The sequence below is a fragment of the Micromonospora sp. NPDC047521 genome (assembly GCF_055587305.1).
Window position 1 is genome coordinate 295,161 of the sequence record NZ_JBVJGN010000002.1, and the last position, 224,089, is coordinate 519,249.

The 224,089-nt window shown below is 71.1% G+C and carries 216 protein-coding genes, 5 tRNA genes, 3 pseudogenes and 1 riboswitch (2 of these 225 only partly in view); of the genes and pseudogenes, 121 read left to right on the plus strand and 103 right to left on the minus strand.

The window, feature by feature from the left end; all coding sequences use genetic code 11:
* Positions 1 to 1,194, minus strand: the 5' portion of a protein-coding gene (locus tag ACZ6N8_RS05250) for a benzoate/H(+) symporter BenE family transporter (RefSeq protein WP_466007699.1). It extends 42 nt beyond the left edge of the window; 1,194 of the gene's 1,236 nt are visible here — the first part of the coding sequence; its start codon is at positions 1,192 to 1,194; its stop codon lies off the left edge, out of view.
* A 97-nt stretch (positions 1,195 to 1,291) separates the two neighbouring features.
* On the opposite strand from ACZ6N8_RS05250, the gene ACZ6N8_RS05255 reads away from it, so the two are divergent.
* From ACZ6N8_RS05255 to ACZ6N8_RS05290, 8 genes are all read left to right on the plus strand, one after another.
* Positions 1,292 to 1,819 carry a helix-turn-helix domain-containing protein gene (locus ACZ6N8_RS05255; protein ID WP_466007700.1) on the plus strand — a complete coding sequence of 176 codons (528 nt, stop codon included), beginning with the start codon at positions 1,292 to 1,294 and terminating at the stop codon, positions 1,817 to 1,819.
* A gap of 74 nt (positions 1,820 to 1,893) precedes the next feature.
* Entirely contained in the window at positions 1,894 to 2,613 is a 720-nt protein-coding gene (locus ACZ6N8_RS05260; protein WP_139587079.1) for a PP2C family protein-serine/threonine phosphatase, read from the plus strand.
* Positions 2,614 to 2,730: 117 nt separating this feature from the next.
* Positions 2,731 to 3,069 (plus strand): PadR family transcriptional regulator, encoded by a 339-nt coding sequence (locus ACZ6N8_RS05265; RefSeq protein ID WP_364369473.1) that lies wholly within the window; start codon positions 2,731 to 2,733, stop codon positions 3,067 to 3,069.
* Positions 3,066 to 3,911, plus strand: coding sequence for an ATP-binding cassette domain-containing protein (locus ACZ6N8_RS05270; protein WP_466007703.1), 846 nt, complete (start codon positions 3,066 to 3,068; stop codon positions 3,909 to 3,911). The genes ACZ6N8_RS05265 and ACZ6N8_RS05270 overlap by 4 nt, the downstream gene beginning before the upstream one ends.
* Positions 3,908 to 4,600, plus strand: a complete 693-nt coding sequence (locus ACZ6N8_RS05275) for a hypothetical protein (protein WP_466007704.1) — start codon at positions 3,908 to 3,910, stop codon at positions 4,598 to 4,600. Before ACZ6N8_RS05270 ends, ACZ6N8_RS05275 begins: the two co-directional genes overlap by 4 nt.
* Before the next feature lie 53 nt (positions 4,601 to 4,653).
* Positions 4,654 to 5,844, plus strand: a complete 1,191-nt coding sequence (locus tag ACZ6N8_RS05280; protein ID WP_466007706.1) for a GNAT family N-acetyltransferase — start codon at positions 4,654 to 4,656, stop codon at positions 5,842 to 5,844.
* 42 nt (positions 5,845 to 5,886) lie between these two features.
* Positions 5,887 to 6,654: a ZIP family metal transporter gene (locus ACZ6N8_RS05285; RefSeq protein ID WP_466007707.1), complete on the plus strand. Its 768-nt coding sequence runs from the start codon at positions 5,887 to 5,889 to the stop codon at positions 6,652 to 6,654.
* A 68-nt stretch (positions 6,655 to 6,722) separates the two neighbouring features.
* Entirely contained in the window at positions 6,723 to 7,907 is a 1,185-nt protein-coding gene (locus ACZ6N8_RS05290) for a hypothetical protein (RefSeq protein WP_466008306.1), read from the plus strand.
* Positions 7,908 to 7,953: 46 nt separating this feature from the next.
* Here ACZ6N8_RS05290 and ACZ6N8_RS05295 read toward each other — a convergent pair whose 3' ends face one another.
* Entirely contained in the window at positions 7,954 to 9,036 is a 1,083-nt protein-coding gene (locus ACZ6N8_RS05295) for an NAD-dependent epimerase/dehydratase family protein (RefSeq protein ID WP_466007709.1), read from the minus strand.
* Between the two features lie 81 nt (positions 9,037 to 9,117).
* Positions 9,118 to 9,420 (minus strand): hypothetical protein, encoded by a 303-nt coding sequence (locus ACZ6N8_RS05300; RefSeq protein ID WP_466007711.1) that lies wholly within the window; start codon positions 9,418 to 9,420, stop codon positions 9,118 to 9,120.
* A 210-nt stretch (positions 9,421 to 9,630) separates the two neighbouring features.
* On the opposite strand from ACZ6N8_RS05300, the gene ACZ6N8_RS05305 reads away from it, so the two are divergent.
* The 3 genes from ACZ6N8_RS05305 (at position 9,631) to ACZ6N8_RS05315 (ending at position 10,377) form a co-directional block, all read left to right on the plus strand.
* Positions 9,631 to 9,702: transfer RNA gene (locus ACZ6N8_RS05305), tRNA-Lys, on the plus strand.
* Positions 9,703 to 9,847: 145 nt separating this feature from the next.
* A complete protein-coding gene (locus ACZ6N8_RS05310) occupies positions 9,848 to 10,123 on the plus strand; it encodes a type II toxin-antitoxin system Phd/YefM family antitoxin (RefSeq protein WP_466007712.1) in 276 nt (91 codons plus the stop codon).
* A complete protein-coding gene (locus ACZ6N8_RS05315; RefSeq protein ID WP_466007714.1) occupies positions 10,120 to 10,377 on the plus strand; it encodes a Txe/YoeB family addiction module toxin in 258 nt (85 codons plus the stop codon). Before ACZ6N8_RS05310 ends, ACZ6N8_RS05315 begins: the two co-directional genes overlap by 4 nt.
* A gap of 162 nt (positions 10,378 to 10,539) precedes the next feature.
* Here the strand turns inward: ACZ6N8_RS05315 and ACZ6N8_RS05320 are convergent, their stop codons facing one another.
* Positions 10,540 to 11,115, minus strand: a complete 576-nt coding sequence (locus ACZ6N8_RS05320) for a DinB family protein (protein WP_466007716.1) — start codon at positions 11,113 to 11,115, stop codon at positions 10,540 to 10,542.
* 20 nt (positions 11,116 to 11,135) lie between these two features.
* Complete coding sequence (locus tag ACZ6N8_RS05325) at positions 11,136 to 11,390, minus strand: TetR/AcrR family transcriptional regulator C-terminal domain-containing protein (RefSeq protein WP_466007718.1); 255 nt, start codon at positions 11,388 to 11,390, stop codon at positions 11,136 to 11,138.
* Positions 11,391 to 11,629: 239 nt separating this feature from the next.
* Here ACZ6N8_RS05325 and ACZ6N8_RS05330 point away from each other — a divergent pair, with 239 nt between their 5' ends.
* Positions 11,630 to 12,367 (plus strand): hypothetical protein, encoded by a 738-nt coding sequence (locus ACZ6N8_RS05330; RefSeq protein WP_466007720.1) that lies wholly within the window; start codon positions 11,630 to 11,632, stop codon positions 12,365 to 12,367.
* A 142-nt stretch (positions 12,368 to 12,509) separates the two neighbouring features.
* On the opposite strand, the gene ACZ6N8_RS05335 is transcribed toward ACZ6N8_RS05330, so the two are convergent.
* From ACZ6N8_RS05335 to ACZ6N8_RS05365, 7 genes are all read right to left on the minus strand, one after another.
* The gene (locus ACZ6N8_RS05335) at positions 12,510 to 12,794 is read right to left on the minus strand and encodes a hypothetical protein (protein WP_466007722.1); all 285 of its coding nucleotides are present in this window, start codon (positions 12,792 to 12,794) and stop codon (positions 12,510 to 12,512) included.
* 17 nt (positions 12,795 to 12,811) lie between these two features.
* The gene (locus ACZ6N8_RS05340; protein WP_466007723.1) at positions 12,812 to 14,230 is read right to left on the minus strand and encodes a hypothetical protein; all 1,419 of its coding nucleotides are present in this window, start codon (positions 14,228 to 14,230) and stop codon (positions 12,812 to 12,814) included.
* 75 nt (positions 14,231 to 14,305) lie between these two features.
* Entirely contained in the window at positions 14,306 to 14,878 is a 573-nt protein-coding gene (locus tag ACZ6N8_RS05345; RefSeq protein WP_466007725.1) for a hypothetical protein, read from the minus strand.
* Positions 14,875 to 16,197, minus strand: coding sequence for a hypothetical protein (locus tag ACZ6N8_RS05350; protein ID WP_466007726.1), 1,323 nt, complete (start codon positions 16,195 to 16,197; stop codon positions 14,875 to 14,877). The genes ACZ6N8_RS05345 and ACZ6N8_RS05350 overlap by 4 nt, the downstream gene beginning before the upstream one ends.
* Positions 16,194 to 16,994: an ATP-binding cassette domain-containing protein gene (locus tag ACZ6N8_RS05355; protein WP_466007728.1), complete on the minus strand. Its 801-nt coding sequence runs from the start codon at positions 16,992 to 16,994 to the stop codon at positions 16,194 to 16,196. Before ACZ6N8_RS05355 ends, ACZ6N8_RS05350 begins: the two co-directional genes overlap by 4 nt.
* An 11-nt stretch (positions 16,995 to 17,005) precedes the next feature.
* On the minus strand, positions 17,006 to 17,812 hold the full coding sequence (locus ACZ6N8_RS05360) for a zf-HC2 domain-containing protein (protein ID WP_466007730.1): 807 nt from the start codon (positions 17,810 to 17,812) through the stop codon (positions 17,006 to 17,008).
* Positions 17,809 to 18,360, minus strand: a complete 552-nt coding sequence (locus tag ACZ6N8_RS05365) for an RNA polymerase sigma factor (RefSeq protein ID WP_466007731.1) — start codon at positions 18,358 to 18,360, stop codon at positions 17,809 to 17,811. The genes ACZ6N8_RS05360 and ACZ6N8_RS05365 overlap by 4 nt, the downstream gene beginning before the upstream one ends.
* A 333-nt stretch (positions 18,361 to 18,693) precedes the next feature.
* Here ACZ6N8_RS05365 and argS point away from each other — a divergent pair, with 333 nt between their 5' ends.
* The 4 genes from argS (at position 18,694) to ACZ6N8_RS05385 (ending at position 25,103) form a co-directional block, all read left to right on the plus strand.
* Positions 18,694 to 20,412, plus strand: coding sequence for an arginine--tRNA ligase (argS, locus tag ACZ6N8_RS05370; RefSeq protein WP_466007733.1), 1,719 nt, complete (start codon positions 18,694 to 18,696; stop codon positions 20,410 to 20,412).
* 108 nt (positions 20,413 to 20,520) lie between these two features.
* Positions 20,521 to 21,291 (plus strand): IclR family transcriptional regulator, encoded by a 771-nt coding sequence (locus tag ACZ6N8_RS05375; RefSeq protein WP_466007735.1) that lies wholly within the window; start codon positions 20,521 to 20,523, stop codon positions 21,289 to 21,291.
* 348 nt (positions 21,292 to 21,639) lie between these two features.
* Positions 21,640 to 23,070, plus strand: coding sequence for an extracellular solute-binding protein (locus tag ACZ6N8_RS05380; protein WP_466007737.1), 1,431 nt, complete (start codon positions 21,640 to 21,642; stop codon positions 23,068 to 23,070).
* The gene (locus ACZ6N8_RS05385) at positions 23,067 to 25,103 is read left to right on the plus strand and encodes an ABC transporter permease (protein ID WP_466007738.1); all 2,037 of its coding nucleotides are present in this window, start codon (positions 23,067 to 23,069) and stop codon (positions 25,101 to 25,103) included. Before ACZ6N8_RS05380 ends, ACZ6N8_RS05385 begins: the two co-directional genes overlap by 4 nt.
* On the opposite strand, the gene ACZ6N8_RS05390 is transcribed toward ACZ6N8_RS05385, so the two are convergent.
* Complete coding sequence (locus tag ACZ6N8_RS05390) at positions 25,104 to 26,063, minus strand: helix-turn-helix transcriptional regulator (protein WP_466007740.1); 960 nt, start codon at positions 26,061 to 26,063, stop codon at positions 25,104 to 25,106.
* 107 nt (positions 26,064 to 26,170) lie between these two features.
* Between ACZ6N8_RS05390 and ACZ6N8_RS05395 the strand changes: the two genes are divergently transcribed.
* On the plus strand, positions 26,171 to 26,632 hold the full coding sequence (locus tag ACZ6N8_RS05395; protein WP_466007742.1) for a VOC family protein: 462 nt from the start codon (positions 26,171 to 26,173) through the stop codon (positions 26,630 to 26,632).
* Positions 26,633 to 26,648: 16 nt separating this feature from the next.
* Here the strand turns inward: ACZ6N8_RS05395 and ACZ6N8_RS05400 are convergent, their stop codons facing one another.
* From ACZ6N8_RS05400 to ACZ6N8_RS05415, 4 genes are all read right to left on the minus strand, one after another.
* Positions 26,649 to 26,780 carry a hypothetical protein gene (locus ACZ6N8_RS05400; protein ID WP_466007743.1) on the minus strand — a complete coding sequence of 44 codons (132 nt, stop codon included), beginning with the start codon at positions 26,778 to 26,780 and terminating at the stop codon, positions 26,649 to 26,651.
* 93 nt (positions 26,781 to 26,873) lie between these two features.
* Entirely contained in the window at positions 26,874 to 27,428 is a 555-nt protein-coding gene (locus tag ACZ6N8_RS05405; protein ID WP_466007745.1) for a hypothetical protein, read from the minus strand.
* 110 nt (positions 27,429 to 27,538) lie between these two features.
* Entirely contained in the window at positions 27,539 to 28,699 is a 1,161-nt protein-coding gene (locus ACZ6N8_RS05410) for a low temperature requirement protein A (RefSeq protein ID WP_466007747.1), read from the minus strand.
* Positions 28,700 to 28,775: 76 nt separating this feature from the next.
* Entirely contained in the window at positions 28,776 to 29,564 is a 789-nt protein-coding gene (locus tag ACZ6N8_RS05415) for an SAM-dependent methyltransferase (protein ID WP_466007749.1), read from the minus strand.
* A 146-nt stretch (positions 29,565 to 29,710) separates the two neighbouring features.
* Here ACZ6N8_RS05415 and ACZ6N8_RS05420 point away from each other — a divergent pair, with 146 nt between their 5' ends.
* Positions 29,711 to 30,175 (plus strand): hypothetical protein, encoded by a 465-nt coding sequence (locus ACZ6N8_RS05420; RefSeq protein ID WP_466007751.1) that lies wholly within the window; start codon positions 29,711 to 29,713, stop codon positions 30,173 to 30,175.
* A 17-nt stretch (positions 30,176 to 30,192) separates the two neighbouring features.
* Here the strand turns inward: ACZ6N8_RS05420 and ACZ6N8_RS05425 are convergent, their stop codons facing one another.
* Positions 30,193 to 32,547, minus strand: a complete 2,355-nt coding sequence (locus ACZ6N8_RS05425; protein WP_466008308.1) for a glycoside hydrolase family 65 protein — start codon at positions 32,545 to 32,547, stop codon at positions 30,193 to 30,195.
* Between the two features lie 215 nt (positions 32,548 to 32,762).
* On the opposite strand from ACZ6N8_RS05425, the gene ACZ6N8_RS05430 reads away from it, so the two are divergent.
* On the plus strand, positions 32,763 to 33,392 hold the full coding sequence (locus tag ACZ6N8_RS05430) for a phosphatase PAP2 family protein (protein ID WP_466007752.1): 630 nt from the start codon (positions 32,763 to 32,765) through the stop codon (positions 33,390 to 33,392).
* Positions 33,393 to 33,408: 16 nt separating this feature from the next.
* Here ACZ6N8_RS05430 and ACZ6N8_RS05435 read toward each other — a convergent pair whose 3' ends face one another.
* The gene (locus ACZ6N8_RS05435; RefSeq protein WP_466007754.1) at positions 33,409 to 34,119 is read right to left on the minus strand and encodes a prepilin peptidase; all 711 of its coding nucleotides are present in this window, start codon (positions 34,117 to 34,119) and stop codon (positions 33,409 to 33,411) included.
* An 809-nt stretch (positions 34,120 to 34,928) separates the two neighbouring features.
* Between ACZ6N8_RS05435 and ACZ6N8_RS05440 the strand changes: the two genes are divergently transcribed.
* From ACZ6N8_RS05440 to ACZ6N8_RS05495, 12 genes and pseudogenes are all read left to right on the plus strand, one after another.
* The gene (locus ACZ6N8_RS05440) at positions 34,929 to 35,390 is read left to right on the plus strand and encodes a hypothetical protein (protein WP_466008310.1); all 462 of its coding nucleotides are present in this window, start codon (positions 34,929 to 34,931) and stop codon (positions 35,388 to 35,390) included.
* Entirely contained in the window at positions 35,384 to 36,325 is a 942-nt protein-coding gene (locus tag ACZ6N8_RS05445; protein WP_466007756.1) for a hypothetical protein, read from the plus strand. The genes ACZ6N8_RS05440 and ACZ6N8_RS05445 overlap by 7 nt, the downstream gene beginning before the upstream one ends.
* Positions 36,322 to 36,981 carry an SAF domain-containing protein gene (locus ACZ6N8_RS05450; RefSeq protein ID WP_466007758.1) on the plus strand — a complete coding sequence of 220 codons (660 nt, stop codon included), beginning with the start codon at positions 36,322 to 36,324 and terminating at the stop codon, positions 36,979 to 36,981. Before ACZ6N8_RS05445 ends, ACZ6N8_RS05450 begins: the two co-directional genes overlap by 4 nt.
* Before the next feature lie 2 nt (positions 36,982 to 36,983).
* A complete protein-coding gene (locus ACZ6N8_RS05455; RefSeq protein WP_466007760.1) occupies positions 36,984 to 37,784 on the plus strand; it encodes a P-loop NTPase family protein in 801 nt (266 codons plus the stop codon).
* Positions 37,774 to 39,321 (plus strand): CpaF family protein, encoded by a 1,548-nt coding sequence (locus ACZ6N8_RS05460; RefSeq protein WP_466007762.1) that lies wholly within the window; start codon positions 37,774 to 37,776, stop codon positions 39,319 to 39,321. Before ACZ6N8_RS05455 ends, ACZ6N8_RS05460 begins: the two co-directional genes overlap by 11 nt.
* Positions 39,282 to 40,228 (plus strand): annotated as a pseudogene (locus ACZ6N8_RS05465) (type II secretion system F family protein). The gene ACZ6N8_RS05460 and the pseudogene ACZ6N8_RS05465 overlap by 40 nt, the downstream one beginning before the upstream one ends.
* Positions 40,228 to 41,097 carry a type II secretion system F family protein gene (locus tag ACZ6N8_RS05470; protein ID WP_466008312.1) on the plus strand — a complete coding sequence of 290 codons (870 nt, stop codon included), beginning with the start codon at positions 40,228 to 40,230 and terminating at the stop codon, positions 41,095 to 41,097. Before ACZ6N8_RS05465 ends, ACZ6N8_RS05470 begins: the two are co-directional and overlap by 1 nt.
* A gap of 26 nt (positions 41,098 to 41,123) precedes the next feature.
* Positions 41,124 to 41,333, plus strand: a complete 210-nt coding sequence (locus ACZ6N8_RS05475; protein WP_364369572.1) for a hypothetical protein — start codon at positions 41,124 to 41,126, stop codon at positions 41,331 to 41,333.
* Positions 41,334 to 41,343: 10 nt separating this feature from the next.
* On the plus strand, positions 41,344 to 41,793 hold the full coding sequence (locus ACZ6N8_RS05480) for a TadE family protein (RefSeq protein ID WP_466007764.1): 450 nt from the start codon (positions 41,344 to 41,346) through the stop codon (positions 41,791 to 41,793).
* Positions 41,694 to 42,257: a TadE/TadG family type IV pilus assembly protein gene (locus ACZ6N8_RS05485; protein ID WP_466008314.1), complete on the plus strand. Its 564-nt coding sequence runs from the start codon at positions 41,694 to 41,696 to the stop codon at positions 42,255 to 42,257. Before ACZ6N8_RS05480 ends, ACZ6N8_RS05485 begins: the two co-directional genes overlap by 100 nt.
* Positions 42,254 to 42,682 carry a pilus assembly protein TadG-related protein gene (locus ACZ6N8_RS05490; protein ID WP_466007766.1) on the plus strand — a complete coding sequence of 143 codons (429 nt, stop codon included), beginning with the start codon at positions 42,254 to 42,256 and terminating at the stop codon, positions 42,680 to 42,682. The genes ACZ6N8_RS05485 and ACZ6N8_RS05490 overlap by 4 nt, the downstream gene beginning before the upstream one ends.
* 16 nt (positions 42,683 to 42,698) lie before the next feature.
* Positions 42,699 to 43,652 (plus strand): annotated as a pseudogene (locus ACZ6N8_RS05495) (LysM peptidoglycan-binding domain-containing protein); the annotation flags it as partial.
* A gap of 430 nt (positions 43,653 to 44,082) precedes the next feature.
* Here the strand turns inward: ACZ6N8_RS05495 and ACZ6N8_RS05500 are convergent.
* Entirely contained in the window at positions 44,083 to 44,934 is an 852-nt protein-coding gene (locus ACZ6N8_RS05500; RefSeq protein ID WP_466007768.1) for a Rieske (2Fe-2S) protein, read from the minus strand.
* 182 nt (positions 44,935 to 45,116) lie between these two features.
* Here ACZ6N8_RS05500 and ACZ6N8_RS05505 point away from each other — a divergent pair, with 182 nt between their 5' ends.
* A complete protein-coding gene (locus ACZ6N8_RS05505; protein WP_466007770.1) occupies positions 45,117 to 45,917 on the plus strand; it encodes a crotonase/enoyl-CoA hydratase family protein in 801 nt (266 codons plus the stop codon).
* A gap of 1 nt (position 45,918) precedes the next feature.
* Here the strand turns inward: ACZ6N8_RS05505 and ACZ6N8_RS05510 are convergent, their stop codons facing one another.
* From ACZ6N8_RS05510 to ACZ6N8_RS05545, 8 genes are all read right to left on the minus strand, one after another.
* Positions 45,919 to 49,584 carry a discoidin domain-containing protein gene (locus tag ACZ6N8_RS05510; protein WP_466007772.1) on the minus strand — a complete coding sequence of 1,222 codons (3,666 nt, stop codon included), beginning with the start codon at positions 49,582 to 49,584 and terminating at the stop codon, positions 45,919 to 45,921.
* 189 nt (positions 49,585 to 49,773) lie between these two features.
* Entirely contained in the window at positions 49,774 to 52,641 is a 2,868-nt protein-coding gene (locus ACZ6N8_RS05515) for a galactose-binding domain-containing protein (protein WP_466007774.1), read from the minus strand.
* Between the two features lie 137 nt (positions 52,642 to 52,778).
* Positions 52,779 to 54,431: a glycoside hydrolase family 13 protein gene (locus tag ACZ6N8_RS05520; RefSeq protein ID WP_466007776.1), complete on the minus strand. Its 1,653-nt coding sequence runs from the start codon at positions 54,429 to 54,431 to the stop codon at positions 52,779 to 52,781.
* Positions 54,432 to 54,529: 98 nt separating this feature from the next.
* A complete protein-coding gene (locus ACZ6N8_RS05525; RefSeq protein WP_466007778.1) occupies positions 54,530 to 55,417 on the minus strand; it encodes a carbohydrate ABC transporter permease in 888 nt (295 codons plus the stop codon).
* A 13-nt stretch (positions 55,418 to 55,430) separates the two neighbouring features.
* Positions 55,431 to 56,387 carry a carbohydrate ABC transporter permease gene (locus ACZ6N8_RS05530; RefSeq protein ID WP_466007780.1) on the minus strand — a complete coding sequence of 319 codons (957 nt, stop codon included), beginning with the start codon at positions 56,385 to 56,387 and terminating at the stop codon, positions 55,431 to 55,433.
* A 77-nt stretch (positions 56,388 to 56,464) separates the two neighbouring features.
* Entirely contained in the window at positions 56,465 to 57,844 is a 1,380-nt protein-coding gene (locus ACZ6N8_RS05535; protein WP_466007782.1) for an ABC transporter substrate-binding protein, read from the minus strand.
* A gap of 283 nt (positions 57,845 to 58,127) precedes the next feature.
* Entirely contained in the window at positions 58,128 to 59,132 is a 1,005-nt protein-coding gene (locus ACZ6N8_RS05540; protein WP_387116731.1) for a LacI family DNA-binding transcriptional regulator, read from the minus strand.
* A gap of 91 nt (positions 59,133 to 59,223) precedes the next feature.
* Positions 59,224 to 60,699: a dihydrolipoyl dehydrogenase family protein gene (locus ACZ6N8_RS05545; protein WP_466007783.1), complete on the minus strand. Its 1,476-nt coding sequence runs from the start codon at positions 60,697 to 60,699 to the stop codon at positions 59,224 to 59,226.
* A 91-nt stretch (positions 60,700 to 60,790) separates the two neighbouring features.
* Here ACZ6N8_RS05545 and ACZ6N8_RS05550 point away from each other — a divergent pair, with 91 nt between their 5' ends.
* Complete coding sequence (locus tag ACZ6N8_RS05550) at positions 60,791 to 61,861, plus strand: serine hydrolase domain-containing protein (protein ID WP_466007785.1); 1,071 nt, start codon at positions 60,791 to 60,793, stop codon at positions 61,859 to 61,861.
* Here ACZ6N8_RS05550 and ACZ6N8_RS05555 read toward each other — a convergent pair whose 3' ends face one another.
* Together ACZ6N8_RS05555 and ACZ6N8_RS05560 are read right to left on the minus strand one after the other, a co-directional pair.
* The gene (locus ACZ6N8_RS05555; protein ID WP_466007786.1) at positions 61,862 to 63,187 is read right to left on the minus strand and encodes a cryptochrome/photolyase family protein; all 1,326 of its coding nucleotides are present in this window, start codon (positions 63,185 to 63,187) and stop codon (positions 61,862 to 61,864) included. It abuts the gene before it with no gap.
* Positions 63,184 to 64,107: a phytoene/squalene synthase family protein gene (locus ACZ6N8_RS05560; RefSeq protein WP_466007787.1), complete on the minus strand. Its 924-nt coding sequence runs from the start codon at positions 64,105 to 64,107 to the stop codon at positions 63,184 to 63,186. Before ACZ6N8_RS05560 ends, ACZ6N8_RS05555 begins: the two co-directional genes overlap by 4 nt.
* Before the next feature lie 65 nt (positions 64,108 to 64,172).
* On the opposite strand from ACZ6N8_RS05560, the gene ACZ6N8_RS05565 reads away from it, so the two are divergent.
* The 11 genes from ACZ6N8_RS05565 to ACZ6N8_RS05615 all read left to right on the plus strand — a co-directional run bounded on the left by ACZ6N8_RS05565 (position 64,173) and on the right by ACZ6N8_RS05615 (position 72,435).
* Positions 64,173 to 65,315, plus strand: coding sequence for a polyprenyl synthetase family protein (locus ACZ6N8_RS05565; RefSeq protein ID WP_466007788.1), 1,143 nt, complete (start codon positions 64,173 to 64,175; stop codon positions 65,313 to 65,315).
* Between the two features lie 28 nt (positions 65,316 to 65,343).
* Positions 65,344 to 66,825 carry a phytoene desaturase family protein gene (gene crtI / locus ACZ6N8_RS05570; protein WP_466007789.1) on the plus strand — a complete coding sequence of 494 codons (1,482 nt, stop codon included), beginning with the start codon at positions 65,344 to 65,346 and terminating at the stop codon, positions 66,823 to 66,825.
* Complete coding sequence (gene idi, locus ACZ6N8_RS05575) at positions 66,822 to 67,439, plus strand: isopentenyl-diphosphate Delta-isomerase (protein ID WP_466007790.1); 618 nt, start codon at positions 66,822 to 66,824, stop codon at positions 67,437 to 67,439. Before crtI ends, idi begins: the two co-directional genes overlap by 4 nt.
* Positions 67,429 to 68,373: a MerR family transcriptional regulator gene (locus ACZ6N8_RS05580; RefSeq protein WP_466008316.1), complete on the plus strand. Its 945-nt coding sequence runs from the start codon at positions 67,429 to 67,431 to the stop codon at positions 68,371 to 68,373. The genes idi and ACZ6N8_RS05580 overlap by 11 nt, the downstream gene beginning before the upstream one ends.
* Positions 68,374 to 68,449: 76 nt before the next feature.
* Positions 68,450 to 69,244, plus strand: a complete 795-nt coding sequence (locus ACZ6N8_RS05585) for a polysaccharide deacetylase family protein (protein ID WP_466007792.1) — start codon at positions 68,450 to 68,452, stop codon at positions 69,242 to 69,244.
* A gap of 153 nt (positions 69,245 to 69,397) precedes the next feature.
* A tRNA-Glu gene (locus tag ACZ6N8_RS05590) sits at positions 69,398 to 69,470 on the plus strand.
* Between the two features lie 31 nt (positions 69,471 to 69,501).
* Positions 69,502 to 69,575 (plus strand) — tRNA-Asp (locus tag ACZ6N8_RS05595).
* A 99-nt stretch (positions 69,576 to 69,674) separates the two neighbouring features.
* A tRNA-Phe gene (locus tag ACZ6N8_RS05600) sits at positions 69,675 to 69,748 on the plus strand.
* 619 nt (positions 69,749 to 70,367) lie between these two features.
* Positions 70,368 to 71,072 carry a hypothetical protein gene (locus ACZ6N8_RS05605; protein ID WP_466007794.1) on the plus strand — a complete coding sequence of 235 codons (705 nt, stop codon included), beginning with the start codon at positions 70,368 to 70,370 and terminating at the stop codon, positions 71,070 to 71,072.
* Between the two features lie 92 nt (positions 71,073 to 71,164).
* Positions 71,165 to 71,902 (plus strand): helix-turn-helix transcriptional regulator, encoded by a 738-nt coding sequence (locus ACZ6N8_RS05610; RefSeq protein WP_466007795.1) that lies wholly within the window; start codon positions 71,165 to 71,167, stop codon positions 71,900 to 71,902.
* On the plus strand, positions 71,899 to 72,435 hold the full coding sequence (locus ACZ6N8_RS05615; protein ID WP_466007797.1) for a hypothetical protein: 537 nt from the start codon (positions 71,899 to 71,901) through the stop codon (positions 72,433 to 72,435). The genes ACZ6N8_RS05610 and ACZ6N8_RS05615 overlap by 4 nt, the downstream gene beginning before the upstream one ends.
* A 55-nt stretch (positions 72,436 to 72,490) precedes the next feature.
* Here the strand turns inward: ACZ6N8_RS05615 and ACZ6N8_RS05620 are convergent, their stop codons facing one another.
* The gene (locus tag ACZ6N8_RS05620; RefSeq protein WP_466007798.1) at positions 72,491 to 73,528 is read right to left on the minus strand and encodes a hypothetical protein; all 1,038 of its coding nucleotides are present in this window, start codon (positions 73,526 to 73,528) and stop codon (positions 72,491 to 72,493) included.
* Between the two features lie 164 nt (positions 73,529 to 73,692).
* On the opposite strand from ACZ6N8_RS05620, the gene ACZ6N8_RS05625 reads away from it, so the two are divergent.
* Positions 73,693 to 74,220, plus strand: a complete 528-nt coding sequence (locus ACZ6N8_RS05625; RefSeq protein ID WP_466007800.1) for an SRPBCC family protein — start codon at positions 73,693 to 73,695, stop codon at positions 74,218 to 74,220.
* 6 nt (positions 74,221 to 74,226) lie between these two features.
* Here ACZ6N8_RS05625 and ACZ6N8_RS05630 read toward each other — a convergent pair whose 3' ends face one another.
* Positions 74,227 to 74,949, minus strand: a complete 723-nt coding sequence (locus ACZ6N8_RS05630; protein ID WP_466007801.1) for a DUF2786 domain-containing protein — start codon at positions 74,947 to 74,949, stop codon at positions 74,227 to 74,229.
* Positions 74,950 to 75,075: 126 nt separating this feature from the next.
* Between ACZ6N8_RS05630 and ACZ6N8_RS05635 the strand changes: the two genes are divergently transcribed.
* The gene (locus ACZ6N8_RS05635; protein WP_466007803.1) at positions 75,076 to 75,516 is read left to right on the plus strand and encodes a hypothetical protein; all 441 of its coding nucleotides are present in this window, start codon (positions 75,076 to 75,078) and stop codon (positions 75,514 to 75,516) included.
* A 57-nt stretch (positions 75,517 to 75,573) separates the two neighbouring features.
* Here ACZ6N8_RS05635 and ACZ6N8_RS05640 read toward each other — a convergent pair whose 3' ends face one another.
* Complete coding sequence (locus ACZ6N8_RS05640) at positions 75,574 to 75,963, minus strand: hypothetical protein (RefSeq protein WP_466007805.1); 390 nt, start codon at positions 75,961 to 75,963, stop codon at positions 75,574 to 75,576.
* A 156-nt stretch (positions 75,964 to 76,119) separates the two neighbouring features.
* On the opposite strand from ACZ6N8_RS05640, the gene ACZ6N8_RS05645 reads away from it, so the two are divergent.
* A complete protein-coding gene (locus ACZ6N8_RS05645; protein WP_466007807.1) occupies positions 76,120 to 77,463 on the plus strand; it encodes an ABC transporter substrate-binding protein in 1,344 nt (447 codons plus the stop codon).
* 62 nt (positions 77,464 to 77,525) lie between these two features.
* Here ACZ6N8_RS05645 and ACZ6N8_RS05650 read toward each other — a convergent pair whose 3' ends face one another.
* Positions 77,526 to 78,269 (minus strand): enoyl-CoA hydratase/isomerase family protein, encoded by a 744-nt coding sequence (locus ACZ6N8_RS05650; protein WP_466007808.1) that lies wholly within the window; start codon positions 78,267 to 78,269, stop codon positions 77,526 to 77,528.
* A complete protein-coding gene (locus ACZ6N8_RS05655; protein ID WP_387116784.1) occupies positions 78,266 to 79,123 on the minus strand; it encodes a 3-hydroxyacyl-CoA dehydrogenase family protein in 858 nt (285 codons plus the stop codon). The genes ACZ6N8_RS05650 and ACZ6N8_RS05655 overlap by 4 nt, the downstream gene beginning before the upstream one ends.
* Before the next feature lie 177 nt (positions 79,124 to 79,300).
* Here ACZ6N8_RS05655 and ACZ6N8_RS05660 point away from each other — a divergent pair, with 177 nt between their 5' ends.
* A complete protein-coding gene (locus ACZ6N8_RS05660; protein WP_030491406.1) occupies positions 79,301 to 79,588 on the plus strand; it encodes a hypothetical protein in 288 nt (95 codons plus the stop codon).
* 50 nt (positions 79,589 to 79,638) lie between these two features.
* Here the strand turns inward: ACZ6N8_RS05660 and ACZ6N8_RS05665 are convergent, their stop codons facing one another.
* On the minus strand, positions 79,639 to 80,418 hold the full coding sequence (locus ACZ6N8_RS05665; RefSeq protein ID WP_387116787.1) for a class I SAM-dependent methyltransferase: 780 nt from the start codon (positions 80,416 to 80,418) through the stop codon (positions 79,639 to 79,641).
* A 54-nt stretch (positions 80,419 to 80,472) separates the two neighbouring features.
* Between ACZ6N8_RS05665 and ACZ6N8_RS05670 the strand changes: the two genes are divergently transcribed.
* Positions 80,473 to 80,862 carry a PPOX class F420-dependent oxidoreductase gene (locus ACZ6N8_RS05670; protein ID WP_466007811.1) on the plus strand — a complete coding sequence of 130 codons (390 nt, stop codon included), beginning with the start codon at positions 80,473 to 80,475 and terminating at the stop codon, positions 80,860 to 80,862.
* A 66-nt stretch (positions 80,863 to 80,928) separates the two neighbouring features.
* Here ACZ6N8_RS05670 and ACZ6N8_RS05675 read toward each other — a convergent pair whose 3' ends face one another.
* Together ACZ6N8_RS05675 and ACZ6N8_RS05680 are read right to left on the minus strand one after the other, a co-directional pair.
* The gene (locus tag ACZ6N8_RS05675; RefSeq protein ID WP_007073996.1) at positions 80,929 to 81,138 is read right to left on the minus strand and encodes a BldC family transcriptional regulator; all 210 of its coding nucleotides are present in this window, start codon (positions 81,136 to 81,138) and stop codon (positions 80,929 to 80,931) included.
* Positions 81,139 to 81,388: 250 nt separating this feature from the next.
* Complete coding sequence (locus ACZ6N8_RS05680) at positions 81,389 to 82,228, minus strand: DUF8083 family protein (RefSeq protein WP_364369667.1); 840 nt, start codon at positions 82,226 to 82,228, stop codon at positions 81,389 to 81,391.
* Between the two features lie 193 nt (positions 82,229 to 82,421).
* Between ACZ6N8_RS05680 and ACZ6N8_RS05685 the strand changes: the two genes are divergently transcribed.
* Together ACZ6N8_RS05685 and ACZ6N8_RS05690 are read left to right on the plus strand one after the other, a co-directional pair.
* Positions 82,422 to 83,504 carry a Glu/Leu/Phe/Val family dehydrogenase gene (locus ACZ6N8_RS05685; protein WP_364369669.1) on the plus strand — a complete coding sequence of 361 codons (1,083 nt, stop codon included), beginning with the start codon at positions 82,422 to 82,424 and terminating at the stop codon, positions 83,502 to 83,504.
* A 302-nt stretch (positions 83,505 to 83,806) separates the two neighbouring features.
* The gene (locus ACZ6N8_RS05690) at positions 83,807 to 84,022 is read left to right on the plus strand and encodes a DUF3073 domain-containing protein (protein WP_007454329.1); all 216 of its coding nucleotides are present in this window, start codon (positions 83,807 to 83,809) and stop codon (positions 84,020 to 84,022) included.
* A gap of 144 nt (positions 84,023 to 84,166) precedes the next feature.
* On the opposite strand, the gene amcA is transcribed toward ACZ6N8_RS05690, so the two are convergent.
* The 5 genes from amcA to ACZ6N8_RS05715 form a co-directional block, all read right to left on the minus strand.
* Complete coding sequence (amcA, locus tag ACZ6N8_RS05695) at positions 84,167 to 84,403, minus strand: multiple cyclophane-containing RiPP AmcA (protein WP_139586138.1); 237 nt, start codon at positions 84,401 to 84,403, stop codon at positions 84,167 to 84,169.
* Positions 84,372 to 85,475: a cyclophane-forming radical SAM peptide maturase AmcB gene (gene amcB / locus ACZ6N8_RS05700; protein ID WP_466008318.1), complete on the minus strand. Its 1,104-nt coding sequence runs from the start codon at positions 85,473 to 85,475 to the stop codon at positions 84,372 to 84,374. Before amcB ends, amcA begins: the two co-directional genes overlap by 32 nt.
* Positions 85,476 to 85,649: 174 nt before the next feature.
* Positions 85,650 to 86,804, minus strand: coding sequence for a phosphoribosylformylglycinamidine cyclo-ligase (gene purM, locus ACZ6N8_RS05705; RefSeq protein WP_139586136.1), 1,155 nt, complete (start codon positions 86,802 to 86,804; stop codon positions 85,650 to 85,652).
* Between the two features lie 61 nt (positions 86,805 to 86,865).
* The gene (gene purF, locus ACZ6N8_RS05710) at positions 86,866 to 88,404 is read right to left on the minus strand and encodes an amidophosphoribosyltransferase (protein ID WP_357982257.1); all 1,539 of its coding nucleotides are present in this window, start codon (positions 88,402 to 88,404) and stop codon (positions 86,866 to 86,868) included.
* 168 nt (positions 88,405 to 88,572) lie between these two features.
* Positions 88,573 to 88,926 (minus strand): sterol carrier family protein, encoded by a 354-nt coding sequence (locus ACZ6N8_RS05715; RefSeq protein WP_466007814.1) that lies wholly within the window; start codon positions 88,924 to 88,926, stop codon positions 88,573 to 88,575.
* A 162-nt stretch (positions 88,927 to 89,088) separates the two neighbouring features.
* Between ACZ6N8_RS05715 and ACZ6N8_RS05720 the strand changes: the two genes are divergently transcribed.
* Positions 89,089 to 91,074, plus strand: coding sequence for a carboxypeptidase-like regulatory domain-containing protein (locus ACZ6N8_RS05720; RefSeq protein ID WP_466007816.1), 1,986 nt, complete (start codon positions 89,089 to 89,091; stop codon positions 91,072 to 91,074).
* An 89-nt stretch (positions 91,075 to 91,163) separates the two neighbouring features.
* Here the strand turns inward: ACZ6N8_RS05720 and ACZ6N8_RS05725 are convergent, their stop codons facing one another.
* From ACZ6N8_RS05725 to purS, 4 genes are all read right to left on the minus strand, one after another.
* Positions 91,164 to 91,955, minus strand: coding sequence for a 2-phosphosulfolactate phosphatase (locus ACZ6N8_RS05725; protein ID WP_466007818.1), 792 nt, complete (start codon positions 91,953 to 91,955; stop codon positions 91,164 to 91,166).
* Positions 91,924 to 94,581 (minus strand): phosphoribosylformylglycinamidine synthase subunit PurL, encoded by a 2,658-nt coding sequence (gene purL, locus ACZ6N8_RS05730; RefSeq protein ID WP_466007820.1) that lies wholly within the window; start codon positions 94,579 to 94,581, stop codon positions 91,924 to 91,926. Before purL ends, ACZ6N8_RS05725 begins: the two co-directional genes overlap by 32 nt.
* Before the next feature lie 67 nt (positions 94,582 to 94,648).
* Positions 94,649 to 95,332 carry a phosphoribosylformylglycinamidine synthase subunit PurQ gene (purQ, locus tag ACZ6N8_RS05735; protein ID WP_387116809.1) on the minus strand — a complete coding sequence of 228 codons (684 nt, stop codon included), beginning with the start codon at positions 95,330 to 95,332 and terminating at the stop codon, positions 94,649 to 94,651.
* Positions 95,329 to 95,592 carry a phosphoribosylformylglycinamidine synthase subunit PurS gene (gene purS / locus ACZ6N8_RS05740; protein WP_030332194.1) on the minus strand — a complete coding sequence of 88 codons (264 nt, stop codon included), beginning with the start codon at positions 95,590 to 95,592 and terminating at the stop codon, positions 95,329 to 95,331. The genes purQ and purS overlap by 4 nt, the downstream gene beginning before the upstream one ends.
* A gap of 357 nt (positions 95,593 to 95,949) precedes the next feature.
* Here purS and ACZ6N8_RS05745 point away from each other — a divergent pair, with 357 nt between their 5' ends.
* A complete protein-coding gene (locus ACZ6N8_RS05745) occupies positions 95,950 to 96,633 on the plus strand; it encodes a S1 family peptidase (protein ID WP_387116812.1) in 684 nt (227 codons plus the stop codon).
* 24 nt (positions 96,634 to 96,657) lie between these two features.
* The gene (locus tag ACZ6N8_RS05750; RefSeq protein ID WP_364369697.1) at positions 96,658 to 97,221 is read left to right on the plus strand and encodes a YbjQ family protein; all 564 of its coding nucleotides are present in this window, start codon (positions 96,658 to 96,660) and stop codon (positions 97,219 to 97,221) included.
* 11 nt (positions 97,222 to 97,232) lie between these two features.
* Here ACZ6N8_RS05750 and purB read toward each other — a convergent pair whose 3' ends face one another.
* Positions 97,233 to 98,657: an adenylosuccinate lyase gene (gene purB, locus ACZ6N8_RS05755; protein WP_466007822.1), complete on the minus strand. Its 1,425-nt coding sequence runs from the start codon at positions 98,655 to 98,657 to the stop codon at positions 97,233 to 97,235.
* A gap of 173 nt (positions 98,658 to 98,830) precedes the next feature.
* Here purB and ACZ6N8_RS05760 point away from each other — a divergent pair, with 173 nt between their 5' ends.
* Positions 98,831 to 101,140, plus strand: a complete 2,310-nt coding sequence (locus ACZ6N8_RS05760) for a PKD domain-containing protein (RefSeq protein ID WP_466007823.1) — start codon at positions 98,831 to 98,833, stop codon at positions 101,138 to 101,140.
* Positions 101,141 to 101,205: 65 nt separating this feature from the next.
* Here ACZ6N8_RS05760 and ACZ6N8_RS05765 read toward each other — a convergent pair whose 3' ends face one another.
* Together ACZ6N8_RS05765 and ACZ6N8_RS05770 are read right to left on the minus strand one after the other, a co-directional pair.
* A complete protein-coding gene (locus tag ACZ6N8_RS05765; RefSeq protein WP_466007825.1) occupies positions 101,206 to 103,554 on the minus strand; it encodes a hypothetical protein in 2,349 nt (782 codons plus the stop codon).
* Positions 103,547 to 104,524, minus strand: coding sequence for a glycosyltransferase family 2 protein (locus ACZ6N8_RS05770; RefSeq protein ID WP_466007827.1), 978 nt, complete (start codon positions 104,522 to 104,524; stop codon positions 103,547 to 103,549). The genes ACZ6N8_RS05765 and ACZ6N8_RS05770 overlap by 8 nt, the downstream gene beginning before the upstream one ends.
* Positions 104,525 to 104,807: 283 nt before the next feature.
* Here ACZ6N8_RS05770 and ACZ6N8_RS05775 point away from each other — a divergent pair, with 283 nt between their 5' ends.
* Entirely contained in the window at positions 104,808 to 107,144 is a 2,337-nt protein-coding gene (locus tag ACZ6N8_RS05775; protein ID WP_466007829.1) for a PKD domain-containing protein, read from the plus strand.
* Positions 107,145 to 107,211: 67 nt separating this feature from the next.
* Here the strand turns inward: ACZ6N8_RS05775 and ACZ6N8_RS05780 are convergent, their stop codons facing one another.
* Positions 107,212 to 108,504, minus strand: a complete 1,293-nt coding sequence (locus ACZ6N8_RS05780) for an acetyl-CoA C-acetyltransferase (RefSeq protein ID WP_466007831.1) — start codon at positions 108,502 to 108,504, stop codon at positions 107,212 to 107,214.
* Between the two features lie 56 nt (positions 108,505 to 108,560).
* On the opposite strand from ACZ6N8_RS05780, the gene ACZ6N8_RS05785 reads away from it, so the two are divergent.
* The 7 genes from ACZ6N8_RS05785 to ACZ6N8_RS05815 all read left to right on the plus strand — a co-directional run bounded on the left by ACZ6N8_RS05785 (position 108,561) and on the right by ACZ6N8_RS05815 (position 115,590).
* Positions 108,561 to 109,928 carry a 3-oxoacyl-ACP reductase gene (locus ACZ6N8_RS05785; RefSeq protein ID WP_466007833.1) on the plus strand — a complete coding sequence of 456 codons (1,368 nt, stop codon included), beginning with the start codon at positions 108,561 to 108,563 and terminating at the stop codon, positions 109,926 to 109,928.
* Between the two features lie 131 nt (positions 109,929 to 110,059).
* Positions 110,060 to 110,875: a MaoC/PaaZ C-terminal domain-containing protein gene (locus tag ACZ6N8_RS05790; protein WP_466008320.1), complete on the plus strand. Its 816-nt coding sequence runs from the start codon at positions 110,060 to 110,062 to the stop codon at positions 110,873 to 110,875.
* Positions 110,876 to 110,956: 81 nt separating this feature from the next.
* Positions 110,957 to 111,709: an NUDIX hydrolase gene (locus tag ACZ6N8_RS05795; protein ID WP_466007834.1), complete on the plus strand. Its 753-nt coding sequence runs from the start codon at positions 110,957 to 110,959 to the stop codon at positions 111,707 to 111,709.
* Positions 111,706 to 112,677 carry a serine/threonine-protein kinase gene (locus ACZ6N8_RS05800; protein ID WP_466007836.1) on the plus strand — a complete coding sequence of 324 codons (972 nt, stop codon included), beginning with the start codon at positions 111,706 to 111,708 and terminating at the stop codon, positions 112,675 to 112,677. The genes ACZ6N8_RS05795 and ACZ6N8_RS05800 overlap by 4 nt, the downstream gene beginning before the upstream one ends.
* A gap of 9 nt (positions 112,678 to 112,686) precedes the next feature.
* Positions 112,687 to 113,646: a hypothetical protein gene (locus tag ACZ6N8_RS05805; RefSeq protein WP_466007838.1), complete on the plus strand. Its 960-nt coding sequence runs from the start codon at positions 112,687 to 112,689 to the stop codon at positions 113,644 to 113,646.
* A complete protein-coding gene (locus ACZ6N8_RS05810; RefSeq protein WP_466007839.1) occupies positions 113,643 to 114,905 on the plus strand; it encodes an adenylosuccinate synthetase in 1,263 nt (420 codons plus the stop codon). The genes ACZ6N8_RS05805 and ACZ6N8_RS05810 overlap by 4 nt, the downstream gene beginning before the upstream one ends.
* Before the next feature lie 64 nt (positions 114,906 to 114,969).
* Positions 114,970 to 115,590 carry a DedA family protein gene (locus tag ACZ6N8_RS05815; RefSeq protein WP_466007841.1) on the plus strand — a complete coding sequence of 207 codons (621 nt, stop codon included), beginning with the start codon at positions 114,970 to 114,972 and terminating at the stop codon, positions 115,588 to 115,590.
* A 12-nt stretch (positions 115,591 to 115,602) separates the two neighbouring features.
* Here ACZ6N8_RS05815 and ACZ6N8_RS05820 read toward each other — a convergent pair whose 3' ends face one another.
* Together ACZ6N8_RS05820 and ACZ6N8_RS05825 are read right to left on the minus strand one after the other, a co-directional pair.
* A complete protein-coding gene (locus ACZ6N8_RS05820; RefSeq protein ID WP_466007843.1) occupies positions 115,603 to 116,244 on the minus strand; it encodes a response regulator in 642 nt (213 codons plus the stop codon).
* Entirely contained in the window at positions 116,241 to 117,392 is a 1,152-nt protein-coding gene (locus ACZ6N8_RS05825; RefSeq protein ID WP_466007845.1) for a sensor histidine kinase, read from the minus strand. Before ACZ6N8_RS05825 ends, ACZ6N8_RS05820 begins: the two co-directional genes overlap by 4 nt.
* A gap of 167 nt (positions 117,393 to 117,559) precedes the next feature.
* On the opposite strand from ACZ6N8_RS05825, the gene ACZ6N8_RS05830 reads away from it, so the two are divergent.
* On the plus strand, positions 117,560 to 118,216 hold the full coding sequence (locus ACZ6N8_RS05830) for a DedA family protein (RefSeq protein WP_466008322.1): 657 nt from the start codon (positions 117,560 to 117,562) through the stop codon (positions 118,214 to 118,216).
* Here ACZ6N8_RS05830 and ACZ6N8_RS05835 read toward each other — a convergent pair.
* Complete coding sequence (locus ACZ6N8_RS05835) at positions 118,191 to 118,829, minus strand: TetR/AcrR family transcriptional regulator (protein WP_466007847.1); 639 nt, start codon at positions 118,827 to 118,829, stop codon at positions 118,191 to 118,193. The genes ACZ6N8_RS05830 and ACZ6N8_RS05835 overlap by 26 nt on opposite strands.
* Positions 118,830 to 118,897: 68 nt before the next feature.
* Between ACZ6N8_RS05835 and ACZ6N8_RS05840 the strand changes: the two genes are divergently transcribed.
* From ACZ6N8_RS05840 to ACZ6N8_RS05850, 3 genes are all read left to right on the plus strand, one after another.
* Positions 118,898 to 119,350, plus strand: a complete 453-nt coding sequence (locus ACZ6N8_RS05840) for an SCP2 sterol-binding domain-containing protein (RefSeq protein WP_364369734.1) — start codon at positions 118,898 to 118,900, stop codon at positions 119,348 to 119,350.
* Position 119,351: 1 nt separating this feature from the next.
* Positions 119,352 to 120,566 (plus strand): acyl-CoA dehydrogenase family protein, encoded by a 1,215-nt coding sequence (locus ACZ6N8_RS05845; protein ID WP_364369737.1) that lies wholly within the window; start codon positions 119,352 to 119,354, stop codon positions 120,564 to 120,566.
* A 193-nt stretch (positions 120,567 to 120,759) separates the two neighbouring features.
* On the plus strand, positions 120,760 to 122,322 hold the full coding sequence (locus ACZ6N8_RS05850) for an AMP-binding protein (protein WP_466007849.1): 1,563 nt from the start codon (positions 120,760 to 120,762) through the stop codon (positions 122,320 to 122,322).
* Positions 122,323 to 122,342: 20 nt separating this feature from the next.
* Here ACZ6N8_RS05850 and purD read toward each other — a convergent pair whose 3' ends face one another.
* From purD to ACZ6N8_RS05870, 4 genes and pseudogenes are all read right to left on the minus strand, one after another.
* Positions 122,343 to 123,593, minus strand: coding sequence for a phosphoribosylamine--glycine ligase (purD, locus tag ACZ6N8_RS05855; protein WP_466007851.1), 1,251 nt, complete (start codon positions 123,591 to 123,593; stop codon positions 122,343 to 122,345).
* 102 nt (positions 123,594 to 123,695) lie between these two features.
* Entirely contained in the window at positions 123,696 to 124,214 is a 519-nt protein-coding gene (locus tag ACZ6N8_RS05860; protein ID WP_466008352.1) for a hypothetical protein, read from the minus strand.
* A gap of 279 nt (positions 124,215 to 124,493) precedes the next feature.
* Positions 124,494 to 124,625: pseudogene (locus ACZ6N8_RS05865) on the minus strand (type IV toxin-antitoxin system AbiEi family antitoxin domain-containing protein); the annotation flags it as partial.
* A gap of 200 nt (positions 124,626 to 124,825) precedes the next feature.
* On the minus strand, positions 124,826 to 126,115 hold the full coding sequence (locus ACZ6N8_RS05870) for an adenylosuccinate synthase (RefSeq protein ID WP_466007853.1): 1,290 nt from the start codon (positions 126,113 to 126,115) through the stop codon (positions 124,826 to 124,828).
* 124 nt (positions 126,116 to 126,239) lie between these two features.
* On the opposite strand from ACZ6N8_RS05870, the gene ACZ6N8_RS05875 reads away from it, so the two are divergent.
* Entirely contained in the window at positions 126,240 to 127,250 is a 1,011-nt protein-coding gene (locus tag ACZ6N8_RS05875) for a diacylglycerol kinase family protein (protein ID WP_466007855.1), read from the plus strand.
* A gap of 335 nt (positions 127,251 to 127,585) precedes the next feature.
* Here ACZ6N8_RS05875 and ACZ6N8_RS05880 read toward each other — a convergent pair whose 3' ends face one another.
* A complete protein-coding gene (locus ACZ6N8_RS05880) occupies positions 127,586 to 127,936 on the minus strand; it encodes a hypothetical protein (protein ID WP_466008354.1) in 351 nt (116 codons plus the stop codon).
* On the opposite strand from ACZ6N8_RS05880, the gene ACZ6N8_RS05885 reads away from it, so the two are divergent.
* Positions 127,839 to 129,608, plus strand: coding sequence for a MinD/ParA family ATP-binding protein (locus ACZ6N8_RS05885; RefSeq protein WP_466008324.1), 1,770 nt, complete (start codon positions 127,839 to 127,841; stop codon positions 129,606 to 129,608). The two genes, ACZ6N8_RS05880 and ACZ6N8_RS05885, sit on opposite strands and share 98 nt — an antisense overlap.
* A gap of 43 nt (positions 129,609 to 129,651) precedes the next feature.
* Here the strand turns inward: ACZ6N8_RS05885 and ACZ6N8_RS05890 are convergent, their stop codons facing one another.
* Positions 129,652 to 130,080 carry a DUF3151 domain-containing protein gene (locus ACZ6N8_RS05890; protein ID WP_466007857.1) on the minus strand — a complete coding sequence of 143 codons (429 nt, stop codon included), beginning with the start codon at positions 130,078 to 130,080 and terminating at the stop codon, positions 129,652 to 129,654.
* 248 nt (positions 130,081 to 130,328) lie between these two features.
* Between ACZ6N8_RS05890 and ACZ6N8_RS05895 the strand changes: the two genes are divergently transcribed.
* Complete coding sequence (locus ACZ6N8_RS05895; RefSeq protein WP_466007859.1) at positions 130,329 to 131,522, plus strand: LOG family protein; 1,194 nt, start codon at positions 130,329 to 130,331, stop codon at positions 131,520 to 131,522.
* Between the two features lie 50 nt (positions 131,523 to 131,572).
* Here the strand turns inward: ACZ6N8_RS05895 and fbaA are convergent, their stop codons facing one another.
* Together fbaA and ACZ6N8_RS05905 are read right to left on the minus strand one after the other, a co-directional pair.
* Positions 131,573 to 132,598, minus strand: coding sequence for a class II fructose-bisphosphate aldolase (fbaA, locus tag ACZ6N8_RS05900; protein ID WP_466007861.1), 1,026 nt, complete (start codon positions 132,596 to 132,598; stop codon positions 131,573 to 131,575).
* A 135-nt stretch (positions 132,599 to 132,733) separates the two neighbouring features.
* Positions 132,734 to 133,117, minus strand: a complete 384-nt coding sequence (locus ACZ6N8_RS05905) for a phage holin family protein (RefSeq protein WP_466007862.1) — start codon at positions 133,115 to 133,117, stop codon at positions 132,734 to 132,736.
* A 125-nt stretch (positions 133,118 to 133,242) separates the two neighbouring features.
* Here ACZ6N8_RS05905 and ACZ6N8_RS05910 point away from each other — a divergent pair, with 125 nt between their 5' ends.
* Both ACZ6N8_RS05910 and ACZ6N8_RS05915 read left to right on the plus strand, forming a co-directional pair.
* Positions 133,243 to 133,455: a hypothetical protein gene (locus tag ACZ6N8_RS05910; RefSeq protein ID WP_466007864.1), complete on the plus strand. Its 213-nt coding sequence runs from the start codon at positions 133,243 to 133,245 to the stop codon at positions 133,453 to 133,455.
* A gap of 143 nt (positions 133,456 to 133,598) precedes the next feature.
* Positions 133,599 to 135,161, plus strand: a complete 1,563-nt coding sequence (locus ACZ6N8_RS05915) for an LPXTG cell wall anchor domain-containing protein (protein WP_466007866.1) — start codon at positions 133,599 to 133,601, stop codon at positions 135,159 to 135,161.
* A gap of 60 nt (positions 135,162 to 135,221) precedes the next feature.
* Here ACZ6N8_RS05915 and ACZ6N8_RS05920 read toward each other — a convergent pair whose 3' ends face one another.
* Positions 135,222 to 136,286: an LCP family protein gene (locus tag ACZ6N8_RS05920; RefSeq protein WP_466007868.1), complete on the minus strand. Its 1,065-nt coding sequence runs from the start codon at positions 136,284 to 136,286 to the stop codon at positions 135,222 to 135,224.
* Positions 136,283 to 136,768, minus strand: coding sequence for a SigE family RNA polymerase sigma factor (locus ACZ6N8_RS05925; RefSeq protein ID WP_364369788.1), 486 nt, complete (start codon positions 136,766 to 136,768; stop codon positions 136,283 to 136,285). Before ACZ6N8_RS05925 ends, ACZ6N8_RS05920 begins: the two co-directional genes overlap by 4 nt.
* A 183-nt stretch (positions 136,769 to 136,951) precedes the next feature.
* Between ACZ6N8_RS05925 and ACZ6N8_RS05930 the strand changes: the two genes are divergently transcribed.
* Positions 136,952 to 138,517: an LPXTG cell wall anchor domain-containing protein gene (locus tag ACZ6N8_RS05930; RefSeq protein WP_466007870.1), complete on the plus strand. Its 1,566-nt coding sequence runs from the start codon at positions 136,952 to 136,954 to the stop codon at positions 138,515 to 138,517.
* Positions 138,518 to 138,678: 161 nt separating this feature from the next.
* Positions 138,679 to 139,461 carry a DedA family protein gene (locus tag ACZ6N8_RS05935; RefSeq protein WP_466008326.1) on the plus strand — a complete coding sequence of 261 codons (783 nt, stop codon included), beginning with the start codon at positions 138,679 to 138,681 and terminating at the stop codon, positions 139,459 to 139,461.
* A gap of 170 nt (positions 139,462 to 139,631) precedes the next feature.
* Here ACZ6N8_RS05935 and ACZ6N8_RS05940 read toward each other — a convergent pair whose 3' ends face one another.
* The 10 genes from ACZ6N8_RS05940 to ACZ6N8_RS05985 all read right to left on the minus strand — a co-directional run bounded on the left by ACZ6N8_RS05940 (position 139,632) and on the right by ACZ6N8_RS05985 (position 148,592).
* Positions 139,632 to 140,009 (minus strand): ArsR/SmtB family transcription factor, encoded by a 378-nt coding sequence (locus ACZ6N8_RS05940; RefSeq protein ID WP_030332125.1) that lies wholly within the window; start codon positions 140,007 to 140,009, stop codon positions 139,632 to 139,634.
* 57 nt (positions 140,010 to 140,066) lie between these two features.
* Positions 140,067 to 140,606, minus strand: a complete 540-nt coding sequence (pyrE, locus tag ACZ6N8_RS05945) for an orotate phosphoribosyltransferase (RefSeq protein WP_466007872.1) — start codon at positions 140,604 to 140,606, stop codon at positions 140,067 to 140,069.
* Positions 140,607 to 140,773: 167 nt separating this feature from the next.
* Positions 140,774 to 141,583: an SDR family NAD(P)-dependent oxidoreductase gene (locus ACZ6N8_RS05950; RefSeq protein ID WP_466007874.1), complete on the minus strand. Its 810-nt coding sequence runs from the start codon at positions 141,581 to 141,583 to the stop codon at positions 140,774 to 140,776.
* Positions 141,584 to 141,592: 9 nt separating this feature from the next.
* On the minus strand, positions 141,593 to 142,243 hold the full coding sequence (locus ACZ6N8_RS05955) for a hypothetical protein (RefSeq protein WP_466007876.1): 651 nt from the start codon (positions 142,241 to 142,243) through the stop codon (positions 141,593 to 141,595).
* 72 nt (positions 142,244 to 142,315) lie between these two features.
* Positions 142,316 to 143,092 carry a hypothetical protein gene (locus ACZ6N8_RS05960; RefSeq protein WP_387116916.1) on the minus strand — a complete coding sequence of 259 codons (777 nt, stop codon included), beginning with the start codon at positions 143,090 to 143,092 and terminating at the stop codon, positions 142,316 to 142,318.
* A gap of 92 nt (positions 143,093 to 143,184) precedes the next feature.
* The gene (locus ACZ6N8_RS05965; RefSeq protein ID WP_466007878.1) at positions 143,185 to 143,766 is read right to left on the minus strand and encodes a DUF4178 domain-containing protein; all 582 of its coding nucleotides are present in this window, start codon (positions 143,764 to 143,766) and stop codon (positions 143,185 to 143,187) included.
* Between the two features lie 82 nt (positions 143,767 to 143,848).
* The gene (locus tag ACZ6N8_RS05970; protein ID WP_466007880.1) at positions 143,849 to 144,697 is read right to left on the minus strand and encodes a hypothetical protein; all 849 of its coding nucleotides are present in this window, start codon (positions 144,695 to 144,697) and stop codon (positions 143,849 to 143,851) included.
* Positions 144,698 to 144,766: 69 nt separating this feature from the next.
* On the minus strand, positions 144,767 to 145,174 hold the full coding sequence (locus ACZ6N8_RS05975; RefSeq protein WP_387116925.1) for a hypothetical protein: 408 nt from the start codon (positions 145,172 to 145,174) through the stop codon (positions 144,767 to 144,769).
* Between the two features lie 96 nt (positions 145,175 to 145,270).
* Positions 145,271 to 147,862 (minus strand): ATP-dependent chaperone ClpB, encoded by a 2,592-nt coding sequence (gene clpB / locus ACZ6N8_RS05980; protein ID WP_364369819.1) that lies wholly within the window; start codon positions 147,860 to 147,862, stop codon positions 145,271 to 145,273.
* Between the two features lie 85 nt (positions 147,863 to 147,947).
* The gene (locus tag ACZ6N8_RS05985; RefSeq protein ID WP_466007882.1) at positions 147,948 to 148,592 is read right to left on the minus strand and encodes a TetR/AcrR family transcriptional regulator; all 645 of its coding nucleotides are present in this window, start codon (positions 148,590 to 148,592) and stop codon (positions 147,948 to 147,950) included.
* A gap of 84 nt (positions 148,593 to 148,676) precedes the next feature.
* Here ACZ6N8_RS05985 and ACZ6N8_RS05990 point away from each other — a divergent pair, with 84 nt between their 5' ends.
* The 4 genes from ACZ6N8_RS05990 (at position 148,677) to ACZ6N8_RS06005 (ending at position 152,157) form a co-directional block, all read left to right on the plus strand.
* Positions 148,677 to 149,813, plus strand: a complete 1,137-nt coding sequence (locus ACZ6N8_RS05990) for an epoxide hydrolase family protein (protein ID WP_466007883.1) — start codon at positions 148,677 to 148,679, stop codon at positions 149,811 to 149,813.
* Positions 149,814 to 149,866: 53 nt separating this feature from the next.
* The gene (locus ACZ6N8_RS05995; RefSeq protein WP_364369831.1) at positions 149,867 to 150,367 is read left to right on the plus strand and encodes a cation:proton antiporter regulatory subunit; all 501 of its coding nucleotides are present in this window, start codon (positions 149,867 to 149,869) and stop codon (positions 150,365 to 150,367) included.
* Positions 150,368 to 150,372: 5 nt separating this feature from the next.
* Positions 150,373 to 151,584, plus strand: coding sequence for a cation:proton antiporter (locus ACZ6N8_RS06000; RefSeq protein WP_364369834.1), 1,212 nt, complete (start codon positions 150,373 to 150,375; stop codon positions 151,582 to 151,584).
* Positions 151,585 to 151,725: 141 nt separating this feature from the next.
* Complete coding sequence (locus tag ACZ6N8_RS06005; RefSeq protein ID WP_139583603.1) at positions 151,726 to 152,157, plus strand: hypothetical protein; 432 nt, start codon at positions 151,726 to 151,728, stop codon at positions 152,155 to 152,157.
* 77 nt (positions 152,158 to 152,234) lie between these two features.
* Here the strand turns inward: ACZ6N8_RS06005 and ACZ6N8_RS06010 are convergent, their stop codons facing one another.
* From ACZ6N8_RS06010 to dnaK, 5 genes are all read right to left on the minus strand, one after another.
* The gene (locus tag ACZ6N8_RS06010) at positions 152,235 to 152,429 is read right to left on the minus strand and encodes a hypothetical protein (protein ID WP_364369837.1); all 195 of its coding nucleotides are present in this window, start codon (positions 152,427 to 152,429) and stop codon (positions 152,235 to 152,237) included.
* Positions 152,430 to 152,557: 128 nt separating this feature from the next.
* On the minus strand, positions 152,558 to 152,998 hold the full coding sequence (locus tag ACZ6N8_RS06015) for a heat shock protein transcriptional repressor HspR (RefSeq protein ID WP_030332087.1): 441 nt from the start codon (positions 152,996 to 152,998) through the stop codon (positions 152,558 to 152,560).
* 30 nt (positions 152,999 to 153,028) lie between these two features.
* Positions 153,029 to 154,216: a molecular chaperone DnaJ gene (dnaJ, locus tag ACZ6N8_RS06020; protein ID WP_364369840.1), complete on the minus strand. Its 1,188-nt coding sequence runs from the start codon at positions 154,214 to 154,216 to the stop codon at positions 153,029 to 153,031.
* 82 nt (positions 154,217 to 154,298) lie between these two features.
* Entirely contained in the window at positions 154,299 to 155,057 is a 759-nt protein-coding gene (gene grpE / locus ACZ6N8_RS06025; protein WP_466007886.1) for a nucleotide exchange factor GrpE, read from the minus strand.
* A 47-nt stretch (positions 155,058 to 155,104) separates the two neighbouring features.
* Positions 155,105 to 156,982, minus strand: a complete 1,878-nt coding sequence (dnaK, locus tag ACZ6N8_RS06030) for a molecular chaperone DnaK (protein WP_364369846.1) — start codon at positions 156,980 to 156,982, stop codon at positions 155,105 to 155,107.
* A 219-nt stretch (positions 156,983 to 157,201) separates the two neighbouring features.
* On the opposite strand from dnaK, the gene ACZ6N8_RS06035 reads away from it, so the two are divergent.
* From ACZ6N8_RS06035 to ACZ6N8_RS06045, 3 genes are read left to right on the plus strand one after another with little or no spacing between them, the layout of a single operon-like run.
* Positions 157,202 to 159,019, plus strand: coding sequence for an ABC transporter (locus ACZ6N8_RS06035; protein WP_466007888.1), 1,818 nt, complete (start codon positions 157,202 to 157,204; stop codon positions 159,017 to 159,019).
* Positions 159,016 to 160,704 carry a GTPase gene (locus ACZ6N8_RS06040; RefSeq protein ID WP_466007889.1) on the plus strand — a complete coding sequence of 563 codons (1,689 nt, stop codon included), beginning with the start codon at positions 159,016 to 159,018 and terminating at the stop codon, positions 160,702 to 160,704. The genes ACZ6N8_RS06035 and ACZ6N8_RS06040 overlap by 4 nt, the downstream gene beginning before the upstream one ends.
* Before the next feature lie 56 nt (positions 160,705 to 160,760).
* Positions 160,761 to 161,984 carry a hypothetical protein gene (locus ACZ6N8_RS06045; RefSeq protein WP_466007891.1) on the plus strand — a complete coding sequence of 408 codons (1,224 nt, stop codon included), beginning with the start codon at positions 160,761 to 160,763 and terminating at the stop codon, positions 161,982 to 161,984.
* A 99-nt stretch (positions 161,985 to 162,083) separates the two neighbouring features.
* On the opposite strand, the gene ACZ6N8_RS06050 is transcribed toward ACZ6N8_RS06045, so the two are convergent.
* Positions 162,084 to 162,704: a phosphatase PAP2 family protein gene (locus ACZ6N8_RS06050; protein ID WP_466007893.1), complete on the minus strand. Its 621-nt coding sequence runs from the start codon at positions 162,702 to 162,704 to the stop codon at positions 162,084 to 162,086.
* 87 nt (positions 162,705 to 162,791) lie between these two features.
* Here ACZ6N8_RS06050 and ACZ6N8_RS06055 point away from each other — a divergent pair, with 87 nt between their 5' ends.
* From ACZ6N8_RS06055 to ACZ6N8_RS06110, 12 genes are all read left to right on the plus strand, one after another.
* Positions 162,792 to 163,454, plus strand: a complete 663-nt coding sequence (locus ACZ6N8_RS06055; protein WP_466007895.1) for a hypothetical protein — start codon at positions 162,792 to 162,794, stop codon at positions 163,452 to 163,454.
* Between the two features lie 642 nt (positions 163,455 to 164,096).
* Entirely contained in the window at positions 164,097 to 165,272 is a 1,176-nt protein-coding gene (pdhA, locus tag ACZ6N8_RS06060) for a pyruvate dehydrogenase (acetyl-transferring) E1 component subunit alpha (RefSeq protein ID WP_466007897.1), read from the plus strand.
* The gene (locus tag ACZ6N8_RS06065; protein ID WP_364369866.1) at positions 165,272 to 166,261 is read left to right on the plus strand and encodes an alpha-ketoacid dehydrogenase subunit beta; all 990 of its coding nucleotides are present in this window, start codon (positions 165,272 to 165,274) and stop codon (positions 166,259 to 166,261) included. Before pdhA ends, ACZ6N8_RS06065 begins: the two co-directional genes overlap by 1 nt.
* Before the next feature lie 5 nt (positions 166,262 to 166,266).
* The gene (locus ACZ6N8_RS06070; RefSeq protein ID WP_466008328.1) at positions 166,267 to 167,724 is read left to right on the plus strand and encodes a dihydrolipoamide acetyltransferase family protein; all 1,458 of its coding nucleotides are present in this window, start codon (positions 166,267 to 166,269) and stop codon (positions 167,722 to 167,724) included.
* Positions 167,725 to 167,943: 219 nt separating this feature from the next.
* On the plus strand, positions 167,944 to 168,081 hold the full coding sequence (locus tag ACZ6N8_RS06075; protein ID WP_167517372.1) for a hypothetical protein: 138 nt from the start codon (positions 167,944 to 167,946) through the stop codon (positions 168,079 to 168,081).
* Between the two features lie 334 nt (positions 168,082 to 168,415).
* Positions 168,416 to 171,043, plus strand: a complete 2,628-nt coding sequence (locus ACZ6N8_RS06080; protein ID WP_466007899.1) for an LppU/SCO3897 family protein — start codon at positions 168,416 to 168,418, stop codon at positions 171,041 to 171,043.
* Between the two features lie 124 nt (positions 171,044 to 171,167).
* Positions 171,168 to 171,296 (plus strand): hypothetical protein, encoded by a 129-nt coding sequence (locus tag ACZ6N8_RS06085; protein ID WP_466008356.1) that lies wholly within the window; start codon positions 171,168 to 171,170, stop codon positions 171,294 to 171,296.
* Positions 171,297 to 171,339: 43 nt separating this feature from the next.
* Positions 171,340 to 172,887 carry a recombinase family protein gene (locus ACZ6N8_RS06090; RefSeq protein WP_466007901.1) on the plus strand — a complete coding sequence of 516 codons (1,548 nt, stop codon included), beginning with the start codon at positions 171,340 to 171,342 and terminating at the stop codon, positions 172,885 to 172,887.
* 87 nt (positions 172,888 to 172,974) lie between these two features.
* Positions 172,975 to 173,289, plus strand: coding sequence for a hypothetical protein (locus ACZ6N8_RS06095; protein ID WP_466007902.1), 315 nt, complete (start codon positions 172,975 to 172,977; stop codon positions 173,287 to 173,289).
* Positions 173,286 to 174,080: a hypothetical protein gene (locus tag ACZ6N8_RS06100; RefSeq protein ID WP_466007904.1), complete on the plus strand. Its 795-nt coding sequence runs from the start codon at positions 173,286 to 173,288 to the stop codon at positions 174,078 to 174,080. Before ACZ6N8_RS06095 ends, ACZ6N8_RS06100 begins: the two co-directional genes overlap by 4 nt.
* Before the next feature lie 65 nt (positions 174,081 to 174,145).
* Positions 174,146 to 174,286 carry a hypothetical protein gene (locus ACZ6N8_RS06105; protein ID WP_466007906.1) on the plus strand — a complete coding sequence of 47 codons (141 nt, stop codon included), beginning with the start codon at positions 174,146 to 174,148 and terminating at the stop codon, positions 174,284 to 174,286.
* 580 nt (positions 174,287 to 174,866) lie between these two features.
* Positions 174,867 to 175,442: a hypothetical protein gene (locus ACZ6N8_RS06110; RefSeq protein ID WP_466007908.1), complete on the plus strand. Its 576-nt coding sequence runs from the start codon at positions 174,867 to 174,869 to the stop codon at positions 175,440 to 175,442.
* An 85-nt stretch (positions 175,443 to 175,527) separates the two neighbouring features.
* On the opposite strand, the gene ACZ6N8_RS06115 is transcribed toward ACZ6N8_RS06110, so the two are convergent.
* Positions 175,528 to 176,490 (minus strand): hypothetical protein, encoded by a 963-nt coding sequence (locus ACZ6N8_RS06115; RefSeq protein ID WP_466007910.1) that lies wholly within the window; start codon positions 176,488 to 176,490, stop codon positions 175,528 to 175,530.
* 909 nt (positions 176,491 to 177,399) lie between these two features.
* On the opposite strand from ACZ6N8_RS06115, the gene ACZ6N8_RS06120 reads away from it, so the two are divergent.
* Complete coding sequence (locus ACZ6N8_RS06120) at positions 177,400 to 179,238, plus strand: NHL domain-containing thioredoxin family protein (RefSeq protein ID WP_466007912.1); 1,839 nt, start codon at positions 177,400 to 177,402, stop codon at positions 179,236 to 179,238.
* Positions 179,239 to 179,241: 3 nt separating this feature from the next.
* Here the strand turns inward: ACZ6N8_RS06120 and ACZ6N8_RS06125 are convergent, their stop codons facing one another.
* From ACZ6N8_RS06125 to ACZ6N8_RS06135, 3 genes are read right to left on the minus strand one after another with little or no spacing between them, the layout of a single operon-like run.
* Positions 179,242 to 179,991: a LamB/YcsF family protein gene (locus ACZ6N8_RS06125; RefSeq protein ID WP_466007913.1), complete on the minus strand. Its 750-nt coding sequence runs from the start codon at positions 179,989 to 179,991 to the stop codon at positions 179,242 to 179,244.
* A complete protein-coding gene (locus ACZ6N8_RS06130) occupies positions 179,975 to 180,838 on the minus strand; it encodes a 5-oxoprolinase subunit C family protein (RefSeq protein WP_466007915.1) in 864 nt (287 codons plus the stop codon). Before ACZ6N8_RS06130 ends, ACZ6N8_RS06125 begins: the two co-directional genes overlap by 17 nt.
* Positions 180,835 to 181,482: a 5-oxoprolinase subunit B family protein gene (locus ACZ6N8_RS06135; protein ID WP_466007916.1), complete on the minus strand. Its 648-nt coding sequence runs from the start codon at positions 181,480 to 181,482 to the stop codon at positions 180,835 to 180,837. The genes ACZ6N8_RS06130 and ACZ6N8_RS06135 overlap by 4 nt, the downstream gene beginning before the upstream one ends.
* Positions 181,483 to 181,589: 107 nt before the next feature.
* On the opposite strand from ACZ6N8_RS06135, the gene trhA reads away from it, so the two are divergent.
* Complete coding sequence (trhA, locus tag ACZ6N8_RS06140; protein ID WP_466007918.1) at positions 181,590 to 182,267, plus strand: PAQR family membrane homeostasis protein TrhA; 678 nt, start codon at positions 181,590 to 181,592, stop codon at positions 182,265 to 182,267.
* 64 nt (positions 182,268 to 182,331) lie between these two features.
* Here trhA and ACZ6N8_RS06145 read toward each other — a convergent pair whose 3' ends face one another.
* Positions 182,332 to 182,616 carry a DUF6458 family protein gene (locus tag ACZ6N8_RS06145; RefSeq protein ID WP_364369889.1) on the minus strand — a complete coding sequence of 95 codons (285 nt, stop codon included), beginning with the start codon at positions 182,614 to 182,616 and terminating at the stop codon, positions 182,332 to 182,334.
* Between the two features lie 112 nt (positions 182,617 to 182,728).
* Between ACZ6N8_RS06145 and ACZ6N8_RS06150 the strand changes: the two genes are divergently transcribed.
* A complete protein-coding gene (locus ACZ6N8_RS06150; RefSeq protein ID WP_466007920.1) occupies positions 182,729 to 183,268 on the plus strand; it encodes a SixA phosphatase family protein in 540 nt (179 codons plus the stop codon).
* Between the two features lie 40 nt (positions 183,269 to 183,308).
* Here the strand turns inward: ACZ6N8_RS06150 and ACZ6N8_RS06155 are convergent, their stop codons facing one another.
* The 4 genes from ACZ6N8_RS06155 to ACZ6N8_RS06170 form a co-directional block, all read right to left on the minus strand.
* Entirely contained in the window at positions 183,309 to 183,578 is a 270-nt protein-coding gene (locus tag ACZ6N8_RS06155) for a DUF6458 family protein (protein WP_030332052.1), read from the minus strand.
* A gap of 285 nt (positions 183,579 to 183,863) precedes the next feature.
* Positions 183,864 to 185,720, minus strand: a complete 1,857-nt coding sequence (locus ACZ6N8_RS06160; RefSeq protein WP_364369896.1) for an acyl-CoA dehydrogenase — start codon at positions 185,718 to 185,720, stop codon at positions 183,864 to 183,866.
* 130 nt (positions 185,721 to 185,850) lie between these two features.
* Positions 185,851 to 186,978, minus strand: coding sequence for a PP2C family protein-serine/threonine phosphatase (locus tag ACZ6N8_RS06165; protein ID WP_466007922.1), 1,128 nt, complete (start codon positions 186,976 to 186,978; stop codon positions 185,851 to 185,853).
* A 101-nt stretch (positions 186,979 to 187,079) separates the two neighbouring features.
* Positions 187,080 to 187,712 carry a septal ring lytic transglycosylase RlpA family protein gene (locus tag ACZ6N8_RS06170; RefSeq protein WP_466007924.1) on the minus strand — a complete coding sequence of 211 codons (633 nt, stop codon included), beginning with the start codon at positions 187,710 to 187,712 and terminating at the stop codon, positions 187,080 to 187,082.
* Between the two features lie 188 nt (positions 187,713 to 187,900).
* On the opposite strand from ACZ6N8_RS06170, the gene ACZ6N8_RS06175 reads away from it, so the two are divergent.
* Genes ACZ6N8_RS06175 through ACZ6N8_RS06185 form a run of 3 tightly spaced genes read left to right on the plus strand, consistent with a single transcriptional unit; the run spans position 187,901 to position 190,006 of the window.
* Entirely contained in the window at positions 187,901 to 188,452 is a 552-nt protein-coding gene (locus ACZ6N8_RS06175) for a phosphoribosyltransferase family protein (protein ID WP_466007926.1), read from the plus strand.
* 33 nt (positions 188,453 to 188,485) lie between these two features.
* Positions 188,486 to 189,526: a questin oxidase family protein gene (locus ACZ6N8_RS06180; protein ID WP_466007928.1), complete on the plus strand. Its 1,041-nt coding sequence runs from the start codon at positions 188,486 to 188,488 to the stop codon at positions 189,524 to 189,526.
* A 48-nt stretch (positions 189,527 to 189,574) separates the two neighbouring features.
* A complete protein-coding gene (locus ACZ6N8_RS06185) occupies positions 189,575 to 190,006 on the plus strand; it encodes an ASCH domain-containing protein (protein ID WP_466007930.1) in 432 nt (143 codons plus the stop codon).
* A gap of 10 nt (positions 190,007 to 190,016) precedes the next feature.
* On the opposite strand, the gene ACZ6N8_RS06190 is transcribed toward ACZ6N8_RS06185, so the two are convergent.
* On the minus strand, positions 190,017 to 190,895 hold the full coding sequence (locus tag ACZ6N8_RS06190; protein ID WP_466007931.1) for an LLM class flavin-dependent oxidoreductase: 879 nt from the start codon (positions 190,893 to 190,895) through the stop codon (positions 190,017 to 190,019).
* Between the two features lie 95 nt (positions 190,896 to 190,990).
* On the opposite strand from ACZ6N8_RS06190, the gene ACZ6N8_RS06195 reads away from it, so the two are divergent.
* The 3 genes from ACZ6N8_RS06195 (at position 190,991) to ACZ6N8_RS06205 (ending at position 192,900) form a co-directional block, all read left to right on the plus strand.
* Positions 190,991 to 191,134, plus strand: coding sequence for a hypothetical protein (locus ACZ6N8_RS06195; RefSeq protein ID WP_466007933.1), 144 nt, complete (start codon positions 190,991 to 190,993; stop codon positions 191,132 to 191,134).
* Between the two features lie 165 nt (positions 191,135 to 191,299).
* The gene (locus ACZ6N8_RS06200; protein WP_466007935.1) at positions 191,300 to 192,004 is read left to right on the plus strand and encodes a dihydrofolate reductase family protein; all 705 of its coding nucleotides are present in this window, start codon (positions 191,300 to 191,302) and stop codon (positions 192,002 to 192,004) included.
* Between the two features lie 344 nt (positions 192,005 to 192,348).
* Complete coding sequence (locus tag ACZ6N8_RS06205) at positions 192,349 to 192,900, plus strand: DUF6886 family protein (protein ID WP_466007937.1); 552 nt, start codon at positions 192,349 to 192,351, stop codon at positions 192,898 to 192,900.
* Between the two features lie 38 nt (positions 192,901 to 192,938).
* Here ACZ6N8_RS06205 and ACZ6N8_RS06210 read toward each other — a convergent pair whose 3' ends face one another.
* Positions 192,939 to 193,610 (minus strand): HAD family hydrolase, encoded by a 672-nt coding sequence (locus ACZ6N8_RS06210; RefSeq protein WP_466007939.1) that lies wholly within the window; start codon positions 193,608 to 193,610, stop codon positions 192,939 to 192,941.
* A 142-nt stretch (positions 193,611 to 193,752) separates the two neighbouring features.
* Here ACZ6N8_RS06210 and ACZ6N8_RS06215 point away from each other — a divergent pair, with 142 nt between their 5' ends.
* The 3 genes from ACZ6N8_RS06215 to ACZ6N8_RS06225 all read left to right on the plus strand — a co-directional run bounded on the left by ACZ6N8_RS06215 (position 193,753) and on the right by ACZ6N8_RS06225 (position 196,588).
* On the plus strand, positions 193,753 to 194,244 hold the full coding sequence (locus ACZ6N8_RS06215) for a hypothetical protein (protein WP_466007940.1): 492 nt from the start codon (positions 193,753 to 193,755) through the stop codon (positions 194,242 to 194,244).
* Positions 194,245 to 194,350: 106 nt separating this feature from the next.
* Positions 194,351 to 194,476, plus strand: coding sequence for a hypothetical protein (locus ACZ6N8_RS06220; RefSeq protein ID WP_466007942.1), 126 nt, complete (start codon positions 194,351 to 194,353; stop codon positions 194,474 to 194,476).
* 333 nt (positions 194,477 to 194,809) lie between these two features.
* Positions 194,810 to 196,588 carry an AIPR family protein gene (locus ACZ6N8_RS06225; protein WP_466007944.1) on the plus strand — a complete coding sequence of 593 codons (1,779 nt, stop codon included), beginning with the start codon at positions 194,810 to 194,812 and terminating at the stop codon, positions 196,586 to 196,588.
* Between the two features lie 112 nt (positions 196,589 to 196,700).
* Here ACZ6N8_RS06225 and ACZ6N8_RS06230 read toward each other — a convergent pair whose 3' ends face one another.
* Together ACZ6N8_RS06230 and ACZ6N8_RS06235 are read right to left on the minus strand one after the other, a co-directional pair.
* Positions 196,701 to 197,405, minus strand: coding sequence for an HAD family hydrolase (locus ACZ6N8_RS06230; protein ID WP_466007946.1), 705 nt, complete (start codon positions 197,403 to 197,405; stop codon positions 196,701 to 196,703).
* Positions 197,402 to 198,268 (minus strand): winged helix-turn-helix domain-containing protein, encoded by an 867-nt coding sequence (locus ACZ6N8_RS06235; protein ID WP_466007948.1) that lies wholly within the window; start codon positions 198,266 to 198,268, stop codon positions 197,402 to 197,404. Before ACZ6N8_RS06235 ends, ACZ6N8_RS06230 begins: the two co-directional genes overlap by 4 nt.
* A gap of 131 nt (positions 198,269 to 198,399) precedes the next feature.
* Between ACZ6N8_RS06235 and ACZ6N8_RS06240 the strand changes: the two genes are divergently transcribed.
* The 10 genes from ACZ6N8_RS06240 (at position 198,400) to ACZ6N8_RS06285 (ending at position 206,720) form a co-directional block, all read left to right on the plus strand.
* On the plus strand, positions 198,400 to 198,645 hold the full coding sequence (locus ACZ6N8_RS06240) for a DUF6284 family protein (RefSeq protein WP_466007950.1): 246 nt from the start codon (positions 198,400 to 198,402) through the stop codon (positions 198,643 to 198,645).
* Positions 198,645 to 199,406 (plus strand): DUF2637 domain-containing protein, encoded by a 762-nt coding sequence (locus ACZ6N8_RS06245; RefSeq protein ID WP_466007952.1) that lies wholly within the window; start codon positions 198,645 to 198,647, stop codon positions 199,404 to 199,406. Before ACZ6N8_RS06240 ends, ACZ6N8_RS06245 begins: the two co-directional genes overlap by 1 nt.
* Positions 199,407 to 199,497: 91 nt before the next feature.
* Complete coding sequence (locus tag ACZ6N8_RS06250; protein ID WP_466007954.1) at positions 199,498 to 201,633, plus strand: P-loop NTPase family protein; 2,136 nt, start codon at positions 199,498 to 199,500, stop codon at positions 201,631 to 201,633.
* Positions 201,634 to 201,768: 135 nt separating this feature from the next.
* Positions 201,769 to 202,041: a hypothetical protein gene (locus ACZ6N8_RS06255; protein ID WP_466007956.1), complete on the plus strand. Its 273-nt coding sequence runs from the start codon at positions 201,769 to 201,771 to the stop codon at positions 202,039 to 202,041.
* A complete protein-coding gene (locus tag ACZ6N8_RS06260; RefSeq protein ID WP_466007958.1) occupies positions 202,041 to 202,388 on the plus strand; it encodes a hypothetical protein in 348 nt (115 codons plus the stop codon). Before ACZ6N8_RS06255 ends, ACZ6N8_RS06260 begins: the two co-directional genes overlap by 1 nt.
* Entirely contained in the window at positions 202,388 to 202,759 is a 372-nt protein-coding gene (locus tag ACZ6N8_RS06265; protein WP_466007960.1) for an RRQRL motif-containing zinc-binding protein, read from the plus strand. Before ACZ6N8_RS06260 ends, ACZ6N8_RS06265 begins: the two co-directional genes overlap by 1 nt.
* On the plus strand, positions 202,756 to 203,931 hold the full coding sequence (locus ACZ6N8_RS06270) for a bifunctional DNA primase/polymerase (RefSeq protein WP_466007962.1): 1,176 nt from the start codon (positions 202,756 to 202,758) through the stop codon (positions 203,929 to 203,931). The genes ACZ6N8_RS06265 and ACZ6N8_RS06270 overlap by 4 nt, the downstream gene beginning before the upstream one ends.
* Positions 203,928 to 205,028, plus strand: coding sequence for an AAA family ATPase (locus ACZ6N8_RS06275; protein ID WP_377620089.1), 1,101 nt, complete (start codon positions 203,928 to 203,930; stop codon positions 205,026 to 205,028). Before ACZ6N8_RS06270 ends, ACZ6N8_RS06275 begins: the two co-directional genes overlap by 4 nt.
* Positions 205,029 to 205,272: 244 nt before the next feature.
* Positions 205,273 to 205,530 (plus strand): excisionase family DNA-binding protein, encoded by a 258-nt coding sequence (locus ACZ6N8_RS06280; protein WP_131306908.1) that lies wholly within the window; start codon positions 205,273 to 205,275, stop codon positions 205,528 to 205,530.
* 2 nt (positions 205,531 to 205,532) lie between these two features.
* Positions 205,533 to 206,720 carry a tyrosine-type recombinase/integrase gene (locus ACZ6N8_RS06285; protein ID WP_466007964.1) on the plus strand — a complete coding sequence of 396 codons (1,188 nt, stop codon included), beginning with the start codon at positions 205,533 to 205,535 and terminating at the stop codon, positions 206,718 to 206,720.
* Positions 206,721 to 206,810: 90 nt separating this feature from the next.
* Here ACZ6N8_RS06285 and ACZ6N8_RS06290 read toward each other — a convergent pair.
* Positions 206,811 to 206,884, minus strand: a tRNA-Gly gene (locus tag ACZ6N8_RS06290).
* Between the two features lie 202 nt (positions 206,885 to 207,086).
* On the opposite strand from ACZ6N8_RS06290, the gene ACZ6N8_RS06295 reads away from it, so the two are divergent.
* Positions 207,087 to 208,070 (plus strand): zinc metalloprotease, encoded by a 984-nt coding sequence (locus ACZ6N8_RS06295; RefSeq protein ID WP_466007966.1) that lies wholly within the window; start codon positions 207,087 to 207,089, stop codon positions 208,068 to 208,070.
* Positions 208,071 to 208,138: 68 nt separating this feature from the next.
* On the opposite strand, the gene ACZ6N8_RS06300 is transcribed toward ACZ6N8_RS06295, so the two are convergent.
* Positions 208,139 to 208,696, minus strand: coding sequence for a pyridoxamine 5'-phosphate oxidase family protein (locus ACZ6N8_RS06300; RefSeq protein ID WP_364369955.1), 558 nt, complete (start codon positions 208,694 to 208,696; stop codon positions 208,139 to 208,141).
* A 169-nt stretch (positions 208,697 to 208,865) separates the two neighbouring features.
* The gene (locus ACZ6N8_RS06305; RefSeq protein WP_466007967.1) at positions 208,866 to 209,906 is read right to left on the minus strand and encodes a C40 family peptidase; all 1,041 of its coding nucleotides are present in this window, start codon (positions 209,904 to 209,906) and stop codon (positions 208,866 to 208,868) included.
* 13 nt (positions 209,907 to 209,919) lie between these two features.
* Positions 209,920 to 210,056, minus strand: a riboswitch (cyclic di-AMP (ydaO/yuaA leader).
* Between the two features lie 235 nt (positions 210,057 to 210,291).
* On the opposite strand from ACZ6N8_RS06305, the gene ACZ6N8_RS06310 reads away from it, so the two are divergent.
* Positions 210,292 to 212,271, plus strand: coding sequence for an N-acetylmuramoyl-L-alanine amidase (locus ACZ6N8_RS06310; protein ID WP_466007969.1), 1,980 nt, complete (start codon positions 210,292 to 210,294; stop codon positions 212,269 to 212,271).
* A 75-nt stretch (positions 212,272 to 212,346) separates the two neighbouring features.
* Here ACZ6N8_RS06310 and ACZ6N8_RS06315 read toward each other — a convergent pair whose 3' ends face one another.
* The 5 genes from ACZ6N8_RS06315 to ACZ6N8_RS06335 all read right to left on the minus strand — a co-directional run bounded on the left by ACZ6N8_RS06315 (position 212,347) and on the right by ACZ6N8_RS06335 (position 218,709).
* Complete coding sequence (locus tag ACZ6N8_RS06315; RefSeq protein WP_466007971.1) at positions 212,347 to 213,366, minus strand: C40 family peptidase; 1,020 nt, start codon at positions 213,364 to 213,366, stop codon at positions 212,347 to 212,349.
* A 167-nt stretch (positions 213,367 to 213,533) separates the two neighbouring features.
* The gene (locus ACZ6N8_RS06320) at positions 213,534 to 214,535 is read right to left on the minus strand and encodes a hemolysin family protein (RefSeq protein WP_466007973.1); all 1,002 of its coding nucleotides are present in this window, start codon (positions 214,533 to 214,535) and stop codon (positions 213,534 to 213,536) included.
* Positions 214,528 to 215,841: a hemolysin family protein gene (locus ACZ6N8_RS06325; protein WP_466007974.1), complete on the minus strand. Its 1,314-nt coding sequence runs from the start codon at positions 215,839 to 215,841 to the stop codon at positions 214,528 to 214,530. Before ACZ6N8_RS06325 ends, ACZ6N8_RS06320 begins: the two co-directional genes overlap by 8 nt.
* 117 nt (positions 215,842 to 215,958) lie before the next feature.
* The gene (locus tag ACZ6N8_RS06330; protein WP_466007976.1) at positions 215,959 to 218,157 is read right to left on the minus strand and encodes a (Fe-S)-binding protein; all 2,199 of its coding nucleotides are present in this window, start codon (positions 218,155 to 218,157) and stop codon (positions 215,959 to 215,961) included.
* 288 nt (positions 218,158 to 218,445) lie between these two features.
* A complete protein-coding gene (locus ACZ6N8_RS06335) occupies positions 218,446 to 218,709 on the minus strand; it encodes a cell division protein CrgA (RefSeq protein WP_357989847.1) in 264 nt (87 codons plus the stop codon).
* 222 nt (positions 218,710 to 218,931) lie between these two features.
* Between ACZ6N8_RS06335 and ACZ6N8_RS06340 the strand changes: the two genes are divergently transcribed.
* From ACZ6N8_RS06340 to ACZ6N8_RS06355, 4 genes are read left to right on the plus strand one after another with little or no spacing between them, the layout of a single operon-like run.
* Positions 218,932 to 219,735 carry a DUF881 domain-containing protein gene (locus ACZ6N8_RS06340; protein WP_364369979.1) on the plus strand — a complete coding sequence of 268 codons (804 nt, stop codon included), beginning with the start codon at positions 218,932 to 218,934 and terminating at the stop codon, positions 219,733 to 219,735.
* Positions 219,732 to 221,330: a class E sortase gene (locus ACZ6N8_RS06345; protein WP_466007978.1), complete on the plus strand. Its 1,599-nt coding sequence runs from the start codon at positions 219,732 to 219,734 to the stop codon at positions 221,328 to 221,330. The genes ACZ6N8_RS06340 and ACZ6N8_RS06345 overlap by 4 nt, the downstream gene beginning before the upstream one ends.
* Positions 221,331 to 221,333: 3 nt before the next feature.
* Positions 221,334 to 221,618, plus strand: a complete 285-nt coding sequence (locus ACZ6N8_RS06350; protein ID WP_139586791.1) for a hypothetical protein — start codon at positions 221,334 to 221,336, stop codon at positions 221,616 to 221,618.
* A 2-nt stretch (positions 221,619 to 221,620) separates the two neighbouring features.
* Positions 221,621 to 222,271 carry an aminodeoxychorismate/anthranilate synthase component II gene (locus ACZ6N8_RS06355; RefSeq protein WP_466007980.1) on the plus strand — a complete coding sequence of 217 codons (651 nt, stop codon included), beginning with the start codon at positions 221,621 to 221,623 and terminating at the stop codon, positions 222,269 to 222,271.
* A 3-nt stretch (positions 222,272 to 222,274) separates the two neighbouring features.
* Here the strand turns inward: ACZ6N8_RS06355 and ACZ6N8_RS06360 are convergent, their stop codons facing one another.
* Both ACZ6N8_RS06360 and pknB read right to left on the minus strand, forming a co-directional pair.
* A complete protein-coding gene (locus ACZ6N8_RS06360; protein WP_466007982.1) occupies positions 222,275 to 222,961 on the minus strand; it encodes a SanA/YdcF family protein in 687 nt (228 codons plus the stop codon).
* Positions 222,962 to 222,988: 27 nt separating this feature from the next.
* On the minus strand, positions 222,989 to 224,089 hold the 3' portion of the coding sequence (pknB, locus tag ACZ6N8_RS06365) for a Stk1 family PASTA domain-containing Ser/Thr kinase (protein ID WP_466007984.1). 717 nt of this gene lie beyond the right edge of the window; the window shows 1,101 of its 1,818 coding nt (coding positions 718-1,818); its start codon lies off the right edge, out of view — the gene reads right to left on this strand; the stop codon is at positions 222,989 to 222,991.

Below are 224,089 nucleotides of genomic sequence, written 5' to 3' on the forward strand. Positions count from 1 at the left end.
TCGCTGATCTGGTGTTGAGCCTTGCGGCGGCGCGGGCGCGGCGGACGGGCGGCGGAAGAGCAGCAGCATCAGGCAGCCGGCGACGAGTCCCCAGAACGCGCCGCCCACGCCGATCAGCGTCACCCCGGACGCGGTCACCACGAAGGTGACCACGGCCGCCTCGCGGGTCGCCGGGTCGGTCACCGCAGCCGCGAGTGCCGTGGCGAGCGCGCCCAGCAGGGCCAGGCCGGCGACCGCCTCGATGAGGATCGGCGGGGCGACGGCGACCAGCGCGGTGGCGACGCCGGCACCCAGCCCGAGCAGGGCCAGTCCGACGCCGGCGGTGACCGAGGCGACCCACCGGCGCTCCGGGTCCGGGTGGGCGTCCGGGCCCGCGGCCAGGGCTGCGGTGATCGCCGCGAGGTTCACCGCGTGCCCGCCGGCCGGTGCGGCGAGCAGACTGGCCAGACCGGTGGCCCGCAGCGCGGCCCCGAACGGCGGCCGGTAGCCGTAGCCGACCAGCACCGCCATGCCTGGCACGTTCTGCGCGGCCATGGTGACCAGGAACAGCGGCAGGGCGAGTCCGACAAGCGCGGACGCGTTCCAGGCCGGCGCGGTGAGGGTGACCGACGGGATCAGCGCGGCGCCTCCCAGGCCGGTCGACGGCGAGGTCAGCGCGATCGCCACCACCGCCACGAGCAGCGCGCCGGGTACCGCCCAGCGGCGGGCGAACCGGTGCAGCAGCAGCCAGCCGACCACCACCGGGCCGGCCACCGTGGGCACCTCGACGAGTGCGCGGACCGGGGCGGTGCACAGCGGCAGCAGCACCCCGGCGAGCATCGCGCCGGCCACCGGCTTGGGGATGGCGGCCACCGCCCTGCCGAGCGGCGGGAACAGTCCGGCGGCGACGACCAGCAGACCGGAGACGAGGAACGCGCCCACCGCGACGGGCCATCCGCCGGGCGGTGACCCGGTCGCCACCAGCAGCGCCGCGCCCGGAGTCGACCAGGCCACGCTCATCGGTATCCGGTGTCGCCAGCCCAGCCAGACGGCGGTGAGCCCGCTCGCGACGCAGAGGGCGAGCAGGCCGGAGGCCGCCTGGGCGTCCGACGCGCCGGCGGCCCGGAGCCCGGCCAGCACGACTGTGAACGAACTGGCGAAGCCGACGAGCGCGGTCACCACGCCGGCCAGCACCGGTTGCGCGCGTCCAGCCATCCCACCCTCCCGAGTGCCGTTCCGTTTACGGAACGACAGCGTGTAGCACGATAGCCGGGTGCCGCACCCACCACCAGCCCGTCGGCCGGGACTCGACGTGGACCCCGCAGTCGTCGGACGCCGGGTCCGCGCCCTGCGCGAGGAGCGGGGGATCTCGCTGTCCACACTGGCCCGGCTCGCAGGCGTCGGAAAGGCCACCCTCTCCGGCCTGGAGAACGGCACCCGCAACCCGACCCTGGACACGCTCTGGGCGGTCACCGCGCAGCTCGGCGTACCGTTCACCGCCCTGCTCGCCGAACCGGCGGCCGAACCCGTCGTGCACGGCACGGCCGTCACCGCCACCCTGCTTGAGGTGTTCACCGACACCGACGCGACCTACGAGCTGTACCGGATGCGCGTCGCGCCCGGCGTCACGCAACTCTCCCCCGCCCACCAACCGGGCGTCACCGAACACATCACCGTCTTCGCCGGTGTGCTGCGGGCCGGCCCGGCCGACGCGCCGCTCACCGCACCGGCCGGCGGTCACCTGCGCTGGGTCTCGGACGTGCCGCACACCTACGCGGCGGTGGGTGACGACGAGGTCGCAGCCAGTCTGCTGCTGCGTTATCCACGCCACCGATCCTGAATTCGCAATGATTTCTCGGCCTGAGGCAGGAGCCGTAGAGACGAACCCGGGGTGTTCTTGGCAAGCTTGTCCCCATGACGCTGATCCTCCGCTCGGTCATCCTCAACGACATCGGCCTGGTACGCACCAACAACGAGGACTCCGCCCTCGCCGGTGACCGCCTGATCGCCGTCGCCGACGGCATGGGCGGGCTGCCCGCGGGTGAGGTGGCGAGCGAGATCGTGATCCGGATCCTGGACGAGCTGGCCCCGCCCACCGACCCCGACGGGGCCGCGGACGCCCTGCGTGCCGTGGTCAGCACCGCCAATCAGCGCATCCACGCCGCCATCACCGTCGACCCGACCCGTGAGGGGATGGGCACGACGCTCACCGCGGCGCTGCTCGCCGGGGAGACGCTGGTGCTGGCCCAGGTCGGCGACTCCCGCTGCTACCTGCTGCGCGACGGGGAGCTGACCCAGCTCACCCGCGACGACACGTTCGTGCAGGCGCTCGTCGACCAGGGCACGCTCTCCCCCGACCAGGCCCGGCACCATCCGCAGCGGTCCCTGGTGACCCGGGCCGTGCAGGGCGCCGACACCCCGCCGGCCGTCGGTGTGCTCACCGTCGTGCCCGGCGACCGGCTGCTGCTGTGCAGCGACGGGCTCTCCGACTACGTCGAGGACGACGCCATCGCCACGGCGCTGGGCATGTACGCCGACCGCCAGCAGTGCGGCGAGCAGTTGGTGAAGCTGGCCCACCACGCAGGCGCTCCGGACAACGTCACGGTCGTCGTCTCCGACGTCACGCCTCGCTGACCTGACCTGAACCGACCCGGCCCGACCCGCCCGACGGTCCACCGGACCACCCGGCCGGGTCCGGTCGACCCTCACTAAGTAGTTGTGCCATCTAGGTTGCGCCGCTAGTGTCCGCCTGTGGATTCCGACAGGCGCGGGCAGTGGCTGCGGGGGGTGCTCGACATCTGCGTACTGGCCCTGCTGGCCGAGCGCGAGTCCTACGGCTACCAGCTCGCCCAGGCGCTCGACGCGGCGGGCGTCGGGCCGATCCAGGGCGGAACGCTCTATCCGGTGCTGCTGCGCCTACAGAAGACCGGCCTGGTCACCGCGCAGTGGCGCGAGGGCAGCGCCGGACCGGCCCGCAAGTACTACCGGCTCACCGACGACGGGCACGCGGCGCTGCGCTCGGGCGGCAGCGCCTGGCTCACCTTCGTCCGGCCGGTGAACGACATCGTCACGAAGGGGGTCGCCGGGTGAACGCCGACTACTGGCTCCGCGCGCTCACGGCCGAGCTGCACCAGCGCCGGGTCGCGCCGGACGCCGTCCGGCACGTGGTCGCCGAGGCCGCCACACACCTGCGCGAGGGGGGCGGCGACCCCTGGGTCGTCTTCGGTCCACCCCAGCAGTACGCGGGCGCGGTCGTGGAGAGCATCGGCACCGCGCCCCCGCCGCGACCCGGCCCGGTCCGGCTGCACGCGGCGGGCATCACCAAGCGGTACGGCCGCCAGACCGTGCTGCGCGACGCCTCGCTGACCGTCCGGGCCGGACAGATCGCCGTCGTCGTCGGCGCGAACGGGTGCGGCAAGAGCACCTTCTTGCGGATCTGCGCCGGTCTGATGTCGCCCGACGCCGGCGAGGTGACCGTCTCCGGCCGGCTCGGCTACTGCCCGCAGTCCGGCGGCACCGCCGACTTCCTGCTCGCCGACGAGCACTTCGTGCTCATCGGCGCGGGTCAGGGAGTGGCCCGGGGGCCCGCCCGTCGCGCCGGTCGGGTGGCCGCCCGACAGCTCGGCTGGGAGGCGGGCGGGGACACCCAGGCCCGACACCTCTCCGGCGGCACCCGGCAGAAGCTGAACCTGACCATGTCCACCCTCAGCGAACCCGACGTGCTGCTGCTCGACGAGCCGTACCAGGGCTTCGACCAGGGCACCTACGTCAACTTCTGGGACCAGCTCGGCCGGCTGCGCGACGCGGGCACGGCGATCGTCGTGGTGACCCACCTGCTCAACCAGCTCGACCGGGTGGACATCGTGCTCGACCTGACCCCGGCACAACCGCCCGGGCGGGTCGCGCCCGGCGTTCGAGGAGGCCGCGCGTGACCCGGCTCGTCACAGTCGCCGAGATGACCCTGCGGGAGCTGCTGCGGCGTCGGGGCGTACTCCTGCTGTTGTTGTTGATGCCGTTGACCTTCTACCTGATCCGGCGGGACGCCTACCTCGGGCAGTCGGTCCGGTCGCTGCTGCTCGGCGTGGGTTGGGCGGTGAGCACCGCCGCGCTCTTCGCCACCAGCGCGGCGCGGGAGCTGGAGCCGAGGCTGCGGTTGGCCGGCTACCGCCCGCACCACCTCTACCTGGGTCGGATGCTCGGCCTGTGGACGGTGGGGCTTGTCATCTCCGTACCGTTCCTCCTGCTGCCCGTGCTCGACGGCGCGGACCTGCGGTACGGCGGCCTGGTCGCCGCGATGCTCTGCTCCGTGGCCGTGGCGGCACCGTTCGGAATGTTGATCGGCACTCTGCTGCCCCGCGAGCTGGAAGGCACGCTGCTGCTGCTCACCGTGGTGACCGTGCAGATGCTCATCGACCCGGCCGGGTCGGGGGCGAAGCTGACGCCGTTCTGGTCGAGCCGGGAGATCGCCACCTGGACGGTGGACCACACCGACGCGGGTTACCTCGGCCGGGGCCTGCTGCACGGGCTCGTCGTGACCGCCCTGCTGGTCCTCGGCGTGGCCACTGTCGCCAGTGTGCGGCTGCGCCGCCGCCGGCACCTGCGCCACCTGCCCGTCGGCTGACGGATCCGGCCAATCCGGTTGCCGGCGCCTGCACGGCGGGTTGAGATGAGCGGATGACCATCCGACGGGTGACCGCCGACGACCGTCTCACCACCAGTTTCCCGCTGGCCGCGTACGCGTTCGAATCGTCACCGCTCGCCGCGACGCGGGTCGAGCAGTTCCGCGACTACCTGCCCTACCACCAGGGCAACACGACGCTTGCCGTGCAGGAGAACGGCGAGACGCTTGCCGCCGTCTCGGCCATTCCGATGCGGCAGAACCTGCGCGGGACGGTCCTGCCGATGGCGGGCGTCGCCGGGGTGGCCACCCATCCGCTGGCCCGCAGGCAGGGGCACGTACGGACGCTGCTACACCGGCTCCTCGACGAGATGCGCGACGAGGGGCACCCGCTCAGCGCGCTCTACCCGTTCCGGCCCAGCTTCTACGCCCGGTTCGGTTACGTGGGCCTGCCCAAGCCGCGCACCGTCACCTTCACGCCCGCAGATCTGGGGTCGCTGCTGCGTGCCGAGCTGCCCGGTGAGTTGGGCTGGGAGCGGATCGCCACCGGCTATCCGGTGTGGCGCGCGTTCACCGAGCGCTGCCTCGCGCAGCGGCACGGCTTCGCCGTCTTCCCTGACTACCGGGACGCCGGCCTGCGCGACCGGGACGAGTACTGGCTGCTCACCGCCCGGATGGACGGCGCGGTCACCGGTGCGGTCACGTACCGGATCGACGAGCACGGCGGCACCCTGCACGGCAACGAGCTGCTCGCCACCGATCCGCTCGCGCGGGCGCTGCTGTTGCAGTTCTTCGCCAGGCACGTCGACCAGGTCGATCGGGTCACCGTCCAGGTCCCGCCGGACGAGCTGCCGGAGCTGTGGCTCACCGACCTGGACGTGCACGTCGAGGCGCGGGTGGGCCGGCCGGGCTCGTCCGCGCCGATGGCCCGCCTGCTGTCGCTCGACGCGCTGCGCGGGCTGCCCGCCGGGCCGGGCCGGGTACGCGTCGAGCTGACCGGGGACCGGTGGCTGACCGGCACGCACCTGCTGGACGGCACGACAGGCACCCTGGAGGTGGTAGCCGGTGACAGCAGCCCGGCGCCGACAGCCACGCTCACCGCTGCCGGCCTCTCCGCCCTGGCGTACGGGGTGCTGGACCCGGTCGAGCTGCCGTTGCGGGGGCTCGGCGACGTCCCGGCCGACGCCGCCGCCGAGCTGCGCGGCATCTTTCCGCGCGCGGTGCCGTACCTGTTCGCGGACTTCTGAGCGCGGTTTGCCGCAGGTGCCCCACCGGGTACGGTCCCGGGAATGCCGGAGTGGTTGCAGGCGGGTGGATGGGGACTGCTGGCCGGGTCGGCGCTGCTGATCGGGGCAGCTGTCGGCTGGTTCGCGCGCGTGCCCCAGCGGCTCACCGCGTCGGTCATGGCGTTCGGCGCGGGCGTGCTGCTCTCCGCGGTGTCGTACGAGCTGATCGAGGTCGCGAGTGACCGGGGCGGACTGCTGCCCACGGTGATCGGCGCGGCGGGCGGCGCGGGCGCGTACACACTCGCCAACGTGGCCCTGGCCCGACATGGCGCTCGGCACCGCAAGCGGTCCGGCGGCCAGCAGCCCTCCGAGGGCGACAAGCCCGGCTCCGGCTCGGCGATCGCGGTGGGCGCGCTGCTGGACGGCATACCGGAATCGGTGGTGATCGGCGCCAGCCTGCTCAGCGGTGGCGTGGTCAGCCTGGTCACCGTGGTGGCGGTGTTCCTCAGCAACGTTCCGGAGGGGCTGTCCAGCGCGGCCGGCATGCGTCAGGCCGGCCGGTCCCGACGGTACGTGTTCCTGCTGTGGACCGGGATCGCGCTGGTCAGCGGGGTCGCCGCGCTGGTGGGCAACACACTGCTGGGTGGTGCCCCACCGGAGGTGTTGGCCGCCATCACGGCGTTGGCAGCCGGGGCGATCCTCGCGATGATCACCGACACGATGGTCCCGGAGGCGTTCGAGAACGCCCACCTGCTCGTCGGTCTCATCACTGTCGCCGGTTTCCTGACCGCCTTCGCCCTGTCCCACGCCGGAACGCCCGCCCAGCCTTAGCCAGGGGTTAAACCGGCATGGCGGATTCGTCGCCGCGCCGTGGCGGCTCCTAGCATCACCTGGTGCGCATGACGTCGCTTGCCGCTCTGCTCGTCCTCGGTGTCGCCACCGCGACCCTGCCCGCCTGCGCGTCCGACAAGCCGGCACCCGCCTTCGAGCCGGGCTCGTCCGCCTCGCCGGAGGCCGTGGCGACAGGTGACCAGGGCGTCGTGTCGGCGGGCCGCGACGGTCTCGGCGGCCCCGGGGCCAGCGCCAGCCCGAAGCCCGCGGCGAAGGCGCTCGCGGCAGGCAACCCGAACGGCAACGCGTCAGTGCCGGCCGAGGCCCGCGCGGTGGACACCTCGAAGCCGACCCGGACCATCGGCACCGGCACCCCGGCGAGCTGCACGTCGGCGGCCGTCGTGAAGGCCGTCGCCGCCGGCGGGGTCATCACGTTCAACTGTGGACCGGCCCCGGTGACGATCAAGATGGCCGCCACCGCGAAGGTCCGCAACGCCAACGGGCCGACTGTCGTCCTGGACGGCGGCGGCACTGTCACGCTCAGCGGCCAGGGGCAGCGCCGCATCCTCTACATGAACACCTGCGACGAGGCCCAGGGCTGGACCACCTCGCACTGTCAGAACCAGGACCACCCGCAGCTCACCGTGCAGAACCTGACCTTCGCCGACGGCAACTCCACGGGCGACAGGGCCGAGGGTGGCGGCGGTGGCGCGATCTTCGTACGCGGCGGACGGTTGAAGATCGTCAACTCGCGCTTCGTCGGCAACCGCTGCGACCGCACCGGCCCCGACCTGGGTGGCGCGGCCGTGCGGGTGCTGAGCCAGTACGAGAACAAGCCGGTGTACGTGGTGAGCAGCACCTTCGACGACGGTTCCTGCTCGAACGGAGGGGCGCTGAGCAGCATCGGCGTGTCGTGGGTGGTGCTGAACAGCCTGCTGAGGAACAACGAGGCGATCGGCAGCGGCGCCAACCCGGCCAAGTCGGGTACGCCCGGCGGCGGCAGCGGCGGCGCGATCTACTGCGACGGCAACGAGTTCACCGTACGGATCGCCGGCACCGTCATCGAGAACAACAAGGCCAACGAGGGCGGCGGGGCGATCTTCTTCGTCAGCAACAACCGCACCGGCACCATGAAGATCGAAAACTCGACGTTGCGCCGCAACCCGAGCGGCACGTTCGAGACCCGTGGCTACCCCGGCATCTTCTTCCTGGGAGCGCGGAACCCCACGGTGACCGGCCCCAAACTGAGCTGACCCCGTGGCCCCGCTCCCCAGGCGCCGTGATCACCGGGGCCGGCCGTCAGTAGGGGTTGCCCTGGCCCGGCGGGCGGCCCACGAGGAGGCCGCTGGGGCGGCCGGGCTGGTTCGCGACTGCGGACATCGGCGGGCTGCCGGTGTGGTCGCCACCTGCCATCCCGATGAACAGCTCCTTGAGGGCGGTGAGCGCGTCGACCTTCGGCGTCCAACCCAGCTCGGTCTCCGCCCGCTCGCTGGACATCAGCGGGGCGTTCAGGCCCAGCTCCACCCAGCCCGCGTCGACAGGTTGCAGCCGCGCCCGCCAGGTCAGCGCCGCCGCCACCCGCAGCACCGGCGCCGCGACCGGCACCGTCCAGCCGTGGAAGTGCCGGGCCACCAGCTCCGGAGTCAACACCGGGTCCGCGGCGACATTGAAAGCGCCGCGCGCATCACCCATAACCGCCCTGGCGTACGCGTCAGCCACATCATCGGCGTGCACCGCCTGCATCCGCAGCCGGCGGTTGGTCGGCACGAGCGGGATCCGGCCGAAGCGCAGCAGCCGCACCGGCGCGAACGGCCCCAGGAAGTAGCGGGTGATCTCCACCCCGGCGTCCCGCTGGAAGATCAGCCCCGGCCGCAGCCGCACCACGCGCAGCGCTGGATGCTCCCGCTCCAACCCGTCCAGCAGCGCCTCGACCTCCGCCTTGTGCTCGCTGTACGACGAGCCGGGCACCCCGGTCGCCGGCCACCGCTCACTGATCGGATGGTCCTTCGGACCTGGCGCGTACGTGCCGACCGACGACGCGTACACGAGCGCCGGCACCCCCGCCCGGGCCACCGCCTCGAACACCGCACGGCTGCCGTCGACGTTTGTCCGGCGCAGCACCCGCTGATCGTGGCTGGGCTGGATCTGCCAGGCCAGGTGCACCACCGCGTCCGCACCCGCGAAGATCTCGGCCAACTGGCCGGCGGCGGCAGGCGCCCCCACGTCACAGGAGTGCCACTCCACCTGGTCGTACGGCGTACCGGCGTCCGGGCCGGGCAACCGCCGGGCCACTCCGACCAGCTCCACACCCCGCTCCCGGCGCAGCCGCCGCAGCACCGCCGTACCGACGTTGCCGCTCGCCCCCACCACCACGATCCGCATGCCCGACCCCGTACCCGTCCAGCACCGCCTCAACCGCCCGGCCCTGGCGTCGCCTGATCAACCCGGTGTGCTGCTTCCCGATCAGGGGCGCGGCGACGTCCGTACCCAGCCGTGCTTCTCCTTGCCGCGCCGGCCTGCGGTGGCCGCCAGGCAGCGCGGGCAGATCCAGCCCACCGCGTCGGCCTCGGTGAGCACGTCCGTGCCGGAGTAGTCGAACCGCACGTGCGGGAAGCGACGCAGCCGGGTCCGGCTGAGCGCCAGGCCGCACACGGTCTGGTTCTGCCCGGGCAGCCAGGCGTGCACCTCCCCGCCCGGCTGTCGTACGCCGTCCGGCCCGATCTCCTCCCCGGACGCCGCCACGGCCGGGCTACCGCTCGATCCCATGCCTGACGTGGTTCCCCAGCCGTCCCCACCCATGCACGATGGTCGGGCGTTGTCGCTTGATCCACTCCACATCGCCGACATGGCGGTATCCACCGCCCCATCGCCGATCTGGAGATGATCAGGAGTGGTCCGGGCCGGCGCAGCCAGGCATCGACGGCCCGCCGGAAGCCGAGAGTCAGCGACGCTGACCGTCAGGTAACCTGAGCGCGCGGGCCGCTAGCTCAATGGCAGAGCTGTGGACTTTTAATCCATAGGTTCAGGGTTCGAGTCCCTGGCGGCCCACGTCTTCCCCACATCCGCCAGTCCTGCACCCGCTTCTCGCCTCGGGTGCGCGTGGCGCGGACAGCAGCACGAGCTGCCCATCCAGATACAAGCCGCCTTCGAGCCACCTGAGGTACAGTTTTCTGTACTTGTCTTGGAGGTGGTCATGCGGACCGTGAACTTCACCCAACTACGACAAAACCTGGCCGCTGAACTCGACAGCGTCATCAACGACGCGGAGGAAGTGGTGGTGACCCGATCCGGCCACGAGCCCGTGGTGATCGTGCCCCTTGCCGAGTACGAGTCGATGAAAGAGAGCGAATACCTCCTCCGCAACCCGAGCAACGCCGCCGCGCTGCGCCGGTCGATGGCGGAGTTGGAGCAGGGTGATGCGGCCGAGCGGGACCTGGTCGACCCGGCCAGCGTCCGGGACGTCGCGTGAGGCTGGTCTTCACCGCGACGGCGTGGAGCCAGTACCTCAGCCACACGGACCGAAAGCTGGTAAAGCGCATCAACGACCTCATCATGGACGTGATGCGCAACGGATACGAGGGCATCGGCAAGCCGGAGCCCCTCCGGGGAGAGCTTTCCGGCTTCTGGTCCCGCCGGATAGATCGCGAACACCGCCTGGTGTATCGGATCACCAAGGACGACGTCGAGATCATCGCCTGCCGGTACCACTACGGCGACCGGTAGCGGGCCGGACCGGGACAAGCAGCGCGGCGGTTCACCTGTCCAGCGCGGAGCCACGCCGCTTGAGGACGGCTGCGTGGCTCCGCCCGGCCAACCCGCAGGCAGGCTCCGACGGCAGCCAGGCTGGTCGGCTCTCCCGCGTCGACGTCCGCCCGATTCCGAAGCTCAGTCGCCGGTAGCCGGAAAGTCACATGCGGCCGGGTCCTGCCAGCGGTAGAGGTCGCGTAGCAGGGAAATCTCGGCGCCGTGATGGATCAGTTCCCTGTTGACGTGCAGGATCCTGTTCTCCATAGAAAATCGCTCGGGACCCGCACTGGGCGGATTGTCCAGGTCGGCGTCCGAGAGGGTGCGGACCCCCGCATGCCATGTCCCGTACATCTCGTCGAGCTGTTTCAGCGCCTCGTCGGCGGTCCTCGCGTAGGCGAATGTCTCGGAGTCGATGTCCCGGCCACCGAAGTACCACCGGACCCGGTAGCCCAGGCACGAGACGATGATGTGCGCCAGCCGCCAGGCAATCGTGGTCACCGGCGCCGGCACCGGGGAGGGGAACACATGGTCCATCGCCCATTCCCCCGAACCTTGCGACATCGGTGCGGTCGACGTGCCCCGTGGGCGGACACTCCAGCAGCCGCGCACCGGCTCCCAGAAGTACTCCTCGTCGGTAAGACCCTCCAGCCGTGGCCGCAGGTTCTTGCGCCAGTACCAGTCCAACTGCTCCGAGAGCTGTTCGCTTCGTGCCACCTCCGCACCCTACGTACGATCTACCGCCCGTATCGCGCGACCATGGTGCGGACGGCGTCGTCCACCACTGCGCTCGCGCGCTGCGGGGTCACCGTCCATCCCGGCACCAGCAGGCTCGGCCAGAACAGGTAGTTGGAGACCATCCCGAGGAACTGCGTGGTCGCCATCTGCGGGTCCGCGATGTCGGCCGCCCTCGCGTCGCGCTCGGCCACGAGGTAGGTCCGGACCATCTCGACACGGCTGGCGGACTGGGCTGACAGCAGACTGATGCGCATCCACTCCGACTGACGGAGCTGGTCGCGCAGAAGGCCGGGGCGACTTGGAGAACCAGCAATCAGCCCGAGCGGGACGGGGTGACGGCGACCCGGACCGGCACCCTACCGACGATCGGTTGAACGGGTGGTGCGACGCTGATCTGTCGATCCGGTCAGCTCGGCGAGTCTGCAGGCCTGCGACGGTTCATCACGCGCTTAGCTGGTAGCTTGACGCCTCCCGCGAGAGGTGGAGTCAGGCCGTGCTCAGGATGGTGCTGCGTTGGTCGGTCGCGGCGGTGGCCGTCTGCATGGTGGCGGCGTGCGCTCCGTCGACCGCTCCCGCGGCGGATCCCTCGGGGAGCGGAACAAAGCCAGCGACGACGCAACCCTCTCCCGTTCCGGCAACGGGCGGCGCAGGGTACTCGGCGGCGCTGTCCGCGCGCCTGGTGGATACGGAGTCGCTGCCGCCGGGCTTCTCTGTGGACATCGCGACAGTCATGGCCTCGGACGCGGGAGATCGCCCTTCGGCCGGCGACGCATCCTGTTCACGGGAGATGATCCCGCTGCTGTCCGCCCGCCGACTGACCGGGACTCCGTCGACGACCGCCGCAGCCACCCTCAGCTATGACGCCGGTCCCGATGACCTCTGGGTGGGCACCGAAGTCCTCCGGACCTACCCCGATGACGGTGCCCGACGAGCGATCACGGACCTGCGTACCTACGTCGACCGCTGCCCCACGGTTGCGCTGTCCGGTCAGGGCGACGATGCCACCCACCGATTCGCCTTGACGCCCGGACCCAAGCTGGGCGACGACAGCGTCCACCTCAACTGCACCGCGACGTCGGGCGCCGACGTGCTCAAATGCGACGTCCTACTCATCCATGTCGGAACAACTCTGGTGGTGATCCAGGAGGAGGGCAACAAACCCGGTAACGACGAACTGCTCACACGGCTCGCCGAAGCTGCGCTCCACAAATACCAAAAGACCGGATCCTAAGCGCTGGCGACAACCGCAACCGGAGCACGACCCTACCCGTGTTCACTAGCTTCCGTCCCGGCTCCTCGGCACGATGCAGGATCGGCCTCCGATCCTGCCCAGGTGCCGCCGGAATGCCGGGCAGGACGGCTTCGACCGTGAGTCAACGCCACCGAGGATTCTTGATCACAATGCGTTGATGGGAGTTCGCCCCCATCGATACAGCGCCGCAGTTGATGGCGGTGTTGCCATCCTGCGTCACAGTCTCAGGCCCCTTGGCGGGCGCCCGGCGGAGTGCGTTCACCGCCGTGAAGCCAGCGACGAGCAGGGCGAGCAGAAACGCTCCGACGCTCGCGAACTGGTCGGCGCGGCTCAGGCCCTCCATGGCGAAGAAGACACCTGCAGCGACCAGCGCCATCACGAAAACAACCGAGACGAGCAGTTTCACAGGGACACCTCTCCTACTCAGAATCCTGAATTCGGTCCGTCGATGTCGGCACCTCGGTGGATGTTATGACCCTTGGTCCGATCAAGGTTGTCGTTGATATCCGGTAGGAGGTCGTGACATTCTTTGCCCTTCTCGGCAGGCTGCGTCAGCGATGTATATAGCAGCGGAAACCGTGGTTTCGGAAGCGGCGGGCTGGAGGGTGAGGGCTCTCGCTGGCGCGGCGTGTCGGGCGGCTGCGGCGGCTCCGGCCACTCACGCATTGCGTTCTTGGCCCTCTGCACCTCCCGGTCGAGGCGAGACAGGTTGGTCAGCCTGGATCGGCCACGCTGCACTTCGCTGGTGGCGATCAGTGTGTTGCCATAGCCGATCATCACGGCGTTTGCCAGACGGACGCGCGTGCCACCGAGGGAGTGCAATACCGAGGTCTGGACCGAGGGAAGGCTCCTCGCATTACGCAGTAGGACTGGGTCCTCCACCTGGCCGAGCGCCGCCAGGAGCGGCTCTCCCATGGTGTCGCCGGCTCGACGCATCGCCAGGTCGTAAATGAGGTCCGGGTGCAGAAGCAGCAACTCGGCGAGGGGGACCACCGTCTCTCGGACGTGATAAGTAGACGTGGTGTGCGCGGTTGAGCCGGTACCCATCGCCACAGCGGCCGCCCGTTCCGTGTGTGTGGAGACATCGGCGGGCAGGCGATGGTGGTAGAGCCGCGTCTCCGCGTCGCGCGGAAGGTCAGTGATGCGTTCCAGCCGATTGAACAACCGGGAGATGCTGCTGGACGACGGGTCGAGCATCGCGTATACGAAGGCCGCCATCGCCTTGTCGTCGACGAAAAGACTGCTGCAGTCGAGCGACACCCGGCGGACGTGGTAGTGCTCCTCGGCCTCAAGGGTGCAGTCGTTGGCCGTGACGACGGTGGCGGAGTCGGCGGTCGTTACGTGCCCCTTGCTGAACGCGGTGAGAACACCGGAGACGTTGACGCGGCCGTGCGCGGGTGATGCCACGTCGAGCCACTTCGGGGGCTGCGGTCCGGCCGCGTCAGCGCGCGCGAGATCTGCACCCAACTCAGATGCGAGCGAGTCGATCAACGGCTCGAGCGGGCGCAGCCGATGGTCCGGGAGGTCGGCCTCGTCCAGCACGGTGAGGAAATCGCGCGCCTCAGCAATGACCGGGAGCACCCACGCGGGATCGTCCGTCTGCGACCTCACTCCCATGTACGACGTTATGAAGTCATCGAGTTCAGCGGCAGCCCAATGGACCTGATCCAGACCGTGTGTCTCGTCCCGAAGCTCATGACTCATGTCGATGACCGTCCCCCACCCCGAGCCGCCGTCGTCCTCCGACTCGTCGCTCGCGCCGTCGGACTTAGCAACGTCTTCGTGGAAGTCCTGCCAGACGCCCTGTTCCTCCGGAAAATCTGAGCTCAGCCCTCGCGCCATGGCCGCATAGTGTCACCTCGCGACCACAGATCGCCATGTCTGAATTTTCAGGCAGCAGCGAAGCCGGCTCCACCGTCACTCGCGTCGGGCGGATCCGAGGAGGGCGTACGCCACAAGGCCCGCCACCGCCAGGACGGCCGCGACCACGGCTGCGGGCCGGCTGGTGTGGGGTTGGCCCGCCCAGGTGGCGAGCGCCCCCCACGTGCCCGGCTGGGGGAACAGGGCGGCGACGACAGCCCAGCCCATGGGGACGAACCAGGCGCGGGCCGCGCCGGCGACCGTCGCGCAGAGGGCGGTGAGGCCCAGCAGGCCGGCGGAGTCGCGGATCACCAACGCGACAGGGCCGAACCGGGCGCCTGTGGGTTGGGTGGCGAGCAGCACGACGAGTACGAGCGCCAGCGCGGCCAGCAGATGGAGGGCTCGCCGCCACGGCCAGTGCAGTGCGGCAGTGCGTTCCAGGTCTTCGTCGGGGGCGGCAAGCGTGGTCGACAGGACCGCCACCATCAGCATGACAGTCAGTACGACGAGCAGGAGGATGGCGTCGCGCTCGGTGGAGAGGGTCAGCCACAGCGCCCAGATCAGGGCTGCGGCGCCGACGGATGCGGCAAGTGCCAGGGGTACGCGTCGCGCGCGCAGGTGCAGGGTCATTTCGACAGCAGTCCGGTGGGGTCCTGGCAGGCCAGGATCGCGTCGCGTACCGCAGTCACGCGGGTCAGCGCCTCCGGTGCGGGTAGCTTCTGCAGGCCCTGCCACAGGGCGACCGCCTCGGCGTTGAGCTGCGGTTCCTCCTCGATCATCTCGGGGATCACGCCGACGTCGGAGACCGGCTCGCGGCCGAGCAGGTGGTAGGCGGCTGCCCGTTCGACGGCGCCGTCGCGTTCGCATTCCGGGTCGCCGTAGCCGGCGCCCAGGCCGAAGACCATCTCGGGGACCACGGCGTCGGGGTGGGCCAGGCCGCCGTGGTCGTCGATCCGGACGGTGATCGTGACGACGTCGGGGTCGCGGGCGGGCACGTCCCCGGTGATGTAGGCCCGCGTGTCCTCGTGTACCTGGGTGGGGGCGTCCGGCATCTTCGCGAGGACGGACAGGCCCCGGCGGGCGAGCGGGGTCAGCGCGTCCAGCACGTTCGCGTGGACGCGTGTGACGCAGACCTTCGGCGCGTCGTCGGTGCAGACGAGTTCCCGGGCCACGGGGTCGATCGGTGCGATGAGGCTGGCCTCGTCGCGGGGGACGATCACCGCCGCGACGCCGAAGCCGAGCAGCACCGGCAGCGCGGCGGCCACCGACGTCCGTGGGCCTCGGGCAACGAGCAGGAGTACGCCGGTCAGCGCGAGCCCGCCCATGAAGATGGCGAGCACTGCGGTGACCCGCGGGTCGATTGTCTGGAACGGGTAGAACGGTGTGCTGCCGTACGCCGGGGACAGGATCGCGCTCATCCAGTCCGGTCGCATGATCGCGGTGAAGAAGACAAGCAGCACACCGGCCACGGCGAGCACGGGTGCGGTCACCAGAGCGGGCAGCAGTCGTCCGATGCCCAGGCCGAGCCACGCCGCCGCCACCAGGGAGAACGCGCCGACAAGCGTGATGGCGACGAAGCTCGGCGGAAAGTAGGCGGCGGTCGAGACGATCCGCAGGCCGGCCGCGCCCATCACGAGCAGGAAGGCGAGCCCGAGCGAGGCTCCCATCGCGACGAGGACCGGCGCCATCCGGCGGGCTCGGGACCGGGGTGTGGTGGCGAACAGCTCACCGACCTTGGCCCGGTGCTCGCGGCGGCCCTGCCATGCTCCGGCGGCCAGGGCGATCGGCCACAGCAGGATCATGTACTCCTTCACGGTCAGCGCGAGGGCCATCCAGCCCTCCGACCAGCGGCCCGGGGCGGTGTAGAGGGCGGCGACGCCGACAGTCAACGCGATCAGGGCGGCGCCGGCCGCTGCGGAGCGCCGCAGTTCGATCCCGAGGACGCTCATCGGGCGGCCTCCGCGAGGTGGCGGCGGAGCAGGGCCGAGTAGCCGCGTTCGGCGGGGCTGTCGCCCGGGTGGCGTTCGTCGCCCTGCTCGGCCAGCGCGGCGGGTGTGCCCTGCCACACCAGCCGACCCTCGTTGATCAGCACGACCTCGGTGCAGGCGGCGACCACGTCCTCGACGAGGTGGGTGGAGACCAGCACGCAGGCGTCCGTACCCAGGTCGCGCAGCAGCTCGCGCAGGTCGAGGCGCTGCTCGGGGTCGAGGCCGACGGTCGGCTCGTCCAGCAGCAGGACCTGCGGGTCGTTGACGATGGCCTGGGCGACGCCGGCCCGGCGCAGCATCCCGCCGGAGAGTGTCCGGAGCTTGGCGTCGGCCTTGGCGCTGAGCCCCACCCGGTCGATCGCGCGCTGGGTGGCCGCCGGGATGTCGCGCTTCGGCATCTCCTTCAACCAGGCCATGTACGACACGAACTCGCGCACCGTGAACCGCGGGTAGTAGCCGAAGTGCTGCGGCAGGTAGCCCAGCGCGCGCCGGGCCTGGCGCAGGTCGGCGCGGCCGTCGACCGAACTGCCGAGCAGGGTGAGCCGGCCTCCGGCCGGCTTGAGCACCGTGGCGATGGCACGCATCAACGTCGTCTTGCCCGCGCCGTTGCGCCCCAGCAGGCCGTGCACGCCCGTGCCCAGGCTCAGGTCGAGCCCGTCGACGGCCAGGTGGCGGCCGGCCCGTACCTTCAGCGCCTCCGCGTGGATGGCCCAGGGGTGGATGGTGGTGGCCGTCTCGGCTGTACTCACCGCTCGCATCGTGGTTCCCTTCAGAACGAGGTGAGGCGCCGGAAACTGTTGGCGCGCAGGAGGGTCAGGGCGGCCAGCACGACAGTGACGACTGCCCATCCGCCGATGGCTGACGGCTGGAGGAGCACCGGAAGGTCGGCGGTGGCCAGGCTGGGCGCGACCACTGTGGCGGCCCAGGCCGCCATCAGGCCGATCGCCGCGCGGTGGACGCCGACGAGGGAGCCGAGCAGCAGCGTCGCGGCGGTGAAGGCCAGACACGGCAGCAGCATCAGCGCGGGGTCCGCCCGGCTGTCGCCGAGGACGGCGAACGCGGCGAGCACCGGGATGACGAGGACGAGCACCACCGCGGTACGGCGCAGCAGCATCGTCAGGCCGGCCGAGGGGGTGCCGACGATCAGCTCCCAGGCCGGGTCGCCGCGTCTGCTCCAGGCCGCCGCGATCCCCGGCAGCGGTGCCAGGGGTGCGAGCAGCAGCACGATCGACGGCAACTCGGACAGGAAGTAGGTGAGCACTGCCGCGGTGCCGAGCACCCCTGCGGTCATGGCGACCCACGGCAGCAGCGCCGCCACGATCCAGCGCTGGCGCACCGGCGTACGGAAGAGGCTCCTGGATCGTGGGGCGGGCCCGGCGGCGATCCCACGGTCGACGGCCGCCGCGACCTCGGCGACCAGGGCGCGCGACTCGGCGGTGGTGCTGCCGGCCAGGCGGGCGCGGCAGTCCGCGCAGCTCTCCAGGTGCACCTCGATCGACCAGACGGTCGCCTCGTCGAGGCCGGGATCGCCGTCGGCGTAGCGGTCGATGTCGTTCAGGGTGGGGTGCGTGGTCATGACAGGGCCTCCCGCAGGACGATCCGGGCGCGGCGGATCCGGGACTTGACGGTGTTCTCGGGTACGCCCAGCAGCACGGACGTCTCGCGGACGGTGAAGCCGTCGAGGACTGTGGCGCGCAGCACCGCGCGGACCTCGGGAGGCAGCACGGCGAGGGCCTGTTCGAGTTCCTGCCCGACCCGGCCGGCCAGCACCTCGTCCTCGGCGGCGGGTACGACCGTCTCGACCTGGTGAACCTGCGGCACCCGGGCCTGCCGGGAGCGGCGCCGGAACGCGTCGACCAGGCGGTGCGCGGCGATGGTCCACAACCAGCCGACGGCGCTGCCGCTGACCTGGTCACCGGCGAAGCTGCCGGCCGCCCGCCAGACCGTCAGGTAGGTCTCCTGGAGGACGTCGGCGACCACGTCCGCGTCGGCGCACCGACGTCGCAGCCGCACCTCCAGCCAGGGTGCGGTACGCCGGTAGAGCTCGTCGAACGCCCGCCGGTCACCGCGGGCCACCCGGCGGACGAGTTCCTGCTCGTCGGCCGCGTCCAGACTTCGTCTCACATCGGGTAAGACGACGGCCTCCTCGTGATCGGGTCTCGCATCGGTGTGACCGCCGTCACCATCGCCGTCCGTGTCGGACGTCAACAGCGTTGCGCGGCCCCGGGTCGGCTGGTTAGGTTGACGCCATGTCCAGCTCGTACGCGTTCCCGACGGCGTCCCCCGACGTCCTGTTCGGCGCGCTGCGACGCCGGCGGTCCTGCGACCGCCCGCGCTGAGCATCCCTCACCTGCGACCGGCGGATCGAGCCGCCGGTCATCACCGATCGTCCTCGGTCCGCCCGCATCCCCTTCCGGTGATCCGCGAGCGGCGGATCCGAGCGAGATCGGCGTACCCATGGATCTGGAAAAGCTGCTTACCGACCGGCTGGCTCCGGCGTTCGCGACGGTGGCCGGCGTACCGGTGAACCCTGTCGTGCGGCGGTCCGGGCGCGCGGACTTCCAGTCCGACGCGGCGCTCGCGCTGGCCCGGCGGCTCGGCCGGCCGCCGCGTGACATCGCCGCCGAGGTGCTTGAGTACGCCGATCTTTCCGACCTGTGCAGCACGGCGGAGGTGTCCGGGCCGGGCTTTCTCAACCTGACAGTCGCCGACGCGGCCCTGGCCGGGCTGGTGTCCGCGCTCGCCGCCGACCCCCGGCTGGGTGTGTCCGTCGCCGCCGAGCCGGAGACCGTGGTCATCGACTACTCGGCGCCGAACGTGGCGAAGGAGATGCACGTCGGCCACCTGCGCTCGACGGTCATCGGCGACGCGGCGGCCCGGCTGCTGGAGTGGCTGGGGCACCGGGTGCTGCGGGCCAACCACCTGGGCGACTGGGGCACCCCGTTCGGGATGCTGATCGAGCACCTGGTCGACCTGGGTGAGGTGGAGGCCGCGCAGGAGCTGTCCGTCGGTGACCTGGATTCGTTCTACAAGGCGGCCCGGGTCAAGTTCGACGCCGACGAGGCGTTCCGCGAGCGGTCCCGGCGGCGGGTGGTGGCCCTGCAGGGCGGCGACGAGGTGACGCTGCGGCTGTGGCGGCTGCTGGTGGAGCAGTCCGAGCGGTACTTCATGACCGTGTACGACAGGCTCGACGTCACCCTCACCGAGCGGGACTTCTACGGCGAGAGCAGCTACAACGACCTGCTCGCCCCGGTGGTCGACGACCTGGGTCGGCTCGGTCTGCTGCGGGAGAGCGACGGCGCATCCTGTGTGTTCCCACCCGGCTCGGTGGGGCGGGACGGCGAGCCGCTGCCGTTGATCGTGCGCAAGTCCGACGGCGGGTACGGCTACCCGGCGACCGACCTGGCGGCGATCCGGCACCGCACCGGAACGCTCGGCGCGACGCGGCTGCTCTACGTGGTCGGGCTGCCGCAACGGCGGCACTTCGAGATGGTGTACGCCGTCGCCGCGCAGGCCGGCTGGCTGTCCCCGCCGGCCCGGGCCGAGCATGTCGGATTCGGCTCGATCCTCGGGGCGGACGGGCGGATGCTGCGCAGCCGGGCCGGCGGGTCGGTGAAGCTGGTCGGCCTGCTGGAGGAGGCCATCTCCCGGGCGACCGCGCTGGCCCGGGAGCGGAACCCGGAGCTGGGCGAGGCGGAGGCGGCCGAGGTGGGCCGGGCGGTAGGCATCGGCGCGGTCAAGTACGCCGACCTGTCAAGTGACCGGCACCGGGACTACGTGCTCGACTGGGAACGGATGCTGTCCCTGGACGGCAACACGGCGCCCTACCTCCAGTACGCGTACTCCCGGATCCGGTCCATCTTCCGGCGGGCCGGCGTGGCGGCCCGGCCGGACGCGGCCGTCTCGCTGGCCGAGCCGGCGGAGCGGGCGCTCGCCTTCGAGCTTGTCGGCTTCGGCCGGGTGGTCGGCGAGGTGGCGGAGAACCTGGAGTTCCACCACCTCGCCGGCTACCTGTACCGGCTGGCCGCGGCGTTCAGCGCGTTCTACGAGCGGTGTCCGGTGCTGCGGGCCGACGAGCCGGTCCGGGACAGCCGGCTGGTGCTCTGCGACCTGACCGCCCGGGTGCTCCGGCAAGGGCTGCACCTGCTCGGCATCCGGACCCCCGAACGCATGTGATCGGAAGTCCGCAGCCTGGCGCCGACGGCTGACGTAGTTATCCTCTTCAGGTGCTGGTCCGTGTGGAGATCATTGACACGGGTCCGGCACTGCGAAGGGACTTTCGACATGCCCCGTGTGGTACCGGCGGTCATCCGCGCGCTCGACGTCCTCGAACTGTTCCTGGACTGTCCCCAACTGTCGGCCCGGCAGGTGATGGAGCGGCTCGACCTGCCGCGCACCACAGTCCACGAGCTGCTGGTCACGCTCGAGGCGCGCTCGTACCTGATCTCCGTGCCGGGCCAGCCGGTGCAGTACCGGCTCGGCATGCCGCTGTTCCAGTTGGGCGCGGCGTTCGCGGGTCGGCTTGATCTGGTACGCGAGGCGCAGGGCGTCGCGCGGGACGTGGCTGCCAAGTGTGACGAGGCAGTTCATGTGGCGGTGCTCGACGGCGCCGATGTCATCTACCTCGTCAAGTTCGACAGCACCCACCCGGTCCGGATGGTGTCCGGGGTCGGGCTGCGGCTGCCGGCCCACTGCACGGCGGTCGGCAAGATCCTGCTGTCGGGTCTCAGTAAGGCGGACCTTGACGCCGTGCTGCTGAAGGATCCCCTGCCGGGCATGACGCCGGACAGCATCACCGACCCGGACCGTCTCCGCGAGCATCTCGAACGTGTCCGCGCGGAGGACGTCGCGATGGACATCGGCGAGTCCGACAGCGCCATGCGTTGCGTGGCGGCGGCCGTCCGGGACCATTCCGGCGCCATCATCGCCGGGATGAGCCTGTCCGCGCCGATCATCCGCTGGACGCCGCAGGCGCAGGTGGAGTGGACCGGGCTGGTTCGCGAGGGCGCTGCCGCGCTGTCCGCCCGGATGGGCTACCGGGCCCAGCCTCGATAGCTGGACTAGCGTTTTCGGCTCGAAATAACATCGAAACATTGACACCCCTCGCGCGGGTGCTCTAGCGTCGCGACCACTCAGTCCGGTATATCGAACCTAGTTCGAAATTTCGAACGGCGGTGGTCCCGTGACCCGACCCAACTGGAACGTCAGCGCCACTGTTTCGGCCCGGTCGTCGATCGCCCCCACCGCGTCGCGCTGTGGCAACCCACGGGCGAACTGATCTCAACGGGCGACCTCGTCTGGTCGCCGCCCAAGCGAGACAACTGGAACACGACAATCGCGGCGATCGCCAGGTACGCCTTCGGCGTGCAGCCGTGCGCGGGCAGATGAAGGAGGCGGGTGTCCATGAAGGACAAGTCGGGGTGGTCTCGGCGCGGCGTGCTGGGGATGGGCGTGGGAGTCCTCGGCGCGGCCGGTCTGGCCGCGTGTGGAGGCGAATCCGAATCGCCGACCAGGGTGCAGGCGGAAGTCCCGCAGGAGCTGATCGACGCTGCCGCGGCGATGAAGGGCTCCTCGATGGGGATGCTGTCGCAGAAGCTGTACTCGACGGCGGCGAACGACGCCCTCGACAGCTCGATCAAGAAGTTCGCCGACACCACCGGCACGAAGATCGAGAACAGCCTCGTCCAGGCCGACGCGGGTGACGTGGTGGCCAAGATCGACGCCGAGGTCAAGGGCGGGGTGGCCCGTGACCTGGCATTCATGACCGACTCCCGCTTCGTCGCGCAGTTCCAGGCACTCGGCGACCTGGAGGACGTGACGGACGTCGTCCAGGCGCTGACCGCCAAGTACGGCGAGCCCTGCGCCGAGGCCAAGAACTTCTGCGTCTTCGACGGCAAGTGGTTCGCGATCCCGTACCACTTCATCGGGATCGGGTCGTTCCTGCGCAAGGACTGGATGAAGGACAAGGGCATCACCCCCAAGGACATCTACAGCTGGGAGGAGCTGCGGGACGTCTGCCTGGAGATCTCCGATCCGGCCAAGCGCCGGTTCGGCTGGGGCATGACCGTGAACCGGTCCGGTGACGGCAACGGCATGATCGAGGCGCTGATCAACGCGTACGGCGGGTCGATCGCCTCCAACGACGGCCGGAAGGTCACCTTCGACTCGCCGGAGACGGTGCAGGCGGTGACCTTCCTGGGCGACATCTACACGAATTCCAAGTACAAGCGGATGCTGCCGCCGGGGATCGCGAGCTGGACCGACACCAGCAACAACGAGAACTGGCTCGCCGGGATCCTGGGCTACACCCGCAACCAGTTCAGCGTCTACGCGGACTCCCGGACCAAGAAGAACCCGGTGCACGAGAACACCCACGTCTTCTCCGACTGCATCGGACCGGCGACCAACAATCCCCTGCTGCTCGGCCAGTCGCAGGGCTTCGTCGTCTTCAAGGGCGCGAAGAACCCGGCGCTCGCCAAGCTCCTGGCGCAGTACCTGGTCAGCGCGCCCGCACTGCTCGGAGTGGCGAAGGAGGCACCCGGCCTGGTGATGCCCGCCTGGTCGAAGGTCTGGGACGCCGACCCGTTCTTCACGAGCGGCGACCCGGCGTTCCCCATGCTGCGTAAGATCACCGAACTTCAACTGCCGCTGAACACGAAGAACGGCCTGACCTTCCCGCAGAAGGCCAGCGCCGGGCAGCAGGCCGTCGGCTCCGCGTACGTGCTCACCGACATGATGCAGCAGGTCGTGCAGGGCACCGCGCCCGCGCAGGCAGTGAAGGCGGCCCACACCAAGATGGTGCAGATCTTCAACCAGCAGGGGCTGCCGCAGTGAGCTCGGTCCGTCCCGCGCGGGTCCCGACGGCGGCGAGGAAGACGCCGCCGTCGGGGCCCGGCTCCCTCACTGCCACCCAGCGGCGACTGGGTCGTGACTGGCGGCTGGCCGCGCTGTTCCTGGCGCCGATGGCCGTGCTTGTCGGCGGTCTCGTTCTCGTGCCGATCGCCCGGTCGATCATCACCAGCACCACCGAACGGCACGGGCAGGAGTCCGTGTTCGTCGGCGCGGACAACTACCTCGCCCTCGTCGGCGACGACCAGTTCCACACGGGCGTGGTGAACTCGTTCGTCTTCACCGCGTACGCCGAGATCTTCAAGGTGGTGCTCGGGCTGGCCGCGGCCCTGCTGCTGCACCACCGGCGCCGCGGGCGGGCGGTGCTGGCGGGTCTGCTGCTGGTGCCGTGGGTGGTGCCGACGGTGGTGACGGCGTTCAGCTGGCGCGCGCTTCTCGACCCGATCTTCGGCAGCGTCAACACCCTGCTCACCTCCACCGGGATCGGCCCGCTGCTTGTCGACCTGCACCTGGTGGACAGTTGGCCGGCGGGCTGGCTGTCCGACCCGGAGCTGGCCATGCCGTCGGTGATCCTCGTGAACGTCTGGAAGGGCGTGCCGTTCTTCACCGTGTGTTTCCTCGCCGGGTTGAAGGCCATCCCGACGGACCTCTACGAGGCGGCGACCATCGACGGCGCCTCGTCCTGGCAGCGGTTCGCGAACGTGACACTGCCCGGCCTCCGCCACGTGATCACCGTGACGGTGACCCTGTCGTCGATCTGGACGTTCAACAACTTCGACCTCGTCTGGTTGCTCACGCAGGGCGGCCCGGGCGACGTGACCGCGCCGTACGTGCTCGTCGCGTACTCGAAGGCGATTCTGCAGTTGCAGTACGGCGCCGGCGCGGCGGTCACTCTCGTCATGCTGCCGGTCATCGGCGGGCTGGTGTTCGTCCTGGTCCGGCTGCTGCGCCAGGATTCGGGGGCGAGACTGCCCCGGGCACGCCGAGCGGCGCGGTGGGTCGGAACGCGGTGGGCCCCGACGGCGCGCAGAGCGCTGCCGTGGGTCATCACCGCTGTGGTCACCGGTCTGCTGTTCTGGGCGTCGCCCCACATCTTCTGGAAGGCGGCCGTCGTCCTCGGGGTGATCCTGCTGGTCGCGGCGGCGGTCGGCCGGGTGGTCTCGGCCCTGAACTCCCGGGGCGGTCGCCGGTCGTCGTCAGTGGTGTCGGGCCTGGGGTCCTGGGTCGCGCTGGCCGGCTTGCTCTTCTTCGTGCTGGGCCCGCTGTACTGGATCGCCGTCACGGCCTTCAAGTCCGAGGGCCAGGTCGTCATGCGCACCGACGACCTGTGGCCGACCCCGTGGACCATGGAGCAGTTCAGCGCGCTGTTCGCCAACCAGCCCTTCGGCCGCTGGTACCTCAACACCATCCTGGTGTCCGCCGCGTCCACAGCCGTGGCGCTCGTCTGCGCCGCCCTCGCGGGCTACGCGCTGGCCCGGCTGCGGTTCCGCGGGGCACAGGGCTTCACCGTCACCGTGCTGCTCACCTACGTGATGCCTGGCGCACTGCTGTTCATCCCGCTGTACCAGATGCTCATCGGCGCACGACTCACCGACTCGCTGTGGTCTCTGGTGGTGACGTACCCGACCTTCACGCTCCCCTTCGCCACCTGGCTGCTTGTGGGCTACTTCTCGTCGATCCCCGTCGAGCTGGAGGAGGCCGCGCTCGTCGACGGCTGCACCCGTCTCCAGGCGTTCGGGCGGGTGGTGCTGCCACTGGCCAAGCCGGGGCTGCTGGCGGTCGCCCTCTTCACGTTGACCAACGCCTGGAACGAGTTCCTCTTCGCCTTCGTGTTCATCACGAAGGACGAGTACAAGACGCTCCCCGTCGGGATGCAGTCGATGATCGCCGGTGACGTCGTACCGCAGGGCCAGCTCGCCGCGGCGTCGCTGCTCGTCAGCATCCCCGTGGTCATCATGTACGCCCTCGGTCAGCGCTTCCTGACCGAAGGCCTCACCGCAGGCGCGGTGAAGGGATGATCAGCTTGCCACGGCCCTGCTGAATCGGCGGCCGAGGTGCGCGAAGGCGTCGGTCAGCTCGCTGGGACCGACGACGTCGATGTCGGCGTCGTACCGGGCGAGCGTGGCCGCGAGGCTGGGCCAGGACCAGGAGCCGAGGGTGAGCCGGCAACGGCCGGGGCCGGCCTCCTCGATGATGCCGTCGCGGGTGTAGAGGGCGACCGTGGCGGCGGGCAGATCGAGGATCACCGTGCCCCGGCAGGGCCACCCGCCCCCGGCACCCGCGCCCCGGAACGTGCCGACGAGGTAGCTGGCGACGTCCGTGCCGGGGAGTTCGCGGGGGACGAAGCGGGGTCCGTTGGGGGTACGCAGGGTCATCCGGTCGACGCGGAAGGTCCGCCAGTCGGCGCGGTCGAGATCCCAGGCGATGAGGTACCAACGTCCGTCCCAGGTGACGACGTGATGCGGTTCGGCGCGGCGCGCGGGCCCGTCGGCGGAGCCGTAGCCGAAGCGCAGGACCTCGTGGGCGTGGACCGCCGCGCCGAGTGCGAGCAGCAGTTCACTGTCGACCGGTGCGGCCGGTCGGGCGTTCGGCCGCTCGACGCTCGTGACGTGCAGGGCTTCGACGCGGTTACGGAGCCGGGTGGGCATGACCTGATGGACTGTGTTCAGCGCCCGGGCCGCGGCGTCGGCGAGGCCACCGGAGGTGGTGGCCGCCACCTGGAGGGCGACGGTCAGGGCGACGGCCTGCTCGTCGTCGAACAGCAGCGGTGGTAGTTCGGTGCCGGCGCCGAGCCGGTAGCCGCCGTCCGGGCCCTTGACCGCCACGATCGGATAGCCGAGCTCGCGCAACCTGTCGATGTCGCGGCGGACGGTCCGCAGGCTGATGTCGAGTCGGTCGGCCAGCAGCGTGCCGGGCCAGTCCCGCCGGGCCTGCAACAACGACAGCAGGGCCAGCAGTCGGGCGGACGTCTTCGGCATGGATCCGATTCTCCCCGGAGTAGGTGCCACACCCTGGCACCCACCCCTGCGAATCTTGGTCTCGCGCCGGACAGCACCGGCCGCCCCTCGAATGACGGAGACCTGACATGGCGATCACCACCACGACCCACCTGAACTTCCGCGGCGACGCACGGCGGGCGCTCGAGTTCTACCAGTCGGTGTTCGGCGGCGACCTGACGGTCGTCGCGTACGGAGACTTCGGAATGCCGAAGGAACTCCCCGACGCCGACAAGGTCGTCTTCGGCCAGGTCACCTCCGAGAACGGTTTCCGCATCATGGCGTACGACGCACCCGGCCAGTCACCGTCCCCGATGGCGCCGACCGCCACCACCCGCGTCGACGGCATGACGGTCACCGGCGAGCGGTTCTTCGTCGCGGTCGGCGGCGACACCGCCGAGGAGATCGAGGCGCTGTGGGACGGGCTCGCGGACGGCGCCGAGATCATCGAGGCGTACGCGCCGTCGCAGTTCTCCACCGGCTTCGGGATGCTCACCGACCGCTTCGGTGTCACCTGGATCCTCCAGGTCAACGCCACCCGGGCCGGCTGAACGTCGGCGGCACGCCTCACGGCACGAGGTGCTTCTCGAACCAGTGGTGGGCGTAACGCTCGGTGTTGTACGCCTCGATCTCCCGGTAACCGGTCGCCCGGTACAGGGCGATCGCCTCGGTGAGGGCGCGGTTGGCGTCCAGTCGCACGGCTGTGGCGCCGCCCCGGCGTTGAGGGTGGCGAGCAGCAGCACCCCGGCGAGCGCGGAGTCCATATACCTGACCTTTAGTCAGGGAAATGTGTCAGTGAACTCCGTGCTCGCCGGCGCGGGGCGTGGGCGCCGCAACGACAGCCGATGCGGCCGCGGCTCGGGCCTGCTCGAAATCCAGGAGGTCGTTCACGGCGTCGATGAAGGACCTGTCGAAGTCGCCGTAGTACAGCTCCTGGGCGACGCGCCAACGGTCACGGTTGGCCGGGACCGCGAGGACCTTGTTCAGGAACGTCGACGTGCGCTTCATCTCCGTCGCCATCCGCGCGAAGTCTCCGTCGTACAGGTCGTCGTAGAAGCCCTGGAAAGCGTCGAGGAGAACACTCAGATAGGCGATGCTCCGGGCCTCATCAAGGCTCACCGAACGATCCAGCCCGTGCACCTCGTACAGGAGTTCTGGATGTTCCAGGGTCGCTTCGTTGGCCACCGCGAACCCCTGGAACAGGTGGGCAACATTCTGCCGCTGTAGACCCTTTCCGGCGATCTCGGCGCTGCGCAGGGCGCCCTTGGCGTTCTGTAGTGCGAACCGGGCGGCAATGAGTGCCACCACGGCGGAGAGGGCCGACGCCACCACCGCGATAACGTCCATCGGGAAAGTCGCGCTCCTACCTTTTGTGGGGTGAACCACCCAAGGTAGCACTCCGGGCGAAACGCAGCCCGAACAGCGATTTCACCCCCTGACCGTCTGATCCGCCCCCTTCATCCCGGTCGTTGCTGGCGGTAGCGCATGACGCCGGCCTGATCCAGGACGACCACCATGAGCACCACACCTGTGGCGACGGCGGTGACCGCCACCAGTGGCGGCCGCAGGGCGACCGCCGCACCGGACAGCACGAACAGGGCGGCCACCCGGGGCCACGAGATCCGCCTGTGGATCGCCACCGAGAACAGGATCCGCCCGATGAGGAACAGCGCCGGCCCGCCCAGGATGGCCAGGACAGCCGCCGTGTCGCCGGTCTCGGTGGGGTGGGCGATGCTCAGTTCCGCCCCGACCGCGGTGACCACCAGGCCGGCGACCATCACCAGGTGCAGATATCCGGTGATGACGCCCAGCCGAGCCGGGTCGGCGTGCTCGATGGCCGGGGCCAGGCGCTGGCCGGCGGGCGTCACGTAGAGCAGTCCGATCAGCACGGCGGTGGCGAAGACCAGCAGGAAGGCTGCGGTCTCCGGCAGGTGCAGGCTCGTGCCGGCGTACGAGAGGCCAGCGACCAGGACGAGTTCACCGAGCGCGATGATCATGATCTGCTGGTGCCGCTCCGCGAAGTGCTCGCCGGCGAGGTGCAGTTCCTCAGACGCGGCGCGACCCAGGCGGGGCGTCGGCCAACCGAATCGTGGGCCGGTCACATCGATGGCGAGTGCGAGCACCCAGAGCGGCACCCGCCAGTCCGGCAGGAACGCGCCGGCCAGCCACGGCACCCCGGACAGGCTGTACCAGGTCATGATCCGCAACGCTCGGCGCTGCCGTGGATGCCCACGCAGCGCGACGGCGGTGACGATGCTGCGGCCGACGTGCAGCACGACGTACGCGCTGGCGAACAGCACTCCCCGCTCCTCGAGCGCCTGCGGGATCGCCACCCCGGCCAGCAGACTGGCCAGCGCGGCGGCGATCAGCAACCCGCGCACCGCCGGGCTCTCCGGGTCGTACCAGTCGGCGAACCAGGTGGTGGTCACCCAGATCCACCAGACCCCGGTCAGCAGCAGGGCGGTACGCAGAGTGCCGACAAGCGTGAGGTCGTGCAGCAGGTGCTGGGCCAACTGACTGAGGGCGAGCACGAACGCCAGGTCGAAGAAGAGCTCCAGGAACGAGGCGCTCAGCGGCGCACCGCTTCCCCGCAGCAGCCGCTCGGGCTTGCTCGCCATCGGCGCTCCTCCCGGTGGCACGCACGCCAGGCGTCCGTCGTACCACCCGAAGGAGGCCGCCCGAGGCGAAAGAGGATCAGCGGCGGACGCCGACCCCCGCGTAGCCGTGCGAGTCGATCAGTTCCGGTTCCCCGTCCGGCCGCCACCTGGTGGTCTCCACGAGGCCCGGTTCGACCAGGTCGTACCCGGTGAAGAAGCGCACCGTCTCGGCGTGCGTGCGCGGCACCAACGGCGCGCTGCTGTTGCGGTAGATGGCCTGCCCGCGCTCGGCCAACTCCGCCGGGATGCCGTCCAACGTCAGGTGCGACAGCACCAGGTGACTGCCCGGCGCCGTGCAGTCGCGCAGCCGGGCGACAGCCGCCCACGGGTCGTCGGCGTCCGGCACGAAGTGCAGCACCGCGAGGAGCAGCACCGCCACCGGCCGGTCCAGGTCGAGCGTGCCCCGCACGTCCGGGTGCGCGAGCAGGTCGTCGGGCCGCCGCAGGTCACCCTGGACGACTGCCGTTCCGGGCACGTCCGTCAACAACTCCCGGGCGTACGTGACGGCCACCTCGTCGTAGTCGACGTAGACGACCCGCGCGCCCGGCGCCACCGTACGCACCACCTCGTGCACGGTGCCCTGGGTGGGCAGGCCGGCGCCGATGTCCAGGAACTGGCGTACGCCCTGCGCGGCGGCGTACCGGACGGCCCGGCGCAGGAAGTGCCGGTTGGTCTGGGCGGCCACCCCGGTCTCCGGGAAGATCTCCAGCACCCGTTCGGCGGCGGCCCGGTCGGCGGCGAAGTTGTGGCTGCCGCCGAGGAAGTAGTCGTACATCCGGGCGACGTTGGGTCGGGCGGTGGCGTCGGCTGCCGGCTGGTCGGTCACGAGGGGGTCCCTTCGACGGCGCGGTCGGATCTCGATGTCTAGCACCCGGGGCGACGACCCGCCGCCCCCTCGTGTCGTTGATCCGGCTGCACCCATGGTCATCGCAGACCACGGTGGGGGCACCCACTCAACGAGGAGGGACGCCGATGACAGCTCAACGGGAGACAGTGCCTGTCGACAACGACCTGTTCCGTGCCGTGTACGACTCGCCCGGTTCGCTGCCCGGCCGGCACCGGTGGACCACCCCCGAGTCGGACGTCCGGCGGTTGGAGAAGCTGCTCGGCATGCCGCCGCGCAGCATCGGCGCCCCGCTCTGGGTCAGCGGCGACGAACCGGACTGCCCCAAGTGCGGCAGGCGGATCACCTGGTACGACATCGTCTCGTCGGCGCTCTCCGGCCTGCACGACAAAGCCATGATCGCGACGGTCATCCTGGGCGAACGCAAGTACGTCAACACCGAGGTCCCCGATGCCATCGCCGGGGTGCGCTGCTCCGACTGTCACATCGCCATCGACGGGCTGCGCAGCTTCAAGTGCCACAACTGGGCGTACGCCTTCGAGGCGCTGGAGGCCGTCCGCGAGCGGATGGCGGGTGGCCCGGCGCCCGCCTGAGCGGGCGCCGGGTGACCTCAGTCGGACGAACGGCGGGTGGGGCGCCGACCGGGCGGGGAGGGCGGCTCGGGGCCGGGGTCCGGCACCTGCGGCATCGGGCGGGTGACCGGCGCGGCGCCTGTCACCACCACCGACTCGCCGTGGTGCCACAGCTCGACCTCGACGTTTCCGGTGGCGTCGGGCAGCTCGTAGCGGGCCTCGGTCGGAGTCAACGTGACCCGCAGCCGGTCGCCGCGCCAGCGCAGGCTGAACGCCAGCCGGTCGAGCCGCCCGGGCAGCCGGGGGTCGAAGGAGAGCACCCCACGGTCGTCGCGCATCCCACCGAAGCCCTGCACCAGCGCCAGCCAGGCACCGGCCAGCGACGCCAGGTGCAGGCCGTCGGCGGTCTTGTCGCCCAGGTCCTCCAGATCCTGGAGAACCGACTCGGCGAACAGGTCGTACGCCAGATCCAGGTGCCCGACCTCGGCGGCGAGCACCGCCTGCGGCGCGGCCGACAGGGACGAGTCGCGGACGGTCCGGGCCTCGTAGTAGGCCAGGTTGCGGGCCTTCTCGTCGGCAGTGAACTCACCCGGGTTGAGCTGCATGGCGAGCACCAGGTCGGCCTGCTTGACCACCTGTTTGCGGTACAGCTCCAGGTACGGGTAGTGCAGCAGGAGCGGGTAGTCGTCCTCGTCGGTGGCCGCGAAGTCCCACTCCGGCTGCTCGGTGAACCCGGCGGCCTGCTGGTGCACCCGGCGCTCACTGTCGTACGGGATGAACATCGCCTCGGCGGCAGCCCGCCAGCCGGCCACCTCGTCGGGGCCCACGCCGAGCCGGCCGGCCAGCTCGGGTAGGCGTTCGGCGGCGTCCGCCGCGCCACGCAGATTCCGCCGCGCCATCAGGTTGGTGAACAGGTTGTCGTCCACCAGGGCGGCGTACTCGTCCGGGCCGGTCACCCCGTGCAGGTGAAAGGCACCCGAGTCGGACCAGTGGCCGAAGCCGTGCCACAGCCGGGCGGTCTCCACGAGCAGTTCCAGCCCCGCCTCGGCGAGGAACCGCTCGTCGTCGGTGGCCGCCAGGTAGCGCAGCACCGCGTCGGCGATGTCGGCGTTGACGTGCAGCGCCGCGGTACCCGCCGGCCAGTAGCCCGAGCACTCCCGGCCGCCGATGGTCCGCCACGGGAACGTCGCGCCGGTCAGCCGCAGCTCGGCGGCCCGCTCCCGGGCCTGCGGCAGGTGGGCGTGCCGCCAGCTCAGCGCCGAGCGGGCCACCGCCGGGGCCAGATAGGTGAGCACCGGCAGGACATACGTCTCGGTGTCCCAGAGCACGTGCCCGTCGTAGCCGTTGCCTGTCAACCCCTTGGCCGAGATGGTCCGGTCCCCGTCCGGGCGGCCCGCCTGGATCAGGTGGAACATCGCGAACCGGACCGCCTGCTGGAGTTCCGGATCGCCGTCGAGCTGCACGTCGGCGACCTGCCAGGCGGCGTCCAGGGCGGCACGCTGGTCGGCGAGCAGAGCGTCGAAGCCGTCCGCGCGGGCCGCGTCCGCCTCGGCGACGACCAGGTCGGCCAGCTCGTCGACGGGCGTCCCGTCGACAGGCGTGCACTCGTACGCGGCGAACTTCGTCAACCGCAGCCGCTCCCCCGGGTGCAGCCGGCCCGCCACCGTCACCCGTACCCGGTCCGGGGTGCCGTCGCCGCTGACGGTCACCGTGTCCGGCGCGTCCAGCAGGTGGCTGACCGCCACCGCGACCCGCTGGCCGCTGCGCTCGGTACGGTGCACGAGCACCCCGTCGAGCCCCTCCGCGCGGTACGCCTCACCGGTCAGCGGATCGGTGAGCGTCGAGGCGGCACGCGGGTCGTCGGAACTCTCCGGCACCCTCTCGTTGGCCAGCAGGTCCGAGCAGACCCGCAGCTCGACTGGTGCGTCCAGCGGCTCGACCTCGTACCGGACGGCGGCCACCGGACGGCGGGGCAGGGACACCAGCCGGGTGCTGCGCACGAGCACCCGCCGCCCGGCCGGCGAGACCCACTCGGTTTCCCGGCGCAGCACACCCGCCCGCAGGTCGAGCACCCGGTCGTGGCCGCGCACCGTCCCGGTCCGCAGGTCCAGCGGCTCGTCGTCGACCCAGAGCCGGATCAGCGCGGCGTTCGGCGCGCTGACGACCGTGTCGCTGGCCCGGGGAAACGCGTACCCCTCCTCCGGGTAGCTCAGCTCACGCCGCTCGTGGAAGCCGTTGACGTAGCTGCCCGGCATCCCACACGGCGCGCCCTCGTCGAGGACACCACGCCAGCCGACCCACCCGTTGCCCAGCGCGAAGATCGACTCGGTCTCGCCGAGCCGGTCGAGGTCCGCCACCGTACGCCGGATCCGCCAGGTCTCGTCTCCCACCATGTCGGCGGCGAGAGATGGTTGACCTGTCGTCGAACTGGTGTGCACGAAGCCTCCTGGTGATGCCGCCGTCCCCGACCAGCCAAGCAGGAACGCCTGAGTGGTTGCTGGACGAAGGTCGTGGGGCCGACCTGACCTTCGTCCGCAGCGGTGCCCTGTGCCGCGTTCCTACGATGTCCCCCGGGTGAACGGGGTATGAACATTGAGTGAGGTGATGCATGGTCGACAACGGCAGCACTGACGTTCCGGAGATCAGTGCCGAGTGGTACCGCGACGTCGTCGACGCCGCCGCCGGCAGCCCCGACCCGTTGCGGTGGTTCGTGGGGCACGCCACCGAAGGGGTGATCCTGCTCCTCGGCGCGCTGCTGGTCGTGGCCGCGCTGAGCCGCCTGTCCGGCGGCCCCCGCGATCGCGCACTCGCCCTGGTCTCGCCGCTGCCGACCCTCCTGGCGTACGCGGGCAGTGAATGGCTCAAGACCGTGGTGGACGAGGACCGGCCGTGCCGGAACCTCGGCCGGGCGATCATCGCTGGTGCCTGCCCACCCCCGGGAGACTGGTCGTTCCCCAGCAACCACGCCACCATCGCCGGCGCCCTGGCGATCACCACGCTGCTGCTCTCCCGCCGGCTCGGCCTGGTCGCGCTGCCGCTGGCCGCGCTGGCCGCGTTCTCCCGGGTCTTCGTGGGTGTGCACTACCCCCACGACGTCGCCGCGGGTGCGCTGCTCGGTGCCCTGGTCGCCGCGGTGCTGACCCCGCTGCTGGCCCGACCGAGCGCTGAAGCGCTCCGCCGCCGCGCCGACCGCGCCACCCGCCCGAGCCCCAAGCTGGCGAGCCGCTCCCGCCCCTGACCGCCGGAGGCCGGGGTCAGGTTGTCAGGAGCAGGGCTGCCGTCGTGCCCAGCAGCAGGAACGGGCCGAACGGGAGATGGGTGCTCCAGCGGGCCCGTCGGGCGGCCAGCAGTCCGACACTTACCAGCGCGGACAGGGCGAACGCGAGCAGGATCCCGAGCAGCAGCACCGGCCAGCCGTACCAGCCGAGCAGCGCCCCCACGCTGAGCGCCAGCTTGGCGTCGCCCAGCCCGAAGCCGCGGCGGCCGAGCAGCAGCGTGCTGGTGGCGAAGAGCAGCGCCAGCACCGTACCGGCGGCGACGGCACGCAGCCACGGACCGGGGGCGGCGTCGCCGAGTGCGGCCAGGCCGAGCAGCAGCCAGGTCCCGATGGCCGCCGGCACTGTGAGCCGGTCCGGCAGACGGTGGACGGTCAGGTCGACGATGACCGCCGGGATGGTCCAGCCGAGCCACCAGGCAAGCGCCGAGAGCGGTCCGATCGGCGGCCCGACCAGCACCAGCAGCACGACAGCGCCGAGCGCGGCCAGCTCGACGGTGCCCGGTGGCGGGCCGACCCTCGCCCGGCAGCGGCCGCACCGGCCGGCCGGGCCGAGCGCCGGCCACGGCCGGGTCAGGCCGATCGCCGCGCCGCAGGCGTCGCAGCCGGCCCGGTCGGCGGTGCCCGACGGTACGGCGTACCGCAGGGCCGCCAGCCGCAGCAACGGGCTCACCGTCACGATCGCGAGCACGGCCGCGAGCCGGTCGTGACCCGGGCCGCGCCGCGCCGGTCGCGAGCGACTCTCGCGCCGACCGGTCGGGGCCGGCTGCCCGGGAGCGGACGTCGGAGGGCCGGTCAGTGCCACGTCGGCCGCCCCGCTCGCTCGTGGCTCCCCGCCAACGTGAACACGGATCGTGACTGAACCATCGCTTCGGTGTAGCGGATGGCGCAGAAAGCGACCTGCGCGCCGGGCCGCCGGAGGCCGCCGCGGTCGGCGCCCGAGCCAGCGGTCCGGACGACCCGCCGGACTCGCCGTCCGGCCGAGAGGGCCCGCGCGATGCCGGGATGACGCCGCGATGTCCCACTCCCGCCACCAGCGGAAGGGCCGGCGGGACTCCACCCGACCCGGCGACGCCCGATCGGCGACGGCGTCCCATTCGGCCATTGATCGGGATGCAGCACGGACACCCGCCACCACCACCTGACATCACGGAGCGTGTTCGCTTGAATTGCCTCTGTTGCATCGGCGGTCGTCAGCTTATGCTCGCCCCTTGAGTGTGACGCAAGCCTCACTACAACAACTGGACGACACAGGACCTTGCATTTGTAGAAGATCCGTAACGGTGAATGCAGAAGCGCAATGAACGGCTCCGGATGTGCTGATCCGGGCGCGCTTCCGCATGCCCTGCGCCGGTGATCGGTCACCGCGTCGGGCGACCACGAGGAGGCTCGACGGTGCGCGGACGGCAGCTCAGACGAGCGGCAATCTGCCTGCTGGCGGTCGTGGCGGCGGTACCTGTCACCGCCTGCGCCAGCGGACGGGAAGTCGCCGAAAAGCCGATGGCGGCCCCCCAGGAAGGGCAACGAACCGATCCCGATGTCGAACGGCAGGCCGCCGAAAAGGCCGCGCTGGCCGCGTACTCCGGTTATCTCGCGGCTTCCCGTACGGCGAGCGTACGCAGTGATCCGCGCGCGCCGGAACTGTCCCGTTTCCTCGCTGATCCACTTCTCACCCGGGTCCGGTTGTCCATTCACGAGGCCAAGGAGCACGGCGCCATGCGTACCGGGACTGTGAAGTCCGACCCGACCGTGACGGCGGTCAGCCTGGACGCGACCCCGGCCACCGTGGACATCCAGGACTGCCTGGACACGAGCGCCTACCGGCTGGTCTACGCCAGGGACAGGCGGGTGGTCCCGGGCAGCGGCGGCGGCAAACACCTCTCCACGGCCACCGCCACCCGCTATCCGGACGGCCGCTGGCTCATCAACACCGGCTCGACCCACCGGGACCAGCCGTGCTGACCCGAGCAGGAGGGGGTACGCCCGGCCGGGCCCTCGCCGGGATCGGGCTCGCGCTGCTGCTGGTGATCGGCGGCACCCTGCCGGCCACCGCCGCCCGACGCGCCGACCCGGGGGCCAGCTGCCCGCCCGACCAGCCCGACTGCAGCGTCTGGGACGACGAACCCGGCACTCCCGGCGGCGGTGGGGACAACGGTGGCGGCGGCGGGAACGACGACGGCGGTGGAGGCGGCGGGGTCTGCCAGTGGGACGGAAAGATGATCCCCTGCTACCACCCCGTGCTGGGCTGGTTCAACAACGGCGACGGCTGCTACTACAAGCTCGAGGAGCCGCAGCCGGCAAACACTCCCGAGGGCAAGCAGTGGTACCTGCTCACCTGCAACGGCGGTGCCCAGGGCAGCCAGCGCGAGGAACTGCGGGACGGTCCACCGGCCGGGTACGGCGCGCCACCCGACCCGGAGGAGCTGGCCCGCCGCGCCCTGGCGTCGATCAAGCTGCTGCCGGCCCGACTGCGCGTCGCGCCCCGCAAGGACGTCGGCCCCGGCCTGGTCGGTCTGCCGGTGTGGATGTGGGCGACCCCGAGCCCCAGCTACTTCGGCCCGTTGCGCGCGTCCGCGTCCGACCGTGGCCTGACCGTCTCCATCGAGGCGAAGGTCGACCGGATCGTCTGGGACATGGGCAACAAGAAGGACACGGTCACCTGCACCGGTCCCGGCACCCCGTACGACGCCAAGGGCAGTTACGCCGGCAGGCCCTCCCCGGACTGCGGCTTCGACAAGGGCTACCAGAAGGCCGGCACGTACCGGGTCGGCGCCACGACGCACTGGACGGTGCGCTGGTGGACCGACGACGGAAGCGCGAACGACGAGATTCAGGTGACCCGGACCAGCGGCACCGTTCCGATCCAGATCAACGAACTCCAGGTGGTCACCAGATGAGCCTCGCGACGCGCAACGGGACCGGATCGGTCGACGCGCCGGTCACCCCACCCAAGGTGGTCCGGCAGCGCCGGGTACGCCCCGGGCTGCTGGGTCTGGCCGTACTCCTGATCGCCCTGGGCGGGTTGGGTGCGGCGTTCGCGGTCACCTCGGTCCGCGCCACTGGCAGCTACCTGGCGGTGGCGCGGCCGGTGGAGGTCGGTCGGGAGATCGGCACCGCCGACCTGGTCACCGTGCAGGTCGCCGGAGGGCAGGGGCTGCGGCCGGTACCCGCCAGCCGGCTCGACGAGGTGGTCGGCAGGCGCGCCGCCGTGGCGCTGGTGCCGGGCACCCTGCTCACGCTGGCGCAGATCACCGACGATCCGCTGCTCGGGCCCGGCCAGCAGCAGATCGCGCTGGGCCTGAAGACCGCACAGGTGCCGGCCCGCAGACTGCACCCCGGGGACAAGGTCCTGCTGGTCAGCACCCCGGACAGCAACGCCAACGGAGAGTCGGCCGCCGCCGGCACCCGCTTCTCGGCAACCGTGATCGACGTGGTCAACCAGGCCAACGACGACCAGGTCGTCTACCTGGCGCTCACCACCAGGGACGTGCCCGCTGTGGTGGCGCTCGCCGCACAGAAGCGGCTCGCCGTCGTCCTGACCGAGGCGGCCTGAGCATGGCGATCGTCGCGCTGGTGTCCGCGAAGGGTTCGCCGGGCGTCACCACCTCGGCGCTTGCCTGCGCGTTGACCTGGCACCGCCGGCTGGTGCTCGCCGAGTGCGACCCGTCCGGCGGCTCGATCCTCGCCGGCTACCTGGGTGGCCAGTTGGACGGGCCACGCGGCCTCGGCGAGCTGGCCGTGGGTGAGCTGCGCGACGGCAACCTGGAGACCGCGTTCTGGTCCCAGCTCGTCGACCTGGACGCGCCGCGCCGCGAACGGCTGCTGCTGCCCGGGCTCGTCGACCCGACGCAGGCCGGCAGTGTCACACCGCTCTGGCAGCGCTTCGCCGACTATTTCAACGCCCTGGACCGCGGCACCCCCGGCTACGACGTCCTCGTCGACTGCGGCCGGCTGCACGTCGCCGGCCCGCCGTGGCCGCTGCTGCGCGCCGCCTCGGTGGTGCTGCTGGTGACCCGCGCCCACCTGCCCGACCTCTCCGGAACGCGGGCCGTCGTCACGGCGATCGAACGGGACTTCGCCGAGCACCGGGTGCCGCCGGGCACCCTGCGGCTGCTGCTGGTCGGTGACGGGCACGGCCGGGCGGAGATCAGCCGTACGTTGAAACTGCCTGTCATCGCCCGGCTGCCGCACGACCCGCGTACCGCAGGGGTGCTCCGCCTCGGTGGGACAGTGCGGTCCGCACGGCCGCTGCTGCGCGCGGCGGCCGCGTTGGAGGTGCCGATCGGCGCCCTGCTCGAACGCCGGCAGGCACGACTTGCCTGGCCCGTGCAGCAGGGGGTGCCGGATGCGGTTTGAGCCGGTCTCCGCCGACCCCCGCCGGCAGCCGCCGGGCGCCACCTCCACCGCGCCGCCGCTGCCCGCACCGAACGGCCGCCACCAGCACCAGTCCGTGTCGACGCCACCACAGGCGCGCACGGCCGGCCCCCGGACGCCGGAGCAGCCGTTGCGCCCCCGGATGGACTTCCAGGTCGTCCGGGAGCTGCGCCGGGAACTCACCGAACGGCTCACCCTCTGGCAGCGCGGCCGGGAGTTCACAGTCGACGAGGAGGACACCGAGCGGGCTCGGCTGGCCGTCACTGTCGTCTCCGAGTACGCCGACGCGGTCCGCCGGGCCGGCACCCCGATGGCCGCCGACGAGGAACGACTGCTGCTCGACCAGGTGACCGCCGAGCTGGTCGGCCTCGGCCGGCTACAGACCCTGCTGGTCGACGACACGATCGAGGAGGTGCACATCCTCGGCTGCGACCAGGTGCGCATCACCAGGCACGGCGGCGGGGTGGACTGGGCCGAGCCGATCGCCGACAGCGACGCCGAACTGGTGGAGATCCTCCAGGCGGCGGCCCGCCGGGCCGGCGCCACCGAGCGGTCCCTGTCGACCGTGAAGCCCACCCTCGACCTGCAACTGCCCGACGGCAGCCGGCTGGCCGCCGTGTTCCTGGTGAGCCACCGCCCGTACGCGGTCATCCGCAAGCACAACACGCTTGACGTGAGCCTCGACGATCTGGCCGGCGCCCGGGGTGATCTGGACGAGATGATCGACCCGCTGCTGCGTGACTTCCTGCGCGCGGCGATGCGCGCCGGGCTGAACATCATGGTCGCCGGGCTGGCCGGTGCCGGTAAGACCACGATCATCCGGGCGTTGATGAACGAGATCCCGCCCGACGAGCCGTACGTGCTGCTGGAGGAGAGCCGGGAACTGCTGCCGGCCCGCCGCCGCGAGCGGCACCGGGCGGTGATGAGCTTCGAGGCGCGCGAGGGGCACGGCGAACGCGGCTTCGACGGCCGCCCGGCCGGTGAGGTGACGATCGCCGACCTGATTCCGCTGTCGCTGCGGATGGGCGTGCTGCGGATCATCGTGGGTGAGGTGCGGTCCCGGGAGATCGTGCCGATGCTCCAGGCGATGACCACGAGCCGGGGTTCGATGTGCACCATCCACGCCCGTACGGCCGCCGGTGTGGGTGAACGGATCGTGGAGCTGGCGTTGGCGCACGGCCGCGAGATGACAGTCGACCAGGCCCGCCGGATGGCCGGCAACGCCCTCGACCTGATCGTCTACGTCACCGTCGAGGACGAGACGGCGATCGGCGGACGCAAGCACCGGTTCGTGTCGCACGTGGAGGAGGTGATCGGGGCCGGCGAGGCTGGCCGGATCACCACCACCACCGTCTTCGGCCCCGGCCCGGACGGTCGCGCGGTCCCCCGGCACCTGCCCGAGCGCGTCCGCGACCAGTTGTTGCGGGTGGGCTACGACGTCCGGCTGCTGACCCGGTGGATCGAGGCCGGTACGGGTGCCTGGCGTCGCGCCCGGCAGACCCGACTGGCCCGGCGGTGACGTGATGGGAAACAGCCTGGAGTTGGTCGCGGTGGTATCCGGCGCCGCGTGTGTGGCCGGGCTGCTGCTTGCCGTTGTGGCGTTGGTAGGCACCCGCCGGCCAGCCGGCCGGTCCCCGGGCGCCGGGCCGGGCCTGAGCCGGCTGTGGCGCGGCCCCGGCAGCACTCCCGCCGAGCAGCGCAGCTATCAGGCCCTCCTGGTCGCCGCGGTGATCGCCGGAGCGTTTGCCTTCCTGCTGACCGGGCTGCCGGTGGTGGGCCTGCTGGTGGCCGTGGCGGTGCCCGGCACGCCGTGGCTGTTCGGCGTGGGCAAGGCCGAGCAGCGGGCGATCGCCCGGATCGAGGCGGTCGGCGAGTGGACCCGCCGGCTCAAGGACGTCTCCAGCACCGGGCAGGGCCTCCAACAGTCGATCATCGGGACGATCGGCAGCGTTCCACCGGGCATCGAGGACGAGGTCCGGCTGCTCGCCGCCCGGCTCCAGGCCGGCTGGACGGCGCGTTCCGCGCTGCTCGCGTTCGCCGACGAGATCGGCGATCCGGTCTGCGACCAGGTGGTCGCGGCGCTGATCCTGCACCTCAGCGACCGGGGTGAACGGCTGGGCGACGTACTCGGTTCGATCGCCGGCGCGGCGGCGGCGGAGGTCGCGACCCGTCGGGAGATCGAGGCCAAACGGACCCAGCCACGGTTCGCGGTCCGCTTCCTCACCGGCATGACGCTTGCCACCCTGGCGTACGGGCTGATCAACACCGAGTACATCAAGCCGTACGGAACCCCTGTCGGCCAGGTGGTGATGGCCGCCCTCGGTGCCGCGTTCATCGCCCTGCTGGCCTGGGTGCGGTCGATGAGTCAGCCGCAGCGACCGGCGCGCTTCCTGCCCGCACCCGACCCGGACGAGGTGATCGCGTGATCGTCAACTGGCAGTTGGCCATCGCGGTGTGCGGCGGGTCGGCGATCGGGCTCGGCCTGTTCCTGGTGGTCCGGGAGTTGGTGCCGGCGACACCGGCGCTCGGCCCGGCGCTGCGTCGGCTGCACCAGCCTCCGGGCGTCGGGCGGATCCCGACCCCCGCGTCCCGCCGGCTGGAGTGGATGACCGGGCTGTCCCGCTGGTTGCGGCCGCCGCACCGGCAGCTCGCGCTGATCGGGCAGACCCCCGAGCAGTACGCGCTGTCGGTGCTGTTGTCGGCGCTGATCGGGCTCGCCCTGCCGACTCTGCTCGGGGTGGCGCTGCTGGCGTTCGGTGTCTCGTTTCCGCTCGCCGTACCGGTGCTCGGCAGTCTCGGCCTGGCGCTGATGGCCGGCCTGCTGGCCCACCGGTCGGTGCTGGCCAAGGCGGATGCCGCCCGCGACGAGTTCCGCCAGGCCGTGTGCACGTACCTGGATCTGGTGGCGTTGCAGCTGTCCGCCGCGCACGGGCCGGTGCAGTCGCTGGAGCGGGCGGCGGCGGTCTGCGACGGCTGGGTGTTCGACCGGCTCCAGGAGTCGTTGCGGATCGCCCAGATGCAGATGCACGCGCCCTGGGACGAGCTGCGCGACCTCGCCGACAAGATCGGCATCCCGGAGTTGGGCGACGTCGGCGCGATCATGCGTTCCTCCGGCAGCGAGGGCGCGCAGGTGCACGAGACCCTGCGCAGCCGGGCCGACTCGCTGCGCGACCAGATCCGCACCGACAACCTGGCCCGCGCCGAGGGGGTGACCAGTCGACTGGACATCCCTGGGGCGCTGCTCGTCTTCGTGCTACTCGGCTTCGTCGTCTATCCGTTCATCGCCCGTATCTGACCCCCGTCCGCACAAAGGAGTACGCCATGTCCATCCTCAGCTATCTGCACGTCGTGGTGACGACGCGCCTGGCCGAGCTGAGCCGTGACGGCGAGCGCGGCGACAGCCCGGTGCCGACCGCCGTGATCATCTTCGGTCTGGTCTTCGTCGCCACTGTCGTCACCGGCCTGGCCCTCGCCAGGGCCAACAACTGGATGACGAACATCCCGACCTTCTCGAACCCGACGGCCCCCTAGCGGCCACCGGATGTGCCACGCCGCGTTCCCGAGGTGGCGCCGGGCGGTCGTCACCGCTCGGCGTCGCTTCGCGGCCGGTGACCGGGAGCTGGGGGCCAACCCGGTGGAGCTGGCCGTGATGATGCCGGTCATCCTGGTGCTGCTCTTCGGCTCGATCCAGGTCGCGGCCGTCTTCCTGGCCCGCTCCACCGCCCTGAACGCCGCGCAGAGCGGCGTCAACGCCCAGCGGGTGCAGCAGGCGGAGGACGGCGCCGGGGTGGCACGCGCGACCCAGTTCCTCGGGAACGCGGGCGGCTGGCTCGTCGGCTGGGACACCCCCGGACCGACCTGTGTGATCACCGACGCGGACACCGAGGTGACCTGCACGGTCACGGGTCGGTCCCTGTCGGTCATTCCGGGTGTGGACTTCGCGGTGCAACAGACCGCCCACGGAACCGCGGAGAGGGTGACCCAGCCGTGAACCGTACCGCCGAGCGGGGCTCGGTCTCCATCGAGGTGGCGGTGCTCGCGCCCGCGTTCATCGCGCTGATGGTGCTGGCCGGGGTGGCCGGTCGCAGCGCGGTGGCGGCGGAGTCGCTCGAGACCGCCGCACACGACGCGGCGCGCGCCGCCTCGATCTCCCGGGACGCCGACACCGCCCGGACGGCCGCCGTGGAGGCCGCCCAGAAGCAGTTGGACTGGCACGGGCTGGCCTGCTCCAACACCCTCAACCCCACGTTCTCCGGCTCGGTGGCCGGCACCGCGACCAGCTTCGAGGACGCGTTCAGCAGCCCGGTCGGTGTGAACGCCACGGTGACCGTGCGGATCAGTTGCCTGGTGTCCTTCCAGGACGTGTCGCTGGACGTCCTCCCCGGGATGCCGACCGAGAACCTGATCACGGCGAGTTTCACGTCGCCGTTGGACCGGTACCGGAGCCGGAGGTGACCAGGCCAACCAGCGGGGACGACGGCCGGGTGAGCATCTTCCTGGCGGTGGCGATGCTCGGCGTACTGGCAATCGTGGGCCTCTCCTTCGACGGCGCCGGGCAGCTGCGCACCCTGCAACGCGCCGACAACCTGGCCGCGGAGGCGGCAAGGGCCGGCGGTCAGGCCATCGACCGGGCCACCGCGATCGAGGGCGGCCCGAAACGGATCGACCAGCCGGAGGCGATCGCGGCGGTCGCCACCTACCTCACCTCCGCCGACACCACCGGCCACACCGTGAGCTTCCCGCAGGTCGGTGGAGAAACCCTGATCCGGGTGACAGTCACTGTCACCTATCAGCGCTCGATGCTCGGGCTGCTCGGCTTCCCCCAGACGGTCACCGTCACCGGCGAAGCGACCGCGCGGGCCGTCACCGCAGGACCGTAGGAAGGGAGAGGCAGCCATGCCCGCACCGGGTGGTTCCGTCGTACGGCGCACCGGACGCATCCTCACCGGCGTCGGCGCGCTTGTCGTACTCTGCGCGTTGCTGGCCGGCGCGCCGATCGCGCTCATCGCCTTCGCCGGCAATCCACTGCCCGACCATCTGCCCACCATCAGCGAGGTGGGCACCGCGCTGACCAGCCGGGACGACGGTCAGCTCTTCCTGCGGGCACTTGCCCTGGCCGGCTGGTTCGGGTGGGCCACGTTCGCCTTCTCGGTGCTCGTCGAGTTGGGCGCGCAGACCCTGCGCCGACCCGCCCCGAAACTGCCAGGGATGAGCCGCCAGCAGAAGGCAGCCGCCGCGCTTGTCGGCTCGGTCGCGCTGATCCTCGCCGCCAGCCCGGCCGCTGCCAGCGCCGCCGCGGTCCACGCCGGCCCGGCGTACGCCCAGCCCGGCGCGCCGGCCGTCACCACCCTGGCCGCGCCGACAGGCGCGACGGCGCAACCCGACACGACGGCACCCGTGTACCGGGTGGCGCGGGGCGACTACCTGGGCGAGGTGGCCGAGCGGTACCTCGACGAGTTCGGCGACTACCGGAGACTCGCCAAACTGAACAAGCTCGACGACCCGGACAAGATCCGTCCTGGCCAACTGCTCCGGTTGCCCGCGGAGGCCACCGACCAGGGCAGACGGCCGCACGCCACGGGTCGGGTGGTGAGCCGACCCACAGCGCCGAAGCCGCCGTCGCCCCGCCCGGCGCCCGAGCGGACCGCACCGCGGCCGGTGGATCCCGCGCCATCCGGCGGTACGGAGTCGGCCGGTCAACCGCCGACGATGACAGTCGGCGCGGCACGGGCCGGAGCCACCGACCGGGTGAACCGACCGCTGGCGGTCTCCGCCGTACTGGCCGTGGCGAGCATCGTCGGCGCCCAGATCGGCGCGGTGCTCGGGTTGCGCCGCCGTCCGGCAACCGCCGGTGTGGCACCGCGCCTGGCGGCCCCGTCGAGGACCGCCGGGGGCCGCGCGGCCCGCAGCAGTGGCCGGACCAGCGCCGGGACGGCTCGTGCAAGCGGCGCTGCCTGGGCCGCCGGCCGGGCTGCGGCCCAGGAGTCCGCAGGTTCGCCGGACGGCGGGACGGCGCCCACCGGCGTGCCGGCTCGGATACGCAACGGAGACCGCGTGGGCGACGACAGCTCCGGCATGTTGTTCACCGGTGGGCACGGCATCGAAGACGTGCCGGACGGTCCGGATGTCGGCCGCCACAGGCGAAGCTGACCCCACGACGATCGGCCGGTCGGCGAGTTGCCCGAGAGTGACATACCTCTGAGTCATGGATATGACCTGGAGGTATATCGATTGTCGGCGACACCACCGGTCGCCGGAGGGCTGTGGTGCGCTCGGATGGTCAGGGCAGGCGGGTCTGGAGCACGCCGTTCTCGATCCGGGTGGGCAGGATCTGCTGGTCGTTGCCGGACGGACCCTGTACGACCTCGCCGCCGTTGAGCCGGAACGCGCTGCCGTGCCACGGGCAGACGACGCAGGCGTGGCCGTCGATCTCCTGCACGTCGCCCTCGCCGAGCGGCCCACTCTGGTGTGGGCAACGCTCAAGCATCACCGTGACCTCGTCGCCGTGGCGGTAGAGGATCACCGAGACGTCGTCCACCTCACGGGTGATCAGAGTGCGTTGCGGCAGGTCGGCCATGTCCGCCAGCGAGTGCCAGCCGTCGCTGATCCGGTGCAGCTCGGACACGCTCTGGTTGACCTGCGCGCCCTGCTTGTACGCCAGGTGACCGCCGATGTACGCGCCGAGGCTCACCGCGGAGAGGCCGAGGAAGCCGAGGGTACGGCCGACGCCGTGCCGCCCGGACAGCCGCGCGGCCAGCGAGCCCGCGTAGAGACCGACGCCCACCGTGTTCGCGGCGGCGTGCACCAGGCCGACCCGCCGCTGGTCGCGGGACAGGGCTGCCCAGTCGTTGAGCCCGGCGACGGCGGCCGGCACCGCGCTCACGGTGCCGAGGCCGACAAGGACGGTGGCGGGTCGGCGCTGCCCGGGCATGAGGTCCAGCACCGCGGCACTGATCCAGGCCCCCACCGGCACCTGCACCATGGCCGGGTGCAGCGGATGCCCGAGGGTCACCCCGTGCAGCAGGTCGCGCAGCCGGCGGGGCCGCAGCGTCCCCAGGACGATCTTCTGCAACCGGTCACCCGCGCGGTCCAGCCGGGAGTCCTGCTCAACTTTCGTCAAAAGTGCTCGCACGAGTACCGACTTCCCGGCGATCGCCGTCGCAAACCGGTCGCCAACGACAAACCTGCCCCGCCCACGCCGCCGATCCTGCGATTTCTGCTCCGATAATTCGGGGCACAAGACGCGAAACGCCTTCCGGAAGTGCAAGATCGACAGAGATTGTGGGGGTGGGGTGGGGCGGGCAGGATGGAGCGGTGAGCGTACGGGTGGAGCGGGTCGGGGCGGTCAGCACCATCGTTCTCGATCGGGCTGCGGCCCGGAACGCCGTGGACGGGCCGACCGCCCGGGCGCTGGCGGACGCCTTCCGGGCCTTCGACGCCGACCCGGACGCGGCGGTGGCCGTGCTCTGGGGTGCGGGCGGCACGTTCTGCGCCGGTGCCGACCTCAAGGCGATCGGCACACCGAGCGGCAATCGCGTCGAGCCCGAGGGGGACGGACCGATGGGTCCGACCCGGATGACGCTGAGCAAACCGGTGATCGCAGCGATCTCCGGGTACGCGGTGGCCGGCGGGCTGGAGCTGGCGCTCTGGTGTGACCTGCGGGTCGCCGAGTCCGACGCGACGCTCGGGGTGTTCTGCCGCCGCTGGGGCGTACCCCTGATCGACGGTGGCACTGTCCGGCTGCCCCGGCTGATCGGCGAGAGCCGCGCCATGGACCTGATCCTCACCGGCCGTGCCGTGCCGGCGGACGAGGCGTACTCGATGGGGTTGGTCAACCGGTTGGTGCCGCCCGGCCAGGCGCGGGCCGCGGCCGAGGAGTTGGCGGCGGCGATCGCCAGGCATCCGCAGACCTGCCTGCGCAACGACCGGGCGGCTGTCCTGGCCGGCGCCGGCCGGCCCGAGCCGGAAGCCATGGCGACCGAGTTGGCGTACGGGATGGAGTCGCTGGCCACCGACGCGGCGCCTGGCGCGGCCCGGTTCGTCGCGGGCGAGGGCCGGCACGGCACGACGCCGCCGGGAGGATCGGGCCTCCCGACGGCGTCGGCTACCGGGTGAGTCAGTTGCGGTTGATGGTGAATGTCGACGTGGTGTTCTGGATGTCCACCGCGTTGTTGCTCAGCCGGAGGTTGTTGAAGGTGACCGACCCGACGGCCGGCCCCTGCCCGGTCTCCGGCATCGGGTTCGCCCAGATGGCGAAGCCGGACTTCGCGTCGTAGGCGTCACCGCTCTTGCGCGCCCCGCTGATGGAGATGTTCGTGAACACCGTGTCGGTGATCGGGAATTGCGGCTGCCCGTTGAGGTAGTTGGTCTGGAACATGATGCCGCTGTAGGTCGGGTCGACGATGTCGACGTCGCTGACCCGGATGCCCTGGAACACCTTCGAGGCGGAGAAGACCCAGATTGCCGGGAAGGTCTGCGCGCCCCAGAAGTGCCCACCGGCACGCACGATCGAGATGTTCTCGAACCGGGTGGGCGGGCTCGCGCCGAAGCCGTTCATCGGGTAGCCGAAGTCGAGCGAGCTGATGGTGATGCCGGAGTAGACGAGCGTGTCCGCGATGTAGATGTTGCGGAACGTGTTGCCGTAGCCGCCGTACACGGCAACACCGGCGGCCCGCCAGGTGAGCGTCGACGTCAGGTTCTCGTAGACGTTGTCCCGCATGTCGGCGCCGCCCGCGTCGATCGCCGAGAACAGCGCGAAGCTGTCGTCGCCGGTGGCCCGGGCGTCGTTGTTGCTGACCAGGTTGTTGGTACTCCCGTTTGTCATGTTGATGCCGTCGGCGAACATGTTGCGGATCCGGGAGTTCTTGATCGTCATGTAGTCGGTGTTCGCGCCCCAGTACAGGCACACCATGTGCTCGTTCCAGATGTTGTCGATCACGATGTTCGACACGTTGGCGAAGTCGAACACCTTGCCCGGACCGTCGATCCGCGAGGTGTAGTTACCGAAGTAGGCGAAGTTCTTGAAGGACGAGTTCGCCGCCGAGTTCTCGGCCCGGAAGCCGATGTCGGTGTTGTCCTGGCCCGCCGGGGCGTTGAACCGGGTGTACCAGGGGCCGGCGCCGGTCACCTGGACCGCCTTGCCGTACACCTGGAACTTCGACGAGGTGGAGTAGTTGCCGGCCGGCAGGTACACGCCGATGAGGTTGCCTGTGGTGTCCATCCGCACCCGGTCCAGGGCGTTCTGCACGTCCTGGTGGGTGAAGCCGCTCGGCGTGGTGTAGCGCGTCGGGTCCGGGTTGGCGATCGGCGCCACCTGCTCGGTGTTGATGAAGTCGATGGCGTACGTGGTGGTGTTGGCCGGGTCCTTCTGGAGGCGGATCTTGCTGCCGGCCGGGACTGTCGAGTTGAGCATGACGTTTGCTTCGTCGTAGATGTGCCGGGGCCCTCCCGCGCTCGGCGAGTTGCCCGGGCTGGTCTCGTTGCCGTACAGCCAGGCGTAGCGGGACGTCAGGTCGATGGCCTTGTGGAACGTGCCGTTGACGTAGACGTTGAGCGTCGAGTTGATCCCGCCGCCGCCCGGGGCGTCCGGGATGGAGAAGCGGGTGACAAGCGTGTTGGTGCTGGCCCTTGTGGTGAACTCGACGTAGCTGCCTGTCGAGTTGAGGGTCACCGCCCGCCGACCGGACGCCTCGCCGGCCAGGTCGCCGACCTCCCGGTTCGGCCCGACGACGCTGGCGCCGCCGCCGACCACGCCGTCCTCGGCCTCGTACATGTCGTACGGCATGTTGGCGCCGCGCCCGACGAAGAGCGGCCGGTCGCTCGTGTTGTTCGCCTGCTTGACGGGCAGCTCGTTGGCGTCGGTGGCGAGCACCACCCGGACCGTGTACTTGCCGTTCGCGGCGGTCCAGGTGCCCAGGTTGACCGGGCCGACAGTCGCACCGGCGTTGATCACGCCGGAGTACGAGCCGGTCAGCGTACGGACCACGGTGCCGGACTCGTTGAGCACGGTCAGGGTGATGCCGTGCGCGCCGGACGCGGACGCCTGGTTGCCGGCGTTGCGGATCGACACGGAGAAGGTGACCGTGTTGCCGGCCGACGGGTTGCCAGGTGACCAGCCGACCGCTGAGGCGACCAGGTCGGAGCTGGCGACCGCGCTGACCACCAGCGGGCTCGGGTTCGTGTAGCTGTTGTTCGTGTCGTCCTGCTCGACGACCGTGTTCGACTCGTCGACCTTCGCGCTGAGCGGGTAGCTGCCCGCGTCCCGGCTGCCGATGCTGGCGGTGACGGTGGTCGAGGCGCCGGCCGCGAGGGCACCGACGGACGCGGTGCCGACCCGGGTGGAGCCCAGGTAGAAGTTGACGTTCGTCGCGCCGGAGGCGGCCGAGCCGGCGTTGCGGACGGTCGCGGAGAGGGTGATGCTGCTGGTCTCCACGGGCGCGGACGGGCTGAACGACATGCCGGTCACGGTCAGGTCCGGGTTCGGCGCGGGGGTGCCGAAGACCTGGAACTCGGCCACCTGCCCGGCCGGAGCGCCGGTGTTCGAGGCGATCGAGAGCCGTACGTCGGCCGCCGCGCCGGAGACCGGGATGGTCACCGTGTTGCCGCTGCCCGGGTTGAATGTGTAGTTCGCCGCGCCTACCAGTGTGGTGAACGTCGACGAACCCTGGTCCCGGCCCTGGACTGTGATGTTCTGGGTACGCGTGCCCCAGGCCGAGTCCGGGTTGAGCTTCAGCACGATCTGGCTGAGGCTGGCGTTCGCGCCGAGCTGCACGGTGAGTGTGCTCGGGTTGCCGTTGCCCTCCCAGTAGGTGGCCACGTTGTTGTCGTTGGCGTTGGTCGCCACGAACGTGTGCACGTACCCGGAGGCGGTGATCGGCTTGCCGACCGCCAGGTTGGTGCCGGTCGGCGGGGTGCCGGTGCCGGTCCGGGTCACCGTGTTGCTGTTCGCCGACTGGTTGCCGGCCGCGTCCTTGGCCCGGACGTAGTACGAGACAGTGGCGCTGTCGGGCTGACTGTCGGTGTACGTAGGCGTCGAGCCGCTGACGCTTCCGCGCAGTGCGCCGTTGGCGTACACGTCGTAGCCGGTCACCCCGACGTTGTCGGTGGACGCCGACCAGGTGAGCCGGATTTGCCCGCTGGCGGGTTGGGTGTAGGCCAGGTTGCCGGGGACGCTCGGCGCCTGGGTGTCCGTGCTGCCGCTGGCGCCGTACACCTCGACCTCGGAGAACTGCGCGGCCGGCCAGCCGGTGTTGCCGGTGACCTGCACGCGTACGTAGCGGGTGCTGGCGGCGGTGAAGCTGACGGTGGCGGTGTTGCCGCTGGCCGGGTTGAAGGTGTAGCCGGCGGACGCCTTCAGGGTGGTGAAGGTCGAGCCGTTCGTGGAGCCGAGCACCGACAGCGTCTGCGTACGGGTCTGCCAGTCCGACGCGGGCGGCAGCTTGAGCACCACCCGGTCCACGTTTACCGTGGCGCCCAGGTCGGCCTGGATCCACTGCGGGAAGGCGTTGTTGGCGCTCTCCCAGTAGGTCGACGCGTTGCCGTCGTTGGCGTTGCCCGCCACGTAGTTCTGGTTGTAGCTGCTGGCGGTCATGGTGGCGGAGACCCCGGCGAGCAGGGCCATCCGGGTCGCGGACGCGTCGACCGCGGGTGCGGCGCCGGCCGTGGGGGTGACGACCGGGGCTGCGGCGAGGAGCAGGCCGGCGAGCGCACCGGCGAGCATCCGGCGGTTGGTTCGGGGCGCTCCGCTGGGCGGGGTCCCTCGTCTGGTGAAGGTTCTGGACATGGGGTCGCTACACCTCTTTCGGGGGTGGGGTGTGGTGCGTTGCCCGGTGACGGGTGCACGGGTACGCCCGTCGTGCCGCGACAGGTGGGGGACGGGTTGGGGGACGGAACTGTGGCCGGCCCGGGGCCGCGCTGCACCCGGGTGACCGGACCGGTCGGCCCCCGCCCCGGCTGGGCGGGGGCCACCGGGCTAGCTGGAATAGACCTCGAACTCGCTGAGCTGGCCGGCCGGCCAGCCGCTGTTGCCGGTGACTGTCAGCCGCAGGTAGCGCTGGCTGCTCGCCGTGAATGTCACAGTGACGGTGTTGCCGCTGGCCGGGTTGAAGGTGTAGCCGGCGGACGCCTTCACTGTGGTGAACGACGAGCCGTCTGCGGAGCCAAGCACCGACAGCGTCTGGGTGCGCGTCTGCCAGGCCGAGGACGGTGGCAGCTTCAGCACGATCCGGGACACCGTTCGGGCGGTGCCCAGGTCCACTGTCACCGACTGCGGGAACGCGTTGTTGGCGCTCTCCCAGTAGGTGTTCGGGTTGCCGTCCACCGCGTTGGTAGCGGCGTACACGTCGGAGTGGCTGGTCTCGGTGACAGGGCGTCCGGCCGCCAGGTTGCCGGTGGGCGGCGGGGTGGTCGGCGGCGGAGTAATCGGGGGTGGGGTGGTGGACGTGCCTCCGTACACCTCGACCTCGGAGAGCTGCGCGGCAGGCCAGCCGGTGTTGCCGGTGACGGTGACCCGGACGTAGCGGCGGTCACCGGCGGGCAGCCCGATCGATACCGTGTTGCCCGCGCCGGGGTCGAAGACCCGCCCGGCGGACGACGCCAGGGTGGCGTACGACGAGCCGTCCGTGGAGCCGAGCACCGACAGCGTCTCGGTGCGTTGTTCCCATCCGGCGGGCAGCTTGAGCACCACCCGGTCGACCGACCGGGTCGCGCCCAGGTCGACGGTGACCGACTGGGGGAAGGCGTTGTTGGCGCTCTCCCAGTAGCTGGCCGCGTTGCCGTCCACCACGTTGGCACCCGTGTAGCTCTGGTTGGTGCTGGTCGCGGTCACCGACCGACCCAGCGCCAGGTTCCCGCCGGTCGGCGGCGGAGTGGTGGGGGGTGGCGTGGTCGGGGGTGGCGTGGTGGGCGGGGGTGTGGTGGTCGGCGGCGGACTGGTCGGGCCGCCACCCCACTGCGGGGCCGGCCACGGGCCGCAGTACGGGGTCGGGGTGTACCAGCCGGAGTTGCCGGTGCCCTGGGTGATCTGGAAGCCACCGCCCACGCAGTTGTGGATCGGGTTGCTCTGCGCGATGTTGCTGGCCCGTACGTTCGTGAACGACACCTGGCTGGGTGCCTGCACCTGGAGCGCGTACGTGCCGGCGCCGTCGATCCGTACGTTGCTGAGGTTGATCCCGCTGGTCTGACCCTCGATCCAGTGCAGCGCGGCGTACGAGCTGTCCAGGATGTCGGTGTCGGTGATGTTGATCGTGGGGTTCTGGAACGCCTCGTTGAGGGCGGAGAACCAGATCGCGCCGACGCCGAAGTTCCAGTTGTAGTCCGAGTTGCCGTTGCGGATCAGGGTGTTCCTGGCGATCGTCCAGGTGCCCTGGACTCCGGTGGCGCCCTGCACGCCGGGATAGCGGTTGGCGACGTGGATGCCGCCGCCGTTGGTGAGCGAGTCGGCGGTCACGTTGTCGGTGATCTTGATGTCCCGACCGCCGTAGCTGACCAGGTGGTTCGCCAGCAGCGTCACGCCGATCGTGTTGTGGGTGAAGGAGTTGTTGACGTTCGGCACGTTCTGCGCCCACATCGCCAGCGCGTCGTCGCCCGTGTTGCGGACGAACGTGTTCGTCACCGTCGAGTTGGTCACGCCGGTGTGGAAGTTCACCCCGTCCGCGGTCTGGTCCAGGATCCGGCTGTTGCGGATGGTGAAGTTGTCCATCGGGCCGTCCATCCACGCCCCGACCTTGGTGTTCTCCAGCCAGAGGTTGTCCACCACCGAGTTGGACATCGCCCCACCGAGGGCGTTGACCTGGTCGTCGTCCATCCGTTCCCGGATGTCCCCGATGATGGCGAAGTCCCGCAGCGTGACGTTGCGGCTCGGCCCGCCGGCCTCGTGCTGCCGGATCTCGCCTGTGTACCCGCCGCCGGGGACGTACTTGCCGTAGACGCCTGCCGCGCGTTTGCGGTCGGTGGGGTGCCGCCCGCCGAGCACCGAATACCACGGCCCCGCGCCGCGCAGGGTCACCCCGTCGACCACCACGTGGTCCCAGAGGGTGAAGGTGCCGGCGGGGATCCAGACGGCCCTGCCCTGGGCCTTCCCGGCGTCGACAGCCGCCTGGAACTTCGCTGTCGAGTCGGTCGCGCCGCTCGGGTCGGCACCGAAGTCGGTGACCACGTCGAGCACGCCTGCGGGCTTGGCGATCGGTGTGACCAGCTCGAAGTCGGCCAGGTCGATGGTGAAGGTCGGCGACTGGGCGGTCGACGCGACCTGGAGACGGATCTTGGTGCCGGCCGGGTAGGTGCTGCCGAACAACGCCCGCGTCTCGTCGTAGAAGTGGTGCGGGTTGGTGTCACCCGGGTTGTTGTTGAACGGGTAACCGCCGTAGTACCAGCCGTACCTCGACGTCACCGGGACCGACTTGAGCACTGTCCCGTTGGCCCGCAGGTCGATGGCGGCGTCCCGGCCGCTGCCGGACGGGCTGTCCGGGATGCTGAGCCGGAAGGTGACCGCGTTCGCCGGGGCGGTGAGGGTGAACTCGACGTACTCGCCGACGGCGTCGAGGGTGACCGCCTCCCGACCGGACGCCTCCGACGGCAGCGTGCCGTAGCGGCGGTCCGGGCCGATCTTCGTGCCGTTGTGCGCTGCCTTCTCCGCCTCCTGCTCGACGAACGGGACTGTCGCGCCGCGGCCCGGAATGTCGAAGGGGGACAACCCGGCCGCCGAGGCCGGGGTGGCGGTGCCGGTGACCGCGAGGACGGTCACCGATGTCGCGGCGAGCAGGGTGGCGGCGATGGCGGCCAACCCTGCCCGGGTCGGGTGTCGAAGGTGGTGCGGGGTGCCGGTGGTGTGGTTGGCCATGAGCTGCGCTCTCCCTTTCGTCAGGCAGGCCAGATCCCCCCGTGTCGGTGCGGCGTGGCGCGTTCCCCCTGGGTCCTCCTCTCTTCGGGTGGTGGTGCCGGCGGTCGGGACGGGACCGCCGGCACCACGGCTGTGGGTCAGGTCCGGGTGGCGCCGTCCGCCGCTGGCAGATCGGCGGTACGCAGCCAGACGGCCGTGTCCGACGGCAGCAGCCCGTCGTCGAGCGGCCCGCTGGCCAGCAGCAACCGCGCGTCGGCGGGTATCGCCACCGGCGCGTCGGAGAGGTTGACCAGGCAGCGGAAGCCCTCGCCCCTACTGAACGCGAGCACCCCGTCCGGGGCGGGCAGCCAGGTCAGCGCGCCATCGCCGAGGGCCGGTTCGGCCCGGCGGATCGCGATGGCCGCCCGGTACAGCTCAAGCATCGAGGCGGCGTCGCCGGTCTGCGCCCGTGCCGTGCGGTCCTTCCAGTCGGCGGGTTGGGGCAGCCACGGCGCGGGCGAACCCTCGGGGCTGAACCCGAACGGCGGCTCGTCGCCGGTCCACGGCAGCGGTACGCGGCAGCCGTCGCGGCCGGGGTCGACGCGGCCGGAGCGTTCCCACATCGGGTCCTGGCGCATCGCGTACGGGATGTCCTCGACCTCGTATAGGCCCAGCTCCTCGCCCTGGTAGACGTAGGCGGCGCCGGGCAGCGACAGCGACAGCAACGCGGCGGCGCGGGCCCGGCGGGTGCCCAGTTCCAGGTCGGTGGGGATCCCCTCGCGCTTCGCGGCGAAGCTGAACGTCGTGTCGGCCCGGCCGTAGCGGGTGACGTGCCGGGTGACGTCGTGGTTGGAGAGCACCCAGGTGGCCGGCGCGCCGACAGGCGCGTGGGCGCTCAGCGTCCCGTCGATGCTCTCGCGCAGCGCCGAGGCGTCCCAGGCGCAGCCGAGGAAGTCGAAGTTGAACGCCGCGTGCAGCTCGTCCGGGCGCAGGTAGTTGGCGAACCGCTGCCGGTCCGGGAGCCACACCTCACCGATCAGGGCCCGGTCCGCGTACTCGTCGGCCACCCGCCGCCAGCCCCGGTAGATGTCGTGCACCCCGTCGAGGTCGTGGAACGGGTGCGGCCGGTCCGGCAGGACCTCGGGCAGCGTCCCGTCCTTGACGAGCAGACCTGCCGAGTCGATCCGGATGCCGTCGACGCCCCGGTCGAACCAGAACCGCAGGATGTCCTCGAATTCGGCGCGTACCCGTGGGTGGTCCCAGTTGAAGTCCGGCTGCTGGGGCGCGAACAGGTGCAGGTACCAGTCACCGGGCGTGCCGTCCGGGTTGGTGGTCCGGGTCCAGGTCTCGCCACCGAACTCGCCGATCCAGTCGGTGGGCCGCTGGTCGCCGTTCGGGCCTCGGCCGGGCCGGAACCAGAACAGGTCCCGCTCGGGCGCACCCGGGCCGCCGGCGAGCGCCGCCTGGAACCACGGGTGCGCGTCGGAGCAGTGGTTGGGGACGACGTCGACGATGGTCCGGATGCCGAGCGCGTGGGCTTCCGCGATCAGTGCCTCCGCCTCGCCCAGGGTGCCGAAGACCGGGTCGATGTCGCGGTAGTCGGACACGTCGTAGCCGGCGTCGGCCATCGGCGACGGATACCAGGGACTGAACCAGATGGCGTCGACGCCAAGCGCGGCCAGGTGATCCAGCCGGGACCGGATCCCGGCTATGTCCCCGATTCCGTCGCCGTTTCCGTCGGCGAAGCTACGCGGATACACCTGGTAGATAACCGCTCCACGCCACCACGGACCACTGTCTGCTGTGGACACGAGCACCTGCTTTCTGGATCAGTACGTCGGCGGTTTCGCCGGACCTGGATATGTGTCGGGCGAACTGTCGTTGTTCACCGCGGGAGGCGCGCTGCTGGCTACCCCTTGATGCTGCCCGCGGTCAGGCCGGACATGATGTTCCGTTGGAAGATCAGGAAGATGATGACCGTCGGGATGGCGGCGATGACCGACGCGGCGATCACCACGTTCATCGGCGTGCCACCGGCGAAGGTGTAGATGCCCACGCTCACCGTCCGGGTCTCCGGCGAGGGCATGACCAGCTTCGGCCAGAGGAAGTCCTTCCAGACCGCCGTGACGGCGAAGATGGAGACCACGCCGAGGATGGGACGCGACAGCGGCAGGATGATCGACCACAGCGTGCGCAGCGACGACGCCCCGTCGATGAGGGCGGCCGCCATCAACTCCTCCGGAATCGAGTCGAAGAACCGCTTCAACAGGAAGATGTTGAACCCGTTGGCCACAAGCGGCAGCCAGATGGCGAACGGCGAGTCGAGCAGGTTGATGTGCAGGATCGGCAGGTCGAGCACTGTCACGTACTGCGGGACGATGAGCACCATCGCCGGGATCATCAGCGTGGCCAGCATGAGGCCGAGGATCACGTTGCCGAAGATCGGCCGAAGCTTGGACAGGGAGTAGGCCGCCGCGCTGTCGAGCACGAGTTGGAACAGCACCGCGCCCATCGCGTAGTAGAAGGTGTTGAACAGCAGCTTGGCGAGCGCCAGATTGTTCCAGGCGTCGATGTAGTTCTGCGGCTGCGGATCCTTGGGGAACAACGACGGTGGCGTCTGCGCGATCTCCTGGCCGGACTTGAGCGCGCCGGTGACCATCCAGTAGAGCGGCCCGAGGAAGACAAGCGTGAAGCCCACGACGACGACGGTGAGCAGCGTCCAGTAGATGACCTTGCCGCGCCCCCGGCTGATCTGCGTGTGCGAGATGAGGGTCCGGGTTCCGGAATCCTGTGCCATTGCCCGCCCCGTCCTAGTCCTGTTTCGCAGTGAGCCGCACGTAGACGGCGGAGAAGCCGGCCAGCACCACCAGCATGATCACACCGAGCGCCGCGGCGCCGTTGAGATCGTTCTGGAAGAAACCGTGCTGGTAGATGAGGTACGCCACGGACGTCGCGGAGTCCTCAGCGCCCGCGCCGTTGGCGAGGATCAGCGGCTCGATGAAGAGCTGCATCGTGGCGACGATCTGCAACATCGCCAGCAGCGCGAGGATCAGCCGGGTCTGCGGGATCGTCACGTGGCGGATGCGCCGCCAGATCCCGGCGCCGTCGAGTTCGGCGGCCTCGTACAACTCGCCCGGGATGTTCTGCAGGGACGCCAGGTAGATCAGCACGGCGCCACCCATGTTCATCCAGGTGGACGCGATCACCATGGCCGGCATCGTCATCTCGGGCGACTGCATCCACTGCGACGTGGGCAGGTGCAGCGCCTTGAGGATCGCGTTGAAGAGCCCCGCCTCACTGGGGTCGTACGCGTAGAACTTGAACAGGAACAGCGCCGAGGCGGGCGGCAGCATCACCGGCAGGTAGACCAGGATCCGCAGGTACCCCTTGGCGTGGCGGAACTCGTTGAGCAGGATCGCCACGAAGAACGGCACCGCGTACCCGAGGACGAGCGCCAGCACCGTGAAGTAGAAGGTGTTCTTCCAGGCGGGCCAGAAGCTGGGGTCGGCGATGATGCGGGTGTAGTTGTCCCAGCCCACCCAGGTGGTTTCGCCGCGCCGGGTGCGCTGGAAGCTCATCACGATGCCGCGCACCATCGGGTACCAGGAGAAGACGACGAAGCAGAGCACCGCGCCGATCAGGAACGCGTGACCCGTGAGGTTGTCCCGTACCTTGCGGCCGAGGCTCGTGCGCTGCGGCCCCGACGGGTACGGCGACGGCGGACGGCCCGCTTTCCGAGGGATCTGCGGGACGGTGGTGATCGCCAAGGCAACTCTCCTGGGTGAGTCGGTGCGGCGTGGACGGTGTGGGGGCCGGATCGGCGTGCCGGCCCCCACACGATCGGTCAGCTCTCCGCGGCGAGGAGCTGGTTGACCTTCTCCTCGGCGGTCTTGAGCAGCGCGTCGATGTTGGCGTTCGGGTTCGTCAGCACCCCGGACATCGCGGCGTCGAGCACCGCGTAGATCGCCTGCGCGTTGCGCGGCTCACCCTTGATCGGCACCGGGGTCGCCTCGAAGAGGGCGAAGTTGGCGGTGTCGACGTTCGCGTTCGCCTTGCGCAGCTCCAGCTCCTGCTTCTGCGCCTCGCTGCCGTTGGCGAAGAGCAGCGGCTGGGGCAGACCCACCGGGTAGTTCTGCGGCTTGGCCCGGACGTAGTCGAACTGGCCCTTGCCCGGGGTCAGCTTCTGGTACGCGATCCACTTCATGCCGGCCTTGACCTGCTCCGGGGTGAGGTCCTTCTTGAAGAAGTAGCCCTCGCCGCCACCGAGCGTCCCCTTGGCCGGACCGTCCTGGCCGGGAAGCGGGCTCATCGCCCAGTCCTGGAACTTGCCCTGGAACTGGCTGACGATCGCCTGGGTGGCGTCCGGCGCGCCGATGAACATGCCGACCTTGCCCGCGCCGGCGTTCGTCAGCAGGTCACCCCACTGGAGGAGCTGACGGGAGCCCATGCTGTTGTCGCCGTACCGCATGTCCTTGAGGTTCTGCAGGACCTGCTTGCCCGTGGCGTTGTTGAAGTCGGCCTTCTTGCCGTCCTCGGTCAGCACCCGCCCGCCCTGCGAGTAGAGCAGCGAGGTGAAGTGCCAGCCGCCGGTGTTGCCGGCGCTGTACTCCGAGTACCCGGCGATGCCGTTGCCCAGCGCGGAGATCTTCTTGGCGGCGACCCGGACGTCGGCCCAGGTCTTCGGCGGGTTGTTGACGTCGAGCCCGGCCTGCTGGAACAGGACCTTGTTGTAGACCAGGCCCATCGAGTAGTTCTTCACCGGGACGGCGTAGAGCTTGCCGCCGTCGGTGAAGACCTCCTTGAGCGCCGGGTCGACGCTGTCCCAGGTGGGGATGTTGTCCTTGTTGGCGTACTGGGTGATGTCCATCGCCTGGCCGGAGTCGAGCACCTGCTGGACGTCGGTCATGTACCCGTAGAAGACGTCGGTCACGGTGCCACCGGCGAGGCGGGCGGTGAAGTCCGGCGGGTTGTTGCACTGCTCGCCGACGCTGACGCTCTTGATGACGATGTCCGGGTTCAGCCGCTGGAACTCGGCGACGTCGTCGTTCCAGTTCTTCAACAGCTCTTTCTGGGCGCCGACCGGCTGGCAGTCGACGGTGATGGTGACCTTGCCGCCGGCGGTCGAGCCCTTGTCGTCGCTCTTCGTGGAGCACGCCGTGAGGCTGAACCCCAGGCCGGCCACGAGCGCCAGCGCCGCAGCCTTTCGGTATTGCGGTACGGACATCTGTCCATCCCTTCGGGAACGGGTGTCTCCAAGGTTTCGCTGATCTGCGGTGATGCGACCTGACGCCCTGTAGCTGCGCCGGAGCCAGGTGTGAGTGGAGTCACTGTAACGAGGCCGACTCATTTCAGCAAGGTGTCGACCTGGTGTTGAAAGGACGCGACTTCGTTACGACAGATGTCGACAGACTCTGCGTTTGCATCGGGTTTGGTCCGTTTTGGACGACAAAAAGGCCGCCGACCGCGGGAAGCGGTCGACGGCCCGGAGCGCGTCGTGCGGGTGCGGCCTAGCGGCCGGGTGCGGGAGCGGTGGAGCCACGCACCACGAGCTCCGGCTCGAACAGCAGCTCGTCGTGCAGCACGCCGGCACCCTCGATCTGGGTGACAAGCAGATCCACAGCGGCCTGCCCCATCGTCTCGATCGGCTGCCGCACGGTGGTCAGCGGCGGGTCGGTGCAGGTCATGAACGCGGAGTCGTCGAAGCCCACCACCGACACGTCGGTGGGCACCGTACGACCCAGCCGGCGGGCCGCGCGGATCGTGCCCAACGCCAGGACGTCGCTGGCACAGATGATGCCGGTGACGCCCCGCTCGACAAGCTTCGTCGCGGCGACCCGCGCCCCCTCCATCGAGAAGCTGGAGCGCTCGACACACTCAGCGTCGGCCTCGTCCCAGCCGGCGGCCTGGACCATCGCGTCGAGTTTGCGCCGGGAAGGCACATGCCCCTCCGGGCCGAGCACCATCCCGATCCGCTCGTGCCCGAGCGAGCGCAGGTGCCCGTACGCCTGCTCGACGGCCACCGCGTCGTCGGTGGAGACGCGGGGGAAACCCAGCTCGTCCACACCCGCGTTCACCAACACCACCGGAAGACCCCTGTCGGTCAGCCGCCGGTAGTGGTCGTGCCGCGCGTCGGCGAGCGCGTACGAGCCACCCGCGAAGATCACGCCGGAGACCTGGTGGTCGAGGAGCATCTCCACGTAGTCCATCTCGGAGACACCGCCGATGGTCCGGGCGCAGAGAGCAGGGGTGTAGCCGCGCTGCGCGAGGGTCCCGGTGACGACCTCGGCCAACGCCGGGAAGATCGGGTTCTGCAACTCGGGCAGCACCAGCCCGACCAGCCGGGCGCGTTCGCCGCGCAGCTTGGTCGGCCGCTCGTAGCCGAGCACGTCGAGCGCGGTGAGCACCGCCGTCCGGGTCGTCTCGGAGACTCCGTCGCGGCCGTTGAGGACCCGGCTGACGGTGGCCTCGCTGACGCCCGCCTTCTTGGCAACTTCAGTCAGCCGCTTGGTCACGGGCGCAATGGTACGTCACCTGACTGAAAGAAATGAACAGCAATCCTGCCGGAATTTGCTGCCGATCTGCCGCGTCGAGCGCGGGTCACCGTCATCCCAGGTCGCGCAGAGCGTCCTCGATGGCCCTGTGGAACGTCGGATACGCGTAGATCATGTGCCTGAGCTGACTGATCGGCACCGCCGCGTGCACCGCCACCACAAACGCGGAGAGCACCTCACCACCGGCCGGGCCGACAGAGGTCGCGCCGATCAGCACGCCCTGGTCGGCGTCCGCGATCACCTTGATGAAACCCTCGTCGCCGACCTGGTGGATCCAGCCCCTGGTCGAGCTGCTCAGCTTCGTGTAGCCGACCTGCACATTGATGCCACGGTCACGGGCCTGCCGCTCGGTCAACCCCACCGCGCCGACCTCGGGATCGGTGAACGTCACCCGGGGCAGCGCACGGTAGTCGGCGCGCGGCACACTGCCCGCCGATCCGCTCGACCCGCTGGCCGCCAGTGAACTGGACGCGCCCATCGCGCCGCCGACCACGCTCGCGGTGCCGCTGGCGTCCGGCCCCGCCGTCGCGAGCCGGGCGTGCGCCAGGACATCGGCGATGACGATCGCCGCCTGGTACATGGCGATGTGGGTGAAGGCGCCCTCACCTGTCACGTCACCGACCGCCCAGATGCCGTCGGTGACGTGCAGCCGGTCGTCCACCGGCAGGAAGCGCTGGCTGGCGTCCACCCCGACCGTGTCCAACCCCAGCTCGTCCAGGTGCGCGCGGCGTCCGGTCACCACAAGCAGTTGATCGGCGGTGAACTCCGCCCCGCCGGCGCCCCGCAGGGTGAACCGGCTCCCGTCGTGCTCGACCCGCTCGGCCCGTACCCCGGTGTGGATCTCCACGCCGTCGGCGCGCAGCGCCGCGGCGGCGACCTCGGACGCCTCCGGCTCCTCCAGGGCCAGCACCCGCTCCAGCGCCTCCACCACCGTGACCCGCACGCCGAAGCGGGCGAAGACCTGGGCCAGCTCCAGCCCGATGGCGCCGCCGCCCAGCACCAGCAGCGACGCCGGCAGCTGCTCGACCTCGATCGCCTGGTGGTTGGTCCAGTACGGGGTGTCGGCCAACCCGTCGATCGGCGGCACCGAGGGACGGGTCCCGGTGCCCAGCACGATGCCGTGGCGGGCCTGGAACACCTGGTCACCGACGCGGACCCGGCCCGGGCCGTCGATCCGGCCACTGCCCCTGACGAACCGGCCGCCCCGGTCGGTGAACCGGCGCACCGCCACCGTGTCGTCCCAGGTGTCGGTGGCCTCCTCACGGATGCGCTTGGCCACCGGCGCCCAGTCCGCCTGGACCTGCGCCGTCCCGGCCAGCCCGTCGACCCGGCGTGCCTCGGCGAGCGCGTTGGCCGCCCTGATCATCATCTTGCTCGGGATGCAGCCCCAGTACGGGCACTCCCCGCCGACCAGGTCCCGTTCGACACCGACGACGCTCAGGCCCGCCTCGGCGAGACGCCCGGCGACCTCCTCGCCGCCGACACCGAGCCCGACCACGACCACATCCACCAGCTCCGGTTCCGCCACCCTGACAGCATCCCCCAGCGGCATCAGCCCAACCACCAGGGTGGGACGAAAAGTCGACTCCGCAACAGACGCGACGGCCTACGGTTACCGCATGCACGCACGCTTCACCCCGGTTCGGGACTGCTTCCACGACCTGCTCGCGACCGGGCGCGAGAGCGGCGCGAGCCTCGCCGTCTGGTACGACGGGCAGCAGGTGATCGACCTCGTCGGTGGCTACCGCGACGTGCCGGGCGGTGCGCCGTGGCGACCGGACACGCTTGTCAACGTCTACTCGGTGGGCAAGCCGGTGGCCGCGCTCTGCCTGCTGCTGCTCGTCGACCGGGGACAGGTCGACCTCGACGCGCCCGTCGCGCAGTACTGGCCGGAGTTCCGCACCCCGGCCACCGTCCGTCAGGTGCTGTCGCACACCGCCGGGCTACCGGCCTTCCCGGTGCCCCGGCCGGCCGCCGCGATCGCCGACTGGGCGCTGCTCGCCGGGGACCTGGCAGTGGCCGATCCCGAGTGGACGCCGGGCTCGACGGCAGGCGAGCACGCGTGGACGTACGGGCATCTGGTGGGCGAGCTGGTCCGGCGGGTCGACGGCCGGCCGCTGAGCCGGTTCCTGGCCGACGAGATCGCCGACCGGTGGCGGCTCGATGTCGGTCTCGGACTGGCCGAGGCGGAGCAGCGGCGCTGCGCTGACCTGCGCTACGGCGACCCGCGCTGGCCGGTCCGCAAACTCGGCGAACCGGGCTCCCTGCGGGCACGGGCGCTTGGCAACCCGGCCGGCGGGCTGGACCTGGCGGTGCTGAACAGCCCGCTCTGGCGGGGAGCCGAGATGCCGGCCGTCAACCTGCACGCCACCGCGTCCGGCCTGGCCCGGCTCTACGCCGGCCTGCTCGCCGGCGGTGTCCTGGACGGCGTCCGGCTGATCGGTGCCGAACTCGTCGCCGAGGCGACCCGGGTCCAGTACGACGGACCTGACCTGGTGCTGGACCGGCAGGTCCGCTGGACCCTCGGCATGCAGTGGGAACCGGACGGCAGCTGGGGCATGGGTGGCATCGGCGGCAGCAGCGCGTGGGCCGACCCGGAGCGGGGGTACGCCTTCGCGTACACCACTGCCGTCCTCGCCGAACACGACCGCGTGGACGAGCTGGTCGAGGTGCTGCACTCCTGCCTCTGATCAGCGCAACCAGACCGGGTCGGCGCCGGGCACCGCGAGCGGTGGCGGGTAGTCCAGGGTGCGGCGCAGCTCGTCGGGAAGCCGCCACGGCTGGTGCACGGCCCTGCCCGGCACCCCCGCCAACTCCGGCACCCAGCGGCGTACGTAGTCGCCGGCCGGGTCGTACCGCTCGGCCTGCCGGACCGGGTTGAACCCCCGGTACGGCTTGGTGTCGTTGCCGGTGCCGGCGACCCACTGCCAGTTGCCCGAGTTGTTCGCCACGTCGCCGTCCAGCAACCATCTGAAGAAGACCACCACCCCGGCCCGCCAGTCCTGCCCGAGGTGCTTGGTCAGGTAGCCGGCCGTGATCAGCCGGGCCCGGTTGTGCATCCAGCCCTGGGCCCGCATCTGCCGCATCCCGGCGTCCACGATCGGCATGCCTGTGCGTCCCTCGGTCCACGCCGACAACGCGTCGTCGTCGTAGCGCCACCGCTCGGTGGCGCCCGAGCGGTACGCCCTGGTCGAGATCTCCGGGAAGGAGGCGGTGACCTGGTAGTAGAAGTCCCGCCAGCAGATCTGCCTGACGAACGGGCCGGCCCGGTCACCGGCACGGTTCGCCACCGCCAGCGGTGACACGCAGCCGAAACGCAGGTACGGGCTGAGCCGGGAGGTGTCGTCACCTGCCATGTCGTCGTGCTGGTCGCCGTACCGGTCGAGGTCGGGAAGCCAGTCGGTGAGCCGCTTACGGGCGACCCGTTCGCCACCGACGGCCGCCTCGGGTGACCCGCCGGGCGGCAGCGCCGGCAGGCGTCCCACGCGTACCCCGTCGGGAATCGTGATCCGGCGCGGCGCGGCCAGCTCCCCGCGCCATCGCGACGCCGCCCAGGCCCGGTGGTACGGACTGAACACCCGGTAGTGGTCCCCGCCGCCGCCCGGTCGCAGGGCGCCCGGCTCGACCACGGTCAGGCCGGGAAACAGCCGCAGGTGCAGGCGGTGCCGCTCGCACTCGGCGTGCAGCAGCCGCTCCCGCCGCCGGGCGTGGTGGCTCACGTCGGCGGAGAGCGCGACTGCTGTGGCGCCGACCTCGCCGGTGAGCCGGACCGTCTCGGCCACCGGGTCGCCGTGCCGTACCACCAGATCCCCGCCACGCTCGCGCAGCTCGGTACGCAGCTCGGCGAGCGCCTGGTGCAGGAACCGCGTGCGGTTGGCCGACAGGCCGGCCAGCGCCGGGTCGAGCACGTACAGCGGGACCACCCGCTCGAAGGCCGCACAGGTGGTCGCCAGCGCCGGGTGGTCGTACACCCGCAGGTCGCGGGTGAAGAGCACGACCGCGGTGCCTGCGGTCACCGGGCCGCCGGTTGGATCGTCGGCCCGGGGATGGAGACAGGCGTACCTGTCGACGTGAGCAGGGCGCGTGCGGCCACCGCCATCCGACGCCGCTGCGGCACCAGGGCCCGCCGGGTGAAGACGTCGTAGTCCTGCGCCGCCACCTCGTCGAGGATGCCGCCGTACAGCGCGTACGCGGTGCGCATGCAGGCCTGCGAGGCGGGCGCGAGCATGGTGATGCCTGGTGCGGCGGCGGCGTAGTGCGCCTGCGCGCGGGTCACCTCGTACTCGATCAGCTCGCGGATGCGCGGCGTGCCCCGTCCCTGGTCGCGGGCCTCGAGCAGGTCGTCCCGGGTGACACCGAACTTCGCCATGTCCTCGTCGGGCAGGTAGGTGCGGCCCCGGTCGAGATCCTCGGCGACGTCCCGGATGAAGTTGGTGAGCTGGAAGGCGAAGCCGAGCTGGCGGGCCGGCTCGCGGGCCGCCGCCGGGTCGGAGCTGCCCAGGATGGGCAGCATCATGGTGCCGATGACCGCCGCCGAGCCCTCCATGTAGTCGAGCAGGTGGTCGTAGGTCGGGTACGCGGTCACGGTCAGGTCCATCGCCATGCTCTTCAGAAACGACGCAAAGTCGTCCCGGTCGAGATCGAAGATGGCGATCGTGTGCAGCACCGCCGGCAGCAGCGGGTCGTCGACCGGCGCACCGTGCAGGCCGGCCACGAAACGGCTGGCCCAGTCGTCGAGCAGGGCGGCCCGCTCGGCCGGTGGCAGGTCCTCGGTCTGGTCGACGATCTCGTCCGCGTAGCGCGTGAAGCCGTAGAGCGCGTGCACATGTCGTCGTTTCCACGCGGGGAGCAGCCGGGTGGCGAGATAGTAGGTGCGGCCGTGGCGTTTGTGCAGCTCACGGCACCGGTCGTAGGCAGCGGTGAGATCTGTGTCCACCGGCCCTCCTCAAATATCGACGCACCAATCGACGCAACTCATCACCCTAGGGTACGCTCGCACACATGGCCAACGACGCAGTTGCGGACAACGCGCTCCGCATGGCGCCAACACGGCCCGGCGACGGGGACGATCCGGTCCGTGCCGTACTGGCCGCGTACACCAATGACCTGATCACCGCGGTGGACGACACACTCGCGACCTTCCTCACCACCGAGGTCGACACCCTCGACGAGATCGACGCAGGGATGGGCGGTTTCGCTGCCGCCGCCCGCGACGCCGTCCTCTCCGGAGGCAAGCGGATCCGGCCCACCTTCGCCTACTGGGGCTGGCGCGGCGCGGTAGGCGGCGGCGAGCCGCTGGCGCCGGTGCTGCCCGCGCTCGCCGCTCTCGAACTGCTGCACACCTTCGCGCTTGTCCACGACGACGTGATGGACGCCTCCACCACCCGGCGCGGCCGGCCCACCGCACACGTGGCGCTCGCCGAGCAGCACATCGCCGCCGGCCACCGGGGCGACCCCGGCCGGTTCGGCGAGGCGGTCGCCGTGCTCATCGGCGACCTCTGCATGGTCTGGGCCGACCGGCTCCTGGCGCAGGCCACTGTCGCGCCGGGCAGGCTGTTCGAGGTCCGCCGCTGCTACGACCAGATGCGCGTCGACACCGTCGCCGGGCAGTATCTCGACGTGCTCGGCGAGAACGACCCGACCAACTGGTCGGTCGAGCGGGCCCTGCGGGTGGCGCGCTACAAGACCGCCAGCTACACCGTGCAACGACCGCTGCTCTTCGGTGCCTGCCTGGCCGGGGTGCCCGCCGACGCGGCGCTCGCCGACGCGTACACCCGCTACGGCCTGGCCGTCGGCGAGGCGTTCCAGCTCCGCGACGACCTGCTCGGTGTCTACGGCGACCCGGCCGCCACCGGCAAGCCGGCCGGTGACGACCTGCGCACCGGCAAGCCGACCGCACTGCTCATGCTGGCCCGGCAGTTGGCCACGCCGGCGCAGCTCACGGCCCTGGAGCAGGCCCAGGCGGGGCCTGTCGAGCGGCTCGCCGAGCTGGTCGCCGAGACCGGCGCCGCGGCGCGGGTCGAGCGGATGATCGCCGAGCGGGTCGGAGACGCGCTCGCCGCGCTCGACGCCGCTCCGGTGGACCGGACGGCGCGGACCGCGCTTACCGGCCTGGCCACCGCCGCCACCAATCGGCGGGCCTGATGAGCGATTTTCCCAAGGAGGGGGTCACGTGCGGACGGTGACAGGACGGACGGACCGCGTGGTGGTCGTCGGCGCGGGGCTGGGCGGGCTCGCCTGCGCGCTGCACCTGGCCGGCAGCGGACGCCAGGTGACTGTGCTGGAACGTGAGCCGGTGCCCGGCGGGCGGGCCGGACGGCTCGCGGTGGACGGCTACGAGTTCGACACCGGCCCCACCGTGCTCACCATGCCCGACCTCATCGCCGAGGCGCTCGGCGCGGTCGGCGAGGAGCTGCGGGACTGGCTCGACCTGACCCCCCTCGATCCGGCCTACCGGGCGTACTACCCCGACGGGTCGACCCTCGACGTGCTCACCGACACCACCCGGATGGCGGCCGAGATCTCCCGGGTCTGCGGCCCGCGTGAGGCCGACGGCTACCTGCGCTTCGTCGACTACGCCAGGGAGCTGTGGCGCCTGGAGCGGGCCGACTTCATCGAGCGCAACCTGGACGCGCCGACCGACCTGATCACCGGCAACCTCCTCAAGCTGCTCACCGGCGGCGCGTTCCGTCGTCTCCAGACAAAGATCAACCAGTTCTTCCGGGACCCGCGTACCCAGCGGATCTTCTCCTTCCAGGCCATGTACGCAGGTCTGGCCCCGCACGACGCGCTCGCCATCTACGCAGTCATCGCGTACCTCGACTCGGTCGCCGGCGTCTACTTCCCGCGCGGCGGCATCCACGCCGTCTCCCGGGCGATGGCCGGCGCCGCCGAGAAGCACGGCGTGCAGATCAGGTACGACACCACAGTGACCCGGGTGGAGACCGCCAACGGTCGTGCCACAGGCGTCCTCACCGCCGACGGCGAACTGGTGCCGGCGGACGTGGTGGTGCTCAACCCCGACCTGCCTGTCGCCTACCGGGACCTGCTCCCCGCCGCACCGGCACGTCGCCTCACCTACTCGCCGTCCTGCGTCGTCCTGCACATCGGTTCCCGGCAGGGATATGCGAAGATCGCCCACCACAACATCCATTTCGGACGCGCGTGGAAGGGCACCTTCGATGAGGTCATCCGCCGGGGCGAGCTGATGACCGACCCGTCGCTGCTGGTCACCAACCCCAGCCGCACCGACCCGTCGGTGGCGCCACCGGACCGGCACACCTACTACGTGCTCGCCCCGGTGCCCAACCTCGACCGGGCGCCCTTCGAGTGGCGCGGCGACCTGACCCAGCGCTACGGCGACCAGCTGATCGGCACCCTGGAGGAGCGCGGCTACGTCGGCTTCGGCGACGGCGTCGAGGTGTTGCGGGCGATCACTCCCGCCGAGTGGGCGGAGCAGGGGATGGCCGCGGGCACCCCGTTCGCCGCCGCGCACACCCTCTTCCAGACCGGCCCGTTCCGCCCGTCGAACCTGCACCGCGACCTGTCGAACGTGGTGTTCGTCGGCTCCGGCACCCAGCCCGGGGTCGGTGTGCCGATGGTGTTGATCTCCGGCAAGCTGGCGGCCGGCCGAATCACCGGGGAGGGCAGATGAGCCGCGAGGAGCACCTCGTCGAGCTGGTCGACGACGTCGGCACGGCCCACGGCGAGACGAGCGTCGCGAACGCCCACCAACCACCAGGTCAACTGCACCGCGCGTTCTCCGTGATGCTCGTCGACCCGGACGGCCAGGTGCTGCTCCAGCGCCGGGCCGCCGTCAAGACGCGGTTTCCGCTGCGCTGGGCGAACTCCTGCTGCGGCCATCCCCGCCCGGGCGAATCCCTCGCCGAGGCGGCCAACCGACGGCTGAGCGAGGAGCTGGGCGCGGGCCCGGTCGAGCTGACCGAGGTCGGCGTCTACGTCTACTACGCCGAGGACCCGGCCACCGGTCGGGTCGAATTCGAGTACGACCACGTACTGCGCGGCGAGTTCCGGCCGGCGGCACCGCTGCGACCCGACCCGGAAGAGGTGGCCGAGCTGCGCTGGGCCGATCCCGTCGCCCTGGAGGCCGAACTCGACAGGGACCCCCGGTCGTACGCGCCCTGGCTGGGCGGGGTGGTGAGCCGCCTGTTGCGCCCCCCGGGGCCGACGTCCGGCGCGTCCGGCCCGGCCGTGACCCCGGCCGGATCGTCGGCGGATGACGCGGCGGAGCGGTCGGGTGGCCGATGAGGCGCTGAGCGCGGGCGCCGTCGCACGCCGGTTGGGGGTCGCGGTCACCACGCTGCGCACCTGGCATCAGCGCTACGGGCTCGGGCCGAGCGAACACATCCCGGGCCACCACCGCCGGTACACACCGGCCGACCTGGCCCGCCTGGAGATCATGCGTCGGCTCACCGCCGAGGGGGTCAGCCCCGCCGAGGCCGCCCGCTGGGCCCGGCAGGCACCCGACCCGGTGACCCCCGACGTGATCGTGCACACCCGCATCCGCCCGCACACGCGGGACGGCGGCGGAAGCATCCCGGTGGGTCGCGCCGGCCCGGCCGCCCGCGGGCTGGCCCGCGCCGCCATGCGGCTGGACGCGGCGGCGATAAGTGAGACGATCGCGCACACCGTGGCCGCCAGCGGCGTCGTCGCCGCCTGGGAGGGCCTGCTGCGTCCCGTACTCGCCGGAATCGGCGAACGGCACGCCGCCACAGGGGCGCTGATCGAGGTGGAACACCTGGTCTCCCGCTGCGTGTCGGAGGCGCTCTCGGCGGCCAGCCGGGCCAAGGTGCCCACCGGGCCGGCCCGCATCCTGCTCTCCTGCGCGGACGAGGAGCAGCACACACTTCCCCTCGAGGCGCTGGCCGCCGCCCTGGCCGAGGCCGGGGTGAGCTACCGCATGCTCGGCGCCCGGGTGCCGGTCGCCGCCCTCGTGGAGGCGGTCACCCGGACCGGCCCCGCCGCCGTCGTGCTCTGGTCGCACATCCGGGCCACCGCCGACCCGGCCCAGCTCAGTGCGGTGCTCGCCGCACCCCGCCGGCCACTGCTCGTACTCGCCGCCGGCCCCGGCTGGAGGGCCGACACCCTGCCCGCCGGGGTGGTCCGGCCCGTCGACCTCGCCGAGGCGGTATCACTCTCCGTGGCTGTCCGCGACTCGCTGGACCAGTCCACCGAGGGATGACCGCCCTGTCCCACTCGCGGAGCGTCCACTAGCGTCGGGGAGTCCGCCTACCCCGAACCCCTCCGGGAGCGAGCAGATGCAAGCCCGCGCTGTCCTGGCGTCCGTCCTCGCCATGGCGCTGGTCTTGTCCGGCTGCGCCCAGCCGGACGGCACCATCGCACCCGTCGGCGCACCGCTGCCGGTGCAGTCGACCATGCCGCCCACCCCCACCCCCACACCGAAGCCGAGTCCGACCCGCGCCAAGCCGCCGAAGCCCCAACTGCGTCCGCTGCCGGCCAAGCTCCCCGCCGGGCTGCGACGCAACACTGGCGTACGCCCGGTCGCCCTGACCTTCGACGACGGCCCCAGCCCGGCCTGGACGCCGAAGGTCCTCGACCAGCTGCGCGCCGCCCGGGTCACGGCCACCTTCTGCGTGGTCGGCCGCGAGGCGCAACGCCACCCGGAGCTGGTCCGGCGGATCGTCCGGGAGGGTCACCAGCTCTGCAACCACAGTTGGCGGCACGACCTGGACCTCGCCCGGCGGCCGGTCGCCGAGATCCGCGCCGACCTGGTCCGCACCAACAGGGCCATCCAGGCGGCCGCTCCGGGTGCCCCGGTGGCCTTCTACCGGCAGCCGGGCGGCAGGTGGACGTCTGAGGTTCTGGGCGTGGCGAAGGAACTGGGGATGCTTCCGCTGCACTGGGCCGTCGACCCGCAGGACTGGGACAAGCCGACCGCCGCCACGATCGCCAAACGGGTCCACAACGCCGCACGTCCCGGTTCCATCGTGCTGCTGCACGACGGCGGCGGCGACCGGGCCGCGACGCTGGCCGCCTGCCCGCACCTGATCGCCGACCTGAAGCACCGCTTCGGCGTCGCCCGACTGCGCTGAACGCCTCTGACCTGCGCAAATGCGCCACCTCAGGGGTGCACCGATACCGATTTTGTCGACCGACCGGGCATCACGTATGCTTTCCAAGCCTCCGGCGGGGCCGGATGGGAGCAAGTCCGCTTGAAGTTGCGAGTGTGCAATGATGGCGGGGCCGCCCTCATCGTCTAGCGGCCCAGGACGCCGCCCTTTCAAGGCGGTAGCACGGGTTCGAATCCCGTTGGGGGCACGACCGGCGCAAGCCGGAGCAACACAAGCTAGGTCCTGTGGAGCAGTTGGAGTGCTCGCCGCCCTGTCAAGGCGGAGGTCGCGGGTTCAAGTCCCGTCAGGACCGCAGCGCCGACGCCGCGCCTCGCGCGGCGTTCTGCGTATCGGAGCGTGTGACCCTGCCAACGGTTCGTCCGGTCGGCGGGTAGCATGAGCCGAGCGACACGGCCAGGTAGCTCAGTTGGTACGAGCGTCCGACTGAAAATCGGAAGGTCGGCGGTTCGACCCCGCCCCTGGCCACATAGCCTTTCGCCGGGCTACAGAGGTCCCCACCAGCGGAAACGCAGGTGGGGATCTTGCTTTTCGCCCCTCATCGGGCAGCTAGCGGCGTTGCTCGCGGCTGACCTCTCCTGGCCCCCACGGCCGCACCTGGCACCTTCTGTGGTCCCGCTTCCGAGCCACGATCGGCAACGATGGGCGGATGGCACTGAAGTCGTGCACCACCGACCCACCCGGGGAGGCAGGGTGACTGAGCGCTCGCAGCAGGAGCGGGGCCGGTGCCCCGTCTGCAAACGCGTCGTAGCCCTCAGCGCCGACGGAAGAGCTGCGCGGCACAACGGCACCATTCGCGCCTACGCCCCTCCAGAGGAGTGCCCCGGGGGTGGACAGGGGGTGGAATCGACGCGGTCATGAGCGACAGCGCAGCCCTGCGCCATACCGACTGAAGCCGCACGGTGCCCGGTTCGTCCGGACGGGACGCGTCCTTCGCGAGCGGTCCGCAGCCGGGCGCGTCCTTCTCCGAGCAGAGGGCCGTGCCGCACCACTCCCGCGCCCTATGGCTTGACGGTCAGCTATGGCAAAATCACCTAGAGTGTCGGTGCCGTGACGATGGCGGACTCGTCGCCTGCAAGGGGGATGCATGTCGGGGAGCGGACCAAAGTGGCTGAGCCCATCCGACCCCTGGCACCACTCGAAGCCCTGGTTCGACCGGGCTCTCGCCTACGCGCGCGCCGCCGGCTGGTGGTACCGGAAGGCTGGAGGCTCCGGGCACATCCACGGCACCGCCTTCTGCCAGCCGCCCGACGACCGGGCCAACGCCTGCAAGTACATCGTGTTCTCCACCGGGGGCGGCGGCGAGTCGGCGGCACGCGAATTCGAACGTCTGGTCCGCAGGTGTCCCCACAACACCGGAGTGGTTGTCGGCGTGGTGGCCGAGGCCGCCGCCCAGCTCGACAAGGTCGAAGCCCTCTGCCGAGGGGCGGCGGCGCTCCTCGAACGATCGACGTACGAGCAGGACGCCGCGGCACTGTTCGACAGGGCGGAGCAGTTGTTGGCCGAGGCCGGCGACGCGGCGTCCGAAGTGGACGAACTACTGACGGCAGCCTTCGACATGGAGGAAGCCGCCCAGGCGGCGGGTGCGGCCGCCGAGGAGTCTCTGGGCGAGGCGGCCACACCATTGAGGGAGCCCGGCCAGCTATTGGAGCTGGCCGATGAGTCGGCCCTGCAGGTCAAGGATTCCCTCAGGCAGGAGACCGAGTCGGTCGAGGTGCGCGGTCTGAAGAGGCGGGTACGGGAGATCCGTACTACCATTCGGTCCCTTCGAGCACGTTTACCCGATAGGTGACGCACCGAAGCGATTGCTTGACGTAGGGTGTTGGCAGATGGCAACACCGGCCCTATGCTAGAGCTCAGAGGACGAGCAGGTGGGAGAGGCTCATGATCCGTATCCCCCTTCGTGTCAGCGGCGTGAATCTGGACGACGACGGCACCCTTGAGCTGCTGGGCGAGCATCTTTCCGATCTGGCCTGGTCGGAGCGCGACGGTGGCGTGGTGGCAACCTTGCACACATCGGCCACCAATCCGGTCGCCACCGCCCTGGCGGCGGCCCGCCGGATAACTCACGCGCTGCCCGGCGCGGAGGTATTGGATGCCGATCAGGAGTTGGTTTCCACATCTGACATCGCTCATCGACTCGGCGTATCGCGGGAGGCTGTGCGGCTGTGGGCCGAGGGGCTGCGCGGTCCGGGTGGTTTCCCGCGTCCGCTCGGGACGATCGGAAACGGCAAGTCGAAGGTGTGGCAGTGGTTCGCGGTCAACTCCTGGGTGCAGGAGCACTACCACATCGGCGAAGATGAGCAGCACCTCTCGGCTCAGCAGATCGCGGAGCTGAACGCCCATCTTTTGAAGGTGAAGCAGCCCATCGATGACGAGTGGGAGGCCGCCGCGTCGTACGAACGCAGCGTACGACCGCCGGCCGAACGGGGCGAACACTTTCACGTGCTCCTGGAGCAACTCGACGAGGAGATCCTCGCCTCACGCGCAAAGGGTCACATGCATTGGGCGATCAAGATGGGCGACGACTGGTCGTCCTGGGTAGCCAGGTATCCGCACCAGGACGCGGCTTCATACATCGAGGTTTCCCCCGGGCAGGAACAGGTTGAGGAATTAACGTGAGCAATGCGCCTGAGGTTGAGGCCGCTCTCGTCGAGTCCTCGCCAGCTGTCGACTCTGAGGATGCCCTCAGGGACCTTGTCGCCCGCACGGACCTGCTGGACGTACGAGTGACCAAATGGCATGCCGAACTGTTGACGGAGAGTCCCGTCGAGGTGGGCGAGCTCAATCTCAAGGTCATCAGCGCCTTCCGCTATCGAGGCGATGGGTTCGACACCCGATTCACCGTCGATGCGCCGCTGTCGTCGCCGACCGACGATGAGGAGGTCGCCTCGATACAGATGCAGATCGTCGCCACCTTCTCGCTGGCGGAGGGCGGCAGGCCAGACCGGCTGCTCATGCGGAAGTTCATGGACCAGGTCGCCTTCTTCGTTGTCATGCCGTTCATTCGTGAGGGGCTGCACTCGCTGTCGATGCGCATCGGCCTGGAGCCCATCACCCTGGGCTTGCTCCACCAGGGCAAGGACACGCCCAGTACGGCCTGGAGCAAGAAGCGCGGCGTCTCGACGGTGAGGGGTTCCGCCGAGGCCGAGTAGCTGTCCGGGAGCTCGCACAGGGCGTCCCCGGGTGCCACGTCAGCGCCGAATTCGATCACTGATCTCGGTGTCCCTGCTGGCGGCGCTGCGCCACGCCGCCCTGGATCGCCTCCCACACGCTGCGTCCGGCCTGCCACAGGGTCTCCCCCGCCTGCTCGGCGAGCTGCGCCGCCGTGTGCGCCCCACCGGCCAGGCCACCGCCCTGACCATCGTCACCGTTGCCGGACGACCCGGTCCCGGTAGCGGACGTTGCGCCGGGTCGGTCGCGGGACTCGCCGGACGGCGGCTGCCCGGGCCGCTGAGCGCTTGCACCCGCACCGGTCGGCTGTCGTCCCCCACCCTGCCCCTCTGGCTGTCGTCCCTCCGCGCCGGACCCCGATCCCTCCGCACCGCCGGGGCCACGACCCTGCGCCCCGCCCGGGGCCGGGCCGCGATCGTCCGGACCGGCGGATCCCGGTCGCGGCCCCTCCGGACCGCCGGGCCTGGAGGCAGCACCGGTCGCCGCAGCGCCGGGCCTGGCGGCGGCGCCGGCATCCGGTCGTACCTGTTCGGCCGGACCCGGGCCACCGACACGCGGGCCGGGACCACCGGTCGCCGGCGCCGGTCGTCCGGACATGGACGCGGCCTGGTCGGCGACAGCACCCACGCGCCGGCCGGGTTCGTCGAGTACGGAGGCGGAGCGCCGGGCCGACGCGGCCACCTCGGCGGCCCTGGTCAACTGGTGTTCGCTGCGGCTCACGTCGTCGATTGCCGTGCCGGCCGACCGGGCGAGCATCTCGATGATCTGCGGGTTGTTGTCGATCGTGTCGAGCGCCCGGCCCAGGACCGTCACCAGCTGCTCCAACCGCACCCGCAGTTGCGCCTCGGCGTGCACCCCGTTGATGTCCAGCTCGACACCGCGCAGGTGCATCCGTACGCCCGCGTCGATCTGGAGCAGATTGGCCAGCCGTGCCCGCAGGGAGAGGTCGGCGTCCAGCCCGTCGACCGCCAGCCGGATCGAGTCGACCGACACCCTCGGAATGTCCAGCAGGACGTCCGGGTCCTTGTCGCCGACGTCCCGGTCCGGCTTCTGCTGCTGCGTGCTCTCGCTCATGATCTCCCGCCCCGCCGCACACCTACCCGGTCGTCCGGGTCGTCCGGCGCGGTTACCCGCTTTCCGGCGGTACATCCCGTCGGTGACGGCCCAGCGACCGACTGTCGAGAACCGGCCGGCCCGAAAGCTGCACACGCGGGCATCAGCCGGTATGGTCCGGGCCTATGGGACAGGAGATGACTGATCCGGCCGACATCCGGCAGGACGCGGAGCGGTTCTCCTTACGGTGCAGCCTCCTCGTCCCCGGCTCCGCCGAGCACGCGTTCGCCGTGTTCACCGACGAGCTGACTGACTGGTGGGTCACCGAGTACACCTGGTCGGGCCCGGAGTCCCTGGCCGAGCTGGGCATGGAGCCGCGGGCCGGCGGGATGCTCTACGAGATCGGCCCGTACGGTTTCCGGTCCGACTGGGGCCGGGTGCTCACCTGGGATCCGCCCCGCCGGCTGGTCTTCGCGTGGCAGATCGGCCCGGACCGGGTTCCCGTACCGGATCCGGCCCGGGCGAGTGAGGTGGAGGTGCTGTTCCTCCCGGAGGGGGCCGAACAGACCCGCGTCGAGCTGGAGCACAGGCACTTCGACAGGCACGGCGAGGCCGCCGAGGGGTACCGCAAGGCGCTCACCGCCGGCTGGCACGAGTTGCTGAGCCGCTACCTCGCCTCGGTGTCGCGCCGGCACCCCGAGACGTCCGCCTGACAGCTGTCAGCGGCCGAGCCGCCGGGCGACGGCGGAGCTGCCGTTGAGGTTCCGACCGCCCAGGTCGGCGCGACTGCCGGCCTCGGCCCCGGAGCTGAAGCCGGTGCCGGCCAGCCGGCGCGGCGGTGCGGTACGCAGTCGCGGGTACTGCTCGGCGAGCCGTCGTTGCACCCGATCGGAGCGGTCGGCGAGCACCAGCGCCACCGACGGGGTGCCCGATCCGCTGACCGCCGCCGTCTCGGCCGCCGCCGTCTCGGCCGCCCGGAGCCGGCCTCCGATGACCTCCGCGAAGCCGGCCAGCCACGAGCGGCGGAAGGCGGCCGGGTGGTCGTCAGCCGGCACCGGCGTGGCCGCCAGGCCGTGCGCCGCCTGCACGAGCAGTGAGGTGAAGAGCAGGTCGACGCGTTCCAGGTCGCTGGCGAAGCCGAACAGGTGCAGCGCGAACCCGTTGCCCTGCCGGCGGCGTACGCACCGGCAGCGCAGCGGCTCGGCGACCGCGGCGAGCAGCCCTACCTTGTCGCGGGCGTACGGGGCGACGATGTCCAGCACCCGGTCGCCGACCGGGTCGGTGGCCGGGTCACGGGCGGCGAGCAGGGCCCGGTCGACTCCGTAGCGGGCGATCAGGTCGGTGGCCTTGGCGGTGAACGCGGCCGACTCGGCGGGCGTGCAGGCCGGGTCCTCCGCCTGGGCGAGCAGCTTGCGCACCTTGCTGAGCATGACCTCGGACATGCTCCAGAGCTATCACACGGGCAGGACAGAACGGGGACCGCGCGGGCATTGATCGATACGTATCATCGTCACGGTCCGCTCGGCTGTCCGATACGGACGGTCAACTCACCACCATCGGAGGAACGCATGTCATCCCCGACCGCTCGCCTGCTCGCCGTCGCCACGGCCACCGCACTGCTCGCCACCGGTGCGCCGGCGCGGGCCGCGCAGACCACCCCGGTCACGCCCGCCGCCCCCGGGACGAACCTCTTCGCCACCCAGGCCACCTGCTACGGCGGTGCCGTGCGGTCGTTCTTCCAGACCGGCGGCTACGGCGGCCAGGCCGGCACCTACCGCACCACAACCCGCTGCCGGGACATCAACGTCCGCAACGCCAGCGCGTACGGCACCGACGCCTGCGTGATCTTCGTGGACAAGACGAGCGCCTGTAACTACTGGACCTACCTGCCGGCCAACTCGGGCTGGATAACCGTCGCGACGAACGTCCGCGACGGGGTCAACTTCCGGGTCCGCTTCGAGAACCTGCGCTACGAGTACGAGCCGCTTGTGGCGTACCACGCGTTCTGAGCCGCCCGCGCCCGGCGCGGCGTCCGACCCCCCGGCGGACGCCGCGCCCGCCGCACGTCACCCCGCGCGGCTGCGCAGCGTGGCGATCGTCGAGCCGGCGAGCGTGAGCAGACAGTCGGGCAGCTGCCCGTCCGCGACTGCCGCGCCGAACAGGGCCTCCCCGGTGGGTACGTCCCGGTTGGCGTACGCGCTGACGAAGCGGGCCACCCAGCGGGTGTCGTACTCCGCCTGGTCGATCCCCGGGAACTCCAACGCGGCTCCGCCGCCCGGTGGCGGATCACCGACCATCGTCGCGGCCAGGCACCAGGCGACCCCGTACGCGCCGCTCAGGCCGGCCCGGTCGACGACCGCGTCGAACGCTCCCACCACCGCGTCCTGGTCCCCGTCCAGCGCCGAACTGAGCACGGCGGCCGCGTCGTCGAACGTCTGCTGTGGTAGGTCGGTCACGCAGCGCACAGTACGAGGGACGGTCAAGGCCACCCAACACTCGTCACTCTCCGTGTTCAAGGCGGGCGACCTGCGCTTTACGCCACCTCCACGGTCCCGCCGCCGGGCTGGGCACGCTAATGTGCGCAGCGGACCTTCGCCGGAGGAAGGACGACCATGCTCGTATCACGCCGCTCGCGGGTGGCCACACTGGCTGCCTGCGCGACGATCCTGCTCGCCACAAGCGCTTGCGGGGATGACAAGGCCAACGAGGGAAGCGCCCAACAGGTGCGCCTCTACGGCACGGACGGCAACATGCTCAACTCCTATCCAGCGGAGTTGAAGGAACGCGCGAACCTCGTCGACGGGATGAAGGGAACCACGCCCCTCACTCCTCTGCCCGAGGACTTCAAGAGCCGGCTACGGTCCGTCAATCCGGCGCTGACGGACTACCTGTACTCCGCCGAGACGTACGACGCGGTGGTGATCGGGGTGCTGGCCGCCCAGTTGGCCGGCAGCACCGACCCGGCGGCCATCGCCAAGCAGATCGTCGGCGTGACGAACAACGGCCAGCGCTGCGAGGACCCGGCCAGCTGTCTCGCGCTGGCGCGCAACGGTCAGGACATCGAGTACCGCAGCGTGTCGCTGACCCGGGCGGGTTTCACCGACAAGGGTGAGCCGGCCACCGCGAGCTACGCCACGCTGACCTTCGACGGGCAGCAGATCAGCGACGGCAAGACCGAGTTCGTCGGGGCGGGCATCGAGTCGGCGGCGAGCACCAAGACTCCACCGAAGCCGAAGAAGCAGCGCCCGGGCGCCAACCCCGACCAGGAGCCGCTGATCCTGGGTGGGCTGCTGCCCAAGACCGGTGACCTGTCGATCGCCTACCCGCCGATGGCCGCCGGCGCGGCACTGGCGATCAAGGAGATCAACGCCGCTGGCGGCGCGCTCGGCAAGCCGGTCACCTGGATCGACGGCGACGACGGCACGAACCCCACGGTGGCCAAGGCGACAGTGGCCAAGCACGTGGCGGACGGCGTCAGCCTGATCATCGGCGCGGGCGCCTCGGGCATCTCCCGGGAGGTGCTGCCGGACGTGGTCGAGGCCGGGAAGATCCTCTTCTCGCCGTCCAACACCGACGCCAGCCTCACCGACGTCGAGGACAAGGGCCTCTACTTCCGTACCGCCCCGCCGGACAGCCTCCAGGGTCGGGCGCTTGCCGACGTGATCCTCCGCGACGGATCGCAGAAGATCGTCATCGTCGCCCGCAAGGACTCGTACGGCGAGGGCCTCCAGGCCACCGTCCGTGACGAACTGGAGAAGGCCGGCATCCCCGACGACCGGCTCAAGCTGATGACCTACGACCCACCGGCCGACGCGAAGGCGGCCCCTGTCGACTTCGGCGGTGGCGCGAAGGAGATCAAGGAATTCGGCGCGGACGCCGTGCTGATCATCGGCTTCGGTGAGTCGGCGCAGGTGATTCGCGGATTGGCCGACAACGGGGTCCAGTTCCGCAGCTAGCACTTCCGCACACTCGAACGGCCGCACCGGCATCCCGGTGCGGCCGTTTCGTCGTCCACGCGTCACCGCGTACGGCGTCGCTCCAGAAACTCGGTCATCCGGCGGCGCTTCTCGTCGTCCTCGAAGAGCACCGCCTGGCTGACCAGGTCGAGTTGCGGATGCGCGGCGGCCGGCGCGTCCACCGCCAGTTTGGTCAGGCGCAGGGCCAGCGGCGAGCCCAGGGCGATCTCGTCAAGCAGCAGGTGCGCCACCTCCAGCAGCTCGGCAGGCTCGTCCACCACCCGGTTCACCAGGCCGATCCGCAGCGCCTCGTCGGCGTCCACCCGCCGGCCGGTGAACAGCAGCTCCTTGGCCCGGCCCTCGCCCACGAGGGCGGGCAGCCGGTGGGTCGCGCCGGCGCCGGCCAGGATGCCCAACCGCACCTCCGGCTGACCGAAGACCGCACGCGCCGTGCACACCCGCAGATCGCAGGCGTACGCCAGCTCCGCGCCGCCGCCCAACGCCGGGCCGTCCACTGCTGCCACGGTCGGCATCGGCAGTGCCCGGATCCGGGCGAACGCCGCCGAGTTGATCGCGGCGAGGGCGTCGGTGCGGCCCCGTTCGCGGAGTTCACCGATGTCCGCGCCACCGGCGAAGATGCCCGCCGTGCCGCCGGTGAGCAGCAGCAGCCGTGGCCGGGCCTCCAACTCGGCGCAGACCTGGTGCAGCTCGGCGATCAGGTCGGCGTCGATGGCGTTGCGCTTCTCCGGCCGGTCCAGGGTGACCACCAGCCGGTCCGGCCGTTCCTCGATCCGCAGACCACTCACTGCTTGACACCGCCTTCCCAGCGGTAGAAACCGTGCCCGGACTTCTTGCCCAGGCGCCCGGCGGCCACCATCTCCTCCAGCAGGGGCGGCGGGGCGAACCGGTCCCCGTACGCGGCCTGGAGGGTGCGGGCGATGTCCAGCCGCACGTCCAGGCCGACGAGGTCGGTGAGTTCCAGCGGGCCGATCGGGTGCCGGTAGCCGAGCACCATTGCCTTGTCGATGTCGGCCGGGCTGGCCACCTCGTCGGCGACCATCCGGATCGCCTCCAGCCCGAGGGTGACACCGAGCCGGGAGGTGGCGAAGCCGGGCATGTCGCGTACCACGACGGGGTCCTTGCCCAGCCGGCCGGCGAGCGCGACGGCCGCGGCGGTGGTCTCCTCGGCGGTGGCCGGGCCGACCACGATCTCCAGCAGGGCCATCGCCCACACCGGGTTGAAGAAGTGCAGTCCGAGGAAGCGCTCGGGTGCGTCCAGCCCGGCGGCCAGCTCGCCGATGGGGATGCTCGACGTGTTGCTGCCCAGCAACGCCGGGTCCAGCGCGGCGGCGGCACGCAGCACCGAGCGCTTGAGGTCGAGCCGCTCGGGCACCGCCTCGACGATCACCTCGGGGGCGGGCGCGACGTCGGCGACGCTCTGCCGCAGCGTGATCCGCTGCCGGTTCGCGGCGGCCTCGTCTGCGCTCAACTTCCCGCGCTGCACGGCCCGCTCCCACAGGTCGGCGAGCCGGTTCAGTGCGGCGGCGCCCCGCTCGGGGTCCACCTCGACCAGTTCCACGGCGTGCCCCGAACCGGCCGCCACGTACGCGATGCCCAGCCCCATCGTGCCGGCACCGACGACAACGAAACGATCGCTCATCACGCCTCCCTGTCCCGCCCGGCGGCGCGCGGGGTCCCCGCCACGCCGGCCCGGGTGATCCGCCCGCTCCACTCGCTCATGGTGCGACCCTATTCAGCGCGAGGACCCGGCCCATGCGTGGGGGAGCGTGGGATCGGGTACTGACCAACGGTCAACCGAGGGAAGGACCGCACCGACATGAGCCAGGCACCGGAGAGCGTCACCGACTCCGAGATCGTGGAGACCCGGGGCGACGAGCGGGTGGAGTTGCTGCGCGCCGACACCAACAACGACGGCAAGACCGACGTGTGGGTGGTGGACACCGACGGCGACGGCAAGGCCGACCTGTTCCAGTTCGACACCGACGGTGACGGCAAGGTGGACATCACCATGGTCGACATCGACGAGGACGGCCAGCCGGACGAGGTGGTCGACGGCGACGGCGGCCTCCCGCCCGAGCAGCTCCCCCCGACCGTCCAGGTCTGAGACGTACGACGGCCCCCCGCCTCCGCCCCGGAGCGCGGGGGGTCGTCGCCTCAGTCGGCGAGGCGCAGGGTGGCGAGGTAGTAGGGGGCGTCCCGGTCGTCCACATCGGTGAGTCGCCATCCGCTGCCGTGCACCAGGCCGGCGAACTCGTCGGCCGAGCAGACCAGGTAGTCGAACCATTCGGTGCCCAGTTCGCGGTAGCGCAGCCGCAGCCTGAGCTGGCCGCCGAGCCGACCGCGCCGCCGGTTGCGCTCGTGGTAGGCGGTGTGCAGCGGGTCGCGGGTGCCGTACGGGTCGGTGCCGTGCGCGATGATCTGCGCCCCCGGCCGGGCCAGGGCGGCGAGCGCGGCCAGGAACCCGGGTGCCCGGTGTCGGCCCTCGAAGAGCCCGAGGTTGTTGCCGAGCAGCAGGAACGTGTCGTACCGCTGGCCGTCGGCGACGTGGCTGTCCACCGTGCCGTGCACCAGCCGCCGCACGCCGCGACGCCGGCTCACCTCAAGCGCGCCCGCCGAGGTGTCCAGTCCGGTCACCGGTACGCCGCGCTCCTGGAGCAGAAGGGCGATCCGGCCGGCGCCGGTGCCGACGTCCAGGGTCTCGCCCCGGACGCGGTCCACGGCCCGGTGGTCGTACGGCTGCCAGTCGGCAGGCCCGTCCAGGTAGTGCGCGGCCGGCGCGCCGTTGATCAACCCGTCGTCGCGTTCGATGATCTCGATGACCGGTCGGGGCAGCCGGCCGCCGACAAGCGGTCGAGGACCCACCCCGGTGGCCACGGCGAGGGTGTCCCGCAGCAGTTCACCGATCACGTCACCGATTTGAGGCTCGCCCGTCACGACGTTCACGCTATCCGGCCACTCAGTGGCCCGTGGCAGCCGTATCCTGGCGGCGTGACCACGCTGGACCGGCTGTCGGCCGAGAAGTACATCCTGCTCACGACCTTCCGCAAGGACGGCCGGGCGGTGCCGACGCCGGTCTGGGCGGTACGCGACGGCGACGCGTTGGCGGTCTGGACCAGGGCCGACTCGGGCAAGGTGAAGCGGATCCGCCGCAGCGGCGACGTGACTGTGGCGCCGTGCGACGTTCGGGGTCGTCCGCACGGGGCGGAGGTCCCGGCCCACGCGACGATCTGCGGCAATGGCGACATCGGTCGCATCCGCGATCTGCTCAAGCACAAGTACCGGCTGATCGGCCGCCTGAGCCTGCTCGGCAGTCGGTTGCGTCGCGGGGAGGGTGGCACGGTCGGCATCCGGGTCACGTTGACCGAGGGGGTGCGCTGACCCCGGGCACGGAAAGGGGCGGCGGATCGAGATCCACCGCCCCTTTCCGAAGAAACCCCTACCGGGTCAGTCGCCCTGCCGCTGCTGCGGGATCTGGCCCTGCAACAGCGCCCTGACCTCCGACTCGCGGTACCGACGGTGGCCACCCAGGGTGCGGATGGCGCTGAGCTTGCCGGCCTTGGCCCACCGGGTCACCGTCTTCGGGTCGACACGGAACATCGACGCCACCTCGGCCGGTGTGAGTAGCGGCTCTGGTTCGTGCGTTCGCGATGCCATCGGTCACTCCTCCACATGTATAGACATCGGCCGGGGTCCCGCCGGCCGACGCGTCTCCCATGGTCCGGCTAGTCCCCGATGTCCGACATGGGCCGAACGGATGAAGGTCCCTAGACGGACGGATGAACCATGCCCGATTTTTACGACTTTTACACGGCAGAAACTACCTTATTCGGACTCATGATCACGGTTCGTGATGCGTCAACTACGAGCGCACCTCGCCTTGGGAGCGCTCCTCGGGCAGTTTGCCCTAGTTGCACCGCTCCAGCAGCTGTACGGCACGCCACCGGGCCACCAACGTGTCGTACGCGGCCGACGCCTCCTCGGCCTCACCGCGGGACAGCCCCGCGAGGCCCCCGGCCACCAGCTCCGGCGAGTCGTCCGCGACGAGTGTCTCGTCCGAGAGCAGGTCGACCAGGCCGCCGTAGTCCAGCTCCACCACCGAACGCGGATGGAACTCCTCCAGCCAGCGGGCCGCCTCCTCCACCGCGTCGGTGATCGGGGCCTCGCCCACCGACTTGCGCAGCACCGACAGCGCCCGCGAGGAGCGCCGCCGAGCCTTGGAGATCTCGGTGCGGTAGCGCAACGCCCGCCGGCCCGGCTCCGTGACGAGGTCACGCTCCGCCGCCTCGAAGAGCACGAACCACCGCAGCGGTACGCCCCAGGTCGCGATCTGCTCGTGGACGCGCGGCACCCCGTGCTCCAGCACCCGCGCGCCACTGCGCCAGTCGTCCACCACCGCCCTGGCCTGCCCCGCGAGCACCGGCGGCACGAACGCGTCGGCGAGCACCGAGGGCACCCCGTCCCGGGCGCTGAGCGCCGCCTCAGCGACCCGGATGCGCAGGTTCCAGGGGCAGACCAGCAGGCTGTCGTCCGTCTCCAGGACGTACGCCTCCTCGGGCAGGTCGGGCAGCCTGGTCCAGCCGGCGCCCAACGCCTCGATGACCGCCGTCCGTTGCCGGACGGGACCCTCCACGGGCGCCACGGCCCGCCCCTCGGACACGTAGCGACGCCAGTAACTCTGACGCTCCCGGTCGAAGGCGGTCAGCGGCTCGTACACGCGCAGGTAAGAAGCGAAGAGCGACGGCACGGCGCGATCCTCCCACGAACCGCACACGAGCGCGGTCAGCGCCCGGACCACGCGCGCCGCAACGTGGGACGGCGGCGGCGCGTCGAGCACCCGCGCGGCGGCCGATACTAGGCTCGATCACACCGGCATCATCCCCGCCGGGGTCCACCAGGTCCGCGTCCCACAAGGACGCACCCCACTCCAGGAGCCAGCCATGGGCGTATTCGCGAGCACCGACGACCCGGTATCGACAGGTCACGAACAGGTCGTGTTCTGCCAGGACAAGCAGAGCGGCCTGAAGGCGATCATCGGGATCTACTCCACCGCGCTGGGGCCGGCGCTGGGCGGCACCCGGTTCTACCCGTACGCCAGCGAGGACGAGGCCCTCGCCGACGTGCTCGACCTGTCCCGGGGAATGGCGTACAAGAACGCGCTTGCCGGGCTCGACCTGGGCGGCGGCAAGGCGGTCATCTGGGGTGACCCGGAGCAGATCAAGAGCGAGGCGCTGCTGCGCGCGTACGGCCGCTTCGTGGAGTCGCTCGCCGGCCGGTACTACACCGCCTGCGACGTCGGCACGTACGTGGCGGACATGGACGTGATCGCCCGGGAGACCCGGTACGTGACCGGTCGCAGCGTCGAGCACGGTGGCGCCGGCGACTCGTCGATCCTCACCGCCTGGGGTGTCTTCCAGGGGATGCGGGCCGCCGCCGAGCACGTCTGGGGCACGCCGAGCCTGCGCGGCCGGCGGGTCGGCGTGGCGGGCCTGGGCAAGGTCGGCAAGTACCTGACCGGGCATCTGCTCGAGGACGGCGCCGAGGTGGTCGCCACCGACGTCAACCCGAAGGCGCTGGCCTGGGTCCGTGCCAACCACCCGCAGGTAACCCTTGTCGACGACGCCTCCGCGCTGGTCGCCGCCGACATCGACGTCTACGCCCCGTGCGCGCTTGGCGGCGCCCTGAACGACGACACCGTGCCGGCCCTGCGGGCCAAGGTGGTGACAGGTGCGGCCAACAACCAGCTCGCCCACCCGGGCATCGAGAAGCTGCTTGCCGACCGGGGCATCCTGTACACCCCGGACTACGTGGTGAACGCCGGTGGCGTGATCCAGGTGGCGGACGAGATCGAGGGCTTCAACTTCGACCGGGCGAAGCTGCGGGCGACCAAGATCTTCGACACCACCCGGGAGATCCTGCACCTGGCCGACGCCGAGGGCGTACCACCGGCGGTGGCCGCGGACCGGCTGGCGGAGCGGCGGATGGCAGAGGTCGGCCGGCTGCGCACCATCCACCTGCGCTGACCTGTTCCCCGGAGGCGGATCGATCGGTATCCGCCTCCGGGCCCGTCCGCCGGCCCGTCTCGGTAGGCTGAGGTCAGGTCAAGTTTGGCGTGGTTTGTCCCGTGTCACGGGTGCTCTCCGCTCCGCTCCTTACCGGGTACACTGGGTGACGGCCGGATCGACGCGACGCGCAGAGCCGGCCGACGGTAACCCGAGGTGCCGAACGATGGCATCCCCATGTACCGTAAGAGCCACGAGAGATGCCTGACGTCATCGGGGCCCGCCTTCGGGCTGCCCCGCATTCTGTGCGAGGGGGTCGAGCCATGGGGCGCGGCCGTGCTAAGGCCAAGCAGACGAAGGTGGCGCGGGAGTTGAAGTACCACTCCCCGAACACCGACCTCACCGCCTTGCAGCGCGAACTGGCGGGTGCTGGTAAGTCTGAGCACCACTTCGACGACGACTCAAAAGAGTTCGTCGACGACGATGATGAGAATCATGCGGACGACGACCCGGATCCCTGGGTCCGCCCGACCCGCTGACCTCTCGACGTGAGCTGAGCACGCGGTGACCCCCGCGTGCTCACGCATGTGCCCGTCGGGAGCCGCATCGGTGCCGACGATCAGGGGCCTGCCCTGGCCGGGAAGTCACCCGGCCGGCCGACAGGCCCCTGATCGCGGTCACCCTCAGCGCGGCCTGTTGTTCCAGTTGTAGAACGTCGGGATGTTCTCGAAGTGGTTCCAGGCGCAGACCGCGCTGGCGCCGTCGGAGCCCGACACCTCCGCCCGGAGCCGCCGCGCGTCCTCGGCCTCCTGAAGGAGCGCGACGAGCCCGGGGGCCGCCTCCCGTACCCGCTCGGTGACTCCGTCCGGAGCTTCGTCCGCTTCGCGCTCAGGCCGCCGGTGACTGGTGGTCTCGGGCATGCTCCAACACTCCCTCCAATAGGCGGATCTTGCTGTTGCGGCAGTGCTCGGTCTCCGTACCGTCAAAACGCCCCAGCTCGAAGTAACGGTTGGCGGCATGGCCACCACCACAGAAGCCGAAGTACGGGCAGGTCGTGCGGCACGCCTCCACGCCTGCCAGGAACTCGCCCACCCAGGGCGTGGCCGCCGCGCCGGTGAGGATCTCGGCCAGCGGGGTGGCCAGCACGTTGCCGCTGCTGAAATCGCCGTAGCGGGCGTCCGTGAAGCCCGCCAGCTCCGGCGAGAGCACCGTCACCGAGCCGTCGTGCCCGATCGTCGGGATCGGGTCCAGCCGGCGGGGCAGCACCCCGTCCGCCGAGTCGTCGAGCACCGCCGCGGCGTACCGCAGCGACCACTCGACCTCACGCAGGTGGATCCGGGGTTCCCGCCGCCAGGCCGACACCAGCTCGGCCCAGAACGCCGTCACCGCCGCCGGGTCATGGCGGTTGTCGCGGGTGTTGACGCCCTCGGTCTCCTCGATGTTGATGCCCAGCACGTCACAGCCCAGCTCGAGGAAGTAGTCGTACAGCTCGGTGGCGAGCCCCGACTCCGGTCGGGACACCACGGCCAGCGCGGAGAACGGCAGGCCGTGCCGGCGAAGCGCGGCGACACCGCGCAGGATCCGGTCGTACGCCGGCTGGCCGCCCCGGTTGACCCGGTCGCCGTTGCGCTCCCTCGGCCCGTCCACGCTGACGCTCACCCGCACCTCGTGCCTGGCGAAGAAGTCACACCACTCGTCGTCGATCAACGTGGCGTTGGTCTGCACGTGGTGTTCGACAGCGGGGCCGAACGGCGCGATCAGGGCCGCCAGGTGCTCCCGGCCCGTGGCCAACGGCTCGCCGCCGTGCCACACCACCGAGAACCGACCCGCCGTCGCCCACGGATTGACCGCCGAGGCCACCGCCTCGGCCACCGGCACCGGCATCCGCCGGTCGTCGGCCCGGAACGGCAGATAGCAGTACGCGCAGTCCAGATTGCAGAGGGTGGTGGGCTGCATGACGACGTACGACGGAACCGCGGCGAGGCCGCGCATCCCGCTGAACGACTGTCCCCGAGCAGCCATCGCCCTCCTCCGCCTGGCCTGAGAGGCGGTCGGGAAGCCGCGAGGCGGCTCCCGAGCGTCTCTGAAGGGTGCCCTTCAGGCTAGGCGGCGATGGCCACTCGGGTGAAGCCCTGATCAGGTGCCCGTACGATCACCGGACTGTGATCATCCGCGGGTGTGCTGGCCGACCATCTGCACGTTGCCGGTGCCCTCGATGATCTCGCCGGCCTGCCACGCCTCGACCCCACGGCCGGTCAGCGTCGCCAGCGCCCGGTCGGCGTCCTCGGCCGAGACGATGGCGAACATGCCGACGCCCATGTTGAACGTCGACTCCATGTCGTGGTCGTCGATCCGGCCCTTCGACTGGATCAGGTCGAAGACCGGCTGCGGCTTCCACGTGGACCGGTTGACCACCGCGTCGACGTGCTCAGGCAGCACCCGGACCAGGTTGCCGGGGATGCCGCCGCCGGTGATGTGGGACAGGGCCCGCACGTCGGCCTCGGCGATCAGCTTGAGGCAGTCCTTGGCGTAGATCTTGGTGGGGGTGAGCAGCTCCTCGCCGAGGGTCCGCTGCCGACCGAAGTCGTCGATCACGATGTCCAGTCGCATCCGCGCGGCCCCGAGCAGCACGTGCCGGACCAGCGAGTACCCGTTCGAGTGCAGACCGGACGAGCGCATGGCGATCACCGCGTCGCCCACCTCGACCCGGTCGGGGCTGAGGATGTCCGCCTCCTCGACCACGCCGACACCAGTGGCGGAGATGTCGTACTCGTCCGGGCGCAGAACGCCGGGGTGCTCGGCGGTCTCCCCGCCCAGCAGCGCGCAGCCCGCGTACCGGCAGCCGTCGGCGATGCCCGCGCCGATCTCGGCGACCTTGTCCGGAACGACCTCGCCGGTGGCGATGTAGTCGAGCAGGAACAGTGGCTCGGCTCCGCAGGCCACCAGGTCGTCGACGACCATCGCGACCAGGTCGATGCCGACCGTGTCGTGGATGTCCATCTGCTGGGCGATCACCAGCTTGGTGCCCACGCCGTCGGTGGACGACGCCAGGATCGGGTTCTTGTACTTCGTGGTGTCCAGTCGGAACAGACCGGCGAAGCCGCCGAGGTCACCCAGCACCTCGGGACGGCGGGTCTGGCGCACCTTCGACTTGAGCAGCTCCACCGCGCGGTCGCCCGCGTCGATCGAGACGCCGGCGTCGGCGTACGAGACCGAGCGTTTGCGCGCCTGGCGGCCGGCGCCGCCCGTCCAGGGCTGGCGGTCGCCGCCGGCGCCGGTCGGGCTGCTTCCTGCGCCGCTGCGCTCGGACACGTGCGTCACGGTTCTCCCCTTTGTGGTTCTCGGTGCCGCGCCGGCGGTGGCCGGGCCGCGCCGGTTGGTGCTACGGGCGGTTTGCGGTCACGCCACCAGGAGTGGCGACGAACGAGCCGTTGGTGTGCGGGGCCTCCGGCGCCGAGTCGGCGACCCGTCGGCCCACCCCTTCGAGCACGTGCTTGCCGATCAGGTTGCCGGCCGGCAGCTCGATCGGGTACTCCCCATCGAAACACGCCCGACACAGCCTGGTCTTCGGCTGCTCGGTCGCGGCGATCAGGCCGGGAAGTGAAACGTAGCCCAGCGTGTCGGCGCCGATCGAGCGCCGGATGCCGTCGTTGTCCAACCCGTTGGCCAGCAGTTCCGCCCGGGTGGCGAAGTCGATCCCGTAGAAACAGGGCCAACTGACCGGCGGGGACGAGATGCGCACGTGCACCTCCAGCGCGCCCGCCTCGCGCAGCATCCGGACGATGGCCCGCTGGGTGTTGCCCCGGACGATCGAGTCGTCCACCACCACGAGCCGCTTGCCGCGCACGTTCTGCCGCAGCGGGTTGAGCTTGAGCCTGATGCCGAGCTGACGCAGGGTCTGCGACGGCTGGATGAAGGTGCGCCCCACGTACGGGTTCTTCATGAGGCCGGCGCCGTAGGTGATGCCGGACGCCTCCGCGTAACCGATCGCGGCCGGGGTGCCGGATTCGGGCACCGGGATCACCAGGTCGGCCTCGACCGGATGCTCCTTGGCCAACTGCCGGCCGATCTGCACCCGCGCCGCGTGCACGTTGCGCCCGGCGATCGTGGCGTCCGGACGCGCGATGTAGACGTACTCGAAGAGGCAGCCCTTCGGCTCCGGCGCGGCGAACCGGGTGGACCGCAGCCCGTCCTCGTCGATCGCGATCAGCTCGCCCGGCTCGACCTCGCGCACCACGCTCGCGCCGACGATGTCCAGGGCGGCGGTCTCGCTGGCCACCACCCAGCCGCGTTCGAGTCGGCCGAGCACCAGCGGGCGTACGCCGTGCGGGTCACGGGCCGCGTAGAGCGTCGACTCGTCCATGAAGACGAAGCTGAAGGCGCCCCGCAGCTGCGGCAGCACCTCCATCGCGGCCGCCTCGACCGACAGATCCGGTCGGCTGGCCAGCAGCATGGTCACCAGGGAGGTGTCGTTTGTCGAGCCGTCCGCGACGAGGCCGCGCTCGGCGACCTCCTTCTCCAGTTCGGCGGTGTTGACCAGGTTGCCGTTGTGGGCAAGCGCGATGGTCGTGCCCGAGCTGGTCGACCGGATTGTCGGTTGGGCGTTCTCCCAGTTCGACGCGCCGGTCGTGGAGTAGCGGGCGTGCCCGATCGCCAGGTGGCCACGCAGGCTGGCCAGGGTGGGCTCGTCGAAGACCTGGGCCACCAGGCCGAGATCCTTGTAGACCACCACACCGGAGCCGTCGCTCACCGCGATGCCCGCCGCCTCCTGGCCACGGTGCTGAAGGGCGTAGAGGCCGAAGTAGGTCAGGTTGGCAACTTCTTCGCCGGGGGCCCAGACACCGAAGACGCCACAGGCGTCCTGTGGGCCGGGTCGTTGGGGATCAAGGTCGTGGCTCAAACGGCCGTCGCCTCGGGGCACTACCGCTCCCTCACGCTGGTCTGGACCGGCCTGGCGGGGATCACGGGGCGGATCCACACTCCTCGGCCGGGACCACTGTCGTCGCCTGACAGTGTACGCGAACAGCTGTCGATACAGTTAGTCACGATTTCCCTGCTGAGAGTCACCAAAACTCAGCCATCGGAGTACTCAGAGGGGCAGAAACGCCGAGAGGTCCGCCCGGACGCCACTCACCTGGACACGACCGTCGGTGACCGCCTGCGCCCAGTCGAGCCGACCGAGCGCCAGCGCGAGCCAGGTTTCGGGCGACATCTCGACCACATTTGGAGGGTTTCCCCTGGTGTGTCGAGGACCGGGAACGCACTGGATCGCCCCGTATGGTGGGACCCGTACCTCCACCGATCGGCCCGGGGCACGCTCCGCGAGGACTGCCAACAACGTCCGGACCGCTTCCCGGAACACCGACCGTTCGGGTGTACGCCCCTCGTCGAGCGCCGACAACACCGCCGCAACCGCGACGGACTTACTGTACGGAGAGGACACGACGGGACGATACGACCCGCAGGTCGAGCACTCGACGCTGGCCCTGGGTCGCGCCGATCCAGTGAGACAAGGCATAGTTGCCGACGGCGTATTCGTACCGTGATGATCCCCGGCCCGGCGCCCCGCCGGTCACCAGGGAAGTCAGCCCGGAAGGCGGTGGACGTGTCAACACACCGACGTGCCTGGAAGCAGCGGGCCGGTGTGGTCGTAGCGCTGGTTGCCGGCGCTCTGCTCGCCGTCCCCGCCACACCGGCCATGGCCGCGCGGATCAGCACTGCCGACAACTCTGTCTCGATCGACGCGGGCAAGAGCAGCACTGTCAACGTATTGGTCAGGCCCGACGTCGGCGAGACCTCTGCGGATATCGACGTGACCGGCCTGCCTGACGGAGTCACCTGCGGTGGATGCGGGCCGATCAACTTCGAGGGAATAGCGCCGAAGCAGGTCACCCTGACCCTGTCCGCCTCGTCGAACGCACCGGCGGCCAACGGGACCCAGGCGAAGATCACGGTCACCGGCGACGACAACGGCCGCACACTCCGGGTCACCGTCAAGGCGGCTGCCGCTCCGCCGCCGCCGCAGAACCAGACCGTGCGGTCGGTCTCCGGCAAGGTGGTCAAGAAGGCCGACGGCAAAGCGGTCCCGAACGCGATAGTCATCCTGCAGGACAGCACCGGTAGGCGGATCGACACCATCAGCAACGGCAGCGGCGACTTCCGCTTCACCGGCACCACGGAGAAGCCGATCGCTCCGGGCCGTATCGATCTCGGTGCCAGCTTCGACAACATCACCGCCACCAAGAGCTTCAACGCGAACGCGGGGCAGTCCGTCACCGGGCAGCGGATCAGCCTGGAGATCAAGGCCGAGGCCACCCCGAGCGCCACCCCGTCCGCCACCGCCGAGGCGCTTCCCACCGAGGAGGCGACCGAGGAGGGTGCCGAGGATCAGCCGTCCGAGGCGGCCAGCCCGGGCGCGGCGGCGAACGCCTCGAACGAGGACGACGGCGGCGGCTTCGGCTCGTACCTGATCATCCTGCTCGGCGGTCTGCTGGTGGCCGCCGGCGTCGGCACGATCGTGCTGCTCTGGATGCGGCGCAAGGAGAACGGCGACGACGAGGACGCTCCGGACGGTGTCGGCGCGGCCGGCGCGGTGCCGGCTGCCCGTGGCGCGTTCCGGGGCGGCGACGACCAGACCCGGGTGGTCAACCGGGCCGGCGGCGGACCTGACCCGACCATGGTGGGTGGTGCGGCGTTGAGCGAGGCGCCGACGATGATGCACCGCCCGGTGGTCGACGATGTTCCCCCGGACCCGTACGGCGCGCCCGCGCAGCCCTACGGCGCGGCGGGCGGGCAGGGCTGGGGCGGCACGGGCTACGGCGACGAGCCTGCCGGCGGCTACGGCGCGGGCGGTTACGGCAACGCTCCCGCCTCGGGTGGCGGCTACGGCACGGCCCCCGAGGGCGGCTACGGCGCGGGAGCGGCAGGGGACGGCTACGGCGCGGCACCCGGCTCGGGCGCGGGTTACGGCGCCGCGCCCTCCTCGGGCGGCGGTTACGGCAGCCGCGACTACACGGCCCCGGCCGGCGCGGCAGGTTACCCGCCGGCTCCCGCCGGTGGCGCCCCGTACGGCGAGCGCTTCGACGAGCCGACCGGCCGGTACACCGGCGACACGCAGTACCCGGCTCCGGCCGACCCGTACGCCACAGGCGTCTACCAGCCGGAGCAGGGCCAGGGCTACGGTCAGCCCGACCCGACGGCCCCGTACAGCGGTCGACCGGCCGAGCCCACAGGTGGCTACGGCCAGCAGGCCGGCGGCTACGACCAGGGCGGCTACGGGCAGCCGGCCGGCGGGTACGACCAGGGCGGTTACGGCCAGGAGCCCCCGGCGCAGCGCGGCGGCTACGACGACCGGGGCTACGACCAGGGCGGCTACGGCCAGCAGGCCGGCGGGTACGACCAGGGCGGTTACGGCCAGGAGCCCCCGGCGCAACGCGGCGGCTACGGCCAGGAGCCTCCGGCGCAGCGCGGCGGCTACGACGAGCCGGGCTACGACCAGGGCGGCTACGGGCAGCAGGCCGGCCGCGCCCGGCCGGACGGCCCGCCGCCGACCGAGCGGGGCGGCCGACGCCTCGACTGGCTCGACGACTGACCCCCACCACAGCGCGAGGAACGGCCACCCGGTTTGCCGGGTGGCCGTTTCGCTGTGCTGAAGGTGGCGAGCAGTGCACGCCACGTCTGTCAGGCGGCGGAGAAGACACCCTGACGGAGCACCGGTACGACATTCGACACGCCCACCCGGACGGCGACCTCGACGTCCTCGGCGAAGCCGCTCTCGGTCAGCTCCCGGCCGGAGACGCTGCCCCGGACCGCGGCGGGCACGTCCGGGGTGCTGGCCAGCGCGGCGAGCGCCATCGCCGCCTCCACGGAGAGCCCGTCCGGTACGCCGGAGAGTGCGTCGAGCACACTCGCCGCGCCGAGCAGATCCTCAACCGACGGGCGCAGCGACCCGTCCGGCCACCGCTCGCCCGAGGCGATCACGCCGATCGGGGCGTCAAGCGTCCCGTACCCCTGGCGGCTCAGCCAACGCCCGACGGCGCGTGCGTTACGCAGGCACCCCGCGACCACAGGCAGGCCTGTGGCGCTTGCCGCGGCGCTGATGGCCGAGCCGTTCGGCGACGGCAGCACGAGGTCCGGCACCACCGGCGCAACGCTCAGCGCGGCGGGCGACAGCGACCACGGATGGTCCGCTGTCGTCTGTCGCCGGCCCACCGCCGCCACCGCGCCGACCCGCACCGCATAGTCGGCGGCCTGCTCACCCCACGGAAACGGGTGCACCCGCATGCCCCGGGCCACCGCCACCTCGACGGCGGTGGCGAACGACAGCACGTCCACCACCACCAGCGCCGCGCAGACCCGGCCGAGTTCGGCCGCCCCGGTCAACCCCCAGTCGAACCGGGCACCCGATCCGGGTTGGCCGTAGACGGCAGCGGCCAACGCCTCAGCGCTCGTCAGGCGACGGCTCGGTGCCACCGGTGTCCGACTCGGACTGCTCCGACCCGATCGGCTCGACGGCACCGGTCTCCGGGGAGGGCCCCGAGGAGGCGATCGGCTCGGAGAGCACCTCGGCCGGGTCGACAGGCTCGGCCGGAGCGGCCGGCAGCGGCACACCCTCGACGGCACCCGCCACACCGGCGGCCGGCGCCGGCACCTCAACGGCAGCCGTACCCCCGAAGAGGCGCGGCAGCGTCTCGGTGTGCGCGGCGCGCAGCTCGTCCAGGCCGATCCGGAACTGGCCGTGCACCTCGAGCGCACCGCCGGTCGGGTCGGTGACGCCGATCAGCTCGAACGGCACGCCCCGCTCGGCGCAGAGCGCCGCGAACGCCTTGTCGTGGCCGCGCGGCACCGACACGAGCGCCCGCGTGGCGGACTCGCTGAACAGGTAGACGAACGGCATCGAGCCCTCGGTGAACCGCTCCGGCACCGCGACCCGCGCACCGACGCCGCGCCGCAGGCAGGACTCGACGAGGCTCTGGGCGAGACCGCCGTCGGAGAGGTCGTGCGCGGAGGCCAGGTGACCGACCCGGGCCGCCTCGGCCAGCAGGTCGGCGAGCGCCTTCTCCCGGGCGAGGTCGACCTGCGGCGGGATGCCGCCGAGGTGCTCGTGCGTCACCCAGGCCCACTCCGAGCCGGACAGCTCCACATTCGTCTCGCCGAGCAGGTAGAGCTGGTCGTGGTCGCCACCGGCGCGCGGCACGAAGCCCATCGGCACCCGGTCGGCGACGTTGTCCAGCACACCCAGCACGCCCACCACCGGAGTCGGGTGGATGGCCGCCGCGCCTGTCTGGTTGTAGAAGCTGACGTTGCCGCCGGTGACCGGGATGCCCAGCTCCAGGCAGCCGTCCGCCAGGCCGCGCACGGCCTCGGCGAACTGCCACATGACGCCCGGGTCCTCCGGGGAGCCGAAGTTGAGGCAGTTGGTCACGGCGATCGGCTTCGCGCCGGTCACCGCCACGTTCCGGTACGCCTCGGCGAGGGCCAGCTTGGTGCCGTTGTACGGGTCGAGCCGGGCGTACCGGCCGTTGCCGTCCACCGACAGCGCCACGCCGAGCCCGGTCCGCTCGTCGATCCGGATCACGCCGCCGTCCTCCGGCTGCGCGAGCACGGTGTTGCCCAGCACGTAACGGTCGTACTGCTCGGTGACCCAGGTCTTGTCGGCCAGGTTAGGCGACGCGATCATGCGCAGCACGGTCTCCCGCAGCGCCTCCGGGTCGGCCGGGCGGGGCAGCGTCTCGGCCCGGTCGGCCTGGAGCAGGATCAGGTCGGCCGGCTCCCGCATCGGGCGGGCGTACACCGGGCCGTCGTCCACAAGTGAGCCCGGCGGCACGTCGACGACCAGGTGGTCCTGCCAGGTGATCAGCAGTCGACCCGGGCGGCCGTCCGGTTCCGGCGCCGTGACCTCACCGATCGCGGTGGCGAGCACGCCCCACTTCTCGCAGGTCTTGAGCACCGCGTCGAGCTTGTCCGGCTCGACGACAAGCAGCATCCGCTCCTGCGACTCGCTGGCCAGGACCTCGTGCGGGTCCATCGACGGCTCGCGCAGCGGCACCCGCTCCAGCCAGACCCGCATGCCGGTGCCGGCAGCGGCGGCGGTCTCGGTGAGCGCACAGGTCAGCCCGGCGCCGCCGAGGTCCTGGATGCCGACCACCAACTGGCCGTCGTACAGCTCCAGGCACGCCTCGATCAGCAGCTTCTCGGTGAACGGGTCGCCTACCTGAACGGCGGGGCGGCGTGCCTCGCTGCCCTCGTCGAAGGTCGCGCTGGCCAGCACCGACACACCGCCGATGCCGTCCCGGCCGGTCTTGGCGCCCATCAGCACCACGACGTTGCCGGGGCCGGCGGCGGCCTTGTTCTGCAGTCGGTCGACCGGCAGGACGCCGAGGCAGAGCGCGTTGAGCAGCGGGTTGCCCTGGTAGGAGGGGTCGAAGACCAGCTCACCACCGATGTTGGGCAGGCCCAGGCAGTTGCCGTAGCCGCCCACGCCGGCGACGACGCCGGTGAGCACCCGGGCGGTGTCCGGGTGGTCCGCGGCACCGAAGCGCAGCGGGTCCATCACGGCGACCGGGCGGGCGCCCATGGCGAGGATGTCCCGGACGATGCCGCCGACACCTGTCGCCGCGCCCTGGTACGGCTCGACGAAGCTCGGGTGGTTGTGCGACTCGACCTTGAAGGTCACCGCCAGCTCGTCGGACACCTGCACCACACCGGCGTTCTCACCGATGCCGGCGAGCAGCCTGTCGCTCTGCGGGGCCTTCTCGCCGAACTGCCGCAGGTGCACCTTGCTCGACTTGTAGGAGCAGTGCTCACTCCACATGATCGAGTACATGGCCAGCTCGGACTGGGTGGGCCGGCGGCCGAGGATCTGCCGGATCCGGTCGTACTCGTCGTCGCGGAGCCCCAGCTCGGTGTACGGCTGAAGCTCGCCCGGGGTGCCTTTCGCGCGCGGCACGGTGTCCACGCCGTCGGTCCAGTCGGCGATCGCCGGCTGGGCCGGAGCGGCCGCCGGGGCGGCGGGCTGCGCCGGGATCGGTTCGGCCGACTGCGCCGGGGCGGAGTACGCCTCCGGTGTGTCGCGTACCGGGTCCGGATGGGTGGTCATGACCTCTCCTCGCTGCGCTCGTGCCCGCCAGAGATGCGGTTGAGCAGACCGATGATCGTGCCGCCGGTCACGCCGGCGTCCCCACCAGATGCTTGAGGACCGAGGTGAAGAAGCCGAGGCCGTCCAGCGAGGGGCCGGTGAGCGCCTCCACCGCGTGCTCGGGGTGCGGCATGATGCCGACGACGTTGCCGGCGGAGTTGGTGATCGCGGCGATGTCCCGCAGCGACCCGTTGGGGTTGCCGCCGACGTAGCGGGCGACCACGCGGCCCTCGGCTTCGAGCTGGTCCAGCGTCGCGGCGTCGGCGACGTAGCAGCCCTCGCCGTTCTTCACCGGGACGAGCACCTCCTGGCCGGGCTGGAACGTGTTGGTCCACGCCGTGCCCGCCGACTCGATGCGCAGCACCTGGTCCCGGTTGCGGAAGTGCAGGTGCTGGTTGCGGGTGAGCGCGCCCGGCAGTAGGTGCGCCTCGCAGAGGATCTGGAAGCCGTTGCAGATGCCGAGCACCGGCAGACCACCCTGGGCGGCGGCCACGATCGTCTCCATCACCGGCGCGAACCGGGCGATGGCGCCGCAGCGCAGGTAGTCGCCGTAGGAGAAACCGCCGGGCAGGACCACCGCGTCGACCCCGTGCAGATCCGGGTCACCGTGCCAGAGCCGGACCGGCTCGGCGCCGGCGATCCGGACGGCCCGGGCCGCGTCCCCGTCGTCGAGCGAGCCAGGGAAGGTGACCACACCGACCCGGGCGGTCACGAGCGGGCGTCCGCGGTCTCGTCGGCCTCGACCAGGCGGACGGTGAAGTCCTCGATGACCGGGTTGGCGAGCAGCTTGTCGGCGATCTCCCGGGCCCGGTCCAGGTCCGGTTCACCAGTGAATTCGATCTCGATCCGCCTGCCGATCCGAACCGAGGCGACGTCGCTGACGCCGAGCCGGGGCAGCGCGTTTGCGACGGCCTGGCCCTGCGGATCGAGGATCTCGGGCTTGAGCATGACGTCGACGACGACGCGAGGCACTGGGCACTCCTGACTGTGTACGCAGTTGGGTGCCGACCCACAACGGGCGAGCGCAGCCAGCGTACCTGGCAGATTCCGTCGCGGACGCACCGGTCGGGTGCAGTTCAGACGGTGATCAACATAACGGGTACCCAGGACGGTCCGCCAGTCAGGACACGCGGTCCCACCAGGGCATATACGGCGTTCAGGGTGGCCGAATCGTTACATTGGTTACCCTCGATCGAATTCTTGATAACGCCTGCCGTCCACCCTACTCTACATCGACGTACCTCGATGCAGAGCGGTGGCGGGGACCTCCCGTCGTCGCCGTCCGGCACCCGGCGACCCCGGGCCCGCCCCGTCCAAGGAGTCCACCCGATGCGCATCCGTCCCCTGCTCGCCGTGCTCGGCACCGCGCTGGTCGGCGTCCTCGGCGCCACGTCCGGAGCGGTCGCCGCCCCGGCCGGCCCGCAACCCATCATCGGCGGCGGCACCGTCTCGTCGGCCCCCTGGGCCGCCGCGGTGCTCAGCAACGGCTCGTTCACCTGCTCCGGCAGCGTGATCGCCCCGCAGTGGGTGCTCACCGCCCGGCACTGCATCAACGGCACCATGTCGGTACGCGTCGGAAGCGTGAACCGCACCTCCGGCGGGGTCACCCGCACGGTCAGCGCCACCTACACCCGTAACGACCTGGCCCTCATGCGCCTCTCCAGCACCGTCAGCACCTCGGCGGTGAGCCTGGCCAGCAGCAACCCGCCGATCAACTCGACCAACTCGATCTACGGCTGGGGCATGACCTGCTACAGCGGCTGCTCGGCGTCCACCACGCTGAAGACCGCTACCGTCCGGGTCACCAGCAACAGCGCCACCGACGCGTACGGCGGGCAGGCGATCCGCAGCACCCGGATCAACGGCAACGCCTGGCGCGGTGACTCCGGCGGACCGCAGTTCTACAACGGCCAGCAGGTCGGCGTCGCCTCCACCGCGGACGGGTCGAGCATCCAGAACTACGGCAGCGTTGCGTACAACCGGGCCTGGATCTCCTCGACTGCCGGTGTCTGACGGTTAGCGCCCCGCGCGGCTCGGATGGTCGACCGAGTGCCGACCGTCCGCGCCGCGCTGTTTTGCAGCATCCGATCAGGTGAACAATGCACCCGATCGGGGCTCCCCGCTCCTGACAGCATCGGAACCGTGCTGGTCGTGACGACGGATCAACTGCCCGGCTACGAGATCCGCCAGATCCTCGGTGAGGTGGTGTCATCGATGGCCAGGACGCGCAACCCGTACCGCGAAGGTGTCAAGAACCTGCGCGGTGGCGCGTACGACCCGATGGCACCTGACAACCTGACCCGGTGGCGTACCGACTCGGTGTCCCGCCTCGGCGAGGAGGCCCTGCGGCTCGGCGCGAACGCCGTGATCGGCATGCGGTTCGACAGCCGGGACTGCGGCGAGATGTGGATGGAGATCTGCGCGTACGGCACGGCGGTGATCGCCGTACCCAAGATGCCCGAGGTCATGCCCTCCGACCAGCCGGTGGTGGCGGCGGAGACCGCCACCGACCCGGCCTTCGCCGAGTCTCTCGGCGGCATCGCCGAACCCGCAAGCGCCCCCAACCTGAGAACCGCCGCCGAGACCCCCACCGGCGAGTAACCCCGGCGGGATTACAGGATCGGGGGCGGGGAGTACGTGGCGGCGTGCGGGTGGGCCTCCACCACCGTGGTGATACGCCTGGTCACCGCCTGGACCTGGGCCGTCGCGGTGCCGACGAAGGCGGTGCGGTCGGCGACCAGGGTGTCGATGTCGGCGCGGGACAGGCCGAGGCGGCCGTCCGCCGCCAGCCGGTCGAACAGGTCGTTCTCCGGGGCACCCTTCTCGCGCATGGCAAGCGCCACGGCGACCGCGTGCTCCTTGATCACCTCGTGCGCGACCTCCCGACCGACGCCCCGCCGGACGGCCGCCACCAGGATCTTCGTGGTGGCCAGGAACGGCAGGAACCGCTCCAGCTCCCGGTTGATCACCGCCGGGTACGCGCCGAACTCGTCGAGCACCGTGAGGAACGTCTGGAACAGCCCGTCGGCGGCGAAGAACGCGTCCGGCAGGGCCACCCGCCGGACCACGGAGCAGGACACGTCCCCCTCGTTCCACTGGTCACCGGCCAGCTCACCGACCATCGACAGGTAACCCCGGATGATCACGGCGAAGCCGTTCACGCGCTCCGAGGAGCGGGTGTTCATCTTGTGCGGCATCGCGCTGGAGCCGACCTGACCCGGCTTGAAGCCCTCGGTCACCAGTTCCTGGCCGACCATCAGCCGGATCGTGGTGGCCAGCGACGACGGGGCGGCGGCGACCTGCGCCAACGCGGCAAGCACGTCGAAGTCCAACGAGCGCGGGTAGACCTGCCCCACGCTGTCCAGCACCCGCGAGAAGCCCAGGTGCTCGGCGACCCGGCGCTCCAGGTCGGCCACCTTGTCGGCGTCGCCGTCGAAGAGGTCGAGCTGGTCGGCGGACGTGCCGACCGGGCCCTTGATCCCCCGCAGCGGGTAGCGGGCGATCAGCTCCTCCAGTCGTTCGTACGCGATCAGCAGCTCCTCCGCCGCCGACGCGAAGCGCTTGCCCAGCGTGGTGGCCTGCGCCGCCACGTTGTGCGAGCGGCCGGTCATCACCAGCTCGGAGTGCTCGTGGGCCAGCCAGGCCAGCCGGGCCAGGGTGGCCACCACCCGGTCGCGGATCAGCTCCAGCGAGGCGCGCACCTGGAGCTGCTCGACGTTCTCGGTGAGGTCCCGCGAGGTCATCCCCTTGTGCACGTGCTCGAAGCCGGCGAGCGCGCTGAACTCCTCGATCCGGGCCTTCACGTCGTGCCGGGTGACCCGCTCCCGCTGGGCGATCGAGGCGAGGTCGACCTGGTCGAGCACCCTCTCGTACGCCTCGACCACGCCGTCCGGCACCGGTACGCCCAGATCACGCTGGGCGCGGAGCACGGCGAGCCAGAGCCGCCGCTCCATCCGGACCTTCTCCTCCGGCGACCAGAGGGCGACCAACTCGGGCGAGGCGTACCTGTTGGCGAGCACGTTGGGGATCGTCGTCACGTACCTCATTCTCTCCTACCCGGCGATCCGGTCAGCCGGGAGGCCACGACGGGAGCTCGCGGGAGCCTTGGCCCTTTTGTCGCCCGGGGTGTTGCGCTACCAGCAGGTATCGGATCATGGTCTCCATCTGATCTCCGGCGAAGCCGAATCCACCTTCTCGACAGAGGGCATGCATGCGTAGAAGATCCCTCGCCGGCCTCACCGCGATCGCGGTGACCGGCGGCACCCTGCTGGCCACCGGCGCACCCGCCCAGGCGGCCGAACCCACGACCCTCTACGTCAAGAAAGCCGACGCCAACTGCTCCGACCAGGGGCCCGGCTCCGCGACCGCGCCGTTCTGCACGATCGGTGCCGCCACTGCCGTGGTCACCAGCGGCCAGGACGTCCGGGTATATGACGGGGACTATGCCGAGCGTGTCACCTTCACCCGCTCCGGGACCCCCGACGCCCCGATCGGTTTCATCGCCAACGGCAACGCGGTCCGGCTCGTCGGGCCGACCGCGGGCCTGGTCATCGACGGTCAGCACGACATCGGCCTCCAGGGCTTCAAGGTCAATGGGACGCTCGACCTGCCCGTCCTGGACATCCGCAACTCCTCGAACATCGAGGTCGCGGGTGGCACCTACACGATGGCCAGCGCCGCGACGGGCCCCGTCGTGCGGGTCACCGGGGTGACGATGGCCAGCCTGCGGGACATCTTTGGCACCGGAACGGCGCTCACCAACGGAATCACAGTGGACGCCACGTCCACCGACGTGACAGTGGAACGCGCGACAGTGGCCACTGGATCGCAGTACGACAGCGCCGACCACAGCACGGGCATCCGGATCGAGGGAACACGCACCTCCGTCCTCGACACAGTCGTCGGCGGCTTCACCGGCGCCGCCATTGAGGTCGGACCGGGCGCCTCCGGCACTGTGCTGGCCAACAACGACGTCAGGGGCGGGGCCGGTCACGGCATCCACAACCGTGGGGCCGCCAACACGGCCATCACCAACAACTCCATCAAGGACCGCTGCGTCGACGGCGTCCGGGTCGACGGGGCGTCCTCCGCTGTCTCCGTGCAGAACAACACGTTCAGCAACAACGGTCAGTCCCGCCAGAGCTTCTGCGACCCCCAGCTCACCGGCGGGGTCGAGATCGGCGTCCACGACCAGTCCCTGACCAGCACCGTGGTCGACTACAACAACACCTACCACAGCATGTCCCCGTCCTCGACGAACTACTCCTGGAACGGGACCGTCATGGGCCTGGCCCAGTTCCGCACCGCGTCCGGCCAGGCCGCGCACGATCGGGACACGGCGAACGCCAATGACCGGATCGACTCGGCGAACTCGGCAGCACCCGGCTTCCCGGAACTCGACAGCCAGAACCAGTCGCGCCGTGACGACCCGGCTGTGCCGAACACCGGTGCCGGCCCGGTCACGTACGCCGACCGGGGCATCATCGAGAGCGTCAAACCCCCGAGGGCGTTGTTCGACGTCAGCCTGGACCTGGGCGCCAGCTCGGTCACCGTGGACGCCTCCGCCTCCACGCCGGGCTTCGTCCCGATCAGGGAGTACGTGTTCAACTTCGGCGACGGCACAAACGTCGTCACCCAGTCCACCCCGACCGCCACGCACAGGTACGCCAACCCGGGCACCTACGACGTCACCGTCCTCGTCCGCGGCGAGGACGAGATGCAGGGCAGCAGCACCGAGCAGGTGAGCGTGCTGCGACGGACCGCGAGCGTGGGTCTGCTCGCGCTGTCCAACCTCCGGTACGTCGGCGCCGTGCCCATGCGACCGGACCAGGTCAGCTTGACCGCCGCCGCGCAGTACGACCTGGCGGACGCCGGCAACGGCCAGGTCGCCCTGGTCGCACGGGCCAACGGCCACTACGTCACGCAGTCGGCAAACGAGAACCTGGACGCCGAGAGCCAGGTCGTCGGTACGACGGAGAAGTTCACTGTCGTCCGGAACACCGACGGCACGATCAGTCTCAAGGCGAACAACGGCCTGTACGTCACCGCCGACCCCAGCGGCTCCTTCACGGTGTCGGCGAGCAGTCCGGCGATCAGCACCTGGGAGAAGTTCCACCAGGTCCCGGTCGCCGACGCGAACAGGTCGCTGAAGGCCAGCGTGAACGGCCGGTTCGTGATGTCCGACAACACCGGGACGAAGCCGCTGATCGCGAGTTCGACGACCGCCAGCACGTGGGAGCGGTTCGACATCGTCGACCTCGGCAACGGACAGGTCGCCCTGCTCGCCCGCGCCAACAGGCGCTTCGTCACTGCCGACGGCGCCGGCAGCAAGCCTCTGATCGCGACCCGTCCCACGGTCAGCCTGTGGGAGCAGTTCACGATGGTCCGCAACAGTGACGGCACGGTGAGTTTCAAGGCCACCGTCAACAACAAGTACGCCAGCGCCGACGGCGCGGGCAGCAAGCCGTTGATCGCCAACGGCCCCGCAGTCAGCACCTGGGAGAAGTTCACCCTCGGCTGAGTCGTCCCCGCCGTTCGACGCCCGCCGGACCTTCGGGTCCGGCGGGCGTCGCGGTGTGAAGGGGGTCAGCGCAACTCGTACACCGTGACGCTGCCGGAGACGAGACGCACCTGGGCCAGCCCGGCCAGCGCCTGTGACACCTCGCCGGCCCGCGTGTCGGCGAACAGCCAACGCACCCCGTACTCGGCGCGCAACCGGTCCAGGTCGGCAACGGTGGGCGTGCGGAAGACCCGCTCGTTCACCGCGAACCGGGTCGGGTCGTGCGGGTCCTGCCGTACGTAGCCGAGGCCCCGCCGACCGTTCGCGGCGAGGGCGGCGTCCGTGTAGCCCCAACTCTCGATCACCGTCCGGTGCCCGCCCAGCCCGGTCACCCAGTAGGCGCGGGCGTCGCAGTGCGCGGTCGTCGGTACCGGCCGACAGTGCACGTTCGTGGCCACCACGTCGTCGTCCGCGGCGTGCTCGTCGAGCCAGAGCGCCGCCCGCATCTCCGCTGCCGTCACCGTGGACGGCTGCGCGACCGACGCCTGTCGACCCGGCGCGACCTGGACGTACCGGACGGCGCCGTCGACCCCCCGCGCGACGCTCGCGCCCAGCAGCGCCGCCGTGATGCCGGCCAGCGCCACTGCCACGAGGCGTCGTCGCCCGCCGTCGTCCCGGCGACGGCGGCGACCCGGCAGGGCGTGCACACCTACCGCGATCAGCGCGGCCAGCAGGAGAAGGACCGCGAGCCGCAGGTACGAACGCCCGAGGATGCCCGCCCAGCCGGCCATGGTCGCGGCCGGCCGGGCCATCAGGGGTACGACGAGGTACGACGCCACGCCGAGCAGCGCGGCGCACACAGCCACCGGCCAGGACGGCCGGAGCATGGTGAACAGCCACACGGTCAGCACGGCGCCGAACGGAAGCACGTCCAGCCAGAAGTAGACCTGGCTCAGCGAGGGATGGTGCAGCGTCCAGATGCCGCCCGCACCGGCCAGGATCGCGCCGGAGAGCAGCCAGGGCGCCGGATCGGCGCGCCGCGGCCCGGTGAGGATCAGCATGCCGATCAGCCGGGGCAGCTGCACCAGCAGCCACCAGCCGAGCAGGGCGAAGGTCAGCAGCCATCCGGCGGCCCCCGCCCGGGCGAGACCGAACGGCAGCAGCCCGCCGCCGCGCACCCCGTCACCCGCGCCGATTGTCTCCCGGTACTGCGGCATGGCGTGCAGGAACGCGAACGCCTGCGGGCTCAGGGTGCCCGCCCCGCCCCCGGCGAAGAGCAGGTAGCCGACACCCATCGACGCCACGAGACACAGCAGCGCGGCGAGCGCCGGCCAGGGCACCCGCCGCCCCTGCCACCAGGTGGCGACAAGGGCGACACCGACGCCGGCGATCAGCGGCGGCAGCGCGCTGGACTTCGAGCCGGCGCAGGCGAGCCCGAGGGCGGGCAGCAGCGCCCAGGCGACACCCAGCGGTCGCCCGCGTACGGCGTCGACGCAGATGCCGCCGAGCAGCACGAGCAGCGGCAGGACGTACGTCTGGGACGGGCTGGAGAAGGAGAAGGCGAACGCGCCGTCCGCGATGGCCGAGTTTACGGCCACCGGCATACCGAGCCCCGCCGCCGCGCCCGCAAGCGGTCCTGCCCACCAGCGTTCGGACAGGTCCCGGGCCAGCCCGGCGGTGACCAGCACGGTGATGATGGCGACCGGCGCCAGCCACAGCCGGAGCAGGACCGTCGCGGGCGGAATTCCGGTGATCATGCTGCCGGCGGCCATGTGCGCGTCGGACAGGTAGTGGTAGCGCAGCGGTTCACCGGCCATCTGCGGCAGTTGGAACGGCAGATCCCGGGTCAGCTCCTGCACCAGCGACAGGTGGTACAGCAGATCCTGGTAGTACGTGTGGTTCACCGGCGGCAGCGGCACCAGACGCCACTGCGCGACGGCCCAGAGCAGCACCAGCAGCAGCACCGCGACGATCGACAAGTGCCAGGCGAGCGGGAGCGGCCGGCGGGGCCCGACCCGCCAGTGCCGGCGCAGCCGCGGAACGACTGCGAAGGCCAGCACCACGGGCACCGGCCACCACCGCAGCAGGTGCTGCTGGCCGGCGGTGGCGGCGGCGACCCAGGCGCCGAGTTCGAGAAGAAGGCCTGTAGCCGCGCCGTAGCCCAGGTCCTCCGGCAGGTTGCCCCGACCGCCGCGTACCGCCCGGTGCACCAACGTGCCGGGCAGCAGCACTGCCAACGACCAGTACGCCGCGTAGCGGACCACGTCGCCGGCGGGCACGTCGGTGTACCACCAGGCGGCCGGCAGCGCGGCGAGCAGGACAGCCCACGGCAGGGCGGCGGCCACAGTGGAGCCGACGGACCGGGCGGGCCGCCGGTCGGGCCGCGTCGCGGGGACGGGCGCGGCCGGTTCCACAAGCGCGAGCGAGTCAGCCACGGGCGCTGCCCACAGGCGTGACGGCGATCGGCGAGCCCAGCTCGATCTCCGCCGAGTCGGCGCCGACGTGGTACGTCGGCCGGCCCTGCACCGTCGCGTAGATCCGCCCGACGTACTCGCCGAGCAGGCCCAGGCAGACCAGCTGCACGCCACCGAGGAGCAGGACCGCGACGAACGTCGACGTCCAACCCGGGATGGTCAGACCGCGCAGGTACGCCACGACGCCGAACCCGATGAGGCCCACACAGGCCAGGAAGCTGACCGCGCCGAGCCAGGTGGCCAGGCGCAGCGGCGCGGCAGAGAAGTTGGCGACGCTGTCCCAGGCGAGCGCGATCATCCGCGGCAGCGGGTACTTCGTCTCGCCCGCCGCCCGTGTCTCCCGGACGTAGCGCACCTCCGCGCTGGCGAAGCCGAGCGCGGGCACCAGCAGCCGGTAGACCGGGGTGCGTTCGGGCAGTTGACGCAAGGTCTCGATCACCTCGCGGCTCATCAACCGGAAGTCACCAGCCTGGGCGGGCACCTCGGCACCGACGACGCGACGCATCAGCCGGTAGTAGAGCTGCGCGGTGCGTCGCTTGAACGCGGTGTCTGAACTGCGGTCGGCACGTACGCCGTACACCACGTCGACGCCCTGCTCGCGGGCCACCCGCAGCATCTCGGCGACCGTCTCCGGCGGGTCCTGCAGGTCGGCGTCCAGGCTGACCACCCATTGTCCACGGGAGCGGTACAGGCCCGCGGTCAACGCCGCCTGGTGTCCGCTGTTGCGCCGCAACCGGACCAGGCGCAGTTGCGGCCAAGTCCGCACATGGGTGAGCAGCACCGCGACTGTGTCGTCCCGGCTGCCGTCGTCGACGGCCACCACCTCGTAGTCGACGCCTAGCGCGTCGAGCACCGGCCGCAGCCGGGCGATCAGGGCCGGGATGACAGCGGCCTCGTTGTACATGGGAATGACGACAGACAGCACCAACACTTACCGGCCCCGTTCCGGACGCCTGCGGCATCGAACGCACCTTGTTCACGGGTGCGGACGGTCACCGTTACCCGGCAACCTCACGAGCGGTAGGCCACCCGTTGAACAGGACGTGAATGTCGGCCTGCCTGCTGCCACCTTTTTCCGCGGCCGGCCAGGCCCCTGACAGGAACCTCCCCGATGGCCGTTTTGTCGGTGCGGTCAGCGCCGCCACCTGCCAGTAGGGCAGGATCGGCGCATCTGATTCCGGCGTCGCCGGGTCTTTCTTTTCTTCGGGGCCAGCATGCGTAAATCCTTCTTCTCCGGTCTCGTGACCATCGTCCTGACCGGCGGCGCACTGGTGGGCACCACAGTGCCCGCCCACGCCGACACACCGACGACGCTGTACGTCCGGCAGAATCCCCCCGCCAACTGCTCCGACTCGTACCCGGGCACCCTGGCGCAGCCGTTCTGCTCGATCGGAGCCGCCGCCGCGATCGTCACCGCCGGGCAGACGGTCGACATCGGTGGCGGCGTCTACATGGAGCGGGTCAACGTCACCGCGTCCGGCACCCCGCAACAGCCGATCGTGTTCACTACCAACGCCAACTCCAACTCCAACTCGGCCACCCTGTCCGGCGCGACGGCCGGTTTCGTCATCGACGGCCAGCACGACGTGGTGTTGCAGAACATGCGCGTCTTCGGGTCAGCCGGCGTGCCAACCGTGGACGCCCACAACTCGTCGGGCGTCACCATCCGCGGTGGCGGCTACGGTCTGAACAGACCCACGAACTCCCCCGTGATCCGGTTCGCCGGTGTCACCGGTTCGAGCGTGTCGAATACGACAGTCATCGGGTATACCTCCACCGCCGGCGTCGCCGTGGACGCGGCGAGCAGCGACGTCCACATCCTGGGCACGACCGTGCAGGGCGATGCCAGCTACGTCGCCGCCGACCACACCGTCGGCGTCCGGATCGACGGGCCGCGCAACTCGTACGTGGGTGGCCAGGTCCACGGCTTCACGGACGCGGCCGTCGCGCTCGGCCCGGACGCGACCGGCACCGTGGTGGCCAACAACCTGATCACCGGCGGCGCCGGTCACGGCGTGCACAACAACGGTGCCACCGACACGGCCATCGCCAACAACACCATCAAGGACCGCTGCCGCGACGGCATCCGCGTCGACGGAGCCTCGTCCGGCGTCTCCGTCCAGAACAACGTGCTCGCGGTGAACGGTTACTTCAGCCAGGGCTACTGCGACCCGGCGTTCCTCGACGGCGTCGAAATCGGCGTCTACGGCGGCGCAGTCGGCAGGACGGTTGTCGACTACAACAACGCCCACCACTACTACAACGACTCCCCGCAGATCTACGCCTGGAACACCCGGATGGGCCTCGCGGCCTTCCGGGCGGCGTCGGGTCAGGCCGCACACGACCGGGAGACCGGACAGGCCCCGGACAGCTACGACTCGGCGAACTCCGCAGCCCCCGGCTACCAGGACCTCGACCGCACCGGCCAGCAACGGATCGACGACCCGACAGTGCCGAACACCGGCGCCGGCCCGGTCACGTACGCCGACCGCGGTGCCGTGGAGACCATCCGCACCCCCGTGGTGCTGTTCAACGTCGGCCTCAACCTGGAGGCGCGGTCGGTGACCGTGGACGCGTCCGCCTCCACCCCCGGCCTGGCCCCGATCGCCTCCTACGAGTTCGGGTTCGGCGACAACAGCGTGGTCACCCAGGCCGGCCCGATCGCCTCGCACACCTACACGCGTCCCGGCCGCTACACCCTCAGCATCAAAATCATCGGCACCGACGGCCGGTCGACGACTCGTACCGAGCAGGTCAGCGTGTTGCAACAGACGGGCACGTTGGCGCTGCGCGCCCTGTCCAACCGCCGCTACGTCAGCTACGAGACCGGTTCCGGCCTCCAGCCGAATCAGACCGAGCCGGGCGCGACCGCGCAGTTCGACCTGGCGGACGCGGGCAACGGCAAGGTCGCCCTCTTCTCCCGGGCGGTTGGGCGCTACGTCGCCATCTCGGAGTTCGACAACTCCACGTTGACCGCGACGAGCATTCTCGTGGACACGCGAGAGGCGTTCACGATGATCCGCAACAGCGACAGCACCGTCAGCTTCCAGGCCCCCATCACGGCGAAGTACGTCACCGCTGACCCCAGCGGCACCGTCGCGATGAGCGCCAGCAGCTCCACCATCAGCAACTGGGAGAAGTTCCTCCAGGTGAACCCCCCGGAGGCGAACACGGCCCTGAAGGCAAAGGTCAACGGCCGCTACGTCAGCGCCGACGGCGCCGGCGCCAAGCCGCTGATCGCCTCCGCCCCGACGGCGAGCCTGTGGGAGCGGTTCGACGTGGTGGAGCTCGGCAACGGCCAGGTCGGCCTCCTCGCCCGCGTCAACAACAAGTTCGTCAGCGCCGACGGGGCCGGCTCCAAGCCGCTCATCGCCAACGCCCCGACGGTCAGCACCTGGGAACGCTTCGACATCATCCGCAGCAGCGACGGCACGATCAGCCTCAGAGCCGCCATCAACGGCAAGTTCGTCAGCGCCGACGGCGCCGGCTCCAAGCCCCTGATCGCCAACGGTCCGGCCATCAGCACCTGGGAGAAGTTCACCCTCGGCTGAGCCGCTCAACGATCGACGCCCGCCAGACCCTCAGGTCCGGCGGGCGTCGTCGTTCACAGCCCTCTGCTCAGCGCTCCAGGATCGCCGTCACGCCCTGGCCGCCTGCGGCGCAGATGGAGATAAGGCCTCGTCCGCTGCCCTTCTCGGCCAGCAGCTTCGCCAGCGTGGCCACGATCCGGCCGCCGGTGGCGGCGAAGGGGTGGCCGGCGGCCAGCGACGAGCCGTTGACGTTCAGCCGGTCGGTGTCGATCGCGCCGAGCGGGGCGTCCAGGCCGAGCCGGTCCTTGCAGAACTCCGGCGACTCCCAGGCGGCGAGGGTGGCCAACACCTGCGACGCGAACGCCTCGTGGATCTCGTAGTAGTCGAAGTCCTGCAACGTGAGCCCGGCCCGGGTCAGCATCCGGGGCACCGCGTACGCGGGGGCCATCAGCAGCCCCTCGTCGCCGTGCACGAAGTCCACTGCCGCGGTTTCCGACCAGCTGAACCAGGCCAGCACCGGCAGGTTGTGCGCCGCCGCCCATTCCTCGCTGGCCAGCAGCACCGTCGAGGCGCCGTCGGTGAGTGGGGACGAGTTACCGGCGGTCATGGTGGCGTGCTCGGCGTCCGGGCCCCGGGTGCCGAAGACCGGCTTGAGCGAGCCGAGCTTCTCCACGCTGGTGTCCGGGCGGAGGTTCTGGTCGCGGGTGAGCCCCAGGTAGGGCGTCATGAGGTCGTCGAAGAAGCCCCTGTCGTACGCGGCGGCGAGCCGCTGGTGCGACCGCAACGCCAGCTCGTCCTGGGAGCGCCTGTCGATCTGCCAGCGCATGGCGGTCTGGGCGGCGTGGTCCCCCATGGACAGGCCGGTACGCGGTTCGGCGTTGCGGGGGATGTCCGGCTTGAACGGCTGGAGCGGGCGCAGCTTCGCGGCGATCTTCAGCCGTTCGCCGAGGGTGCGGGCGGAGTTGAGTTTGAGCAGCGTACGGCGCATGTCCTCGTTGACGGCGAGGGGCGCGTCGGAGGTGGTGTCGACACCGCCGGCGATGCCCACGTCGAGCTGCCCGAGGGCGATCTTGTTGGCGACCAGGATCGTGGCTTCCAGGCCGGTGCCGCAGGCCTGCTGGATGTCGTACGCGGGGGTGTGCGGGTCGAGCCGCGACCCGAGGACGACCTCGCGGGTGAGGTTGAAGTCACGGGAGTGCTTGAGCACGGCGCCGGTGACCACCTCGCCGACCCGCTGCCCGGCCAGCCCGTACCTGGCGATGAGACCGTCCAGCGCGGCGCCGAGCAGGTCGGCGTTTGACGCGTCCGCGTAGCGGGAGTTCGAACGGGCGAAGGGGATGCGGTTGCCCCCGATGACCGCGACCCGCCGGATGCTCTGCACGATCCGCCTCCTCCGAGATGTGTTGCACCAACCCTACTCGCCAGTAGGCTACGCCCATGACCGACAGGTACGCGAGCTTCGTCCAATCGGCCGCCGGCCGCACGCTGGTCAAGCGCCTCGGGCTTCCCGACCCGCCCCGACTGCGCCGGCACCACCCCGGCGACCCGCTGCTGACCGGGCCGGCCCTGCTCGGCGCGGCCACCGGCGGCCGGCTCGCCGAGCCGGTCGCGGAGATCCTGACCGCCGCCGGGGTCGAGCTGGCCGACCCGGCCGCCGAGCCGCAGACCGACACCCCGCAGCGGTACGGTGCGCTGCTGTTCGACGCCACCGGGATCACCGATTCGAGCGGCCTGCGCCAGCTCTACGACTTCTTCCACCCGCAGGCCCGCGCCGTGCTGCCCAGCGGCCGGGTGATCGTGCTGGGTACCCCGCCGGGCGAGTGCCCGACACCTCGCGAGGCGACCGCGCAGCGCGCCCTGGAGGGGTTGGTGCGCAGCATCGGCAAGGAGTTCGGCCGGGGCACCACGGCGCAGCTCGTCTACGTGACCCGTGACGCCAGCGCCGCCGGCACCCGAACGAGCCTCGAATCGACGGTGCGGTTCCTCCTGTCCGGCCGGTCCGCGTACGTCTCGGGCCAGGTCGTCCGGGTCGGCGCCGGCGAGGCGAGCGCCCCGGCGGACTGGGATCGCCCGCTGGACGGGCAGGTCGTGCTGGTCACCGGCGCGGCCCGGGGCATCGGCGCGGCGCTTGCGAAGGTGCTTGCCCGCGACGGCGCGCAGGTGATGGCCCTGGACATCCCGGCCGCGGGTGACGCCCTCGCGGCGGTGGCGAACGAGATCGGCGGAACCGCCGTGCAGCTCGACCTGACCGCACCGGACGCGCCCACCCGGCTCGCCGACCACCTGGCCAGCCGGCACGGCCGGGTCGACGTGGTGGTGCACAACGCCGGAATCACCAGGGACAAGACGCTCGGCCGGATGGACGCCGACAGGTGGGATCAGGTGATCGACGTCAACCTCTCCAGCCAGGAGCGGATCAACGACGTACTGCTGGAACGGGGGCTGATTCCGACCGGCGGGCGGATCGTGGCGGTCTCCTCGATCGCCGGGATCGCCGGCAACCGGGGGCAGACCAACTACGCCACAAGCAAGGCCGGCGTCATCGGGCTCGTCGACTCGCTCGCCCCGACCCTGCGGGAGCGGGGAATCAGCGTCAACGCGGTGGCCCCCGGCTTCATCGAGACCCGGCTGACCGCGCGCATCCCGCTCGTGGTCCGGGAGGCGGGCCGGCGGATGAACAGCCTGTCGCAGGGCGGTCTGCCGGTGGATGTGGCCGAGACGATCAGCTGGCTGGCCTGGCCGGCGTCCGGCGCGGTCAGCGGCAACGTGGTCCGGGTCTGCGGCCAGAGCCTGCTGGGGGCGTGATGGGCGGCGCGGACGACGAACTCTCACTGCACGAGCTGATCGACGGCCCGACGGAGACGCTGTCGGCGCGGACCCAGGCCGCGGCACGGCGTCCGGAGTCGGGCGGCCGCACTCTGGTGGAGCTGCCCCGGATGCCGGCGGCCGGCCCGCTGTACCGGCGGGCCGTGCTCGGTGCGCTGCCGGGCCTCGGCGGCGGCCGGCGCGGGACCGACCTGCCGGCTGTCGAGTTGGCCGCCGGCGGGGTGACAGTCGACCGGGCGCACCTGGCCGACTACGACCGCGTCTGCGGGTTCCGTCTCACCGATCGACTGCCTGCCACGTATCCGCACGTCATGGGCTTTCCGCTGGCGCTGCGTCTGATGACCGCGCCGGAGTTCCCCTTCCCGCTGATCGGCCTGGTGCACATCGGCAACCGGATCACCGTGCACCGCCCGATCACCGCTGACGAGCCTGTCGACTTCACCACGTACGCGCAGGACCTGCGTCCGCACGACCGGGGCCGGCAGGTGGACGTGGTGCTTGTCGGCTCGGTCGACGGGGAGGAGGTCTGGCGCGGCGTCTCGACGTACCTGGGTCGGGAACGCACGTCCGGTGGCGGTGCGCGGGGTGAGCGTCCCGAGGCACCAGCCGCGTCGGCCCGTTGGCGGGTGGAGCCCGGCGTCGGCACGGGGTATGCGCGGGTGTCCGGGGACCACAACCCGATCCACACGTCCCGGCTCGGGGCGCGGCTGTTCGGGTTCCGCCGGCCGATCGCGCACGGCATGTGGAGCAAGGCGCGCTGCCTGGCCGCGATGGAGAGCCGGCTGCCGGACGCCTACACGGTCGAGGTCGCCTTCAAGTTGCCGGTGTCCCTGCCGAGCACTGTGAGCTTCGCCCTCCTGCCGGACGGCGGGTTCGCCCTGCACGACTCGCGCGGTCGACCGCATCTGGCGGGTCTTCTGCGCTGACGCGATCTCGGGCTTGGCAGGGAGACCGTCATACGTTAGGTTGTTCTCACATAGAGATGTTCTCAGAGTGAGGGTGACGGGATGAACGAGCAGGAGTTCCTGGAGGCGTACGACCCCCGGGCCTACCCGTCGGTCGCCGTGACAGTCGACGTGGTGGCGCTGACCATCCGCGACGACGCGCTGCACCTGCTGCTGATCCGGCGCGGCCAGGCACCCTTCGAGGGCCACTGGGCGTTGCCCGGCGGCTTCGTCCAACCCGACGAGGACCTGAGCGCCGGCGCCCGACGGGAGCTGGCCGAGGAGACCGGGCTCGGCGGCGAGGGGCTGCGCCGCGTACACCTGGAGCAGTTGGGCAGCTACGGCGATCCCGACCGTGACCCGCGGATGCGCGTCGTCTCGGTCGCCCACCTCGCGTTCGCCCCGGACCTGCCGGACCCGGTCGCCGGCACCGACGCCGACGAGGCGATCTGGCTGCCGGTGACCGCGTTGACCAGCCGGCAGCTCGCCTTCGACCACGGCCGGATCATCGACGACGCGCTGGAGCGCGCCCGGTCCAAGCTGGAGTACACGCCGCTGGCCACGCGCTTCCTCGCCACCGAGTTCACCATCAGCGAGCTACGCGCCGTCTACGAGACGGTCTGGGGTCACCCGCTGCACGCCGGCAACTTCCACCGCAAGGTGCTCTCCGTCCCCGGTTTCGTGGAGAGCACAGGCGCCAGCACCGAACGCGGCGGCGCGCGGGGCGGCCCCCGCGCCCGGCTCTACCGGGCCGGCGACGCCCGGCTGCTGCACCCGGCGCTGCTGCGCCCCGCCCGCGAGGAGACCGTGCGATGAGAACCGCCGAGGCCATCGGCCTGGTCACGGCCGCCCGCACCGACACCGACCTGTTCGGCACGGACCACCCGGCCCGCCGCTACCGCGAGCTGGTCGCGGCCCTGCACCCCGACCGCCTGCCGGCCGACCCTGCGGTACGCGCCGAGGCCACCGACGCGTTCGTCCACGTCACCACCAGGTGGCAGGCCCGGCAGGTCACAGTCCTCGGCGACTACCGCCTCCGCGCGCCGGCCCACTCGGGTGACCTGGCCGACCTCTACGACGTGGGCGACGACCGGCTCCTCAAGCTGCCCCGACGACCCAGCGACAACGACCTGATGGCCCGCGAGGCGCACGCCCTGCGCACCATCGCCGAGCATGGCGACCCGCGTTACCTGCCGTACGTCCCCCGGCTCGTCGACGAGTTTCCGCACCGCGACACCTCGACCGGTGCCGAACGGCGGATCACCGTGCTCGCCACCGCGCCCGGCCTGCACGACCTGACCGAGGTGCGGCGCGCGTACCCCGACGGGTTGGACGCCCGGGACGTGGCCTGGATGTGGCGGCGGCTGCTGGTGGCGCTCGGCCTGGCCCACCGGGCGGGCGTGGTGCACGGCGCGGTCCTGCCACCACACGTGCTGATCGAGCCGGACGCCCATGGCGTCGTGCTCGTCGACTGGTGCTTCTCCGCCCCGATCGGTGGCACGATCCCGGCGATGGTGCCCGGCCACCAGGACTGGTATCCGCCGGAGGTCTTCCAGAAGCGGCGGTGCGGGCCGGGCACCGACATCTGGATGGCAACCCGCTGCATGACCTCGCTGCTGAACCGCCACGCGCCGCGCGAGCTGCTCACCTTCGCCCAGGGCTGCCGTCACCGCTTCCTCTCCGACCGGCCCGACGACGCCTGGCGGCTGCTACGCGAACTCGACCAGGTGCTGGACCGGCTCTACGGGCCACGCACCTTCCGACCCTTCACCCTTACCCCCTGAGGAGCTGTCATGGGCAGTGGAACCTGGTCCACCGACGTGTACGACGCCGCCGACCGCTACCGGCGCAGGACCGGCCGGAGCGCGTTCTCCTACAGCGACAGCGGGGCGCGCACCGTGCACCCCGCGCTCGACCCCCGTGACGCGACACGCGAGAGCCGCGACTCGGACGAGCACCCCCGCTCGACGCCCGTCGCGGTGCTCTTCGACGTGACCGGCTCGATGCGCACGGTGCCGCGTGTCCTGCAGACCAAGCTGCCGCAGCTGCTCGGGCTGCTGCAACGGCAGGGCTACGCCAGCGACCCGCAGATCATGTTCGGCGCGATCGGCGACGCCACCTGCGACCGGGTGCCGTTGCAGGTGGGCCAGTTCGAGTCGGACAACCGGATGGACGACGACCTCGGCCGGATCGTCCTCGAAGGCGGTGGCGGTGGGCAGATGACCGAGTCGTACGAGCTGGCCATGTACTTCATGGCCCGGCACACCACCACCGACAACTGGGAGAAGCGCGGCCGGCGCGGCTACCTGTTCATCATCGGCGACGAGCTGGCGTACCCGCAGGTCAAGGCGCGGGAGGTGACCGGCCTGATCGGCGACGAGCTGGCCGAGGACCTGCCGCTGCGGCAGGTCGTGGACGAGGTGACCCGCCGCTGGGACACCTACTACCTGCTCCCCGCCGGCAGCCACTACTCCGGCAACGCCAAGGTGCTGGACTTCTGGCGGAACCTGCTCGGGCAGAACGCCGTCGTGCTCGACGACCTCGACGCGGTCTGCGAGACCATCGCGCTCACCATCGGCCTCGGCGAGCAGGCGATCGACCTCGACGAGGGACTCCGCCACCTGGACCGCGCCGGCTCCGGTGCCACCGGGACCGTCTCCAAGGCCCTGGCCCGCCTCGGCCGGGGGCGGCGGGCCGAGGTGTCGACGCTGCCGGCGTTCCGCGACACGGCAGGTGGGGTGACCCGACTGTGAGGCACGTGGCGGTGGTCGACCTCGGCTACGGCGACGCCGGCAAGGGCACTGTCGTGGACTGGCTCTGCGCCACCCGCCCGGTGCACACGGTGGTCCGCTTCAACGGGGGCGCGCAGGCGGCGCACAACGTCGTCGGGCGCGACGGGCGGCACCACACGTTCGCGCAGTTCGGGGCGGGCACGTTCCACCCGGGTGTGCGTACGCACCTGTCGCGGCACGTGGTGGTGGACCCGCTGGCGCTGGCCGCCGAGGCCGACCATCTCGCCACGCTCGGGGTGCCCGACGCACTGGACCGGCTGACCGTCGACGGGGACGCGCTGCTCGCCACCCCGTACCACCGGGCCGCCAACCAGGCCCGGGAGATCGCCCGGGGAGCCGACCGGCACGGCTCCTGCGGGCTGGGGGTGGGCGAGGCCGTCGCGTACGGTCTCGCCCACCCCGACGAGGCGCCCCGGGTCGCCGACTGCCACCGCCCGGCGCTGCTGCGCCGCAGGTTGACCGCCCTGCGGGATCGGCTGACCGCCGAACTCGGCAGGCTGGACGCGCCGCCGGTCGAGGACTGCCTGCCCGCGTTCAGCGGGTTCGCCGGGCGGGTCGCGATCGTCGACGGCAGTTGGCTCGCGGGGGCGCTGCGCGCCGGGACGTGCGTCTTCGAGGGCGCGCAGGGGGTGCTGCTGGACGAGTGGCACGGCTTCCACCCGTACACGACGTGGAGCACCACGACGTTCGCCAACGCCGACAGCCTGCTCGCCGAGGCGGGCCGCCCCGGCGACGTGACCCGGATCGGGGTGCTCCGGGTGGTCACCACCCGGCACGGGCCCGGCCCGCTGGTGACCGAGGACCCGGCGCTGCCCTTCGCCGACCCGCACAACCCGACGAACCCGTGGCAGGGCCGGTTCCGGTTCGGCCACTTCGACGCGGTCGCCCACAGGTACGCCCTCGACGCGGCCGGGGGGGTCGACGGCCTGGCGCTGACCCACCTCGATCTCGCCGGCCCCCAGCTGCGGATCTGCCGCCGCTACGACACCACTGACCGGCTCACCCCGGGCCCACCCGGTGACCTGGACCGACAGGCCGCGCTCACCGCTCACCTGCTGCGGTCCCGGCCGGTCTACGACGGTCCGCCGGCCGACTGGGCGGAGGCGGTACGCGCGGAGCTTGGCGCACCAGTGGTGCTCACGTCGCGAGGCCCCACCGCCGACGACAAGACCCCGCTCGGTCCGCTGCTCGCCGCACCGGCCCTGGTGTGCTCGGCCTGACGTCCGGAGAGGGCGATCCGGCGACTCGGCCACCGAGCGGCGCACGCCCGGCGAGCATTGGTGCATGGACGCCCTGCTCGACCTCCTGCGTGGGACCGTCACGTCACCCTGGGTGTACCTGGTGATCTTCGGGCTCACCGCGGTCGACGCGTTCTTCCCGGCGGTGCCGGGCGAGGCAGCGGTGATCACCGCAGGGGTGCTCGCGGCGAGCGACGGACACCCCCGCCTGACCCTGGTGATCGTGAGCGCCGCCATCGGCGCGCTGGTCGGCGACCACATTTCGTACGCCATCGGTCGGGGCGGCGGCGCGCACCGGCTGGCCCGCCTCCCCGACGGCAGCCGCCGGCGGGCCAGCTCCGAGTGGGCCCGCCGGGCCGTGGACCGGCGCGGCGGAATCATCCTGACCACCAGCCGGTACGTGCCGGGTGGCCGGACCGCCGTCACCCTCACCATGGGCGCTGTGCGCTATCCCCGCCGGTCGTTCCTGCTGTACGACAGCATCGGGGCGGTCACCTGGGCGCTGTACTGCGGGCTGCTCGGCTACTTCGGTGGACTGGCCTTCGAACGCGACCCGGTGAAAGGCGTGCTGGTCGGCGTGGGGCTGTCGGTGGTCGTCACGTTCGCTTTGGAGGGGATCCGGTGGCTGCGCCGCAGGGCACACCGCCGCGCCGCCGCCCGACGTTGACGGGCACACATGTCACAGCAGGTCAGCGTCGTGCACCAGGATGGCCAGCTGCACCCGATTGCCTGCCTGGAGTTTCGCCAGCGCCCGGCTGACGTGTGCCTTCACGGTGGCCTCGCTCATGGTCAACCGTCGGGCGATCTCCGCGTTGCCGAGCCCCCGCGCCACCTCCCGGACGATCTCCAGCTCGCGCGCGGTGAGCGGGGCGAGCCGCCGCCGGGCCGCGTCCCGACGGGCCGGCCCCCGCTCCGCGAATGAGCTGATCAGACGGCGGGTCACCGTCGGAGCGAGCATCGCGTTCCCGGCGGCGATAGTGCGGACGGCGGACGCCAGCTCGCGTGGCGGGGTGTCCTTGAGCAGGAAGCCGACCGCGCCAGCCCGCAACGCCTGATGCACGTACTCGTCGAGATCGAAGGTGGTCAGCATGATCACTCTCGGGCCGGCGGCGACCACCTCGGGTGCGACGGCCAGCCCGTCGAGGCCTGGCATCCGCACGTCGAGCAGCACCACGTCGGGGCGTAACCGGTGCGCCTGCTCCAGCGCGCCGGCGCCGTCGGCTGCCTCGCCCACCACAGTGATGTCCCCGGCCGCCTCCAGGATCAGCCGCAGCCCGGCGCGGACCAGTTGCTCGTCGTCGACCACCACCACCCGGATCACGCCGTACCCACCAACGGGATCAACGCCCGGACCAGGAAGCCGCCGTCCACCGGCCTGGCCTCCAGCCGGCCGCCGAGCAGCTCCACCCGCTCGCGCAGCCCGAGCAACCCCTGGCCGGCGCCGGGCAGCGCCGCCCCGCCCTCGGACGGGCCGTTGCGGACCATCACCTCCAGCCCGTCGGGCAGGTAGCGCAGACAGACGGTCGTCTCGGCGTCGGCCGCGTGCTTACGCACATTGGTGAGCGCCTCCCGGACCACCCGGTACGCGGTACGCCCCAGCGTCGCCGGTAGTGCCGTCGGCACGCCCTCGTCTCGCCGGGACACCCGCAGCCCGGCGGCGCGGGACTCCCCGATCAGCTCGTCCAGCGCGTCGATCCCGCGCTCCGGCACCACGGCCGGGCCGGTCTGTCGCAGCACGCCCAGCACCTCGCGCAGGTCGGTGAGCGCCTGCCGGCCGGTCGTTCGGATCAGCGCGGCGGCCTCGACGGTCGCCGGGTCCGCGGCGGTCACCTCCAGCGCCCCGGCATGCACGACCATCAACGAGACCCGGTGCGCCACCACGTCGTGCATCTCCCGGGCGATCCTGGTCCGTTCCTCGGCACGGGCCCGGTCGGCGCGGGCCTCCTGCTCGCGTTCCAGTCGCTCGGCCCGGTCCCGCAGCGCGGCGAGGGTGTCCCGGCGGGCCCGCACCCAGAGGCCGAAGACCAATGGAAGTCCGACCAGACAGGCGGCGAGAAGCAGCACGTTGCCGGTGGTGGCGGTGGTGATCCGGCGTGTGCCGCCCACCTCCAGCCCGACCAGCACCCCACCGGCGAGCACCAGGGCCGTGCCAGCGAGGTAGCTGGCGAGTTGGCGACCGCGCAGTCGCAGACCCGCCTGGTACGAGGCGACCACCCCGGCCGCCGCGGCGGCGAGCACCAGCCAGCCCACCGCCGCGGCCAGGAACAACGGCCAGCGGCGCGTGCGGATCGTGCCGGCGGCCCAACCCGAGGCCACCGCGAGGACCAGCGCGACGACGCCCGGCAGCGGCGAACGGACGCCGATGTCACCGGTCGAGCTGGCCCAGACGGCTGCCGCGACGGTGACGGCGAGCAGCACGGAGGCGTACCGCTGGACGGCCCGCCGAACGGCGACGGCGCTGGAGGCCACGAAGCGAGCTTAGGGCGCTGCGGACGGATCGGACCGTCCCGCGCAGCCAGACCAGGGTGGGGTGAGGGATGACCCCGAGCCGCCGTCGGGGCCGGATGCGACCTAAGTAGCGGTGCCCGTCTGACCACTGGCCGATGGCGGGAGCCGCTGCCCACACCAGCATCAGGATCATGGATCTGCTCGACCTGCTGCACGAGACGATGTCCTCGCCCTGGGTGTACCTGGCGATCTTCGCGATCGCGGTGCTCGACGGCTTCTTCCCGGTGGTGCCGAGCGAGACGGCGGTGATCACCGCAGGGGTGTTCGCCGCCTCCGGCGCGCCGTACCTGCCGGCGGTGATCCTGGTGGCCGCCGCCGGGGCGCTGGTGGGAGACCACGTCTCGTACGCCATCGGGCGGGGCGGCGGCGCGCGGCTGCTCGACCGGCTGCCGCCTGACGGTCGGCGTCGGACCGCCATCGAGTGGGCCCGGCGGGGAATCGCGACGCGCGGCGGGCTGATCCTCACGGTGGCCCGCTACGTGCCTGGCGGCCGGACCGCGGTCACCCTCACCATGGGCGCGGTGCACTATCCCCGCCGACGCTTCCTGGCCTTCGACGCGCTGGCTGCCGCTTCGTGGGCGCTCTACTCGGCGCTGGTCGGGTACGTCGGCGGACTGGCCTTCGAGCAGGACCCGCTGCGTGGTCTCCTGCTCGGTCTCGGCCTCGCCGTGACGGTGACGGTGGTCGCCGAGGTGGTCCGCTGGCTCCGCAACCGCCGATCCGCCGAGCCGGGCACCGACGCTTTCTCCGCCGGAACCGTCAGTCGACAGGCGGACGCCAGGTGACTCCGTGCAGGAGCTGGGCGGCGCCGAGCCAGGCCACGTTCATCATCCGGGTGGCCGTCTTCTCCGGGTCGGCGTCCGGGTGGTCCGCGAGCCAGTCGGCAAGCGACTCGGACGCGCCGACAAGCGCGTACGCGACGACCTCCAGGTCGATGGCGGCGATCTCGCGGCCCTCGGCGCGCAGCGCGTGGTCGAGCATCCCGGCGACCACCTCGACCAGCCGGGTGCGCATGGCTGCCAGCTCACCGGCGAACGGCTGCTCGCCCCGGGCCTGCCGGTAGAGCACCGCCCACCCGTCGCGGTGTGCGCCCACGAAGCCGAAGAACGCCCGCAGCCCGCGCCAGAGCCGTTCGTCGGCCGGCAGGTCCGGGGCGGCGGCACCGGCGATGGCCTGCATCATCCGGGTCCCCTCCCGGTGCAGGCAGGCGACGAAGAGTTCCTCCTTGGTGCCCAGGTACGCGTACACCATGGGCTTGGAGATGCCGGCGTCCTCCGCGATCTCGTCCATGCTGGCGGCGTGGAAGCCGCGCCGGGAGAAGACCTTCACTGCCGCGTCGAGCATCTGCTGCTCGCGGACGGCCCGTGGCAGGCGCTTGAAGGCGGGGACGGTGGACACCTTGCGAGCATACCTACTCGTGCGTAGGGTTACGCACGAGTAGCCAAATCTTCCGGAAGGCACACCTGATGACTGACTTCGACCCGGCCACCTTCGCCAACGTCGGCCCCAAGGAGTTCGCCCAGCTGGTCAAGTCCACCCCGGACGACAAGATCGCCCAGGTGATGTCCGGTGACCTGCGCGGCAAGATCCTGGGCGAGGTGTTCGGCCGGATGCCGTCGCTGTTCCGCGCCGACCGGGCCGGCTCCACCAACGCGGTCATCCACTGGATCATCACCGGGCGTCCGGACGGCGGCAACGACACCTACGAGGTCGTCATCGCCGACGGCAAGTGCGACGTGAACGAGACCCCGCAGCACGACCCGAAGCTGAGCCTCACCATGGGCCCTGTCGAGTTCCTGAAGATCGTCTCCGGTGGCGCCAACCCGGTGATGATGTTCATGACCGGCAAGCTGAAGGCCAAGGGCGACCTCGGCCTCGCCGCCAACATCGCCAACCTGTTCGACATCCCCAAGGCCTGACATGGGCGAGTTCTCGCTAGACCTGAACGAGGAACAGCGGGATCTACGCGACTGGGTGCACGGCTTCGCCGCCGAGGTCGTGCGCCCGGCCGCCGCCGAGTGGGACGAACGCGAGGACACCCCCTGGCCGGTGATCCAGGAGGCCGCCAAGGTCGGCCTCTACGGCTTCGAGTTCCTCGCCACCTGCTGGGCCGACCCGACCGGGCTGTCGCTGCCGATCGCCAGTGAGGAACTCTTCTGGGGTGACGCTGGCATCGGCCTGTCCATCTTCGGCACCTCGCTCGCCGTCGCCGCCATCTACGGCGCCGGCACCCCCGACCAGATGGTCGAGTGGGTGCCACAGTGCTTCGGCGACGTCGACTCGCCGGCCGTCGCCGCGTTCTGCACAAGCGAACCCGAGGCCGGCTCCGACGTCGGCGCGATGCGCACCCGGGCCGTCTACGACGAGGCAACCGACGAGTGGGTGCTGAACGGCCAGAAGGCGTACGCCACTAACGGCGGCATCGCCGGCGTGCACGTGGTCACCGCCTCCGTCGACCCCACGCTCGGCTCCCGGGGCCAGGCGGCGTTCGTCGTACCGCCGGGCACCCCCGGCCTCACCGCCACCCGCAAGCTGCGCAAGCTCGGCCTGCGCGCGTCGCACACCGCCGATGTCTTCCTCGACGGGGTACGCGTACCCGGCCGTTGCCTGCTCGGCGGCAAGGACTCCCTCGACGAACGGTTGTCCCGCGCCCGCTCCGGGCAACGAGCCAGCGGGCAGGCCGCCATGCGCACCTTCGAGCTGTCCCGACCCACGGTGGGCGCGCAGGCGCTCGGCGTGGCCCGGGCCGCCTACGAGTACGCGCTGGACTACGCCAAGGACCGGGTCCAGTTCGGACGGCCCATCATCGAGAACCAGGCCGTCGCCTTCGCGCTCGCCGACATGCGGATGGAGATCGACGCCGCGCGGCTGCTCGTCTGGCGGGCCTCCTGGATGGGCCGCAACAACCGTCCGTTCACCGCCGGTGAGGGCTCGATGTCCAAGCTCAAGGCCGGCGAGGTGGCCGTGTCGGTCACCGAGAAGGCGGTGCAGCTGCTCGGCGGAGCCGGCTTCCTGCGCGACCACCCGGTCGAACGCTGGTACCGCGACGCCAAGATCTACACCATCTTCGAGGGCACCTCGGAGATCCAGCGACTGGTCATCTCGCGGGCGATCTCCGGAATGCAGATCCGCTGACCTCGGGTCGGCTGCCGCTCGGGTCGGACACCTGCTGATCCGGCCCGGGCGGCGGTCCCCTACCTATCCGTGCCGTCTTCGTCACCCCCCGCCGACGCAGGCTGGGCCCGCTGCCACGCCCGGTGCATGATCAAGGAAGACGCCCCGACGGACGGGGCTGTCCGCGTACCGCCCCGACAAGGAGGTCTGCGGCATGGACCTGCCGTTCATCGTTGCCACGCTGACCCGTCGCGGCCTGCTCACCCCGGGCCGACCGGTCCGAATCGCCTCGCAGCTCAACGCGTTGCGCACCTGGGGGTGGAGCCTCGCCGGCGAGCTGCGCCAGGCAGCCGCACGGGATCCCGGTCGACCTGCCGTCATCGACGAGGACGGCACCGAGCTGACCTATCAGGACCTGCTCGACCGAGCCGAACGGATGGCCCGGTCGATGCGGGCCGGGCTCGGCGTACAGGCCGGCGACCGGATCGGCGTGCTCTGCCGCAACCACCGCGGGCTGATCGAGACGATCGTCGCGGCCACCCTGCTGGGCGTGGACGCGGTCCTCGTCAACACCGGCCTCTCCGCGGCCCAACTGGCCACCGTCGCCGAGGAGCAACGGCTCCGCCTCCTGGTGCACGACGACGAGTTCGCCGAGCGGGTCATCGGCCTCCCCGCCGAACTTCCCCGCCTCGACGAACACGCACGCGAGGAACTCGTCGTCGGCGCACTGCCGAGTGAGCTGCGCCCGCCGGAGCGCGACGGCCGGATCATCGTGCTCACCTCCGGCACCACAGGTGCGCCCAAGGGCGCCCGCCGGCCCACACCGAGCGGCTTCGGCCCCCTGGTGTCCATCATCGACCGCATCCCCCTGCACGTCCGGGACCGCGTGATGATCGCCGCGCCGATCTTCCACACGTGGGGATTCGCCGCACTCCAGGTGTGCTTCGCGCTCCGCGCCACCATCGTGTTGCAGCGCCGCTTCGACCCGGCCGCCACGCTCACCGCCCTGGTCACCCACCGCTGCGACGCCATGTTCGCCGTACCGGTGATGATCCAGCGCCTGATGGAGGTCCCGCCGCCGGACCCGCGCCCCAAACTCAAGGTCGTCGCCGTCAGCGGCTCGGCCCTGCCCGGAGGCCTGGCGCCCAGGTTCATGGACGTCTACGGCGACGTGCTCTACAACCTCTACGGCTCCACCGAGGTCTCCTGGGCCTCCATCGCCGGCCCGCCGGAGCTGCGCCAGGCACCGACCACCGCCGGCCGGCCGCCCCACGGCACCCGCCTGGCGATCCTCGACGACGAGGGCAAGCCGGTGTCCGACGGCAGCGTCGGACGGATCTTCGTCGGCAACGAGATGCTCTTCGAGGGGTACACCTCCGGAGCCAGCCGGGAAACCCGTGACGGGCTGCTCGACACCGGCGACCTCGGCCGACTCAACGCCGACGGGCTGCTCTTCGTCGACGGCCGAGCCGACGACATGATCGTCTCCGGTGGGGAGAACGTCTTCCCGTCCGAGGTGGAGGACCTGATCGCCAGGTTGCCGCAGGTCCGCGAGGCCGCGGTGATCGGCGTACCCGACCCCGAGTACGGCCAGCGACTCGCCGCTTTCCTCGCCCTGCACCCCGACGAGACCCTCGACCCCGACGCGGTCCGCGAGTACGTCCGCCACTACCTGGCCCGGTTCTCCGTCCCCCGGGACGTGATCTTCGTGAAGTACCTGCCCCGCAACGCCACAGGCAAGGTGCTGAGCCGCGAGTTGCGCCGCTACTACGGCTGAATCGCCCTCCGGCCCGTCCCTCAACCCGGGATGGTGATCCGGCCGTCGACCGCGGCGGCGGCGATGTCGGTGCGGTGCTGCGAACCCGCCAACCCCACCCCGTCCACAAGCGCGTACGCGGCGTCCCGCGCGGCGGCCAGGTCGACGCCGGTGGCCGTACCGCAGAGGACCCGGCCGCCGGCGGACACCAGCGCCCCGTCGCCGGCCCGCCGCGCGGTGCCGGCGTGGATGATGCCCTCGCGGTCCGCGCCGGTGATCACATCACCGGTGCGCGGCGCGGCCGGGTAGCCCTGCGCGGCGAGCACCACGGTCACCGCCGCGCCGTCCCGCCAGCGCAGCGGCGGGTGCTCGGCCAACGTGCCGGTGGCCGCCGCGTGCAACAACCCGCCAAGCGGAGTCTCCAGCAGCGCAAGCACCACCTGCGTCTCCGGGTCACCGAAGCGCGCGTTGAACTCGATCACCCGAGGGCCGGCGGCGGTCATCGCCAGGCCGACGTAGAGCAGGCCGGCGAACGGGGCTCCCCGACGCCGCAACTCGGCAAGGGTGGGGTGCACGACGTCGCGCATCACCTCGTCGACCAGGCCGGGCGGAGCCCAGGGCAGCGGCGCGTACGCGCCCATGCCGCCGGTGTTCGGGCCGGTGTCGCCGTCGCCGATCCGCTTGAAATCCTGTGCCGGCAGCAGCGGCAGCGCCGCCTCACCGTCGGTGACCACGAAGAGGCTGACCTCCGGGCCGTCGAGGAACTCCTCCACCACGACCCGGCCACACTCGGCGGCGTGCGCCAACGCGGCGGACCGGTCGTCGGTCACCACCACACCCTTGCCGGCGGCGAGCCCGTCGTCCTTCACCACGTACGGCGCGCCGAACTCGTCGAGCGCCCGGGCGGTGCTCGCCTCGTCCACGCAGACGTACGCGCGGGCGGTCGGCACGTTCGCGGCGGTCATCACGTCCTTCGCGAACGCCTTCGACCCCTCCAGCCGGGCGGCCTCGGCCGACGGGCCGAACACGGCGATGCCCTTGGCGCGTACCGCGTCGCCGACCCCCGCGACAAGCGGCGCCTCCGGCCCGATCACCACCAGGTCAGCAGCCGTCTCCACAGCCAGCGCCGCAACGGCGGCCGGATCGGAAGCGCTCACGGCCCGCAGCTCAGCCACTGAGGCGATCCCCGGATTACCGGGCGCGGCGACAACCGCCGAAACAGCCGGATCCGCAGCCAACCCGAGCGCGAGCGCATGCTCCCGCCCCCCACCACCCACCAAAAGAACCCGCACAACCCGGAATCCTACTGTCCCCACCACCCACCCCCGCCCTCGCTGCTGGTGATCAAGAGGTTTGCGTCATACGTCGATCTGTTTCTGACGCAAACCTCTTGATCACCTCCGGTCAGCGATCGTGATCGCTTGGCGGACCGTGTACGGGATGTAGTCGGGGCTCAAGGTGTCCTGCCAGGTGAAACGAAGGATCGTCCAGCCTGCGTTGACCAGTCGGTTCTGCCGGCGACGGTCGGCGAACGCCGCCTCCGCAGTGCCGTGGGCGTCCCGGCCGTCCGCCTCCGCGATCACCCTTGGCGCACGCCAACCCAGGTCGCCGACGCCGAGCAGGTATCCGTCGTCGTCGCGTACCTCCAGCTGCAGCGTGTCCGGCGGCACCCGGCCGTCGACGCACCGCAGTCGGCTTCGCGTCTCCAGTGGCGACTGCGCTCGCCCGTCAGCCTCGGCGAGGTAATTGCGGGCCGCGACAGCACCCCGCCGCCCCCGGATCAGACCCGGGATCTGGGCGAGCTGTGCTCGGGTGACTCGGCCCTGGTTCAGCGCCGAGTCGAGGACCGAGACGGCCGGGTAACGATCGACCCTGAGGATGACGTCCGAGACGGTGCGAAGTGGCGAGGTCACGCGAACACCCGCAACCGAGGTGAGGTCGCCGGGCACGACGGTCACCTGGTGCACGATCAGCCACGGTGCTGGAGCACGCTGAGGCCGGGGGCGATCAACCGGCACCGAGATGTGAACCTCCGGCGTCCGACGAACGCCCGCGACGCCGTGCAGTTCGAGAGCGGTGTCGAGAACAGCGAATGCGCCTGGGCCGAGGCTCATCACCGCCGCCCGGATGCGCGCCCGCCGCAGTGCCGAATCGCTCCACTCAGCGTCCGGGACGAAGCATCCGCGTAGAAGTCGTTGCCACCTGCCCGAACGGCACAGCTGTCGGACCTGGTCCCTGGTCAGGCCGACACGGACCGCCTGCGCCAGGGTGACCATCCCGTCCTGCCTGGCCGCGATGTCGCGCAAAAGCTGGTGAGGTCCCACCGCCCCAGCCTGCCGACCGACTCCGCCTCACCGAAGCCCCTGTGGACAACCCGAAGATCCCTGTGGACAACCGTCCGTCGGCGCAGTTGATCAAGAGGTTCGCGTCAGGACCCGGCTCGATGCTGACGCAAACCTCCTGATCACCCAGGCGATTGGGGGGTGGGGTGGGGTGGGGTGGGGTGGGGTGGGGTGCCTGGAGGTTAGGGGAGGAGGGGGTGTTGGACTACGTTTTCTTCTCGGCCGGGGCCTACGCCGATCACGCTGACGCGGGTTCGGCAGAGTTCCTCGATGCGGGCGATGTAGCGGCGGGCGTTCTCCGGCAGCTCATCGACGGTGCGGGCCTTGGTGATGTCCTCCCACCAGCCGTCCAGCTCCTCGTAGATGGGCGTGGCGTGGTGGAAGTCCGTCTGGCTCATCGGCATGTCGTCGACCCGAACGCCGTTGATCTCGTAGCCGACGCAGATCGGCACCTTGGCCAGCCCGGTGAGCACGTCCAGCTTGGTGATGACCAGGTCGGTGACGCCGTTGAGGCGGCAGGCGTACCTGGCGACGACGGCGTCGAACCACCCGCAGCGGCGCTCACGGCCCGTGGTGGTGCCGTACTCCGCACCGACCTTGCGCAGGTGCGCGCCGTTCTCGTCGAACAGCTCGGTGGGGAACGGCCCGGAGCCGACCCGGGTGGTGTACGCCTTGCTCACCGCGATGACCTTGCTGATCGCGGTGGGCGGAATGCCGGCGCCCACGCAGGCACCGCCGGCGGTCGGGTTGGACGACGTCACGAAGGGGTACGTGCCGTGGTCCATGTCCAGCATGGTGGCCTGGGCGCCCTCCAGGAGCACCGTCTCGTCCCGGTCCAGGGCGTCCCAGAGCATGGCGCGGGTCTCGGCGATGTACGGCTTGAGCCGCTCCGCGTACGCCAGGTACTCCTCGACTGTGGCTTCGAGGTCGATCGCCTTGCGGTTGTAGACCTTGAACAGCATCTGGTTCTTCTCGCGCAGCGCGAGTTCCAGCTTCTTGCGCAGGATGCCCGGGTCGAGCAGGTCCTGGAGCCGGATGCCCATCCGGGCGACCTTGTCGCCGTACGCCGGCCCGATGCCGCGGCCGGTGGTGCCGATCCGGGACGAGCCGAGGTACCGCTCGACCACGCGGTCCAGTGCGCGGTGGTGCGGCATGATGAGATGCGCGTCACCGGAGATCCGCAGCCGGGACACGTCGACGCCCCGCTCGGCGAGACCGTCGATCTCGGCGAGCAGCACCTTCGGGTCGACCACCACGCCGTTGCCGATGACGATCATCGCGCTGGGTGACAGCGCGCCGGAGGGCATCAGGTGCAGCGCGTACTTCTGGCCGTCCGGGGTGATCACGGTGTGTCCGGCGTTGTTGCCGCCGGAGTAGCGCACGACGTAGTCGACCCGCTCACCCAGCAGGTCGGTAACCTTGCCCTTGCCCTCGTCGCCCCACTGAGCGCCGAGGAGCACGATCGCTGGCATCTTTTCCGCCTCCAGAAGGCTCGGGTGCCAGGTGGCGACCGGTTGGCGAGCCCGGGGTGTCAGGTTAACAAGTAGTGACGGCGCGGCCGGCAGGGGTCGCGGCGAGAGGCAGGAGGCTCCTTCCGTGTACGACGTGGTGCTGCTCACCCTCGATTCGGAGCGGGACGCTTCCGGGGGCTGCGGCAGCGGCGGAGCCTGCTGCGGCGGTGCGACCGAGTCCGACAAGACCCCGGGGACGGGCGACGCGGAGCACTGCGTCACCGACCGGCCCCGTGTTCCCGTGCTGGCCTGCGCGGACGCGCTGAACGCCCGCGGTGCCCGCGTACAGACGGTCACCGCCCGCTCGAACGCGGAGATCGACGAGGTGCTGGCGCTGTTCGACGGGCCGGCCCGTCCGGACGGCCTGACGTGGCCCGACCCGGACAGCAAGACCCGGCTGGTCGTCGCGACGGCAAGCGACGGACAGTTGCGGGCCGTGCTGCGCCGGCTGGTCCGGCGGTACGCGCCGGCGCCGAGTCGCCGCCCGGCTGACCTGCCCGACGGCCGGACCGTGCCCGACCTGCCGCCGGTGGCCGTCCTGCCGCTGGACCCGGCGCGCGGCGGCACACAGCGGGACCTGGCCGCGCAGCTCGGTCTGCCGCGCGACCCGGCGGCGGTGGCCACCGCGGTGCTGGATGGCACGCCGCGCCGGCTGGACCTGCTGCGCAACGACGGCGGCTCGGTGACCCTGGACGGCGCTCTGCTCGGCGCCGCCGACGACGCGGGCCGGCCGCTGCACTGGCGGGCCCGGGTGGAGGTGGACGACACCGTCCTCACCAACGGTGACGAACCGCTGCTGGCCTGCGCGGTCGGCAACGCGGGCGGGTACGCGTCGCTCGACGACGTGACGCTGCTGGCCGCGCCGGACCCGGCCGACGGCCAGGTCGAGGTCGCGGTGGCCGTGCCGGTGGTCGCCCGCTCGGCGTTGGGTCGCAAGCGGGTACGCCTGGAGGTGCGCCGGGCTCGCGGGCGGGCCGTGTCGGTGCTGCCCCGGGAGGAGAAGGTGCCCTACCTCGATGACGGCGTCGAGGGCGAGCTGACCCGGAAGCGGTCCTGGTGGATCGAACCGGGTGCCTGGGCGGTCTGGTCGAGCTGACCCGGCTGCGTCGACCGGCCCCGGTCGGCGGGTGCGCCTATCCTCGCAGGAGGACTGGGGAGGGCCGTAATGGACGAAAACGCCGACCGGGCGCGGAAGCCCGGCCAGCAGCCGGCGCCGGAGCGGGACATCGAGCCACTCTGGCCGCCGGATCCAGCAGACCCGGGCGCGGCTGGCGTGGTGCCGCCATGGGCGTCGGTCGTCGAGCAGAGGGGTACACCGCCGTCGACCGCGCAGTCGCCTGTGACTCCGCCGGTGGCGGCGCCGCCGATCGGCCGCCCACCGGTTCCCGGGCAGCCCGGGGCGCCGGCGCTACCTCCGCCGTCGCCGTCGGACTACCCGTCGCTCACCGGTGCGGTACCGGCACCGGGCGGGTGGGGGAACAACGGCCCCACCTCGGGCTGGGCGCCGGCGCAGCCGAGTTGGCCGCCGCCGGCCGACCCGCCCGCGTCGAACCTGCCGCCCGCGCCCTCCGTGTCGCCCGCGCCGAACGTGCCGCCGAACGGCACGGCCGGGCCAGCGGGCCGGGACCAGCCGGGCAACACCGGAGCCGCCGTTGCCGGCATCCCCGTCGCCAGCACCTCCGAGGTGGCGAGCACCGCCCCCGGCGCGGGGACGTCGCCTGCGGAATCGGGCTCTCCCCTTCCCGCCCCTCCCGTCGGGTCGGGCGGCGTCGACCTGGACATGCCGTTCTCCCTGGACCGCCCGGCGGCGGCGTCCGCCGCGCCCGCCGACAGCCCGGGCACCGGCGACAGCGCACGCCCGGGTAGCCCGAACGGCGCCGAACCGGTGGCGTCCGCCCCCGCGCCAGCCGGTCCGGCAGGCCCGCAGGCAGGCGCCCCCACCGCAGGCGGCCCGACCGCAGGTGCCCCCACCGCAGGCGGCCCGGCGGCTGCGGCTGCCGCCGCGCCGGAGTCGTCGCAGGGTGGTGGGGCCGGGCAGGACGGGCCAGCTGTCGGAACGGCGCGACCGCCCGCCGATTCACCCTGGGCGTACCCGCCGCAGCGACCGGCCAGCGCTGCCGAGCCCACCTCCGACGAGGCGTCCACCGCGACGCCCCCGATTCCCGCCCCGCCGCCCACGGTGCCGCAGCAGCAGTCCGGTGGCGCGGCCGGTCCGCAGGCCGGCGGGGGGCAGACCTACACCGCTCAGACCTACTCCCCGGGGATCCCTGGCCAGGTCCCGCTGCCGCCGCCACCTGACCCGTCGCAGTTCGGCGACCCGCCGCACGGTGGGGCTGTGCCCCAGCAGGGTGCGGCGGCTCCGCCGCCGGGGCCCTTCCCGCCGTCGCCGGGCTGGTATCCCCCGCCGTGGCAGCAGGGCACGCCCGGAGTTCCGCCACCGCCGCCGCAGCACTACCAGGAGGCGGACGGGGTGGCTCGGGTGCCGGCCGCCGGCTACCAGGACGCCGCCTGGGCACCGGAGAGCGCCGCCGCTCCGACCGCCGAGGACTTCGCGAGGCGCCGGCAGGTCCGCCCGCCCGAGCCGGTGGCGACCATGGGCGTACGCGCGGTGGTCAACAAGATGGGTCTGCTGAGGCTGTCGCCGGGCAGGCACGAGCAGGAGCTCAAGCGGGACATCGAGATGGTGCGCCGCAACTTCGGTGGCCTGCGGCAGGTGACAGTGGTCAACCCGAAGGGTGGTGCCGGAAAGACGGTGGCCATCCTTCTGCTCGCCATGACGTTCGGGCAGAAGCGCGGCGGTTACGTGCTTGCCTGGGACAACAACGAGACGCAGGGCACCCTGGGGATGCGGGCCCAGCAGGACTTCCACTCGCGCACGGTGCGGGACATGCTGCGCGACCTCGGGCAGTTCCAGGGTGCGCACGGGCGGGTCGGTGACCTGTCGCAGTACGTCCGCTCGCAGGGCGAGGGGATGTTCGACGTGCTCGCCTCGGACGAGTCGGCCACCGGCGGCGAGATGCTGACGGCCGCCGCGTTCGCCGAGATCCGCGAGGTGGTCAGCCGGTTCTACAAGTTGATCTTCGTGGACACCGGCAACAACGTACGGGCGCAGAACTGGCAGGCCTCGATGGACGCCACCGACCAGTTGGTGGTCACCATGTCGGCCCGTAACGACTCGGCGGAGACCGCCGCCCGGATGCTCGACCACCTGGAGCAGAGCGGCAGGCAACGGCTGGTCCGGCAGGCGGTGACAGTGGTGTCGATGCCGCCGTCGCGCAAGGAGATCGACCTGCCGGCGATCCAGGAGCACTTCGCGGCCCGTACGCGGGCGGTGCTGCTGGCCCCGTACGAGCGGCTCATCGACAGTGGCGAGCCGATCCGGTACGGCGGGCTCTCCTCGGCCACGCGGGACGCCTGGCTCAAGATCGCCGCCGCGGTCGCCGAAGGGTTGTAGCCCACCGAAGGCCGGCCCGGTGTCGGGCCGGCCTTCGGACCTGTCAGTTGCTGGCCAGCGCGTCCGCCGCCGACGGGTCGCAGTCGCGCAGGAACTGGGCGCACCGGGCCGCCTCGTCGGCCTCGCCGATCTCGTCGGCGGCCCGGGAGAGCACGTACAGGCAGCGCAGGAAGCCCCGGTTCGGCTCGTGCGACCACGGCACCGGGCCGTGGCCCTTCCAGCCGCTGCGGCGCAGCTGGTCCAGGCCGCGGTGGTAGCCGGTGCGCGCGTACGCGTACCCCGTCACCACGTGACCCTGCGCGAACGCCCGGGCCGCGAGCGCGGCCCACGCCGCGCTGTAGGTCGGGAAACGGGCCGCCACCTCGGCGAACGCCTCGTCCGTGCCGGCCTCCTCGGCGGCGGCCAGGGCGGCGTCAGCCTCGTCGTGCGCGGGCAGGAGGGTGGCCGGTGGCTCTGGCAAAAGGTTCTGCATCGCCCCATTCAACCCGCTGGACAGGGCGACACGCGAGCGGGTCGGCCGGCGCGTTCGGCTGAACGGCTGAGGGTTTGCTCACGCCTGCGGCCTATGCCGCCGCCAGGTGTTTTCTATTACAACTAATGGTCCGGAGCCTCCCCAGGACCCGGTTACGCAGGAGCCCGGCGGCCACGGCCACCGGGCTCCTGTCGTGCCACCGCCGGCCCCGGGTTTGGCAGGTGGCGGCGGGCGGGCAGGATTGCCGGGTGCCGACCCCACCTCCCGCGGACGTCATCGAGCCGCACCTGCACACCGACGAGATCCAGACCCGCGACGAGTTCGACAGGCAGTTGGCCACCGGCCGACTGACCGGCCTGACCGTGCAGGGGCTGCGCCTCGACCTCGACCCGGTGCCCGACCTGACAGGCGTCGAGGTAGCGGGCACCCTCTTCGTGGGCTGCCGGTTCGCCTCCCGGGACGTGGGCGCCGACCTGGTCCGGCGCGGTGCGAACGTGGTGCCGCCGTTCTCCGGGCTGCCGTACCCGACCCAGCCGACGCACCTCTACACCCCTGAGGAGCTGGCCGAGGGGTTCGCCGAGGGCGGGTTCGCCGGGATGTACGACACCCGGGTGTACGAGCACTACCGGGCGCACGGCGGCGCGCTGCCGGACGTCAAGGAGGCGCTCGGCCAGCGGCTGCACGATCACGGCGTGGACAACGCGTTGGGCGACGCCACCCGGGCCTGGCTGTCCGCGTACGGGCCGCAGTCGGTGGTGGGGATCATGGGCGGGCACGCGGTGCGGCGCGGCAGTGCGGCGTACCGGATGGCCGCCGTGCTGGGTTGGGAGCTGGCGCGGGCCGACCGGCTGGTGGTGACCGGCGGCGGGCCCGGCGTGATGGAGGCGGCGAACCTCGGCGCGTACCTGGCGGACCAGTCGGCGGCGGAGCTGACGGCGGCTATCGACCTGCTGGCGGCGGCGCCCGACTTCACCGACCACCACAGGTACACGGCTGCGGCGTTGGCGGTACGGCAGCGGTACGCGGGAGTGCCCCGGCAGCGTCGCACCGACGCCGGGTGGGCGCGCGCCGGTGGGCTGGCCATCCCGACCTGGCTGTACGGGCACGAGCCGGCGAACCTGTTCGCCGGTCGGATCGCCAAGTACTTCTCCAACGCGATCCGCGAGGACACCATCCTGCGACTCGCCCGCGGCGGCATCGTCTTCGCCCCGGGGCGGGCGGGCACCGTGCAGGAGGTGTTCCAGGCGGCCACCAAGACCTACTACGGCACCGACGGGGCCAGCGGCGCGTACATCTTCCTGGATCGTGGCTACTGGACCACCGAGCTGCCGGTGGAGGCGTTGCTGCGCCCGCTGCTGGCGGCGTCGCCGTTCGGCGACCTGTCGGCGACGATCCACCTCACCGACGACGTCCGCGAGGCCGTACGCCTGCTGACGACCTGACGGCGACGGCCGGCTCCCCGTGAGGAGAGCCGGCCGTCTGTCGAACGTCGTTACTTGGCCATCGTGGTGCCGGTGGAGCGCAGGTGCTCGCACGCCTCGACGACCCGGGCGGCCAGGCCGGCCTCGGCGGCCTTGCCCCAGGTACGCGGGTCGTACTGCTTCTTGTTGCCGACCTCGCCGTCGATCTTCAGCACGCCGTCGTAGTTACGGAGCATGTGGTCCGCGACGGGTCGGGTGAAGGCGTACTGGGTGTCGGTGTCGATGTTCATCTTCACGACGCCGTAGTCCAGTGCCTCGCGGATCTCGCTGAGCAGGGAGCCGGAGCCGCCGTGGAAGACCAGGCTGAGCGGCTTGTCCTTGCCGTACTTGGCGCCGACCGCCTCCTGGATCTGGTTGAGGATCTCGGGGCGGAGCTTGACGTTGCCCGGCTTGTAGACGCCGTGCACGTTGCCGAAGGTCAGCGCCGCCATGTAGCGGCCCTTCTCGCCGAGGCCGAGCGCCTCGACCATGGCCAGGCCGTCCTCGACAGTGGTGTAGAGCTTGTCGTTGATGGCGTTCTCGACGCCGTCCTCCTCGCCACCGACGACGCCGACCTCGATCTCGAGGACGATCTTGCCCTTGGCGGCCTCGTCGAGGAGCTGCGACGCGATCTGGAGGTTCTCGGCGACCGGCACGGCCGAGCCGTCCCACATGTGCGACTGGTACAGCGGCTGCTCGCCGCGCTTCACGCGCTCCTGCGAGATGGCCATCAGCGGACGCACGAACCCGTCCAGCTTGTCCTTCGGGCAGTGGTCGGTGTGCAGCGCGATGTTGACCGGGTACTTCTTGGCCACCTCGTGCGCGTACGCGGCGAACGCCACCGCGCCGGTGACCATGTCCTTGATCGAGGGGCCGGACAGGTACTCGGCGCCACCCGTGGAGACCTGGATGATGCCGTCGCTCTCCGCGTCGGCGAAGCCCTTGAGCGCCGCGTTCAGCGTCTGGGAGGAGGTCACGTTGATCGCGGGGTACGCATACCGGCCAGCCTTGGCGCGGTCCAGCATCTCCGCGTAAGCCTCGGGGGAAGCGATGGGCATGTGATGCGCTCCTTACTTACCACTCTCGGCCGTGCTGGCCGCTGTTGTTCACGTGTGCGCCGGACCGCGCTGTCCTCCACCCGGAAGTATCCCGTAGGTGAGGTGCGTCGGAACAACCGACCCGGGTACGGCCGTTCACCGGCGGTCCAGGTTGTCCGGCACGATGACGCTGATCAGCCAGGTGACCACTGTCATCACGATCGCTCCCCAGAAGGCCGGCCAGAAACCGTCCACCTGGAACGGCAGGTCGAGCCCGCTGGCGATCCGGTCGGTGAGCAGGAAGAGCAGCGCGTTGACCACCAGCGCGAACAGGCCCAGGGTCAGCAGGTAGAACACGCAGCCCACGACCTTGATCACGGGCTTGAGCACCGCGTTGATCACGCCGAAGATCAGGGCGACCACGATCAGGGTGAGGACCGTGTTGCCGCCCGAGCGGCCGTTCACGTCCACCCCGGGCACGATCAGCGTGGTAATCCACAGCGCGACAGCGGTGATCGCCAGTCGAATGAGGAAGCCCACGGCCCCATCCTGGCATCGGCGCGCACCCCCGAGGGGGCGATTCCGCCGACTCGGCTTCCGGGCGTGCCGCCGGCACAGCCCGTACGGTGGGTGGGGACCGTGCACCGAGACCCCCGGGAGGGACGATGGGTCAGCCCGACGAGGACTTCACCCCCGGCGACCACCTCGCCGCGGACGAGCGTGACCCCGAGGCGGAGCCGGCCGACGCGGTCGAGCAGGCCACGGTGGCCGGCCCCGCCGACGTCGACGGCGAGCCGCAGCGGGGCCTGGAGGTCGACGACTGGGACGCGATGGAGCAGGCCCGGGTGGTCACCGGGGACGAGGACGACTACCGCTAGCCACCGGGGGGCCTACTGCCCGTTGCGGCAGAGGTGGTAGGCCGTTCGGGCCTTTTGACGGACATCTATCCGTCAGAGCCACCGGAGATGCCGCCGTCTCCCTAGGTTGGACGGGCGCCACCGTTTTCCACGGGAGGACCCCCATGTTCAAGCACCCGATCCGCTGGCTGGCAGGCCTCGGCGCCGCAGGCGCGTTGGTCGCCGCCTCCGTCACCCCCGCCGTGGCCGCCCCCGCACCCACTGTCGAGCCCTACTTCCAGGACTCCACGCTGGCCGTCGGCGCGGCGCCGGTCACCCGCCGGTTGTTCCTGTTCGCCGACCGGCCGACGGTCCTCACCGACGTCTTCCTGCGGTACGACTACCGCTCCCTGGCCAACAAGATCACTGTTGCCCCGGCCGACGGCCAGACGTGCACAGCGCCGGAGCCGGGTGTCCTGGTCTGCGAGGATCCCTACGGCATCGACATCAGCGAGCTGCCGCCGCTGGGCGGCGGGATCCACCGCGGCGTGGCCGAGCGGGTACGCATCGCCGCCACCGACGACGCGCAGCTCGGCGACTCCGGCGACATCGCTGTCAGCTTCGAGGCTGCCGGCGGGCAGCGCGGCAGCTACACCTCGCAGGTTCGCATCGGCGAGGGGGTCGACCTGGCCGGCGGTCCGTTCACCGACCACTCCGGCACGCCGGGCGGAACTGTCACGCTTCCGCTTGTCGTGGCCAACGTCGGCGCCACGACCGTCAGGGGTTTCGTCGCGGTCTTCGACCTGCGCTACTCGTTCCGGGCCACGGACCGGTTCAGCAACTGCCTCTACTCCGGCGACCACCTGCTCTCCTGTCAGTTCGACGAGGAGATCCCGGCCGGCGAGGCAGTCGGCACCACGTTGGACTTACAACTCGCCAGGGACACCTACGCCCCGAGCAACCAGTCCGGCTACGCCCAGTTCATGACCAAGGCCGACTTCGAGGACCTGGGCCGGGTACGCGACGACGTCGGCGCCCGGGCGGCCACCCGCGGCGGCGGCGCGAAGCTGACCCTGGCCGAGGCTCCCAGCAGGATGCGGCAGGCCGACCAGACCGACGTCGGCCCCGGCTACGACTACACCGGGTGGAACGTCAAGGTCACCGGCAGGAACGGCACCGACCTCGCGGCCATCGGCGACACCCTCAAGGGCGGCGTCGGCGCGGTCGTCACGGCAACCGTCGGCTTCCGGAACAACGGCCCGGCGACGCTCGACAAGGTGAACGCTGACTACGAGGCCGCCACCCACACGGACGTCGAACTACCGCCGGGCACCACCGCCGTCCGGACCCCCGTCGGTTGCCACCTGCGCCAGGGCACCCGGACGTACGTGTGCGCCTCGGACATGCTCCTGGTGGCGGGTAAGAGCTACACCATGGACTTCCAGCTGCGCATCGACAGGGTCATCCCCAACGCCCGGGGTGCGGTACGGGTCAACGCGCCGTGCGAATGCCCCGCCGGCGGCAGCTTCGAGAACGACATCAAGCCCGCCAACGACAGGGCCACGATCCTGGTCAACGCGCGGGCCGGCGGCGGTGACCCGGGTGACGGCGCTGGCGGTGGCGGTGGCACGCTACCCATCACCGGCACCCCCACCGGCCTGCTCGCCGGCATCGGTGGCCTGCTGCTCGTCGCCGGTGTGGCGAGCTACCTGCTCGCCCGGCGTCGGACGACCCAGTTCATCGCCTGACGTCAGCGTGGCGCCCCGCCGTCCAGATCTGGACGGCGGGGCGCGTCGCCGCACACCGCTTCAACGGACGGCGTCGACCCGCTTCGGGTGGCGGGCCGTCCAGTCGCCGAGCCGGTCCTCCCGCAGCGCGGCCAGGAACTCGGGCGCACCCTTCGGGTCGAGGCGCAGGTGCCAGGCAGGTCCGGCCGACTCGACGACCGGCAGGCTGAGCCCGACCGGCTCGACCGACCGCAGCGCCGGGACGAGCCGCAACAGGTCCAGCGCGGCGGCCCGGTCGGGTGACACCACGAGGTCCGGGCCGACGGCGGCCAGCAGCCTGGCGAGGCGTACCGGATCGGTGAGCACGCCCTGGTCGGTGGCCTGCCGGAGCAGCCCGGCGGCGAAGAGCCGGGCGTTGCGTTCCCGGTCCTGGCCACCGTTCGGCAGGCCGTAGCGCTGACGCAGCAGGTCGACCGCCGCAGCCCCGCCGAGACGCTGACACCCGGCCGGGAAGACGCGCTTCGTGTGCACCGAACGCACCTGCTCGGGCAGACACACAGGCACACCGCCCACGGTGTCGGTAAACGTCCGCACCGCGGAGTAGGTCAGCACCACGCCGGCGTCCACCCGTACGCCGGTCAACTCGGCCACCGTACGGCGGGTCAGCTCGTAGCCCTTCGCGGCCTGCGGCCTGCTGAACCCGGCACCGAACGGAAACGCGGCGTTCAACTTGTCCGTCCCGTGGCCCGGGATCGACACGTCCAGGTCACGTGGCAGCGACACCAGGTACGGGCGACTGCGGTCGGCCGGGATGTGCACCAGCAGCAGCGCGTCCGACCGCGACGCCTCCGGCCCCTCGCCGTCGAGGCCGAGCAGCAGGATGTTCAGGGCGCCCGTCGGAGCCGGTCGGCTGGACTCCCCGAGCAGATCCGCGACCGGTGGCGGCCCGGCGCGCTCCGGGGTCAACAGGGGCACCCCGATCCCCAGGACGCCGAGCAGCGCCAACGCCGCACCACCGGCCTGCCACCGCCGCCGACGGCGACGCCGACGCGCCACCAGGCGGTCGATCGCAGCCCGCAGTGGACCTGTCGGCGGGGTCAGCGGCTCGTGCCGAGCGAAGGCGGCACGCAGGTCATCCTCGATCATGAGCGAACCTCCACGTACTCGGCCCGGAGCGTGGCCAGGGCCCGGGAGATGGACGAACGTACGGTCCCGACGGCACAGCCGAGGATCTCGGCGATCTCGGCGTCGGGCAGGTCCTCGTAGTACCGCAGCACGAGCGTCGCGCGCTGGCGGCGCGGCAGCCGGGACAGCCAGGACCAGACCTGGTCCCGGTCCACGGCCGACTGGGCGTGGTCGGCGGACGCCGGCACGGACTCGTCGGGCTCTCCGCGCAGGAGCACCCGGCGCATCCACGAGCCGCGCTTCCAGTCGACGTACTGGTTGGTGAGCATCCGGCGCACGTACCGCTCGGGCGAGTCCGCCCGGGCGACCCGCCGCCAGTTCAACTGGACCCGGACCATCGTCTCCTGCACCAGATCCTGCGCCTGATGCGGATCGCCGGTGAGCATCACCGCGTACCGCAGCAGCGGTGCCAGTCGCGTGTCCGCGAACTCCTCGTACGTCACTGCACCTCCCGGGCTCCTGCCTCAGATGACGGGAGCGGGTAGCCGGAACGTTGCGGTGACACTGATCAACCGTTCGGCTCGTGTTGGCTTCCCGGCGGTGCTCGGGGCCGTGCGCAACCTTAGGGATTCCTTAAGATCCACGGGCTGCACCCTGAATCTTCCCCGCACTGGAGGAACCCCCTCATGCTCACCCACTCCACCCGGCGTTGGCTCGCCGGGCTGGGCGTCGCAGGCGCGTTCGTCGCCGCCTCCGCCAGCCCGGCCCTCGCCGAGGAGCCCTCGAACGAGGTCTTCCTTTACGCCAACAACGCTCTCCTCGCCGCTGGCGGTGAGGCCAAGTCCGTCACGCTGCTGGCCTTCGCGGAGGCACTGCCCGAGGAATTCACGGTCACCGTCGGTCGCGGCGCAGTGACCGACTTCGCCTCGGTCACCCTCGCCGACGACTCGGCGGACTGCACGGAGTCGGGTCCGGTCATCGCCTGCAAGTTCAAGGGCGCCGAGACCATCGACTACGTCCTCGATCTGACCGTCAAGGCCAAGAAATCCGCCAAGGTAGGGCAGAAGGGTGACCTCAACCTGACTCTGGCCGCGAAGGGCCGTCCGAGCGTCACCGTCATGTCCACCGTCGAGATTGGCGAGGGCGTCGATCTCAAGGCGGACGAGACGCTCGAGGTCTCCGGAGCGCCAGGTGCCTCGGTTAAGGCGCCGCTGCGGGTCGCGAACGTCGGCGACAAGGCTGCCCGCAACACGGTGCTGCTCCTGAGCACCATGTCCAGCATCGCCCCCGCCCAGCGGTACTCGAACTGCTCCTACCTGAGCGAGTTCGGGGCGAACTTCGCCCAGTGCGAGTTCAAGCAGGGGATCGAGCCGGGTGCCGTCCTCCAACTGGACGCCTCGTCCGCGCTGAAGATCGCGTCGGACACCTGGGCCCCCAGCACGCAGTACGGCTCGGGACTGTGGTTCGCCGATGGCGACTGGGCCGAGTTCCTCGCGGACTCCCCGTTCGAGAGCGACGACTGGGAGAAGGGCACCGGCGCCGAGTTGAGCCTGGTCCCGGCGCCGACCACGCTGGCCCGGCAGCTCAAGCAGACCGACAAGGACTCCAGCAACAACCACACCGAGATCGTGGCTACCGTGACTGGCAACCAGCGGGCCGACGTGGCCGCCAACGGCACCCAGGTGGCTGGTGGTGTCGGCAAGACGGTCACCGCCAAGGTGGGGTTCACCAACAACGGGCCAGCCATGATCAATTCGTATTCCCCGAATGAGCTCGTCACCGCAGCTGAGATCACCATTCCGGCCGGTGCCACCGCCGTGACCGCGCCGGCTGACTGCTCCCCGTTCGAGAACGGCGAGGAGGTCGGCGGTTACGGCGAGCCGGGTGCTCGCGTCTACTTCTGCGAGTGGTACGGCAACCTGCACAAGGGTGACGCCGCCGTGTTCGAGTTCGGACTGCGCATCGACAAGCTGGCCGCCGCGGCGGGTTCCGTCCACCTGCTGCACTTCAACCTGGACGGGCAGGGTTCCACCGTCGCCGACCTCGACCCGAAGAACGACACCGCGGCGTTCACCATCAAGGGCGCGACCGACGGCCAGGGTGGAGGCGAGGGCGGCGAGGGTGACGGCGGCGCGCTGCCGATCACCGGTGAGTCGACCGGCCTGATCGCCGGCATCGGCGCGCTACTGCTCGCCGCGGGTGTCGGCGGCTACCTGGTGGCCAAGCGTCGCCGGACCCGCTTCGTCGCCTGATCCTTTCCGCGCCGATAGGTGCCCCGCCGACCAGCCGGTCGGCGGGGCACCGTCGTTCGTGGCGGCGCGGGTGTGTGGGAAGGCCCGGTCCGGCGCGGCCCGCGGCTGCGCCTTCGGTACCCTTTGTGGCCGTGGACACAGCTGAGACGACCCGCGCTCTCATGGAGAGCGTCGCCCTGAACCCGCTCGACCCCAAGGAGCTGTTGCAGACCTTCGGGCTGATCGGCGTCTGGGTGATCCTCTTCGCCGAGACCGGCCTGCTGGTGGGCTTCTTCTTCCCGGGGGACTCGCTGCTGTTCCTCGCCGGCGTGGCGGCTTCGCCGGTGGCGGACGCCATCTTCGGTGACGGCACCCGGCTCTCTCTGGCCGGCCTGCTGATCGGTGGGCCGATCTGCGCGATCGTCGGTGCCCAGCTGGGCCACTGGCTCGGCGCGCGGTACGGGCGGCCGATGTTCGAGCGGCCGAACTCGCGGCTCTTCAAGAAGGAGTATGTCGAGAAGGCCGAGTACTACTTCCAGAAGTTCGGCCCGGCGAAGGCAGTGGTTCTGGCGCGCTTCATCCCGATCGTCCGCACCTTCCTCAACCCGGTCGCCGGTGCGCTGGGCATGCCGGCCCGGCAGTTCCTGATCTGGAACATCGTCGGCGCGGTGCTCTGGGTGGACGGCATCCTGCTGATCGGCTACCTGCTTGCCGACCGGATCTACCGGGCGATCGGCGACAAGATCGACCACTACATCCTGCCGGTGGTGGCCTTGATCATCGTGATCTCGGTGCTGCCGATCTTCTTCGAGTTCCTGCGTGACAGGCGGGCCCGTAAGCGCGGCGAGGCGGTCGCCGTGGTCGCGGCGGCAAGCGCCGCCGGCGCGGTGGACGCGGTCCGCGAGGCGTTCGACCACGACGACGAGCACGACCGGCGGCGGCCGCAACACGGCCAGGACCACTGAGCATCGGGTACGACGACGGCCGGCCCCCTGGTGCGGGGGTCGGCCGTCGGCATGTCGGACCCGGCCTCCGGCGGTGCGGCCGGGGACGAGCAGGTATCAGTGACCGGTGGCGCCACCCCTGGCTCGCCACCGGACACCGTCCCGGAGTGGGACGGTGCGCAGCGCCTACGTCAGCGGGCCTTCTTGGTGGCCCGCTTGCGCGGCGGGGTCAGCAGGTCCGCGATCGTCGCGATCGCACTCGGGACCAGGCTGTAGTACGCCCAGACACCGCGCTTCTCCCGCTGCAGCAAGCCAGCCTCGGTGAGGATGCGCAGGTGGTGACTGACCGTCGGCTGGGAGAGGCCGAGGGGTGCGGTCAGGTCACAGACGCACGCCTCGCCCTCGGGGGCCGACTGGATCAGGCTGAGCAGCCGCAGCCGAGCAGGATCGGCGAGGGCCTTGAGGACCCCCGCGAGACGCTCGGCATCGGCACGTTCGATCGGCTCGCCGTTAAGCGGCGAGATCTGAGGCATAGTCATTTCGGCCAACGCAGTTCCCACGTATTCCATCCTTCCACCAGCAGCATCGATCCGCCTGCATATCAGCAGATCCGAATCGGCAAATTTTTACGCCACAAGGCCGAGGTCAGCCAACGTATAGGCCGCCCGGTACGGCAATCCGGCGGCTCGCACCGCGTCGCCGGCGCCTCGATCAACAATAACCGCCACACCCACGACTTCCGCTCCGGCCTCACGTAGCGCCTTGACCGCGGTCATAACGCTTCCGCCCGTCGTGGACGTGTCCTCCACCGCCAACACGCGGCGGCCGGCCACCTCCGGTCCCTCGATCCGCCGCTGCAGACCGTGCGCCTTGCCCGCCTTGCGCACCACAAAGGCGTCCAGAGCGCGACCGGTCGGAGCGGCGGCATGCAGCATCGAGAGCGCGACAGGGTCCGCGCCCAGGGTGAGTCCGCCGACGGCGTCGTACTCCCAGTCGGCGGTGAGGTCGAGCAGCACTCGACCGACCAACGGAGCGGCCTGGTGATGGAGCGTGACACGTCGCAGATCGACGTACCAGTCTGCCTCGCGCCCCGAGGACAGCACGACCCGTCCGTGCACCACAGCCAGGTCGGTAATGAATTTACGCAGGTCGTCGTGGTCCCCCATGGCGATAGAGGTTACTGCGCAAGTCTGGACGCCGTGTGGACGGCCCACCCCGATCAGGCTGACGAGGGACCGATGGTTGGCGATGCATGACTACGCTGAGCGACCGGCTCGATTGCGGCGCGCCAACGTTGTCACGGCGACGACCGGGGGTTGGACGGGTGCGGCGCTCAGCGTTCGTCGCGACCGATCCGGCCGCGGGTGTCCCGCGCGACCACCTGGAGCAGCCGGCGCGGCGCGTGGCGCAGACCGGCGACGGCCACCTTGTACTTCCACGCCGGGATGCTTACCAATTTGCCTTTGCCCAGGTCACGTAGGGCTTCGTCGACCACGTCCTCGGCTTTCAGCCACATCCACTCAGGTGTCTTCGACATGTTGATGCCGGCCCGCTTGTGGAATTCGGTGCGGGTGTAGCCGGGGCAGAGGGCCATCACCCGCACCCCGTACGGCCGCGCCGACTGGCCCACAGACTCGCTGAAGTTGGTGACCCACGCCTTGCTGGCCGAGTAGGTCGATCCCGGCATCACCGCGCCGAAACCCGCAACGGAAGAGACATTTATCACTGCCCCGGCGCGCCGTTCGGTCATCGGTCGCAGCGCTGCGAGGGTCAGTCGCATGACGGCGTGCACATTGAGCCGCAGCAGGCGCGCCTCCTCCTCGGCCGTGGAGCGGAGGAACGGTTTGTTGAGGCTGATGCCGGCGTTGTTCACCAGAAGGTGCACCGGGTTGCCGCTACTCAGCCGCTGCTCGACGGCGTCGCAGCCGTCGTCGGTGGACAGGTCCGCCGACAGCGTCTCCACCTCGTGGCCGTGCCGGGACCCCAACTCGGCGGCCAACTCCGTCAGCCGGCCCGCGTCCCGGGCGACCAGCACCAGGTGCCAACCGTCGGAGGCGAGCCGTCGAGCGAACGCCGCACCGATGCCGGCTGTCGCGCCGGTGACCAGGGCCCGTCGCTCGGCGGTCGCGGGGTCGAGCGTCACGGGCGGTCCTCACCTGGGCGGATACGGGGGCGGCGGCTGGTGCGGTGCGGGTGGGAACCCGGGCGGAGCGGCTGGCGCGGTCGGCGCCGACGGGCGGTGTCGACCGAACCAGGCGTTCGCCGCCGGCAGTGCCAGCAACGTAGCTACCACAAGGTAACCGAGGCCCTGCCCCACGGAAAGACCGGCGTTGACGGGGATCCACCACGACGGGTACGCGTCCGCGATCAGGCCCAGCAGCTCGGCGGTGGCCCGTTCGCCGTCGCCCAGCCGCAGCGGCGCGGCGCGCTCACCGACGAGCACGGCCACGCTGCAACAGCCGGCGAGCAGGCCGAGCCCGCAGACGACCCAGGTGGCCACCCGAACGCCACGCCTACCAGTGAGCAGCGCCAGTGCCAGACCGGCCAGCAGGACCGCGGAGAACGCCGCCACCACAGCCGTCAGCACCGTGGACAACCGCAACAGCGTCGCCACCTCGTCGATCTGCTGCGGGTTCGCCGACGTGTCCCGGGCGGCCGAGCGGAACGCGTCGACAGTCCGCCCCAGCACCGCCAGGTCGACGACGGTGTACGCGAGCGCGGCGACAGCCATCACCAACAGCACCGCCGTGGCCAGCAGGACCACGGCGGGCCGTCGGGCCGGTGCCGATTCGGGGTACGACACGACGAATCCCTCCGGTAGGCGTCGGGTTGCAACCTACTCGGAGGGATCGTCGGCGTCGTGCTTATCGAGCCGTCAGCTCGACGGCGGGGTGGTGCCGGGACGGTCGGCCGGCGGGGTGTCGTCCGGCCGGTCCGCACTGGACGGCGGGGTGCTCGGCTGCACCGGCCCCGGCGTCGACGGGTAGCCCGGCTCGCCGGTCGACGGGTAACCCGGCTGACCGGACTGCCCGGGAGTCTGCGGGTACCCCGGGTAGCTGGCCCCCGGCGTCGGCGGCTCCCAGCCGACGGCGGGCTTGCGGAAGAACTCGTTGGCCTTCGGCAGCGCCAGCAGGATCAGCGCCGCGAGAAGGGCGAGCAGGCTGACCACACCCAGCAGCAGGCTGACCGGGGTGACCCAGGACGGCACAGCCTCCTCGATGCGGCGCTGGACCTCCTCGCCGCTCGGGCCACCGGCGGTGTCCCCACCGCTGGTGAAGCTGCCGGCCGCACCACTGATGAGGCCGCCACCCGTGCAGCAGATCATGATGCCGCCGACGATCCAGGTGGTGATCCGGGAGCCGTTGCGGCCCTGGTTGTTGAACAGGGCCAGCACGCCCAGCACGATCGCGAGCAGCAGCAGCAGGATGCCGCTCCCGATACCGATGGCGAAGAAGACATCCGCCACCTGGTCGGGATTTTGAATGGAACTGCCCGCGTACGCGTCGCGGATCGCGTCCCGCGTCTTGCCGATGGTGGCGAGCGTGATGATCAGGCTGATCACCTGGCACGCGAGGAACAGGAAAAGCAGATAACTGGAAATCGTCACGATGGACGGCCGCTGACGGGCCGGCGTGCTCTGGGTATCGACCACGATTCTCCTTCCCTAGATCGCGCCCACACCGTATCGACAACCGGCCACCCGGGCATGCCGTGGCGGGCCGGCGCGTCCCCGCCCGACCGGGCTCAGTGCCCCTCGGGGGTGGGTCGGATCGCCAGGTCGGCGGGGTCGAGCAGGTCGCCGCGGGCCACCCGCCAGCCCTCCTCGCCGTACGCCTCGAAGGAGAGTCGCGCGGCGCCGCCGGACTGGTAGTCGTGGTAACGCATCGTCCCGGCCGACGGAAGTTCGGTCTCACCGATGGCGGTGTAGCGCGCCTGCCCGGTCTCGGACCAGGTGTACCGCCGCCCGTCGAGGTCGATCGTCGGGGCGCCCGGGCTGACCTTCGCGCCGGGCTCGGCGGTCCAGAGCACCAGCTCCAACTCGGGGCCATCCTCCACGGAGAGCCGGCGTCGACCGCCGGACCCGTCGTCGAGCAGGTGCTGCACCCAGCTCCAGTCCCCCTCGACGAGGCGGATGGTGCCGCTGACGACGTACTCCTGTCGGCGGATCCGCACGCGGTCGCCAAGGGCCAGGCGGTGCGGGCCGCCGGTCGGCGCCTCCACCGGCCGGCCGCCGGGCCGGGCCGTCGCCGCCCGGTGGGCCCGCACGACGGCCACCACCGCCGCGAGCACACCGCCCGCCACCAGGGACGTCACCAGCGCGTCCACCCGACCACCTCCCCAGGTACGTCGGCGCAGACGTTAACAATCCTCGGCACCCGCGTGGCCGGTCCTGTGGCCGACAGCTCAGCTAGCGGGAGTCGTCGGGTGCCGCCGCCGGCGGTCCGGCCGTCGTGCCCGTGGTCAGGTGCGCGGTCGGGTCGGGGCAGATGAGGTAGCCGGGCGGGAGCGGCTGGCCCGGCGGCAGGAGGCCCGGCACACCCGCACCCGGCGGCACCAGCGGGACGCCCGGATAGCCGTACCCGGTCGGGGCGTAGGTGGGGACGGGCAGTGCCCAGGCGGTGGGGGCGGGCTGCGCCTGGGCGGGCGCGGTCGCCGGCACGAACCAGCGGTTCGCGGGCGGCAGCGCCAGCAGCAGGACCACCGCCGTGGTGAGCGTCAGGACGGTGAGTACGCCCAGACCCGCCGCCGGGAAGAACAGGTCGTCCCAGGGGTCGGTGCCGGCGTAGAGCGTGTCGAAGAACGTGGAGGTCTCCCATTCCGCGTCCCACTCCGCCGGCGGCTCCGTCTCCATCTCGGCGGTGGTCAGCAGGGGCACGAGGAACCCGCCGGAGCAGCACTGGGCGAAGCAGACGAGCAGTTGCGTGCCACTGGCGACGAAGACCAGGATCCGCGCGACGTTGGCGCCCCGTCGGACCGGGGCGGCGGTCACCGCCAGCCACATCGCGAGCAGCACCGCCGGTATGCCGAAGATCAGCGCCATGGCGACGTTGCCCTGCCGTTCCCCGGCCACCTCGGCCGGGTCGGCGTCCGGCACCAGTCGCACCGCGCGGTCGATCTGGCTGTCGAAGTGCACCGCCTCGGCGGCCACCAGCGCGGCCAGGCCGAGCAGGACCAGCACCACGGTGAGTTGCAGCCAGAAGGCGATGGTCACGGTGGCGGGCCGGGGCGGGCGGATCGCGGTGGCGGGCGGACTCATGGCTCGCAACGTACGGCGGGTCACCGGCCGCCGGCAGGACCGATCGGACAGCCCCGACCGGCGAATGGATCATGCTGCGGTGAGGCGCTGGGTGGCGTAGTTCCCGAGGGTCTCGCGGTCCATCACGCACCCGACGAACGTGGTGAACTCGGTCGGGTCGTCCCGCAGCGACGTCCACGCCGCCCGGGCCGCCGCCGGATCGAGCCGTTCCAGCAGCGTGGCCGCGTACGCCCGGCCGGCGGGTGTGCCGTCGGCCAGCACCCGGTCGAGCTGTCGGCGTACCTCCTCGGGGTGGTCGGCGAGGGCGGCCTCGACCCGGTGGTACGCCTCGGTGACCGGCAGCAGCGTGTTGGCGATGCCGACACCGCCGAAGGCGAGCGTGTCAGCCGACACCAACTGGTCGACGGCCGCACCGAGGTCCCGTTCCCACGCTTTCCGCATCCCGAACATGCCCTCACCCTTTCCCCGATCGTCCACCTCCCACCCTGTTGATCAAGAGGTTTGCGTCATCTGCAGACGTCCCGATGACGCAAACCTCTTGATCGTCGCCGCAGCCGGCGGACGCCGGCGCTGTCAGGCCGGGGTTACCGTGAGGGTGTTGGTGGCGGGGTCCAGGTCCGTCTTCACCGTGTCGCCGTCGCGGACCGACCCACTCAGCAGGGCCTTGGCCAGCTGGTCTCCGATGGCCGTCTGGACCAGGCGGCGCAGCGGGCGGGCACCGTAGATCGGGTCGTAGCCGTGCTCGGCCAACCACTGGCGCGCGGACTCGGTGATGTCCAGCGCCAGTCGGCGATCCGCCAGACGCCTGCGCATCCGGTCCAGCTGGATGTCGACGATGGACCGCAGGTCGTCCCCCCGCAGCGAGGCGAAGACCACGATGTCGTCCAGCCGGTTGAGGAACTCGGGCTTGAAGTGCGACCGGACCACGGCGAGCACACCCTCCCGGCGCTGCTCGTCGGCGAGCGTCAGGTCGCTGATCACCGACGACCCGAGGTTCGAGGTGAGGATCAGGATCGCGTTGCGGAAGTCCACAGTGCGGCCCTGACCGTCGGTGAGCCGACCGTCGTCGAGCACCTGGAGCAGCACGTCGAACACATCCGGGTGCGCCTTCTCCACCTCGTCCAGCAGGATCACAGAGTACGGGCGGCGGCGCACCGCCTCGGTGAGCTGACCGCCCTCCTCGTAGCCGACGTAGCCGGGCGGGGCGCCGACCAGGCGGGCGACTGAGTGCTTCTCGCCGTACTCGCTCATGTCGATGCGGACCATTGCCCGCTCGTCGTCGAAGAGGAACTCGGCGAGCGCCTTCGCCAGCTCGGTCTTGCCGACACCTGTCGGGCCGAGGAAGAGGAAGCTGCCCGTCGGCCGGTCCGGGTCGGCGACACCCGCCCGCGCCCGGCGTACGGCGTCGGAAACCGCGCTCACGGCCTCGGCCTGGCCGACCACCCGGCTGGCCAGCGACTCCTCCATGCGCAGCAGCTTGGCCGTCTCGCCCTCCAGCAGCCGTCCCGCCGGAATGCCCGTCCAGGAGGCGACGACGGCCGCGATGTCGTCCGCGCCGACCTCCTCCTTGAGCATCGCGCCGTCGGCCTGGAGTCGGGCCAGCTCCTCGGCCGCCTGCGTCAGCTCCACCTTGAGGGCGGGGATGCGGCCGTAGCGCAGCTCGGCGGCGCGCTCCAGCTCGCCGTCGCGCTCGGCCCGTTCGGCCTCGCCGCCCAGGCGTTCCAGCTCCTCCTTGGCGGTGGAGAGCTTGGTGATGTGGCTCTTCTCGGTCTGCCACCGCTCGGAGAGCACGGTGAGCTGTTCGCGCTTGTCGGCCAGTTCCTTGCGCAGCCGCTCCAGCCGCTCGGCGGAGGCCGCGTCCGGCTCCTTGGCCAGGGCCATCTCCTCGATCTCCAGCCGGCGGACCGCCCGCTCGATCTCGTCGACCTCGACCGGCCGGGAGTCGATCTCCATCCGCAGCCGGGAGGCGGACTCGTCCACCAGGTCGATCGCCTTGTCCGGCAGGAACCGGTCGGTGATGTAACGGTCGGAGAGGGTGGCGGCGGCGACAAGCGCGGCGTCGGTGATCCGTACGCCGTGGTGCACCTCGTAGCGCTCCTTGAGCCCCCGCAGGATGCCGATGGTGTCCTCGATGGTCGGCTCGCCGACAAGCACCGGCTGGAAACGCCGCTCCAGCGCCGGGTCCTTCTCGATGTGCTCGCGGTACTCGTCGAGCGTGGTGGCGCCGACCATCCGCAGCTCACCACGGGCGAGCATCGGCTTGAGCATGTTGCCGGCGTCCATCGAGCCCTCGCCCTTGCCGGCGCCGACGACCGTGTGCAGCTCGTCGAGGAACGTGATGACCTGCCCGTTGGAGTTCTTGATCTCCTCCAGGACGGACTTCAGCCGCTCCTCGAACTGCCCCCGGTACTGCGCGCCGGCGACCATCGCGCCGAGGTCCAGTGAGACCAGCTTCTTGTCGCGCAGCGACTCGGGGACGTCGCCGGCCACGATCCGCTGGGCGAGACCCTCGACGATCGCGGTCTTTCCGACGCCTGGTTCGCCGATCAGCACCGGGTTGTTCTTGGTACGACGGGAGAGGACCTGGATGACCCGGCGGATCTCCGAGTCCCGGCCGATCACCGGGTCGATCTTGCCGTCGCGGGCGCTGGCGGTCAGGTCGACGCCGTACTTGCTGAGGGCCTGGTAGGTCTGCTCCGGGTCGGCAGTGGTGACCCGCCGGTCCCCGCCCCGGACGGTCGGGAAGGCGGCCACAAGGGCCTCCTCGGTGGCGCCCGCGGTCTTCAGCGCGCCGGACACCGCGCCACCCACCCGGGCCAGGCCGGCGAGCAGGTGCTCGGTGGACGTGTACTCGTCGCCAAGCGGCCGGGCGATCTGCTCGGCGGCGCCGATGGCGTTGACGAACTCGCGGGCCAGTGTCGGCTCGGCGATGCTGGAGCCCCGTGCCGCAGGCAGGGCGTCGACCGCCCGCTGGGCGGCCCGGCGCAGCTCGGCGGGGTCGGCCCCGACGGCGCGCAGCAGGCCGGCGGCGGTCGAGCCGTCGGTGTCCAGCAGGGACAGCAGCAGGTGCCAGGGCTCCACGGTGGCGTGGCCGCGCTGGTTGGCCAGCGCGACGGCACCGGTGATGGTTTCGCGGCTCTTGGTGGTGAGTCTTTCCGTGTTCATGGGCTCCCCCGGATCGGCGTTGTCCACTGGGTTGGACGCAACCAGAGTTGAGCGTATTCCACTCAACCTTAGCCTGTGACGGCCGTCACGTCCGCTGCCGCCACCGCCAGTCGAACTCACCAGCCGCCGGGGGCGGGCCGGGCAGGGGGTCGGCGTCCGGCACCGTGGACAGGCCGGCCAGCAACACCGCGAGCTGCCGGCGGCGCAGCTGCCCGGTCCGTTCCGGATCGGGTACGCGGACCGCGGCGCAGCCCTCCAGCAGCAGCCCAAGGTCCTGCACCACGACATCGGGGCGCAGCCGGCCGCTTGCGTGCGCCCGGTCGACGAGTGCGGCGGCCAGCTCCCCGGCGCGTACCGCGTCGCGCCCCATCTCCTCGGTCGGGGCGAACGTGCCGGCCAGGTGGACGGTGAGCGAGTGCACGTCGGCGTCGACGATCCGGGCAAGGAATCCGGTGAACGCGGCCCAGTCGTCCGCCTCGGCCAGCGCCGCCTCGGCCTCCGCCAGATAGCGGCGCAGCCCGTCGTGGCAGAGCTGGCGCAGCAGGTCCTCCTTGCCCGCGTACCTCCGGTAGAGGGCGCTGATGCCGACGCCCGCGCGTTCGGCGACGGCGGCGATCGGGGCCTTCGGGTCGTCGAGGAAGACGGCGCGGGCAGCTTCGAGGATCACCTCGTCGTTGCGGGCGGCCTGCGCCCGGCGCCCGGCAAGCGCGTTTCCGGAAGTCGTCGGCATGGCTCCACAGTAACAGTGGAACGGATCGTTCCGGTCTGCTATCGTTCTACCAGAACGAAACATTCCGTTCCGAAGGAGCCCCGCATGACCGGCACCGCGATCCGCCCGTTCCGCGTCGAGATCCCGCAGACCGCCCTCGACGACCTGGCCGCCCGACTTGGCCGCACCATCTGGCCCGACGAGCTGCCGGGCGTCGGCGACGCGTACGGGATGCGCAACGACCGCGTCCGCGCCCTCGCCGACCGGTGGCGGGACGGGTTCGACTGGCGGGCCGTCGAGGCCCGGCTGAACGCCCACCCGCAGTTCGTCACCGAGATCGACGGCGAGCAGATCCACTTCCTGCACGTCAGGTCGTCCCGGCCGGACGCCACCGCCCTGGTGCTCACCCACGGCTGGCCGGGCTCGGTGCTGGAGTACCTGGACGTCATCGGCCCGCTCACCGAGCCGAACGACCCGGCAGCGCCGGCCTTCCACGTGGTCATCCCGTCGCTGCCGGGCTTCGGGTTCTCCGGCCCCACCCGCAGCGCCGGCTGGAACCGGCACCGCACGGCCCGCGCCTGGGCCGAGCTGATGAACCGCCTGGGGTACGACAGCTACGGCGCGGTCGGCAACGACGGCGGCTCGTTGATCTCGCCGGAGCTGGGCCGGATCGACCGCAAGCACGTGCTCGGCGTGCACGTCACCCAGATCTTCTCGTTCCCGTCCGGCGACCCGGCCGAGTTCGCCGACCTGTCCGAGGCGGACCAGGCGGCGCTGGCGCACCTCCAGTGGTTCTACGAGAACAAGTTCTCCTTCAACCAGGTGCACAGCCAGCAGCCGCAGACCCTGGCGTACGCGCTGGCCGACTCGCCCGTCGGGCTGCTGGCCTGGAACGCGCAACTCTTCGACGAGAGCCTGGACGCCGAGTTCATCCTGGCCAACGTCGCCCTCTACTGGTTCACCGGCACCGCCGCCTCGGCGATCCGCTTCTACTGGGAGGACGCGCACACCGACGAGCAGCCGGCCGAGCCGACGACGGCGCCCACCGCGGTGGCCATGTTCCCCGGCGACTTCCAGTCCATCCGCCGCTTCGCCGAGCGGGACCACGCGAACATCGTCCGCTGGACGGCGTACGGCACGGACGTCGATGGGCGCGGCGACGTCGGCGGCCACTACGCCGCCCACCAGGCAACCGATGTCCTGGTCGAGGACATCCGCGAGTTCTTCGCCAGCCTCCGCTGACACCCGCTCCCACCAAGATCTGCCGCTTGTTAACGAGGCGGTAGCCTTGGTGGGTGCGAGTACGTGTCGAGCAGACCGCCTTACCCGGGATCGGGGTACGTCACGATCTGGTGACGGAGTCCGGACGCCGCCTGGGCGTCGTCTCTCACCGCAATGGTCGCCGTGACCTAGTCCTCTACGATCCCGACGACCCCGACTCCTGCCAGGCGGACATCCCGCTGACGGACGACGAGGCGGAGGCGCTTGCCGACATCCTCGGCGCGTCGCTGATGCTCGGTCAGCTCTCCGGGCTCCGCGAGCAGGCCGCCGGCCTGCTCACCGAGCAGATCGCCATCACGGCGGGGTCGCGGTACGTCAACAGGCAGCTCAGCGAAACCAAGGCGCGTACCCGCACCAGCGCCTCCATCGTGGCGGTGCTGCGCGACGGCGAGGTCATCGTCTCGCCGCTTCCCTCCTTCCGCTTCGCGGCCGGCGACGTGGTGGTCGTCGTCGGGACCCGCAGGGGTCTCGACGGCGTATCCGCCATCCTCGCCGACAGTGACCCGGACGGCTGAGGCGGATGCACGACTCCACCACACTGCTCGTCGAAGTCGGCGCGCTGCTCCTCCTGCTCGGTGTCCTCGGTCGGCTCAGCCGTCGCGTCGGCCTCTCACCCATCCCCCTCTACCTGCTGGCCGGGCTCGCCTTCGGGCACGGTGGGCTGCTCCCGCTGGCGGCCAGCGAGGAGTTCTTCGCGGTCGGCGCCGAGATCGGCGTCATCCTGCTGCTGGTGATGCTCGGCCTGGAGTACTCGGCCAACGAACTCGTCGGCAACCTCCGGTCGGCGGCCCCGGCCGGGCTGATCGACGGGGTGCTCAACGCGCTGCCCGGCGCGGCGTTCGCCCTGCTGCTCGGCTGGGACTGGGTGGCGGCCCTGGTGCTCGGCGGCATCACCTGGGTCTCCTCCTCCGGGGTGATCGCCAAGGTCCTCGCCGACCTGGGCCGACTCGGTAACCGGGAAACCCCTGTCATCCTCTCGGTGCTCGTGATCGAAGACCTGGCGATGGCGCTCTACCTGCCGCTGGTCACCGCGGTACTGGCCGGGACCGGTCTGCTCGGCGGCGGCATCGCACTCACCGTCGCCGTGGGCACGGTGCTGATCGTGCTGGTGGTCGCCATCCGGTACGGCCACCTCATCTCGTCCGCCCTGTCGGCGAAGGACCCGGAGGCGCTGCTGCTCGGCGTACTCGGTCTGACCCTGCTGATCGCCGGCATCGCGGCGAAGCTCCAGGTGTCGGCGGCGGTCGGCGCGTTCCTGGTCGGCATCGCGCTCTCCGGCCCGGTGGCGCACCACGCGACCGAACTGCTCTCCCCCCTGCGGGACCTGTTCGCCGCCGTGTTCTTCGTGTTCTTCGGCCTGGTCACCGATCCACGGGACATCCCGCCGGTGCTGCTGCCGGCGCTCGCCCTGGCCATCGTCACCATGGCGACGAAGACGCTCACCGGTTACCTGGCGGCCCGACGGGTCGGCATCGCCGAACCCGGTCGTTGGCGGGCCGGTCTGGCACTCGTACCCCGTGGTGAGTTCTCCATCGTCATCGCCGGGCTCGCGGTAGCCGCCGGCAGCGTCGAGCCTCGGCTGGCGGCCCTGGCCACGGCGTACGTGCTCATCACAGTGGTGACCGGCCCGATGCTGGCCCGGCTGCCCGACTTCCCGTGGTTCAAGCGGTGGCTGCGCACCCGCGCCGCCGCGGCGGCCCAACGCACGGTGCCGGTTCCGATCCAGGACTGACGCCGCTCCGGCCAACGGTTGCCGAATTGCTCCGCAGGGGGACTACCGCAGCACCCGGCGGCGGGTTACCGTTTCGCCCCAGCAGCCAGCGTTCGCGGGTGGGCACCTGCCCACCCGCGGGCGAGAGCGGAAGGTTGGCCGGTGAGCGTGCAGGAGTCGACGTTCCACGGCTTCGCCAACCCCGTCGATCCAACTCCGGCGGAGTTGCGAGCTTGGGCGTACCAGCCCGATTCGGTGCCGTTGGCTTCCATGCCACCGGACTGGGACCTCCTGGTCTCCGGTGACCGGCTGGTGCTGACGCTCTTCGATCTGGCGATGGACCCGACCTGCCCGGCCCGGCGCTTCGCGCTGCACTGCCTCTACATCTACGCGGCCGACGGCATCCGGACGAAATTCCGCGCCCACCCCAAGCGCCGCTTCCGCAAGCTGGTGGAGCAGGCCGAGCGGGAGGGCGACGAGCTGATGAAGATCTGGGCGCACAACGGCCGGGTGCTGCTGGCCCGCCCGGATCTGTTCGTCTACCGGGACTGGTGCGAAGGCGGCCTGGTCCGCGAGAACCGCCGCCTCGGCTGAGCTGGTCGAGGCCGGGAGTCAGCAGGGCGAACGGGCCGGGACCCCCCGTGGGTCCCGGCCCGCACGTCGGTCACCGGTCAGTCCCGCTTGCGTTCGGTCTCGGCTCGGGCCTGGTCGACGCCGTGGTCGGTCTGGTCCGCGAACCGCCCCTCTTTGATCCGGTCCCGGAAGGTTCCCTCGGTGACCTTGTCGAACTTCTCGCGGACGGTGTCGGCCAGGTTCTCCAACCGTTCCTCGGTCTGTTGGGCGACCTTCTTCGCCGGCTCCGCCACTGCTCCCCCTCGCCATGCCGACAGGTCCGAATTAAGCCGGTTGGACCTGTATCGACAGGTTAACGGAAGCGGCCCGGCCCGCGCCGGGAAATCGGGGCGCGGGCCGGGCCGGACAAGCGAAGAAGAGGTCAGCGATCGGGCGTACGGCGGGGCCGCCAGACCACCAGTGCGGTGGACGTGCGATTGGTGGGCACCAGATCACGGCCCGGGAAACGGGCAAGCGACTCCAGCTCGGCCACCCGGCGGTACGCGGCGTCCAACTCCGCCTCCAGCCGGGCCACCCGCTGCTGCGCCTGCTCCAGCAGACGCTCCAGCCCGATGATCCGCTTGACCCCGGCGAGGTTGATCCCGTCGTCCTGGCTGAGCCGCTGCACCTCGCGCAGCAGCACCACGTCGCGCACGCTGTACCGACGCCCGCCACCGGCCGCCCGACCGGGCTGCACCAGCCCCAGCCGGTCGTACTGGCGCAGGGTCTGCGGATGCATCCCCGCCATCCGCGCCGCGACCGAGATCATCAGCACCTTGGCCTCGTAGGCAGGGTCACCCGAACCGAGGAACTCGCCCGACATGCCGCTCACCTCCGCGTCCATCCCACCGGACTAACTGACCCGACGCACCCGAGCGTCGAGATGTTCCCGCGCAGCCGGCGGACTCTGCTCGGCGAACGCCTCCAACGCCGTACGCGCCTCGTCGGACAGTCGAGCCGGCACCACCACGTCCAATGTGACAAGCAGATCGCCTGCCTGCCCGTCGCGGCGCACCACACCCTTGCCCCGCGCCCGCAGCACCCGGCCGCTCGGCGTACCCGGCGGCACCCGCAGGGTCACCGCGCCGTCGAGCGTGGGCACCCGCAGGTCCGTGCCGAGCACTGCCTCCGCGAAGGTCACCGGCACGGTAAGGGTCAGGTCGTCACCGGTACGCCCGAACAGCTCGTCCGGCCGGACCTTGACATGCACGAACAGGTCGCCGGCCGGACCGCCGCGCTCGCCCGGCTCACCGCGCCCGGCAAGCCGGATGCGTTGGCCGTCGGCCACCCCGGCCGGGAAGCGCACGTTCATCGTTCGGGTCTTGGTGACCCCACCGCTGCCGTGGCACTCGGGGCACTTCTCCTCGACCACGGTGCCGACGCCCTGGCAGTTGCGGCACGGCTCGGAGAAGCTGAACGACCCCTGGTTGCGGGTGGTGACCCCGGCGCCGTGGCAGACCGGGCAGGTACGCGGCTGGGTGCCGGGCTTGGCGCCGTTGCCGTGGCAGGTGTCGCAGACACCCGGGGCGCGCAGCGTGAGGGGCAGTGTCACCCCGCGTACCGCGTCGCCGAAGTCGAGCGCCACCTCGGTCTCGACGTCCCGACCACGGGCCGGACCGCGCGGCGCGGCCTGCCCGGCGCCCTGCCCACCGGAGAAGATCGAACTGAACAGGTCCTGGAAGCCGGCACCGCCGAAGCGACGGTCACCACCTCCGGCAGCGCCGCCGCCGAACAGGTCGGAGACGTCGAACGGCATACCGCCCGGCTGGCCGCCGCCCCGGGCGTTGCGCCGGAACGCGCCCGACCCGAACAGCGAACGCATCTCGTCGTACTCCCGGCGGCGGCCGGCGTCCGAGAGCACGTTGTACGCCTCGGACGCGGCCTTGAACCGCTCCTCGGCCTTGGCGTCGCCCGGGTTGTGGTCCGGGTGCGACTCCCGCGCCACCTTGCGGTACGCCTTCTTGATGTCATCCGCGGAGGCGGCCTTGTCCACGCCGAGCACGGCGTAGAAGTCCTTCTCGAGCCAGTCCTTCGAACTCACCGGTCCACCCCCTTCCAACAGTCGTGGCCCGGCCGTCCCGCCCGCCGCGCGGCGGGCGGGACGGCCCGGTCACCGTCTCGCACTATTCCGGATCCGCGACCGCGACAAGAGCGGGGCGCAGCAGCCGCTCACCGAGCTGGTAGCCGCGCCGCATGACCTGCACGCAGGTCGGTTCGCTGACCTCGGTCGAGGTCTGGTGCGCGACCGCCTCGTGCCGGGTCGGGTCGAACGGGTCGCCCTGCTCGCCGAAGGCGTTCAGACCGAACTTGCCGAGCGCGGTGGTGAGCTGTTCCGCCACCGTGCCGAACGGCCCGACCAGGTCGCCGTGTTCCCGGGCCCGGTCCAGGTCGTCCAGGATCGGCAGCAGCGCGGCCAGCACCGAACCGGTCGCCTGCTCCTGCACCAGGCTGCGGTCCCGGTCCACCCGCTTGCGGTAGTTGGCGTACTCCGCCGACACCCGTTGCAGGTCCCGGGTCCTCTCGTCCAGCTCGGCCCGCAGCGCCTCCAGCTCGGCACCGAGGGAGGTGCCGGGCGCGCTGCCGTCCGCCGGCTTCGCCGGGGCGTCCACCACCGGCGGGCCGGACGTCTCCGGACCGTCGGTGGAGTTGACCTCGACCTCGATCTCGTCGACCACGATCTCGGCGTCCTCGACAAGGCCCTCGGCGGGAACGTCGCTCCCCGCGTCGGCGGCCGCGCCCTCCGGCTCCGTCGCGTCGCTGATCTTGCGGTTGTTGCGGATGACGACCCGCTCCTCGGCACCGGTGTTCGGCTCCGTGGGCGCGGAGCCACCCGGCGTCGACCCGGTGTCGCCCGGGTCGGCGGCTCGTGGCTTCTGCGTCATGCGGCTACCTCATCCCTTCGCCGTGGATTCGTGTCGGAGGCCGACGGTCACTTCTTGCCGTCCTCGTCCACGATCTCCGCGTCGACCACGTCGTCGCCGCCACCGGTGCCGCCGGCCTGCGGGCCGGTCGCACCGGTCGCGCCTGTCGCACCCGGGCCGGCTTCGCCGCCCGGCTGCTGGCCCTGCTCGGCCTGCTGGGCGTAGAGCAGCGAACCGGCCTGCTGGGAGACCTGCGCCAGCCGCTCGTGCGCCGACTTGATCTTCTCGATGTCCTGACCACCGAGGGCGCCGCGCAGCTCGCCGAGCGCCTCGTTGAGCTGCTCCCGGTTCTCGGTGGGCAGCTTGTCGCCGCTCTCGGCGAGGAACTTCTCGGTCTGCCACTGCAGCGCCTCGGCCACGTTGCGGGTCTCGGCGTCGTCGCGGCGACGCTTGTCCTCCTCCGCGTGCTCCTCGGCGTCCCGGCGCATCCGCTCGATGTCGTCCTTCGGCAGCGAGGAGCCGCCGGTGATCGTCATCTTCTGTTCCTTGCCGGTGCCCAGGTCCTTGGCGTGCACGTTGACGATGCCGTTGGCGTCGATGTCGAAGGCGACCTCGATCTGCGGCACGCCGCGCGGCGCCGGCGGAAGGCCGGTCAGCTCGAAGGTGCCGAGCTTCTTGTTGTAGGCCGCGATCTCCCGCTCACCCTGGAACACCTGGATGAGCACCGACGGCTGGTTGTCGTCAGCCGTGGTGAACACCTCGGAGCGCTTGGTCGGGATCGTGGTGTTGCGCTCGATCAGCTTGGTGAAGATGCCACCCTTGGTCTCGATGCCCAGGCTCAGCGGGGTCACGTCGAGCAGCAGGACGTCCTTGACCTCACCCTTGAGCACACCTGCCTGGAGGGCGGCGCCGACGGCGACCACCTCGTCCGGGTTGACGCCCTTGTTGGGGTCGCGGCCGGTGAGCTGCTTGACCAGGTCGGTCACGGCGGGCATCCGGGTCGAGCCACCGACGAGGATGACGTGCTCGACGTCCGAGATCTTGATCCCGGCGTCCTTGACGGCCTGCTCGAACGGGCCCTTGCAGCGGTCCAGCAGATCCTGCGTCATCCGCTGGAACTCGGCGCGGCTGAGCGTCACGTCGAGGTGCAGCGGGCCGGCGGAGCCGGCGGTGATGTACGGCAGGTTGATGTTGGTGGTGGTGGCGGCCGACAGCTCGATCTTGGCCTTCTCGGCGGCCTCACGGAGCCGCTGGAGGGCCATCTTGTCCTGACCGAGGTCGATGCCGTGCTCACCGCGGAACGTCTTGACCAGGTGGTCGATGATCCGCTGGTCCCAGTCGTCGCCGCCGAGGTGGTTGTCACCGCTTGTCGACTTGACCTCGATGACGCCCTCGGCCAGCTCCAGCAGCGACACGTCGAAGGTGCCGCCGCCGAGGTCGAAGACCAGGACGGTCTGCTCCTTGGAGCCCTTGTCCAGCCCGTACGCCAGGGCGGCCGCGGTCGGCTCGTTGACGATCCGCAGCACGTTGAAGCCGGCGATCTCACCGGCCTCCTTGGTGGCCTGGCGCTGGCTGTCGTTGAAGTAGGCCGGAACGGTGATCACCGCGTCGGTGATCTGCTCGCCCAGGTACGCCTCGGCGTCCCGCTTGAGCTTCATCAGGGTCCGGGCCGAGATCTCCTGCGGGGTGTACTTCTTGCCGTCGATGTCGACGGACCAGTTCGTGCCGACCTCGCGCTTGACCGAGCGGATCGTCCGGTCCGGGTTGGTCACCGCCTGGCGCTTGGCGACCTCACCGACGAGCACCTCGCCGTTGCGGGCGAACGCGACGATCGACGGGGTCGTCCGCGAGCCCTCAGCGTTGGCGATGACGGTGGGCTCACCGCCCTCGAGAACGCTGACGCAGGAGTTCGTCGTGCCGAGGTCGATACCGACCGCACGTGCCATCTTCGCTTCCTCACTTCGTAAGGTTGTGCAGGTGACGGGCACCGCCCGCGCTGCCTGGCGGGCACCGCCCGCAGCGGACCACACCACAAGTTGAGTGAACTTGACTCAATAGTGCCACGCCCCGGCGAATCGTCAAGTCGACTTGAGCCGACCCGACGCAACCCACCCGTTACTACCGTCCGGTTGTCTTCCCTTGCATCGGTCGGGCACGCTTTAGCGGTGACGACGCACGGCGATTCCGCCACCCGTTCCGGCGCGCCCGCCGTCGCCGCCCGCACCGGCCCGCCGGACGCCGCGGAGGAGCCGCCCGCCACCACCGGGGACGACAGCCTCCCCGGCGCGCTGACGGGTCTCCGGGCCGCGATCGGTGCCACCCGGTATCCCCTCGCGCTGCCCTCCGCCGGGTCCGCCCGGCACACCGCCGCCGCCCTCACCGACCAGCTCGACGACTACCTGCTGCCCCGGCTCGCCCGGCTCGACGCACCCCTGCTCGTGGTGGTCGGCGGCTCCACCGGCGCCGGCAAGTCGACACTGGTCAACAGCCTGGTCAAGGCCCGCGTCAGCGCCGCCGGTGTGCTCCGGCCCACCACCCGCTCCCCGGTGCTGGTCTGCAACCCGGCCGACGCGACCTGGTTCCGGCAGGGCGACCTGCTGCCCGGACTGACCCGCACCACCGAGCCGAGCGAAGATCCACGCGCGCTGCACCTGGTCACCGCCCCCGCCCTGCCACCCGGGTTGGCCTTCCTCGACGCACCTGACATCGACTCGGTGGTCGACGCCAACCGGGCGCTCGCCAGCCAGTTGCTTGCCGCCGCCGACCTCTGGCTCTTCGTCACCACCGCCGCCCGGTACGCCGACGCGGTGCCCTGGGAGCTGCTGCGCAGCGCCCGGGCGCGGGGCGCGGTCATCGCCATGGTGCTGGACCGGGTTCCGGCCGAGGCCACCGACGAGATCGCCGCGCACCTGGCCGAGATGCTGGAGGCGCAGGACCTCGGCAGGGCACCCCTGTTCGTCCTGCCCGAGACGTGGGTCGACGGCCAGGGGCTGCTGCCCGAGGGGGTCACCGCGCCGCTGGCCGACTGGTTCGCCCGGCTGGCCGCGGACGCCGACGCCCGGGCCGCTGTCGTCCGACAGACCCTGGACGGCGCGCTCGCCGCGCTGCACCCGGCCGTCGAGGAACTGGCCGACGCCGCCGACGAGCAGGTCGCCGCCGCCGACGGGCTGGACGAGCGGGTCCGGGCCGCGTACCGGGGCGCCGAACGGACCGTCGAGCAGGGCCTCCAGGACGGCCGGCTGCTGCGCGGTGAGGTGCTCGCCCGCTGGCAGGAGTTCGTCGGCACCGGCGAGCTGTTCCGCACCCTGGAGGCGCGCATCGGACGCCTGCGGGACCGGGTGGTGGCCGCCGTCACCGGCCGGCCGGCACCCTCCGCCGAGCTGCGCAACGCCATCGAGTCGCAGCTCGTCACCCTGCTGCGCGGGGTGGCGTCCGAGGCCGCCGAATCCGCGTACACGTCGTGGAAGGCGCACCCGGCCGGGGCCGCTCTGGTCGATCCGGCGCTCGCCCACCCGAGCGGTGACCTGCCCGAGCGGGCCGAACGGATGGTTCGCGACTGGCAACGAGGCGTGCTGGAGCTGGTCCGGGTCGAGGGCGGTGACAAGCGCTTCGTGGCGCGTACGGCCGCGTACGCGGTGAACGCCACAGGGCTGGCCGTGATGATCGCCGTGTTCGCGTCCACCGCGTTCATCCCGACCGGGCTGGAGGTGGCCACCGGTGCCGGCACCACGGTCGCCGCGCAGGCCGTACTCCAGGCGATCTTCGGTGACCAGGCGGTGCGCACCCTCGCCGCCAAGGCCCGTGGTGACCTGCTGGAACGGGTACGGACGCTGCTCGACGCGGAGGCCGACCGCTTCCTGAGCCGCACCGCCGAAGCCCGGCCCGACGCGGAGGCCGGCGACGGGTTGCGCCGCGCCGCCGGCCGGGTCGAGCTGGCCCGGCACCGCAGTGGCCTGGCCGCCGACGAGGAGGACTCCCGGTGAGCAACATCACCGGTCGGATCCGGGAGGCGTTCCGGAGTGACAAGCGCGTCGACCCCGACGTGCTGATCGCCCGCCTGGACGCCGTACGCCGGTTCCTGACCGCTGTGGACGGCCTGCTGCCGGACGCCGAACTGGTGCCCGCGCACACCCTTGTCGAACGCGCCGGCACCCGGCTCGCGCTGTCCCGCGACCACACGGTGGTCGCCCTCGCCGGTGCCACCGGCAGCGGCAAGTCCAGCCTGTTCAACGCGCTGGCCCAACTGGAACTGTCGCCGGTCGGTGTCCGCCGGCCGACCACGGGCGTCACCCACGCGTGCGTGTGGGGGCCGCTGGAGGGCGCGAACCGGCTGCTCGACTGGATCGGCGTACTGCCCCGGCACCGCTTCGTCAGGGAGAGCGCGCTCGACGCGGACGACGAGACCGCCCTGCACGGGCTGATCCTGCTCGACCTGCCCGACTTCGACTCGGTGCAGCGTTCCCACCGGCTGGAGGTGGACCGGCTGCTCGGCCTGGTCGACCAGGTGGTCTGGGTGGTCGACCCGCAGAAGTACGCCGACCGGGTCATCCACGACAGCTATCTGCGCGAGTTCCACAGGCACCGCGACGTCACACTTGTCGTGCTCAACCAGGCCGACCGGCTGCCCCCGTCCGAGCTGCCGAGGGTCCTGGACGACCTGCGCCGGCTGCTCGACTCCGACGGCCTGACCGGCGTACCGCTGCTGGCCACGACGGCCATCGACCCGGCCGGGATGGTCGGGCTGCGCAGCGCGCTGGAGCGGACGGTCGCCGAGCGGCAGGCCGCCCTGCGTCGGCTCGCCGGCGACGTCGACTCGGTGGTCGCCGGCCTGGACGAGCTGGTCGGGTCGGCGCGCCCGGCGGGCGGACCGGACGACGCGACAGTCGCCGGGTTGAACAGGGCACTGGCCGGCGCGGCCGGCGTACCTGCGGTGAGCGAGGCGGTGGAACGGGCGTACCGGCATCGGGCGGGCGCGGCGACCGGCTGGCCGCTGGTGCGGGGCTGGCGGCGGCTGCGGCCCGACCCGCTGCGCCGGCTGCACCTGCCCGGACCGAGCGGCGAGGCCGCCGATCCGGCGGCGGAGAGCCTGGTCGCGGCGACCTCGGTGCCGGATCCGACCGCCGCGCAGCGTTCCGCGTTGGGCCTGGCCGTCCGCGCGGTGGCCGATCGGGCCGCCGCCGGCCTGCCCGCGGCCTGGCCCGCAGCGGTCACCGCGGCCGCCCGGTCCCGCCACGACGACCTGCCGGACGCGTTGGACCGCGCGATCGCCGGCACCGACCTCGGCCTGGACCGTCGACCGCTCTGGTGGCGGATCGTCGGCGGCGTGCAGTGGCTGGTCACCCTGGCCGCCGTGGTCGGCCTGGGTTGGCTGGTCCTCGGGTACGCACTGCGGGTGCTCGGCCTGCCCGCGCTGGACAACCCGATGGTCGGCGAGGTGCCACTGCCCACCGTGCTGCTGCTCGGCGGCCTGCTGGCCGGGCTGCTGGTGGCGGCGCTCACCCGGCCGGTGGTGCGCTGGGCCGCCCAGCGGGCACGGGCCCGCGCCCGACAGCGGCTGACGGTGCGGGTCGCCCAGGTGGGCGAGGAGTACGTGCTCGCCCCGGTGCGGATCGTGCTCGCCTCGTACGCGCAGGCACGGGACGCGCTGCACGAGGCCGCCCGCCGCTGACGCACCCACGGCTCGCTACTGCTCTGCGTACCGGCGCAGCGGCGTAGGGTCGGAGTATGGCCACGCCTCAGACCCCCTACGACGCGGTGCTGCACGCCGCACGCGACGTGACCAAGCTGGAGTCCGCGCTCGACGCCGAGATGCTCGGCAGCGCCCTGCTGGGCAGCGTCTACGCGATCGCGGAAACCGACCGGGACACCGCCGTACGGGAGTTCGTCACCGGGTTCCTCGCCGCGACCGCCCGTCGTCGGGTGGCCTCGGCGACCACCATCCGGCAGGTCTTCGCCGCGCTCGTCCCCACCGCCGACGGCACCGAGCGGGTGCGCCCGGGCAGCCAGGCGCCCAGCTGGACGGGCCAGCTCGGCCGGGTGCACCTGACGGGCAGTTGGGCGTACGGCGACGTGTACGGCGACCAGACCTCCTACCTCGCCACCTTCGCCTACGACGACGCCTCCGGCGGCGCGGAGCACGCGCTCGTGGCTCTCGTGGACCACAACATCGGCATCACCAAGGACATCTTCGTCGGCGGGCCGGCGGAGCGGATCCTGGACCAGGTCCGGCAGATGTGCGCGGACGACGAGTTGACCTGGTTCCGTACCGAGGATCCGGCCCGCCTGCGCGGCGAGGTGGCCCGGCACCTGGCGGTCACCGACGAGCTGAGCGAGCTGCCCGGCGAGGGCTCCCTCGCCACCGATCGGGCGCTTGTCGGCGCCCGGTTGGCGCTGCTGCCCACCGCCGCAGACCCGACCGGCCCGGCCGAGGTAGAGCCGCTGACCGCCGCCGAACGCACCGACCTGGTGCGGCGGTTCCTGGCCGCGCCGGAGGCCGCCCGGTTCGGGCTGGACACCGTCGACGGCCCGGAACTGGCCTCGCTGCACTTCTGCCTGAGCCTGCTGCTGGACCACTCGGCGAGCTTCCCGGACGCCGACCCGATGCGGTGGAGCCCGGCGGTGTCCGGGCTCTTCCTGCTCGACTGGGTGCACCGCCGCGCGGTACTGGACATGGACGACGCGGCGATGCTGCCCCGGGTGCTGCGCGCCTGGGCCCGGTACGCGTCGCGCCAGCGGGGCCTGCCCGAGGCGGCCGCGACACGGACCGACGAGGCGATCGAGGAGATGGTGCCGGAGTTCGCGCGGCTCTACTCGACAGGTGAACGGCGCAGCCCGGCCACGGCGGCGGTGGCGCAGTTGATGGCCGACGGGGTGGACCCGGACGACCCGGCCGCGTTGGATGCCTGGATCGAGGCGAACCGGCACCGCCTCGCCGACGACGGCGCCTGAGCGTTTCCCGGGCGGACGGCTACCTCGCCGGCCGCCCGGGCCGCATCCCCGACTCGGACATCCGAGCCGCCCGGGGGCCTGGGCGCGTGTCGAGCCCGCTCACCGCAGCAGGCCGAAGACCACGCCGGCGATCAGCGCGCCGATCGTCCCGCCGACCAGCACCTGCGGCACGGTGTGGTCCCGCAGCCGCACCCGGGACCAGCCGACGACGGCCAGCAGCGGCGCGGCGAAGAGCAGTCGGCCGCCGAAGATCAGCGCCAGGATGACGAGCGTGCCGGCGGCGACCGCCGAGTGGATCGACATCTTCCACCAGTGGCTGACCGTGACGGTCACGACGAGGCCGATCAACCCGGCGACCGCGAGCGCCAGCACCGGACGCGGACCGTCGAGCACGGTGAGCAGCGCGAGCCCCGCCGTCACCGAGCCGAGGCCGATCAGCAGGGGCACCCTGCGCTGCTCCCGACGGCCGAGGTGGTGGTCGGTGAGCCGGCCACGTCGTACGCCTCCGACGATGTAGGCGAACGGGATCCCGGTGACGAAGAGTGTGGCGAGCAGGCCCCAGGCCAGGCCGTGACCGGTACGCCGGGTGCTGTGCCAGCTCACCGTGAAGATCAGCAGTGACACCAGCACGGCCGGAGCGGTCAGCTCGGTGACGAGCCGGGCGACCCGCAGCCCCGGGCCGGGTCGGGTGACCGGGCGGAGTTCCCCACCGCCGCCCACGCCACCCCCTGCGGTACGCGCCTACCCCCGAACAGCGCCGGCACCGGACGGGCCGCGCCTGATCGTCACCGTACCGCCGGGGACACCGTGGGGTACGTCGGTCCGGCGAGCGGCGAGGGGGTCACCGAGCGCGTCGGCGGGCAGCCGGGTGACGTCACGGCGGTCGGGGCGGGTCGGCTGGCCGGTGGGGGCGTCGGCGACGTGTCGGGTGTCGTGGCCGGCTCGGACACGGTGGCGCTCGGCGCCGGTGTCGTGGCCGGTGTGGACAGGGTGGTGGTCGGGACGGCCGTCGCGGTCGACGAGACGGTGTCGGTGGGCGTCGGACCGGCTGTCGTCGTTGGTGTCGGCGTCGGGCCCGGCGGAGCGGTCCGCGTGGGCGTCGGCGTCGGGCTGGCGGGCGGCGGGGGCACGGCCGGTCGGGTGCTCCGGGTGGGCCCCGGCACAGGTGGCAGCTCACGGTCGACGTGCACCGGGTCGACGGCTCCCGGTCGCTCCGCCGTACGCCTGGGTGCTGCGGGCAGCCAACCGGGCGTCGCGGTCGGGCCGGCGCTGGGCGTGCCGAGCGGAGGTGGCGGCGGCTGGCTGGCCATCGGGGGCGGGAGCAGCACCGGCCCGACCGAGGGCGTCGGGATGAACGGGGTGCTGCTGTCCGGCAGGGCGGTGCTGCCCGGGGTGGCCGAGCCGGCGCTGATCGCGGCGAGGATGGGCATCGACGCGGTGCCGGCCAGCAGTGCCACGGTGAGCAGGTAGCCCCGGGAGGGACCGCCCATGCCGGGAGCCCGGTGCACGCCGACCACCCGCCGGTAGCCTCCGGCCGACCGGTGCCGGCCGAACGCGGGTGTGCCGGGACCGTCACCTGGCTCGTACACCGCACACCCCTTGTCGTCGGCCGTCGCGGGACGCGGATGGACGTCACCGGCGGCAGAACCCGGCAATTGACCCGATCGACGTGATCTGGCGGTAATCAGCCTCGCCCAGTCACCCTCCGTCAGCCAACCTCCACCGCGTGTCGACACGCGATGCTGTCCGAACGGTGACGAATCATCGCCGGAACACCCGGTGGACGCGAGAGAGCACGATGGCGACAAAGGACATCAAACGGTGGACGGTCGGAATGCGGGGCGGGCGTACTGTGGGCCCGCTCACCTGCTCTGCGAATATGGAGCACGACGGCAACGCAGCCGTGACCTCCGCGCACCCTCGCGGCAGGCGCGGTTGAGTGCCGGCGCTCCCGAACCGGATTCGGCCAGAATCCGGCTCACGCCGTGCGGCAACCCCCACCGGGGCTAGGCGCGGCCGCCAGGAACCGGTCCGGCAGCAGCCGGGCAGGCGCACGAGTTGCGCGGCCGGGTGACCCCCCGGTGCCGACGCAGACACGACAGGGAGAGACCGATGGCAAAGGGCGACCCCGGGGGCACCACCCGCGGCAGGCGGGCTGCACCCCGCTCCAGGAAGGGCACGGCCGGCGACCCCGCGCTGGTACAGCTGCTCACCCCCGACGGCGAGCGGATCGACAGCGCCACCGGGCCGGACGGCACCGAGTACCGCGTCGACTTCACCGACGAGGAATACCGCGGTCTCTACCGCGACCTGGTGCTGGTCCGGAAGCTGGACGCCGAGGCGACCGCACTCCAACGCCAGGGAGAGCTGGGCCTCTGGGCCAGCCTGCTCGGCCAGGAAGCCGCACAGGTCGGCTCCGGCCGGGCGCTGCGTACCCAGGACATGGCCTTCCCGACCTATCGGGAGCACGGCGTCCTCTACTGCCGGGGCATCGACCCGATCATGCCGCTCGGCCTGTTCCGCGGCGTCGACCAGGGCGGCTGGGACCCGAACGAGTTCAAGTTCAACATGTACACGATCGTCATCGGCGCGCAGACCCTGCACGCCACCGGCTACGCGATGGGGATCACCATCGACGGCAAGACCGGCACCGACGACGGCGAGGCCGCGATCGCCTACTTCGGCGACGGCGCCACCAGCCAGGGCGACGTGAACGAGGCGTTCGTCTGGGCGAGCGTGTTCAACGCGCCGCTCGTCTTCTTCTGCCAGAACAACCAGTACGCGATCTCCGAGCCGCTGGAGCGGCAGACCCGCGTCCCGCTCTACCAGCGGGCCGCCGGCTTCGGCTTCCCCGGCGTACGGGTGGACGGCAACGACGTGCTGGCGTCGTACGCGGTCACCCGCACCGCGCTGGACAACGCCCGGCACGGGCAGGGCCCGAGCCTGATCGAGGCGTACACCTACCGGATGGGTGCGCACACCACCTCCGACGACCCGACCCGCTACCGGATCGCCAGCGAGGTCGAGGCGTGGCAGGCCAAGGATCCGATCGCCCGGGTCAAGGCCTTCCTGGAGAAGCAGCAGATCGCCGACGCGGACTTCTTCGCCGAGGTCGACGAGCAGGCCCGCCGCGAGTCGGTGCACCTGCGTGAGCGGGTGCTCGAGATGCCGAACCCGGAGCCGGTGACGATGTTCGACCACGTCTACCCCAACGGGTCTCCGCTGCTCGACGAGCAGCGCGCGCAGTTCAGCAGGTACATGGAGTCGTTCGAGGGGAGCGCCCACTGATGGCCACGGAGACGCTCACCATCGGCAAGGCCCTCAACACCGGTCTGCGCCGCGCCCTGGAGAACGACCCGAAGGTCGTCATCATGGGCGAGGACGTCGGCAAGCTCGGCGGCGTCTTCCGGATCACCGACGGTCTCCAGAAGGACTTCGGCGACCAGCGGGTGATCGACACCCCGCTTGCCGAGTCCGGCATCATCGGCACCGCTGTCGGCCTGGCGATCCGCGGCTACCGGCCGGTCTGCGAGATCCAGTTCGACGGCTTCGTCTACCCCGCGTACGACCAGATCGTGTCGCAGGTGGCGAAGATGCACTACCGCTCGGGCGGCAAGCTCAACATCCCCATGGTGATCCGGATCCCGTTCGGCGGCGGCATCGGCGCCGTCGAGCACCACTCCGAGTCGCCGGAGGCGTACTTCGCCCACACCGCCGGCCTGAAGGTGGTGACCTGCGCCAACCCGCAGGACGCGTACGTGATGATCCAGCAGGCCATCGCCTCGGACGACCCGATCGTCTTCCTGGAGCCCAAGCGGCGCTACTGGGAGAAGGGGCCTGTCGACCTGGACGCGCCGCTGTCCGACGCGTACCCGCTGCACTCGGCCCGGGTGGTGCGGCCCGGCACCGACGTGACGGTGCTGGCGTACGGCCCGATGGTGCGGACGTGCCTGGACGCGGCGACCGCCGCCGCCGAGGACGGCCGGGAGCTGGAGGTCATCGACCTGCGCTCGCTCTCCCCGTTGGACCTGACGGCGGCGTACGAGTCGGTGAAGCGCACCGGCCGCGCCGTCGTGGTGCACGAGGCGCCGTCGAACATCGGTCTCGGCGCCGAACTGGCCGCGCGGATCACCGAGGAGTGCTTCTACTCCCTGGAGTCGCCGGTGCTGCGCGTGACCGGCTTCGACATCCCCTACCCGGCCGCCCGGGTGGAGGAGGAGTTCCTGCCCGACCTCGACCGGGTGCTCGACGCCGTCGACCGCACCTACGGCTGGTGAGCGGCATGTCCCGGATCAAGACGTTCAACCTGCCCGACCTGGGCGAGGGGCTGACCGAGGGCGAGATCCTGACCTGGCTGGTCAAGGTCGGCGACACCATCGAGCTGAACCAGCCGATCGTCGAGGTCGAGACGGCCAAGGCGGCTGTGGAGATCCCGGCGAAGTGGGCCGGGCAGGTGCAGGCGATCCACCACCCGGAGGGGACGACTGTCGAGGTCGGTACGCCGATCATCGCCATCGACACCGACCCGGGTGCCGGACCGCTGGACGTGCCGTCGACCACTGCGACGCCCGGCGATGACCTGCCCACCCCGTCGGCGGCTTCGCTGGCGGCGGTGGAGCTGGCACCGGCCGAGGGCATGGTCGAGCCGGGTCTGATCGGCGGTCCCGCCCCTGGTGGGCGGACGGCGGTCCTGGTGGGCTACGGCCCGCGTACCACCGCCGCGAAGCGCCGCCCCCGCAGGGGCGGTGTTCCGGCGCAGCCCGCGGCCGTGGCGGCGCCCGCGCCGGTCCTGCCTGTCGCACAGCCGACCGTCCCGCCCGCGCCCGCGTCGAACGGGCAGCGTGCCGCGCTGGTGCTGGCCAAGCCGCCGGTGCGCAAGCTCGCCAAGGACCTCGGGGTCGACCTGGGGACGCTGACCGGGTCGGGGCCGCTGGGCTCGATCACCCGGGAGGACGTGCAGCAGGCGGCGAACGGGACCGTGGCGGCTGCCGAGCCGGTCGCCGTCACGTCGACGGCGACCAGCGCCGCGAGCTTCGGCGCCGACCGCGAGCAGCGCATCCCGGTCAAGGGGGTACGCAAGCTGACCGCCGAGAACATGTCCCGCTCGGCGTTCACCGCCCCGCACGTGACGGAGTTCCTGACCGTCGACGTGACCCGGGCGATGAAGGCCCTGGACCGGCTGCGCGGCCGGCGGGAGTGGCGGGACGTGCGGGTGTCGCCGCTGCTGCTGGTGGCGAAGGCGGTGCTCCTGGCGGTCAAGCGTCACCCGATGGTCAACTCGACCTGGGCGGGCGACGAGATCGTGGTCAAGGAGTACGTCAACCTTGGCATCGCGGCGGCCACCGAGCGTGGGCTGATCGTGCCGAACGTCAAGGACGCCGGGCGGCTCTCGCTGCGGGAGCTGGCGGACGCGTTGAACGACCTGGTGCAGACGGCGAAGTCGGGCCGTACGTCTCCGGCGGACATGTCCGGCGGCACCCTGACCATCACCAACGTCGGTGTGTTCGGGGTGGACACCGGCACGCCGATCCTCCCGCCCGGTGAGTCGGCGATCCTGGCCTTCGGCGCGGTGCGGGAGATGCCCTGGGTGCACAAGGGCAAGGTCAAGGCCCGCCAGGTCACCACGCTGGGGCTGAGCTTCGACCACCGGATCATCGACGGTGAGCTGGGGTCGAAGTTCCTGCGCGACATCGGGGACTTCCTCGCCGACCCCGAGGCGGCGCTGCTCGCCTGGACCTGACCGTCCGGATCACCAGCCACGGCCGGTGTGCCACGGGTTAACGCCCGGCACACCGGCCGTGTCCGTTGGGCGACGGAAACGTCGGTTGGGGTGCCCGTTGACCTTCGATTGTTAGGCAAGTGTCTCAGCTCACCTAATAATCGATGGAAGTTGGAGGCGTTCTGCTGTTGAATAGAGGCATCAGGGGCCGACAACCGAATAAGCCAGGGGGACCCACCAATGAGCATGATCGAGCGAATCCGCAACCACCGCGACGCCACCCGCCGCGCCCGTGCCATCCAGCACGCGCTGCGCTCGGCGAACACGCCGGCCGTTCGCGAGGAACTCCTCGTCATCGCCCAGCGTCACATGAGCTGACGCTCCACGACATTCCTCACCTCCTCCAGATCGATGGCCCACCCGGCCCACCGGGTGGGCCATCGGCGTATCGCCGCCACGTGGCACCGGGATTCCGCCCCGTCGCCACGCCCGGTACGGTGGGCTTCGGTCGCCGCCCGCCGACCCCCACCGGCCGAGTCGATAGAAGCTGCTCGACACCACTCGGCAACACGGAGTGACGGGCGGTGCTCCTTGGACACCCCGTGCTGCCACCCGATACGGTGCGGGGAGCCGGCACGCCGGTGACGCCGGCAGCCATGCCGAGGAGACCGATCGGCACCGGCGGCCGACATGTGATGGAGGAGGCGCACCCATGACGTCCGAGGGCCCGCACCGTCCCGGCCAGGAGCCGGACGAGGTGTCACCGGGCGCCGGCGGACCGGCGCCGTACGGCGACCGCCCGGCGCAGCCGGACAACGGCTACAGCGCCGCCGGCCCCGACCTGGGTTGGGCGCCACCCCCGCCGGCGCAGCCGAACCAGGGCACCCCGGCCTGGGCCAACCAGCCCGAGCAGCAGCCGAACCCCGCCTGGGGTGCCGCCGCCGCGCCGCAGCCCGCCGAGCCGGCACAGCCCGCCTGGGCCACCGGCGGTGGCGCGAGCGAGCCGCAGCAGTCCGGCGCCTGGGCCGGCAACAACCCCACCCCCGACAGCCCGCAGCAGCCCGCCCAGTGGGCCGCGCCGCAGCAGGGCTGGACGCCGCCCGAGCAGACCGCGCCCACCTGGGCCGCCGGCGCCGCCGAGCAGCCCGACTGGGCGCAGGCCCAGCCGACCACCAGGGGCGCCGCGCAGGTCCCGCCGGCCACCACCGCCTGGCCCGCACAGGAGGACCCGTCCCGTTCCGGTGGCTGGGGCACTCCCGCGCAGGTCAGCCCGGCCGCCGGCGACTGGCGCGGCGACGAGCAGCAGCCCGAAGCGGCGCAGTCCGGTGGCTGGCCCGCAGGGGCGGGCCAGCAGGACCAGCCATCGTGGACTCCGGCGGAGCAGTCGCCCCCGTCGTGGGGCCAGCCCTCCCAGCCGGCCGAGCAGCAGGCCCCCGCGTGGGGGCAGGCCGAGCCGGCCGCCGCGCGCGGCGCCGCCCAGGTGCCGGCACCGTCGACGAACTGGCCGGGCCAGGACGACCCGGCCCGCTCCGGCGGCTGGGCCGCGCAGCAGCAGGCCCAGCCCGCCAACTGGGGCGACAACGCCGACGCGCAGCAGGACGAGCCCCAGCAGCCGGCCGCCTGGGGTGGCCAGGCCGAGGCGCGTCCGCAGCAGCCCGACTGGGTGCTCGCACAGCAGGACCAGCAGGCCGGACGTCCCCAGGCCGAGCAGCAGGCCGGCGGCGGCTGGACCCCGCCGGAGCAGCCCGGCCTTCCGGCCCGGGCCAGCGCCAGCGTGCCCGGCAACGACGGCACGCCCGGTTGGGCAGCCGCTCCGGACAATCCGGCCCCGCAGAGCGGTGGCGGCTCGGCGGAGATCCAGCCGTGGGCGCCCGGCGAGGTGTGGGGCCGCGCCGAGGCGGAAGCCTCCGCCCAGTCCCGCGGCGGCTGGGAGGCGGACCAGCGCGACGACTCGCCCATCTACCAGCCCGCGCCCGCGCCGGGCATCTCGCCCGCCAACGCCGTACCGCTGCCGCCGCAGGAGCAGCGCGTGCCGGGTGCCAGCCTGGCCGCCGCCCCGCCCGCCGACTTCGTGCCGCAGAACCAGTACGCCCCGATCCCCGAACAGCCCGCGTACGCCGAGCGGGAGACGCCGGAGGCGGCCGCACACTACGAGGCGGAGCCGGCCGGTTGGGGTCGCGCCGAGGAGGCTCCCGCGAGCGGTGCCGTGGTGCCCGCCCCGCGTACCTCCCCCGAGTCGGGTCGCGCGGTCGTACCGGCGCCGGAGGCCGAGTCGGCGGCCGGCGCGGTCGGCCGGGCCTCGGCGAGCGCCTCGGTGCCGCTGGCCAGCCGGGTGATGCCCCCGACGGACCAGGCGATGCGGCCGTCCGGCACGCCCGCACCCCAGCCACGGGTGTACGGCCGTCCCGCCGCGCCCGAGCCGGCGAACGAGCCGGAGCAGGACGCCTTCCCGGCCGAGCAGGCCTCCGAGCGTCCGGGCGCACCGGACTGGCAGAACCCGCCGGCCGCCCCCGACTGGCAGAACGGCTCGGAGCGCCAGGGCGCGCCGGACTGGCAGCAGGGTCCGGACCGGCAGGCCGCCCCGGGTTGGGGTGGCGAGCCCACGCCGGACCCGCGCTTCGACGACCGGGACCGGCCGTCGACGCCGAACGGGTTCGGTGAGGCTCCGTCCGCACCTCCGGCGTTCCCACCTGGTGTGCCGTCCTTCGTCGACGCGCCGGGTAACAACCGACAGGTGAACGGGGTCCGGCCGCAGGCCGGCGCCGAGCGACCGGCCGACCGGTTCGGCAGCGCCGCAGCACCGGCCGCCGGCGCCGCCACCGTCAACGGGGCGCCGGGCTTCGGCGGTCCGCCGTTCGGTGGCCCCAGCGCCGACCAGGCACCGAGTGCCGGCTTCCCGCCAGCGTTCCCGCCGGCAGCCCAGCCGTCCGCGCCGTCCTCCTGGGGTCAGGAGCAGGAGCAGGGCCGCTTCGACGCGTTCAAGCCGGACGCCGAGGAGCCGAAGGTCGAAGCGCCGACGCCGAAGGTCCGCAACGGCCGGGTGCTGGCCGCCGTGCTGATCGCCGCGGTGCTCATCCTGGCGGTGCCGCTCGGCCTGCTGATGCTGCTCGGCAAGTTCGGCGGCGGCGACGAAGCGCCGGCGTTCGACCCGGCGGTCGGCACCTGCGTGAAGAAGTCCGGTGACGGCGCCTCGGCGGCGGACTGCGGCGAGGCGGGCGCGTTCACCATCGTCTCGAAGGTGGACGCGAAGGAGAAGTGCACCGACACGACTCAGCCGTACGTGGTGCTGCCCGGCGACGGCGCCAACCGGGTGCTCTGCCTCAAGCCGGCGACCCCGTAGACACACGGTGAAGGCGGGGCCACGGACGTCCGTGGCCCCGCCTTCGTCGTACGCCGAGCGGGTGGCGGTGATCAGGTGACGGGTCACGGCGGCCGGGCAGGTGGGGCGTGGCAGGCTGACAGGTATGGGAACGACAGCGCGTGTACGTGCGCCGGAGCTACGCGGCCGGGGATGGCTCAACACAGGCGGCCAGGACCTGAGCCTGCAGGACCTGCGCGGCAAGATCGTCCTGGCGGATTTCTGGAAGTCCTAGAAGAAGCTTGTAACTCATCCGCCGAGGGCCTAGCGTCCTCGCCATGTCCCACCACGAACACCTCGCTGATCTATACCTACGCCTGTCCCTCGACCGTGAGGGAAAGACGGCAATCGAACGCCAAGAGGCCGACTGCCGGGCCTGGGCCGTACGCGCCGGGTTAGAGGTCCGCAGCGTTCACATCGACCGGGGCCGGTCCGGCTTTAAGGCCGTCGACCGCGCCGGGTTCGACGCCGCCGTATCTGCCCTCACGACCGGCACCGTCGGGACGCTGGTCGTGTGGAAGGTTGACCGCCTGTCCCGGCGTGGCATGGGCCAGGTCGGTCAGGTCCTCGACGATGTCGAGAAGGTCGGCGGGAGGATCGTCTTCGTACAGGACGGCCTCGACACGTCGCACTCTCAGGCCCGGCTCGTGCTCGCCCTCCTGTCCGAGGTCGCCCGCAGCGAATCCGCGAACATCGGCCTTCGCGTCGCCAGCGCGAAGGCCCACCTTCGCACTCTCGGCCGGTGGATCGGGGGACAGCCGCCGTACGGCCTGGCCGTCGGCGAGGACGGTCGGCTAGACCACGACCCGCGCACCGCGCCGACCGCCCGCGAGATCGCCGACCGGGCCCTGTCCGGCGAGCCGCTGGTGAGGATCGCGCGCGACCTCAACGCCCGGGAGATCCCCGCGCCGCGGGGCGGTAGCTGGGCCGTCGGGACGCTGTCTACTCTGCTCAAGTCCCCCGCGTTCGCCGGGCTACTCCCGGAGACCATCAAGCGCGACGGGAAGTACACGGCGAAGGTCGTCCCGTGGCGCGACCCGGAGACCGGCGAGGCCGTCGAGGTCGGCCAAGGGATCATCACGCCGGCCGAGCAACTACAGGCCGTTCGCCTCCTCGAACAGCGGACCGCCGCCGACAAGTCGGGCCGCTCCAGGGGGGTCCGCGCGCAGGTCGCCCACCTCCTAACCGGGTACCTGCGCTGCGGGGGCTGCGCCGGCCGCATGTCCGCCGCCGGTCAGTCGTACGTCTGCCAGGCCCGCCGCCTCGGCCGCCCGTGTCCGGCGCACACCACGGCGATGATCCCCGCCGTCGACCGCGCCGTGGTCGACGGCTTCATAAACCGACTCGCCGCGACCGAGCCGGGCGACCCACTGCTAGACGCCGTCGCCGAACGATGGGTCGCCCGCCACGACCCCGCCGTGATCCGCGAGCGCGCCACCATCACAGCCGCCCTGGACGACGCTAACGCCGCCCTGGTCGACCTCGAAGACGCCCGATACCTGCGCGGCGAGTTCGTCGGCCCCGAGGCGATCCAGCGCTGGACCCGTTTACACGAACGCCTGACCGCCCGCGTCGCCGGGCTGCGTCGCAACCTCGCCGAGTTCCCGTTGCCCGAGGCCGACATCAGCCCGCTACTTGATCCGGTTCTAGCTCGCGAAGCTTGGGACGCCGCGACTCTGCCCGACCGGCGCGACCTTCTCGGCCTGGCCCTGAACGCCGTAACGATCACGCCCGCCGGGGGCCGCCGGGGCTACAGATTCGACCCCGCCGCGCGTCTGCGCTTCACCTGGGCCGACGAGCCCGAGCCTGTGCCCGCCGACGCCTGAGACCAGCCACCACAACTGCATCAGACAGGCCCCGGCCGAGCGATTCCGCCGCCGACCAGGGCCCTAACGAACCCCAGGAGGTTCGCTGTGTTCAACCCTACTGACCCCCGCGTCTACATCGCTGCTCCCGCCGAGGCCGCCGACGGGCTCGCCGCCGCCGTGGCCGCCCTGTTGGACGCCGGCTACCTGGTCGTCACCGCGACCGACGCTGATCCGACCGACGCTGACGACCTCGTCGCCCTGGTCGCCGACGACATGGACGCCGCCCGCGCGGCTGACGTCGTCGTGACCCTGCCCGGGGCCGAGGACTTCCCCGAACCCGTCTACGCCGCGCTTCACGGCGTGCCGGTCGTGACCCTGGCAGACGTTCCGGCCTACCTGCGTAGCCTGCCCGCCGCATGAACCGCACCAAACGCGCCGAGGGCGCGTTGCTGGTCCTGATCCTGCTCGTCGTCGGCGCTGCGGCCGGCTGGGCCAGCTTTAGTCATGTACACGCGTGGACCATGGCGAATAGCCCTGACGGAACGCGCCCGGTGAACGGCTCTGGTCACATGGCCGGCGAGTTCCGGGAGCCCGCCGAGCCGTACGCCCCGCCGGCCGGCGTCGAGGTCCCCGCCGACTTCACCGCCGCGCTGGACGAGTACGACGCAAAGCGGGCCGCGTGGGTCGCGGCCGTGGACGCCGTGGACGATTACCGCGATCAGGCTCGCGACTCCCGCGCGAAGCGCGACGCCGCGATCAGTGCGGCGGGCCGCGCAGCCGCCCAGGGCAAGCCCCGGCCGAAGATCCCGGCGGCGATCAGCGAGGCGGACGAGGCTGTCGAAGTCGCGATCCTGTCCCGCGTGGTCGACGCCCGTCAGGCTGAGGCGACCGCCGCCGCGAAGCGGGCCGACAAGCTGACCGCCGGCTACGCCACCGGCTGGGCCGCCGAGGTGATCGACCGCTTCGGGCCTGCGCTCGACGCGGCATCCGCCGCCACCCAGGCCGCCTACGAGGCTGCCGGGCGGGCCGAAGGAATCCTGAACCAGGCTGCGCATTTTCGGTCTCTCGCCTTGGCGGCCGACCTCGAACGGGCCGGCGTGCGGGTCACCGAAGCTCGACGGGCAGGCATTCTCTCGGACCTTCTGGACGCGTCGAAGACGCAGCTCTACCGCAGCGCCGAGGCGCGACACGGGAGCCCGTCGATCTTCTGAACGAGGTTCACCAGGCGCTCGGCAGACTGCGCCAGTGTGATCCCGGAACGGTTCCGTCCGCCGACATGCTGAACATGCCCGGCGGAATGGAGGTCACCCGGGACATCTGGCGGGCCCTCTTCGACGCGGCTACCCCGGCCCGTAAGCAAGCGTTCCGGAACCGGCACGCGAGCGGCTACCCGCTGCACTTCGAGCGAGAGCGCTGACCAGCACCACCCGCGCGAGGGCCCTGGGGATCGACCCGGGGCCCTCGGCCGTACCCGCCCCGCCTAGCCCTCCCCGTGCCGGGCCTACCCCGCAGGGTGCCCGCCCATGTGGGCCGACCCCGGCGGCCCCTTGCCATGGGATCGCCTCGGCGTCTTCGGTCGTCGCTCGCGAGACCGGACGAGAGAGCCGTGACCGAGCGTGATCCCTAGAAGGGATGGGGGAGTGCCCCCTTCGATGCCTCCCCTCACCGAAGCGGCGTAGCGCCTCCCGGTCTGTACGGGCAGAGAGATCGCATTCGGAAGGGTTACGGACGGCTTGTCGCCATGTTCGGTAGCCTGCCCTCGGCCGTGGCACCGCGGGTGTCCTAAGTGTCCATTTCCTCAAAGTCTGGTAAGCGATCCCCGCGCTTCACGAACGGCCACCCCCGGATGGTGCTCCACCCGAGACGCACTGAGCCCTCAGCGAGAGGCATCGGTCTCGTACAGGCCTGCCTCAACGTCATCGCATGCTAGTGGTGGGCCGTTAAGGGACCGCTGCGCCCGGAGGGAGGCTAGCGTTAACTCATGGTTCAATGTGCGCGTGTCGATGGGAACCGAAACTGCCCTCAGATCCCCGGCCGTCCACCTTGTGGCGGATCTTGGACAGCCGAGCACAGAATCGCTAGGAAGTTACTTCGACGCTCTGGGTGAGGTCTGGCTATTCGCCGCGAGCGTCGGCGCAGGCAGCCGCTCCACAACTCTTCGGTACCGAGCTGGCGACGAATTGCGGGTACATCGACTCAGGCTTGAAAGCCCGCTCGATGCGGTCCTCGGAACCATCGTGGCCAACTCGGCACCGGCGGCTTGGGCGATTAGTGGTTTGATCGTCTTCGAGCGGATCTTGACGAAGATCATGGAATGGCAAACGCACCGCATGGACCTTCGTGAGCGCGAGGCACGTCTTGAATCCGACAACCTGATCAACGGTCCGACCGAGGAAGAGGCCTACGGCATCCTGCAAGGGTCAGTCGACGAGACGGCACCCCCTCGTGTCCTCCGCACCCGCTCCCCCTTGTCGCGGTCTTTTCCCTCGGACGGGCTGCTGTCTACGAGGCGGGCGGTGGTCAGGATCGGCGAAGAGCCCATCATTACTGTCGAGCTACTGGAGGACGAATAGGTAGCCCTGTAGGTCGCGGCGGCAGCCTCCTGCGGCAGGACGCCGAGGCCCGGCTTCGCAGCGTCGGCCACTCCCGCGCCGGGCCCTAACGTCCGAAAGATGGGCCTAGATGCCGCTGCTTGTTCAGCGCCAGGGCTACAGCAACCGCCTCGTCGACCGAGTCTTCGTGCACCCAGGTCTTCTCGGCTATGTGGGTCCTGAGGTGGCTGTTCAACTCCAGCGAATCCGTCGATGCACCATAGTGCGGCCAGCCACCGTAAGTGATGATCCCGTGCGCGGTCACCGCCCACTGCGGAGGGCATAGTTGCCAAATTGGCCGCCGCTCGGGATCAGTCTGGGCAACGGCCAGCGCCTCGTTCAAACCTTCGAAGAGGGCCTTCACATCTAGCTGATGACCTGTCGCGTTGCGCTGCAGGACGCGGCCCAGCTTGACTAGCACAGTCTCAACGTCTTCATCCTCGCCCCAAGGGACCACGTCCAACGGGGTGCCGTCGTATGCCTCTGCCGTGAACGTGATGTCCTCTTCACCCCGGAAGTAGTCGGGCTTTTCGTCGTACCCGACCTGAACGAAGAGCCGCCATTCTTCAGACACACAAACACGCGGCCCGCGCTGCTGCGAGATCAGACCCAGCTCGCTGGCGCGCCGAAGTGCTAGCAGGACTGCGTCCCGTGAAGGCGTGCTTCCAAGAGCGTCGAAGGCTGCGGCGTCGGCCTGGCTCTCTTGCACGAGCCGCGCGGTCACCGACGCAGCGACATCATCGATGCGCCGCTCTACGTCCTGCTCGAAGGTCTCGACCCGATCCGTCAACGCCTGAACGCTGGACTGCGTCTCCGAGCTAACCTGCTCGATGCGCTCGTCCAAGCGCTTGGTCAGTAGGTACACAGGAGCGATCAGGATCACGGACGCGCCGATGTTGACCAGGACGCCGGCTATCCAGTCGCCAAGACCGTCTGACGTCAGAGCGAAGGCAGCGAGCAACGTTCCGATGCCCGTGATGGTCGGGATGCTTACCCAAAGAGAACGGCGACTTGGCCACTTGAGACGCACCATGTGATTCTGCGCCGGCGGGTCAACTTCACGCGGAGCGCCCCTCTCAGTGGCCGGAACCCGGGCCAGTATCCGGCGGGAGACTTGTTTTTAGGTGACGGGGGCTCCCGTCGGACAGTGGAGCCCCCGTCACGGGTAGAGGAACCGCCTGGGGTCCTCGACCGAACCGTCAGTACCAGTGACCGGCTATGAGCAGAACCAGGTACGCGATCTTCAACGCAGTCTCGATGACTCGTCCGACCCCGTCGACTCTTCGTAGTGCCTGATCTTGACCTGCCCTTTCCCGTCGCCGCACTCTCGGTTTGCGCATGGAGCGCATTTCGGATTCCTCTCGGGCCGCCGCCTCCCATCAAGGGATTTGACGAACCCGGACCGGCGCTAGCTTCCGGTCCGCCGCCTGGGGCTACGGCGGGAGGAGGTTCCTACCCCACGAACGAGCGTATCGATGGGGTGCAAGCTGGTTCTGTCATGCCTGGTTGGGGTTATGGAGCGAGGGCTATGTGGGGTGCCTTCGGGACGAGTTGTGTCTCCGCACGGGCACCGACAGGAAGAAACGCGCGTACAGGTCGACCACCGGCACCGCAGGAAGATCATTCACGGCAATCACGAACTGACTTGCGAGATAGGTCGCCGCCGCCAATGAGTCTCCAGCCGCGAGCGTGATCCGGGCGTCGGGGCATGGGTATGGCTATTACACTCCTCGCAGACCCACGCCCAACGCTGCGGCCGGTGGCCGGTCACCAGTGCCGCCCGGCGTTGGCTCGGTACGCCTGACTTTGCGTCAGGCAAGGCGCGAGTAAGCCGCGAAGCGGCGGGAGCGCAACGAGGGCGACGCGGGCGAGAAAGCCCACGGCCAGTTGTCATCCGGGTCACGACGACCGACCCGGCGCGGCGTGGCAGGCTGACGATATGGCAACCGCACCCCGCGTCCGTGCGCCCGAACTCCGGGGCAGGCAGTGGCTCAACACAGGTGGACAAAACCTGACATTGCAGGACCTTCGAGGTCGTTGCGTCATTTTAGATTTCTGGACCTTCTGCTGCATCAACTGTCTGCACGTGCTCGACGAGCTCCGCCCGCTTGAGGAGAAGTACGGCGACGTGCTCGTCGTGATCGGCGTGCACTCGCCGAAGTTCGAGCACGAGAAGGACGCCGACGCGCTGGCCGCCGCCGTCGAGCGGTACGGGGTGCACCACCCGGTCCTCGACGATCCTGAGATGGACATGTGGCAGCAGTACGCGGCCCGGGCCTGGCCGACGCTGTCGGTGATCGACCCCGAGGGTTACGTGGTGGCCACGATGGCCGGCGAGGGGCACGCCGAGGGGCTGGCCCGCCTGATCGACGAGCTGATCGCCACCCACGAGGCCAAGGGCACGCTGCACCGGGGTGACGGCCCGTACGTGCCGCCGCCCGCGCCGGACACCACGCTGCGCTTCCCGGGCAAGGCTGTGGTGCTGCCGGACGGCAATCTGGTGGTCTCGGACTCGGCGCGGCACTCGCTTGTCGAGCTGGCCCCGGACGGCGAGTCGCTGGTGCGCCGGATCGGCTCGGGCGAGCGGGGTCGGGCCGACGGGCCGGTCGGCGCGGCGTCCTTCTCCGAGCCGCAGGGCCTCTGCGTGCTGCCCACGCACGTCGCCGAGGTGGCCGGCTACGACCTGGTCGTCGCCGACACGGTCAACCACCTGCTGCGCGGCGTACGCCTGGAGACCGGCGAGGTGGTGACCGTGGCCGGCAGCGGTAGGCAGTGGCGCGCGTCGGTCGACGACCACGCGCACGACGCGCTGGCCGTTGACCTCTCCTCCCCGTGGGACCTGGCCTGGTACGACGACAAGCTGATCATCGCGATGGCGGGCATCCACCAGCTCTGGTGGTTCGACCCGATCAAGCGGACCGCCGGCATGTACGCGGGCACGACTGTGGAGGCGCTGCGCGACGGCCCGCTGGCCGAGGCGTGGATGGCGCAGCCGTCGGGGCTCTCCGTCTCGGCTGACGGCGTCCGGCTGTGGATCGCCGACAGCGAGACGAGCGCGGTGCGGTACATCGAGAACGGGGTGATGGGCACCGCCGTCGGGCAGGGCCTGTTCGACTTCGGGCACGTGGACGGGCCGGCGGAGTCGGCGCTGCTCCAGCATCCGCTGGGGGTGTGCGCGCTTCCTGACGGTTCGGTGCTGATCGCCGACACGTACAACGGTGCGGTGCGTCGGTTCGACCCGACCACCAACCAGGTGTCCACCGTCGCCGACGGGCTGGCCGAGCCGAGCGACCTGGTGCTGACGCCTGCCGGTGAGGTGCTGGTGGTGGAGTCCGCGGCGCACCGGCTGACCCGTCTCGCCCCGGGCGCGCTGTCCGCGGCGGGTGCCAGCACTGTGGACGGACCCCGGCACCGTACCGAGCGCAAGCCCACCGACATCGCGTCCGGCGAGGTCACCCTGGACATCGTCTTCACGCCCGCGCCCGGGCAGAAGCTCGACGAGACGTACGGGCCGTCGACGCGGCTTGTGGTTTCCGCGTCGCCGCCGGAGCTGCTGGTGGAGGGTGCCGGCACGGGCACCGAGCTGTCCCGCCGGCTGGTGCTCAACGGCGAGGTCTCCGGCGGGGTGCTCCAGGTGACAGCGCAGGCGGCGACCTGCGACGCGGACGTCGAACACGCGGCCTGCCACCTGACCCGGCAGGACTGGGGCGTACCGGTGCGGGTGGTCGACGGGGCGGCGGAACGGCTTCCGCTGGTGCTGCGGGGTCTGGACGCGTAGCGCTCAGGCGAACGCGGCCAGGGTGACCCCGGCGTCGATCAGGCTGGCGCGGACGAGTTCGGTGGCGGAGACCGCGCCCGGTGTGTCGCCGTGGACGCAGATCGAGTCCACCGGGCAGGGGACGACTGTGCCGTCCACCGCGACGACTGTCCGTTCGGTGGCCATCCGTACCGCACGGGTGGCCACCTCCTCCGGGTCGGTGACCAGCGCGCCGGAGGTGCCGCGCGGCACGAGCGTCCCGTTGGGCAGGTAGCCGCGGTCGGCGAACGCCTCGGCGACCACAGGTAGGCCCGCGCCGACGGCGAGCTGGGCGAGCACCGAGCCGGGCAGGCAGAGGACGGGCAGTTCGGGGTCGTAGCCGCAGATCGCGGCGACGACCGCGGCGGCCTGGGACTCGTCGGTGGCTGCCGCGTGGTAGAGCGCGCCGTGCGGCTTGAGGTAGCGGACCCGGGTGCGGAAGAGCCTGCAGAACGCGTCGAGCGCCCCCAGCTGGTAGGTCACCTCGTCGCGCAGCTCGGCGAAGTCGTACGCGATGCGCCGCCGGCCGAAGCCGGCCAGGTCCCGGTAGCCGACCTGCGCGCCCACCGCGACCCCGCGCTTGGCGGCGCCCTCGCAGACCCGCCGCATGGTGGACGGGTCGCCGCCGTGGAAGCCGCAGGCGACGTTCGCGGAGGTGACCAGGTCCAGCAGCGCGTCGTCGTCGCCGAGTCGCCAGATGCCGAATCCCTCGCCCAGGTCAGCGTTGAGGTCCATGGAATCTGACGGTAGTACCTGGCCGGGCCTGCGCGAGCGTTGTCACGTCGGTGACCACCCCGATGACTGGGTATCCGCCGGTGGTCGGATGGTCGGCCAGGAAGACCAGGGGTTGGCCGTCGGCCGGCACCTGCACCGCGCCGAGCACGATGCCCTCGCTCGGCAGTTCGCCGGCGACCGCGCGGGGCAGCGGCGCGCCGGCGAGACGCGCGCCGACCCGGTTGCTCACCGGGCTCACTGTGTACGGGGTGCCGAACAGCAGGTCGAGCGCGGTAGGGGTGAACCAGTCGTCGCGGGGGCCGAGGCGCACGGTCAGGCACAGCTCCGGCGGGTGCGCCGTGCCGATGGCCAGGTCGACGGGCGCGGGGTCGCCGAGCGGCCGACCGACGGGCAGCAGGTCACCGTCGCGCAGCGGGGGCGGGCCGAGCCCGGAGAGGGTGTCGGTGCAGCGGCTGCCGAGCACCGGCGGTACGTCGATCCCGCCCGCCACGGCCAGCCAACTCCGTACGCCCCGACGTGCCGGGCCGATCCGCAGCATCGCCCCGGCCGGCACGCTGAGTGGACGTCCGGTGTCGCCGGGCCGCTCGCCGACCTGCACCGGCACCTCGGCACCGGTGACGGCGACGGTGGTGGCCCGGGTCGGCCGCAGCACACAGCCGGTCAGGGTGATCTCCAGCCCGGCGGCCTGCTCGGGGTTGCCGACCAGCCGGTTGGCCAGTCGCAGGGCGGCCGGGTCGAGCGCGCCGGACCGGGGTACGCCGAGGTGCGCCCAGCCGGGCCGGCCCTGGTCCTGCACGGTGGTGAGGGCTCCGGCGCGCAGTACCTCGATCTCGGTGTGCCCGGTCACGCCGCCACCATCCGCACCTCGGTGCCCGGGGGGAGCCGGGCCGGTGGGTCGGCGTGCTCGTCGAAGAGGACCAGCTCGGTCCGACCGACCAGCAGCCAACCGCCTGGGGACGCGCTCGGGTAGATGCCGGCGTACGGCCCGGCCAGAGCCACCGAACCGGCCGGTACCCGGGGCCGGGGCGTGGGCAGTCGGGGCAACGCCAGCTCGGCGGGGAGGCCGGTGAGGTAGGGGAACCCGGGTGCGAAGCCGCAGAAGGCGACCCGGAACCGGGTGCCGGTCAGACGCCGCACCACCGCCGGAACGTCGACACCCCAGTGGCCGGCGACGGCTGACAGGTCCGGTCCGTCGAGGTCGACAGGGACGACGACCTCCGCGTGGTGTGGTCGTTCGTCTGGGCGGGCGGCTGCCGCGGCGGTGATCGCCGGCGCCCAGCGGGACAGCTGCCCGGCGGTGGCCGCGGGGTCGGTCAGGCCGTCGAGCAGGACGGTGCTGGCCGCCGGCACGATCTCGACGGCGGCCAGGTCACCCTTGTCGCGGCGGTGCCACAGCTCGGCCCGCCACGCCTCGACCAGGTCGGCCTCGAAGGGGTCGGCGTCGGCGCAGTCGAGCAGCAGGGCGTGCGCGCCGACGGGTCGGATCCGCATCGGCTCATCTTCGCCGATGGCCCGTCGGTGCGGTGTTCACGGCGACGGTGCCACGCGTCACCGCAGCAACTACTTGCAGGTAACCTACGGTGCCGTAACCTGATGGGGTGACCACCTCCGCCCCGCTTCGCCTGAAGCCGGTCGACATCGGTAAGCCCCGGATGCGCGGCTGGCTGCACACGTACGCCTTCTTCGTCGCCCTGGTCTCCGGCATCGTGCTCTGCTCGATCGCCGCCACCCGTCCGGGCTGGGCGCCACTGGTGAGCTGCGTCGTCTACAGCCTGACGGTCTGCGGGCTGTTCGGCACCAGCGCCCTGTACCACCGTCGCGTGTGGTCGAAGCGTGGCTACCAGGTGATGCGCCGGATGGATCATTCGATGATCTTCGTGTTCATCGCCGGGACGTACACCCCGCTCTGCGTCATGCTGCTCACGACCCGGCAGGCGACCATCATGCTCGCCCTGGTCTGGGGTGGCGCGCTGGCCGGCGTGGCGCTCAAGCTGATCTGGCCGCACGCGCCGCGCTGGGTGTCCGCGCCGCTCTACCTGGCGCTCGGCTGGGTGGCGGTGGCCATGTTGCCGGAGATCCTGCACGGCGGCGGCGTCGCGGCCCTGGTCCTGCTGGTCGTCGGCGGGGCGATCTACAGCATCGGCGCGGTGTTCTACGCCCTGCGCCGGCCCAACCCGTGGCCGACCGTGTTCGGGCATCACGAGTTCTTCCACGCCTGCACCCTGCTGGCCGCGCTCTGCCACCACATCGCGATCTACTTCGCGCTGTTCGCCTGACCCGCCGGATAACGCGAGCCGGGGCCCCGCCACGCTGCGGGACCCCGGAGTTCGCGAACGAGGGTCAGGCCGGCGGACCCGGCCGACGCACCTCGCGGTACTCCTGCACGACGCGGTCGTCCTGGACCGGCACCACCCGGTCGGCCACGACACGCTCCTCGCGCACCGGCGCGGCCACCACCCGGCGGCGGCTGTTCCAGAAGTAGAGGGTGGTGAGCAGGCCGGCTACACCGGCCAACATCAGCACCCAGCCGACCACTGACAGGTTCAGCCAACCCATGTCGGCTTCCACGGCGAATGCGAGGATCGCGCCCAGCGCGATCAGGAAGATGCTGCCACCAATGCCCATGTTTCGCTCCTCGGCTCTAACCTGGCGTACTGCCCGCCGCGGCCGTCGGTAGGGGTGCGGCATCCATCGACTTACCCCGGCACGGAGATCGCCAATCGGGCAAGCTGGGTACATGACGGACGCCCACGCCGAGACACGGACACTGGTGCTGCTCCGGCACGCGAAAGCCGAGCAGGGCAGCGACGCCGCGGACGACGCCAACCGCCCACTGAGCCCGCGCGGGGACGCCGACGCGGCAGCCGCCGGCGCGTGGCTGGCCCACCACGGGCTGCTGCCCGACGTGGTGATCTGCTCGACCGCGCGGCGTACCCGGCAGACCTGGCACGGCGTGGCGATGGGCATGACCGGCGCACCGCCGGAGGGCGGGCCGACCGGGCCGAGCCCGACCGTCCGCTACGAGCCGGGCGCGTACGACGCCCATCCCGAGGAACTGCTGGCGCTCGTCCGGACCGTCGACCCGGCGGCCCGGACGGCGCTGCTGATCGCCCACAATCCGGGCATCTCGCTGCTGTCCGGGTTCCTCGACCCGGAGGGTACGGACGAGGAGGGTCTGCGGACCGCCGAGTCGGCGGTGCACACGAGCACCAGCGCCTGGGCGGATCTGGGCCCGGCCGGGGCGCGGCTCACCGCCCGGCACACCGCACGAGGCTGAGCCACCCGCCGAGGACGACGGGTGGCTCAGGGTGGGCCGCTCAGGAGGGTGGCGCGGTCGGCGGCGGCGGGTCGGGCGGCGGCGGCATCATCGCCGTCGGATGGGAGAGCCGGTTCTCCTCGACGATGAGGGTCCGGGCCCGCTTACGCCGGTCCTGCCAGAACCAGAGGGTGGTCAGCAGGACGGCCAGCCCGGCCAGGATGAACACCCAGCCGACCGCCCGCACGTCGATCCACCAGACGTTGGCTCTCAGCGCGAAGGTCAGGATCGCGCCGATCGCGATGAGAAAGATTCCGCTTCCTACACCCATGTGCGCTGCACTCCCCCGTGCGGTGGCTCTGGGCGTTCACCTTCGTGGTCACGCGACGGTTACCCGCCACGGCACCGGCCTATCCGACGCGACGCCGCGAATACCCGCCCACAGGGCCCCGGTCCCGCCGACCCCGACAGCCGACGCGCGCCAGGCGAAACCGCCGGGCCGCTACGGCCCGGGTGCGGAGACGGCGACGGCCGGCGGGGCGAAGTGCCCCCGCCGGCCGCCGGCCGTAGGTGCCAGGTGGTGCGAACCCGGAACCTCAGGCATGCCGTGGAACGGTCAGAACGCCTCCTCCGGGAGGTCCATGATGTCGAGGTCAGTGCCCTCGATGATCCGCCGGTCGGCGCCGATGCGCGGCAGCACCTCGCGGGCGAAGAAGCGCGCGGCGGCCACCTTGCCGGTGTAGAACGCCTTGTCGCTGGCGGAGACCTCGCCGGCCAGGGCCTTGAGCGCCACGTCGGCCTGCTTCTGGAGCAGCCAGCCGACCACCAGGTCGCCGATCGCCAGCAGGAACCGACGGCTGCTCAGCCCGACCTTGTAGAGCGCGCGGGCCTCGCCGCCCTGCGCCTCGCCCAGCCACCCGGTCATGACACCGAGGATGTTCTGGACCTCGCCGAGGGCCTTGCCGAGCGCCTGCCGCTCCTCCTTGAGCTGGCCGTTGCCGGCCTCGGAGGAAATGAACTCCTGGATCTCGCTGGCGACCGCCATCAGCGCCTTGCCGTTGTCCCGAACGATCTTGCGGAAGATCAGGTCGAGGCTCTGGATGGCGGTGGTGCCCTCGTACAGGGTGTCGATCTTGGCGTCCCGGACGTACTGCTCCAGCGGGTAGTCCTGGAGGAAGCCGGAACCGCCGAAGGTCTGCAGCGCCTCGTGCCCGAGCAGCTCGTACGCCCGCTCCGAGCCAACGCCCTTGACCAGCGGCAGCAGCAGGTCGTTGACCCGCTTGGCCAGCTTGGTGGCCTTCTCGTCACCGGCCGCCTCGGCGACCGCCACCTTGTCCTGCCAGGTGGCGGTGTAGAGGACCAGGGCGCGCAGGCCCTCGGCGTACGACTTCTGCAACAGCAGCGAGCGACGCACGTCCGGGTGGTGGGTGATGGTGACCCGAGGCGCGGTCTTGTCCATCTGCTGGATCAGGTCGGCGCCCTGCACCCGGTTCTTCGCGTACTCCAGGGCGTTGAGGTAGCCCGTGGAGAGGGTGGCGATCGCCTTGGTGCCGACGAGCATCCGGGCGTACTCGATGATCATGAACATCTGGCGGATGCCGTCGTGCTTGTCGCCCAGCAGCCAGCCCTTGGCCGGTACGCCGTGCTCGCCGAAGGTCAGCTCGCAGGTGTTGGAGACCTTCAGGCCCATCTTGTGCTCGACGTTCGTGGCGTAGACGCCGTTGCGCTCGCCCAGCTCGCCGGTGGTCTCGTCGAAGTGGAACTTCGGCACGACGAAGAGCGACAGGCCCTTGGTGCCGGGGCCGCCGTGGCCCTCCACGCCCACCGGGCGGGCCAGCACGTAGTGCACGATGTTGTCGGTGAGGTCGTGCTCACCCGAGGTGATGAAGCGCTTCACGCCCTCGATGTGCCACGAGCCGTCCGGCTGCTGGATGGCGCGGGCGCGGCCGGCACCGACGTCCGAGCCGGCGTCCGGCTCGGTGAGCACCATGGTGGAGCCCCACTGCTTGTCGATGAAGAGCTTGGCCCACCGCTTCTGCTGCTCGGTGCCCTCGACCTCCAGCACGTGCGCGAAGGACGGGCCCGAGGCGTACATCCAGATGGGGGCGTTCGAGCCGAGCACCAGCTCGGCGAGGGCCCACCAGAGGGCGCGCGGTGCGGTGGTGCCACCCAGGTGCGGCGGCAGGTCCAGGCGCCAGAACTCGGAGTCCATGAACGCCTGGTAGGACTTCTTGAACGACGCCGGCAGCGGCGCGGTGTGCGTGGCCGGGTCGAACACCGGCGGGTTGCGGTCGCTGTCCGTGTAGCTGGCGGCCAGGTCCTCGCGGGCGAGGCGGTCAAGCTCGGCGAGGAACGTGCGGGCGGTGTCGGCGTCGAGTTCCGAGTACGGTGCCTGGCCGAACGCCTGGTCCGCCCCGAAGACCTCGAACAGGTTGAACTCAAGGTCCCGCAGGTTGCTCTTGTAGTGGGTCATGCTCGCTGGCCCCGCTTCCGGACAGGTGTTACCGATCAGTAACCCACACTGTATTACTCGCGGGTAGGCAGCGACAAGCAGATCAACCGAGTGACAGCGATTACACACACGCTTGTAACAAACGGGGCGCTCAGCTCTCGGCCGCGCCGACCTCCCAGCTCGGTACGGCCGCAGCGGCGCCGGTGCGGGCACCCACGTACTCCATCAGGACCAGGGCGATGTCGTCATCGAGCCGGCCTTGCACCCACTCCACCAGGGCCGTCTCCAGCGAGGCCAGCCCGTCGGCTACGGTGCCGTGCCCCAGCAGCCGCCAGGCCCGGTCGGCGGTGGGGAAGAACTCGCCGTCCCGCCGCGCCTCACCGAGACCGTCGGTGAACAGCAGCAGCCGGTCGCCGGGCTCCAGGCGCTCAACCCGGGGGCGGACCACGGGCATGAACCCGAGCGGAGGGGCCGGCGCCGGCGGCTCCAGCGGAATCACCGCGCCCCGGCGGAGCAGCAGCGGCGGCGGGTGCCCGCAGTTCACGATCGTGAGCGTGCCACCCCGCTCCTCGACCAGCGCCGCCGTCACGAAGTCCTCGTCGCCGACGTTGCGGGCGACAGCCCGGTCCAGGTCGGCGACGACGGCCCGCAGGTCCGCCCGCTCGTAGGCCACGTGCCGGTACGAGCCGAGGACGATGCTCGCCAACCGCACCGCGTCCAGCCCCTTGCCGCGCACGTCACCGATGATCATGCGTACGCCGTAGGGAGTGTCGATCGCCTCGTACAGGTCGCCGCCGATCTCGGCGGTCGCCGTCGAGGAGATGTAGCGACCGGCCACCGAGAGCGTGCCGACCTGCGGGCCCAGTGGACGCAGCACCGCCTGCTGGGCCACCGAGGCGAGCTTGGACAGCTCGGCGATCTGAACGGCCTGCCGCTGTCGTACCGCCGCCACCGCCACGGCCAGGCCGGTGCCGAGCACGACGGCGACCACGTTGACCGAGGTGACCAGCTCCATCTTCGGCTCGATGACGGCGAAGCCGACCCCGAGCACTGCCGCCGCCGCGCCCACGCCCAGCACCACCCGCCAGGACGCCAGGGCGGCGGCCAGGACCGGCGCAGCCGCCAGCAGTGCGATGTAGTGCGCGCCCCGACCGTCCGCCGCCTCAAGCCCGGAGACGATCACGAGCAGGGCGAGGGCCGCGCCGAGGCCGGCGCGGGATCCGGGGCTCAGCGGGCGGCGGCCCGACTGGAGGAGTCGCGTGGGTACGAGGGACAGCATGCCTGATCCACGTGAGCGCGTGAATGAACCTGGCCCGTCGTCCGAGGAGGTTCTGACCGGCCGGCCCGGGTGTCCGGCCGGATCGGCGGGAACCGAACCACTCAGCCGAGCACCTCGTAGCGGACGGTGAGCGCACCCACGTCCACCGACGCGATGGTGGCGAACGCGGCCCGGGAGAGATCCAGGCAACGGCCGTCGATGAACGGACCCCGGTCGTTGATCCGAACCACCACCGACTTGCCGCTGTTCGGATTGGTCACGCGGACCTTGGTGTTGAACGGCAGCGTCTTGTGCGCCGCCGTCAGCTCGTTCGGGTTGAACGACTCGCCGTTGGCGGTGAGCTGCCCGTCGGAGTAGAACGAGGCGCCGCACGAACCGCTCTGGAGCACCTTCGCCGCAGCCGTGGTCTTCTTCGCGGTGGGGCTCGGCTTCGGGGAGGCGGTGCGGGCCTTGGCCCGGGAGGCGGCGTGCGCCGACCGGCTGGGCGAGGGGCTGGCCGTCGCGCTCGGCGAGGCGCTGGCACTCGGGGAGGCCGCCGGGCTGGTCGCGTCGAGGCTGCTGGGGGCGGTGGTCGGGGTGAACTCGAGGGCCGCCTGGCCCGCCGGCTCGGAACCCGAGGTCAGCTGGACGGCACCGACTGTGCCTCCGACGGCGAGGACGACGCCGACTGCCGCGGTGGCCGCGATGCCCGCCGGAGAGGAGAAGATGCGGGTACGGGAGTGCCTGCCTGCCACCGGCCCGGTTCCTTTCGTCGACTGAACAAACCGGCTCGGACCGTAACGAGAGAAGCACTTCCGACGTCAACGTGATCATTGTGGTATGCCCGCATTTACCCTGGTACGTGTAGCCGATCATCCGAGCCGGCATGGGTCGACCGGCCCCGGTGCGGCTGTGTCGAGCGCCCGTGCCGCACGATGGGCGGATGCCCAGTGAGCTGACCGAACGCCTGGCCGCCCTGTTCCGGTGGATCGATCCCGGCCCCGGTACCAGCCACCTGGTCAGCGACATCTCCGGCTGGTGGCGCGACCCGGGCGTCCTGGCCGATTTGGGACCGGCCCTGGTGGCGCCGTACCGGGCGGCCCGACCGACGGTGGTGCTCGCCCCGGCGGTCACCGGTCTGCTGCTCGGCCCGCTGGCCGCCACAGCCCTCGGCGTCGGTTTCGTGGCCGCGCACAAACCCGGCGACGGACGCCTGCCGGCCGGCCCGCTCACCTGGGCGCAGAGCCCGCCGGACTACCGGGGTCGGCGGGTCGAGCTGGCCGTGCGGGACCGGCACCTCGGCCCCGACGACCGGGTCCTGGTGGTGGACGACTGGGTCCGTACCGGGGCGCAGATCCACGCGCTCCACGACATCTGCGCGGCGCGCGGCGCCGAGGTGCTGGGCGCCGCTGTGGTGGCCCTGGACTGCCCACCCGAGGTCGCGGCCACGCTACGGATCACCGGTCTGATCACCGGAGCGGATCTGCCGGGTTGACCTCAAGCTCGGTTCATCTTCGACGATCGAACCATGAGCGACGGAATCCTCGACGAGGCGTACGAACGGCTGCACCGCACCGGCCCCGAATACGAGGGCTGGCTCTCCAACCACGGGCCGATGGCGGTCGAGGCGCTGGCCCGGCACGGGCACCAGCAGCGGGTGCACCGCTGGCTCGACGGGTACCTCGGCCGGCTCGACGAGCTACCTCGGGGCCTGCATCCCATCGACGACTGGCGGACGGCGCTCGGCGACGCGAAGCGGGCCGGCGACTGGCTGGCCCACTTCGACAGGGAACTGCGCGAACACCCCTGGCGAGAGGTGCTCGGCACCTGGTGGCCCCGACTGCTGCCGGGCATCGCGGCCGGCGCCACCCACGGTGTGATCCGGGTCGGGCACGCCGTACGCGCGCTCGAAGCGGACGACACCACCCCCCACCGGATCACCGAACTGGCGCAGGCCCTCGGCTACTGGGCGGCCCGGTGGCAGCCCGTCCCCGGCGCCGACCGGCTCGTCGCCGACCCCACCGCCGAGCGGGAGCAGGTGGACGTCGACGCCACGCTGGCCGGGGTGCCCCGGATCGACGACCAGAGCGGGGGCGTCCGGGACCGGCTGGGTCGGCTTGCCCGCGTACCCCAGTGGGAGCCGGCGCTGGCGGCGCTGCGCCCCGCGCGGACCCCGGCCGAGGCGCAGCGGGGGCTCACCACGCTCGTGCACCGCGCGGGCCTCAACTACCTGCGCTACGGGCACGCGTCGCCTGTCATGCTCGTGCACGCGGTGACCGCGCCGACCGCGGTGCTGCGTACCCTGCCGGCACTGGACCGGGCGCTGTGGGCGCCGAGCCTCGCCGCGGCCTGGGCCGCGACGGCGGCCATGACCTCGGTGTACGCCCCGACCGACGGGATCGCGCCGCCGACCGTGACCGCCGCGACACCGGCGGAGGTGTTCGCCCGGGCGGCCCGGCACGGCGACGAGCACGTGGTCAAGCTTGCCGACGCGGTCCTCGACGCACACGCGGCGACGGGCGACGAGCGGCTGCTCACCGCCGCCGGCTACGCCGGGCAGCTGATCTGAGCAAGATTGCGGCGGCGAGCCGGGCCGCGCTCGCCTAGCCTCGGCAGGATGTGGCCTCGGATCGGTGAACTGCGCACCCTCGCCCTCGGCACCCCCGGCGAGCTACGGACGACCCTCAACACCCTCGTGCTGGCCGGCGTGAAGACCGCCACCGCCGGCCGGCTGGCCGAGTACGAAGAGGAGGGCGAGGAGGTGGAGCGGGTCGGCGAGCGGGTGGCACTCGTCGACGACGACGACGCGCTGGCCGGCGTCGTCGAGATCACCGGCGTCGAGGTGGTCCGCTTCGGCGACGTGCCCTGGGAGTTCGCCCGCGCCGAGGGTGAGGGCGACCGGTCGATCGAGGAGTGGCGGGCCGGCCACTCGGCCTACTGGGCGCGGCTCGGGACCCCTGTCGACGACGACACGCCGATCGTGTGCCTGCGGCTGCGGCTCGTCTCCGGCGGCGAGGGCGGCGTGGCAGGCGGCGACCTCGGCACCTGACGGTAGGGCCTCAGCCCCGCAGCGCGGGCAGCAACCGGGTCGCCACGTCCACCAGCACCGCCTCGTCACCGGCGTACCAACTGCTGGCCCTCGGCCAGTGCGTCACCACGTCGGTGAAACCCAGGTCGGCGGCACGGCCGACCTGATCGGCGAAGAACTGCGCGCTGCTGAGCGAGAACACCGGCGCCGCGTCCAGCGAGAGGTAACGGTCCAGAGTGGCCGGATCGCGGCCGGCCTCGTCCAACGTGCGGTCCATCCGCGCCGACAGCGCCGACACGGTGTCCCACCAGCCCTTCACGTCGTCGGCATCGGTGCCTGTGGTCACCCAACCCTGACCGAACCGGGCCACCAGGCGCATCGACCGTGGCCCGTTGGCGGCCACCACGAACGGCACCCGGGGCTGCTGCACGCAGCCGGGATTGTTGCGGGCGTCCACCGCGGCGAACCACTCGCCCCGCCAGGTGGTGCCGTCCTCCCGCAGGATCAGATCCAGCAGCTCGGTGAACTCGGCGAACCTGTCGACCCGCTGACGCGGCGGCAACGTCTCGCCGCCCAGCACCGCCGAGTCGAAGCCGATCCCGCCCGCGCCCAGACCCAGCAGCAGCCGGCCATCCGACACGTCGTCCAGCGTCGTGATCTGCCTGGCGAACGCGGCCGGGTGGCGGAAGTTCGGCGACGCCACGAGGGTGCCCAGCCGGATCCGCTCGGTCACCGTGGCGGCGGCGGTCAACGTACCCATCGAGTCGAACCAGGGGCCGTCGACGAGATCCCGCCAGCCCAGGTGGTCGTACGTCCAGGCGTGGTCGAAGCCCCACTCGTCGGCCTGCCGCCAGCGACTCCGCGACTGCGCCCAACGCTGATCCGGCAGGATCACGATGCCAATCCGCATGATCGCCAGCCTAGCCGCGTCGGATATGCACGCCCGCGCTTCGGGCAAGCCGCAGCGGGGCACCGTCGATGCCCGCCTGTCGCTAGCGTCCCGCTGTGGATATGCGGTCGCAGCGGGTCGGCACAGTTCGAGCACTCGGCACCGTGTCGGTGGTGGCAGGCTTCATGACCTCACTGGTCACGCTGACATCGGACTACGACGGGCTCAACCACACATTCTGGTCGTCCTCCTCGTCCTGACCGGCGTCGGGCTACGGATCGAGGCGGCGATCCTCGACCGCGGGGGGCAGTCACCTATCCTGTGACGAGCACCACAGTCGCGTCCTGTCGGGACGCCCCCGACGGATCCGACCCATCCCCGAGCGGGCACCCGTCGCGGGTGCCACCCGAGGAGAGGAACGAACGATGACGAAGGTGACCGCACAGCTCTCGGTGTCGGCCGACGGGTTCTACGCCGGCCCGCAGTTCACAGGCGACGGCAACTGGATGGACTCGGCCGAGAGCGCCGGATTCTTCCGGGTCACCCGCTGGGTGACCGAGGCGATGTCGTGGCGCGAGCGGCAGGGCTTCGCCGGCGGGGAACACGACACCAACTCCGAGGTGGTCGCCGAGACGTTCGAGGCGGCCGGCGCGTACGTGATGGGCCGCCGGATGGCCGACGGCGGCGAGATCCCGTGGGGCGATGAGCCGCCGTTCCGCGCGCCCGTCTTCGTGGTCACCCACCGCCCCCGCGGGACGCTGGAGCGCAGCGGCGGCACCAGCTTCACCTACGTCACCGACGGCGTGACCAGCGCCGTCGAGCAGGCGCGCGCCGCAGCCGGCGGTAAGAACGTCGCGGTGGCCGGGGGCGGCAGCCTCGTCCGGCAGGTCCTCAAGGCGGGCCTGCTCGACGAGTTGGAGCTGCACGTCGTACCCGTCGTGCTCGGCACCGGCCTGCGGCTGTTCGACGCGGACCTCGACCTCGGCGACAAGGAGGCGATCGAGCTGACGCCCACCCGGGTCATCCACACCCCGCAGGTCACCCACATCAGGTACGAGGTGAACGGCCCCGCCCCGCTGGTGCTCGACGACAGGGGCAGCGGCGGTGGCCCGACGGTCACCACGAACTGACGGGGACTCACCGACCTGTCACCGTGACGAACAGCGTCGTTGCGGCTGCCACCAGTCCAGCGAGGGCAGCGACAAGCCCGGTGATGTCGCGGATCCACTCCCGCGCGGACCGACCCCGACCTTCACCGTCAGCGCTGTTCTGCCTGTCCGACACTGCTGCCTCCCATCGCCCCGCACCAAACGGGAACGCAGCATGCCGCTCTGCTGACGGACTCACACAGCCCTGTGGAAAACTCGCCGGTCATCCACAGCCACGCTGAGTATCGACCCAGCTCATCCCTCCCACGGCGCGGATCGCGAGAATCTCGTTGAGCCGGGCACCCTTGCCGGGTAGAGACAACAGCATGCGACCGGAGCCCGGGCAGGTGCTGCACTTCTCGGAGGACCCGACGATCACACGGTTCATCCCGCACGTCGCCGCGACCGCTCAGCAGCCGGACGCCTACGTGTGGGCCGTCGACCACGACCGGGCTCCCGACTACTGGTTCCCGCGCCAATGCCCACGGGCGATGGCCTGGGTGCTGCCCACCACCTCCCGGGAGGACCGTGACCGTGTCATCGGAGCGGGCTGCGGCGAGCGGGTCCATGCGATCGAGTACGGCTGGCTGGAGGCGCTGCGGCAGGCGCGACTGTTCGCGTACCGGCTGCCAGCCGACCGCTTCCGACCCTTCGGCGCGCCCGAACCGCACGCGTTCGTGGCCGTCGAGCCCGTGACACCCCTCGGCCCACCCGAACCGGTGGGTGATCTTCTGCGGTGCCACGCGGAAGCGGGAATCCAGCTTCGGGTGCTGGACAACCTCTGGCCCTTCTGGGATGTCGTGACCGACAGCTCGGTCGGCTTCAGCGGCATCCGGCTGCGCAACGCCAACCCTCGCCCCTGCCGCAGCGACGAGTAACAGGGTGCGGCGCCGTTGACGGTCCCGGGCAGTCCGCCTTACCCCCGGGACGGCTGGTGCAGCAGGGTGGGCAGGTCGCCAAGGGCCGCGAACGCCGGCCCGCCCCAGCTCGGGTCGGTGTCGTTGTGCTCCGTGGTCCTCAGCACTGTCATGCCGACCGCTGCCGCCCCGGCCAGCTCGCCGTCTGCGCCGTCGCCCACGTAGACGCACGCTGCCGGCGCGACGCCCAGCCGCTCAGCGGCAGTGTGGTAGATCACCGGATCGGGCTTGGCCAACCCGACCTCGCAGGAGAAGACCGCGACGTCGAAGCGGCTGGCGAGCGGGCTCCGCGGCCATGCCTCGGCGGTCTCCGAGGTGGCGTTGCTGATGAGGGCCAGCGGATGCCCGTCGGCACGGAGCGCGTCGAGCACGTCCATGGTGGCGGTCGAGACACCGCCCAGTACGCGGCGCGCGAGGTCCCGCCGATGCTCCCCGGCCCGCGTCACCTGTTCGTCGGTCGGCGTGCCGCCCAGACGTCCGACGAGGATGCGGAGTGTCTCCTCCACGTCCCACCGGACCAGCCGGTCCCGCCAGGTGGCGTGGTACGCCGCGACCAGAGCGGCCGGAGCCACCCCGACCATGAGCGCCATCTCGCCGACCACCCGGTCACGCTCGTCATCGGCGCCGTGAACGAGGGTGTGGAAGAGGTCGAAGACCACTGGCTGGGGCATCCGCGCATGCTACTGAGATCATCAGGCCGTTACCTGCCCGCCGGTAGCCGCCGGTGAGCACGACGGCCAGGGCGGCGCATCCCACTCGACGAAGCGGTTGCCGACACTGCACTGCCAAGCCCCACACTGACAGGATCGAGCCATGCTGCGATCCGTCGAAGTCACGGCTGTGCTGGCTGTCAGCGACTCGCCCTTCCACAACCTGCACTGGACGGGCGACGTCGAACTGAGCCTCGACTGCTTCATCTGCCGAAGGACCGGCCGTACGACGGGGTTGCAACACGGCGCGGAACACGGCACATGCTCCGGCGACAGCCGGACCGGCCAGCACCCGGCGGCTGCCCGGATCTCCGCCTTCGACCGCACCTCAGAGCAGAAAAGGACCCTCCTGCGGGTGGTGGTCGACTACTGGTGGTCGCCCTTCCACGACGCCAAACGGAACCAGCCATCACTCGCCCTGACAGGCGTCCCGTGGGTCAGGCTGCACCTCGGCTACCTCTGCCCGGAACCGGTCCAGTCGGGCACCTTCTCGACGCAGTCCAACACCGTCCGCCCCAAGGCGCACAGGTGCGAGCACTGTTCCGAGCCCATCGCCCACAGCCACGAGGCACCCCGCATCCAACTCCTGACGTAACCGCTCTCGCCACGCCGGCCGGTCGCGAGCAGAAATATGGCATTTCCACTGAATCAATGCCACGGTGTTACCACGACCAACGTACAAGCGCGTTACCCCGGCTCGCTTGTGGACTGCACATCGGTCGCGCCAGGCAGTGAGCGACGCGGTGAAGGCCGAGCGGAAGAAGGCCAAGAAGGCGGTGGCCGGCCCATCGGACAAGCCGAAGGCCAAGGGCAAGAAGCGTGCCTAGTGGCCCGTGGATGGCCCGTCGGGTGCTCGTGGCCCGAGCAATATCGAAAGCCCTGGCTGGGACTGTCGTCCTGGCCAGGGCCTTCACGTTGGAGCGGGTGACGGGAATCGAACCCGCACTGTCAGCTTGGGAACCGTACAAGATCAGGATGTGGCGGCTCGTCCGACGAGGACAGCGACCCACCCAGTGGCCTGGAGTGACCCTCGGCGACCTGGTCTAATGGCCCGCTAATGGCCCGGCACCGAGGAACGCGCCGGGGGCGATCGCCGTGCCCGGCTGATATCGTCCGCCTACGACTCCGGACGACGGGTGGGGTGATCATCCTTGGCGTCAGTGACAAACGCCCAGAAGCTGATCTTGCAGATCTTCGATGCGTGGCGCACCGAGAGCTTTCCCAGCCTCGATCCGGGCACCGCATTCGAGATTTTCGCCTCGGAGTTGGTGCTGAGAGACTATGGCCTCAGCCTCGAAGACGTTCAATCCGGCGTCGTAGGCGGCGGACAGGACGGCGCAATTGACTCAGTCTACGTGTTCTTCGATGACACCCTGGTTCGCGACGATTCGGAAATCGTCGCGCCGGGTGCGAAGCCAAGCCATTTCGGACAGGGTCGAACGCTGGAACTCTGGGTCATCCAGACCAAGCGTTCCGCAAAGTTCGAAGAAACCGCAATAGACAAGCTTGAGAACAGTCTTAGAAGGTTTCTCGATCTCACCATAGAATTGAACGAGCTTAGAGACCTTTACAACGAGGAGGTGATCGCTAAGTTCAATTTGTTTCGTTCAGCGTGGCGCAAATTGCTCACACGGCGGCCGAAAATCCGCGTCAACGTCGCCTACGCGACGCCGGGAAACGCCCAAGGCGTAAATCCGCAAGTCGAGGTCAAGCTAAACGCGCTCCGCTCGTTTCTTGGGAATGCAGTCCCAGATAATTCGGGCACTTCCGTCGAGCTAGTGGGGGCGGCCGAACTGGTGGCGCTCTATAATGAGCGGCCAACATACTCGTTACCCATGCAGTACCAGGAGGCCGCAACGAGCGGAAATTCCCACGTGGCTCTGGTGAAGCTCCCCGACTACTACGAATTGATAGTAGACGAACGCGGCAGGCTGAGGCGGCACCTTTTTGACGACAACGTGCGTGACTACGAGGGTAACGTCTCGGTCAATCAGGACATCCGCAGGTCTTTGACCAATGAGACTGGCCCTGAGTTCTGGTGGTTGAACAACGGCGTGACTATTCTGTGCAGCGCTGCTACCAGTGCGGGGAAAACTTATTCGTTGGAGAACATCCAAGTCGTCAATGGCTTGCAGACCAGCCATGAAATTTATCGAGTTCTGTCAGATGACCCGACCACCTCACGTGATCGGATGTTGCTGGTTCGAATAATTGTCACCGATGACATTGCCACCAGAGACCAAGTTATCAAGGCAACCAACCGGCAAACCGCAGTATCTGACTCATCGCTGCGCGCAACCGACGAAATCCAACGGAACATAGAGAACTACTTTTTGGCGCACGGCTGGTTCTATGACCGCCGGAAAAACTTCTACAAGAACGACGGAAAAGATCCAGCCCGGATCATTAGCATCCCAATGTTGGGTGCCGCTATCACGGCTATGGGCCTGGCGAGGCCAGACAAGTCCCGCGGCAAGCCGTCCTCGCTACTAAAGAACAATGAGGACTACAAGAGTGTCTTCAACGACAAGATACCGCTTGAGATTTACTACTGGGCGGCGCGACTTCAGCGAAAGGCCGATACTTTCATTTTGTCGCTCGGCTCCGAAGCGACAGTCTCGGAGAAAAGCAATCTAAAGTTCCATCTATCCATGCTGGTTGTGGAGAAGTTAAACGGTGGCCCGGTCCGCACTCCTGAGCTTTTGCGGCAGCTTGCAGTAGATGATCTCGAAGTGAAGGAAGATGACCTGCGCGATCTGTTTAGCAGGTTGAAGGAGTGGTCGAACGCCTATCTTCAGACAGAGGGCGTAATCCTTGAACGTGCCACGAAGGCTCAACGCTTCACGGAATATCTGCTGACGAAGGCAGCCGCTCATCGGCGAACGTCGCAGCCGACTAATACCAAGGCCGGGGGCGTTGATGCGAGCAGCCTGGAATGATTCGAGTGCCTACCCTCGCCCGCTAATGGCCCGAGTTTGAACGCCTTCACTCGACCAGCGCCGTGCTGTCGGGGACACCTGCCACCTAGATTGTCCCCCTCGTTTTCGCAGCTCAATCCCCCTCAGGGGACAGCGGGGACACAGGGGACAGTGCCTTAGCTATGTCCCCCATCGACGTCACGGCGATGTCGGCCCCCGCGAAGGCGTCGACCTTCCACGCCCTGTTGGCGTAGCCGATCGCGGCGACCCCGGCGGCATGGGCCGCCTCGATGTCGGAGAGCGAGTCTCCGACCAGCACGCAGGACGCCGGGTCAGCTCGGAGGGCGCGCACAGCGTCGAGGACCGGGCCGGGATTCGGCTTCATCCGCTTCGGATCCGCGTACGCCCGGCCGATGATGGGCGCGACGTACGTGGCGAGAGCATGGGCTGTCAGATACGCCTCGATCGCCGCCGCCGAGTTGTTGCTCACCACGGCGACCGGCACACCGCGGGCGTACGCACTGAGGATCACCTCATGCCCGAACGGTGTCGGCGCTGCGGTGCCAGCGGCTTGTACCTCGGCTGCACATAGGGCTTCCTCGACCGCCACCGTCACGTCGTGCGAGCAGGTCTCCCCGACCCACCGCAGTACGGCAAGAGGGTCGTCCTCGCCGCGTACCTCGGGCGGCATAGCGACACCCTCTACGTCGAGCAGCGCGACCAGGTCGGCCGCGACGCGCGGCGCGGGATACCCCGCGAAGATCGAGCAGACCGGCCCATCGAAATCCAGGAGCAACGGCCCGACGCGCACCAGGTCGGCCAACGTCGGTCCGCTCACGACCGGTACTCGCGCGCGACGCTGTCCCACACCGAGTTGAACCAAAGGCGCGCAGACTCCACGAATTGCGTGCCGTGCGACGCCTCGTCTTCGTCAACGGCGTAATGGAACAACGTCGCGTCCCTGCCCATCAGGTCGAAGATCTCGACCGACTCTCGGCCGATCGTTACCTCACGCTTGACTGCCGGGTAGAAGCCGAAGAACGCCTCTCGCCCGTTCAGCATGTAGAGCTTGAAGGTCGGCGCGATGCTGTGCGTCCGCACCTCCACCGTCGCGGACTTCACGAGGCCGAGGTCGGCAAGTTCCTGCACCTGGTCGATGATCCCGTCGGCGGCCCGTCGGGTGATGCGTTCTGCCCGCTTCCGGACAGCAGGATCATCCGCTCCTGTCGCAGCAAGGGCCGGTAGCGCCATCGGTACCGACATGTCAGAGATCAGCAGGCGGACGCTAATGGTCTCGGGAGCAGATCGGCCGGCACGCACCATGTCGAGCGCCTCGGCGATTGCGTCCCGCAACGTCTCGCCCGAGAACCCGGCAAAGTCGATCGCCACGTGCTCGTGTTCGAACGCTGCCTCGATCAGAGGCCGAAGCTCGACTGGTCGCTGTGTCTGCGCACGGACGAATGCCCCGCTCCCCTGCCTAGTCACGATCAGGCGCTCGTTGCGCAGCACCTCAAGCGCGCGCTTGATCGTCTCGCGCGCGACGCCATACCGGTTCGCGAGTTCGGGTTGCGACGGCAGTTTGTCACCGGGCGCGAGCTTACGGGTCAAGATCGCGGCCCGGAGCATGTTCGCGATCTGCTGCGATGCCTGTCGAGGGTCGTCGGGATCAAGGTCACCCAGGAATTCAAGGTTCTCGGCCACGATTCGACACTACCTCTGACTAGCCAAGCCAGGAAAGTTCCCACGTGGAGCTTGACCTGGCTAGCCAAGACGACCTACTGTCGAGCACATCGAGCCTGACTAGCCAGGCTCGCCAACTTCGGAGGTTGGTTGTGCGTAAGTACCCGCTCCCGGTCGACGAACCGACGTCGGCGGAGTTGGCCGCGATCGAGGCCGAGTGGCCGCTGATCGAGGCAGAGCTGTCCGTTCTGGACGCCGAGATCAGCTTGATTAACGCTGCCGACCACGGCGGCCCGTCGCCCCTGGACTGGCGGCGGCTGCGTCGGGCCGAGGCCCGCGTGACCCGCGTCGCTGCCGCGCTGGCCGTGCGGCCCGCCGTCCGGAAGGCGGTCGCGTGATGGCACAGGACCTTAAGCGCCTCAAGCGCATCGGCTGGGGCGTTCGTTCGGTGTTCGCTCTCGGCATCGCGGCGTCGCTCGCGGGCAACGTGCTGCACGCCAGCGACAACGTAATCAGTCAGGCAATCTCCGCGTGGTCGCCCGTGGCGCTGCTGCTGGCGGTCGAGCTGATCTCTCGGATCCCGGCGCGGCGCGGTGCCCTGTCAGCCGTCCGGCTGGGCGCTACGGCCGTCATCGCGGGCATCGCGGCGTGGGTGTCGTACTGGCACATGGTGGGCGTGGCCACCCGGTACGGCGAGGCCGACTCTTCGGCCTACCTGCTGCCGTTCAGCGTGGACGGCCTGATCGTAGTCGCGTCGATCAGCCTGGTTGAGATCGGCGGCCGGATCCGCACCCTGACCGAGACCGCGACCGAGGCCGCACTGGTCAGCGAATCCGCCCCGGCCCTCGCCAACCTGGTCAAGTCCAAGCCGGTTTACACCAATGAGGACATCTGGGGACCGGAGCCGCCCGCCGTCGAGCCCGCCCCGGCTCCGGTGGTCAAAAAGTCACCAGCGAAGCGCGTCACACCGCGCCCGGTGTCGGCCGAGAAGGTCGCCAAGGCCGCCGCCAAGATGCCCGACGCGCCGGTCTCGCAGATCGCCGCCAAGGCCGGTGTCTCGGTCTCGACCGCGCGACGTCACCTCGCCGCTCTGCGCGCCACCGATGCGTCACCATCTGCCCCGCTTCCTGCGGAAACGCCCGCCCTCATCGCCGCCTAGCTCCGCCCGGTGACGCGGCCACCCGCCGCCAAGCAAGCGCCGCGTCACCGGCCCTCCCGTCAGTCACCAGACCTCAGGAGAGACCCCCATCATGACTGCACAGACCCCCAACCCTGAGAACTTCAACTGGACCGCCGCCGAGGCCGACGTCGCCGAGGTGGTCAACCTGGACGCGGAGCGCACCCGACGGGCCGGCGCCGAGTCGGGTACGCACTTCGAGGTGAACCTGGACGAGACCCCGCAGCGCGGGGGGATGCCGGTCGAGCTGCCGTCGGTCGACGCGTCCGGCAAGCGGCCGATCGTGCCGGCCAACTGGTCGACGTGGCCGAACATCCGGCACAGCCTCGCGCAGGCCGCTGCCCTGACCGGCTACCGCGCCGGGTTCCACGCCGTCCGCGCGCCCTGGTACGCCACCCTCGCCACGTTTTGGGCCGGGGTTGGCACGTTCCGGTTGATCGGCCGCCAGCTCAAGTGGTGGTGGGTGTCGGAGCAGTACGGGCTGCGGCAGGCCGCCGCCGACGCCAACGACCCGGCCATGTGGCTCAAGCTGCACCGCGAGGTCAAGGCCACCCGCATGTGGCGCGGCATCGTGCTCGCCGCCGAGGCCGTCGCGGTGTGCGTCGGCGGCCCCGTGCTCTACGCCGTCGCCCCGGTGTGGGCGCTGGTGCTTACCGCCTGCCTGCTGGTCGCGTTCCTGGCACACATCGGCCGCCCCGAAGACCGGCGCATCATCACCCCGGCCACCGTCTCGGGCCGCTTCCGCCGGGTGAACCCGGACATCATCCTGCGGGCCTACTACGCCGCTGGCCTCGGACACCCGGACAAGGCGCACCAGCAGATCGGGTTCGGATCGACCATGGCCCGTGACGCCTCGGGCACCGGTTCTCAGGTGTCGATCGACCTGCCGTACGGCAAGACGTTCGACGACGCGGTCAAGGCACGCGGCGCCATCGCCTCGGGCCTGGACGTCGCGGTGTCACAGGTGTTCATCACCCGCGATCCCAGCTCGCACCGCCGGCACACGCTGTGGGTCGCCGACCGCGACCCGCTCGCCCAGGGCGCGGGCCGGACGCCGCTTCTGCGCTGCAAGCCCACCGACATCTGGCAGCCTGCCCCGTTCGGGCTGGACGAGCGCGGCAACAAGGTGAACGTCGACCTGATGTGGAACAGCATCCTGATCGGCGCGCAGCCTCGGCAGGGCAAGACGTTCGCTGCTCGCTCGCTGGCCCTGTACGCCGCGCTGGACCCGTACGTGAAGCTCACCGTCCTGGACGGCGGCGGCAAGCCGGACTGGCGCAAGTTCGCGCTGGTCGCCGACCGGTACGCGTTCGGTCTGGCGATGACCCGCGACGGCGACCCCGCCGAGATCGCGCTCGAAGCGCTGCGCGAGATCAAGGCCGACGTGCAGGACCGGTACGAGCGGCTGTCCAAGCTGCCGGTCGACATCTGCCCCGAGGGCAAGCTGACCCGCGAGATCGCCCGTGACCCGAAGTACCGGATGCCGGTACGGCTGGTCGTGCTGGACGAGTTCCAGGAGTACTTCGACCTCGGCGACATCAGCAAGGAAATCGCGTCGCTGCTGGTCTACCTGGTCAAGGTCGCCCCGGCGGCCGGTGTCGGGTTCGTCGACGCCACCCAGCGGCCCAGCGGGGTCGGCGGCGGGCAGGTCGCCACGCAGTTCATCAGCTTCCGGGACAACCACCAGGTGCGGTTCTCCCTGCGTACCGGCTCGTGGAACGTCTCCGACCTGGTACTCGGCGCGGGGGCGAACTCCGAAGGCTACGACTCGTCGACGCTGCTGCCCAGCTACAAGGGCGTCGGCATCCTGCGCGGCGCATCCGACGCCACCCCGACGGTTCGCACGTACCTCGCCGACGCGGACGACGCCGAGAAGATCCTGATCGCTGCCCGGAAGCTGCGCGAGGCGGCCGGCACGCTGTCCGGCATGGCGGCCGGAGAGGACGTCGCCCGCGAGATCCGCGACGTGCTCGCCGACGTCCGCAGCGTGATCGAGCGCGGCGAGACCGGCGCGCAGTGGGAAGAGATCGCGGCCCGCCTCGCCGACCGGCTTCCCGAGGCGTACGCGGACGTGACCGCCGAGTCGGTCTCGGCTCAGGTCCGGTCGTTCGGTGTACGCAGCGTAGACGTCAAGCGCTCCGGCAAGGCCCTCAAGGGAGCCAAGGCCGACGACATCGACGCCGCGATCGCCCGCCGCAAGGCCGCGTAACCGGTCGCGGCCCACCCGCGACCGGTCGCGTCACCGCGACTCAACCCGCGACCGGCCTGGTCAGCGCAGACATTGACCGGTCGCGGGTTGCGCCGCCAGCCCTTCACGCCCAAAAACGCCCCCTGGAGGCTCACTGTGTCTGCCCTCGCCGCGACCGCGACCCCCGGAACCACCATGATCGGCGTACTGATCCTCGCCGCCGCGATCGCCACGCTCTGTTACGCCCTCGGCTGCTGGCTCTGGCCGTTCGGAGCCTGCCGCAAGTGCTCCGGCACCGGCACGCGTCGCTCCCCGTTCGGCCGCGCGTTCGGCCTCTGCCGCCGCTGCCACGGCGACGGACGCCGCCTGCGCGTCGGCCGCCGAGTCATCAACAGCCTGCGCGAGATCCACGGCAAGGGCACCCGCTGATGGCCGCCCGGACCATGGCCCGGTTCACCCGGACCGCGACGCCGCACACCACCTGGTGCACCCGCGATCACCGCTGCGGCCTCACCCTGCACCAGGCCCCGGACATCATCGCCGACGGACCGCTCGGCGGCCGGGCCGTCATCACCCGTGTCCGCGCTGCCGACGTCGACTACGCCGAGATCCGCATCCGCGTGCCGCTCAGCCGGACCGAGAACACCGCCCGGCGGCAACTCGGCCTCGTGCTGCACCTGTGCCGCGAGCTGCTGGCCGCTGTCGCCGCGATCCGGCCCGCCGCCCTGCGCAGCCGGGCCGCCGACCGGCCGGCGCTCGAACGGAGGGCCGGCTGATGTCGCGGATCCGGGCCGCCTACTGGGATCCCGACGCCGAGCGGTACGACGTCCCGACCTTCTGGTGGCAGGGTGCGCCGGACGGTTACGCCACTCGCAGGCAGCTCCGGGCGCGCGGCCTGCGGCCGGGCGGTCAGCCGATCGCCGCGCAGATCCTCTGGCGGGGCGTCGGTGGCACCCGGACCGCGTACCTGTACCGGCTCGACCTCGCCCGAACCAAGCGCACCGCGACGCCGGCCCAGCGGCGCGCGATCTCGGCCGCGCTGCGTGCCCGCCGCATCTGTCCGACCTGCGGTGAGCTGCGCGACTACTACATCCCCCGCTCGCTCGGCGAGTGCCTGGACTGCCACGACGGACGGCCGGGCCGATGACGGGCGGGCACTGGATTGGCGCGAGCAAGGCCCTCGGCCGCCTCGTGCCAACCGACCTGCCCTACCCGCACATCTGCGACCGCAGCGTCGCCGCCGAAGACACCGTGTCCGGTCAGCCGTTGCAGGTCGCCCGATGGGAGAAGGCCCGCTACTGCGCCGCGTGTGCCGGCGAGAACTACCAGCGCGAACACCCGTCCATGCCCGACATCAGGAGGCCGAAACCCATGCCCGACAACGAATCCCTGCGCGACGTGGCTCTCGCCGCCGCCGCGCGTGGCTGGCACGTCTTCCCCCTGCGGCCGAACGACAAGCGGCCCGCCTTTCCCGACCACCAGGCCGCCGACTGCCTCGGCCGGGACCCGCGCTGCCGCGACGGGCACACCGGCTGGGAGGCTCGCGCCACCGTCGACCCCGACCGGATCCGGCGCGGCTGGGCCGAGACCCCGTACGGCGTCGGCATCGCCTGCGGCCCGTCCGGACTAGTCGTCGTCGACCTGGACGTGCGCAAGCCCGACCAGGTCCCGCCGACCGGTTGCCCGTACCCGGCCGCGACGAACGGCGTCGACGTGCTCGCCGCGCTGTGCGAGGCCGCTGGACAGCCGGTGCCCGACGGCACCTACACCGTGACCACCGGGCGGGGCGGCGCGCACCTGTACTTCCGACACCCCACCGGCGGCCAGGCCCTACGCAACACGGCCGGGGAGCGCGGCAACGGTCTCGGCTGGCTGGTCGACACCCGCGCCCACGGTGGCTACGTCGTCGCGGCCGGAAGCACCGTCGTCGGACGCCCGTACACGGTCGCCCGTGATCTGCCGGTCGCCGATCTGCCCGATTGGCTCGCCGAACGCCTCGCCCCCGCTCCGCTGCCGCCGCAACGCCCGGTCGCTGTCGACCTGCCGTCCGGCCGGGCCGGCGCCTACCTGGATGCCGCGATCGGCCGCCAGCTCGAACACCTGCGGCACGCGGCCGAGGGCGAGCGCAACCACACGCTCTACGTGTCCGCGGTCGCCCTCGGCCAGCTTGCCGCCGGGGGAGCGCTGTCCGTCGACCAGGCCGCCTCGCTGCTGGAGCAGACCGCACTGTCGATCGGTCTCAGCCGGTTCGAGACGCTACGCACGATCCGCTCTGGCCTCGCCGCCGGTGCCCGTCGCCCCCGGACGGTGGCCGCATGAGCGCCATGCCCGCCGACCGCCCGCACCTGCACGTCGCCGGGCCGGACGACGCCGCCGAGGTGCTGTCGCCCGAGGCGAAGCGGCCCGCCCGGATCCGCACGTCGTGGACCGCCGCCGACATCATGGCGATGGAGTTCGCCCCGCCGAAGTGGGCCGTGCCCGGTGTGCTGTCCGAGGGCGTGAACCTACTCTGCGGCCCGCCCAAGGTCGGCAAGTCGTGGATGTCGCTCGGCCTCGGCCTCGACGTCGCCCTCGGCGGCAAGGCGTTCGGCGCGATCCCGGTCGAGCCCGGCCCCGTGCTGTACCTCGCCCTGGAAGACACCGCCCGCCGCCTGCAAAACCGGCTCGGGAAGGTTCTCGGCCAGCGCAAGGCCCCGGCCGGACTCACCCTCGCCACCGAGTGCCCGCCGCTGCCGCAAGGCGGCGACCAGGCCATCGCCGCATGGCTCGACCGCAACCCGTCCGCGCGCATGGTCATCATCGACGTGTTCGCCAAGCTGCGCGGCAACTCCGCACCCGGCGCATCCGCCTACGACGCCGACTACGCCGCCGTCGGGCGGGCGAAGAAGGTCGCCGACGACTACGGCGTCGCGTTTGTCCTGGTCCACCACGTACGCAAGGCCGGATCCGACGACTTCCTCACCGAGGTCTCGGGGACCAACGGACTCGCCGGTGCCGCCGACGCCACCCTCGTACTCAAGCGGGCGCGTAACCAGGGTGACGGCGTGCTGCACGTGACCGGCCGGGACGTAGACGAGAACGAGTACGCCCTGACGTTCGACCCGGCCGCCGGGGCGTGGCAGATGCTCGACGGCCCTGCCGAAGACCACCAGGTCGGCGAGACCCGCGCGACGATCCTGCGCTTCCTGCGGACCACCCCCGGCAGCACGCCCAAGGTCATCGCCGAGGGGGTCGGACTCGCCTACGACAACGTCAAGCGCACCTGTCAGCGGATGCTCGCCGACGGGCAACTCGCCGCCGACACCGGCGGCCGGTACCGAGTCCCTGGTGTCCCCGCTGTCCCCGGTGTCCCCCGACCCGCCCTGAGCAGCGAAAACAAGGGGGACACCTCGGGGACATCCGGACTCTGGCCGTGACCTTGCCAAACATGCTGAAACAGAGATGTAAGCGGCTGTTTCAGCACAGACCCATACGAAGACACCAGCAAGCCCGAGATCTTGACTCAGCGTGGCTCTCAGCGGGCCGCCGTATGGCTCTCTGTCGACGTGGCCCGCCATCCCCTCACCGAACCGCTCTCGCCGCCAGAGAGGCCGCTACTGGCCACCTCAACGCCTTACCGCACCGCCCCTGATTGGCCGCACTGCCCGGAAAGGACACCCGATGGCTAAGCGGATCACCCAGAACGCGCCGGTTCTGAAGCTGCCCGCCGAGTTGCTGACCATCGAAGAAGCCGCAAGCCGCATCGGCATGAGCGTTCGCTACGTACGCCGCGCCGTTGCCGAGCGACAGATCGCGTTTCACCGCCTCGGTCGGTCGATCCGGATCGACCCCGCCGACCTGGCCGCGTTCGTCCACGCCGGACGAGTCGAGCCCATGACCGCAGAGACCGTTTGGCGCGGATTGAGGAGTGTCGCCTGATCATGGCCAACCAAGAGGGACACCGCCGATTCGGCAACATCCGCAAGCGCGAGTCTGGCCGCTACCAGGCTCGCTACCCCGGCCCGGACGGACGGATGCGCTCCGCTCCGCAGACGTTCGCCCGCAAGCCCGAGGCCGAGAAGTACCTGTCGCTGATCGAGGCCCAGATGATGCGGGGCGACTGGATCGACCCTGAACGCGGCAAGATCCGGCTACGCGACTACGCCGAGCGGTGGATCACCGAACGGCCGAACCTGCGGCCCCGGACCGTGCACCTGTACCGCTGGACGCTCGGCAGGCACATCACGCCGCACCTTGGCGACATGCCGCTCAACCGGATCGACACGCCCATGGTCCGCGAGTGGCGGGCACGGCTGCTGACCGAGGGCGTGTCGGTCACCATGGCCGCCAAGGCGTACCGGCTGCTGCGTGCGGTCCTGATGACCGCAGCCAAGGAGGACGAACTGATCAGGATCAACCCGTGTCGCGTCGTCGGTGCCGACCAGGAGAAGCCCGCAGAGCGGCCGGTGCTCACCGTTCCGCAGATCTTCGCGCTGGCCGAGCGGATGCCGGGGCGCTTCCGGGCGCTGATCCTGGTCACGACGTTCGGATGCCTGCGGTGGGGCGAGGCGGTCGCCCTGCAACGGTGCGACGTCGACCTGTCGGCCGGCACGGTGCGGGTGCGACAGGCGTTCGTCGAGCACCGGGGAACAGGTTTGATCCTCGGCCCGCCAAAGTCGCGGGCCGGCGCGCGGACCGTAGCCCTGCCCAAGGCGGCACTACCTGTGCTGAAACAGCACATGAGTAGCCACGTCGGCGAGGCACCCGAGGCGTTCGTGTTCACCGGAGAGAGCGGCCGGAACCTCTGGCGCGGCAACTTCAACAAGCTGGTCAAGTGGCCCGAGGCCGTAGCGGCGATCGGCGCGGCCGGGCTGCACTTCCACGACCTGAGGCACACCGGCAACACCCTCGCGTCGCGGGCACCGGGCGCGAGCCTGCGCGACATCATGGCGCGGATGGGGCACGACAGCCCGCGTGCCGCGCTGATCTACCAGCACGCCAATCGGGCGGCCGACCAGGGCATCGCCGCCGCGATCGACAAGGCGGTCAAGGCGGCCCGGCGCAAGCCGAGCAAGCGCAAGGTCAAGCGGGTTGCCGAGGGCGACGGACCGGCCGCCGAGGCGAGCTAATGGCCCACTAATGGCCCATCCCTGTTTCAGCATGACCTAGAACCACGGAAGCCTTGGCGGGACATGTGTCCTGACCAGGGCTTCCGTGCGTGGAGCGGGTGACGGGAATCGAACCCGCACTGTCAGCTTGGGAAGCTGATGTTCTGCCATTGAACTACACCCGCGAGCGGCACCACTGTACCCGAGTGGTCGAGCCGGCGCACCCAGGTACCCCCGCGAGCCCGCCACCCCGCACGCCCAGGAAGAAGTTTCCGGACGGCAACATATGGTCGTTCTCAAATACGTCGATCAGTTGTAACGTCTGCCACACGTTGCCAGCCACGGCGTGACACACCCCCTGTCGCGCCGCCAGAAAGAGGTGGGCCCATGGGACCCCGTCCCAACCTGCTGACCCGGCGTGCCGCCGGTGTCGCGTCGACGACCTTCGCGCTGCTGCTCAGCACCGCCGCGGTGGGCGTCGTTCCGGCTGCTTCGGCCTTCTCCGCGGCGCCCGGCGGCGCCTGCGCCGAGCCGGCAGACAGCCACTCCAACGCCCGGATGAAGCCCGGTGCGGAGGCCAAGCACGACCCGAACGAGCTGACCGCGAAGCAGGTCCGCGAGCGGGACGCGGACCTCGCGGCGGCGCTGCGCGAGCGCGCCAGCTTCCGCACCGGCGCGGGCGAGACGGCGCTGGCCACGGTCACCATCCCGGTGGTCGTGCACGTGATCCAGGAGAACAGCACGCGGGCCGGCGGCAACATCCCCGACTCGATGATCACCTCGCAGATCACCGTGCTGAACCAGGCCTACGCCGGCTCGACCGGCGGAGCGGTCACCGCGTTCGCCTTCCGACTCGACAAGATCAACCGGGTGACGAACCCGTCGTGGTACCCGATCGTGCAGGGCTCGTCGGCGGAGCGGTCGATGAAGTCCTCACTGCGGGTGGGCGGCAAGAACACCCTCAACATCTACCTCGGTGAGCTGAGCAACGACCTGCTGGGCTGGGCGACCTTCCCGCAGCGCAACCTGAGCAGCATGGACGGCGTGGTCGCGCTGAACGAGTCGCTGCCGGGCGGCACCGCCACCAACTACAACCAGGGCGACACCGGCACCCACGAGGTCGGCCACTGGCTGAACCTCTACCACACCTTCCAGGGTGGCTGCGGCGGCTCGGGTGACGGCGTCAGCGACACCCCGGCCGAGGCGTCGCCGGCCTACCAGTGCCCGACCGGGCGCAACACCTGCTCGGCGACCGGGCTGGACCCGATCACCAACTTCATGGACTACACCTACGACTCGTGCATGTACCAGTTCACCCCGGGACAGGCGAGCCGCATGATCACCGCGTGGAACGCCTACCGCGCCGCGTAGCTTCTCCGCGTACACCCGGTGCCGGCTCCGTCACGACGGAGCCGGCACCGGCGTCTTTCTGGCCGTGGTCAGGCGGCCGTGCACTGCACGTCACGGCTGCGACGGGTCGGCCGCGCCGGCGGTACGGCGACAGGCGCGGCAGCCACCGGCGGAGCGTGCGGATCGAGCCAGACCTGCACGGCCGGCCGGCCCGGCGCGTAACCCGGAATGCCCGCGACGGGCTGCTCGCGGCGGGTCAACATCGCCACGTCGACGGTGAACTCGAACAGCCGCCAGTCGGCGTGCGGCTCGGCCCGGGCACCCTGGGCCAACCGGGCCAGCTGGGCGGGGTCGGTCACCGGTCGGGCGTGACCCGCCACGTACGCCTCGTCGTCGCTCTCCTCAGGCGGGAACGAGTGCAGCGCGTAACGGCCGTCCCGTTCGAGGTCACGGCGCTTCGGGGAGTCGATGACGAAGCAGAACAAGCCCTCGTCGGTGATGACCGGGGAAACCGGATGGACCCGGGGCCCGCCGTCGGCGCGGACCGTGGCCAGGTAGCCGAAGCCCGGCCCGTACTGCTGGAGGAGAACGCGGATCCCGTCGGCGAGTCGGGGCTCGTCGGCGGCGAATTCGGACCAGGAAGCCATGTGGGCATTCTATCGAACAAATGTACGACCAGCGACCTCGACGCGCTGGTCACCGGCACCGAATCCCAGCCGGGCCTGGCAGCACTGGCGCACCTGGCCGACCCGCTGAGGCAAGAACGACGAGGGCCCGCCGCGAACGGATCGCGACGGGCCCTTCGGTCACCTCTGATCAGCCGGGGCGGCCGTAGCTGTGGATCGGGCCGTCGTCGACCTTCTTCATCTTGACCGGCTGACCGGCCTGGGAGGCGTGCACCACCCAGCCGTTGCCGACGTACATGCCGACGTGGTGGATGTCGCTGTAGTAGAACACCAGGTCACCGGGGCGCAGGTCGGCCCGGCTGACGTTCTTCGTGACCCGGCTCTGCGCGGCGGCGTTGTGCGGCAGGCTCACGCCGGCCTTCGCCCACGCGGCGAGCATCAGCCCGGAGCAGTCGTACGAGTTCGGGCCCTCGGCCCCCCACACGTAGGGCTTGCCGATCTGCGCGCAGGCGAACTTCACCGCCGTGCCGGCAGCACCGCCGGGGTAGCTCGCCGGGCAGGGCGCGGGGCGCAGCGGGCCGCCGCCCCCGTTGCCGTACACCTTGAGGCGCAGCTTCTGTAGGCGGTCGATCTCCTCGTTGATCTGCTTCTTCTTCGCCGCCAGCTGGGCCTCGGTGCGGGTCAGCTGGGACACCATCTCGTCGAGCGGAGCCTTCTTCGCGGCCAACTCGTCGCGCAGGTCGGCCACCTCGCGGACGTCCTGCTGCTGGTTGTGCGCGAAACGGTCGAGCATTTCGAGCTGCCCGACGACCTCGCTCGGCGACCGGCTGCCCAGCACGGCGTTGACGGTGGAGACGTTCTCGCCCTTGTACGCGCGCACGGCCAGGGCGCTGACCTTGTCCATCGCGGCGTCGACCTGACGCTCCAGCGGGGCGATCTGGGCGGCCAACGCGTCGGCCTGCCTGCGCTTGGCGGCGAGGTCGATCCGGGTGGCGTTGTGCCGTTCGATGATCGGTTCGAGTTTGTTCCAGTCGGCGTCGATCTGGCGTTCGATCTCGGCGACCGACGGGTCGGCGTGGGCCGCGGTGGCGCTGCCGGTCAGGACGACGGCGACGCCGGCCAGTGCGGCGAGAGCGGTGGTGAAGCGGGACCAGCGTGGGCGCGGCACGATCGACGTCGGGCCGGCTGGCGCCGACCGCTCGGACGACGGCCGCGGGGCATGGAGTGCCACCGGGGTTCCGTTCTCCTTCTTCCTGACCGCCTACCGGGTTAGCTGACGGGTTCGGGCGGGAAGTTGGCGCCCTACCGCAGTGGCTGCGGATTCACCCCGGGGGGACGTGGGTCCCCGGTTCGCTCGGAAGCGACTCGGCGGTGTCGGTCCGTTACCGCCCGGGCTGGGCGGACCTGCTGTCGGGCCGACAAATGACCAGAGTAGAGACGCCCGTTACCGATCCGCAACCCGTGCGGCCGTGACACTCCGTACCGATTGGAGAGAGTCACGGGGCGTACGCGAAGATTTCTTTCCGAAGACTTCGACAGATGGAAAGGTATTGACGCAGGCTCCCGGGCGGCGCGAAGGTGACCTCACCTTCATCCGCGCAAATCTGGGGGGTTCGATGCACCGTCCAACCCTGTCCGCCGGCCGGCTCGCCCTGCTCGCCGCCGCCGTGGTCGCCGCCTCGACCGCGATACCGCCACCCGCCGGCGCCGCAGCGGCGCCCGCCCCCGACCGCCAGCAGCAGTACGCCGCCGCGGCGACCGAGTACGGCGTGCCGACCACCGTGCTGCTCGGTGTCTCCTACCTGGAGTCCCGCTGGGACAGCAACGGCGGCACACCGAGCACCAGCGGCGGCTACGGCCCGATGCACCTGACCGACGCCCGCCACGTCGCCGCCCTGCCCGGACGCGGCCACCACGACACCGGCACCGAGGACCCGCGCGGCGACGACTCCCGGCCCGCGCTGGCACCCGCGACCCCACCCGCCGAGGACCCCGCGCCACCCCCGGCCGCGTTGCAGACCGTGGACGCCGCCGCCGCGCTGACCGGCGCCGCACCCGAGTCGCTGCGTACCGACCCGAACGCCAACATCCGTGGCGGGGCGGCGCTGCTCGCGTCGTACCAGCGGGAGTTGGGTGCCCCGGTCGGAGCCGGCACCGACCCGGCCACCTGGTACGGCGCGGTGGCCCGCTACGCCGGCGCGGACAGCGCCGACGCCGCGGCGGCCTTCGCCGACGAGGTCTTCACCACGATCAGCGCCGGCGAGTCCCGGGTGACCGACGACGGCCAGCGGATCACGCTGCCGGCCAGCGCGGTACGACCGGAGCGCTCCTGGCTGGACCGGCTGGGTCTGCGTCGCCTCGCCCGCCCGGACGGGCTGGAGTGCCCCCGCACCATCTCCTGCGAGTGGATCCCGGCGCCCTACCAGGCGTTCGGCGACGGCGACTACGGCAACCACGACCTCTCCGACCGGCCCGCCCGGCAGAAGATCGAGTACATCGTCATCCACGACACCGAGGCGAGCTGGGCGACCACGCTGAAGCTCGTCCAGGACCCGACGTACGTGAGCTGGCACTACTCGCTGCGATCGGTGGACGGGCACATCGCCCAGCACGTGAAGACCAAGGACGTCGGCTGGCACGCCGGCAACTGGTACGTCAACGCCAAGTCGATCGGGCTGGAGCACGAGGGCTTCGCCGCCCAGGGCACCTGGTACACCGAGGCGATGTACCGGACCTCGGCGAAGCTCGTCCGGCACCTCGCGCTGCGGCTCGGCATCCCGCTGGACCGCCAGCACATCATCGGCCACGACAACGTGCCCGGCACCGTCGCGTCGACAGTACGCGGAATGCACTGGGACCCGGGGCCGTACTGGGACTGGACGCACTACTTCGACCTGCTGCACGCTCCGCGACTGGACACCGGCACCCCGGCCACCGGCCTCGTCCGGATCGACCCGGACTACGCCACCAACCAGCCCGCGTTCATCGGATGCGTCACCCCCGGCGTGCCGTGCACACCGCGCGGCTCCTCGTCGGTGGTGCTGCGCGCCGCGCCGTCCGCGGACGCGCCGCTGGTGAACGACATCGCGCTGCGCCCCGACGGCACCCCGAACACCATGGAGGTGTCCGACCACGGCGCCCGGGCCTCCGCCGGCCAGACGTACGCCCTCGCCGGCCGGCAGGGTGACTGGACGGCCATCTGGTACCTCGGACAGAAGGCCTGGTTCCACAACCCGGCGTCCGCCCCCACCGCGAGCTGGACGGTCGGCGTGGTTGCCGTCCCGAAGCCCGGCCGGGCCACCATCCCGGTGTACGGGCGGGCGTACCCGGAGGAGGCCGCCTACCCCGAGGGCGTGCCCTACCAGACCATCTCCCCGTTGCAGTACACCCTGGCCGCCGGTCAGCGGTACTCCGTCGGCGCGGTGCTGGCCGGCGAGTACTACCGGGCCAGCACGTTCGACGGCTCATCGCCCGGCGACTGGACCGTGATCCGCGGCAAGAACCGGTACGCGCAGATCCAGTTCGGCCACCGCATCATGTACGTCAACCTGGCCGACGTGCAGTTGCTGCCGTCCCCGGTGGGCGCGCCCCGCTGACCGGCAACTCCTGAGAAACCACGACGGCCCCCAGTCGGTGACCGGGGGCCGTCGTCGTGCCTGGGCGGATCAGTTTTATTTCTTGGGCGGCCTACGGAACCCGGCGACAGGCATGTTGTTGATGCTCGCCACCTGCACCGGCTTACCGGCGCGTGGCGCGTGCACCATCAGGTCGTTGCCGAGGTACAGGCCGACGTGGTGCAGGTCGCTGAAGAAGAAGACCAGATCACCGGGACGAGCATCGGCCCGGGAGACGACCTCGCCCTCTTTCCACTGGGCACCGGTGTGGTGGGTGAGGTAGATCCCGGCCGACTTGTACGCGTACTGGGTCAGCCCCGAGCAGTCGAACGAGTTCGGGCCGGTGGCACCCCAGACGTAGGGATCGCCGACCTGCTGGCAGGCGGTCTTGATCGCCTTCTGCGCGGCGGTGTTGGCCACACCGTTGATGGTCGGGCAGCCGGCCGTCTTGATCGTGGTCTTCGGCAGGGACGCCTCGAGCTTCTTGATCTCGGCGTCGATCTGCTTCTTCTTGGCGGCCAGCTCGTTCTGCTGCTCGGTCTGGGTGGCGATCAACGTGTCGAGCTTCTGCTTCTCGCCGTCGTACTTGGCCCGCACGGCAAGCACGCCCTCGACCTGCTTGCGCTCCTGCGCGGCGAGCCGGTCGAGAACGGTGAGCTGCTCGGTGAGCGTGTCCGGCTTGGCGGCGACCAGCAGGGCGCCGATGTCGTGCGACGGGCCGGAGATGTAGTAGCGGGAGGCGAGGTCACCGACCCGGTTCAGGGCCAGCTCGCTCTGCAGCGCCAACGGCTCGATCTTTTTCTGGAGGTCCGCCGACTTCTGCCGGTTGACCTTCAGCTGCGAGCGCACCTTGTTGTACTGCTCGATCGTGGGCTCCAACTGCTCCCACTTCTTGTCGATCTGGGCCTCGATCTCGTCGACCGTGGGCTCGGCCTGTGCCGGCGCGGCGAGCACACCGGCACCGACGGCCGCCGCGGCGACCAGGACGAGCAGACGGTGGGCGACCCGGCGCAACCTGCCCGGCCGCGCGGACAGTCCCGGGGCGTGACGATGAGGGGGCATGGTTGCCACCGGCATCGACTCCTTTGCAACCGACCGCCGGGCGCCTCGCGTGAGGGAAGGGCCGAGGCAGACGACCCACAGCGGTCGGTGCCCCACATTAGGGAAGCGCCGGACCGGAATCAAGGCGAACCCGGTCACGGTTACTGTCACGCAACCGCTTGCACACCAAGGGTATTGGTCGATCAGCCAACGATTGCGGTCAATACGTCATCGAGTGTCACCACACCGAGCGGACGCCGGCCGTCGCTGACCAGCACCATGTGCCGCCGTTCGCGGCGCATCGCGAGCAGCAGGTCCGCCAACGTACGCTCCGGCGGGACCACCGCCAGCGGCCGGTACACCTGCGCCGGCACCGGTGCCCGACGACTCTGCCCGGCATAGCCGAGCACGTCCTTGACGTGCACGAAACCGAGCACCCGCCGGGTCGACCGCTGCACCACTGGAAAACGGGACCTACCGGTCCGGGTCGCCAGCACCTCGAGCGACGCCGGCGAGACGTCCTCGGCCACCGTCACCACAGTCGACCACTGCTGCAACGCGTCCGCCGCGGTCCGCGCGTGCAGCGCCAGCGCCCCCGTGATCCGGGCGTGCTGCTCGGCGTCCAACAGCCCCTCGGTACGCGCCTGGGAGACCAGACCTGCCAACTCCTCGGCGGTGAACACCGTCTTCACCGCCTCGGACGCCTCGATCCGCCAGAACGCGAGCACCCGGCGGGCCGCCCACTTCATCGCCAGCAGCAGCGGCTTGGTGGCCACACAGAACGCCAACATCGCCGGGCCGAGCCACAGCGCGGAGACCTCCGGACCGGCAAGCGTGATGTTCTTCGGCACCATCTCGCCGACGACCGTGTGCAGGAAGACCACCACGCCGAGCGCCAGCACGAAGGCCACCGGGTGCACCGCCCGCTCCGGCAGGCCCGCCGCGTGGAACGGCGGCTCCAGCAGATGCGCGAGCGCCGGCTCGGCGATCGCGCCCAGCCCCAGCGAACAGACAGTGATGCCGAGCTGGGCGCCGGCGATCATCAGCGGAATCTGGTTCATCGCCGACAGCGCCCACCGGGCCCGCTTCGAACCGGCGGCCAACGGCTCGATCACGGTACGCCGGGACGCGATGAGCGCGAACTCGCTGCCGACGAAGAACCCGTTGCCGAGCAGCAGCAGCACCGTCACCAGCAGCTCAGTCATCGTCGTCCGGATCCGCCGGGCGCAGCACCCGGACCTGCTCGATCCGGTGCCGCTCCACCTCCACCACTGTGAACTCCCAACCCTGCTCCTCGACCGTCTCGCCGGCCAGCGGGATGTGCCCGAGCCGCGCCATGAGATACCCGGCCAGCGTCTCGTACGGGCCGTCGGGCAGTCGGAACCCGGTCTGCTCGGCCACCTCGTCGGACCGCAGCACCCCGTCCACCAGCACTGTGCGTTCCCCACCGGGCACGGTCAGCCCGACCGGGTCGACGTCGTCCACCGTGGCCGGATCGAACTCGTCGGCGATCTCCCCGACCAGCTCCTCGACCAGGTCCTCGACTGTCACCACGCCGTCCGTGCCGCCGTACTCGTCGACCACGATCGCCAGGTCGGCCCCTGCCGACTTCAACGCGGCCAGTACGCCGTCCAGGTTGAGGCTCTCCGGCACGTACACCGGCTCGCGGGCCACCGAGCCGACAACTGTCGACGCCCGCGCGGCCAGCGGCACGCCCAGCGCGTCCGGCACGCCGGCCACCCCGGTGACCAGGTCCAGGGTCTCCTCGTACACCGGGAAGCGCGTCCGTCCCGTCCGTCGGGACTCCTCCAGCAGCTCGGCCACGGTGGCGGTGGCCCGCAGCGCCACCACGTCCACGCGGGGCGTCATCGCCTCGGCCGCCCGCTTGTCACCGAACCGGATCGTGCGACGCAGCAGCATCGCCGTGTCGGTGGGCAGCGCGCCGGCCCGGGCGGAGATGGCCGCCAGGAGGCCCAGTTCCTCCGGTGAGCGGGCGCTCGCCAACTCCTCCTGCGGTTCCACCCCGAGCGCCCGCACCAGCCGGTTCGCCGAGCCGTTCAACCCCCGGATCAGCCAGCCGAACGCGCGGGAGAAGGCGTGCATCGGGCCGGCGGTGGCAAGCGCGGCGGGCATCGGCCGGGCCAGCGCGGCGTTCTTCGGCACCAGCTCACCGAAGAGCATGGAGAGCAGGGTGGCCAGCGCCAGCGCCAGTAACGGCGTGAACCGCTCGGCGTCGTCCCCCGCGACCGGACGCAGCACCGGGGTGAAGATGCGCGCCAGGGCCGGCTCGGCCAGGTAGCCGGTGAGCAGCGCCGTGATGGTGATGCCGAGCTGCGCCCCGGAGAGCTGGAAGGACAGCTCACGCAGTGCGGCGCGTACCGTCAGGGCGGCCTGGTCGCCGGCGGCGGCCCGCCTGTCGATCTCCGCGCGGTCGACCGTGACCAGGGCGAACTCGGCCGCGACGAAGAACGCGTTGCCCGCGGTCAGCGCGACGAAGCCGACCAGGGGCAACAGCGTCGTCCAGAGTAGGCCGTCGATGTCGCCTCACCTCGGCGAGATTCTTGCACGACGACGGCGGCCCACAGGGGGCCGCCGTCGTCGATGTTCAGATCCCAGGTGTACGCGGCATCAGCCGGCGACCGGCGCGGTCTCCTTGCCGCCCTGCGGCTGCTCCGGCTTGACCGAGCGGAGCAGCACGGTGGCCACGTCGATCACCTCGACCTGCTCACCGGCGCCCTTGCCGTTGACGCCGTCGCTGAGCATCGTCGAGCAGAACGGGCAGCCGACCGCCACCGTCTTCGCGCCGGTGGCCATGGCCTCCTCGACGCGGTCCACGTTGATCCGCTTACCGATCTTCTCTTCCATCCACATCCGGGCGCCTCCGGCGCCGCAGCAGAAGGAGCGCTCGCTGTTGCGGGGCATCTCGGCGATCTCGCCCTCGATGGCGTCGCCCAGCACCTCGCGGGGAGCGGCGAAGACCCGGTTGTGCCGACCCAGGTAGCAGGGGTCGTGGTAGGTGACCCCGCCGTCGACCGGCTGCACAGGCGTGAGCTTGCCGGTGGAGACCAGGTGGGCCAGCAGCTGGGTGTGGTGGACGACCTCGAACTCGCCGCCGAGCTGGCCGTACTCGTTGCCCAGGGTGTTGAAGCAGTGCGGGCAGGTCGCGACGATCTTGCGCTTGGCCTTCTCCCGGCCCTCGAACGCCTCGTTCAGTGTCTCGACGTTCTGCTGGGCGAGCATCTGGAAGACGAACTCGTTGCCGATCCGCCGCGCCGGGTCGCCGGAGCAGGTCTCACCCTCACCGAGGATCGCGAACTTCACGCCCGCCTCGTTGAGCAGCGTGGCCACCGCGCGGGTGGTCTTCTTGGCCCGGTCCTCGAACGCGCCGGCGCAGCCGACCCAGAACAGGTACTCGAAGTCGTCCACCTCGCCGACCCGGGGCACCTCGAAGTCCAGACCCTTGGTCCAGTCCTCGCGGGTGTTCTGCGGGGCACCCCACGGGTTGCCCTTGTTCTCCAGGTTGCGCAGCATCACGCCGGCCTCGGACGGGAAGCTCGACTCGATCAGCACCTGGTAGCGGCGCATGTCGACGATGTGGTCGACGTGCTCGATGTCCACCGGGCACTGCTCGACGCAGGCGCCGCAGGTCGTGCAGGACCAGAGCACGTCCGGGTCGATGACGCCACCGGACTCGGCGTCGCCGATCAACGGCTTGTCGCCCTCGGCGAGCGACAGGACGTCCAGGTGGGCGAGCTGCGCCTGGGTGGCCTTCTCCTCGCCGGTGAGGTCCTTGCCGCCGCCGGCCAGCAGGTACGGCGCCTTGGCGTACGCGTGGTCACGCAGGCTCAGCACGAGCAGCTTGGGCGACAGCGGCTTGCCGGTGTTCCAGGCCGGGCACTGCGACTGGCAGCGACCGCACTCGGTGCAGGTGCTGAAGTCCAGCAGGCCCTTCCAGCTGAACTGCTCGACGTGGGCGACGCCGAACTGGTCCTTCTCCGGGTCCGCCTCCTCGAAGTCGAGCGGCTTGCCCTGGCTCGTCATCGGGCGCAGCGCGCCGAGGCCGGAGCCGGCCGGCTTGGCCGGCTCACGCTTGAAGAAGATGTTGGGGAACGCCAGGAACCGGTGCCAGGCGACGCCCATCGTGACGTTCAGGGAGATGACGATCAGCCAGGTCATCGAAATGATGATCTTGATGGCGGCGGCGACGCTCACCCCGTCCGCCCAGTCGGGCAGGACCGCACCGAAGGCGTGGCTCACCGGGGTGGCCCAGAACGGGAACTCGAAGTGGTCGGTGGCGACCTTGAAGCCCCTGATCACGAACCCGAAGATCAGGACCAGGAGCACGATCCACTCGACGAAGTAGCCCTGCCACATGGTCGAGCCGGTGAACCGGGAGCGCCCGCCCGGCCGGTTCGGCCGGTTACGCAACCGGATCGCCATCAGCACCAGGATGCCGACCAGGCCCAGCACACCGATGATCTCGGTGATCAGACCGAAGATCGTCCAGTGGCCGATGACCGGCAGCCCGCCGTTGGTGGTGCCCACCTCGAAGTACGCCTCGAGCACCAGCAGCGACAGCACGATGAACCCGACCATCACGAACCAGTGCGCCGCCCCCACCACGCTCCACTTGAGCATCCGGGTGTGGCCGGCGGTCTCCACAAGCATGGTCTTCGTCCGGGCACCCTTGTCGGCGAACCGCTCCGGCGCGGGCTGGCCGAGCCGGATGACGGCCGTCATCTTCAGGACCGCACGCACCGCCAGCCACACCGCCACGGCGGTGATGCCGGCCGCGAGGATCGTGGTGACGATCTGGACGCTGCCCATCGAGTTGGCCTCCCGGTCTGCTGCCTGTCGAGCGGCTCGGCGACCGGGGGCCGGATCAGGGCGCAGACGGCGTCACGCCGTTACCGCACCCGCGACCGGACCGGTCGATGACCTCGCTCCGCTCGGTCATGCAGTGCAGCCTACGCGCAAGGTTACTTAGCAGTAACGTGAGTCATCTCGCACCGGCCACGCCGCCCTGCGGACACCATAGGGTGCCCCGCCCAGTCCTGCCGGGCAGGGGCACGTGAGGTGACGTGGATCCTCCGGCGTCTCGGCGCCGGAGCCGACTCAGCGCCAGCGGGAGAGCAGCACCAGCGAGGCGACCATCGCACCGAAGCCCACCGCGAGGTTCCAGTAACCCCACGACATGACCGGGTACTGCTGCTCGGAGAGGTAGTAGACGACAAGCCAGCCGATGCCGGCGACGATCAGGGCGACAGCGGTGACCGGCAACCACACCGGGCTAGGCTTGCGCGACGTCGCCGCCGTCGTCGGACGCACGTCCGTCGGCGGGGTGTACACCTTCTTCTTGCGGACCTGTGACTTGGGCACGACGCTCTCCAGAGGGGGTGACGACCTCGTCCGGCCTGACAACCGGGCGCGGGGGCGACGGTCCATGGCCAATAATGTTCGAGAGCTAGCGTAGTCCGGAACGCCCGCCCGGACCACGAATGGGGTCAGGCCGGTGCACGGAGTGACCGAAAAAGGCGGGACTGTTCGCATCACCGGCCGGGCCGGGGCGGACCGATCCCCGACAACCGGAAGGAACGCTCGGTGGAGTACACATCCGGCGCTGCCTCCTGGCAGAAGGTCCTCCGACGGGCCGGCGCCGGGCTGCTGCCCCGGCGGCCTCGCCAACGTCGTCCGGGCTGGTCGATCGGGGTGCCCCTGATCGCCGCCGCGGCCGGGCTGCTCTTCACCACCTCCGCCACCACCGCCGACGGCACCGCGCTGCGCGAGGATCGTCGGCCGCAGCTCAACCAGTTCATCGAGGACCGCCGCGAGCAGGTAGCGGGGAGCGAACGCCGGGCCGCCGAACTGCGCGGCGAGGTCGAACAACGGACCGACTCGCTCGCCGACTCGGACGGCCCGATCAAGGCCCAGCGGGACCGCGCCGCAGGCAGCCTCCAGGCCGCCGGCTTCACCGCGCTCGCCGGTCCCGGCGTGACTGTCGAGCTGAACGACGCGCCGCAGTCGGACCAGGTCCACCCGGACGCCAGCAACGACGACCTGGTGGTGCACCAGGGTGACGTCCAGGCGGTGGTCAACGCGCTGTGGGCCGGCGGGGCGGAGGCCATGTCAATCATGAACGTCCGCGTGCTCGCGACCAGCGCGGTACGCTGCGTCGGTAACACCCTGCTGCTCCACGGGCGGGTGTACTCCCCACCGTTCAAGATCGTAGCAATCGGCGATCCCGCTGCCCTTCAGCAGGCCCTCGCCGGTTCCGAGGGAGTCCGGTTGTTCAAGGACGCAGTCGACGACTACCAGCTCGGTTACAAGGAGGAGGCCGTCGCCAGGGTGACGGTGCCGGCGTTCGAGGACTCGACCGCCCTGCGTTCGGCTACGGTGCCCAGGTGAGCGGCGCGGACGGGCGACACCGGGACCAGGCGGACGACCCGACGGAGTTCCTGCCGAAGGTCGACCGACCCGAGCCGGCGTCCCGGCCCGGCCCGGCGAGCAACTGGCCCACCCCGGAGCTGCCGACCCGCCCCCGGGCCACGCGCCCACCGGCCAGCCCCGAGCCGCCGGCCGCGATGCCGCCGCCAGCCGCCGCGCCGGCCGCGATGCCGCCGCCGGCCGCGATGCCGCCGTCCGTTGGCGCGCCGCCGCCCTGGCCCGGTGCCGCGACACCCGGGCCGCACGCCGGACCTGGCCGTCCCCCCGCGACTCCCGGTCGACCGACCGCACCCAACCAGGGCCCGGCCCGCGCGAGCAGCCTCGGCGACCTGCCCACCCGCACCCCCGCACCGGGGTCGTCGAGCCGGCCACCGGCCACCGGAGGCACGCCAGGCCCGCCGCAGGCCACGCCGACCAGCCCGGGTACGCCCGCAGGGCTACCACCGCGGCCGTCCGCTCCCGCTCCCGGCCCCGCGATCCGACCGGCGGCCTCGGACACTCCGACCCCGGCGGGTGGTGACGCGCCCACCGCGTTCATCCCCAAGGTCGGCGCCGGTCCCGCACGGCCGAGCGCCTCCCCGACCTCACCAGCCGGCTCGATCCCCCCGGCCGGGCCTCAGCGCGCCGCCGACCCGTCCGCCACCGCGCTGATCCCCACCGTCTCCGGCGGCCCGTCGGTCCGCCCGCCGGCCATGGACTCGACGGCCCTGATGGGCGCCGTGCCCCGTACGCCGACGACCGACGACCCGACAGGCGCCAGCGACAGCCCCGCCGAGCCTCCCCGGCCCCGACGCGGTGAGCGGGTGGTCCAGCTCCGGCCGCACCAGATCGGTGAGGGCTACAAGAGCGTCTACTCGGAGCTCACCCGACCGTCGTTCGCCTCCCGGGTGCGTACCGGCATCCGGATCTCCGGCGAGGTCCTCATCACCTTCGGCCTCGTGGTGCTGCTCTTCGCCGGCTACGAGGTGTGGGGCAAGTCGGCAATCGTCGACGCCCACCAGAACGACCTCAGCAGCCAGCTCGCCGAGGCGTGGGCCCCCACCGACTCCCCGACCGTCGCGCCGTCGGCCGCCGCGCCCAGCGCCAAGCCGTCCCCGCCGGTGCGCGGCAAGCCGATCGCGGGCCTCTACATCCCCAAGCTCGACAAGAACTGGGTGGTAGTCGAGGGCGTCACCCAGGCCGACATCAGGTACGCCCCCGGTCACTACCCGACAAGCGCGATGCCCGGCCAGATCGGCAACTTCTCCGTGGCGGGTCACCGCAACCGGGCCACCTTCTGGCGGCTCGACGAGCTCGACGACGGCGACGCGATAGTCGTCGAGGGCAAGAACGACTGGTACGTCTACCGGGTGTCGCAGTCGCGGATCGTCAAGCCGACGCAGGTCGAGGTGGTGGCCCCGGTGCCCGGCGAGCCGGACAAGAAGCCGACCAGGCGGATGCTCACCCTCACCACCTGCAACCCCAAGTTCGACAACTACCAGCGGCTGATCGTCCACGCCGAGCTGGACCGGACCCAACCCAAGTCGGCGGGCCGCCCGGCCGAGCTGGGAGGCTGACCCATGTACGCGTTCATCTGGCGCAAGCTGCCCTTCGGCCTGCCCGGAAAGCTTGCCGGTTCGGTGCTGCTCGCCGCCGCCGCGGTGGCCCTGCTCTGGTACGTGGCCTTTCCGTGGGCCGAACCACTGCTGCCCTTCGACGACGTGCAGGTCACCCAGGATTCGGGGGTGCCCGGTGACCCGGGCGGCGGTGACGCCGTGACCGGGGAGACCCCGGCCGGCGACGAGCACGACCTGCCGTACGACACCGACCAGAACAACCCCGCGCCTCCCTCCCCGAGCAGGTGACCATGCGCGTCCTGGTGATCGACAACTACGACTCGTTCGTCTTCAACCTGGTGCAGTACCTCGGCCAGCTCGGCGTGGAGTGCGAGGTCCGCCGCAACGACGAGATCGACGTCGCCGAGGTGGGGCGGGTGGGCGCGGCGGGTGTCCTGCTCTCACCCGGGCCGGGCAGCCCCGACCGCGCCGGCATCTGCCTGGACGTCATCCGGGAGTACGCGGGCGAGCTGCCGATCTTCGGCGTGTGCCTCGGCCACCAGGCGATCGGTGAGGCGTTCGGCGCGACAGTCGACCGCGCCCCCGAGCTGCTGCACGGCAAGACCTCCGAGGTACGGCACCGCTCGGTCGGCGTCCTCGCCGGTCTGCCGGACCCGTTCACCGCCACCCGGTACCACTCACTCGCGGTGCTGCCCGAGACGCTCCCCGACGAGCTGGAGGTCACCGGCTGGACCGGCTCCGGCGTCGTGATGGCGATGCGGCACCGGACGCTCCCCATCGAGGGCGTGCAGTTCCACCCGGAGTCGGTGCTCACCGAGGGCGGGCACCTGATGCTCGCCAACTGGCTGGCCGACTGCGGCCACCCCGAGGCGCTGGAACGCGCCCCCTCGCTGGCCGCCGAGGTCGACGCCCGCCGCCGGGCCGCCTTCGCCGCCGCCTGAGGGTCAGCTTCCCCGCAGCGCGTCCCGGACCGCCGGATCGGCCGGCGAACGGACCGCCGGTGACCGGCCGCGGACCGCGTCCCACGCCGCCTTGCCGCTGGCGAAGTAGTCCCGGGCCGACTTCTCGACGAGCAGGGCCCGCCCGCAACCGGGGCAGCCGGCGGTAACCCCGTCGGCGTCGAGACCGAGATGCCGGCACAGTGTCACCGCCCGGGACAGGTGGTAGGACTGCGTGACGATAAGCGCCCGCTCGATGCCGTACACCTCGCGGGCCCTGGCGCAACTGTCGTAGGTGTCCAGGCCGAACGGGTCGGCCACCACCCGTTTCGGGTCGACACCCAGCTCGGCGAGGTACGACGTCATCACCGCCGTCTCGTCACCCGACGCGCCACCGCCGTCACCGGAGACGAGGACGACCTTAGCCCTCCCGCTGGTCACCAGGGCGGCGGCGGTGTCCAGCCGGCCGGCGAGCCGTTCGCCAGGCCGCTGCCGGTCGGCCGCCACCGCGGTGCCGAGCACGATCACCACGTCAGCCGTGGGCGCGTCGGCCGCCTCGTACACGTGGCCGCGCGCGGAGATCGTCGTCCACAGCCACGGCAGACTGACGAGCAGCAGCAGGACGGCGCCGAGGACGGCCAGGCGGCGCAGCCGCCGTGGCCACCGCTTCACCGGCCGGGCATCGTCACTCACACCGATGCCCGCACGCCGTGCCCGGAATCAATCCTGCGGAAGCCGGGACGGCGGGGGCGGGAACGGCAGACCGATGCCACCTCCGTTGCCCGGTGTGGTCGGCGTGGTCGTCGGCGTGCCCGAAGGCGTCACGGAGGGCGTCGGGTCGGTCTCCGGCTCGGGCTGACTGACCTTGATGGTCACCTTCGTACCCGTCGGCTTCTTGTCCTTGGCGTTCGGGCTCTGATCGGTGACCTTCCCCGCGTCGGCGGCAGGGACCTCCGGACCCTCCTGCGGAACGACAGTGAAGCCGGCGTTGCGGAGGACGCGGGTGGCTTCCTCCTGGCTGAGCCCGACGACGTCCGGCACCTCGCGGACCTTGCCGTTCGACACGGTGAGCGTCACCTTCGTGCCCTCGGGGACGCGCTGCCCCGACGGAGGGTCGACGCTGAGTACCTCGTCCTGGCTCGCCTCGCTGTTGATTGTCTTGACGTCGGCGACGAGATTCGCTTCCTCGAGACGGGCGATGGCGCTCTCCAGCTTGCTGCCCTTGAGGCCTACCGGGACGGTCACCTCGGGCGCGCCGCCACAGATCTGGATGGTGATCTGACGCGTCTCCTCCAGCCGCGCGCCCGGCTGCGGATTCTGCCGGACCACCGTGTCCTTCTGGCAGTTGCTCTCCATCACCGGCTCGCCCACCACCGCCTGGAAGCCGGCATTGCGGATCTCGGTGATCGCGGCTTCCTGACTCTTACCCGTGAGGGTGGGCACCGACTTCAGGTCCTTGCCCTGCTGGCTCCAGAGCAGGGCGGCGACCAGGGCGATCACCGCCAGCACGCCCACCGCGCTGAACATCGCGATCAGCCAGGACGACGCCTTGCGCTGCCGCGGATCGCCCACCCGGGCCGGGATCTGCCGGGTCTGCTGCCCAGCGGCGGCAGCCGGGTAGCCGCCCCCGCTACCGGCCGGGGCCATCGCCACCGTCTCCGCCTCGCGCATCACAGGCGTGGCCAGCACGGGCCGGCCGGCGGCGGCGCGGAGCAGGTCGGCGCGCATCTCACCGGCGCTCTGGTAGCGGTTCAGCGGGTTCTTCGACAGCGCCTTGAGCACGATCGCGTCGATGGCCGGGGTGACGTCCGGGTTGATGTC

Excerpts from the sequence above, each read along its gene's own strand:
- ACZ6N8_RS05260 (WP_139587079.1), top strand. The coding sequence starts at position 1,894 with ATGACGCTGATCCTCCGCTCGGTCATCCTCAACGACATCGGCCTGGTA.
- ACZ6N8_RS05280 (WP_466007706.1), top strand. The coding sequence starts at position 4,654 with ATGACCATCCGACGGGTGACCGCCGACGACCGTCTCACCACCAGTTTC.
- ACZ6N8_RS05285 (WP_466007707.1), top strand. The coding sequence starts at position 5,887 with ATGCCGGAGTGGTTGCAGGCGGGTGGATGGGGACTGCTGGCCGGGTCG.
- ACZ6N8_RS05290 (WP_466008306.1), top strand. The coding sequence starts at position 6,723 with ATGACGTCGCTTGCCGCTCTGCTCGTCCTCGGTGTCGCCACCGCGACC.
- ACZ6N8_RS05295 (WP_466007709.1), bottom strand. The coding sequence starts at position 9,036 with ATGCGGATCGTGGTGGTGGGGGCGAGCGGCAACGTCGGTACGGCGGTG.
- ACZ6N8_RS05300 (WP_466007711.1), bottom strand. The coding sequence starts at position 9,420 with ATGGGATCGAGCGGTAGCCCGGCCGTGGCGGCGTCCGGGGAGGAGATC.
- ACZ6N8_RS05310 (WP_466007712.1), top strand. The coding sequence starts at position 9,848 with ATGCGGACCGTGAACTTCACCCAACTACGACAAAACCTGGCCGCTGAA.
- ACZ6N8_RS05325 (WP_466007718.1), bottom strand. The coding sequence starts at position 11,390 with ATGCGCATCAGTCTGCTGTCAGCCCAGTCCGCCAGCCGTGTCGAGATG.
- ACZ6N8_RS05340 (WP_466007723.1), bottom strand. The coding sequence starts at position 14,230 with ATGGCGCGAGGGCTGAGCTCAGATTTTCCGGAGGAACAGGGCGTCTGG.
- ACZ6N8_RS05345 (WP_466007725.1), bottom strand. The coding sequence starts at position 14,878 with ATGACCCTGCACCTGCGCGCGCGACGCGTACCCCTGGCACTTGCCGCA.
- ACZ6N8_RS05350 (WP_466007726.1), bottom strand. The coding sequence starts at position 16,197 with ATGAGCGTCCTCGGGATCGAACTGCGGCGCTCCGCAGCGGCCGGCGCC.
- ACZ6N8_RS05355 (WP_466007728.1), bottom strand. The coding sequence starts at position 16,994 with ATGCGAGCGGTGAGTACAGCCGAGACGGCCACCACCATCCACCCCTGG.
- ACZ6N8_RS05360 (WP_466007730.1), bottom strand. The coding sequence starts at position 17,812 with ATGACCACGCACCCCACCCTGAACGACATCGACCGCTACGCCGACGGC.
- argS (WP_466007733.1), top strand. The coding sequence starts at position 18,694 with ATGGATCTGGAAAAGCTGCTTACCGACCGGCTGGCTCCGGCGTTCGCG.
- ACZ6N8_RS05375 (WP_466007735.1), top strand. The coding sequence starts at position 20,521 with ATGCCCCGTGTGGTACCGGCGGTCATCCGCGCGCTCGACGTCCTCGAA.
- ACZ6N8_RS05380 (WP_466007737.1), top strand. The coding sequence starts at position 21,640 with ATGAAGGACAAGTCGGGGTGGTCTCGGCGCGGCGTGCTGGGGATGGGC.
- ACZ6N8_RS05390 (WP_466007740.1), bottom strand. The coding sequence starts at position 26,063 with ATGCCGAAGACGTCCGCCCGACTGCTGGCCCTGCTGTCGTTGTTGCAG.
- ACZ6N8_RS05395 (WP_466007742.1), top strand. The coding sequence starts at position 26,171 with ATGGCGATCACCACCACGACCCACCTGAACTTCCGCGGCGACGCACGG.
- ACZ6N8_RS05405 (WP_466007745.1), bottom strand. The coding sequence starts at position 27,428 with ATGGACGTTATCGCGGTGGTGGCGTCGGCCCTCTCCGCCGTGGTGGCA.
- ACZ6N8_RS05410 (WP_466007747.1), bottom strand. The coding sequence starts at position 28,699 with ATGGCGAGCAAGCCCGAGCGGCTGCTGCGGGGAAGCGGTGCGCCGCTG.
- ACZ6N8_RS05420 (WP_466007751.1), top strand. The coding sequence starts at position 29,711 with ATGACAGCTCAACGGGAGACAGTGCCTGTCGACAACGACCTGTTCCGT.
- ACZ6N8_RS05425 (WP_466008308.1), bottom strand. The coding sequence starts at position 32,547 with ATGGTGGGAGACGAGACCTGGCGGATCCGGCGTACGGTGGCGGACCTC.
- ACZ6N8_RS05430 (WP_466007752.1), top strand. The coding sequence starts at position 32,763 with ATGGTCGACAACGGCAGCACTGACGTTCCGGAGATCAGTGCCGAGTGG.
- ACZ6N8_RS05440 (WP_466008310.1), top strand. The coding sequence starts at position 34,929 with ATGGCGGCCCCCCAGGAAGGGCAACGAACCGATCCCGATGTCGAACGG.
- ACZ6N8_RS05450 (WP_466007758.1), top strand. The coding sequence starts at position 36,322 with ATGAGCCTCGCGACGCGCAACGGGACCGGATCGGTCGACGCGCCGGTC.
- ACZ6N8_RS05455 (WP_466007760.1), top strand. The coding sequence starts at position 36,984 with ATGGCGATCGTCGCGCTGGTGTCCGCGAAGGGTTCGCCGGGCGTCACC.
- ACZ6N8_RS05460 (WP_466007762.1), top strand. The coding sequence starts at position 37,774 with ATGCGGTTTGAGCCGGTCTCCGCCGACCCCCGCCGGCAGCCGCCGGGC.
- ACZ6N8_RS05475 (WP_364369572.1), top strand. The coding sequence starts at position 41,124 with ATGTCCATCCTCAGCTATCTGCACGTCGTGGTGACGACGCGCCTGGCC.
- ACZ6N8_RS05480 (WP_466007764.1), top strand. The coding sequence starts at position 41,344 with ATGTGCCACGCCGCGTTCCCGAGGTGGCGCCGGGCGGTCGTCACCGCT.
- ACZ6N8_RS05510 (WP_466007772.1), bottom strand. The coding sequence starts at position 49,584 with ATGTCCAGAACCTTCACCAGACGAGGGACCCCGCCCAGCGGAGCGCCC.
- ACZ6N8_RS05515 (WP_466007774.1), bottom strand. The coding sequence starts at position 52,641 with ATGGCCAACCACACCACCGGCACCCCGCACCACCTTCGACACCCGACC.
- ACZ6N8_RS05525 (WP_466007778.1), bottom strand. The coding sequence starts at position 55,417 with ATGGCACAGGATTCCGGAACCCGGACCCTCATCTCGCACACGCAGATC.
- ACZ6N8_RS05535 (WP_466007782.1), bottom strand. The coding sequence starts at position 57,844 with ATGTCCGTACCGCAATACCGAAAGGCTGCGGCGCTGGCGCTCGTGGCC.
- ACZ6N8_RS05550 (WP_466007785.1), top strand. The coding sequence starts at position 60,791 with ATGCACGCACGCTTCACCCCGGTTCGGGACTGCTTCCACGACCTGCTC.
- ACZ6N8_RS05565 (WP_466007788.1), top strand. The coding sequence starts at position 64,173 with ATGGCCAACGACGCAGTTGCGGACAACGCGCTCCGCATGGCGCCAACA.
- idi (WP_466007790.1), top strand. The coding sequence starts at position 66,822 with ATGAGCCGCGAGGAGCACCTCGTCGAGCTGGTCGACGACGTCGGCACG.
- ACZ6N8_RS05585 (WP_466007792.1), top strand. The coding sequence starts at position 68,450 with ATGCAAGCCCGCGCTGTCCTGGCGTCCGTCCTCGCCATGGCGCTGGTC.
- ACZ6N8_RS05605 (WP_466007794.1), top strand. The coding sequence starts at position 70,368 with ATGTCGGGGAGCGGACCAAAGTGGCTGAGCCCATCCGACCCCTGGCAC.
- ACZ6N8_RS05610 (WP_466007795.1), top strand. The coding sequence starts at position 71,165 with ATGATCCGTATCCCCCTTCGTGTCAGCGGCGTGAATCTGGACGACGAC.
- ACZ6N8_RS05620 (WP_466007798.1), bottom strand. The coding sequence starts at position 73,528 with ATGAGCGAGAGCACGCAGCAGCAGAAGCCGGACCGGGACGTCGGCGAC.
- ACZ6N8_RS05625 (WP_466007800.1), top strand. The coding sequence starts at position 73,693 with ATGGGACAGGAGATGACTGATCCGGCCGACATCCGGCAGGACGCGGAG.
- ACZ6N8_RS05630 (WP_466007801.1), bottom strand. The coding sequence starts at position 74,949 with ATGTCCGAGGTCATGCTCAGCAAGGTGCGCAAGCTGCTCGCCCAGGCG.
- ACZ6N8_RS05635 (WP_466007803.1), top strand. The coding sequence starts at position 75,076 with ATGTCATCCCCGACCGCTCGCCTGCTCGCCGTCGCCACGGCCACCGCA.
- ACZ6N8_RS05645 (WP_466007807.1), top strand. The coding sequence starts at position 76,120 with ATGCTCGTATCACGCCGCTCGCGGGTGGCCACACTGGCTGCCTGCGCG.
- ACZ6N8_RS05655 (WP_387116784.1), bottom strand. The coding sequence starts at position 79,123 with ATGAGCGATCGTTTCGTTGTCGTCGGTGCCGGCACGATGGGGCTGGGC.
- ACZ6N8_RS05660 (WP_030491406.1), top strand. The coding sequence starts at position 79,301 with ATGAGCCAGGCACCGGAGAGCGTCACCGACTCCGAGATCGTGGAGACC.
- ACZ6N8_RS05675 (WP_007073996.1), bottom strand. The coding sequence starts at position 81,138 with ATGGCATCGCGAACGCACGAACCAGAGCCGCTACTCACACCGGCCGAG.
- ACZ6N8_RS05685 (WP_364369669.1), top strand. The coding sequence starts at position 82,422 with ATGGGCGTATTCGCGAGCACCGACGACCCGGTATCGACAGGTCACGAA.
- ACZ6N8_RS05690 (WP_007454329.1), top strand. The coding sequence starts at position 83,807 with ATGGGGCGCGGCCGTGCTAAGGCCAAGCAGACGAAGGTGGCGCGGGAG.
- amcA (WP_139586138.1), bottom strand. The coding sequence starts at position 84,403 with ATGCCCGAGACCACCAGTCACCGGCGGCCTGAGCGCGAAGCGGACGAA.
- amcB (WP_466008318.1), bottom strand. The coding sequence starts at position 85,475 with ATGCGCGGCCTCGCCGCGGTTCCGTCGTACGTCGTCATGCAGCCCACC.
- purL (WP_466007820.1), bottom strand. The coding sequence starts at position 94,581 with ATGACCACCCATCCGGACCCGGTACGCGACACACCGGAGGCGTACTCC.
- ACZ6N8_RS05745 (WP_387116812.1), top strand. The coding sequence starts at position 95,950 with ATGCGCATCCGTCCCCTGCTCGCCGTGCTCGGCACCGCGCTGGTCGGC.
- ACZ6N8_RS05750 (WP_364369697.1), top strand. The coding sequence starts at position 96,658 with ATGGTCGACCGAGTGCCGACCGTCCGCGCCGCGCTGTTTTGCAGCATC.
- ACZ6N8_RS05760 (WP_466007823.1), top strand. The coding sequence starts at position 98,831 with ATGCGTAGAAGATCCCTCGCCGGCCTCACCGCGATCGCGGTGACCGGC.
- ACZ6N8_RS05775 (WP_466007829.1), top strand. The coding sequence starts at position 104,808 with ATGCGTAAATCCTTCTTCTCCGGTCTCGTGACCATCGTCCTGACCGGC.
- ACZ6N8_RS05785 (WP_466007833.1), top strand. The coding sequence starts at position 108,561 with ATGACCGACAGGTACGCGAGCTTCGTCCAATCGGCCGCCGGCCGCACG.
- ACZ6N8_RS05790 (WP_466008320.1), top strand. The coding sequence starts at position 110,060 with ATGCCGGCGGCCGGCCCGCTGTACCGGCGGGCCGTGCTCGGTGCGCTG.
- ACZ6N8_RS05795 (WP_466007834.1), top strand. The coding sequence starts at position 110,957 with ATGAACGAGCAGGAGTTCCTGGAGGCGTACGACCCCCGGGCCTACCCG.
- ACZ6N8_RS05800 (WP_466007836.1), top strand. The coding sequence starts at position 111,706 with ATGAGAACCGCCGAGGCCATCGGCCTGGTCACGGCCGCCCGCACCGAC.
- ACZ6N8_RS05805 (WP_466007838.1), top strand. The coding sequence starts at position 112,687 with ATGGGCAGTGGAACCTGGTCCACCGACGTGTACGACGCCGCCGACCGC.
- ACZ6N8_RS05815 (WP_466007841.1), top strand. The coding sequence starts at position 114,970 with ATGGACGCCCTGCTCGACCTCCTGCGTGGGACCGTCACGTCACCCTGG.
- ACZ6N8_RS05840 (WP_364369734.1), top strand. The coding sequence starts at position 118,898 with ATGACTGACTTCGACCCGGCCACCTTCGCCAACGTCGGCCCCAAGGAG.
- ACZ6N8_RS05845 (WP_364369737.1), top strand. The coding sequence starts at position 119,352 with ATGGGCGAGTTCTCGCTAGACCTGAACGAGGAACAGCGGGATCTACGC.
- ACZ6N8_RS05850 (WP_466007849.1), top strand. The coding sequence starts at position 120,760 with ATGGACCTGCCGTTCATCGTTGCCACGCTGACCCGTCGCGGCCTGCTC.
- ACZ6N8_RS05870 (WP_466007853.1), bottom strand. The coding sequence starts at position 126,115 with ATGCCAGCGATCGTGCTCCTCGGCGCTCAGTGGGGCGACGAGGGCAAG.
- ACZ6N8_RS05880 (WP_466008354.1), bottom strand. The coding sequence starts at position 127,936 with ATGTCCAGGTCGACGCCGCCCGACCCGACGGGAGGGGCGGGAAGGGGA.
- ACZ6N8_RS05890 (WP_466007857.1), bottom strand. The coding sequence starts at position 130,080 with ATGCAGAACCTTTTGCCAGAGCCACCGGCCACCCTCCTGCCCGCGCAC.
- fbaA (WP_466007861.1), bottom strand. The coding sequence starts at position 132,598 with ATGCCCATCGCTTCCCCCGAGGCTTACGCGGAGATGCTGGACCGCGCC.
- ACZ6N8_RS05910 (WP_466007864.1), top strand. The coding sequence starts at position 133,243 with ATGGGTCAGCCCGACGAGGACTTCACCCCCGGCGACCACCTCGCCGCG.
- ACZ6N8_RS05915 (WP_466007866.1), top strand. The coding sequence starts at position 133,599 with ATGTTCAAGCACCCGATCCGCTGGCTGGCAGGCCTCGGCGCCGCAGGC.
- ACZ6N8_RS05920 (WP_466007868.1), bottom strand. The coding sequence starts at position 136,286 with ATGATCGAGGATGACCTGCGTGCCGCCTTCGCTCGGCACGAGCCGCTG.
- ACZ6N8_RS05930 (WP_466007870.1), top strand. The coding sequence starts at position 136,952 with ATGCTCACCCACTCCACCCGGCGTTGGCTCGCCGGGCTGGGCGTCGCA.
- ACZ6N8_RS05935 (WP_466008326.1), top strand. The coding sequence starts at position 138,679 with ATGGAGAGCGTCGCCCTGAACCCGCTCGACCCCAAGGAGCTGTTGCAG.
- ACZ6N8_RS05940 (WP_030332125.1), bottom strand. The coding sequence starts at position 140,009 with ATGGAATACGTGGGAACTGCGTTGGCCGAAATGACTATGCCTCAGATC.
- pyrE (WP_466007872.1), bottom strand. The coding sequence starts at position 140,606 with ATGGGGGACCACGACGACCTGCGTAAATTCATTACCGACCTGGCTGTG.
- ACZ6N8_RS05970 (WP_466007880.1), bottom strand. The coding sequence starts at position 144,697 with ATGAGTCCGCCCGCCACCGCGATCCGCCCGCCCCGGCCCGCCACCGTG.
- clpB (WP_364369819.1), bottom strand. The coding sequence starts at position 147,862 with ATGAACACGGAAAGACTCACCACCAAGAGCCGCGAAACCATCACCGGT.
- ACZ6N8_RS05985 (WP_466007882.1), bottom strand. The coding sequence starts at position 148,592 with ATGCCGACGACTTCCGGAAACGCGCTTGCCGGGCGCCGGGCGCAGGCC.
- ACZ6N8_RS05990 (WP_466007883.1), top strand. The coding sequence starts at position 148,677 with ATGACCGGCACCGCGATCCGCCCGTTCCGCGTCGAGATCCCGCAGACC.
- ACZ6N8_RS06000 (WP_364369834.1), top strand. The coding sequence starts at position 150,373 with ATGCACGACTCCACCACACTGCTCGTCGAAGTCGGCGCGCTGCTCCTC.
- ACZ6N8_RS06015 (WP_030332087.1), bottom strand. The coding sequence starts at position 152,998 with ATGTCGGGCGAGTTCCTCGGTTCGGGTGACCCTGCCTACGAGGCCAAG.
- grpE (WP_466007886.1), bottom strand. The coding sequence starts at position 155,057 with ATGACGCAGAAGCCACGAGCCGCCGACCCGGGCGACACCGGGTCGACG.
- dnaK (WP_364369846.1), bottom strand. The coding sequence starts at position 156,982 with ATGGCACGTGCGGTCGGTATCGACCTCGGCACGACGAACTCCTGCGTC.
- ACZ6N8_RS06045 (WP_466007891.1), top strand. The coding sequence starts at position 160,761 with ATGGCCACGCCTCAGACCCCCTACGACGCGGTGCTGCACGCCGCACGC.
- pdhA (WP_466007897.1), top strand. The coding sequence starts at position 164,097 with ATGGCAAAGGGCGACCCCGGGGGCACCACCCGCGGCAGGCGGGCTGCA.
- ACZ6N8_RS06065 (WP_364369866.1), top strand. The coding sequence starts at position 165,272 with ATGGCCACGGAGACGCTCACCATCGGCAAGGCCCTCAACACCGGTCTG.
- ACZ6N8_RS06070 (WP_466008328.1), top strand. The coding sequence starts at position 166,267 with ATGTCCCGGATCAAGACGTTCAACCTGCCCGACCTGGGCGAGGGGCTG.
- ACZ6N8_RS06075 (WP_167517372.1), top strand. The coding sequence starts at position 167,944 with ATGAGCATGATCGAGCGAATCCGCAACCACCGCGACGCCACCCGCCGC.
- ACZ6N8_RS06080 (WP_466007899.1), top strand. The coding sequence starts at position 168,416 with ATGACGTCCGAGGGCCCGCACCGTCCCGGCCAGGAGCCGGACGAGGTG.
- ACZ6N8_RS06085 (WP_466008356.1), top strand. The coding sequence starts at position 171,168 with ATGGGAACGACAGCGCGTGTACGTGCGCCGGAGCTACGCGGCCGGGGA.
- ACZ6N8_RS06090 (WP_466007901.1), top strand. The coding sequence starts at position 171,340 with ATGTCCCACCACGAACACCTCGCTGATCTATACCTACGCCTGTCCCTC.
- ACZ6N8_RS06100 (WP_466007904.1), top strand. The coding sequence starts at position 173,286 with ATGAACCGCACCAAACGCGCCGAGGGCGCGTTGCTGGTCCTGATCCTG.
- ACZ6N8_RS06105 (WP_466007906.1), top strand. The coding sequence starts at position 174,146 with ATGCTGAACATGCCCGGCGGAATGGAGGTCACCCGGGACATCTGGCGG.
- ACZ6N8_RS06120 (WP_466007912.1), top strand. The coding sequence starts at position 177,400 with ATGGCAACCGCACCCCGCGTCCGTGCGCCCGAACTCCGGGGCAGGCAG.
- ACZ6N8_RS06125 (WP_466007913.1), bottom strand. The coding sequence starts at position 179,991 with ATGGACCTCAACGCTGACCTGGGCGAGGGATTCGGCATCTGGCGACTC.
- ACZ6N8_RS06135 (WP_466007916.1), bottom strand. The coding sequence starts at position 181,482 with ATGCGGATCCGACCCGTCGGCGCGCACGCCCTGCTGCTCGACTGCGCC.
- ACZ6N8_RS06145 (WP_364369889.1), bottom strand. The coding sequence starts at position 182,616 with ATGGGCATTGGTGGCAGCATCTTCCTGATCGCGCTGGGCGCGATCCTC.
- ACZ6N8_RS06150 (WP_466007920.1), top strand. The coding sequence starts at position 182,729 with ATGACGGACGCCCACGCCGAGACACGGACACTGGTGCTGCTCCGGCAC.
- ACZ6N8_RS06155 (WP_030332052.1), bottom strand. The coding sequence starts at position 183,578 with ATGGGTGTAGGAAGCGGAATCTTTCTCATCGCGATCGGCGCGATCCTG.
- ACZ6N8_RS06160 (WP_364369896.1), bottom strand. The coding sequence starts at position 185,720 with ATGACCCACTACAAGAGCAACCTGCGGGACCTTGAGTTCAACCTGTTC.
- ACZ6N8_RS06165 (WP_466007922.1), bottom strand. The coding sequence starts at position 186,978 with ATGCTGTCCCTCGTACCCACGCGACTCCTCCAGTCGGGCCGCCGCCCG.
- ACZ6N8_RS06175 (WP_466007926.1), top strand. The coding sequence starts at position 187,901 with ATGCCCAGTGAGCTGACCGAACGCCTGGCCGCCCTGTTCCGGTGGATC.
- ACZ6N8_RS06180 (WP_466007928.1), top strand. The coding sequence starts at position 188,486 with ATGAGCGACGGAATCCTCGACGAGGCGTACGAACGGCTGCACCGCACC.
- ACZ6N8_RS06185 (WP_466007930.1), top strand. The coding sequence starts at position 189,575 with ATGTGGCCTCGGATCGGTGAACTGCGCACCCTCGCCCTCGGCACCCCC.
- ACZ6N8_RS06190 (WP_466007931.1), bottom strand. The coding sequence starts at position 190,895 with ATGCGGATTGGCATCGTGATCCTGCCGGATCAGCGTTGGGCGCAGTCG.
- ACZ6N8_RS06200 (WP_466007935.1), top strand. The coding sequence starts at position 191,300 with ATGACGAAGGTGACCGCACAGCTCTCGGTGTCGGCCGACGGGTTCTAC.
- ACZ6N8_RS06205 (WP_466007937.1), top strand. The coding sequence starts at position 192,349 with ATGCGACCGGAGCCCGGGCAGGTGCTGCACTTCTCGGAGGACCCGACG.
- ACZ6N8_RS06210 (WP_466007939.1), bottom strand. The coding sequence starts at position 193,610 with ATGCCCCAGCCAGTGGTCTTCGACCTCTTCCACACCCTCGTTCACGGC.
- ACZ6N8_RS06215 (WP_466007940.1), top strand. The coding sequence starts at position 193,753 with ATGCTGCGATCCGTCGAAGTCACGGCTGTGCTGGCTGTCAGCGACTCG.
- ACZ6N8_RS06245 (WP_466007952.1), top strand. The coding sequence starts at position 198,645 with ATGGCACAGGACCTTAAGCGCCTCAAGCGCATCGGCTGGGGCGTTCGT.
- ACZ6N8_RS06250 (WP_466007954.1), top strand. The coding sequence starts at position 199,498 with ATGACTGCACAGACCCCCAACCCTGAGAACTTCAACTGGACCGCCGCC.
- ACZ6N8_RS06260 (WP_466007958.1), top strand. The coding sequence starts at position 202,041 with ATGGCCGCCCGGACCATGGCCCGGTTCACCCGGACCGCGACGCCGCAC.
- ACZ6N8_RS06265 (WP_466007960.1), top strand. The coding sequence starts at position 202,388 with ATGTCGCGGATCCGGGCCGCCTACTGGGATCCCGACGCCGAGCGGTAC.
- ACZ6N8_RS06270 (WP_466007962.1), top strand. The coding sequence starts at position 202,756 with ATGACGGGCGGGCACTGGATTGGCGCGAGCAAGGCCCTCGGCCGCCTC.
- ACZ6N8_RS06275 (WP_377620089.1), top strand. The coding sequence starts at position 203,928 with ATGAGCGCCATGCCCGCCGACCGCCCGCACCTGCACGTCGCCGGGCCG.
- ACZ6N8_RS06280 (WP_131306908.1), top strand. The coding sequence starts at position 205,273 with ATGGCTAAGCGGATCACCCAGAACGCGCCGGTTCTGAAGCTGCCCGCC.
- ACZ6N8_RS06285 (WP_466007964.1), top strand. The coding sequence starts at position 205,533 with ATGGCCAACCAAGAGGGACACCGCCGATTCGGCAACATCCGCAAGCGC.
- ACZ6N8_RS06295 (WP_466007966.1), top strand. The coding sequence starts at position 207,087 with ATGGGACCCCGTCCCAACCTGCTGACCCGGCGTGCCGCCGGTGTCGCG.
- ACZ6N8_RS06300 (WP_364369955.1), bottom strand. The coding sequence starts at position 208,696 with ATGGCTTCCTGGTCCGAATTCGCCGCCGACGAGCCCCGACTCGCCGAC.
- ACZ6N8_RS06310 (WP_466007969.1), top strand. The coding sequence starts at position 210,292 with ATGCACCGTCCAACCCTGTCCGCCGGCCGGCTCGCCCTGCTCGCCGCC.
- ACZ6N8_RS06315 (WP_466007971.1), bottom strand. The coding sequence starts at position 213,366 with ATGCCGGTGGCAACCATGCCCCCTCATCGTCACGCCCCGGGACTGTCC.
- ACZ6N8_RS06320 (WP_466007973.1), bottom strand. The coding sequence starts at position 214,535 with ATGACTGAGCTGCTGGTGACGGTGCTGCTGCTGCTCGGCAACGGGTTC.
- ACZ6N8_RS06330 (WP_466007976.1), bottom strand. The coding sequence starts at position 218,157 with ATGGGCAGCGTCCAGATCGTCACCACGATCCTCGCGGCCGGCATCACC.
- ACZ6N8_RS06350 (WP_139586791.1), top strand. The coding sequence starts at position 221,334 with ATGTACGCGTTCATCTGGCGCAAGCTGCCCTTCGGCCTGCCCGGAAAG.
- ACZ6N8_RS06355 (WP_466007980.1), top strand. The coding sequence starts at position 221,621 with ATGCGCGTCCTGGTGATCGACAACTACGACTCGTTCGTCTTCAACCTG.